Genomic DNA, 225,078 nt, shown 5'->3' on the forward strand with positions numbered 1-225,078 from the left:
GTGATCACCATTGCGTTCTTGCCCGAGGTCTCGGCGAAGATCCGCAGGCCGGGCTTCCAGGAGCGGAACAGCTGCGCCGTCTCGTGCGCGCCCGTCAAGACAACGGCGTCGACGCTGGGGTGGGCGACCAGGTGGCGGCCTGTGTCGTTGTCGGGCACCCGCACAAATCGCAGCACATCCGCCGGGACGCCGGCGGCCCAACAGCTCTCGGCCACCAGCTCTGCGCAGCGGTGGGTCTCGGGTGCCGGTTTGAGGATGACTGCGTTTCCGGCCGCCAACGACGCCAAGACCCCACCGGCCGGGATGGCGACGGGGAAGTTCCACGGCGGGGCGACCAGCGCCACCCCGAGGGGCTCGAAGGTGACGTCGTCCTGTACGAGATCGAGGGCGCGGTCGCCGTAGTAGCGGGCAAAATCGACCGCCTCGGAGACCTCGGGGTCGGCCTGAGCGACGGTCTTGCGGGCCTCGTGCACCATGCACGACACGAGATCGCCTCGTCTGCGTTCGAGCTCGTGCGCCACCGCGTGGAGCACCGAGCGTCGTTCCTCGACACTTCGTGCGGCCCACCCACGTTGGGCGCCTCGCACGGATTCGAGGGTCGCGTCTATCTCGCCGACGTCATCGACCAAGGGTGCCCGAGGCGCGACGTCGGACGCCGCCAGTGCCCCGCTCAACCATTGCCGGTTCACCGCCAAGGCCGGGTCCGTGTCGGGCGCGTTCAGAAAGCCGGCGTCGGCCGCGATGGCTGTGGGCGGCGCGGTCCGGTCCTGACACCGGTTGGGTGTCGCGCTGGCGGTCCAGCGATCGCGGACAGCCCGGCGAAACCGCTCGGCTTCGGACTGGGCGGCTGCGCACCCCGGCTCCATGGTGAAGAGGTGGTGGATGAAGTTCTCGTCCGACGCGTTCTCTTCGAGGCGGCGGAACAAGTAGCTGATCGCCACGTCGAGCTCAGCGGCGGCGACGGCCGGCGTGTAGAGCAACATCCCGAAGGTGTCGGCCTGCAGCAGGCGGGCATGGGTCGGGGCCATGCCCTCCAACATCTCGAACTCGACTCGGTCGGTCACTGTCCGCTGTTCGGCGAGCAACTTCGCGAAGGCGACATCGAACAGGTTGTGACTGGCGACACCGACCTTCATTGCACCCAGCCGCTTCGGGTGGAGGAGCCAGTCGAGGCAGCGCTTGTAGTTAGCGTCTGTCTCGGCCTTGGTCGTGTATGGCGCCTGCTCCCAGCCGTGCATCGCGGCGTCGACCTGCTCCATGGCCAGATTCGCGCCCTTGACAAGCCGGACCTTGATCTTCCCGCCCCGCTGTCCATCGACATGTCGACCATGCCTTTCGGTGGCCCAGGCGGAGAGCTCCCGCAGCGCGTCGAAGGAATCCGGCAGGTACGCCTGGAGCACGACACCCGCGTCGACGCTGTGGAACCGCGGCTCGCTCAGGACCTCCGTGAACGCTCGGAGCGTCAGCTCGAGGTCGTGGTACTCCTCCATGTCGAGGTTGATGAACGTCGGCGGCGACGTGGCCTGAGCTTGCTCGAACAGCGGAGCGAGCGCCTCCACCACGCGGGCCACACACCCGTCGAAGTCCCATTCGTTGAGCTGGGAAACGACCGACGAGACCTTTACCGAGACATAGTCGACGTCGGGCTCAGTCAGCAGCCGCATCGCCTCGGCGTGACGGCGGGCCGCCTCCCGGTCACCGAGCACGGCCTCACCAAGGAGGTTCACGTTGAGTCGGAATCCCTCTCGGCGACGCTGACCCAAGTGGGCCCGCATCGACCCGCTTTCGGCATCGACGATCAGATGTCCGATCAACGCCCGCATCCGGCGCCGAGCCAACGGCATCACCAGCGACGGCAGGATCGGGCCGAGCCGTGCGCCAGCCCGTAACAACAGCCGGTCAAGTCGGGACAAGAAGCCGGGAAGCTCCTCGTCATCCACCAGCTGCGCGAGTTGATTCGCCGCGACCCGATCGTCCTCGGGCCGGATCACTCGGTCGACGAACCCCATCCCGAAACGCACGCCTGCTTTGTCGGCCACCACACCGGCAAGACGTCGAGCGGTGCGGCCCTCAGCTGCGGTCTCCGCGGCAGCAGCCCGACGGAGCCATTCGTCCACGAGTGCCACAGCGCGATCCGCCAGCGCGGTCAGATCCTCGACCTCCGACGGCACGTACTCTTCGCCGCTGCCCTGCTGCTCCATGACCTCAACACTCTCGGTGTCATTCGTCAGGGGGTCACACTCCTCCTCAACCGCTCGCGCCGGGCCAAGGGCGGATGAGGAGGAGTGGCCTCCCCGGGCGGTGCCTACCTGCCCGGGGAGGCCGGGGGATCAGAGCAGACCCTGCTCGGTGGCCTCCGCGATGTACGCCGCCTGAGCCGCTGCGAGAGCGTCTTCGGGCGACACGCCGTCGAGGATTGTGAGGAGCGCTTCGCCGATCTTGGCGCGAGCGATGCCAGCCGCCGGGTGCGGCGAGTCGGCACCCCGGCCTTCGACGAGGCTCGTCGCTGCGGCCAGCGCGTTGCGCGGCGCGTTCGGGTTGGTGGCATCTGCACGGGTGACGAGACCGAACTCGGCCGCAGCGTTCATGCTCTCGAGATCGGTAGCCGCGAGGATCGCCAGGAAGATCAGCTCCGGATCGACCCGGGTGTTCATCGGGATGGCGTAGCCGTCGATGTATGCCGGAGCGCCCCGGACACCACCAGGGGTCGAGCCGAGGGCCGGGGCGTACGCGATGTCGCCGACCACAGTCGACGCCTCGGGATCGTCCATGGCACCGGCACGCGACGCCCACAGGTAGCCGAGCGGGATCTCGGCGGTCTGCAGGCCGGCCTGCACGTCATCGACGCTGTACGAACCGTTGAGCGGCGAACACTCCTCGAGGATGCGGACGAGGATGTTGACAGCCTCGAGCGCCTCGGGCGTCTCCCAGTTGGTCGTGCCGTCGGGGTTGGTCGACCGGAGTCCGAGCGACGAGATCACGCTGTCGAAGTGGATGTACCAGCTCGACGGCGAGCTGAGCCGCATGCCGTAGGCGGTGTCGTAGCCGGCGTCCTGCAGGACCGGGCACAGGTCGAACAGTTCGTCGAACGTGTCGGGGACCTCGACGCCGAGCTCGTCGAAGATGGCCTGGTTGTAGAACGTGTGCAGCGTGTTCGACACCATCGGGATGGTGTAGATGTTGCCGTCGACCGAACCCATCTCGAGGAAGGCGGGGTCGACCTGGTCGAGGTCGAACTGATCGCGGTACTTCTCGATGAGATCGTTCAGCGGGTACAGGTAGCCCTGGTTGGCCAGCTCGCCGATCACGTTGTTCGAGGCCTGGATGATTTCGAAGTTTGGATTGCCGGTAGCGAGATCGAGGTTCATCTGCTCGGTCGCCTGGGCCGAGTCGAGGAACTGGACGTTGAAGGTGTAGTTGCCTTCAGCGCACTCCTCGAGCTCGTCGGCGTACTGCACGACGATCGGGAACTCCCAACCGATCACGTCGATCTCGACGTTCTCCTCGGGGTTCGGAATGGGACACTCGTCGGAGATGAGCGCCGGCTCCGCATCCTCTGCGGGCTCGTCGGCATCACCGTCGGCGGCATCACCGTCGTTGTCGGCACCCGCCCCGTCGTCGGCACCCGCGCCGTCGTCGGCATCACCGTCGTCGTCGGCACCGGCGTCCGAGGCCGGCGCAGCGTCGCCGGACATACTCGTGTCCTCGTCGTCATCGGAACCACACGCCGCGGCGATCAGCCCCAGGACGAGCAGAAGCGCAACCAGCATTCGCCAGGTTGCATTCTTGTTCTTCATCGGATTGCCTCTCCATTTGGCAACGTTTCATCCGGCCCGTTGCAAAGCCATCGAGTCGAAACTCGATCGGTTGAACATACTACAACGTTCAAGTAAAACTCAAGTATGACTTCCCCCCTTCTGACAAACGATGAAATGCTCGTGTGGCGATCGCTGATGATCCTCACGCGGCAGGGTCTGCCCCAACTCGAGCCCACCTTTCAACGCCGCGGGCTGATCGCCCTCGACTACAGCATCCTCGTTGCGGTCGCCGAGGAGCCAGAGGGCCGGATGAGCGCGGGCGAGCTCGCCGAGATCCTCGGGGTGACGCCGAGCCGGCTGAGCCATCGCCTCCGCAAGCGGGAGGCGGCCGGCGAGGTCACCCGCACGACCGCAGCGGCCGACGCCCGGAGAGTCACTATCGCGATCACCGACAAGGGCCGCGATATCGTCGCCCTGGTCACCGATCAGCACCGCGAGGACATCCGCCGGCTGGTGCTCGATCCGCTTGACGGACCCGAACAGACCGCCGAACTCGCCCGAGCGCTGGCCCGCATCGCCACCCGCATCACCGACCACCCGTACCTCACCCAGTACGTGCCGGAGACAGCGTCGTCACCCGAGCGGGCCGGCTGACCTCATTGGAGCCACGCCCGGTGGACGATCGCGGCGCGAGCAACTCCTTTTGCAGCGACCGAACCGTCGGTCACGGAAGGTTCTTGAGCAAGTCGACGCCGCACTGGGCGGCGAAGTCGATCAGGTCGATCAGGACCCAGTTCTCGTGGAGCTTGGGCCCACGGCGGACGTAGAAGTCCATGATGTTCTGGCCGATCGGACCACCCGTAGGCTCGATCCCCCGGAACGGCTCACCGGTGAAGTCGCCCCGCATACTCGGCCACCCGGTGAAGGCCGCCGTGAGGCCGTCGGCGAATCGAGCCTCGTGGAACCCGCCCCGCCGGTTCGGGAACGAACGCACGGAAGGCCCCTGGGCGAAGCGCTCGAACTCGTCGAACCCGTACGCCGAGCCGACCCCGTGCGGCCCGTGCCAGACCATGTCGTCGTGCCAGTACGCGGCCATTCCCATCGACTCGAGATCGCTGCCGTCGAGGCGGTTGCAGCCACCCAACATGTCCTCGACGAGGCGCAGTGTGAACTCGGACTCGGCCAAGTCGCTCACGCTTCGCGTGAGACCGTTGCCGAGGATGGGACCCGGCGGCAGATCGTTGCGCGCCGGAGGCTCGGGCAGCAGATGTATGCCGGCCTGCGCAGCGAATCCCACGATGTCGAACAGGATCCGGATCTCGACGATCTTGCCGTCCTCGATGCGGGCGAAGTCGCCGTAGCGCAACGACGCCGTGCGGCCCGAGGGTCGGATTCCGAACAGCTGGTGGGAGAACACCCCGGTGATGTGACCGGTGTGGGCGACCCACACTTCGTCGTCGTTGCAGATGCCACCCAGGAAGAGGTACGGCTCCCACCGTCGGTGGAGCAGCGCTTCGTCCAACGGCGCATGCACGGTCTCCCGCACCGCGGCGGCGCCGTCGAGTCGCCCGATCGGCGCAGGACCGTGGAACTCGACGTCAGGGTGAAGCGCGGTGCGATCGACGCCTGTGAACACATCCCAGATGAGCTGCTTGGCGGCCTGAACGTCCGCAACCCTCGGTGACACGGCGGCTACCGAAGCCACTCGTGGGCGTGAGGAGGGTTGGCCGCGTGAGTGTCGAGATCGACGTTGGCGCCTTGCTCGACCCTGAAGATGCCATCGGCGACGGCCTGATTGCGCGGAAGGGAACCGACGTGGGCGGTGAGGATCCGCTCGGTGCTCTGCTCCATCGTCTCGGTCTAGCCGCGTATCGCGAGATGCGTCGCCTTGTCGAAGAAGTGGAACTTCGCGGCGTTGATGTTGATCTGGATCGCGTCGCCGACGCGCGCCTCGGTGAGCGGGCTCAAGCGCGCGGTGCACCGCGAACTCGACTCGTCGCCGAGCTCGTCGAGCGCATCGGGATCGCCGCTGTCGACGTGGGTCGCATCGATGCTGAAGTGCATGAGCGTCTCCGCACCGAGCGCCTCGCGGACGTCGACGGTGGCCGAGATGCGCTGATCGGCCGGGTGGTCCGGTTGAACCGCAGCATCCTCGAGATCTTCGGGCCGGATGCCGACGACGATCGGCTGGCCGAGATGCCCGTGGAGCGCCGGGCGGGCGGCCACCGCCGACTCGGGCACGGCGACGGACTGGCTGCCGAGCTGCACGGTGTAACCCCCACTGGTGCCGTCCTGGCGCAGGACCCCTTCGTAGAGGTTCATCGACGGCGAGCCGATGAAGGCGGCGACAAACACGTTGTCGGGGTCGGCGTAGAGCTCCTCGGGGGCGGCGACCTGCTGGAGGTGACCGTCCTTGATCACGGCAACGCGGTCGCCCATCGTCATCGCCTCGACCTGGTCGTGTGTGACGTAGAAGGTCGTGACGCCGAGCTCGCGCTGGATCCCGGCGATGTCGGCTCGCATCTGAACTCGGAGTTTGGCGTCGAGGTTCGACAGCGGCTCGTCCATCAAGAACAGAGCCGGCCGGCGCACGATCGCACGACCCATGGCGACGCGCTGCCGCTGGCCACCCGACAACTGTGCCGGCTTCTTGTCGAGCTGCTCGGTGAGCTCGAGGATCTGCGCCGCCTCCTCCACCTGTTGGTGGAGGTCGCTCTTGCCGACCTTGCGCAGCTTGAGCGGGAACGCGATGTTCTCCCGCACCGTCATCTGCGGGTACAGCGCGTAGTTCTGGAACACCATCGCGATGTCGCGATCCTTGGGCTCGACCTCATTGACCCGGCGGTCGCCGACCTTCAGCTCACCATCACTGATGTCTTCCAGCCCGGCGATCATCCGCAGGGCGGTCGACTTGCCGCAGCCCGAGGGACCGACCAGGACCAGGAACTCGCCGTCGACGAGTTCGAGACTCAGGTCGGTGACGGCCTGGAAGCCGTTGGGGTAGATCTTGGTGACCCTGTCGAGAGTGACAGCAGCCATCACTGGCCTCCTTGGTGCTGGAGATCTTGTTGTTGTAGATGCGACGGAACGGCCGGCGTGCACTCGCCATGGTCGTAGGCCTCCCAGCCGTTCCCGTCGAAGATGTCGACGCCGAGCTGGGCGAGTACGTGAGGGAAGTCGACCATGACCCAGTTGTCGACGATCTTTCCGTCGACGACCTTCCAGAAGTCCATGTAGCGGACCTCGATCCGCTTACCGGTGGGCGCAACCCCCATGAACTCGCCGCCATGGGTGACTTCCTGACGGCCGAAGGCGGCGGCCCACTCCCCCATGTAGAGGCGGGCTTCGTCGATGCAGACCTTGTCGTGGAAGGCTGCCTGGAACGGCTTCTGCCAGTTGTTCTGGAACTCGCGCACGCCGTTCTTTGTGCCACAGCCGGTGTTGCCCATCCACCGGAACGACTCGGAGAAGAACTCGTCGATGTCGGGGACGCGATGGTCGTTGAGCCCGTCGACCATGCCCTCGATGACCGAGCGCGTCTCCTCGGTCTTCGCCAGATCGGTGTCGCGGCTGAGCACCGCCTGTTCGGGACGGTTGGTGGCCATCAGAGTTCCTCTCGTCCGGTGAGCTGCCGCAGGCGGGCCAGCACGTCGAGGGCCTGCAGGTCGGTCACGGCTAACCCTTCACCGCGCCAGCGCCCAAGCCCTTCACGAGGTGCTTCTGGAACAGGATGATCACGATCACGATCGGCAGGGTGATCGACACCGATGCCGCCGCCGCTTCGGTGATCGTTCTCGAACTCTCGCCACCGGTGAGCGACACGATCGCCACCGGCAACGTCCACTCGGTCGGGGCAAGCACTCGGACGAACAGGTACTCGTTGTAGGCGAGCAGCAGGGTGAACAGGCCGGTGGCGATGATCGCCGGCCACATGACCGGGATGATGACCTTGCGGAACGCCTCGAGGCGGGTGGCGCCGTCCATCATCGCCGCTTCCTCGAGCTCCTTCGGCACGTCCATGAAGAACGAGCGGAACATCCAGATCGTGAACGGCTGGTTGACAGCAACCAGCGCGAGGACGATGCCGAGTCGCGCGTCGAGTATCTGCAGCTCGTCGATGAACGGGAAGTTGATCAGGGGGAAGTCCCAGTCGGAGATCCCCTTGTCGCGCAGCCATTCGTCGATGCGGTTCGCACCGAAGAAGTACGGCAGCACGAAGGCTGTGCGCGGCAGGGCACGGAAGGCGAGCGCCACGATGAGGATCACCGCGCCGGAGATCCCCGAGTACCGGGCGAGGCCGTAGCCGGCGAGCAGGCCGATCGAGAGCGAGATGAGCATGGTGAGCACCGTGACGACGATGCTGTTGATCAGGAAGTCGTAGGTGTCCTCGGTCGCCCAGGCCCGGGGGAAGCGCCAGAGCCCGAACCACAGGGTGAACATCGCGCCGCCGATGAACCAGTTCTTGGCCGGCCAGTCGCGCGAGTACGCCAGGTATGCGACGAGCGCCATGACGGCGAGGTACCAGAACGTGGGCCAGATCTGGATGTCTTCGGCGATCACGAGCAGATGGACCCCGACGAGCCCCATCCAGGCGAGCAGCCAGGGCCGGCCGTCGGCGTTGCGTCTGGACATGAGCCCGAAGAACGCCGCGATGGCGGCGATCAGCACGATGAAGCCGAGCACGAACCACAGGCTGTGCTCGAGTTTCTTCTCGTCGAGCCAGAAGTTCCGATAGGCGTTGCCGGTGGTCTCATAACCCCAGAGCACCGGGGTCTTGGCGGCCACGTCGCGGGTGAACTTGATCGAGGTCTGGATCGTCCACAGGAACGGCAGGACACTCCAGACGACCAGCAGGATCAGGACACTGTGGAGACCGAACCGCGGGAGCAGGTTGGACTTCTTCATGTCAGTTCCTCTCCGCGATCTGGTCCTTGTAGCTGCGATACAAGAACGGGATGAGCACGACGAAGATGCCGATCACGGTGAGGATCGACATCGCGTTGCCCTTGCCGAGGCGGCCGATGTCGAACGCCGTGGCAGTGCGGACGTTGTAGACGGCGAGCGTGTGCGCGTCGGTGAACCGGTTGCCGGTCCAGACGAACACCTGGTCGTACACCCGGTACATGTCCATGATCGAGATCAGCGCCACGAACAGCACCAGGGTGCGCAGGTGCGGCAGGGTCACATGCCACAGCTGGCGCCAGAAGCCGGCGCCGTCGATCTGCGCCGCCTCGACGCGGTCCTCGGGGAGCGTCTGGAGGCCGGCGAAGAAGGTGATGAAGGCAAACGGTGTGACCGCCCACACCAGCTGGATGATGATCAGCCAGCGCACGTTGCCGGACGTGACCAGGAAAGGATCGTCGGTGATGCTCTCCCAGATCCATGCGATCAACCCGCCCCGCTCGAAGAGGTCTTTGTAGACGAGTGAGCCGACGACGGGCGTGACGACCATGGGCATGAGCAGGGCGGCCATGTAGATCGAGCGGACGCGCTTCACCCGGTCGAGCAGGAGCGCGATCGTCAAGCCGAGCACCAACTGGAGCGGGACCACGATGATGACGAGCAGGATCGTCCAGCGAGCCGCGCTCCAGAACTCCGGGTCGGAGAGGATGTCTCGATAGTTGCCGAACCCGATGAACACCGGGTTCTGAAGATCGCGCAACGTCAGCCGCTGGAACCCGAGCCAGATCGTTGCGAGCAGCGGGACGACCATCAGTGTGAGCATCACGGCGACGCTCGGAACGGTGAACCCCCAGAATGTTCGTTTGTTCATCCACTCCCCCTTCCCAGGGGCCGTCCGCCATCGACCGGGATCACCGCCCCGGTTGTGAACGGGAGGTCGGCGACGACGGCGGACACGGCGGCCGCGACGTCGTCGCCGGTTGCCAGTCGGTTGAGCGGGGTGGCGTCTCGCTGCACGTCAATGAACTCCGCCGGCATGCGAGCGGCGTACTCGCCGAGAACCCAGCCCGGCGACACGGACACGACCCGGATCGTCGGCCCCAGGGCCCGCCCAAGAGAGCGGGTCATCGAATCGAGGGCAGCCTTGGAGGCGCAGTAGGCGACGTTGGAGCCCATCCCTGTGACGGCCGCAACCGAGCTGATGTTGACGATCACCGGATCGACCGACTTCTCGAGGGCGGGCCTGAGCGCCCGGACGACGGCGAAGGGTCCGCGCCAGTTGGTGGCGAAGATTCGGTCGATGGTCTCGTCGGTGAGGCCGTCGAGGTCGTCGTGGGCCACTGGTTGGGTGACGCCTGCGCAGTTGACCAGCACGTCGAGGCGACCGTGGTCGGCATCGATCGAAGCGGCGAGCGCATCGATCGATGCCGGGTCGTCGACCGCGACACGAACGGCGCGATGGCTGGGCCCGTCGAGCTCGGCCGCGAGCGCAGCGGCACGCTCGGCCGACGAGAGGTAGCCGACGAGTACGGTCAGACCATCGGACGCGAGCCGGCGGCAGATGGCGGAGCCGATCCCACCGGACCCTCCGGTGACGAGCGCGAGGCGCGTGCTCACGTCAGGCCGGCTGCCCCGAGTAACGCTCGACGCGGATGTCGGCCTGAGCCTGGTGGCCGGCGAAGTTCTCGATGGCGCACAGACGGCTGCAGTACTCGCCGATCAGGACGGACGATGCCGGATCGGTGACCCGCTGGTAGGTCACGGTCTTGATGAACTTCCCGACCCAGAGGCCGCCGGTGTAGCGAGCAGCACCCTGGGTGGGGAGGGTGTGGTTGGTGCCGATGACCTTGTCGCCGTAGCTGACGTTGGTCATGGGCCCGAGGAACAGCGCGCCGTAGTTGACCATGTTCGCGAGGAAGAAGTCGTCGTTGTCGGTCATCACCTGCACGTGCTCGAAGGCGAGCTCGTTCGCGAGATCGAGCATCTCCTGGTGAGAGTTGCAGACGATGACCCGGCCGTAGTCGTCCCACGCGACCGACGCGATGTCGGCCGTGGGCAGCGTCTGGAGCTGGCGTTCGACCTCGGTCATCGTGTCGAGTCCGAGCTGTCGGCTGGTGGTGAGCATGACCGCCGGAGAGGTGGGCCCGTGTTCCGCCTGACCGAGGAGGTCGGTCGCACACATCTCGGCGTCGACGGTGTGGTCGGTGAGCAGGAGCGTTTCGGTGGGTCCGGCAGGGAGGTCGATGCCGACCCGGCCGTAGAGCTGACGCTTGGCCTCGGCCACGAACGCGTTGCCCGGCCCGACCAGAACGTCGACGGGGTCGACGAACTCGGTGCCCAGAGCGAGGGAGGCGACGGCCTGGATGCCGCCGAGAAGGTAGATCTCGTCGGCGCCGGCAAGGTGCATGGCGGTGACGGTCTCGGCGGGGACGGCGCCATTGATCGGCGGGGTGCAGGCAGCCACGCGAGGCACGCCTGCCACCTTGGCGGTAAGGACGCTCATGTGTGCCGAGGCCACCATCGGGTAGCGGCCGCCGGGTACGTACGCGCCCACATTCTGGACCGGGATGTGTTTGTGGCCGAGGGTGACCCCCGGGAGGGTCTCGATCTCGGTCTCGAGCATCGAGTCAAGCTGGGCCTGGGCGAAGTTCCGGATCTGGGTCTGGGCGAATCGGATGTCGTCGACCGTGCCGGGGTCGACGCTCGCCACGGTCTCCTCGATCTGTTCCGCTGAGAGCCTGAACCGCTCGGGCTTCCAGTCGTCGAACTGGGCCGACAGCTCGCGTACCGCGGCCTCACCGCGCTCGGCGATGTCGTTGATGATCGAGCGAACCTGCTCGGCGAGGGCCTGGTCGGTGCCGTGGGCCCCCTTCTTCTTCGCGTCCTTGAGGATCTCAGCCATAGTTCCTGGGGGTTTGGGTGGGGTCGTGACTCAAGGCGGGGATTGTCTCCCGCTCCCGCTGCCCTGGGGCGACACCGCAACACGGTGCCGCCCCAGATGCACGGAGGGAACGTGACGAGCTGCCGGCCTAGTTGAGCAGCCCCTGATCGCCTGCTTCGGCGAGGTATGCAGCCTCAGCGGCGGCCAGCGCCTCTTCGACCGGCGTGCCGTCGAGAATCGTGATCAGCGCCTCGCCCAGCTTCGCCCGGGCGATGCCTGCTGCGGGGTGTGTGAGGTCAGCACCACGGCCGTTGACGAGGCTTGCCTGCGCAGCGGCAGCGTCACGCGGTCCGTTGGGATGACTCACCCCGTTGCGGGTGACCAGGCCGAACTCGGCCGCAGCCTGCATGCTCTCCAAGTCAGTCGCTGCGAGCATCGCAAGGAAGATCGCCTCGACTTTGTCGGCAGGCGTTCCGACGGGAATGCCCCAGCCGTCGATGTAGGCAGGCGCAGCCAGGATGCCGCTGCCGATGCCCAGCGCCGGAGCGAACTCGATCTCTCCCACGACGGTGGATGCCTCGGGATCGTCCATGGCTGCTGCACGCGATGCCCATGTGTGGCCCAGGATCGCCTCTCGGGTCTGGAAAGCCGCTTGCACATCGTCGGTGCTGTAGGAGCTGGCGATACCCGGAGCGCACTCGTCCACCATCCGCTTGAGGGTCGTGGCCGCAGCAACTCCCTCAGGGCTGTTGAAGTTCGGCGCGCCCGTCTGCGGATCGACCGGCGAGACGCCCATCGAACCGAGGACCGAGTCGAACTCGATCTGCCAGGCCCAGCCTGCCGACAGCATGTAGAGGAAGCCGATGTCGTAGCCCGAATCGATGATCGCCCGGCACGTCTGGAATGCCTCATCGAACGTTGTCGGCACCGACAGGCCGAGCTCTTCCATCGCGGGCTTGTTGTAGAAGACGTGCATGGTGTTCGACACCATCGGCACGGCGTAGATCTGGTCGCCGATCGAGGCCATGCGCCAGAACGCCTCATCGATCTCATCGAGGTCGAACTGGTCGCTGTACTTGGCGACCAGATCGTTGAGCGGCATCAGGAAGCCCTGGTTGGCCAGCTCGCCGATGAACGCATTGGAGCCTTGGTACAGCTCGAAGGTGGGCGAACCGGTCGCTGCGTCCTGCGTCATGGCGGTGCGCGCCTCGACGCTGTCGAGGAACTGCAGATTGAAGCGGTAGTTGCCCGCCTCGCAGTCCTCGAGCTCATCGGCGTACTGGGTGATGATCGGGAACTCCCAGCCGATCGCGTCGATCTCGATGACCTCGGACGGATTCGGGATCGGGCACTCGTCGGAGATCAGCTCGGTCTCCATCATGTCGCCTTCGTCCATGGACTCGTCGTCCATCGAATCGTCGGCAGAGTCGTCGTCCATCGAGTCGTCGGCAGAGTCGTCGTCCATGGAGTCGTCGTCCATGTCGTCATCGGCGGCGGAGTCGGCGACCGTTGCCGCCGTCTGCGACTCTCCGCTGTCGGCATCGCCGTCGCCGTCATCGCCGCCACACGCTGCAGCCAGCAGCACGAACGCGAGAAGCACGGCGATGAGCCGCCATGCCTTCCCCTTGGTAGTAGTCATGAGGTTCCCTCCTGGGTTATGCATGCGAACAGGAACCAAAGGGGGCTCAGAACCCGGTTCCCAACAACTCGAGCGGCGCGACATAACCGGCCGCGTCGAGACCGAAGCCCGCATCGGCGGCGCGCGCCAGCGTTCCTGCAGGCCATCCGACCCTGCTGGGGCTGTCACCGCCGGTGACGATCACCGCACGTGCCGGCGCCGTGCCGACATTGCGCAGATCCCGCCAAGCAGATGCGGGGATAGATGCGAGTGAGCCCGCGACGGGCCGCGTGGAGACTTCCTGCGCCGGCTCGTTGAGCGCGACTTCCCAGCCATCGTCGATGAGGAGCACCACTTGGCTGTCGCTGTGGCGATGAAGGCCCGTCGATGCCCCCGGAGCCGCCCGAAGCCACTCGACTGCAAATCCGTGCGGGGTGCAGATCGGCGGTCGGCTGCGTCGATCTTGGGACAGCCCGTACCCGATGACAGGCGCGAGCTCCACTGAGTGCTGTGCGCCGAGCACGGCCGACAGGAACGCCTCTTGCGACCAGTTCAAACGATCAGGCGACACCAGGCGATCATCAAGCTCTGCCTGGCTGTAACTGTCGATGTTTGCGAGCTGGCTGTCGCTGAGCGGTTCCAGCAGTTCGGAAGGGACATCGCCGTTGCGGGCATCGACGAGCGAGTTGTCGCGCCCGAGATACATGCCGGTCTCAGCAGCCTCTCGCAGCACCTCCGGCTCCCAGATGATCCCGCCGGTGTCGTCGCCTCCGAGCACCACGAACAGGAACCCGTCATCGGGGCCGGTGTTCTCGAATCCGCGGAATACCCAGGTCGGCGCCGAGAAAATGGCATCAGGCGTGAGCTCGACGGATTGCTCACGCTTCCTGCCGACGTCGATCCGCCAGCTGCCCCTGGTGCAGATGAACACCTCAGGCGTGTAGTGCAAGTGGGCGTTGTTGTAGACGCCGTGCGGCATGGTGGCAGCGCCGACGTTGAAGCCGTGGGGCTCGGCGATGCTGATGTGCTGATCGGCGTTCTGGGACACGCCGGGGCCGACGAACGAATAGCTGGCCTTGCCTTTGGATCTCTCGATACGGACATCCACAAAGGCCTCGGTGTCAGCCACGAAGTCCTGCGGCTCAAGCACCCGTGCCGCCAACTCGGCGCCGTCAACGGTCGGCCCGGATGCGGTCATCGGTCGCTGCGCTTCGTCGTTCGGCCGATGCGCAGGTGGCCATCCACGACGACGTCGGTAGGCCGCGATGCCGATGTCGTGTCGACGAGCAGTTCGGCAGCATGCCGTGCGAGCAGATCCGTCGGCTGCACGAGCGTCGTCAGGTCGATGCCGGCCCACGCGGCCTGCGGCAGTCCATCGAATCCGGTGACGGCCATGTCGTCAGGGATCCGGATACCCCGCGATTCCAATCCATCTATGACGCCGAACGCCACCTCGTCGCTGCCGACCATGACGGCGTCCGGTGCGAGTCGGGCGATGCGTTCGGCGCAGCCGTACCCCGCGTCGTAACTGAACGCGCCCGCCTCGATGTATGGCAAGGCCACTCCGTGGTCGCCCATCTCCCTGGCCGCTCCCCGATAGCGGGCTTGATCGGTGGAGATCGACGACACGCCGCCGACGAAGACCGCTGTCCGGCAGCCCTGGTCAACGAGGTGGGACGCCAGCAAGCGGCAGCCGCTCTCATTGTCGACTGACACCGACGACACCAAGCCAGATGCAGCCGGCTGATTGAACGCCACGGTGGGGCTCGACTGGCGACGCATGGCGCTGAGCTGGTCTGGTCGGATGCTTGCTGAGGCCAGCAGCAGCCCGCTGACGCGGTATTGGCGAACGATGTCGAGCACATCGTCGACCTCACCTGGGTCGGTGAAGCTGAAGAGCAAGAGTTGACGCCCGCGTGCAGCGAGCTCCCGAGTCACCGCCGACAGAACGTTCTGCCAGTACTCGCCGTACGCCGGCACCACTGCACCCACCACGTTGCTCTGCTGCGACTTGAGGCTGCGGGCGAAGGCGTTGGGGACATAGCCGAGCCGTGCGGCAGCCTCGCTGACCCGCTCTCGAGTTCCTTCGGACACCAAGTGCGGGGCCGAGAAGGTGCGCGCCACCGTGGCCTGGGACACGCCCGCCTCGATGGCGACATCGGTGGAGGTCGCCGGCCGCGTCCCGCCGCCAGGAACCTCTGTCCCCCCCGCCATGCGCCGAATCCTATGAATACGTAGTCATTGCGTCAACAGCAACCGGTTGCAGCGCTCTGGCCTGCACCTTTCGGAATGAAGCCCTCAGCCGGTGTGCAGGAGAACCTGTTTCCACACCGCCGTGTCGTCGATCAACACCCATTCGCGCAAAACACCGTCGGGTCCGAATTCGCAGTGACTGATGCCCATGACGTGCACGTCAGCACCGCTGGGGGCACCGAAACGCCCCTCGCCGTCATGGGTGCCATCGAGCGACCAGCGAATGGCTGCACGCGGCGGACGGTCAGCGTCGCGGCGACCGATCCGATGGTGGATGGTGAAGCGTGCCGACGGGAACGACGACGTCAGGCCAAGCCAGAAGCTGTCGGCGCCGCTCCTTCCATGATCGGTGATGCCGCCGGGCAATTCGAGGTGAGCGGCGCGGTCGTACTCGGTACTGATGGCAGCCAGATCCCCTGTCATGATGCGGCCGAGCAGTTCGGCATACCGCACGCCATCGGGTTGATCATTGCCCGTCCCGCCGTAGCGACCAGTGACGTCGAGTGCCGGGCAGAAAGGTCGGGCCGCATGTTCGTGCCCGCCTTCCACCTCGATCTGGCTGGCCGCGTAGCTCTTTGGCTCGATGCCGAGGTTGCGCACGATGGCGCCTTGATCTCGGATCAGCCACTCGTCGTAGATCTGCCCATCCCGCGCTGCACAGTCCGCAATGATCCGGTACTTCAGTCGGGCGCCCGTGGCTGGGCCGTAGATCCCATCGCCAAGATGAGTGGCCGTGGACAGGATCCGATGCGACGACAGGAAACCGCCGTCGGGGTCGTCGCACCAGATGACATCCTCGCCGAGCAGTTGACGGTCGGGAAATTCCGCGAGCGTGGCGAGCGTGGCGCCAATGACTGTCTGATTGCCGACCACAACACCTGAGGGTGACCGGACAACGACGTCATCGCTGTAGAAGCGATTGAGGGTGTGCACGCCTCGGCGTTCCCAGATGGTCTCGGTGACGCCCAGGATGAAGTCGCGAGGATCACGAAACTCCTCGCCGAATCCCTCCATGCCCATGTTGTGACTCCTCGCCTGGCCGCAACGATTCCGATAGGGAAGGCTGATGCCCGATGCGGTACTGCATACGTAACCATCGTGAACGACGGTCGGCAACTTCGCACTCTGCGCTCAGGCAGCGACTGCACCAGCGACAACACTCACGAACTCGTGCAATAGCGTGATGCCGGGCCGGCGGCACGCCGCGCGGCCCGTCGCACCACCCTTGGAGCCGCTGGCATGACCTCTGCAACTGGGCTCGTGCTCACCGAACCGCGATCCTTTCAGCAGCGCAGCTTCGAGCTGCCTGACGTCGGCGCAGACGACGGACTGTTGCGGATCGAGGCGTGCGGGCTGTGCGGCACCGACCATGAGCAGTACACCGGGCACATCACCAACCGGCATGCGTTCATCCCCGGGCACGAGGTGATCGGCGTGGTGGAGGAACTGGGCGATGCTGCCGCTGAGCGCTGGGGTGTGAACGCGGGGCAACGGGTGGCGGTCGAAGTGTTCCTGTCGTGTCGGGAATGCGAGCAGTGCCGATTGGGGCTGTACCGGCGGTGCGAACGCAACGGGCTGGCCACGATGGTCGGCTTCACCGACGCCGACACGCCGCCGGGTCTCGGCGGCGGGTACGCCTCGCACTTATACCTCCGGCCCGACTCGATGCTGATGGCTGTGCCCGACGAGCTCGACCCGGTCACCGCCACGCTGTTCAACCCGCTGGGCGCCGGGATCCGCTGGGCGGTGGAGATCCCCGATACCCAGCCTGGCGATGTGGTGGCCATCTTGGGCCCAGGCGTGCGCGGTCTGTGCTCGGCAGCAGCAGCGAAGGAAGCAGGCGCCGGCTTCGTGATGGTGACCGGCTTGGGCGAACGTGATGCCGAACGTCTCGCGCTCGCCCCAGCGTTCGGTGCCGACCTAGCAGTGGATGTCGCCGAGACCGACCCCAACCGTGCGCTGCGTGACGCCGTCGGCGCCAAGGCCGACGTCGTCATCGACGTCACGGCCAAGGCACCCGCCGCTCTCGCACAGGCGGTCCAGCTTGCCCGGCCAGGCGGCACGATCGTGCTTGCGGGTACCCGCGGCTCGCCCGAGACGCCCGGCTTCGATCCCGATCACATCGTCTACAAGGAGCTGCGCATCTTCGGTGCGCTGGGCGTCGACGTGACTGCCTACCGCCAGGCGCTCGACCTGCTGGTGTCGGGCCGCTACCCGTTCGCGGACTTGCCGCGCCAGGTAGCGGGTTTCGACGACCTCGAGCCCCTCATCCAGACGCTCGCCGGCGAACGCCCTGGGGTTCCGCCCGTTCACGGCGTCTTCGCGCCATGAACCATCAAACACAGCACGGCGTCTTCGCGCCATGAACCAGCACACACAGCGTGGCGTCTTCGCACCAAGTCCAGCCGAGTACTAGGAGCCATTGCATGAGCCGGCCGACGTTCGAAGCCTTCAACGAGGAATGGGCCGACAAGGTGATCGGCCGGGTGTCGCGCAGCGGCATCGACGGTTACCTGGGCATCAAGGCCACGGAGTTCGAAGCCGGCCGCTTGGTGTGCGAGATGCCGATCACCGACGAGCTCATCACCGCGATGGGCACCATGCACGGCGGCTGCCTGTCGGCTATGTGCGACCACGTGTTGGGTGTGGTCATGTACCCCGTCATGCCGCCCGGCTACTGGGCAGCCACCACAGAGTTCAAGATCAACCTGCTGGCACCCGTCACCGGGGGCACCTGTGTCGCCACCGCGGAGATCATCTCCATGAGCAAGCGGCTGGCCGTCCTGCGTGTCGAAATCGAGAACGAAGGACGCATGGTTGCTGTCGCACAGGGCACCACCACCATCGTCGCCCCCAAGAGCAGCGGCTGAGGCCGCATACCGAAGGACTGCCCTCAATGCCTGAACAGAACCGACTCTCATACATCCAGCACATGGTCCTGATGATGGTGATCGCTGTCGTCGGCTGGGCCGTGTTCCTGGGGCTGTTCCTGCTGATCTTCACCGACAACTACGAACCATCGGTGTCCCGCACCGTGTGGTGGGTGTGGCTGATCGTCGGCACCATCGTGACGGTCATCACCATGTTCGTGTGCTTCCGGCTGCTGCAGACGCCTCGGCAGTGGCGCAGCTCAGCCGCAATCGCCCTGTTCGCGCCGGCGATGTGCCTCGATGCGTTGACCACCACCTATTACAACGACTGGTTCGACCAAGGCATCCACGACGACACCGCCTACTCGGCGCTCATTCTCGGCGCCGCCGGCATCGGCTTGCTGCTGGCCATGCTCATCACCAAGCCCACCGCCGACAAGTCCTGAACCTGCCGGCGGCAGTCAGGCGGCGCTTGGCTCCCGGCGAAGGAGGCGCTTGAGGCCGTTGACGGCTGGCGTCCAGAACCACTCGGGTTCGGTGAAGCGGCGATGGTTCTCGCCCGGCAGCTCCATCGGGTCGTAGTAGTTCTTGTCGGTGTTCTTACGCAGGTACGCCGATTTCTTCAGTACCTGCAGGGCGGCGTACACGGTTCCCTTGTGGGTCCAGCCTTGGCGGTGGTAGTTCCAGTTGTCCGGCGCGAGGTGCTGGGCTGCGTCGAAGTGCCGGAGCGCACGCTCGCTGTCACCCGCCGATTCGAAGTGCAGCGCCAGCTTGAATGTGGGTTCGGCCAGCAGAGTGTCGTCGTCGACGGGCTTGAGATGCGCTGCCAGCTCCTCAGCCGACCAGACGAACTCACTCTCCGGTCCTCTCTCGATCCAGTCCCGAGTCGCATGGGCGAATGCGTCGTTGCCGAGGCGGACCTTGCCAAGCCCGAACTTGATCGTTGTCTCGTCGGGGAACACGCCCTCGTTGCTGCGGACGATGCGCCCTTCCTCGTCGATCCACGCGCCCGACGGCACGTTGACCCAGCCGAACAACGAGCTGATCCTGTGCGTCGGGTCGACAATGCACCGGAACGTCGGCTTGGCCTTGTCAAACCACTTGCCCGCCGCAGCCTCGCCTTGGGAGTCCTCTGCCACGCTGATCAGCTCGAAGCGATCCGGTCCGATCGATTCGTACAGTTCCTGCCACACGGGCAGGTTCACCCGGCAGCCTCACCACGAGGCCCAAGTGAACAACACCACCTTGCGGCCCCGCAGGTCGGACAGTCGCACCGTGTCGCCGTTGCGGTCGGTCATCTCGAAGTCGGGAGCCAGGCCCGATTCCAGCCCCATGCGGCGGACCTCGGGCACTGATCCGAGGCTCCACACATCTCCATCGCGCACATGCTGCTGGCCGATCTTGTCGGCAAAGGCCGAGTAGCAGAACCACACCCAGTCGTCGGCATCAGCGATCCACGCTTCTCGCTCAGGCTCGAACAGCGGCACGCAGATCTCGCCGAGGCACACACCCTCAGGCTTCAGCTGCCAGCCGGTGGCTTGCTTGAGCTGATCGACCCGCACCCACAAGCTGTCGGTGTCATCGCTTCGCTGAGCGATGTCGCTGGTGCTCTCACTCGTCAGGACGATCACGGCTGGCCCTTGTTCTCATGCGCCAAGTTCAACCGACGGAACCCCCTAGGGGAGCTTGCCGCCCTCAGTCGTACCGAGCACTATCTGACCGTACTGCTCGTACGTGACAGCCGACACCATCAGGTGCGATTGCACGGTGTAAATGTCGCGCAGGATGCGCTGCATCTCGTTGCCGTCCATCACCGCGCTGCCGCCGGTGAAGCGGAACAGCTCGCTCACCAGATCGACGGCTTCGTCAGTGCACCACACGGCCGCTGCCTGCGCCTCCGTGACCAGCGCTGGATCGGGTGGGCCCGCAGCTGCCGAGTCGAACATGCGCTCGAGCGATTCAGCCATCGCCAGCGCGCACGCGTTCATGCGGATGGTGCCCTGTCCGATAGCTCGCTGGAAAACCTGCCTGTCGGCGAGGCTGACACCGCCGAGGTAGCCCCGCTTCTTCTCGATGGCCGTCTCGGTCATCGTCTGCAACGCCGAGCGTCCGAGTGCGTACGCGAAACTGCCGTGCTCGTTCACGACGTAGGCGGGCAGCCCGAGCCGCATGAGCGCGCCACCCCGTGGCGGCCCACCGCCGAGTGCATCGATGGCAAATCGATCGGGCACGAAGACATCGTCGAGCTCGCAGTCGCAGCTGCCGGTGCCTCGCATGCCGAGCGTGTGCCAGTTGTCGTGCAGGATGACTTCATTGGTGGGCACAAGCGCCCTGATCACTGGCGGTCCATCCGAAAAGACCGGCACCGCCACCCAGTCGGAGTGCTCGACGCCGCTGCCCCAAGCCCAACGGCCCGACACCCGGTAGCCGCCGTCGACGCGCCGTGCTTGGCCGCCGGCTCGCAGCGAGCCGGCCATGAACGGGAAGCCGTCCGCGAGCACTTCGTCAACTGAGTCGTCGGAGAGGCTTGCGAACACGCCGCCGGTCACGGCTGAGGTGATGAACATGCACCACGCGGCCGCTGGGTCGATCATCGTCACGGCCTCGATCACGTCCATCTGGGTGACCGGATGCGCTTCGGCACCGCCCACCTCGTGCGGCGACTTCATCTTGAACAGTCCCGAAGATCGCAGCGCCTCCACCGAGGTCGGCGACAGTCGTCGCAACTTCTCGGACTCGTCCCGACCGGCCGTCAGCGCATCGGCGGCCGAATCGACCGCCGCCAGCAAGTGGGCCCGGTTGGCTTCCCGGTCCCTCGGAAACTCGTTCTCGTGGGCGCTCACTGCCTGCTCAGATCGCGTCCACGACGTGCTGGAGCTCGCTGAGGTCCCGCGACAGCAATGACGCTCGGATCTCGTCAGGCCGGTCCGCGAACCTCGGGTCGCACTGTGGGCCATTGAGATTGTGAACCCCGGATTCCTCCACGGTCGGGCCCCATTGGTTTCCGCCATTGTCGCCGAGCTGCCCCGGATCGGTCATGTCGATCGTGTTCGGCCCATAGCTGGCATCCACCCGGTCGCCGTCGCACATGTGCTCGTGAACGTGGCCGTAGGGATCATGCCAGTAGTCGTAGATCTGCGAGCCGTAGACGTGACGTCCGACGCCCCACGCCAGTGCGTACGGCGCGCCCTCCGCCGCCCGCTCCCGGAAGTGCATGTGACCCCGGAAGACGTCGTCCATGCTGAACACCTCGAACGCTGCATGGCTGAACTGCGCCTCGGCGGTTCCGTCCATGAGCGGCAGCACCAGCATGCTGTGGTGGTCGGTTTCAGCCGCGCCCCGGTCCATCCGCATGAACTGGAACATCACATCGGAGCCCGTCGACTTGATGAGCTCCACGAGCGGCGGCGGGAAGTGCTCTTCGGCCCCCGGCGGGATGATCATCCGGGCTGCGTCGCTGACGAGCATGCCGAAGGTGTTTTCGAGGAGCCGCATGAAGGCCTGGTGCGCTCCTGGCGGCACGGCCGCCACCACGTGACCGAGCCGGTACACCTCCGGCGGACCGGGGTCCTTCTTGATCGGGTAGCGATTGCCGCTGACGTCCTGCTCGACGCCTACTCGGTCGTCGACGCCGGCGTGGTTGTAGGTGATGCGATCGCGGCGGGGTGCAAGCGGCTCGGCTTGCTGGCCGTGCACGGCTTCGAGCACGAATCCGGTGATCGGCTCGACGAAGTGCACGCGCTTGCCGCCGCCGAGCTCGCCTTCGACGCCGCCGATGTCGTGCACCGGCGAGCAGCCGGGAACAGCGTCGGCCAGTGCATCCAAGTCGCCTTCAGATTCCACTTCGAACGCCCAGCCCATGAACTTCGCTGGACCCCGGTGCACCACGTGGAGAAACGGCATCGGCTCGAGGCCCCGGGAGATCAGCACCTCGTCGTCTCGGTGCACGACAACGAGACCGAAGTCGTTCACGAACGCCTCCATGGCGTCGAGATCGGGCGCCGAAAACCGGATGTAGGCGATGTCGACGGCTTTCACGATCGGCGTCGCAGTCTCAGGCATGATCGCTGTATCGGTCATGTCGCCTCCGCACCCGGCAACCAGTTGCCGTGGAATCCGTACGGCACGCGTTGCGGCAGCGGCACCCGGGCCACTGGAGGGCGGCCGATGTCGCGGGCGTCGAGAATGACCAGCTCGCTGGCGTCGGTCGTCTCGTCGTAGACGTAGGACATCAGCCAGCCGTCGTCCTCGGCGCTGCCCTCGGGATCAGGGACGAACACAGCCTCGGCGCTGCCCCGGCCGGGGCCGTGGTCGTGGTACTCGGCCGTGCCGCTGTCGTAGTCGAACTTGAAGTTGGCCCCCGGGATGAGGCCGTCGCCGACGCCAACGGTGTACCCGAACCGGTGCTTGCGTGCGGTCCGTTCGGCGCGGACTTGGGGAAACTCGTGGAACCGGTCGTCGACGCGTTCCTCGCTGACCCTGCGACTCACCGGGTCGACGGTCCAGCGATCGAGCGTGGGCCGGGAATCTCCGGCCGGGCCCAGCTTGTCGCGGTCGAACATCTTGTCGTAGCGGCACAGGTCGATCACCACCCGGCCGTCGCTGTCCTCGTAGGCATTCAGCGGGTGGAAGACGTAGCAGAGCCCGACGTCGCACCAGATGATCTCCTCGGCTGTGCCATCGCGGGGCAGCAGGCCGACCCGGGCGCCGTAGCCGGGGTCCCACCGGAACGGGAACGACGCTTTGCCGCTGAGCGCGAGATCCAGGTCGAGCGTGACGGGCAGGTCGTAGATGACGGCGTAGTTCTCGGTGAGCGACATGTCGTGGATCATCGGCATGCCCGGCAGCGGCACATCGACCGTCTTGCGCACCCGGCCGTCGGCGCCCACCACGACGTACTCGACGTGATCGAACAGGTCCTGCCACGCATAGCAGACGGCGTGCAGCTCGCCGCTGCGGGGATCCAGCTTCGGATGCGCCGTGAATCCGGTTTTCAGCGTCCCGGAGAAGTCGTTGCGGCACACCGTCTCGAGCTCGTATCCCATCTCCACCGGCACCACGCCCGCTTCGACCAGCGCCCACGTCGTGCCGGCGAAGCCCCAGACACTCGTATTCGCAGAGAAATCGAGCGTGCCGACAGGCCCCGGCACGGCAGGTTCGCCCAACGCCTCCACCACGTCCTGGCCGCGCACCCAACGGTTGCGGTACCACTCGGCGCGGCCGTCGCGCAGCCGCACACCGTGCACCATGCCGGTGCCGACGAACCAGTGGCTCGTGGCCGGATCGGTGGGCGCGATCGGGTTCGGCCCGTTGCGCAGGTAGCGGCCTTCCAGCGCTGCGGGTATCTCGCCGATCACGTCGAGATCGAACGCCGTGACCTCTTCGGACACTGGAGCGAAGTTGCCCTCGCTGTAGGTGTTCTGAGGCCGGGCTTCGGTGGTTTCGCTCATTGCAAGCTCCCAGGTCGGTCGGCGGCGAGGTCGATGTAGCGACCGATCACGTTGCGCGTCACCGTCGCCACATCGTCATGCTCAAGGCCGTAGGCCCAATCGGTGCAACCTGTAGTGAACACCTCGCCGAGACCCCGCTTGAACCAACCCATCACCGCGGCACCATGTGCGAAGCGTTCCCGGTTCTCGGGCGTGTCACCGCCGCCGAGCCGCTCGGTCACCCAGTTGAGCTCACCGATGTAGCTGTCGGGCATGCCGGGCGGCGCTTCCGCGGTCTCCCACAGGTGGGCAGGCGCCGTGCCGAGCACCTCGAAGTTGGCCGGCGTGCCGCCGGTGGGCTTGGCGACCGGCAGCCCGTCCACCAGCACGAGCTCACAGCCGTCGCACTCGTAGCCCACCACCACTGGCTCACCGCCCAGCACGTCGCCGGCGATCAGCCGCAGGCCGTCGAATGCCCAGTGGTCCGGCCGCCAGATCGTGTACCCGCCCGAGCCCTTCGGGGCCCGCCGGCAGTGGGCATAGCCGCCTCTGGTGAACGAGACACCGGTCATCTCGTTCTCCGGTCGTCCCGTGAGCGGGTCGCTCCACATGGTGGACACGGTGTGCTGCTCATCGGTGCCCATCACCGGGTCGAGGTCGAAGTCGAGCTTGTAGCCAATCACCCGGTCGTCGCCGCCGAATCGCACCTGCCAGAACGACGTGTTGCCCGAGAAGAACGCAGCCGCGCCGCCGCGGTCCACCCAACCCTCGACGTGATCGCGCATGGCCTCGGTCCAGTACTCGTCGTGGCCGACGCTGATGTACAGCCGCCGCCCGTCGAGCAGATCGGGCCGGGAGTGCAGGTCCAAGCTGGTCGCGTAGTCGAGCGTCACGCCGTTGCGCTCGGCCCAGCTCACGAAGAGCCGTTCCCAATTCGCCCATCCCGCCGCAGCCGACCAGTAGGAGTAGTTGTCGAAGTACTCGTCGACCTCGGGGCGCGGCAGCTGGCCGAAGCGGGCGACCCGGTAGCGGTGGGGGTCGGGCTTGTCCAGAAATCCCCGTGGCAGCGGCCGGTGCTGCGACGACTCGTGCCCGCCGGTGTAGAAGCTGGGCCCGCCCCAGTCGTTGTAGGCAGCCCATGTCGAGGTGGACAGCACCAGCAGCGTCTCGGCGGGCTCGGAGGCTCGCACCACGAAGAACGCCTCGGCCACCTCGCCGTCGGTGCCGTGCAGGCGCACGAGATAGAAGCCGGGCAGCCACGCCGGGTCGATGCCGAGCGAGAGCGAGGGAGTCCAGCCGCAGCCCTCGGCGGCGCAGCCGTCGGGCACCGACTGCTCGCTGACCGCCAGGTCCCGGGTCTCGACAAGCTGTTCGGCGGCGCCTATCCGCAGCACCTCGACGCGGCAGGATCCACCATCGCCGCTGATCATCAGGTCGATGGTGTCCCCCGCCACGCCGCTGTGCGGCCAGCAGTAACCCGCGATCATGCGGCGACCGTAGTTGGCCCGTGGTAGCGGCGGCGCAGGTGGAGGTGCGCTCAGTTGGCGTCGATGAAGTCGATCAACACCTGGGCCAGCTCGGGCCCTTTGTCTTCCTGCAGGAAGTGCGCAGCGCCCTCAATCGTGACGTGCGCTTGGCCTTGCGCACCGGGCACGAGCTTGCGGAATGGCTTGTCTGCCCCGGCAGTCACCGGGTCCTGGTCGCTGAAGCAACACAGGAACGGCTTGTCGAACTGCTGCAGCACCCCCCAGGCCTCGCGGTTCGGCTGCGCCTCAGGATCGTCGGGCGAAGTGCAGACGTGTGATGGCCATGCGCGTGCCCCTGCCTTGTAGGAATCGTCGGGATAGGGCGCGTCGTACGCGGCGATGACCTCGGGAGCGAATTCGGTGAGGCAGCCGCCGTTCACGATGTCGCCGATCGGGAAGACGGGCGACTCCCGGGCGAACGTCTGCCAGTTCATGAAGGCATCGCTGGGCGAACGGTCTCCGGTGGGCAGACCGGTGTTGGCGACAGCCACCCGGGCGAACCGGTCGGGCTGCGCGGTCACGAGCCGCAGGCCGATCAGGCCGCCCCAGTCCTGGCCGAAGAAAGTGATGCTGCTCAGATCGAGCACGTCGAACACGAGGCTCGACATCCACGCAACGTGGCGGGCGTAGGTGTAGTCGGACTGCTCTGTGGGCTTGTCGCTGCGCCCGAAGCCGACCTGGTCGGGCACGATCACGCGGTGCCCGGCATCGGCGATGGGCCGGATCATGTGGCGGTACAGGTACGCCCACGACGGCTCGCCGTGCAGCAGCAGCACCGGGTCGGCGTCGGGCGGTCCCTCGTCGAGGTAGTGGACTCGCAGCGAGCCGCCCTCGCCGTCGGGAATCTCGACGTAGTGCGGCTCGAAGTCGTACCCGTCCAGATCGGCGAAGCGCTCGTCGGGCGTGCGAAGGGTCTTCATGGTGTTTGCTCCTGTGTTTCGATTTGGGCCAAGACGAGTTCTGGGTCGGCGTCGGGCGAAGCGAGCTGGCGCAGGCGGGCCGTGAAACCGATGTAGTCCCACATCAGGTGCTCGCCGTCGCGCCAGCGGCGAACCTCGATCAGGCCGGTGCCCACATTGAGACCGTGCGGCCGCAGCACGTGCACGCCGTCCTCGAAGCTGGCGACGACGTGGATCTCGGTCGACTTGTCGAATTCGGCGACGTCATGCACGCCGTTCTCCAGCGTCCCGTCGCAGCGCATGTCATGGACGATGCCCGCACCGGTCACCACCACCCGGTCGTCGGCCTGCTCGATGCGCTGCACATGCCCGATGGCAGGATGGCCAGGCTGCGTAGTGCCGTCCACGTACACCTCCACCGTCTGCCAGAAGCCGCGCATGTCCGGCGCGCCGTCGCACAGCGGCTGGGTGCAGCCCGCCAGGATCGGCGGCGGCCACTGCGTCCAGCCTCCCGCCGGGGTGTACGCGACAGGAATCGAATCGGCGGTGAGGGTCATCGGTGCTCCCCTATTGGCGTGCCATCTCGGTACGTGCAGCCGTCTCGGCATCGGCCTGAGACCCACCGCTCCGGTCGATCTCGACGGCGTGCAGGGCCCCGCTGAAAGCGAATGGGGCCTCGTAGCGCGGCGACACGGCTTGCCCGTGGTCGAAACCGACACTGGAGCCGATCGAGGAGATGATGCGCATCATGTAGGGGAGCTCCGCGCTCCCGCAGTGCTCGCCGTCGATCGCCAGTTCGATGACGCCCTCGGTGCGGCTCGTGCGGCGGAGCCGTGCCGTCAAGATGCATTCCCCCGCGGGCACCTCGATGGCGGACTCGACGACGGTGTGCTCGCCGAACGAGTTGTAGTCCACGACGAGACGGCCGCTCTGCACGAACACCGACATGCCCGAGTTGGCGTTGCCGGTCGCCCACAGCACGCCCGCATCGTCGGCGCCGCGGCTCACGTGCGCAGTGAGTTCCCACGATCGACCTGACGGTGACGCTGAAGCTGCCGAGGGGATCGGCGACAACGGCGGGCGGTAGCGGTATCGCCGACTCGTCGGGTGCGGCGAGTGATCATCAAGGCGGGCGACGAAGAGTTCGATCATCCGTTCGTCGAGCGGCAGCACGCCGTTGCGCTCAGCCTCGGCCCACCACAGCCCGATCAGCTCCTCCAGCTTGCCGGGTTCGGTTTCGGCGAGATCGTTGCACTCGGAATGGTCCGATGACAGCTCGTACAGCTCCCAGCGGTCGTCGTCGAAGGAATCGCCCCTGATGTGCCGCGCCACCGCCTTCCAGGTGACACCGTCCTGCTCGGCCACGAGCGCTCGGGATCCGGATTGCTCGAAGTACTGGAGCGTGTTCGTGGCCGGTGCGTCTGCGTCGGCGAGCACCGCAGCGAACGAGCTGCCGGTCACCGGAAGCTGTGCGTAACCACCGAAAACCTCGGGTGGCGTGATGCCCAGGAGCTCGTAGACGGTGGGCACCACATCAGACACGTTCACGAATTGGTCTCGACGGGTGCCCTGCTGGTCAGCGGCGATGCCGGCCGGCCAGTGCACCACCAGCGGCACATGCACCCCTCCCTCGTGGGTGTTCTGCTTGTACCACTTGAAGGGGCTGTTGCCGCACTGGGCCCAGCCCCACGGGTAGTTGGTGTGCGAGTTGGGCCCGCCGATGTCGTCGAGCCTGTCCATCACGTCATCGGGGTCGTCGACGATGCCGTTGAAGTACTTCATCTCGTGCATGACGCCGAACGGCCCGCCCTCTTGGGAGGCGCCGTTGTCGGCCAGCACGATCAGGATCGTGTTGTCGAGCTCGCCCATCTGGCGCAGCCCGTCGACAAGGCGGCCGATCTGGTCGTCGGTGTGGTCGAGGAACGCAGCGAAGGCTTCCTGCAGGCGGCAGGCGAAGCGGCGATGGCTGTCGGGCAGTTCGTCCCACGGCTTCACGCCGGGATTGCGGGGCGCCAGCTGCGTGCCTTCGGGGATGATCCCCAGCGCGAGCTGTCGCTCGTACCAGCGCTGGCGAACCGCATCCCAGCCGTCGTCGAACCGTCCCCGGTACTTGTCGAGGTAGGCCTGCGGTGCCTGATGCGGCGCGTGGGTTGCCCCGAAGGGCAGGTAGGCGAAGAACGGCCGGTCCGGTCGCACGCCCTTGCTGTCGTTGATCATGCGCAGGAGCTGATCGACGAGGTCTTCGCTGAGGTGGTAGCCGTCGTCGGGCCCCGCAGGCGGGTCGATGTGGTGGTTGTCCACCACCAGCTCAGGGTGGAACTGGTCTGTCTCGCCTTCGAGGAAGCCGTAGAAGCGGTCGAACCCTCGTGCCAGCGGCCACTGGTCGAACGGCCCGGCGGCCGAGATGTCCTCGGTCGGCGCCAGATGCCACTTGCCGCAGCAGAACGTGGCGTATCCCTGTGCGCCGAGCACCTCGGCCACGGTCGCGGCGTGGTTGGTGATGTGGCCGAGCTGGTGCGGGAAGCCGGTGCGGTGGTTCGACACCGAGCGCATGCCCACGGCGTGCTGGGACCGGCCGGTCAGCAGCGACGCCCGCGTCGGCGAGCACAGCGGGGTGACATGGAAGTTGGTGAACTGCAGCCCGGCGGCTGCGAGCGCGTCGACATGGGGGGTGTCGATGTCGGAGCCGAAGCAGCCGAATTGAGCGAATCCCGTGTCGTCGAGCAGCACGATGACGACGTTGGGCGCATCGGGTCCGGGGTGCGGCCGGGAGGTGAAGTGCGGTTCGGATTCGGCGAGCGTGCGGCCGATGCGGCCTTCGAACGGCGTCGGCTGTATCGGATGTGTCATCGAAGCTCCTGGGACGATGCCGGAAACCAGTTGGCGCGACTGCGCTGCCTCACAGCGTGACAGTGGTGAGGTCGTCGCCGATGACGACCTCGCCGTCGAAGTGTGCCGCTGCCAGATCGACCCACTCGGGGTACTGCTCGGGGGTGGGCGCGGGAACCATGTGCGTCAGCACCAGCCGCTTCACGCCGACCCTGGCCGCGGTCTGTGCCGCTTCGACGACATCGGAGTGGTAGTCGAGGATGTCCTGCGCCATCGGGTTGGGGCTCAGCCCGATGAGGTCCTTGCGGATGACGGTCTGCACGTAGGCATCGGCGCCGGCGGCGAGTTGGTCGACGCCGTCGCAGGGGATGGTGTCTCCGACGATCGCGGCGACCGCGCCGTCGTGGGAGAGGCGGTAGCCGAGCGTGGGCCGCACGGGCGCATGCTCAGTTGCCGCTGTGCTGACGCTCACATCGTTGACGTCGAACGTCTCGCCCGCTTCGAGTTCGATCACGTCGACCTGCGGTTCGTTGACGAGTACGTCGTGGTGGGCGATGCGGTAGCCGATGTCGGCTTCCAGTGCGCCGAGCTGCCGTTCGACGAACTGCGCTGTGCCGGGCGGTCCGTAGACCTGCAGCGTGGCGTTGCCCTGACCCAGGACCCAGTGGGTCGTGACCACGTCGTTCAGCGCGCACACGTGGTCGCTGTGCAGGTGGGTGATCAGCACGGCGCTCAGGAAGACCGGCAGCGAGCCGCCGCCGGCCATGCGCATGACGACGCCGCGGCCGGCATCGACGAGGATGTGCGTGTCGCCGGCTTTGACGAGCGTGGACGGCCCGGCCCGGTTGGCGTCAGGCAGCGGTGAACCGGTTCCAGTCAGCACGATGTCCATGACACTCCCCTGACGGCCCTGTATATCCAGGCAAGCCTCGGTGAATCGGCGGGACCCTAGCATTCTTTTGCCAGTATTTCTGACAATATCTCTGAGGCGTTGCGGACGGGGCCTAGCTGTATGGTCCGCTCACGTCCTACCTGCACGTGAAGGCAAGCCGCATGCGACAACCTCGCCGCCAGCGTCGCTTCGCCGCCGCACTGGTCGCCTTGGCACTCGTCGCAGCCGGCTGCACAGATGCAGCCGACGACGGCGCGCTCCCGGCCGCAACGCCCACGTCCGACACGGCCCCATCCGCCCCAACAGCGGCAACCACGACGACCGCGGCCACGACTCTCGCTGGCGACGCAGCCCCCGCTGCCACGGCCCCCGGCTCAGCCCCCCAAGATGACCTCGAGACCGATCCGCGCGACGCCTATTTCGCCCTCGACCGTGTGCTCGACATCAGCATCGAGATCGATGTCGAAGACTGGGACACGCTGCGCCACCAGACACGCACGCTGGCCGACGTGTTCGCGGAGATCGAGGAATACGGCCTCTCGCGGCCCTTTGCCAGCATCTACACCTGGTTCGGTGCCACGGTGACGGTCGACGGCCAGACGCACGCCGACGTGGGCGTGCGCAAGAAGGGCTTCGTCGGTTCGCAGAGTTCCACCAAGCCGTCCCTGAAGCTCCGCTTCGACAAGTACGTCGACGGCCAGTCCCTCCCGGGGGGCATGAACCGGATGACGCTGAACAACAGCGTCCAGGACCCCTCGATGGTCAACACCTGCCTGTCGTACCGGGTGTTCGCCGCGGCCGGCAATCCCGCACCGCGCTGCAACTTCGCCACCGTGTCGGTGAACGGCACCGATCTGGGGCTGTACGTGCATGTGGAGGAGTTCAAGGCTCCGTTCCTGTCGCACCATTTCGAGAACGCCGACGGCAACCTGTACGAGGGCACGGTCAGCGACTTCACGCTCGAGTTCCGCGGCACCTTCGAGAAGAAGACCAACGAGGATGCCGACGACTGGTCCGACATCGACGCCGTCGTCGCGGCCTTGAGCGACCCTTCCGATGCCGGATTGACGGCGCTCGGGTCGATCGTAGATCTCGACCGCTTCCTCTCGTTCTGGGCGACGGAAGTGCTGGTGGGGCACTGGGACGGCTACGCCGGCGACCGGAACAACTACTGGTTCTACCGGGTGCCCGACGGCCGGTTCGTGTTCCTGCCGTGGGGCACCGACGGCACGTTCCACCTCTCCGACGACCCCAATCCCTTCGACAACATCTCCGACCCGCCGCCTTCGGTGCTGGCGCTCACTGCGATTCCCAACCGCCTGTACAACCACCCTGACTGGCGGGTGAAATACGTTGCTCGGCTGAAGCAGATTCTGGACGACGCCTGGGACGAGACGGATCTGCTGTCTGCGGTCGATGCGATGGCTGCCATCGTGCAGCAACATGCCCTTCCCGCAGAGGCCAGGGCGGCCGAAGCCGACACCGAGCGGGTGCGGACGTTCATCGGCAAGCGCAGAGACGAGATCCTGACGGACCTCTCGCCAGAGCCACCCGAATGGCCCCAGCCCGAGGTTTCCGCGCCATCCGCCGCGGATTCAGGAACCCTCGAAATCACCTTCGAGACGACCTGGGGAAGCAGCTCGAGTCCCAACCCGCTCGGGCAGGGAACGGTCCACAGCCTGCTGCTGAACGGCGCCCCCGAATCGACCGAACGCACCGGGGTCTTTGCCGGTCACGCCAATCCCGAGGAGCGTGTCCTGCTTCCGAGCGTCGACGTGCCCGCTTCCATCATCGTCGCTGGGCTTGGTCCCGACGGCTCGGTCAACGGAATGTCGCTGGTCGTCGACCCCCGCGAAATCGCGGCGGGCAGAACGCTGGTCATCGGCGTGGACGCCATCGCCGGAGGAATCTGGTCGATCCCGCCGGGAGCGTCGTCGCCGGAGAGCTTCTCGCCCTTCACCGAGGGCGCGCTGGAACTGTCAAGCGGCGGGACGACTGCCGGCGCTGTGATCGCCGGCGCCTTCTCGGGGGCCTACGGATGGTCCCCACCAACATCCGGCGACGCCGACACAAGTGCACAGGGCGCCGACACCTCGGAGACCCCGCTTGATGTCGGACTGGTCATCAATGAGGTGGCCGCCAAGGGCGACCCGCTCGACTGGTTCGAGCTGCACAACGCGTCGCGAGTGCCCATAGCGCTCGATGGCTTCGAGATGGCTGACGATCTCACCGATGTCGGCAAGCGAGTGCCCTTCCCGGCCGGCACCGTCATCCAGCCGGGCGCATACATGCAGTTCAGCCTCGACAAGGACGGTTGGCCCGGCTTCGCGCTCGGGAGCGACGAGGAACTGGGCATCTGGCTGCTGGACGGCACGCTCGTTGCCAGCGTCGACTGGGAAGATGGCCAGTCCGGCGCGGACCAGAGCTATGCCCGTGTGCCCGATGTCACTGGCGGGTTCGCGACGGTCGACACCCCCACTCCAGGGGCCGCCAACCAGCCGTGACATGCAGGCACCCCGCGACACCGGTGCCCATGACAGCGGTAGGAAGAGCTTCGTGCCCGGTCCGGGGCTGAAACCATCTACGCCGGTGTGTGCTCAAATGGCAGATCTTGGTACAGGTACTGGGTGACCGTGATGCGGAGCACAACGCCCCAATCGCCTCGTTCCGGGAACGGCTTGCCGGTGTACTTGTGGCTCAGCGCGTCCAGAGCAGCCATGTCGGCATCGGGCTCGACCACGCAGGTGCCACGCATCTGCAGCTCCTCATACGGGTTGTCGATGTCGACGATCGAGATGGCAACTCACGGATCACGCAACACGTTCTGCGTCTTGAGCGATTCCCCGCCCGTGGCGATGATCACCGTGGAGGGGTCAACGAGGTCGATCCAAACCGGATCGAGCTTGGGCGAGCCATTGGCCCGGATGGTTGCAAGATGTGCGAAGTTCGGCCTGCGTACGAGGTTCTGCGCTTCGGCGCTCATGACCTTGGGTGACGGTGTGGGCATGGATCGGCTCGCTTCCTGGATCAGCAGGTCACGCTCACCGTAAGCGCGTGAGCGGTCCCGACGCACCTGCACCGTCGGGCAGTGCCTGCAACGGCCCAGCCAGTTACTCGATGACAAGCGCTGACTCGACGCGTACGTCGCCAAGCCGGTGGCGCCCGTCAAGGAATGCGAGCTCGACCATGAACGAGAATCCGACAAGCTCGCCGCCGCCGAGCGTGACGAGCTGCGCCGACGCGGCCGCGGTCCCGCCAGTGACAAGCACATCGTCAACGACCAGCACGCGTGCTCCGGCCGCAATGGCGTCGGTGTGCATTTCCAAGCGCTCGGCACCGTACTCAAGCTCGTAGTCTGCGCCCAGGGTCGGCCGTGGCAGCTTCCCCGGCTTGCGCAGCGGCACAAACCCGGCATCCAGCCGGTCCGCTGCCATTCCGCCGATAACGAAGCCCCGGGCCTCCGGTGCAGCCACAAGCTCAACACCCTGGTCCTCAAACGGCTCCACCAGCTCAGTCACGCACGCCGCCAAGCCGTCCGGATCCCCCAGCGAAGGCGTGATGTCCTTGAACACAACCCCCGCCCGAGGAAACCCCGGAACATCCCGAATCAACGACCGCCACATAGCTGTCTGCTCCTCAGGGTGTCCGGTAACTTGCCGTCAACGGCGGTTGGGGATGTCGACTAGGTGGCCTCTTGGGATGAGGCGCTCTGGGTCGTACATCGGGAGCGTGCAGAGTTCGCCGCGCAGCTTCCGGCCCTCGAAAGACTCAACGTCGAGCAGGGTGCCTGGTCCGTTGGTGGGGTCCTCCATGCGAGCGATGGCAACGCCGCACTGCTGGTAGGGCGACCATGCGGTGGAAGTCACTTGGCCGAGGGCGACGCCATCGCGGCTGAGGGTGCGGCCGAGCTGGGCTATGCCGCCTTCGGTGCGCATCCCCCAGGTGCGGCAGCGCTGATCGGCCCGCTCCAGCGCCTCCTTGCCAATGAAGTCCTCCTTGTCGAGGTCGACGAAACGGCCGAGACCCGCCTCGAACGGTGTCACCGTGCGGTCGAAATCAGCCCCGGCATTGAGCAATCCGGCTTCGATCCGGCGGGCTCGGAACACTTGGGCCGAGGTGATGATCATGCCGAACCGCTGGCCCACCTCGAGAATGCGGTTTCCTACCGCCTCGCTGTCAATCTCGGGGCCGAGGTAGAACTCCCAGCCGAGCTCGTTGGTGAATCCCGAGCGGGTGATCACCAGCGGCTGGCCGGCAATCGACACTTCGGCAATGTCGAAATAGCGAAACGGTTCGGGCGGGCCACCGTCCACCACCGCGGCGAGCACATCCAGCGAGCGAGGCCCCTGCACCTGGCTGACCCACACGTCAGGGTCACGCACCTCCACATCGAGGTCAGCAGCGTGGGCCCGATACCAGCTGTATAGGTCGCCGTTGGCTTGGGCCATCCAGAACCGGTCGGCGGCCAGTCGCAGCAACACGCCGTCATTGATCATGCCGCCGTCGTCGTAGCAGGCGAATTGGTAGCTGCTCCTACCTACGCGCACCTTCGATACATCCCTCGGGAAGACCCGATTCGCCAGCCGCTCGGCATCAGGGCCGACCAGCTCGATGGGCAGCTCGCCGGTGTGCCGCAAGATCACTTCCCGGCGCACCTTCCAGTACATCTCGGTTGCCGACACGTCGGCGAAACGCACCGGTGTGAGTCGCCCGTTGTAGATCTGGTACTCGGGATCGTGCGCCAATTCCTGGTACATCAGCGGGTGCGGCACCATGGACATGCCGAGCTCGCTCGGGGGCACGCCCTCGGTCGACAGTGCCTTCGCCACGTACCTCAACGGCGACCTCGTCACCGACACAGCATGCGCGACGGCGCGCCTTCAGACAACAAAACGCGCTCCACCGTCCTGGGGCGTCGGGGCCCATGGCCCGTCCGCAAAGGTGATTCAGTTTCGGACGAGGCGGAATACGGGAATCTCGCGGCCGTGCTCGGTGGCGCTCTTCTCGTAGTCGGCGAACTGCGGCATCAGTGCCGCCTGGGCGTCAAACAGCCGCTTGCGCTCGCCACCCTCGGTGAGGTGCGCCGTGGCCTCCCACGTGTCAGTGCCTACTTCGACAGTGACCGTCGGGTTCGCGACCAGGTTGTAGTACCAGTTCGGGTTGGTCGGGGCGCCGCCCTTGGAGGCGATGATCACGATGTCATCGCCGTCGGTGGAGTACACGAGCGGTGAGCACAGCTCGCGGCCGGTCTTGGCCCCGGTCATGGTCACGAGGATCATCGGCGCACCCTTGAGCCAGCCGCTGCAGTTGCCCTCGTTCTCCCGGAACTCCTTGATCACGGGTTCGTTCATCTTCAGAAAGTCCATTAGGGGCTCCTGCCTGTCGGGTGAGCTGCGCCGCAGCGCCGGGCGCGAACGCTACCGCCGCGACTGCCGATCAATCCGGGTTGTGTCGAGTGAAGCGGTCTCAACCAGCGTCGCCGTTCGAGGCGATCACGTCCTGCATCTCGCGGGCATGGCGCAGCCACAACCCGCCTCCGTTATACGGGCGGGGGTCGTAGGAACTGTGGCCGAGCAGACGTTGTACTCGCTCGCTCTGGCCAGCGAGCTCTCCCAGGCTGAAGTCCATCGGGCTGGCCTCTTCGGGCGTCAACCAGCCGGCGACGAAGCTGACGTGGAAGGCCCGGCGCCACTGGTCGGTTGTCTGGTTGGCGCCACCCCCGTGCAGCACGTAGCCCGAGTAGACCAGCGCATCGCCAGGCCCCAGCTCTGCCGGCACCGATTCACGCTCTTCGTAGCGAGCCAGCTCACTCTGGCGGTGGCTGCCCGGCACGACCCGGGTCGCACCCAACTCCTCGGTGACCTCTTCCAAGCCGATCATGGCGCTGACGGTCACCTCGGGCGAATCGGGCCAGGTGGCCTTGACAAATGCCCACCAGTTGTTTGCGTCGCGGTGCAGCATCTGCGCCGTTTCGCCCGGACCGATGTACATCACCTGCGCCGTGTTCAGCCAGTACGAACCGCAGATCGGCAGCAGCACGGCATCGGCGATTTGCGCGTACAGCTCGTTGTCGAGGACGTCGAAGAATGCCGGAGTCAGCCGGGCCAGGCTCGAGAAGCGGATCGTGTTGGCGCCAACGAAGCGCTTCCCGTCATCGCCGAGGCCCTGAGTAGCACCGCCCGGCTCGATGCCATGCGCGAAATCGTCTGCGGCGGCACGTATCTGGGCGATGGTGTCGGCGCCGAACATCCCCTCGACGATGACCCCGCCGTCCTCCCGCATTGCCTCAAGAATCGGCTCCAGCCCCGCCGAGGCCGGAGTCCTCTGCAACGAACGAACAGCGGTCTTGCTCATGGCAGCACGTCTCGGCCTCCGGGCCCGCCCGTCGGGCCGTCTGCCCAGAAACTACCCCGCGACCCGCAAATCAGCGAGACTGCGGCGCTCCCTCGGGCCGGACTTTGCCGCAGGGCTAGCGTCCAGTGTTGAGGCATCGGCGGAGATGCACAGTCCTGGGGGCATCGATGGAACTCGTCACCGTGGATCGGGAGCGGGCGGCACAGTTCACCGCCGAAGTTGTTGAGCTAGCTCACGCGACCGGTCCCTCGACCTACGACTACCAATTCGGCTCCCGGGCCGTCTTCGACCGCCTGGTCGGCGACTCATGGCTCGCTGAAGGCACCCTCTTTGGCTACGACGAGACCACCGTCGCTCTCGACGGCGACGACCTGCTGGGCATCGAGATCGGCTTCGCAGGCCCGGAATTCGAGCACCGCAAGAAGACACTGCGCCCGCTGTGGTCGCCAATCATCGAGGACGGCGTCGTCACCCATGACGAGCTTGCCGAGCTGGGACGGCGCACCTACCTCGCCGGTTATCTCAACGTGGTCATACCCGCAAGCGCCTACTACGTCCACGCGCTCTCGGTGCGGCCCGAACTGCACGGCCAGGGCATCGGCGCAGCGCTCATGAAGGACGCCATCGTTCGCGCTGCCGACGAGGGCTACCGGGTCGTCCATCTCGACGTGCTGTCGGACAATCCCGCCGTCAAGTTCTACGAGGCATTCGGGTTCGAAGTGCTGGCCCAAACCGTCGCGCCCATCCCCCACAGCCACGGCGTGCCGATGGAACAGCGCATGTCGCTCGATCTGCGCTGAACTGCACGCCGAATCCGATGCCGGTGCCCTGCGCTGGCCCCGACACAGCCGGAGACCACCCGTGACCGACTTCGTTCGTACCGACGACGCCCACTTCGAGGCATTGACCGACTGGGACTACGAGCCCTGCTACCACCAGTGGAAGGACCTGCGTGTCCACTACGTTGACGAAGGGCCCGCCGACGGGCCGGTCATGCTGCTGCTGCACGGCATGCCGACCTGGGCATACCTGTACCGCACGATGATCCCCGGACTCGTCGACGCCGGCTACCGCTGCATCGCCCCCGACCATCTCGGCTTCGGCCGCAGCGACAAACCCACCGATCCGAACTGGTACTCGATCGCCCGCCACACCGAGGTGCTGAGCTCGCTGATCAGCGGCCTGGACCTGACAGACATCTCGGTGGTCTGCCAGGACTGGGGCGGCCCGATCGGCTTCGCCCAAGCAGCGATGATGCCCGACCGCTTCAGCCGCCTCGTCATCATGAACACGTGGCTCCACCATCCGGAGTTCGACTACGACGAGAGCTTCCTGCAGTGGATCGACGCCTGGAAGCCGGGTGGCCGCTATGCGCACCCGCAGCCGAGCATCGGCCTCGTACCGCTGCTGGCTGGACGCATGGTGCGCTCACGCGATGTGGTGCCTGCGATCAAAGCGAGAGTCGAACCCGAACTCGAGGGCGAAGCAGCTCTGCGGTACGCGGGGTTCTCGGCGCCGTTCCGGGGCCTGCCCGAAGAGGGCTTCAACGGCGCCCGGTGGTTCCCGCTGTCCATCCCAGTCGGGAACTACGACAGCGGCAACGGTGCCGGGCAGGCCCTGCATTACCGGGTGCTGCTGGGCTGGGACAAGGCCGCCCACTTCATCTGGGGCGCCCAAGACGAGGGCTTCGACGAGGATTGGGGCCGCACCTGGGCCGGCCAGATGAATGCGCCGATCGACGTACTGGCAGACGCCGGTCACTTCCTGCAATTCACCCACGGTCCCGAGATCGTCGAGCACATCCTGCGACGCGCCAAGAATTAGACAGCGCCGATCAGACCGGGCGATCGCCGATGAGCGTCACCCGCTCCATGCGCCGGTGCATGCCGCCGTGGTCGGGCACGGCGTAGTGCTGGGTGCACCGGTTGTCCCATTGCGCGATCGAGCCGGGCCGCCACCGGAACCGGCACTGATACTCGGGCGTCGCCGCCTCGTCGTAGAGGCGCTGGCGCAGCGAGCGGCTCTCATCGAGGCTCATCCCGTCGATCGTGAGCGTGAAGATCCGGTTGACGTACAGGCTCTTGCGTCCGGTGACCGGGTGCGTGCGCACGACAGGGTGCTTCTGGTCCGGGAATTGCTCTGCAGCCTCAGCCCGCTTGCGGTCGCTCATGCCACGCCCGAACGCCTTGACGTAGGAGTGGATCGCGAAGCTGTCGTCGATCTGTTCCTTGAGATCGTCGGCAAGGCGCTCGTAGGCCAGCTCCATGTTCGCGAAGCAGGTATCTCCGCCATACGGCGGGACGATGCGGCCCAGCAGCACTGAGCCGAGCGGCGGGCACTCACGAAAGGTCACGTCCGAGTGCCAGGTTTCTGCGGCGTAGAAGCTCTCCGCCGTGGACTCGAGCACCAAGATCTCGGGGTGTCCTTCGACATGCGGCGCGAACGGGTGGATCTCCAACTCGCCGAGCGCCCGCCCGTAGGCCACGTGCTCGGCCTGGGTCAACTGCTGGTCCTTGAAGAACAGCACCTTGTGGGCCAACCAGGCCTCCTGCAACTCTGCAATGAGCTCGTCGTCGAGCTCTCGGAGGTCGACGTTGGCGATCTCCGCACCGATCGAACCCGTGAGCGGCTCCACCCGGATGCGGTTGTAGTCCCCTGGTTTCACCGCATCGACACGCACGTCATTTCCTCCCGGCGGCGCTCCCGGCCCACGGGCAACCGCTCCTGATGGTTCAGCTAACCACAATCGGCCACCGCTACTCCTTGTAGGCGACAGCCTCGATCTCGATGAGCGCCCCCGGGATGATGATGCCGGCGATGACCGTCGTGCTCGCCGGCGGTTCGCCCGGGAAGTACTTCTTGCGGGCGGCGCTGTAGGAGCCGTACTGGTCGACATCGGTGATGAACGCCTGCAGCTTGACGACATCGGACATCTCGAAGCCCTCCTCGGCGAGCGCGAGTTGGATGTATTCGAAGATCTCCTCTGTCTGCCCGCCCATGTCCTTGGTGAGATCGTTGGCGATGCAGCCCGAGACATAGACCGACGGACCAGCCCTCACCGCCGGCGCGAACGCCCCGGAGCGGATCAGCTCGGGGACCGGATGCGCCTCGATGAGCGCTTCTGAACGAATGACCTTGCCTGCCATGGACGGAGACTAACCCTGAGTCCAAGCGCCAGCAGCGAGACGGCGACGGAGCGCTTGAGGCGTCAACGCAGGTCCTACGCTGAGCCCATCAGCCCGCTCGCCGCACTCCGGCTGGCTGCCAACTGATCGGCCCGTTCGACCGGCCGGTCACGACCCGAGGGAACCATCGATGACCGACACGGCACCCGTCGACGACTGGGGCACCGACTACGACATCTTCGACTCCGGATACGTACGCGACCCGGCCCCCGTGTGGGACGAGCTGCGGGAACGCTGCCCGGTCGCACACACGGAGCGCTGGGGCGGCTCGTTCCTGCCGACCCGCTACCAGGACGTGCAGGCGCTCGCCAAGATGGTGCCCGAGCTGTCCAGCGCGGACCCGCTGGTGACCACACCCCCTCCGGAGATCATCGAAGAATTGATGCTGGACCCGGTGTTCGAGAGGTACGGCGCCAACGCCGCCCCCATCTCTGAGGACCCGCCCGTTCACGGCTGGACCCGACGCCTGCTGCTGCCGCACTTCACGCAGAAGGCCGTGCAGGCTCACCGCCAGTACACGCTCGACCTCGCGAACCGCCTCATCGACGACTTCATCGACGCAGGCACCGCCGACGCCGCCGGGCAGTACGCCCAGCAGATCCCGCCCCGGGTTATCGCGCACCTGATGGACGTCGACGAGAGCCGAGTGGACGATTTCACCTACTGGGTGCAGTGCATCTTGGAACTGGGCCTGGCAGACGTACAACTCCGCCTCAAGTACCGCAGAGTGATCCGCGATTACTTCCAGGAAGTCGTGGAGGAGAAGCTGGCCAACCCCGATGACGGCTTCGTCTCCGCGTTGCTGGCCGGTACCGACGACAACGGCGAGCCGGTCGATCCCATGAGGGTGGTGGGCATGCTCAACCTGCAGCTCATCGCTGGCATCGACACCACGTGGAGCTCGATCGGCTCGGCCCTGTGGCATTTCGGCACTCACGCTGCCGACCGCGAGCGGATGGCGGCCGAGCCCGAACTGTGGCCGACGGCCATCGAGGAGCTGCTGCGCTTCTACTCGCCGGTGACGATGGGTCGCCGGGCAGCCCAGGACGTGTCCTATGGCGAGGTCACGATTCCGCAGGGAAGCAAGGTGCTGATGAACTTCCCCGCAGCGAACCGCGACCCGGAGATCTTCGATCGTCCCGATGAGGTGATCTTGGACCGGCCTCACAACCGGCACATCGCGTTCGGTGCGGGTATTCACCGCTGCGCCGGCTCGAACCTGGCCAGACTCGAGATGGACATTGCACTGCGCACCTGGTTCGAGCGCATCCCGGACTTCGAGGTGAGCGACCCCGACGCCGTCACGTGGGCAGGCGGACAAGTCCGCGGCCCTCGCTGCCTGCCGGTCCGCTTTCCATCCGCCAGCTGAAACGATCAACCAGGCCGTTCTCAGACGTCGGGGAGGTTGGCGCCGCCGTCGCTGTGGATGAAGCGGCCGGTCATGCCCCGTGAGGCTTCCGAGGCCAGGAACACGTAGCTCTCGGCGTGGTCCGCGGGGCCGAGTGCGACGCCGAGACGGCTGCGCTGCCGGATGGACTCGACCCGGTCGGGTTCCTGACCCAGGGATCGGTCGTGCAGGCCGAGTGAGCGCAGGCCGCGAAGGTCGGTGCCGTGGGTGCCGCCCGGTGCAACGCCGTTGACTCGGATTTCGGGTGCCAGCTCATGGGCCAGCGACTCCACGCAGCCCCGTACCGCGAACTTGCTGGCCACATAGAGGATCCCGCCGCGGCCCGGCATGAAGCTGCTGGTGGAGCCGGTCAGGATGACCGAGCCGCGGCTTGCCCGCAGCGGTTCGATCGCGGCCCGGACGGCCAGCAGCATGGAACGCACATTGACGTCCATGACCTCTGCGAAGGCGTCGTCGAGCGCATCTCGGGGAAGCTCGCCCAGCCCGAGGTAGAAGTCGAACAACCCGACGCAGCTCACCAGCGTGTCGATGCCGTCGAATGCGTCCAGCATCGCGGCGACGGCGTCGTCGTTATCGCCTGCGCTGGTGGCATCGCCGCAGATCACCGGTCCGGCCGATGCTTCGGCCAGCGATTCGCACTTGTGCGGGTCGATCTCAAGCGAGCCGATGCTCGCACCTTCGGCCAGAAAGGCGTCGTGCACTCCCCGGCCGATGCCCGACCCCGCCCCGATGATGAGCGCTCGGTTGCCAGCCAGCCTGCTCATCGCGGGGCCCTCACGAAGACGTCGCCCGACAGCTTCACAGGAAGATCGCCAGGTTCTGGGTGCGCAGGACCGACTCGTCGATCTCGATGTCGCGTTGGCGCAGGCGCAAGCCCTCCTCCGTCGGCATCAGCACGTCGGTCCGCCCTGCCGACAGCAGGCTTGGAGCTGTGCGGTCGCCACGCGACCGGTACAGCAGCACCGCCGACTCCACGATGAGCTCGTCATCGGAGCCCTCGAAGGTCCGCACGTTGGAGACGTGGTGGCGGATGCGGCTCTGGGGGTCCTCGGTCCACGCATAGTCGGTCTGGAACCGCTGCACCCGCTTGCGTAGCGAGTACCAGTCCTCGTCGAAGTGATGCATGGTCTGCACGTCGACCTCGTCGGCAGCCTTGACAGCGGTGACTCGCACCGGCATGCGGTAGCGAATCCGGCGGTCCATCAGCCCCAGCCATGCCTCGAAGTCGGACGTGTCGAGCAAGTGCGCCTCTTCGGTCAGGAACTGTGCGGCTGCCTGGTGCCGCTCGTCGGTGTAGGGCAGCGGTGCCTGAGACTGCCCGGAGCTCACGCCGGCTGCTCCCCCATGCCGAAGGCCATGGGCTGGCGGGCGGGCGCAGGCTGTGACACCAAGTCGGCCCACATCGAGAACCAGTGGCGCTGGTTGTGCTCGCCGAAGCCCTGGTAGGCCGTGCCCGGGCCGCCGAAGCCCTCGAACTGGTCGACGATCGGTTCGCCGTCGAGCGTCAGGCCCATGCGGTTGTTGAGCAGCAGGTTCCGCGCCATCGAGCCACGTGCCATGGTCGTGATCGACACCCAGTTCTCGACGTCGTCCTGCTCGAACATGCCCGACGACCCGAAGCACATCAGGTACGCCTTGTACGACGCCGCCTTGTAATCGTCCGGCGCGTCGGCAGCCACGCAGAACCACGAGTACACCTCGGTCTCACCCGGTCCCACGGGCTGCCACAACCGAACGGAGATGAACGGCGTGATCCGCCCCTCAGCGTCGGTCTGGGGCCAGTTGTGCACGAAGCTCAGGTTCGGGAACAGCGTGGAGGCGGAGGGCATGAAACCCGGCTCGTCGACGAGCGCCCGTTGCGGGGGGCTCAGCGTGGCAGCCATGCGGTCGATCATCTCGTCGGGGTAGCCGACGTAGGCCAGCCCCGATCGGAAGTCGCTGCCGGGCGGCAGCTTGTAGGTGGTGCCGCCGCCGGGGCCGGCATGCCACAGCACGCCTTCCTTGCGCTTGTAGGGCTTCGGCTCGCCGAACAGCTCGATGTCCACGACGCTCGCGTGGGTGTGGGGCGTGTGGTAGCTGTCGCCCATGAAGTTCTCGGCGCCGATCTTCCAGTTGGCCTCGACACGCCAGCGCTGCGGCCCGCGGAACTCCATGCCGGCCTCGCTCTGGCCGGTGTAGAAGTCGAGATAGAACGCGTAGTCGCCCAGCCAGGTCTCGAAGTCGGGAGCGTCGGGGTCGAGGCTGGCGAAGATCATGCCGTTGCGGATCGCGACCGAGGGCGCCCGCAGCAGTGCCTGGCCTTCCTTGATGAATCCGGCTTCGCCGCCGTAGGCATCTGCATGGAAGGGCAACCCGGCGAGCTGGCCGTCGTTCTTGTAGGTCCAGGCGTGGTACGGGCAGCGGAACGTGCGGGCGCTGCCGCGCTCGGCGCGGCACACCTGCATGCCCCGGTGGACGCACATGTTGAACATCACGTGGACCTGACCGTCGCTGTCGCGGGTCACCAGGAACGAGTCGTCGCCGATGTTGCGCACCACGTAGTCGTCGGGCTGAGCGATCTCGGACTCGTGGGCCAGGAAGTTCCACGACCTGCCGAACAGCCGGGTGCGCTCCAGCTCGTGCACCTCGGCGTCGTTGTACAGAAAGGCGGGGATGAGGCCTTGACGCACGGCGCCGGTGATGTCGGCGATGCCGTTGGGCTCGGCCGGTGCCATGTCGTCTCCTCCCCTGCCTATGAGCTAGTTCAGCCCATGCCCGTCGTGCTCGAGTGCAGCCACATGGTGCCCCCACAGGGTCTCACGGTTGAAAGCGCTGCCGAGGTCCGGCAACTCGGCCAGATCGGCGTCGGGAATGGCTTCGGGGGTCGCTCCCGCGGCGCGCACCCGCAGGTGGATGCGTGCCAGCGTGTCGAGCTGCAGCGACCGCAGCACGGCATCGGCGACGTCTTCGCCAGTGGTCACGACGCCATGGCCCCGCAGCACGAGCGCTGGGGCATCGCCCAGCGAGGCCACCATCTCGGCGGCAAGCACGTCATTGCGGATGAGGACCGAACGGGGGTGGACGGGTATGCCTGCGGCGGCAAGGCGAGCGGCTGGGATGTCGTAGGCACCGAAGATCGGCTCGAGCTCGATGCCGGCGAGGCTGGCCAACACGACGTCGGGCGAGTGCGCGTGGACCACGCAGGTCACATCGGGCCGGGCCGCGAGCACCGAGGTGTGGATCGGCAGTTCGCCCGGCACGGCGTAGTCCCCCGCCGGATCGTCCGTGATCTCGCCGGAGGCCAAGTCGACCTCGCGCACATCGTCAGGCGTCGTGAACCGCAGCCCAGCCTCGTGCGGACCGCGGCATCGCACCAACGCCCGGCCCCCGCCGATCCGCACGCTGATGTGCCCCAGGATGTTCTCGACCAGCCCGCGATGCGCCATCACCCGGCACCCGATGGCAACCTCCCGCCGCAGCCTGTCCAGGGCATCGCCCATACGCCGAAGCTATTGCCTAGGAACCACCCACAAGGCTCCGACCCGTACGGACAGCAAGAACATCTGATAGTCCTGCACTCCGGTTTCGCGACGTAATGGGGTGAGATGAGCACGGGCGAGAACGAAGGCGACGGAGCGACGGGGCCGCTGGCGGGAGTCCGGGTGCTGGACCTGTCGTCGGTGCTCATGGGGCCGGCAGCGACGCGCACGCTCGGCGATTTCGGCGCTGACGTCATCTTGGTGGAATCTGCCGGTGGTGACCGGAACCGGAGCATGGGCTCAGGCCCGGTCGATGGCTTCTCGGGCGTCTCGCTCAACCTGCTGCGCAACAAGCGCAGCATCGCGTTGGATCTCAAGCACGAGCGGGGCCGCCAAGCATTTCTCGACATCGTCGCCACGTGCGACGTGATGATCACCAACCTGCGCCCAGGACCGCTGCGTCGCCTCGGGTTGCACTACGAGGCCGTGCAGCAGGTTCGGCCCGACATTGTGTTCTGCCGGGCGCACGGCTACCCGTCTGCCAGCGAGCAAGCCGATGCACCTGCGTACGACGACATCATCCAGTCCGCCAGCGGCATCGGCGACCTGTTCCGCCGCATGGGCGCCGAGCCGATGCTGCTGCCCAGCCTCGTCGCCGACAAGTTCTGCGGGCTGACGATCGCCAATTCGGTGACCGCGGCGCTGTACCACCGGGCACAGACCGGCCAAGGGCAGTGCATCGAGATCCCGATGATCGATGTGATGCGCGCCTTCGTGCTCGCCGAGCACGGTGCGGGCGCCATCTCCGAGCCACCGGTGGCGAGCGCTGGGTATGCCCGCATCCTCACGCCCGAGCGCAAGCCCCAGCGCACTGCCGATGGGTGGATCAACATCCTCCCCTACGACCACGAGCACTACGTCGCGCTGTTCGAAGCCGGGGGACGGCACGATCTCGCCGCCGACGAGAGGTTCGCGACGCCCATCGAGCGCGTCACCCACAGCGACAGCCTCTACCGCGATGTCGCGTCGGTGCTGGGCCAGCGCACGACGGCCGAGTGGCTGGAGCTGTGCGAAGAAAACGGCATCCCCGCAACCGAGGCGGCGACGCTCGACGAACTCGTGTCGGATCTTCCGATCGACGAGCATCCGGTTGCGGGCCCGTACCGGGTCATCCCGCCGCCCGAGCAGTTCTCCAAGACTCCGCCCAGCGTCCGGCGAGCCGCCCCGAAGATCGGCGAGCACGGCCGGGAGATCCTCAATGAGATCGGCTACCAGGCCGAAACAATCGAAGGCCTTATCGGCGACGGCATCCTCACGACGCCTTGATTCGCCTCCAGGTTCAAGTCCGCCCGCAGGGCGCATCACGCCGGCGCGACAGGGCCAGCCACCCGGTTGCTACCCATATGGGTTGCTCTGCCAACACCGGGGTGGCTGGCCTCTGCGCCTCAACGTAACAGTCCAGCGCTGCGGTGCGACCTACCATCCGCCCAAGGTCCGGGCGGAATTCGCACAGCAGCAAGGGGCGACGATGCGGTTTGACGGCAAGCGGGTGATCGTGACCGGCGGGGCTTCGGGCTTCGGACGGGCGATCAGCGAGGGATTCGCCGAGCGCGGGGCGCGGGTGATGGTCACCGACATCGACGCTGAAGGCGCCGCCACGGTGGCCAAGGGCCTCGAGGGCGCCGAATCGTTCCGCCTCGACGTGACCGAGGAAGCGCCTCACGTCGAGCTGGCGCAGCTCATGGTGGACACGTGGGGCGGCATCGACATCGTCGCCGCCAACGCGGGTTTCGCCCACCGGATGGGCTCCACATCGGACATCCCGACCGAAGAGTTCGACCTCATGTGGGCGGTCAACACCCGCAGCGTCTACTTCGCCGCCAAGCACTTCACGCCGTACATGCCGCCAGGCAGCACGATCGTGAGCACGGCCTCGATCGGCGGCAAGCGGCCCCGGCCCGGCCTGACGCCGTACAACACGTCGAAGGCGGCCACGATCATGCTGACACGGGGTCTGGCCGAGGAGTTCGCGCCCGACATCCGCATCAACTGCGTGGCCCCGGTGGCCTCCGAGACCCGCTTCTTCGAGCGAGCGACCGGCTTGGACACGATGACCGACGAAATGAGAGCAGGCGTCGTCGAGGGCATCCCCATGGGCCGGATGTCGGACCCCGTCGATGTCGCCAACGCCGTGATGTACTTGGCCTCCGACGAGGCCGGCTTCCTCACCGGCGTCTGTCTCGACGTCGACGGGGGCCGCAGCATCAGCTAGCGCCTGCCGCCCGCTCACCCACAGCCGGGCTTCGGTAGGGTCCCCTCGGTGAAGTTCGCAGCGTTTCTCGCACCGCATCATCTGCCTGGAGAGAGCCCGGCGCTGCAGCTGCAGCGGGATCTCGACTTGGTCACCCACCTCGACCGGCTTGGGTACGACGAGTTCTGGTGCGGTGAGCATCACTCGACCGGATGGGAGACGATCGGCTCGCCCGAGATGTTCCTGGCCGCTGCGGCGGTGCGCACCGACCGCATCAAGCTGGGCACCGGGGTGACCTCGATCCCCTATCACCATCCGTTCATGGTCGCTCAGCGCATCGTCCAGCTCGACCAGATGAGCTTCGGACGGGCGATCCTCGGCACCGGGCCCGGTGCGCTGCCGTCCGACGCCCACACCCTGGGGATCGACCCGATGTTGTTGCGCGACCGCCAGGACGAGGCAATCCCGGTCATCCAGCGCCTGCTGGCGGGCGGCGAGCGCTTCACCTACGAGTGCGACTGGTTCTCGCTGTACGACGCGAAGCTGCAGATCCTGCCGTACCAGCACAAGATCCCGATGGTGACGGCGTCGATGATCAGCCCGTCGGGCATGACGCTGGCCGGCAAGCACGGCATGGGCGTGCTGTCGATCGGCTCCATGTCCACCGAAGGCCTGGCATCGCTGCCGCTGCAGTGGAGCTTCGCCGAGGAAGCCGCCGCCAAGCATGACCGTGTCGTGGATCGCGCCGACTGGCGGGTGATGTTCAACTTCCACGTGGCGCCCACCCGCGACCAGGCCCGGCGTGATGTCGAGCACGGGCTTCTGCGCTGGCACAACGACTACAACGTCGCCACGCTGCAGCGACCGGGGCTGGAGCCGCTGGCATCGACGGCAGAGGCCATCGACTTCTACGCCGACCCCGACTCCGCAGCCGGCGTCATCGGCACGCCCGACGATCTCATCGAGAACATCCTGCGAATGCAGGAGATCACCGGCGGGTTCGGCGTGATGATGGGCTTCGTCAACGATTGGGCCGAGCCCGAGGCCATGTTCCGCAGCTGGGACCTGGTGGCGCGCCACGTCATGCCTGCGGTCAACGGCCAGCTTGCCTCGATGCAGGAGTCCAACGAGTTCGTGATCGAGAACCGGGAGTACTTCGATCGGGCCGGCAAAGCGATCCTGGCGAAGATCTTCGAGAACGAGCGTGCCGCCGAAGCGCTGAAGGGCGTCGGGACGCCCAAGTCAGGCTTCACACCCAACGTGGGCGCCGCAGCCGAAGCCGACTGACTGCCAGGCGCGGACGGCATCGCCAACTGAGAACTCGAAGAGGCTCGGGAGTTGCTGGCGATCCTGACGACCGCTAGGTCCGCAGAGCGCGCCAGATCTTCTCGGGAGTCAGCGGCAGATCCAGGTGCTCGACGCCGAACGGCGCCAGCGCATCGAGCACTGCACTGTGGATGGCGGGCGTGGCCACCACCGTCCCGGACTCGCCGAGGCCCTTGACGCCGAGGGGGTTGAGCGGCGAGGGCGTCACCGTCTCATGGGACTCGAAGTGCGGCAGCTCCGCGGCTGACGGCAGGGCGTAGTCGGCAAGCCCGACCGTCATGGGAATGCCATCGTCGTCGTAGTGCATCTCCTCGTAGAGCGCGGCACCGACTGCCAGCGCCAAGCCGCCGTGCACCTGACCGTGAGCCAGCTCCGGTTGCAGGATCACGCCGGCGTCGTCGACGCTCAGCAAGCGCCGCACCTGCACTTCGCCGGTAGCAGTGTCGACTTCCACGGCGGCTACGCACGCACCGAATGAGAACGAGCCGGCGCCGCCTTCGGGCCGGAAGTGGTGGTCGACGCTGAGCTCGCCGTGACCGGCCAGGTCGGCCCAGCCGAGCGAGCGGGCCGGGGTGCCCACCACGTGGAACAACCCGCGGTCGGTATCCAGCACGACATCGTCGGGATCGGCTTCGAGCAGCTCGGCTGCGCGCTCACGGGCCGCTGCCACCAGGTCGATGGCGGCTCCGTGGGCGGCTGAGCCACCGAGCTGTGCCGAGCGGGACCCGATGGTCCCCCCGCCGATGGGCGAGCGATCGGAGTCGTCGTGGGAAATGACGATCTGGTCGACGTCGAGGCCGAGCTGCGCGGCTACGAGCGGTGCGAAGGTGGTCTCGTGCCCTTGCCCGTGGGGCGACGTGCCCACGACGACGTCGACGGTGCCGTCGTCGAGCAGCAGTGCTGTCGCCCGCTCGCCTTCGCCGCCGCCAGTGATCTCGGTAGTACAGCTCACGCCAATACCGAGCACGGTGTCGTCGTGCCCGCTTGCGCGGCGGGCGGCCTGTTCGGCCCGCAAGCCCTCGTAGTCGGCCAGCTCCGCCGCTTTGGCCAGGGCTTCGGGATAGTTGCCGCTGTCGTAGGTGGCACCCACGGCAGTGCGGTACGGGAACCTGTCGGCTGGCACAAGATTGGCAAGGCGCACCTCGAGCGGGTCACGGCCGATTGCTGCGGCAAACCGATCGACCGCCCGCTCGATGGAGCACGCAGCTTCGGGCCGGCCAGCACCCCGGAACGCCACGGTCGGCGTGGTGCTGGTAACCACCGAGGTGCCGCGCAACGTGGCGTGCGCGATGTCATACACGCCGGTGCCGCTGTTGCGGAGGTTGTTGGTGACGTTGGTGCCCATCGCCGGGTAGGCCCCGCTGTCCTGGAGTGCGTCGACGGCATAGGCCACGATGGTGCCGTCGCGGTTGCCGCCGATGCGGATGCGATGGCGCGACGCCCGCCCGTGGCCCATCGCAAGGGAGGCCTCTGAGCGGGTCTGCGCCCAGCGGATCGGTCGGCCCAGCTTGCGGGCCGCCCACGCCACAGCGACATCCTCGGGGTAGCAGCCCCAGCCGCCTTTGGCGCCGAAGCCGCCGCCGACATCAGGCGAGATGGCTCGCACCGTGCCCGGTTCGAGGCCCAGCAACGTCTCGATGACGTGCTTCGCCCCGGCCGGTCGCTGCGAGCACACCCACGCCGTGCAGCGCCCGCCGGGACCCCAGGCCGAAGCGCCAGCCAGTGGCTCGATGGGGTGCGGGCCGAGCCGCGGATGGGCCAGATCGAATTCGACCGTCACGTCGCAGCCATCCCACACCTCATCAGGGACCGGGTCGAGCTCCCAAGCCAGAGCGACGTTCGTGCCGGCATGCTCGTGCAGCAGCGTCTCGCCAGCGAGGCTGGCATCAAGGTCCACGACCGGCTGCAGCGGCTCATAGTCGACGATCACAAGCTCGGCGGCGTCGGTCGCCGCCGCACGGGTCTCGGCGATCACCATAGCGATGGGCTCACCGACGAAGCGGACTGTGTCGTAGGCCATGAGCGGTCGCCACAGGTCGCGGTTCATCGACGGCAGCCGCGGCGGGAACGGCCAGCCGTCCACCTCCGGCCCGAGATACACGGCGATCACGCCATCGGCCTGTCGGGCGTCGGTCACATCTACCGAGGCGAGACGTGCATGGGCTTCAGCCGACCGCACGAACACGGCGTGCGCTGCACCGTCTAGCTCGGGGATGTCCAGCCCGTCGATGTAGGTGCTCTGTCCGCGCAGCAACGGCTCGTCTTCCCGCCGTCCCGCGAATGGTGTGTCGGCCACCGCCGCAACGTAGCTCCCCAACCCCCTAGTGACCGCAACGCTCCGGAGGGCAACCGCCGCTATCGGAGCGAGCCACCCGAATCGGGAACACCGCAGTTCGGCATGCAATGATCGACGGCGCACATCGGCACCGCACGTCGACGGATCGGAGCAAGTGATGGGGATCGAACTCGACACCAGGGGCGGCCCGACAGGCGGGCCGTACTACGAAGACTTCGAGGCTTCAACATGCCTGAGCCGCCAGGCCACGGGAGTCGGCGGATCCCGCGTGGAGATTTTCCCACCGGTCCTGAGGTCGGCACCCGATTGCCCGACATCGTGGCGACTGACCAGGCCGGCCGCTTGGTCGATGTGCACGCCGACCGGGCAGGGCAGCCTGCCGTGGTGGTCTTCTACCGCTCGGCTGTGTGGTGACCGCCGTGCCGCACCCAGCTGGTCGAGCTGGAACGAGGCATGGATGCCTACCGGGCAGCGGGCGTCCGGCTGTATGCGCTGAGCTATGACGAACCCGATGCGCTGGCTGACTACGCGGAGGCTCACAACACCACGTTCACGCTGTTGTCGGACCCCGACAGCGAGGTGATCACGTCGTTCGGGATCGTCAACACGCTGATCCCGCCTGATGACCACCCGTGGTACGGCCTGCCGTTCCCTGGGTCGTACGTGATCGACGCAGACGGCACCATCGTGGCGAAGTTCTTCGAGCACAACTTCGCAATTCGTTCCGGTCCTGAGCAGCTGCTCGCAGCCGCGCTGGGCCAGGAGTTCGAGGTGCCTGCACCGGGTGGCAGCCAACCGGCCGACCGGGTCTCCGTGGATGTGCGGATCGACGGCGATCGGCTGCCGATGGGCGTGACCCGCCAGATCGTTGCCACGTTCCGGGTTCCCCAAGGTCAGCACCTGTACGGCGAGCCTGTACCCGACGGCTTGGTGGCCGCAGCAATCGAGCTCGACGACAACGACGGGATCCTGTCCTATGAGCCAGTGACGCCGCCGACCGGGTCGCTCACGCTGTCCGGTTCGGGCGACACGCTTGCCGTGTACGAGGGCGATGTCGTCCTGCGGCTGCCTGTTGCACAGAACGCACGCAACATGCAGAAGGACGACGACGGACGCTTCGTCACCATCAGCGGTCAGGTCCGCTGGCAGGCCTGCGACGACGTCGAGTGCTTCCTTCCCGAGTCGATGCCGTTCAGCTTCCGGGTTGAGGCCGGCTTCCCGGTGCTCGGCGACATGGGCCCGGGCGTCGGCCGGATGCCGGCAATGAACGGCGCGCAGCACTTCCAACGTCTGATCGACCGCCGTGCCGGTACCGAGTCCAGGGACGAAGACCAGTGACCGAACCCACCGCCGCCGCCGACAACCCCTACCGCCGGGGCTGCGCTTGGGTTGATGGTGAGTACGTGCCGGTCGGCGAGGCCAAGATCTCGCTGCTCGACGCCGGTTTCAGCCGTTCGGACGTCACCTATGACGTGGTTGCCGTGTGGGACGAGAAGTTCTTCCGCCTCGACGCACACCTCGACCGGTTCGAGCGGAGCATGAAACACCTCCACATGAACCTCGGCCTCGACCGTGCCGCGATCTCAGAGATCCTTCACGAATGCGTCCGGCGGTCGGGGCTGCGCGAGTCGTACGTCGAGATGATCGCGACGAGGGGCCGCCCGGGCCGGGGAGCCCGCGACCCGTGGACGTTCCAGAACCAGTTCTACGCCTACGCCATCCCCTACATCTGGATCGTCGAACCCGACAAGCAGGAGGCCGGGTCGCACCTGATCATCGCCCGGGACACTGTGCGCATTCCTGAGGCCTCAGTCGATCCGACGGTCAAGAATTTCCACTGGGGAGACCTGACCCGTGGCGCCTTCGAAGCCCGTGAACGAGGTGGCAGCACGGTGGTGCTGCCCGACCTCGACGGCAACCTCACCGAGGGACCCGGGTTCAACATCTTCCTCGTGGTCGATGGCGAACTCCGCACGCCCGATGCCGGTGTGCTGGAGGGCATCACCCGACGGACCGTCCTCGATTTGGCCGCAGAGCAGGGACTGACCGCCCATGTGGCCCCGGTACCGGTCGCCGATGTCGGCCAGGCCGACGAGGCGTTCATGACCAGTACAGCGGGCGGGGTCATGCCAGTTACGTCAATTGATGGTCAGCCACTGGGCGACGGCACCCCCGGCCCGATCACGATGATGCTGCGGCAGGCCTACTGGGACGCACACGACGACCCTCGCTGGACAACGCCAATCGACTACTGAGTTGCCCGTGCGGCCCGTGATCGACGGAACCGGCGGTAGCTCTCTCAGTCGCTGGCGAGCGAGACCACCTCGAATAGCGACTCGTAGCCGGCGAGCCCTGGCCGGTCGGTGCGCTGAGGCACCCGGAACAGGATGATCTCAGCGGTCAGACCGCTGTAGCCGGCGATGCGGCTGGCGCACTGGGCGGGCGTCCCGGTGACGGTCATGGTGTCGACGACCTCGTCGGGCACCAGGCCGATTGCCTCACGCATCTGGCCTTCGGGCATCAGCCGGGTTGCGGCGTCGGCAAACTCGGAGAAGCCGAGCTGGCGCAACTGCGAGTCGTAGTACGGGTGCGGCACGGGGTGGAACAACCCGCAGATGGTCGCCTTGGCGGCATTGCGGGCCAGCTCTTCGTCGTCGTTGACGCTCAGGAATGACCCCATCAGGAAACCGACGCCGTGGGGGTCTCGGCCCGCCTCGCCGGCGGCCTGCTGCGCCGCTGGGCGGACGATGTCACGCATGAATTCGACCGACGACATCACGCCGACGCCGACCCCGTCGGCCACCTCGCCTGCCAGGCGGACCATCTTTGGCCCCGACGCCGACAGGTACACGGGGATCGACGGCCGCGTCGGCTCCCAGCTCGCCCGCCAGCGGATCCGGTGGTGCTCGCCCTCGTAGCGCACCGGCTCTCCCGCTCGGCCGGCCACCGCGCAGCGCACGATCTCGATGTAGTCGCGCAGCTTGCCGAGGGGCCGGAAGTCGTCCACGCCCATGTACCACTCGTTGAAGTGGCGGTTGCCAGTGCCCAGCCCGAGCGTGAAGCGTCCACCGCTCATCTCATCGAGGTCTCGGGCGGCGATCGCTGTGAGCCACGGTTCCCGGGCATACGCATTGGCGATGTACGTGCCGACGGTTACCCGCTCGGTCGCCGCGATCACGGCAGCGGCGGAGACGAACGCACTGCGCCCCGCCTCGACCGTGTACATCGAATCCATCCCCGCGGCCTCGCCCTCACGGGCCAGCTCCACAAAGTCGGCCATCGTGTCCTCAAAGCCAAGCAGCAGTCCGAGCGCGGGTTTCGACATGTCAGATGCCTTTCCTTTTGGGGAGATCTAGAAGATCTTGCCGACGAGGTCGGCGTCCTCGACGGCAGTCATGAGGTCGGTCCAACCGTCGTCGGTGGCACGCACCCATTTGGTGAGGTGCTCCATGCGCATCATCTCGGCAATGTCAGGGTCGTCGGAGTCCATTGCCACGAGCAGCTCGGTGAACCGTTCGCTGGTCTCATCGCTCAGGTGAGGACTGGACGTGAAGGCGCAATGGCAGTACGGGCGGGTGCGCCACACCTCGACGATGTCTTCGGGGGCCAGCTCGTGGCGGCGCAGCAGGTAGCCGAGCCATGGCTCGAAGATCACTCCAGCGTCGGCACGGCCGTCCAGGACGGCCCCGAAGATCGTCCGGTCATCCACCCACATCTGCAGGTTGGAGTACTCGGTGGGCTCGAGCTCGACGAGTTCGCAGTCCGACTTGATGTCGAAGTCGTCCTCGGCGAGCTGGGCTGCCGGCAGCAGGAACAGCTCGCTGGAGATGTCGACCCCCAATGCCAGCCGCCGCCCGCGCAGGTCGTCGAGATCGGCGATGGCGGCATCCGGCCGGGCAACGATGAGCGAGCGGACGTCCTCGTCGGTGTCTCGCATCGCCAACGTCCGGCAGGTTCCCGGGGCCTGCAGCAGCAGCTGGGCGTGCGCCATCGGGGCGTTCCATGCAATGTCGACGTGGCCGTCGAGCACGGCACCGCACAGCGCGTCGTAGGTGGAATACAGCGCGTACTCGGTTTCGAGGCCGGCCTCGTTGAAGTACTTGCGGATGGCGTTCCAGATGAAGACGGCTCGCTTCGGATCGGCCGCCGTGGCACCGATCATGAGCGGTCGCGGGCGTTGGGTCATGGGATCATCCCCCGCCGCCCAACGTAGTGCCGCGCCCAGCGGCGTGACTCAGTTCAGGTCGAACCGGTCGAGGTCCATGACCTTGGCCCAGGCCGTCACGAAATCGGCCACGAACTTGGCCTCGGCGTCGTCACTGCCGTAGACCTCGGCGATCGCCCGCAGCTGCGAGTTGGACCCGAACACGAGGTCGACTGCGCTGGCTGTCCACTTAATGTCGCCGGAGGCACGGTCACGGCCTTCGTAGGTGTGCTCGGTGTCGGACACCTGCCACTCGGTAGCCATGTCCAGCAGGTTCACGAAGAAGTCGTTGGTCAGCGCTCCGGCACGGTCGGTGAGCACGCCCAGCGACGAGCCGCCGGTGTTTGCACCCAGCACTCGCAGGCCGCCGACCAGCACCGACATCTCCGGCGCCGTCAGCGACAGCAGGCTCGACCGGTCCACCAGCATCACCTCGGGGCGGCGCTTGTCGTCGGCCCGCCAGTAGTTGCGGAAGCCGTCAGCGGTGGGCTCGAGCACGGCGAACGACTCGGCATCGGTCTGGTCGGCCGAGGCGTCGGTGCGTCCCGGCGAGAACGGAACCACGACATCGTGGCCAGCGGTGCGAGCGGCCTGTTCGACCCCGGCGCACCCGCCGAGGACGATCAGGTCGGCCATCGACACTCGCTTGCCACCATCCGGGGCGCTGTTGAATGCCGCCTGGACTCCTTCGAGCGCTGTGAGCACCGCTGCCAGCTCTGCCGGGTCGTTGGCCTCCCAGCCGTTCTGCGGAGCAAGCCGGATGCGTGCGCCGTTCGCGCCGCCTCGCAGGTCGCTGTCGCGGAACGTCGAAGCCGAGGCCCACGCCGCCTTCACCAGCTCTGACACCGACAAGCCCGACTCGAGGATCGCGGTCTTGAGCGCTGCGATGTCGGCGTCGTCGACCAGCTCGTGGTCGACGGCGGGGACTGGGTCCTGCCAGATCAGCTGCTCATCGGGGACTTCCGGTCCGAGGTAGCGCGAGACGGGTCCCATGTCGCGATGGGTGAGCTTGAACCACGCCCGGGCGAATGCGTCCGCGAACTCGTCGGGGTTCTCGAGGAACCGCCGCGAGATCGGCTCGTAGATCGGATCCATCCGCAGCGACAGGTCGGTGGTGAGCATCACCGGCGCATGGCGCTTCGACGGATCGTGTGCGTCGGGCACCGTGCCGGCCGCAGCCGGATCGGTCGGCACCCACTGGTGAGCACCGGCGGGGCTCTGGGACAGCTCCCACTCGTAGCCGAACAGCACCTCGAAGAACGAGTTGTCCCAGGCCACCGGCGTGGGCGTCCAGATGCCTTCGAGGCCGCTGGTGATCGCGTCGCCCGCCTTGCCGCTGCCGAACGTGCCCGTCCAGCCCAGGCCCTGCTCTTCTAGGGCAGCGCCCTCGGGCTCGGGGCCGACATGGGCATCGCCGTCGGCAGCGCCATGGGTCTTGCCGAAGGTATGGCCGCCGGCGATCAGCGCAACCGTTTCCTCGTCGTTCATGGCCATGCGGGCGAACGTCTCGCGAATGTCCCGGGCCGCGGCCAGCGGGTCAGGCGTGCCGTTCGGCCCTTCAGGGTTCACGTAGATCAGGCCCATTTGCACGGCGCCGAGGGGGTTCGCCAGATCCCGGTCGCCGCTGTAGCGCTCGTCGTCGAGCCAGACATTCTCGGGACCCCAGTAGATGTCCTCCTCGGGCTCCCACACGTCCTCCCGGCCGCCGCCGAAGCCGAAGGTCTCGAAGCCCATCGACTCCAGCGCCACGTTGCCGGCCAAGATCATCAGGTCGGCCCAAGAGATCTTGCGCCCGTACTTCTGCTTGACCGGCCACAGCAGCCGGCGAGCCTTGTCGAGGTTGGCGTTGTCTGGCCAGCTGTTGAGCGGTGCGAAGCGGTGCGTGCCCGAGCCGCCGCCCCCCCGGCCGTCGTGGATGCGGTAGGTGCCTGCGCTGTGCCATGCCATGCGGATGATGAGCGGCCCGTAGTGGCCGAAGTCGGCCGGCCACCAGTCCTGCGAGGTGGTCATGACCTCGGCGAGGTCGGCCTTGACGGCGGCGAGGTCGAGGCTCTCGAACTCGGCGGCGTAGTCGTACTGCTCGTCGGTGGGGTCGATCAGCGGCGAGTTCTTGCCCAGCGGCCGCAGGTTCAGCTGCTCGGGCCACCATTGCTGGTTGGCGAGCGAGCCCATGTTTGCCTGGTCGTGAAGCACTGGGCATCCGCCGGCGGCGGATGTCGCTGCGTCAGCGGTGCTGGTATCAGTCATTTCTGCTCCTTGATGGTTGTGGATTGGATCGGTGGATGGGAAGTGCGGCCGTCATGGCGAGCTCTCGGCGACGGCAGGCGCTGCCTGGCAGACCGGGCAGATGCCCCAATAGATGACTTCGGCCTCGTCGATCGTGAATCCGTGGTCTTCGGCGGCCTCGAGGCACGGCCGGTACCCCACGGCACAGTCCACGTCGACCATCCGGCCGCAGCCCCGGCACACCAGGTGGTGATGGTTGTCGTCGACCCGGTCCTCGTATCGGGCTGCCGACCGTGCCGGCTGGATGCGCCGGATCAGACCTTCTTCGGTCAACATGGCCAAAGCGTCGAATACTGCCTGTCTGGATACAGACCCGATACTGGCACGCACATCGTCGACCAGATCGTCAGCAGTTGCGTGCGGCCGGCCGCCGACTGCGTCGAACACCGCCAACCGCTGCGCGGTCACCTGGATCCCACGCTCCCGCAGCATCTGCACGGTGTCCTGAGGCATGCGGCGACTATATCAAATTCTGGACTATATCCAAAACCAGCACAGAACAAAAATCGCCCAGCCGCCAGCGAGCGCGCCTTGGGCCCACTGACCGCCACTACCCCCTCGACCGAGGGCGGAACCGGCGAAGCCGTATGCGCACTGCTGCCTGGTTGCGGCTGGGACAATTGCGGTGTGGCGGGTGTCATTGATGGGCTGCTGCGGCGAATTGCAGAGTTTCACCGCAGCCGTGCGGTTGTCCCCGAGTACCCGATGGTTGCTGCGGTGCTTGATGCGCTCGACGAGGTCCGCAGTCCGGCCTTGGTCGAAGCTCGCTACTTGCCGGTGCTGCGGCACCTCGACGCCGTCCAGCTCTGTGGCGACGGCGCTGTTGATGCCGTGCTCGAGGAGTTCCTCGCTCTCGCGCCGGCGCTGCCGTGGATCCAGACCGCTGGCTATCGGGACGTGCTGAGCCAGGACTTCCACGACAACTACGGCTACGTGCAGCTCATCGGCCCGACATCAATTGTCGAGCACCGTTCGGTGAGGGTCGGCATCGGCGTCTGGGGACCGAACCTGCACTACCCCAGCCACCACCATGAGGCCGAAGAGCTGTACCACGTGTTGGCCGGCGAGCCGACGTTCACCAGCGGCGACGGCGTGCCCCGAACGGCCGGGCCCGGTGGCGCCGTGCATCATGCACCGTGGCAACCGCACCAGCAGGACTTCGGCGCGACGCCGACGGTGCTGCTCTACTGCTGGACCGGCGAAGTGGTGACTGACGCCGCGCTCGTCGATGGCGATTGCTGACCGCACGCGTCCTTGTCAGCGTCCGGCGCGCCAACGTGTCGGCCGGTCATTCGGGCTGGGACGGCTCCGGCAAGCTGGAGGGGCATGAAGATCAGGGCGGTGGTGCTGGACGCCGTCGGCGGGCCGGTGCGGGTCGACACGCTGGATCTGGCTGAGCCGCGGGAAGGCGAGGTATTGATCCGGATGCGAGCCGCCGGCGTATGCCACAGCGATCAGCACGTCATCACCGGCCGCCACAGCGCGGACCTGCCGTGTGTGCTCGGGCACGAAGGCGCAGGCGAAGTGGCGGCGGTAGGGGCCGGCGTCGAGACGGTGCGCGCCGGCAACCGGGTGGCGCTCAACTGGCTCCCGAGCTGCAAGGCGTGCTTCTACTGCAGCCGTGGCCAGGAGCATCTCTGCCGTGAGGTCGTCGGCAGCCTCTGGCCGGGCTTCATGACCGACGGCAGCAGCCGGCTGTCACGCAACGGCGAGATGATCCGCCACTACTCGGGTGTCTCGACCTGGGCTGAGTACATGGTCGTTGCCCAAGAGTGCTGTGTGACGCTCCACGACGACGTGCCGTTCGAGGTTGCCGCGCTCATCGGCTGCGCGGTGGCAACCGGCGTCGGGGCCGCTCGGTACCGGGGCGACGTCGGACCGGGCGACCGTGTAGCAGTCGTGGGCGCAGGCGGTGTGGGGCTCAGCGTGATTATGGGCGCGGCGCTGGCAGGAGCCGAACGGATCATCGCCGTGGATCGGGAAGCGACCAAACGCGACTTGGCGGCCTCGCTCGGTGCCACGGATTTCGTCGAGGCGAACGAAGGGGCTGACGGGGACGCCATCGGCCATTCCATCGACCGGGTGCTCGAGTTGACTGGCGGCCGTGGCGCAGATGTCGTGTTCGAGGCCATCGGCAATACCCGGCTCCAGCAGGAGTGGATCCGTGGCGTGCGGCCGGGCGGCGCGCTCGTCCTCGTGGGAATACCGGGCAACGACGAAACGACACCGTTCAACAGTGCCGAGCTGTCCCGCCAGAGCAAGACCGTCAAGGGCAGCTACTACGCCGAGACCGACGCAGGACGCTCCATTGACGATCTGTGCGGCGCCTACCTCGAGGGCCGGCTTCCCGTCGATCGCCTGATCTCGGGGCGCTACTGCATCGACGACGTGCAGCACGCCATCGACGCAATGCTCAGCGGCAGCGACGGCCGAACCGTCATTACCTTCGACTGACCGGTGCGTCAGTCCGGAACGCGGCGCGGTACCGGCGGGGCGTGGTGCCGATCCGAACGGCGAGAGTCACTCGGCAGATGCAGGTCGCGGCAACCAATGCCTCCTAGATTGCCGACCGGCAATCGACAACACTGCTGCGCTGGAACCGACATGAGGACGTCTCCCCCGATGAGCAACGCAACGCTGACCCCTGTCACCAACCCGGTCACCGAGATACCTGCTGGCGCGCCGGCGCTGGCCGTCGAGCACTTCGAGCGCCTCCTGGCGCTCGAAACCGACTGCTGGGACGTGAATGAGGCCATGCAGAGCGGGTCGCCCGGCTTTGTGCTGCTGCAGACCAACAGCGACCAAGCCAGCTTCGATGCGGGACACGTACCGGGCGCGATCTTCATGCACCACACGACGATCACCGAGGAGGCCCTGGCGCAGTACCCGCCGGACACGCTGTTCGTCGTGTACTGCGCCGGACCGCACTGCAACGCGGCAGACAAGGCGGCTGTCCGGATCGCCCGACTGGGCCGGCCAGTCAAGAAGATGATCGGCGGCGCTATCGGCTGGCTCGACGAGGGGTTCGCGTTGGTGGGAACACCCGCATAGAACGCAGTGGGTCACACCTCGAAGCTGAGCCCGGTGACCTGTTCTGACGCCTCCCACGTCTGCCGCTGCAGCTCTGGATCGCGTGAGCGGTCGCTGGATCCCACCAGCACCGGATGGCCTCGCATTTCCCACAGACCGTCAGGCCCGTAGAACTCGCCGCCCGCAGCGGCAGGGTCGGTCGCGGCACGCAGCGTGGCCAAGGCCCCTGCGGCCGCACGGTGCTGCAGCGGACGGATCAGCGGCCGTATCAGCCCGATGAGCGGGAAGTCGCGAAGGATCTCCGTTTCGGCCCATCCAGGATGGGCCGCCAATGCGATGGTTTCCGCGCCGGCTGCGGCCAACCGGCGCTGCAGTTCGTGCGTGAACAGCAGGTTCGCCAGCTTCGAACGGCCGTAGGCGGCCGACTGGCTGCGACCCTGCTCCATTCCGAAGCGTTCGAAGTCAATCCGGGCGCGGTACCGGTGGGCGTTGCTGCTCACGGTGACGACTCGAGAGCCAGCGACTGGCAGCAGACGATCCAGCAGCAGGCCTGTCCACGCGAAGTGTCCAAGGTGGTTGGTGCCGAAGCGGATCTCGAACCCGTCGGAGGTCTGCCGCCGGGGTGTGTGAAAGACCCCGGCGTTGTTGACGAGCAGATCGATGCGCTCGTACCGATCGGCGATGGCCGCAGCCCCCCGGCGCACCGAATCGAGCGATGCTAGGTCCGCCTCCTGCAGCGCCAGCTCGGCTCCGGGATGCTCGGCGCGTATGGCTTCGGCCGCTGCGCTGCCCTTGGCGAGGTCGCGCACCGCCAATACCACCAGCGCACCGCGGCCGGCAAGCGCCCGCGCCGTTTCGAAGCCGTTCCCCGAGTTGGCCCCGGTCACCACGGCGACCCGGCCCAACTGATCGGGAATGTCCTCAGCTGTCCACGTGTCGCCAGTCACTCAGTTAGACAGTCTGGCGGCTGCCTGTGAAGCGTCGCAGGCGGAGACTGTTCGTCACGACGAACAGCGACGAGACGCCCATCGCGCCAGCAGCGATCATGGGGTTCAGAATGCCGAACGCCGCGAGCGGGATGGCGGCGGCGTTGTAGGCGAAGGCCCAGAACAGGTTCCCTTTGATCGTCGACAGGGTGCGGCGTGACAGCGCAATGGCGTCGGCAACGGCCCGCAGATCGCCGCTCACGACGGTGAGGTCGGACGCCTCGATGGCCACGTCCGTACCGGTGCCGACGGCAATGCCCAGGTCGGCCTGAGCCAGCGCCGGGGCATCGTTGATGCCGTCTCCCACCATCGCCACTCGCTTGCCGGCGGCTTGAAGCCGCTGCACGGCGGCGGCCTTGTCGTCGGGAAAGACCTCGGCGATCACCGACTCGATGCCGGCTTCGGCGGCGACCGTCCGTGCCGTGCGCTCGTTGTCGCCGGTGAGCAGCGTCACCGCCAGGCCCTGCTCTTGCAGTGCCGCTATCGCCTCCGCCGAGGTCGGCTTGATGCGATCGGCAACCACCAGCACGATCTCCGCGGTGCCATTGCGGCCAGCAAGCACAGCCGTGGCCCCGGTGGCCTCAGCGTCGGCAGCCAAGTTCGCCACGCCGGCCGGCACAGCGTCGAACAGGCTGCGACGGCCCACCCGGACCTCGACGCCGCCGACCGTTGCGATCACACCCGAACCGGGTGCAGTCTCGAATTCCTCGACCTCGACCAGCTCGTCGACCGAGCCGGCGATGGCTTCAGCGATCGGGTGAGACGACAACGCCTCGGCCGATGCCGCCAGCCGGTGCACCTCGTCGCGCTCGGCGGTCGAAAGTTGTCCCGCCTGGACACCGGCGAGCGTCATGGCACCCTCGGTGATCGTGCCGGTCTTGTCCACCAGCACCACGTCCACCGAGCGAGTGTCCTCGAGAACCTCACCCCCCTTGATGATCACGCCGAGCTGGGCGCCCCGGCCGGTCCCCACCATGATCCCGAGCGGCGTCGCCAGCCCGAGGGCGCACGGGCAGGCGATGATCAGCACTGCCACCGCTGCGCTGAATGCAGCGCTGGCCTCGTTGCCCAGCAGCAACCACGCCGCCAGCGTGAGGATCCCGATGACGATGGCAATGGGCACGAACACCGCCGACACCCGGTCGGCGAGCCGCTGCACCTCTGCCCGGCTGCCTTGGGCTTCGTCAACCAAGCGGATGATCTGCGCCAGCGCCGTGTCTGCACCCACCTTGGCCGCTTCGACGACGAGCGCTCCGTTGGCGTTGATCGTGGCGCCGATCACCTCGTCGCCGGGCCCGACCTCCACCGGCACCGGCTCGCCGGTCACCATCGACGCATCGACTGCCGAGCGCCCGTCGGTGATCACGCCGTCGGTGGCGATGCGCTCCCCGGGCCGGACCACGAACCGCATGCCGACCGCCAGATCTGCGATCGCGATCTCACGCCCGTCCACCAGGCGGGCGGTCCGCACGCCCAGATCTGCCAGCGCCCGGATGGCGTCGCCCGAGCGGCGCTTGGCCCGCAGCTCCAGCCACTTGCCCAGCAGGATCAGCGTGACGATCACGGCGCCGGTCTCGAAGTACACATGGCCCTCGCCGATGCCGGTGATCGACACCGTCAGCGACCACGCCAGCGCGGCGAGCGACCCCATCGACACGAGCGTGTCCATGGTGGTGGCGCCGTGGCGCAGGTTGACCGCTGCGGCTCGATGGAACGGCCAGCCCGCTCCCACAATCACCACGGCCGCCAGCACGGCGACCAGCCATTCCCAGCCGCCGAACTGCAGCGCCGGGATCATCGAGATCAGCACCGACGGCACCGTCAGCACCGCTCCGGTGACCAGCCGGGCCAGCAGGTCGGCCTGGCGGCGCCGCTCGGCCGCCTCGCTTTCGCCTTCTTCGATGACCGCGTAGCCCAGCGCTGCGATCTCCGCCGCAACGAAGGCTTCGTCGAGCGACCCGTCGTGGGTGATCGAAGCCCGACCAGTGGCGAAGTTCACCTGCGCGGCCGCTACGGCGTCCAGTTCATCGAGCCGATGCTGGATCCGGCTCGCGCACGCAGCACACGTCATCCCGTCGATGGCCAAGTCGGATCGAGCGGTCGCTGCGGTCACATGGCCACTCTAAACATTCCATCCAACTGGAAGGTCAAGTGGATTTGCGGGCTCCGTTGATCACTTGGCAGCGGTTGGGATCAGTGCATGACGCCGGATCGAGGCCCTGTGCCCGCTTCAGCAGTGCGGCCAGCTCATCGCGGGCCGATCGGAGCTGGGCGATCTGAACGTCAATAGCGTCGACGTGCGCTTCGATGAGTGCCGTGGTGTGTGCGCACGACCGCTCGCCGACGCTCTTGAGCTCAAGCACCGAGGAGATCTCCGCCAGCGTCAGCCCCGTCGCCTGCGCATCGCGAATGAACCGCAGGCGCTGGACGGCGTCGCCTGCGTACTCTCGGTACCCGCTCGCCGTCCGGTCGGGTTCGTCGAGCAATCCGATCGACTCGTAATACCGAATCGTCTTCGTGCTCACCCCGCAGCGATCGCCTAGCTCGCCGATTCTCATGAGTACGACGGTACCTGACCTCCCCGACTGAACCTTCCAGCCGGAAGGAATCCCGACGAGGGACCGGCCAGCAAGAACCTGTGCGGCCGAGCCCTCCCGGGCTCACTCGCGGACGAACTGGGCGACCGTCTCGATGTTCAACTGACCGGCCAGCCCGGCCGTGCGATGCACCGCTGCCTCGCGCCATTCCGGTGACGACGACATCGCCAGCAGCGCTCCCCGGTTCGGGTACTTGGCGATGGCGATCTCGTCCCACAATTCCTCGACCTGGCCGAGCGACAGGAACGTCACGTTCGCTGCGAACTGGATCTCGCCGCCGTAGTCGCGGATGATCCTCGACACCGCCCGGCCGTACAGCTGGTACGCCTCGAAGCCGGTCAGATCGGTCTCGCGGCCGTCCTCATACTCGGCCTTGTCCTTGAACTTCAGCAGGTTGACCATGTAGATCGGCCCGTCAGGCCCAGGCTGCATCATCTCGTCGATGCGCTCGGGGTCCGTGGGCATCACTTCGTTGACGACCTCCATCGGGTCACGCTCCTGTCGTGGGCAATGGCCCTTCAGTCAACTGCCTCATCCAGCACCAACCGAGTGCCCAGCCGTCTTGCCTCGGAGCGGCCCCGTCAGGCTTGGCCGACCAGAAGGGTGAGCTGACCCGTCTTCTGCTGCTTGCCTGTCTGCAGCATCCGGCCCGTCGGTACCGACGTGATCTCCACCGCACCGTCGTCGAAGCCAGCACTGACTGACTCGGCCACCAGATCCATGTCGCGCATCGGGCCCCAGAAGGGCTCGTGGTTGTAGTAGGTGTCCCAGTCGATCATCGCCTGGGTGACCGGGTCGACGCCGGCGTACCCGGCGAAGTCGGCGTGCACCATGAGCCCGCCCGGTGCGAGCAGGCGGCGGCACTCGGCGAACATCCGGCGCAACGCCGCAGGCGACATCTCGTGGATCACGATGTGCGAGACGATCAAGTCGAAGTGCCCGTCGGGGAAGTCGGTGCACTCGGCGTTCTGCTGGGAGAAGTGCACTGCCCGCGCGAGCGACTCGGCGCGCGCATGCGCGTACCGCAGCACGGGTGCGCCCAGGTCGATGGCATGGACCTCGGCGTCGGGGAACGCATCGACGTAGGGCAGCGTGGAGTTGCCCGACGTGCAGCCCATGTCGAGGATCCGCCGCGGTGAGAACTCGGGATGGGAGGCCGCCAGGAAGTTCTGGCAGACGGACTGCCCGTAATCGTCGTTGAGCGCGCCCATCTGGCCCATCGCGTACACATAGACGCCGCGGTCGAACAGCGCCCCGACCGACACGTCGTCGTCCATGTACTCGCCCCGGTAGCCGCCCGGCATGGCGTGGATGTCGACCTCGGCGTTGTACCAGGGGATCTCCAGATCTGGGTCGAGGCGCAGCGAACCGATCCCCGCATCGGCCGATCGGGCGCGTTGTGCAAGCTCGCCGGCCTGGCGTGCGATGGCATCGCCGACCGAGCTCCACAGCAGGTGCTGGCTGGATCGGCGCACCGAGCTCCACAGTCGGTAGTAGGTGTCGGAGCTCAGCGCTTCGCGGACCTCGTGCCGGTCCGCCGGCTCGTCGCCGTGCTCCTCGACCCATTGCTGGCGGACCCGGCGGTCGTAGATCTCGCGCACACCGGGGCTGACCCGGGTCGCGATGTGCGACTTGAGCGCCTGCACGAAGCCCTCCCGGGCGCTCTCGTCGTGCGTTTCGGTGGGCAGGAGCGGGTGTGTTTGCTGGCTCATCTGGCTGTCCCCCATCTAGAGCTCTGCGAATGCGCGATCGACGATCTGGAGATACCGGCCCTGTGTGTCGCCGGCCAGCGCCTCTTCGCGCATTTCCTCGAATACGCGATAGACGCGACCGGCGAAGGCCGCCGCCTCGGCAGCACGGGCTGCGGTCTCGTCGCCGTCAGGCCGGTACGCCTCGATCGCTGCGGCAGCATCGATGCCGGCCTCGGCAAGCACCGCCTCGAGCGTGGTCTGCCGCTCACGCAACGCCCACACCTCGGCCGCGAGCGCCGTCACGATCGCCAAGACCGCATCAGTCGCACCATCGTCATCGAAGAACGTCGGCCTGGCGCCGCGCGCCGTAGTCGGAAAGCTGCGCCCCTCAACCGGCTGGGCTTGCGGCGCCGTCTGCTCGCCCATCCCCCTAGCTTCTCAGACTTTCGCTCACTGGTGGTCGGTGAGCCGCTGAGTTACCCAGCAGGCGGTGCCTGGTCCCCGTCGACACGCCTGCCTTGGGCGAACACGTCGAGTATCCAGGTGGTCACCGGCGAGTAGACGTCGATGAACACGGCCGGTTCGTCACCGAGCACTTCGCCGCCGTGGGGAACACCGCCCGGCGCGTACCAGCCGTCACCGGGCCCGATCTCGCGCGTCTCGCCGCCCACCGTCAGGAGCATGCGGCCCGACAGCAGCAGGCTGAACTGCTCGTGGGGATGGCTGTGCATCTCATAGGTCGCACCCGGCTCGTACACCGCCCGGATCAGATGCATGTGCTCGCCGGTCAGGATCTGCGCCTCAACCCGATCGGCATCCCAGCGCGTCGTTTGGAGTTCGTCCCAGCGGAAGATGCGTCGGCCCGTGACCTCGGCCCCGTGTTCGTTGAAATGCGGTTCGCTCATGCTGCCCCGTTTTGGGCTGTGAAATGGCGGTCGGCGACCTCGTTTCCGAACATACACTGGTGTAGGTAGCAGGCTGACAGGCCTGACGGCAGCAGCGTGGGGTTGCTCGGGGGTGATGCGATGCCCTTGACGTCATCGTCGCCTGACGGCGGCCGCGCGATGTGGAACTTCGCGCCGGAGTTGCCGCTGCGCACGGCACCATTCCTGCACTGGCCTCCCCGGCCGGGCGCCATTGCGAAGCACCTCGGGCGCACATGGCTGCCGCTGCGGTCCCGCTTCTTCATGCTCGCAGCGGCGTTCGCCGTCTGGGCGTGGTTCATGCCGTCGCTCGAACGCACGGAGAGCCTCGAATTCGGCTGGATCTTCGGAATCTGGCTTCGCAACCTGATCCTGGTGACACTCGTCGCCGGTGGGCTGCACGTCTGGTTCTACGTCGTGCGTCGTCAGGGCGACGGCCTGCGCTACGACTCCCGCCCGTTCGGACGTAACAAGCGTGTGTTCCTGTTCGGCAATCAGGTGCGGGAGAACGTGTTCCTCACGCTCGTGCCGGCTGTGCTGATCTGGACCGGATTCGAGTCGTTGCTGCTGTGGGCGTACGCCAACGGGCACGCACGCCTGATCACCTTCGAGAGCAACCCTGTCTGGTTCGTGCTGTTCCTAGTGGTCATCCCGTGGTGGTCGATCCTGTATTTCTCAGCCCACCACCGGCTGCTGCACACCGGCCCGGCTTACCGTCACATCCACTCGTGGCACCACCGCAACACCAATGTCGGCCCGTGGTCTGGGCTCTCGATGCACCCCGTCGAGCACCTCGTGCTCTTCTCCGACGTGGTGCTGCTGTTCCTCGTGCCGTCACACCCGCTGCACCTGTGTTTCATGATGATGCACCACGGCCTCGGGGCACCTCTGTCGCACACCGGTTACGACGCACTGCTGCTGGGGCCGCGGACCCGTCGCCAAGCGCGGTTCGAGCTGGGCGATTTCCACCACCAGATCCACCACCGCTTCATCGAATGCAACTACGGGGGTTACGAGTCGCCGCTGGACGAGCTAATCGGGGCCTTCCACGACGGAACGCCAGAGGGGGCTGCGGTGCTGGGCCATCGCTCCCGCAAGCGAACCGAAACCCGCTGAACTCACAGGTGCACCCGGGTTCGTACATGGCGATACGGAGGACGGCTCGATGTTCCTGACGCTGTGGGCGACGCCTCGCTCGGTCTCCACGGCGTTCGAGTGGATGATGCGCCAGCGGGGCGATTTCGAATGCTTCCACGAGCCGTGGAACGAGCTCTACTACTACGGCGAAGACCGCCGATCTCAGCGAGACGCTCACGTCGAAGCGCGTCCTGGCCACACCTATGCCGAACTCTGGGACCGCCTCTCGGAACTCTCGCAGTCGCAGAACGTGTTCGTGAAGGACTTCGCCTACTCCGTCGAGCACGACCTCGACGACCGCAAGCTCGCCGCCATGACCCACACGTTTCTCATCCGCGACCCGGAGCGGGTCGTGCAGGGTCTTGGCCATCACTGGCCCGACTGCACGTGGGACGAGGTCGGGTTCGAATCGCTTCACCGCCTGTTCTGCCGGATCGCTGAGCGCGACGGCGCTCCCCCGCCAGTCATCGACGCCGCCGATCTGACCGGCAATCCGGAGGGAACGATCCAGGCCTTCTGCGCTGCTGTGGGCATCGAGTTCATGGCCGAAGCGCTGGTGTGGGAACCGGGCGAGCGCTCGGAGGTGAGTTGGTACGGCGAGGGCACAGGACCGTGGCACGACAGTCTCCGGCAGAGTTCCAGCATCACGACGCCACGTACCGAGTACCCGCCGCTGGAGAATTCGCCACGCCTAGCGGAAATGTACGAACGCAGCCTGCCGCTGTTCCGCGCCATGGCCGCCCACAAGCTCTCGCCGGCGACGTAGCCCAACGCTGCCCGTTGCCGCTGAGCCGTCGGAGTCAGTAGATGTACGCCATGCGAAGGTTCGTCATCGGTCTGCTGGCTGCGATTCGGGGCATCTCTGGGTGGGTGTGGAAGCTCCGGGGCAAGTCGCCCGACGACGTGGCCGAGCAACGGATCACCACCGGACAGTCCTGGGACGAGTTCTGCGATGCGCTCAAGGCAGCGGGAGCTGCGCTGCATTTCCCCGGCACGCCGCGGGATGCGTTCAACCAGGCCGAGGGCTACCGGTACCTGAGCCGCATCGCCCGAGCGGGGCTGATGGCATTCGTCGAACACGCCGATCCCAAGGCGCCGGCACTGCACCGCGTGGTCGGCGAGACCACCAAGATGGGTGCGGACAACCCCGACAACTTCTACCTCACGGCCGTGCTGGACGGGTCGTACGACTACAAGATCTCAGGCCGCCGCAACGACATCGCCTACCTGAGCTTCGGAACCCAAGCGGGGCACTATGGCCAAGGCGGCGGCCTGCCGCCGACCGGCTACATCGAGTCCGACGACATCGAGATGGATGCCGACGGGTGCTTCGAATTGATCCTCAGCAGCACCCGGCATGACACCAATTGGCTGCCGATGACACCCGAGACAGGCGCCCTTGTCGTGCGCCAAACCTTCGGCGACCGGAACGCGGAGACTCCTGCCGAACTCACCATCGAACGCATCAACTGCGCCCCCAGTGAGGCCCGTCCTTCATACCTGACGGCGGCATCTCTGGATCACGGGCTCCGCAATGCCGGCTCGCTGGTGATGGGGGCGCCGTTGCTGTTTGCGAAGTGGGCGCGCGACTTCCAGAAGCACACCAACGAGCTGCCCCGCTTCGACCCCGACGTGTCGCTTGCGGCCGGCGGCGACCCCAACATCGCGTACTACCACAGCCACTGGGCGCTCGAGCCCGACGAAGCACTGGTGATCGAAGCCATGCCGCCAGAGTGCGAACTCTGGAACTTCCAGCTCAACAACTACTGGATGGAATCGCTTGATTACCGGCACTTCACCATCCACACCAACAACCACCTCGCCAGCTACGAAGCCGACGGCTCGGTGCGCATCGTGGTGGCACATAGCGATCCCTGCCTGCCGAACTGGATTGACACTGCAGGCCACACGTCGGGAACGATGTGCTTCCGCTGGGTTCGAGCCGCCGAGCATCCACAGCCAAGCTGCCGCGTGGTCAAGCTCGCCAGCTTGCGAGGCCAGCCAGGTGACTGACATCGGCCGCATGTTGGGGGTGCGGTGACCTCCACCGACTACGCGCATCCCTTCCGCCCGGCCCCGGTCCGGCTCCTCAACCGGCTCGGCAGGGCCGGCGCATACGTCGGGCGGACGGGCCGGCTGGACGCTGAGGCACTGCGTGAGGCTGCACGGCGCAGGACCGGTCTCAGCGATTTCGGCGACGACGGTCACGCCGAAGCCCTCGAGGTGTTGGTCACCTCGATCAACGCCGAGGCCCGCCTGAGTGCGGCCGGCCGCCTGATCCAGAAATCACGGCTCACCGATGCGCTGGTACAACGCTTGCGGATTCAGGATTTGGTGACGCGGCACCCCGAGATCGAAGACATCGATCTGGGCACGATCATCCTGATCACCGGACTGCAGCGCACCGGCACCACCCTGTTGCAGCGGCTGCTGTGCTCGCACCCGCAGATCCGGGGCATCACCGGCGCCGAAGCCCTCGTTCCGGTGGCGACGGGCGAGACCGCAGAACGCTCCGAGCGGTCCCGCAGGTGGCGCGCGATGCTCGCCCAGCGAACCGTCTCGTACCTAGCGCCCGACTTTCAGGCGATCCACCCGGTGGGGCACGACCAGGCCGAAGAGGACGTCCTCCTGCTCGACCTGAACTTCATGAGCCAGACAGCCGAGGCCACCATGACGGTGCCGAGCTATTCCCGCTGGCTGGAAGATCAAGACCACACGCAGAACTACGAGTTTCTGCGCCGGGTCCTGCAGGTGCTGGCATGGCAGCGACCCACGAGCGCGTGGGTGCTCAAGACCCCTCACCACCTGGAGTTCCTCGACGCGTTCTGCAGGGTGTTCGGGAGCGCCACGGTGGTCCAGGCCCATCGTGACCCCCGTGTCACGTTGGCCTCGTTCTGCAGCATGGTCGCCCACGGCCACGGCATATTCAGCGATGCGGTCGATGCCGCCGAGATCGGGCGGCACTGGCACTACAAGACGCACCGGATGGTGGAGCGAGCCATGCAGGCTCGAGCCGCGTCACCAGCCAATCAATTCGTCGATGTCTCGTACTACGACCTGATCACCGACCCGATCAGCGAAGCTCGGCGCGTGTGCGAGGCGGCCGGCGTCGGCTTCGACGGGACGGCCGAACGCCAAGCCGAGCAGTACCTGGCAGCGAACCCGCAAAACCGTTTCGGCAAGCACGATTACCAGCTCGAAGACTTCGGACTGACCGAGCAGGGCATCGACGCAGCGTTCGCTGCATACCGCGAGACCTACGCGATCCCGTTCGAAAACGACCAGCGTCAGTCGCCGAGCGCCGATCCCCCGCCGTCACTGTCAGCCGGCGGCGAGCAGCCTCCAGAGGTGGGAGAGCCTGTACGCGGGGTCGGCGACCGTGGCTTCGTCAGTGCGGTGGCAACGGCCTTCCGTGACCTCCGCAATCCCACGGCGCCGGATATCGAAGCAGTCGCCGACGACGTGAGGATCGACGGCAAGACCTGCCTGGTGACCGGGGCCAACAGCGGCCTCGGCAGGGCAGCCGCCGTAGAGCTCGCTCGGCGCGGCGGCCACATGATCCTGGCCTGCCGCCCCGGCCATCACGGCATCTGCGAGGAGATCACGCGCGAATCCGGTTCGGAGACTGTGGAGCTGGTCGAAGTCGACCTTGCCGATCTCCGATCGGTGCACCGCTGCTGCGACGAGTTACGGGATCGCGGGGTCCGCGTCGACATCGCGCTGATGAATGCCGGCCTCATGACGCCCGCTGCGAGGCGGACAGCGCAGGGCTACGACGAGATGTTCGCAGTCCACTTCCTGGCGAACCGGGTGATGATCGACCGCTGGCTGTCCGACGGTGTCGTTGTTCCGACAGTTCCGGGGGGTGACCCGCCGCGGATCGTGTTCGTCTCTTCGGAAGCCCATCGATCCAGCGCTGCCATCGACTTCGATCGCCTCGGCGAGTTCGCCCCCTATGGCATGAAGGACAGCATGCGGCACTACGGCTTGAGCAAGCTTGTGCTGTGCACCTACGCCACGGAGTTGTCGCGCCGGCTGCATCGCTCCAGCGAAGGCGACGATGGCGTTGGCGACGGGGTCGATGATGCCGATGGCGACGACAGCGACGGGGTCGAGGTGGCGGTGCATGCGCTGTGCCCGGGAGGTGTGGCCACGAACATCACCCGCGGAGCGCCCGCGGCGCTCCGTTCATTCGTCGATCTCGTGCTTCGACGGCTGTTCCGGTCGCCCGAAGAAGCCGTCGAGCCCGTCACCTGGTTGTGCTGCGCGCCCGAGGCCGGCAGCTCAACCGGGCTCTACCTGCACCTGATGCACCGCAAGCAGGTGTCCGAGAGCGCCGCGGACGCCACAAACGGGGCCAAGCTGTGGGAAACCAGCCAGGCCATGGTGGAGCAATCGAGAGGTTCGCAATGAGCGCGACGCTGCCCGCCGAGCTGCGGCTGACCCACCTGCAACAGCTCGAAGCCGAGGCGATCGGGATCATGCGCGAAGTGGTCGCCCAGTGCGAGCGGCCGGTCATGCTGTACTCGATCGGCAAGGACTCCTCGGTGCTGCTGCATCTCGCCCGCAAGGCCTTCTTCCCCGGCAGGATCCCGTTCCCGCTGCTGCACGTGGACACCACGTGGAAGTTCCGAGAGATGATCTCGTTCCGCCAGCGCATGGCCGACGAGATCGGCTTCGACCTGATCGTGCACACCAACGCCGAGGGGGTCGCGCAGGGCATCAACCCGTTCGATCACGGGTCGAAGAACTACACCGACATCATGAAGACCCAGGCGCTGCGCCAAGCGCTCGACGCCGGCCGGTTCGATGCGGCATTCGGCGGTGCCCGGCGCGACGAGGAGAAGTCACGGGCCAAGGAGCGGGTGTTTAGCTTCCGCGATGCCCATCACCGCTGGGATCCCAAGAATCAGCGGCCCGAGCTGTGGAATCTCTACAACGGCCGGGTCAACCAGGGCGAGTCGATCCGGGTGTTCCCGATGAGCAACTGGACCGAGCTCGACGTGTGGCAGTACATCCACTTGGAGCAGATCCCGATCGTGCCGCTGTACTTCGCGGCCGAGCGGCCGGTGGTGGAACGTGACGGCGTGCTGATCATGGTGGACGACGACCGGTTCGTCTTCGACGAGGGCGAGGTGGCTGAGCAGCGGCTGGTGCGGTTCCGCACGCTGGGCTGCTATCCCCTGTCGGGTGCCATCGAGTCCTCGGCCGCCACGCTTCCGGAGATCATCGGCGAGATGCTGGTGGCCACCCGCTCCGAGCGGGAAGGCCGGGTGATCGACTTCGACCAGTCGGGTTCCATGGAGCAGAAGAAGCGCGAGGGGTACTTCTGATGGACCTGCTGCGCCTGCTGACGTGCGGCAGCGTCGACGACGGCAAGTCGACGCTGATCGGACGGCTGCTGCACGACTCGCAGTTGATCTACGAGGACGTGCTCGCCAGCCTCGAGGCCGACTCGGCTACCCACGGCTCGGCGGGCGAGGGGGTCGACCTGGCGCTGCTCATGGACGGCCTGCGTGCCGAGCGGGAGCAGGGCATCACCATCGACGTGGCCTACCGCTACTTCTCCACGGCCCGCCGCACCTTCATCATCGCCGACACCCCGGGGCACCCCCAGTACACCCGCAACATGGCGACCGGTGCCTCAACCTGCGATCTGGCGGTCATCCTGATCGACGCCCGCCACGGCGTGCTGCCCCAGACCAAGCGCCACAGCTACATCGCCAGCCTGCTGGGCATCGGCCAGGTGGTGGTGGCGGTCAACAAGATGGACCTCGTCGGCTGGTCGCAGGATCGGTTCACCGAGATCTGCGAGGACTACCGCTCGTTCGCCAAGCCGCTCGGCTTTGGCCAGCCGTACTTCCTGCCGATGTCCGCGCTCTTGGGCGACAACGTCGTCGACGCCAGCGGCAATCTGGGCTGGTTCGACGGTCCGCCGCTGCTGGAGCAGCTTGAGACGGTGGACATCGATGCCGGCGTCGAGCTGGAGCATTTCCGCATGCCGGTGCAGCTGGTCTCCCGCCCCGATGCCGACTTCCGCGGGTACGCCGGGACCGTAGCTTCGGGCGTGCTCCGGCCCGGTGACGAGGTGGTGGCGCTGCCTTCGGGGCTCGGCTCGACGGTGGAACGGATTGCCACCTTCGATGGCGACCTTGATGTGGCCGGGCCGGGACGGGCGGTCACGGTGACACTCGTTGACGACATCGATGTCAGCCGAGGCGATCTGCTGGTGACTCCAGGAAGTGAACCCCAGCGGGCACACGACCTCGACGCCATGGTGGTGTGGATGTCTGAGGCCGGCGCCGAGTCCGGCAGCTCCTACCTGCTGCAGACGACCAACACGGTCTCCAACTGCACCATCCGCAACGTCCGGCACCGGATCGACATCAATACCGGCGCACACGAGCAGGCCCCGGGCCTTGGGCTCAACGACATCGGGCACTGCGTCATCACCTCAGACCGGGAGCTCGCCTTCGACCCCTACAGCGCCAACCGGGCGACCGGCTCGTTCGTGCTCGTCGACCGGCTCACGAACGCCACAGTGGCCGCAGGAATGATCATGGGCGCGGCGTCTGCGTGGGACCGCACGCCCGATGCGGCACTCGTTCGCCAGCGCTCGGAGATCAGCGATGCAGAGCGGGCGATCCGATTCGGCCAGCAGCCGTGCACCATCCTGCTGACGGGCCTCACTGCGGCCGGCAAGTCCACGCTCGCCACGGCCCTCGAACGTGAGCTGTTCGATCGGGGCAAGGTGTCGATCCGTCTCGACGGCGAGAACGTTCGCATGGGCATCTCTCGTGACCTGGGCTTCAGCACCCAGGAACGCTCGGAGAACCTGCGCCGGGTGTCGGAGGTGGCACGGCTCGTGAACGGCCAGGGCCTCATCGCGATCGCCGCAATGGTGGCCCCCGACCGTGACGTGCGGCAACGAGCCCGTGACCTGGTGGGCGCGGATCGCTATGTGGAGGTCTTCGTGGACACGCCCATCGAGGTGTGCCGCGAGCGCGACCCTCACGGCCTCTACGCGATGGCCGACAGCGGGGAGATCCCCCGCTTCCCCGGCGTCTCCGCCGACTTCGACCGACCGACCGATGCCGACCTGCGCGTCGACACCTCGACCCAAGACGTCGACGAGTGCATCGACGCCATCGTGCGCATGCTGACCGAGCGCGGTTTTCTGAGAGGACAGAACACACCGTGAGTGCGGGCGCCGGGAGCGAGAGCGTCGGAGGCGATGGCGCTGGGCATGAGCCCGTCTCGCGCAACATCGTGCGCGCCGAAGGGCACGTCACCGGCGCCGACCGCGAGGCGCACTTCGGCCACCGTGCGATGACAGTGTGGTTCACAGGGCTCTCCGGCAGCGGCAAATCCACCCTTGCATTCGCCCTCGAAGCGGCCCTGCTGGAACGCGGCGTCGCTGCCTATGTCCTCGACGGCGACAATGTCCGCTTCGGCCTCAACCGTGACCTCGGCTTCTCGCCCGAAGACCGCGCCGAGAACATCCGCCGCATCGGTGAGGTGTGCCGCCTGTTCCAAGACGCAGGAGTCGTCGTGCTCACAGCCTTCATCTCGCCCTACGTGGCCGATCGTGACCAGGTACGTGCCATCCATCCCGAAGGCACCTTCATCGAGGTGTTCGTCGACACCCCGCTCGAAATCTGCGAGGCCCGCGACCCCAAGGGCCTCTACGTCCAGGCCCGAGCCGGCGAGATCCCCGACTTCAGCGGCATCTCCGCCCCCTACGAACCACCGCCCGCACCCGAGATCACTATCGACACCACCCAACCCCTAGAAGACTGCCTAGCCCAACTCCTCGCTGCCCTCCCCCTGTCGGAAGGGCTGCGACGCGGCTAGTCCCAGGTGCCGAACTGGAAGGCTTCGGTGGGAAAGGCTTGCCAGTGCTGCCAGACCTGAGGGTCGCCGTCGGTGATCTCGACACCGACGTGGGGGCGGCCCCAGAGTGCGAGGAGCACTTGGATCGGCGGGCCTTCGACCACGACCGATGCCGGCGACTCGGTCTCGGGCAGGGGCTCGATAGTCACGCTGCCGACCTCGACCAGACGGGCGGTGAGCCCGCCGGGATCACGTTCGAGGACGCGGCGCATCGCCTGCAGGAAGAACTGGCAGGTGTAATCGGCGGCGTCGAGTGCTTGCGACGGCGTCATGGAGTGCGCGTGGCCCAGTGCCGCCTCGACATCGAGGCGGTGCATGCCGAGCTCGGAGGCCGCGTGCCAGGCCCACAGCCGCGGATTGCCTTCGCCTCCGGTCATCGAGAAGTAGCAGCGCCGGTCGAGGTCGTCGGCGAGATGATCGATGGCTGAGTAGGCCCACGCTGCGAGTTCCGCCGTCGAGGTTCCGGCGGGCTTGCGGCCGGCGCGCTCGTAACCCCGCGCCCGGGACTCGGGGTCGTCGGGTGTCGAGGTGATCATCTCCTCCCACGCGATTCCGACCCGGCCGATATGTGACGCCGCGTTGTACACCGTCCAGCCCGGGCAATTCGGAACCGGCACCGCCTGTTCCTCGTCGCTGCGGCCGCAGATGTAGTCGATGGCGGACCGGGCTGCAGCAACCCGTTCGGAATGATCAAGCATCGTCCAGTCCCAGCGTTCGCATTCTTTCCCCGTCATCGGTACAGCGTGTATGTACCCGCCGCAGTCTGTCAGGCGTGCGGGCGACGACGCTGTGGTCCGACGGTCACACCACGGCGACTTCGCAAGCGCTCCCGGCTACGGTGACCGGCGTCGGCCAGTCGAGTCGTCGATGGGCGCCCTGGTCGGCATCGCAGGGTTGAGACGAACTGCTGGGGCGCGACATGGCCAACTCCCCGATGAGCTCAGCGGAACTGATCGACGCCGCGAACGAGCTCGCTCCGCTGTTGCGCGAGACCGCCCGCGAGGCGGAGCTGGCCCGGCGTCCGCTCGACCGGGTGATCGACGCTGTCCGAGACAGCGGGCTCTTCGCACTCATGGTTCCCCAGGCTTACGGCGGCCACGAAGCCGACCTCGACACCTACTTCGAGGTGACACTGACGCTGTCTCGCGCCGACGCCTCGATGGGCTGGCTGATCTCGTTCTACATCGAGCACAACTTCTGGATGTGCGGCTACCCGGAGAGCTTCCAGAAGGAGGTGTTCGCCGAGAGCCAGTTCATCTTGGCCCCCGCCACACTGAACGTCGGCGGCGGCAGGGCGACTCCCACCGAGGGCGGCTACCGGCTCGACGGCCAGTGGCAATGGGGAACCGGCATCATCCATGCAGACTGGGTGCTGGTCGGCGCGATGATCGACGAGGGCGACGGGCGGGTGCTGCCGAACTTCTTCGCGCTGCCGCCCGAAGACGTCGAGCCGGTCGACACCTGGTACGTGATGGGCCTGTGCGGCACCGGTTCGTGGGATATCCGCGTCGACGACGTTTTCGTGCCCGCCGATCGGGTCGTCTCGATGGTCGGGCTGATGAACGCAGCCGGCGAATCAACCCGGGTTCACTCAGGAGAGCTGTACCGCACGCCGCTCATTCCCGTGCTCGGCTTCGCCGCGGGGCTGCCCATGCTCGGTGCGGCCCAGATGGCGCTGGAGGAATACCGCTCGCAGACCAAGGCCAAGATCGCGGCGAACCGAACCGGCATCGGCGGCCCCGAACGCGACCAGGGCAAGCCGGCGATCGCCGCACGGGCCGCGCTGTCGATCGACGCAGCCGAGCTCATGTTCCGCGACGTGCTCGCCGATGTGATGGCCCAGCGCAACAGCGCATCCTTCGAGACCCGCAGCATCTGGCTGTCGCGCCTGACCCACGCCGTCTACATGTGCCGCGATGCCGTGAGGGACATCTGCTCGGTCACCGGCGCCGGCGGCAGCCGGCTGGACAACCCCATCCAGCGGGCGCTGCGCGACATTACGACCGGTTCCAACCACCTCATCTTCGACCGCGAGGTCCGCTACGCCGACTACGGGCGGCACCTGCTCGGCCAGCCCATCAGCAGATTCATGGTGTAAGCCGTCGCTCGGCCGGACTGCTCAGCTCGGTAGATCGTCGCGGGTGAGGAACTCGCGGATCGCGGCGTTCACCACCGGTGGATCCTCCAAGTGCAGGAAGTGGCCCAGCTCCAGGAACTGGAGGTGCCCGTTCGCAACCTCGTCGGTGACGGTCTCGTACTCGTGCCGTTGCTGGCCGGGGTCCTTGGCGCCCTGGAGGAACAGCACCGGCATCGTCATCCCGGCGAACAGGCCGTTCATGCGGTCCTCGAGTTCGCGCTCGAAGCCGGCAGACACGAAGCTGGCCGACATGCCCTCAGGCACGCCCGGCTGGGTGCTCTCCTCGATGATGCGGTCGATGTCTTCGCGGGCGATCGGTTTCGCGGTCATCGGCAGCCCGTGCGGCAATGGGTCGAGCCCGAATGCCCCCCGCTGGATGACCCCTTGAGAAAGCAACTGCGCGCCCATCGGGCTGCGGAACAAATCATGCGGCGGGACCGGCTCTGAATGCGGCCGGTTGCCTGACTGCTGCATGCGGACGTAGCGACGGATCCTCTGCGCCATGCCGGGCACCGAGCACAGGTGGTCGGCGATCACCGTCCCCCGATCGTGCCCGGTGAGGAAGAACCGATCGAGACCCAGCGCCTCGAACACCGCGGGCAGTTCGGCTGCCTGTGCTGCGTAGTCGTAGTCGCTGTCGAGACGGGTGTCGGATTGGCCGTGGCCCTTGAGATCGAGCGCAATGGTGAAGAAGTCGTCGGCGAGGCCGGCCACCTGGTGGTGCCACGCGAAGCACGTCTCGGGGAAACCGTGCAGGAACACGACGACATCGGGATTCTCCGGATCACCGGCGGTGATGGCATGCCAACCGAGATCGGCCGCCTCGAAGAAGCGATGCGTGATGACATCGCCGTTCCACAGCGTCTCGACATCTCCGTCATGGTTGCTCATGGACTTCCCATCTCCTGTGCAGCGAAGGTAGTCACATCGCTACTCGGCTGGACACGAGCGATCGTCAACCGCCATCAGGCATGCTGGCTGTCGACCAGAGGGAGCAGCTCAATGCACCTGAGCGCTTTCATCCAGGCGTCCCCGAATCATCAGATCAAGGGGATGTGGAAGCACCCTGCCGACGAGACGTCGTGGGGGTACCGGACGCTGAGCTGGTGGCAGGACCTCGTGCGCACCCTGGAGCGGGGCTGCTTCGACGGGATCTTCTTCGCCGACGTGCTGGGCACCTACGACGTGTACGGAGCGAGCCGCGAGGCTGCGTTGCGCGGAGCGGTCCAGATCCCCGGCATCGACCCCACGCTGCTGATCCCGGCGCTGGCGGCATGCACCGAGCACCTCGGCTTCGCCGTGACTTTCTCCACCAGTCACCACGCCCCGTACCACACGGCCCGGCTGTTCTCGACGCTCGACCACCTCACGGGAGGCCGTGTCGGCTGGAACATCGTGACCTCGTACCTGTCCGACGCCGAACGTCAGGGGCTCGGCAAGATCCTCCCCCACGACACCCGCTACGACCGGGCCGACGAGTACGTGGACGTCTGCCTCAAGCTGTGGCAGCAGAGCTGGGACGACGGGGCGATCGTGCGCGATGCCGCCACCGACACGTTCACCGACCCGGCCAAGGTGCACGAGATCGACCATGTCGGCGAATGGTTCACGGTGCAAGGCCCGCACATGGTCGAGCCCTCCCCGCAGCGCACGCCGGTGCTGTACCAGGCGGGGAACTCGGCACGCGGCGTCGAGTTCGCGGCCAACACGGGCGAGGTCGTGTTCATGTCGGTGCCAGGCAACGACAAGGGCGCTGCCGTCGTGGCGTCGCTGCGCGAGCAGGCCGCAGCAGCCGGCCGCGACCCCGAGCACATCAAGGCGTTGCAGGTGGCGCGGGTGGTGGTTGCCGAGACCGATGCCGAGGCCCGGGCGATGCGCGACGAGTGGTCGCGGCTGTTCTCTGTGGACGGCTACCTGGCCCTGTTCTGCGGCTGGACGGGCATCGACCTCGGCGGGCACCCGCCCGACACGCCGATCGATGACATCGAGGCGAACGCGATCCGCACCCAAGTCGAGCGCTGGAAGCTGGAAGACCCCGACAAGGTCTGGACCGTCCGTGATGTCGCCCGACGACTGTCCGACACTGCCGGCGGGCTGGGGTTCGTGGGCTCGCCCAGCACTGTCGCCGATCAGCTGGAGGCGTTCATGGAGACCACCGGAGTCGACGGGTTCAACGTGACGACGGCACCCGTCCCCTGGGGTTTCGAGCAGATCGCCGACTATCTCGTGCCCGAGCTCCAACGGCGCGGCCGGTTCCGCACCAGCTACGAGGGCACCACCTTCCGGGAGAACTTCTTCGGCCCCGGCCAACGTCACCTGCACCCCACCTACCCCCGGAGGCAAAGCCGATGACTGTGGTCGACCATGACATCGTCGAGATGCCCGGTGACCCGGCGGTCGGAGCCATGCCGCCCTATCGCCGCATTGTCGGGTGGGTGCGAGCCGAGGTCGACGGCCTGACGCCAGTTCAACTCGATTTCGACGACACCAGCCCAGACAAGGAATGGATGTGGTGGTCGATCCGCCGTCAGGTCTCCCACATCGCATGGGACTCGCTGGTGTTCACCCACCGTAGATGCGCCCGCCTGCTCTGGCCCGACGGCGACGAGCCCGAACCGGTCGTGTGGAAGCACCACCATCTCGGGCCCGACATGAAGTACGACCGGATGCTCGACGAGGACCTCTACTGGGAGGTCCCCGACCTCATCGAGAAGATGGAGATCGGCATCGGCTGGCTGGAGCGGGTGGTGAGCGAGAACTCCATCGAGCAACTCCGCGCCGACACCACCAGCATCCGCGGCACCCACTTCTGGTCCTATGTCATCACCACCCTCGCTCGGGGAGCGAGCGCCGACCCGGAGCGGCCCGGCTACATCCGTTATGACCTCGAAGGGTCGCTGTGGATGGTCTTCTACGAGCTGCTCACCCACATCCGCACCATCCAACGGCTCAAGACTCATCAGGGCATCGCCCTCAACGTTGAGTTGCCGCGAGTGGGTTACCTCCGCCTGCCGGAGTACTGGGGCGACACCGACGCCAACGGACCATCCATGAAACGACTTGAGGCCAGTACATGACACCTGCCACCGACCCGTCGAACGACTCGGCCCGCGTCCGGGCGCTCGTAGTCGAAGCCGTCAGCCGAGCAGCCGATCTCATCGCCACCCCTGCCGCAGCCGAGCGGTGGGACCAGCCGTCGGCTCTCGATGGCATGACGGTCGGGGCACTCTCGGCCCACCTCGTACGCGCCGCTGGCGCCACGATCGCCTACCTCGACCGCACCCCGCCCGACCGGCGCCCCGACGGCGACCTGCTCACCGCGGTCACCTACTTCCACGCCGCGGTCGACTCCCCCATCCACGACCAGATCAAAGATGTCTCTGCCACCGAATCGGCCATCGGTCACGAAGCCACCGCAGCCAAATGCCGCCAACTGGCCGCCGACCTCGAAGCACGGCTGGCCGACGAACCCGATGACCGTCTCGTGGCCGCGCTGGGAGGCCGGCTGCTCACCCTCGACGACTTCTGCCGCACCAGGCTGATCGAGGTACTCCTGCATCTCGACGACCTCGCCGTCAGTACAGGCCAGCCCCGCCCAGCCACCGACCCAGAGGGCGCAGCAATCATCATCGACATCTGCATCAACATCGCCCGAGACCGCAACGGCGACTGGGGCGTCCTCTACGCCCTGACCCGAGCCGAACGCTCCAGCGAAACCCCAGTCTTCCCCGTCTTCTAGCCGCCGACCGAAGGGAACACCCGTGTCCACCAGCGACGCACCGACCGAGGCGCAGTTGGCACAACTGCAATCCCTGCCCATGGACGCGCCCCTCGCGGCGCTGAACCTCTTCAAGCTCAACGAGCGTGCGCAGTATCAGCCAGGAGACCCAGAATTCGGGTCGCCACTCGCTGAAGTCAGCGGCGAAGAGGCCCTTGGCCGCTATCTGGCCGAGGCCGGAAAGAAGCTGAAAGACCTCGGCGGCAGAGTCGTGTTCAGCACCACCGTCGACCAAGTGATGATGGGTCCCGACACCCTCGACTTCGACATCGCCGCCGTCATGTACTTCCCGACACGCTCCGCATTCCTGGCGATGCTCGCAGACCCGGCGTTCCAGTCGAGCTCCCGTCACCGTCGTGCGGGCCTCGCCAAGCACCACATGCTGCACCTAGCCGGCGATCCATTCGTCGCCGCCGAAACCATCGAAGCCCTGAAACAGGCTCGGGAATCCGACGACCTGACCGAATACTCAAGCCTCGACGAACTCAAAGCCACGCTGTAGCCCTCATTGATCCTGCGAGCGACAAGCCGTTTCGAGAATGACCTCGAGCACACCTAGAGTTCTTGCTATGGACGTTTCGTTGCCGCCACAGGCGGTCGAGGTCGAAGCGCGGCAGCCGTTCAAGCTGTGGATCAAGTTTGACGATGGCGTGAGCGGCATCGTCGACCTCGCCGAGTGGTCAACCCGAGGGGTCTTCACAGCTTGGTCGGACGTGGCCTTCTTCAAGACTGCACACGTACGGCCCTATGGCGCGGTCGCTTGGGGCAAGGACGACGCTCTCGAACTCGATCCGACGGCCATGTATTTGGACCTCACCGGCAAGAGCTTCGAAGATCTGCACCCGAAACCGTGGCCCGAGTTGGCTAGCTGAGACCAACCCAACCTCGTCATGGCCGAGCTGAGCCGCTTCTACGGGATCGTCATCCGCATGTACGGCAACGACCACGCTCCGCCTCACTTTCATGCCGTCTATGCAGATCGGTCGGCTCTCGTCGAGATAGCGACGCTTCGGATGATTCGTGGGAGCCTGCCGCGCCGAGCGCGAAATCTCGTCGCTGAATGGGCCGCTATCCACCAAACCGAATTGGCTGAGTCGTGGCAGAAGCTCAACCGAGGCGAGACCCCGGCAAAGATCGATCCCTTGGATTGAACGCTGGCAGGTTCGCCCACGCGGGCGTGCTTGCTGGCCGGGGACTTGGCTGGGAGCGCCGCTCTAGCATTCGGTCGTGGATCAGATTTGCGACGATCTCGAAGCCGAGACTGAGGCTCTGACCGCCGTCGTCGGCCACCTGAACGAAGAACAATGGCGTGCACCTACTGTCGCCGAGGGCTGGGACAGCCACGAGACCGTCCTGCACCTCGGCGCTGCCGACTGGCTCGCACATCTCACGCTGACCGATCCGGCGTCGTTTGCCGTCGCTCAGGGCCGAATGTCGCGCGGTGAGGTATCGCTCAACTCGTTGGTCGGCGCAGAAGTGCGGTCTCTTTCGGGATCTGATCTGTGGCGGTGGTTTCTCGAGGTGCGTGCGGACATGATCGACGCACTGCGCAGGCGGGATCCCAAGGATCGCATCGCCTGGGTCGGCCCGGAGATCGGAGCGCGGTCGATGGCGACCGGTCGACTGGTGGAGACGTGGACGCATTCCCACGATCTGGCCGACACTTTCGGCGTCGAGTATCCCCAGACCGACCGGTTGCGCAACATTGCACACATTGGCGTCATCACCCGCGACTTCAGTTACGTCAATCGAGGATTGACACCGCCGGTCGATCCAGTTCGAGTTGAGCTCACCGGCCCAAGGGGAGACATCTGGGCCTGGGGACCCGAGGATGCTGCCCACCGGGTATCTGCCACCGCCTATGAATTCTGCCTGGTCCTGACACGGCGTCGACCGCTGTCAGACTCCGCCGTCCACACACAGGGCCGCCTCGCCACCGAATGGATGGAGATCGCTCAACCGTGGATCGAACCGCCGCGGATCAGCGACAAGGCCTAGCGGGCGAACCCCGCCCACTTCCCCGTCTTCTGAACCCTGCGCCGCAGCACACTCGCCGCTGTCACTCCTGAGCTGTGGGCGTTGCTGACGTAGGGTCAGCCCGAGCGCGGGCACTGGAGTCGGCACGGGTTTGCTGGGGAGGGCGCACGGTTGAGCACACCGAAGGTTGGCACGACGGTCCATGAATCGACGCCGGGGTGGGACCCGCCGAGACGTCCGCCCCCGGGGGCACCCAATGTCGTGGTGATCGTGCTTGACGACACCGGGTTCGCGCAGCTCGGGTGCTTCGGCTCGGACATCGACACACCGAACATCGACCGACTGGCCAACGGCGGGCTGCGCTACACGAACTTCCACACCACGGCCCTGTGCTCGCCCACCCGGGCATGCTTGCTGACCGGGCGCAACCACCACTCGGTGGGCATGCGGTTCGTCTCGAACGTCGACAGCGGATTCTCGAACAGCCGCGGCGCCATCTCGCCGAAGGCCGCAACGATGGCCGAGATGCTCCGCGAACACGGGTACGGCACCTTCGCGCTGGGCAAATGGCATCTCGCAACGCTCGAAGACTGCTCTCCCGCCGGGCCGATGGACCATTGGCCGCTGCAGCGCGGCTTCGACCGCTACTACGGCTTCCTGGGCCCGGCAACCGACCAGTTCTCCCCCGAGCTGAGCATCGACAATCACCCGATCGATCCGCCGTCGCAGGCCGGCTACCACGTGTCCGAGGACCTCGTCGATCAGGCGATCGCCATGATCACCGCCCACCAAGGCTCCGCTCCCGGCAGACGCTTCTTTGCCTACGTGGCCTTCGGCGCCACCCACTCGCCGCATCAGGCGCCCCGCAACTACATCGAGAAGTACCGCGGCCGCTATGACGACGGCTGGGACATCGTGCGGCGCCGCTGGTTCGAGCGGCAGCTCGCACTCGGCGTGGTGCCCGAGGGGACGATCCTCGCGCCGCGCAACCCCGGCGTCGAGCCGTGGGACGAGCTGCCCGACGCCAACAAGGCCATCTACCTGCGCATGCAGGAGGCGTTCGCCGGCTTGCTCGATCACACCGACGACCAGATCGGCCGGCTGATCGACTTCCTCGAGAAGATCGACGTTCTCGACGACACGATCGTGATGCTGGTGTCTGACAACGGCGCCAGCCAGGAAGGCGGCAAGCACGGCACGCTGAACGAGCTGGCGTATTTCAACGAGATCGAGACGGCGATCGAGGGGATGCTCGAGCGAGTCGACGAGATCGGCGGCCCGAACATCTACAACAACTACCCGTGGGGCTGGGCCCAGGTCGGCAACACCCCGCTGCGCTTCTACAAGCAGAACACCTACGAGGGCGGCATCCGCGACCCGCTCATCGTGCACTGGCCCAACGGCATCAGCGACGCCGGCGGCCTGCGAGACCAGTACCACCACACGATCGACCTGCTGCCGACGGTCCTCGAATGCGTCGGCGTGGAGGCGCCCGAGACCTACCGCGGTGTCGCGCAGATGCCGGTCGAGGGCACGAGTCTTCGATACACGTTCGATTCGCCGTCGGCGCCGACCCGCAGGACGACGCAGTACTACGAGATGATCGGCCACCGCGCCATCTGGCACGACGGATGGAAGGCGGTGACCATGCATGCCCCCGGCACCCCGTACGAGGACGACCAGTGGGCGCTGTACCACACCGATGTGGACTTCTCCGAGTGCGTCGATCTCGCTGGGACTCACCCCGACAAAGTGCGAGAGCTCGTCAATCGCTGGTGGTCCGAAGCGGGCAAGTACAACGTGATGCCCCTCGACGACCGGCGCGGCGGCGACGCCATCGTCCGGCGCCGATCCGGTCATGGCCCGCCGGGCAAGACACAGCGCTTCTACGCCGGCACGCCGCACCTCCAGCGTGGCAAGACGCCCGACATCCGCAACCGGTCCTTCAGGATCACCGCCCGGGTGACCCGTGCCGATGGCGACGGCGGCGTGCTCGTGGCCTACGGCGCCCGCACCACGGGGCTGACGTTCTTCGTGCAAGACGACCACCTGTGGTTCACCTACAACCGGCTCGGCCAGATGTTCGACGTGCGCAGCGACACTCCGCTGCCCGAAGGCGAGCTCGACCTGGTTGTCACGTTCACCAAGACCGCGCAAGCCCAGGGCACCGCGGAGCTGTCGTGCGTGCGCGACGGCACCGCGACCGAGATGGGGCGCGGCCCCGTCGAGATGGTGCCCTACCGCGAGACTCTCTACGGCATGGACATCGGCAAGGACGCCGGCCCCACGGTGACCGACGCCTACCAAGGCCCTTTCCCGTTCACGGGTAGGCTCGAATGGGTCGAGTACGAGCTTGAAGACGACCGCGACGACCTGATCAAGGCGGCCGAGGTTGAGCTCAAGAACCAGTTGGCGGACCAATGAGCCTGATGACCACCGCGAGATTCAGCGCCGACGAGCTGTATGAGATCGTCGAGACCTACGCGAGCTTCGGCAACCACCACACCGGCACCCCGGCCGATGCCCAGACCACCGCCTGGCTGACCGACGTCCTTCGAAGCCTCGGTGCCTCGGTGCACGAAGACTGGTTCGAGTTCGACCGTTTCGTCTGCACTGCCGAGTTGAGGACCGCCCACGGAGCCGTGCCCGCGCTGCCCGTCTTCTACTGCGCGGCAGGCGACTGGCGCACCACGAACCTCTCCGTAGTTGACGTCGATGTCAACATCGTCGGCAACCCGCGAGGGCTCGACCCCTACCTCCAAGCCGATCCTGACGCAGCGGCGCTCGTCATGGCCATCGGAGGTCTCGACGACCATCCCGTGCAGTGCAACCGAGTGCCGCAGATGCCGACAACCCCCGGGCGCCCTGCAGTCATCATTCCGGGCAACTGGGCCCACCGTGTGCGCGGCGGCGACGCCGAATTGACCTTCACAGCGACGGCCGAGCCGGATCGCAGCGCCAACGTCATCGCCACGCTGGGCGCAACCGACGCACCGGCCATCAACATCACGACACCGCTGACCGGCTGGACCCCCGCCGGCGGTGAACGCGGCACCGGTCTCGCGGTCGCATTGGCAATGGCCGCCGATCTCGCTGCCGATCACCACGTCACGCTCTCGGTGTGCAGCGGCCACGAGATCGATCACATCGGTCTCAAGCACTATCTCGCCAGCCGCGACGTGACTGGCTGGCCGGTTGTCCATCTCGGCGCATCGGTTGGGGCGATCGAACCCGATTCGACGGGCCCGGCTGGGCTCGGCGCCCAACGGATGGTGCTGACCACGGCCAACGGCCAGGTCCGCGACGAGATTGGCCGCCGAGTGCTCGCAGCAAATTGGCGCTTGAGCCAGGTGAATCCGTGGCCCGGCGAAGGCGGCACATGGTTCGAAGCCGGCGCATCGGTGCTGTCGTTCCTGGGCGGATCATCGCTGTTCCACACCACCGCCGACACCGCCGCCGCTGCGACCACGCCGCAGGCCATGGCGCTGGCCGCCGAGGTTGCGGTGGACGCGGCCCGGCTCTTCCTCGACAGTCACCGGTAGCCGTTACCGAGAGGCCGCGGCTCAGCGCACCAGTGCGTCAGCCGGGTCGGGGATCGCGGCGATGAGCCGCTGGGTGTACGGGTCCTGGGGTCGTTCGCACACGTCGTCGGGACTGCCGCGCTCCACGATGCGCCCGTCGTGCATGACGAGCACCTCGTCGCAGAGCTGGCGAACCAGGGCCAGGTCGTGGGCGATGAACAGCATCGCGTTGTCAGCATCGACCAGCGCTCGCAACAGCCGCGCGACCCGCGTTCCGGTCGTGACGTCGAGAGAGCTGAGTGCCTCATCCAAGACGAGCACCCGGGGCTCGCTCGCCAGCGCCCTCGCTATGGCGACGCGCTGGCGCTGGCCGCCTGAGAGCTCCCGGGTGGTGCGTGGCCGCAACTCGGCGTCGAGACCCACATGTTCGAGAAGCTCATCGATGCGAGCGCTGTGCTCGGTGGGTTCGCGGTGGCCGTGCACTCTCAACGGTTCCCCGATGAGCTGTTCTGTGCTGTGGCGCGGATTGAGCGCCTGCAGCGGGTCCTGAAAGACAGCCTGGATGCGGCGGCGATAGTCAAGACCGGGATAGGTCGGCAGATCGTGGACTGCGACACCGTCGACGGTGACCTCGCCTTCGAACGGGACCAGACGCAGCAGGGCACGCGCCACGGTCGTCTTTCCCGAGCCGGATTCGCCCACGATGGCGGTGATCTTGCCCGAAGTGAGCTCGAAGCTGACATCGTCGACGGCGGTGAACGGCGGTGGCCACAGCGCCGTCAGGCTCCGGCGCCGCTTGAAGCGCACCGTCAGGCCATCCGCCGTCGCGAGCACGGTCACCGCTCGCCTCCGGGCTCGAATGCAGACGGTTCTACAGAGATAGCGGGCAGATCCAGTTCCTCGGCATGGATGCAAGCGACCAGATGGCTTCGAACGTTCCTCAGCACTGGTTCGCGCTCGCGGCACTCCGGCGTTGCGTGCTCGCAGCGGGGCGCATACACGCACCCGGCCGTCGGCACCGCAAGCGAAGCCGACCGGTCGATCTTCGGTTCGATCCTGACGCCCCCCACGTTGCGTGGCACCGAGAGCAGCAGCTCCGACGCGTAGGGGTGCTGCGGCGCCGTCACCAAGCCGGCCATCGGCGCCCGCTCGACCACCCGGCCCTGGTACATCACGAGGGTGCGATCGGCCAATTCGGCGGCCACTCCGAGATCGTGCGTGACCAACAGCACTGCCAGGCCACGCTGCTCGCCGAGTTGCTTGAGCAGCGTGATGATCTCGGCCTGGATCGTGACGTCGAGAGCAGTTGTGGGTTCATCGGCAATCAGCAGCCGGGGCTCACTGGCCAGAGCTTGAGCGATCACCACACGTTGCGCCATGCCACCCGAGATCTGGTCGGGGCGCAGGCGAGCGACCTCGGCAGGCCGCGGCAGGCCGACAGCGGTCAGCAGCTCGATGGTCCGGTCCGAGATCTCGCGCCGCGACATGCCCCCGACCCGTTTCAGCGCGTCGGCCATCTGCCGGCCCACCGTTTGCAGCGGGTTCAAGCTGGCAGCCGGCTCCTGGAAGACGACGCCGAGTTGGCTTCGCCAGCGGCGCTGTTCGCTTCGACTCATGTCGAGCAGGGACATGTCGCCGCTTGACGTCGCGAGCGACAGTTCGGCGGCACGCACGTCGGCCGGAGGTGTCAGCAGAGCTGCGACGGCCATCACCGCGCTGGTCTTGCCGCTCCCCGACTCGCCGACCAGGGCCACCACCTCGCCCTCGTCGACATGGAAATCTGCCGACAGCACCGCTGTCGTCGTGGGATAGTTGACCGACAGCGAGCGGACCGTGAGAACCCGGCTCGCTCCGGCAGCCCAATCGGCGCCTGCGGCAGTGCGGTCCAAGTTCGTCATCGGCTGAGCGATTGGATCGACGATTGGCGCATCGACATCTTTCGAACGGGCAATGACCGGTTCGAGGTGGCCGGCCGGGTGGTCGAACGACTCGCCCCTGCGGCGCCGCAGCAGCGAATCACCGACGATGTTGATCGCCAGCACCGTGATGAAGATCGCCACCCCCGGAGGCACCGATTGAAAGGGGTTGTCGCGATGAACACGCTGCGCGTTCGTGAGCATCGAACCCCAGCTGGCATCGGGGATCTCGACGCCGAGGCCGATGAAGCTCAGCCCAGCCTCGGTGACGATGGCCTGAGCAAAAACGGTGGTGGCGATCACGACAAGCGGGCCGCCGATATTCGGCAGGATGTGACGGAGCAGCAGACTCGAGCGGCCGAGGCCCACGACCCTCGCGCCATCGACGTAGAGGCGCTCGCGTTCGCTCAGCGTCAACCCCCGCGCCAGTCTCGCCACGCTGGCCGAGAACGCCAGGCCGACGGCGATCATGGCTTGAGTCAGGCCGCCTCCGATGGCGGCAATGATGGCGATGGCAAAGACCAGAGCCGGGATCGCCGCCACCGCGTCGACCACGCGCATCACCAAGCGATCGAGCGCACCGCCGAGGAACCCCACCGTGATGCCGATCGGCACCCCGACCGCGATCGCAATCGCCGTCGCTTCCAATCCGGCAAGCGCAGCGATGCGCGTGCCCACCATGAGTCGACTGAGGGTGTCGCGCCCCAGGTTGTCGGTGCCAAGCCAATTCTCGCTGCTCGGGCCGACCATGATCTTCGAGAAGTCGCCGAGGTTGGGGTCGTGCGGCGAGAGCCACGGCCCGAGAATCGCCACCCCCGCCAGCAGCAGGATCAGCCCCCATGCGATCTTGACTATCGGGCTTTCACGTGCCGTTGGCGCCTCGGGTGCACTCATGACACACGGGTCCGGGGATCGATGACGGTATAGGTGATGTCCAAGAGCAGCTGAACCAGCGCCACCCCGACTGCGGCAACGAACACGAAGCCCAGCACAACGGGCAGGTCGCCGTTCTGAATGGCTTCAAGCACGAGCGAGCCCAAGCCGGGATAGGCAAAGACCGCTTCCACGATCACCGCTCCGCCGAGCAGCACGCCGAACAGCGTGGCGGCGCTCGTGACCACCGGGATTGACGCATTGCGGAGCGCGGTCCGGTACAGGATCGACCGCCGTGACAGGCCAACCGACAAGGCGGTGCGGATATAGGGCTCGTGGAGCACTCGGACGAACGCGGCTCTCGTCTGGCGGGCAATCGCTGCGGCAGCGGCGGTGCCGAGCGCGATCGACGGCAGCGTGATGCTGATCAACCAGTCCTTCACCGATTCGGTAGGGCCGGTGTAGGCCGTCGCCGGAAACACGTCATAGGGCAGCGCGACGAACGCCACCAGCAGGATCCCGACCCAGAAATTCGGAATCGCTTGCCCCGTGGACGCCGCCGCGGTGATGACTGAGTCAGTCGCTCGACCGGCACGAACGCCCGCGGCGATGCCGAGCACCATGCCGATGGTCGCCGCGACGAACAGCCCGCCCAGTGCCAGCGAGAACGTGACCGACAGGCGTTCCTTCAAGAGCTGGGAGACCTGGTTAGGCCCGTTCCACGACTCGCCCAAGTCGCCGGTGGCTGCGTTGCCCAGCCATCGGCCGTACTGAACGACGAAAGTGTCGTTGACGCCGATCTGCTCCCGGAATGACTCGTAGGCCTCCTCGGTCGCGTCGTCGCCCAGCCGCACGATGGCGGGATCGGTCTCGGTCAGCTGCAGCAGCGAGAACGTGATGAAGCTCGCGAGGATCACGAGCGGCACCAGCGACGCCACCCGGATCAGGACGGTGCGAGTCACGTCGTCAGTCCGCCAAATGGGACAGTCGAACTCCCCAGCCCGATGATGTGTCGGGCTGGGGAGCTCTGGGACTGGTCAGTGCAGATAAGGACCACGAAATGGGCGTGGCCCTGCGATCACCCGACGCTCATGCCGTACGGGCGCGGCATGATGTCGGCAGGGAGCATTTCGGCGCCAGCCACGCCAGGGCCAATGACCACGCCACCCGTCGCGTGCCCGTACACCATGACGAAGCCCTGATTCACGGCGTACGCGAAAGTCTTGGCCCACGCTTCATTCTGCGCTTCGACCGTGGTGGCCTCGAACGCCTTGGCGGCGAGATCGGCCAGCTCCCCACGGTCTGCCAGGAATGGGTCGAATCCATTTCCGGGTGCCAGACGCTGACGGTAGAAGCGCTCTGGCGGGTGGCCGGCGTTGAACGTCGGCGTCAGCGGTGTCACGCCGGCGCGCATCGTGCCGGCCAAGGTTCCCGGTTCCCCGACATTGACCGATACGTCCAGCCCGAGGGCAGTCCACATCTGCGCTATCGCCTCCACCGCAGGCGCGAGCGGCGGGATGGTCTCGATCGTGATGGCGAACCCGTCCGGGTAGCCGGCCTCGGCGAGCAGCGCCTTGGCACGGTCGAGATCGAAGGCCCACTGTTCGGTGGAGGGGTCATGCCACGCCTCGGTCGGCAGGAACCATCCGGGGTACGGGTTGCCCAGACCGTTCTGGATTGCTGCGTTGAACCCGTCCCGGTCGAGGGCCAGGTTCATTGCCTGCCGGACACGGACGTCGCCGATCGGTTCGAGCAGGACGCCGTCGATGTCCATGACCTGCACGTACCACAGGCCGGGCTCTGGGCCGTCGATGATCGTCAGCCCGGCGTCCTTGTAGGCTGACACCGACAGGTCGTCCTTGAAGATCAAGTCCAGCTCGCCGTTCAAGATGGCGTTTGTCGCTGCGTCGTTTTGCAGCAGACGGATCTCGATGCGCTCGACCTGGACCGATTCAGGGTCCCAGAATCCGTCGGTGCGGGCCGCGAAGTCCTGCTGAACGCCGGCCCGGGTGGATTCGGCGTCGAAGACCCAGCCGCCTGCGCCCACGGGAGTCACATCGACATTGGTGTCAAACGCACCCGGGCTCACCATCATCCCCGGCAGCCAGGTCAGCTCCTGAAGGAACGCCGTGGATGGCTCGACGAGATCGAAGCGGACGGTCATGTCGCTCACTGCGGTGACTGTCGCGATGTTGCTGTAGGTCGCTGCCTGCGGGCTGTCTTCTCGGGCCTTGGCTCGTTCAAAGTTGGCCACCACCGCAGCGGCGTCGAGAACTGCGCCGTCGCTGAACGTGATGCCCGATCTGATGTCGAGCTCGTAGGAAGACGAGGTGATGATGCGGAACGCCTCTGCCTGGCGTGGCGCCACTCCCCCGTCGGCACTGCGGACCAGCAAGGTGTCGTACACAGGCATCAGGTATGGCCCTTGCGCGATCCCGGCCATGACCGGGTCGTATGTCTGGACGTCGGTTGTCATCGCCATACGCAGCGTGCCGGACGGCCCGGCGGGTGCCTCATCGGCAGGTGCGTCGTCAGCCGACGCATCATCGGCGGGCGCGTCGTCCGCGGGCGCGTCCTCAGCCGGCGCGTCATCGGCCGGTGCATCGTCGGCGGCTACGTCGTCTGCAGACTCACTGGCTTCGGCGTCGCCACCAGTCGCCCCGTCTCCGCTATCGTCACCGCCGCAGCTCGCAGCTAGCAGCGCGAGCACCGCGAGCACCGCGAGCAATAGGCGCAGCGGGTTCTTGGATCGCTGGGTCATGAGGTCCTCCCGACTCTCTCCCCAAAGATCCGAACCTAGTGGGCCGCATCCCACTGGTGCTTGGGACAGCTGCGGTCGACGCTGACCGGGGACTTCGCCCCGAGCGCCGCTCTAGCATTCGATCGTGGATCGAGCCGCCACGGATCAGCGACATGGCCTAACGCCCTTTCGACTCAAGGAATCCGAGGCACGGCGACGCATGAACGTGAGCGAAGAAACCCCCACTGAGCTTCAGGCAGCTTCGCAGGCCGCGCTCGAGTGGATCAACGCGACGCAGGAGTCTCGCTACGAGATCACCGGAGTCATCGACGCCGAAGACACCGTGACACGAGCGCAAGCAGGGTCCTTCGAACTGGGTTTGGTGCTGTGCGACGGCGACGTCTGTGCCCGTGAGCAGGTGGTGATCGAACGATCAGCCGAAGGCTTCCGAGTGTCGGCCGCCGAAGTTGACGATCCGCTGATCCCGCCGCTGCTCGACCCGCCGATCGGAGTACGCACCGGGTGGCTCAACGCCCAACTCGACAAGCACAGGTTTGTCGTGTTGGTGTTCTACCGCGGGTTGTGGTGACCTCCATGCCGCCGCGAGTTGCGCGGCTTTGGAAGATCGGGAGTCGTCGAGGAGATCCGGGCTGCTGAAGGCGAGATCTTCGCCGTCACCAGTGAGCCCCAGAGTCTTGCGAGCGAAGCGCAGGACGCGTGGGAACTGGAATATCAAGCGGTAGGCGACCCGCACCAGGAGATCCTCGAAGACTGCCGTGAGAATGGCCGGTTCGATCTCTACATCGGCGACACCGGGGTACTAGAGCGGCACTGGTCGTCGCATCCGAACGGCATCTTTCAGGCCGGGATACTGGCCCTCACTGAGGACCGACGGGTGCTGTACCGGTGGCACTGTCGCCCGACTCATCAGAATCGTGGCGGTGCCTCCGGTCGAGTCACCGCGTCGCATGTGTGGTCTCGCGTCCGAGACGGACTAGCCAGCGACACCGACGCCGATTGGGATACCGATCCGCCACTCGACGCTCCAGAGGCCTTCTGGCCGTATTTCGTCGCTCAGCTGTTCGCCCATGGATGGTTCGCCAAGCCGAAGCGATTCCCGCTCGGCCGACCCGACGACCAGCCGTCCGCTCGCATATCCGCGATGAAGCCACGGCTCATCGGCTTCGCGGCGGCCTGGGCCATCTGCTTCGTGCTCCTGCCGGCTCGCCGAGTCCTGCTCGCTCTGGTCGGCTACGCCGTAGCCATCACACCGGCAGTCCGCAGGGTGAACCGCGAGTTCCAGCACGTTCCCGCCGGCAGAGCACCCGAGCCCGGCGGGCGAAGCCTCGGCACCGAGCCCATGACGCCTCACCCTCAACAGGCGAGCCGCTGAGACGAACGGCGAGTCGGGTTACTCGAAGCTGCGCCTGGCTGTTTCCCAAGCGTTGATCTTGTCCCAGTCGTATTCCACGCCCAGCCCCGGACCGGTGGGCACCGCGACGCATCCGTCGGGACCCACATCGTCGAGGCCCTCGCCGTAGCCGTCGGCGTAGATCGGCGGTTGCAGGCAGTTCTGCGATGTGTCGGGATTGACCAGGCCGAGCTCGTAGAACATCGTGTTGGGTATTGCCGACATGCAGTGCCGGTGCATCGGGCCGGCCGTGTGGAGCTGAATATCCATGCCGATGGCGTCGCAGAAGTGGGCCAGCTTCATCGTGCCGGTGATGCCGCCGTCCAATTCGGGATCGATGTGCATGATGTCGGTGCCACGAGCCAGCACGAAGTCGGCCTTCTGCTCGAATCCCCGGATGTGCTCGGCGATGAGCATCGGCGTGCGGACGAACTCTCGCAGGCGCTTGTGCGCGGCAGCGCTCGAAGAGGCATCGCGGTAGGGGTCTTCGTACCAGAAGAATCCCAAGTCGTCGCACGCCCGACCGACTTCCACGGCATCCATGAATGACACCAAGGACGATGCGGGGTCGGTCATCAGCTTCATCGAGGACCCGACGCGATCGCGAACCGCTGTCATGATGCCGATCTCGTTGTCCACGCTGCCGTCGAAGAAGCCGTGAATCTTGTACGCCGGCAAGCCGCGTTGCTGGCATTCCTCGGCGAAGTCTGCATACTTGTCGATGCTGTCGAGGCCGCCAGGCGTCTGTTGCCCCGGCGTCGTGCTCGCATATGCCGGCAACCGTTCCCGGTACCCGCCCAGCAACTGGCTGATGGAGACGCCGTACTTCTTGCCGGCGAGGTCCCACAGGGCGGTGTCAAGCGCTGCGATGCCGACCTTGTCGAAGTGCCGGAACTGGATTTTGAGGAGTTCGAAGATCCGTTCGCGCTGCTCTGGGTCCCTGCCGATCAGCAGCGGCGCCATATCGCAGACCTGCGCCAATGCGTGCTCGGTTGCGCCGTAGTGGGGTGCGTAGCTGCCCGTGAGCCCGTCGTCGGACTCGATCGACACCATGAACTTCGAGACGCTGGTCTCCGCTCCGGGCGAGTAGGTCCAGATCGTCGGACCGACGTCGCGGAGCTGGTACGTGTAGGCCTGAACGACGATGCGGCTGATCTTGCTCATGGTTCACCTCGGTGAGATTCCTGTTGCAGCAGGCGGCGGGCAGCCTCGACGACCACGCCGACTGCCCGCTCCTCGGTGGCGGCGATGCGGGCCTCGTCGACGACGGCCTCGGACTCGGTGCGCTGGGCGATCACCCCGGCGACGCACCCAGCCCGCCAGCCGTTGGCCGCACACATCGTGAACAGCGTCGCCGATTCCATCTCGTAGTTGAGCACGCCGATCCGGCGCCACTCGGCCAGGCTGCCCCGCAGCCACCCGACGACGTCGCCGGCCACGGTGTCGTAGCGCTCCTGGCCGGGATAGAAGGTGTCGCTCGAGGCCGTGATCCCCACCTGATGGGGGGCGTCGAGGGCGACCGCGGCATCGACCAGTGCCCGGGTGCACTCGAACGAGGAGGCAGCCGGGTACTCCAGCGGGGCGAAATGCCGGCTCGCCCCGTCGAGGCGGACCGCCGCTTGGGTGATGACCAGGTCACCGATCCGCAGATCAGGCTGGATCGACCCGGTGGTGCCGACCCGCAGGAACGTCCGCACGCCGAGCTGGGCCAGCTCCTCGACCGCGACCGAGGTCGACGGCCCACCGACGCCGGTCGAGCAGACCACCACCGGCCGGCCCTCGATCGACGCTCGATGGGTCGTGAACTCCCGAACGGAGGCCAGGTGCACCGGCTCGTCCATCGTTCCGGCGATCCGCGCCACCCGAGCGGGATCGCCAGGCACGATTGCAAGCGTGGCTCCGCCCAGATCGGCGGCGGTCACGCCCAGGTGCATCACCCGCTCGTCGCCCATCACCCGACCCTATGTCTCATCCGCACGCGACACCGGCGTCGGCGTGCCGGTCACCGATGCCCGTCGACACGCCTCGCTACCGGCGGTCTCTGCCGCTAGTCGACTGCGGCCGGGCGGATGGCTGAAGCCGGGCGGAACGCATCGATGTGTTCGGTATTGGTCGAGATATACGGCCCGCCGATGAGGTCGACGCAGTACGGGACTGCGGCGAACACCGCGTCGAGGCACTCTGAGATCGCCTTGGGCTGACCCGGCAGGTTGATCACCAGGGCACCGTCGCAGATGCCGGCAGTCTGACGCGACAGGATCGCAGTCGGCACCGCCTTCAGCGAAGCGGTGCGCATCGCTTCCCCGAAGCCGTGCAGCATCTTGGAACAGGCTGCCTCGGTGGCCTCAGGGGTGACGTCGCGCAGTGCCGGACCGGTGCCGCCGGTGGTGAGGATGAGACAGCATCCCGCTGCGGCCAGCTCCCGGATCGCTTGGGCCACCTGGTCCTGCTCGTCGGGAACGAGCGCAGCCTGCGCACACCATTCCGAAGCCATCACGCGCTCGAGATAGTCACGAATCGCCGGTCCTCCCCGGTCTTCGTAGTCGCCTCGGCTGGCCCTGTCCGAGACCGTCACGATGCCGATCAGCGCGTGCGTCGAAAGGTCCGGCGTTCCATCGGAGGTGCTAGTCACGCCGAAACGGTACCGCTCAGTTGGGAATGAGTGCCATTCCCATAAGCCCATCCCCATTGCGGCCGCTGAGCAGAACATAACCACATGCCGGCACTAAATGGGAATCGTTCCTATTCCTGTTATGATCCGCCGCCGTGTCTCTTCTCCAGGCACCAAGTCGCGCCCCGGCTGCGTCGCACGACGGCTGGGCATGGAGTCGCCGGCCCACCCTCATTGCCCTCACATCGCTCACCGTTGTGTCGGTGGTGGTCGCCATCGGGCTCGGTCCGGTCGGCGTGGCACCTCCGACGGTCCTGAAGATCATCGGGCACCACATGATGGGCCTGTTCGATGCCGAGAGCTGGGCCCGAACCGACGACGCAATCATCTGGCAAGTGCGCCTGCCACGGGTGCTGCTCGGCGCAATCGTGGGTGCGGCACTTGGGGTCGTGGGCGTGACGCTGCAAGCCCTCGTGCGCAACCCGCTGGCCGAGCCGTACATCCTCGGCGTGAGCTCGGGTGCGTCCGCCGGAGCTGCTGCGGCGATCCTGTTCGGAGTCGGCTCCTGGCTGGGCCGCGAATCGGTGTCGCTGATGGCGTTCTTCGGCGCCCTCGGCGCCCTTGCGCTCGTGTTGGCGCTGGCCCGTTCCTCCGGTCGCATCACGCCCTCGCGGATGCTGGTAGCCGGCGTGGCCGTCGCCTACCTGCTCAGTGCCGTCACCAGCCTGCTCATCCTCTTCGCCCATAGCGAGTACGGCGCCCGGGCGGTGATGTTCTGGCTGCTCGGCTCGCTCGCGAACGCCGACTGGTCCACGCTGCCCATCGGCTACCTCGGCATGGGGGCCGGCATGATCCTGGTGTTCTGGTGGCGCCGCCGACTCGACCTGCTGGCGCTCGGCGACGAGACCGCTATGGCAAGCGGCGTCGATCCCGGACGCACCCGGCTGCAGCTCGTGGTCGTCGTCGCGATGTGCGTCGGCTTCGCCGTGTCGCTGTCGGGCGGCATCGGATTCGTCGGTCTCGCGGCGCCTCACATCGCGCGTCGGATCATCGGCCCGATTCACCGCCATCTGATCCCGGCATCCGCAGCGTTCGGCGCCCTCATGCTGGTCTGGGCGGACGTTGCGGCTCGCATGGTGTTGCAGCCCCGCGAGCTGCCCATCGGCGTCGTCACCGGCGTGCTCGGAGCCCCCGTTCTCGTCGCTCTCGTCCGAAAGCTCAGTCACAACTCCTAAGCGCGCCAGCGCTCGTGCGAGCCCCTCTCCGTGAAAGGAAACCCCCCTATGAAGAAGGAGACCCCCATGCAACGGTTAGCAACTTGGCGTCGAGCGATCGCATTGCTCGTCGTGGTCGGATTTCTGGCAGCAGCCTGTGGAGGAAGCGACGACTCCTCCACCGCAGCCGCTCAAGACGACGGCTTCCCGCTGACCTTCACCAACTGCGACACCGAGTTCACCCTCGACGCCCCGCCTGAGCGGGTGATGCTGATGGAGGCCGCGGCGCCCTCGCTGCTGTTCGCCGCCGACGCCATGGACCGGGTGATCGCCCGCATCGAGAACTTCCCGGAGGAGTACTACACCGCCGAGGAGTTGGTCCTGCTCAACGACATCCCGGCATTGGTGGCCGAGCACACGTCAACCGGCGGTGTCGAGATATCGGTGGAGGCGATCATCGACCACGACCCCGACATCGTCATCGGCTATGACACCGCCACCCTCACCCACGACTCGCTCGGCGACGTCGGCATCCAGCTCTACGTGATGCCCCCGTTCTGTGACAACCCGCCGACGCCGTCGTTCGAGAGCATCCTGGACGAGGTCCGCTTCTACGGGGAACTCTTCGGCACCTCTGAGACCGCCAATGCGAGCGCCGACGCGCTGGAGGCCGCCGTGGCCTCCGCGGCCGATGCACCGGTTGCCGAGGGCCAGACCGCTGCTGCGCTGTATGTCAGCTCCGACGGCAGCGCCATCTACGCCTATTCCTCGCTCGGCATGGTGCATCCGCTGATGGAGGCCCTCGGCATGACCAACGTGTTCGCCGAGCTCAGCGAGCGGGTGCCCGAGGTTTCGATCGAAGAGGTCATCGGCCGCAATCCCGAGATCCTGGTGCTGCTCTACGACGACTTCGGCCTCACCCCCGACGAGATCAGCGCACTGGTCACCGACCTCCCCGGTGCCAGCAGCATCACCGCAGTCGAGCAAGGCGCGGTGTACCCGCTCCTGTTCAACTGGGCGGAGCCGCCCACGCCGCTCGTGGTGAAGGGACTGTCTGAGCTCAGCGATCAGATCACCGAATGACGAACCCGTGATCACGGCCACCGGCATCGAACTGCGGCTCGGCGCCGTCGACGTCCTGTCCGGAGCGCAGCTCAGCACGCGCTCCGGACAGGTCGTCGGCCTCATCGGTCCCAACGGCAGCGGCAAGTCATCACTGCTGCGCTGCCTGTACGGCATGCTCCGACCGAACAGAGGCGCCGTTCTCATCGACGACGCAGCGATCGGATCGATGTCGCAGCGCTCGATTGCCCGTGCGGTCGCCGTCGTCACTCAGGACGCCTCAGCAGACGGGATCGACATCACGGTCGGCGAGTTCGTGCTGCTGGGACGCCATGTGCATCGCGGCGACCATCAAGGCTTCACCGACGACGACCGCAAAGCCGTACTCGACGGGCTGGAGATGGTGGACATGTCGGGCTTCGCCGACTGCAGCATCCACCACCTGTCAGGCGGCGAACGCCAACGGGTGATGATCGCCCGCTGCATCGCGCAGCAGAGCCCGGTCATCCTGCTCGACGAGCCCACGAATCATCGGCTCTTCGCGTTTTTTTGGGATGACGGTGGGTTGAGGGTCCTTGGGTAGGGGTCGAGGCCCTGCTGGGATCGGTGTTCGTGAGACGCCGAACCCTGGAGGGCCTCGATGGCGAGAGATGTTATGTCGGTGCGGCTGTGGCTGCCGCAGGTGCGGGTGCTGGGAGTGCTTGCCGATCTGCCGGAGCGGCTGGTGGTGCGGGTCGCCTCGACGGTGGTGCGCCCGAAGTGCCCGCACTGTTCGGCGCCGAGCGGGCGGACCCATGACCGCCGCGACAACAAGGTGCGCGACCTGGAGGTGTCGGGCCGGCCGGTGACGCTGATCTGGGAGCGGCGGCGCATGGTCTGCGAGCCGTGCGGCCGTCGATTCTGTGAGGACCACCCGGCGTTCGAGGGCCGTCTCACGGCCCGGCTGGCACGCCGTGTGGTCCAGGACGCCCAGGCGATGACGGTCAACGCGGCGGCCCGCCGGCACCGGCTGGGCTGGGGCCTGGTGAACGCGCTGGTGGTCGCCTGGGCGGGGCTGGTCGGCGAGCATCGCCGTCGGCGCAGGTGCCGGCTGCTGCTGGTCGATGAGACCTCGATCCGCCGTCGGCACCGCTACGTGACGGTGCTGGTCAACGGCGACACCGGCGAGGTGCTCGCCATGGTGCCCCACCGCAGCCAGGCAGCCCTGACGGCGTTCCTGGCCGCCCAGGGCCACAAGTGGTGCCGCGGCGTCAAGGTCGTCGTGTCCGACGGCTCGAAGGCATACAAGGCAGCCATCGACGCCCGGCTGGGCCACGCCCGCCACGTGCTGGACCGGTTCCACGTCATCAGATGGTTCGCAGCCGGGCTGACCGCGGTGCGCCGAGACGTCCAGCGCCGCCCCGAAGGCGCCAAGCCCCGCTTCGACCCCGACGTGTTCCGGGCACGGTTCCTGCTCATGCGCAGACCCGACACCCTCGACGCCGCCGAGCGGGAACGCCTCGACGGCCTGTTCGCCGCCCACCCTCGGCTCAAAGCCGCCTGGGACGCGCTCGGCGAGCTGCACAACCTCTACCTCGCCAAAGACCGCAAAGGCGCCCTCGAAGCGCTCGACCGGTTCGCCGACATCTACGGCACCGGCCAGATCCCCGAGTTCAGCGGCATCGTCGACACGTTCCTGGCCTGGCACGAACAGATCCTCGGCTGGCACCGCGCCGGGCGGCCCAGCAACGGCCCCATCGAAGGCACCAACAACCTGCTCCAAGTCCTGCGCCGCAAAGCCCACGGCTTCACCAACCACGCCAACTTCGAAGCCCGCGGCATCCTCACCACATAGCCTGACCCCACCGAGCCCAGCAGCCCCATCCCAAAAAAACGCGAAGGCTCGAATCATCTCGACGTCCGCTACCAGCACGAGGTGCTCGCGCTGGTCCGGCACCTCCAGATCGACAGCATCGTCGTGCTGCACGACCTCAACCTGGCCAGCCGCTACTGCGATCATCTCGCCCTGCTCAACCACGGCAAGGTCGTGCACCAGGGCCGGCCCGACGACGTGCTGCGAAGCGAGCTGCTCGAACCCGTCTACGGCATCGAGGTGCGACGACTCGCCGACGGGCACCACTCCCACTTCGCGTTCGGCCCACTCTCGCCGTGATGGGCAGCGAGCGATGAACACCGCGCCGAACGGCTGGGCTTTCCCTGCCTCCATACGTGTCCAGGTCTGCCGCGGCTGTTGTTGCGGAACCGAGCGAAAGCACCCCGAGACCGATCACGACGGGCAGCTCGCCGCAATCGCGGCCGTCGCTCGAACTCGCGTGGTGGACTGCGTGGACGAGTGCGCGTACTCCAATGTCGTGATCGTCCGCCGCGGCGACGGGACATCGGTGTGGCTCGGCGGCATCAACGACGCAGCGCTCACTGATGCGGTGTGCGAATGGCTTGTCGACGGCGCCGCGCAGCCGCCGCCTCCGGTCCTTCAGTCGAAGGTCTTCATTCGAACGTCAAGTGCAGTCGGGGCAGATGCCGAAGACGTCGAGCCGGTGAGTGTTCGGCTGGAACCCGCTGGTGTCCAGCGCTTGGTCGAGTGATGTCTGGAGGCTGCGTTCGTCCGCGGCGGGCATGAAGAAGTCGTCCACCGTGCCGCACACGGTGCAGATCGTGTGGTGGTGGCGGCCGATGATGTCCTCGGAGAACTCGTAGCGAGTGGGGTCATCGATCCCGACGACACGCCGGACGATGCCCACGCTTTCGAGATCGGCCATATTGCGGTACAGCGAGCTCTGGGTGAGGCGAGGCCGGAGCTCGAGCATCTCGGGGATGGTCGCCGGTCGAGCGGCGCGAACGAGAAGCTCCACGAGTTCTCGCCGACCCTTGGTGTAGAGCTGCCCGGCGTCATTCAGGCGGGCCGACACCAATTCGTGAGTCTCGGCGAGTCGCTCGCCCATCAGCACATTCTACCGAGACCGGTTGCGCCGGCTTGAAGGCACTACGCCGTCTCTATGCAGCGATCCGGGCAACGAATGCGGCGATTTCATCGATTACCTCGTCTCGGTTCGTCTCATTCACCAGTTCGTGGCGGGCGCCCTCGTAGAGGCGGATGGTCTTGTCGTTGCTGGGCATCGACTGCACCGCCTCGAGCGAGGCGCGGTAGTCGACGAAAGGATCGTCAGTGCCGTGGCAGAACAGCACCCCCATGGTGAGGGTGCTGACCTGGGCCTGGAATCGGTCCAGGGCGATGACCTCGGCTTCAAGCAAGGGCCGCTTGTACTTGCCTCGGTAGATGAGCGGATCGGTGGCGTAGGCCTCGACAGCGGCCGTGTCACGGGACATGCCCGAGAAGTCGGTCGTGGCGGGAGGCAGCTCTGGCTGCGCCAAAACCTCCCGGGCCCAGTTCCAGTCGCCGATCACTGCGCCAAGCAGGACGATGCCGGCGACATCGTCGGGGTATTCCTGGGCGAATCTTGAAGCGAGCAGCCCGCCCATCGAGTGCCCGATCATCACCATCGGCAGCTCCGGATGCTCGGCCCGCGCGATATCTACGAGCGTCCGGATGTCGTCGACCACGTGCTCGAAGTTGGTGATGAGCGCCCGCTCGCCGTCGCTGCGACCGTGCCCCATGTGATCCTCGCCGTAGATCACTGCGCCGTCGGCCATCAGCCGCTCGGCCAGGTGGCCATACCGGGCCGCGTACTCGGCGTAGCCGTGCACCACCACCACTATGCGGCGGGCCGGGCCGTCGGGCGCCCATCGCTCGTAGTGAATCGACCCCTCTGACCCAGCGAACTTCGGCACGGGCGCGGTTCTAGCACTCCCGCACACCGGCGCCCTTCGTGCTCAGTCTCGTAGGAACCGTTCTCATTCTGGTTAGAGTTCCTGTCCGGCTTCCATCGTCGAAACACACCCCCATGAGCACGGCACCCGACGAAACCCCGCACACCCTGGAACGGGTGGGCGAGGCCAAACTCCCCACGAAGCACGGCCTGTTCACGATCTTTGCCTACACCGGAGAGGGCGCGGGCGAACACGTGGCACTGGTCTTCGGCGATCCGCACTCGCGTCGCAGAGTCCCGGTTCGTATGCACTCCTCGTGCGTCACCGGCGACGTGTTCGGCTCGTTGCGGTGCGACTGCGGGCAGCAGCTTGAGCTCGCGATCCAACACGTGACCGGCGCAGGGGCCGGCGCGATCCTCTATCTCGACCAGGAGGGCCGCGGGATCGGGCTCGCCAACAAGATCCGGGCCTACCAGTGCCAGGACACCGGCTTCGACACCGTGGACGCCAACACGACGCTGGGTTTCGAGGCCGATCAGCGTGACTATGCGCCCGCGGCCGGGATCCTTCGTGACCTCGGCATCACTGACGTCGAGCTGCTCACAAACAACCCCCACAAGGCAGAGAGCCTCCGCGAGAACGGGATCGCCGTGGAACGCGTGCCGCTCGCGGTGGTGCCGAACCTCCACAACCACCGATACCTCGAGACCAAGGCCCGCCGACTGGGCCATCAGCTTCCCGCCACGAACGGGCATCACCCGGCGTGGTCACAGCAGCAGGGGGATTTCCCAACAGATGAGCACTTACACGCTTGAACCCATGCCGACCACCCTCGTGGGAGAGGGCAGCGTCGCCGATCTCGCCGGGCACGTACGGGCCAACGGCAGCCGCGCCTTCGTGGTGAGCGACCCGGGCGTGCGCGCTGCGGGCATCGTCAACACGGTCATCGACGCGCTCACATCCCATGGCCTCGAATGGACGGTCTTCGACGACGTCGACCCCAATCCGACCGATGCCAACGTGGCCGCTGGGGTGGAATCGCTGCGAGGATTCGGCACCGAAGACGTCGTGATGGTGCTCGTCGGCGGCGGGTCGGTCATGGACTGCGGCAAGTACATCGCGATGGCAGCTCCGTCAGGCATCGAGGACTCGTCGCTTGCCTTCTCGCCCGAGCTCGACGACGCCGACCGGATCGACTTCGCCACCCTGGCGCCGCCGGCTCGGGCCAGTGCGCCGTGCGTGCCCACGGTTGCCGTGCCCACCACCTCTGGCACCGCATCGGAAACCAACGGCGGCGGGCTGATCACCCGGACAGAGGACCATCGCAAGCTGACGTTCAGCCACCCGGACGTTCGGCCGCGCGCTGTCGTGCTGGATCCGCTCCTGACCGTCGGGCTTCCGTCGGGTGCCACTGCGGTATGCGGCATGGATGTGCTGACGCACGCCATCGAGGCCTACACGTCCACCGCATCGAACCCCTACGCCGACGGCCTCGCGCTGCAGGCCATCCGGCTCACCGGGCAGTGGCTCCCCCAGGCCGTCGCCGTCGGCAGCGACGTGCAAGCCCGGGCGTCGATGCAGATCGCGTCCCACCTGGCCGGCCGTGCGTTCTCGTCGGGCCCGCTGCTGGGACTCGTCCATGCCACCGGTCATCCCGTCTCGGGCACCTTCGGCGCGGCCCACGGGCAGACGCTCGCCACCATGCTCCCCCACATCATGCGCTTCAACCTCGAGTCGGTCTCCGACCGCTACGCCGACGTGGGCCAAGCGCTCGGCGTTGCCCGCGACCCACTGGCGGCCATCGAGGCAGTCGAGACGCTGTCGGCAACCGTAGGTACCGACCGCAGCCTCAGCGACCTCGGCGCCACGGCGCAGGACATCGACGGGCTCACCACCGACGCGTTGCGCGACCTCATCATTCTGAATACGCCGCGCTACCCGAGCCGGGAAGAAGTCCATGCGCTGTACGAACAGGCGATGTAAGTGAGCCAGCACGACCGTCCTGGTTCTGGGGACCTCAGTAATCTCGCCGTCATGGACGCTGCCGATGCCAAGAACATCGTTCGTGCCGAGATCGACCGCCTGACGCCGGCGCTGCTGGATCTCTCGCACTCGATCCACGCCAACCCCGAGCTCAACTTCGAAGAGCACCACGCCCACGAAGCCCTGACCGGCGTGCTGGAAGGCAACGGGATCGACGTGACGCGGGGCGCCTACGACATGCCGACCGCGTTCGACGCCCGCGTCGGCGCCGCCGACGGGCCCACGGTCGCGGTGCTGTGCGAGTACGACGCACTCCCTGGGATCGGCCATGCGTGCGGTCACAACATCATCGGCTCGGCGGGGCTCGGCGCAGGCATCGCAGTGGCGAAGGTCGCCGAGGCTCTCGGCGGGCGGGTCGCCATTCTCGGGACGCCCGCCGAAGAGGGCGGCGGCGGCAAGGAGTTCATGGTCCGCCGCGGCGCCTTCGACGATGTCGATCTGGCGATGATGGTGCATCCCGCCGATCGCGACCTCCGCACATTTCACGCGATCGCCATCCAGCAGCTGCACGTGACCTACGACGGCCAGGCGGCCCACGCGGCTGCCTCACCGCACCGGGGCCGCAACGCTCTCGATGCAGCCGTGCTCGGCTACAACGCGGTTGCTGCGCTTCGCCAGCACATCCGGCCCGACGAGCGGATCCACGGCATCTTCACCGACGCGGGCGACAAGCCCAACATCGTGCCGTCGCGCGCTGCAGCGGAGTGGTACGTGCGCAGCCACAAGATGGCGAGCCTCGAAACGCTCAAGGAGCGAGTGCAGCGATGCCTGCAGGGAGGCGCAGACGCCTCTGGGTGCGAGATGCAGGCCGAATGGATCGATCCGCCGTTCTACGACATGATCGACAACCACCCGCTGCTCGACGTGTACGTGCGCAACGCCATGGACGTCGGGCGTCATCCGTTGCCCTCGGAGGAAGGGTCGATGGTGGTCGGATCGACCGACATGGGCAACGTCAGCTACGCCGTCCCGTCCATCCACCCGATGATCAAGGTCGCCCCCGAGGGCACCCCGATTCACACACCGGAATTCGAGGTGTACACGGGTCGCGAGGAAGGCGACCGGGCGGTCATCGACGGTGCGCTCACCCTGGCGCTCACCATGGTCGACTGCCTCGCCAGCGCGGACACTCGCGAAGAGATCCGTGCGGCATTTTCCCCGAGCGCATAGCTTCACCGAACGAACAGCACAGGAGCGTTGCGTTCCATGTCATTGACCCAGTACCGGATTGACCGCGACGGCGCAGACCGTCTCCTCTTTCTCATGCACGGCTACACCGCCGAGCAGCATCACCTCGCGTCCTATGTACCGCTCGTCGACCCAGACGAACGCTTCACTGCGATCGCGCCGAGAGGGCCGATCGACATGCCCGACGGCGACGGCGCGGGCTGGTGGTCGATCGACCTCGAGACGTTCGAACAAGACATCTCGCAGTTCGGGCCCTCGCTCGAGAGGCTCGATTCCTTCATCGCAGACGAGGCCGGCAAGGCTGGCGTGCCGCTCGAGCGGTGCATTGTGGGCGGGTTCAGCCAGGGCGGCTACCTGTCGCTGGCGCTCGCCGGCAGGGCTGGTGCGCCCCGCTACGCCGGCGTGTGGGCCATCTGCTGCGGTCTTCCGAGCGCGCCCGGGCTCAGCCTCGACCTGTCCAACGGCGACGGCCGACCGGCGCTCTTCCAGTGGGGAACCCGCGACCTCCTCATCGGCCAGGAACAGCCCAAAGAGGTGATCGCAGCTCTCGGCGATGGCGGATGGAACCTGCGACACCACGCCTACGACATGGCTCACAGCCAGACCATCGAAATGATGATCGACGCCCGCGAGTGGCTCGCCGGCGTCCTCTGAGCTGTCCTTCTAGAGAGCGAGTTTGACCAGGCCTCCGTCGGCCCGACCGACCAGCAGGCAGTCCTCGCTGACCCACCGGAGGCGACTGGTCGCCTCATCAGACTCGAGCGCAGTCACCGGCGACAGGTCCTGGCCGGCGCGGGTCGGGGCCGCCCACACAATGGTGCGGCCATCTCCTCCCCCCGTGGCGACAGACTTGCCGGAGGGATCCCAATCGAGGTCCTCAATGTGCTTGTCGTGACCGGAGGCAGCGGCCGGCGCGGTACCGGCGGGGCCCTTGCCGCCGAAATCCCAGACGGTGATCTCGCCGAGGCACGCAACCGCGAGCCATCGGCTGTCGTGGCGGAACCCGATTCGCTCGATCTTGGACGGATAGCCGGACATCGAGAGGTCCTTGCCGCTCCAGAGCCGCCACAGATGCACGGTCGCGTCTTGGGCGCCGGCGCAGGCCCATGCTCCGTCGGGGGACATCGCCAGCGACAGCAGCGACCCCTTCCAGTCGAAACGACGTCGACGGCCGGTCCGTGGCCCCACAACATCGTGCCAACCGATGCCGCCGTATGCGGTTGCACCGACACGGCTGCCGTCGGCCGACCAGGCGACCGCCGTCACCGTCGAAGGCTGGTCGTCGAAGTCGTGGAGGAGCGCACCGTCGAGGTCGGTGATGAGCAGGTGCCGGCCCGCACCGATCGCAAGCACGGGCGCGTTCGGCGACCAGGCCAGTGCCGTCACCCAGGCCGACGTGTCGACAACGCCCTTCCCAGCTCCGGTGCGGTCGTAGATGCGCACGCATCCGTCCTGGCCCCCGACTGCCACGCGGCTGCCATCGGATGACCAGGCAGCGCTCAGCACTCCCATCTCGTGCCGTTCCAGCGCAGTGGCCGAGCCGTCGTCGATGTCGATGAGGGCAGCGTCGCCGCCCAGGGACCCGACCACCGCCTGGCCTTGGTCCCGGCAGACCTCAAGAACCTGCACGTAGTCGTCGACGTCCACCCGCCACTGTGCGATGGGCGATGTCGCAGCGTCGGTCATACCAGGCAGGACCTGAAGCTGGCCTCCAGTGACTCTCGGTCGAGGTTGCGTCCGATGAACACGAGACGGTTGCGTCGTTCCTCGCCGTCTCCCCACGTCCCTTGGGGTTGGCCGTCAAGCAGCATGTGGACGCCCTGGAACACGTACCGCTCGTCCCAGCCGGCAATCGACAGGATGCCCTTGGAGCGGAAGATGTCGGTTCCCTTGGTGCGAAGGAGTTCGCCCAGCCATTCGTTCAGCTTGTCGATATCGAGGTCGCCATCGGCTTCGATCCCCACCGATGTCACGCTGAGGTCGTGCTGATGCTCGGCATCGGGATCGAGGAACTCGGGATCGTCGGCCAGCACACGATCGAGAGAGAACGCGCCGACCTCGAGGATGGCATCAAGATCTACCTTTCCGTACTGGGTCCGGATAATCGGCGGCAGCGGGTTGATCTGTCGGATGCGGGTCTCCACATGGTCCAGTTCGTCGTTGTCGGCGAGGTCGATCTTGTTGAGCACGACCCGGTCGGCGAACGCCAGCTGCTCGACGGCCTCATTCTCGACCCCGTCGGGCTTCTCTTCGTCCAAGTGCGGGACCAGGTGCTTGGCGTCGACCACCGTGACGATGGCATCGAGCCGCAGCTGGGCTGACATCTCATCGTCGACGAAGAACGTCTGAGCCACCGGTGCCGGGTCGGCCAGCCCCGTCGTCTCGATGAGGATCTGGTCGAACCGGTCCTTGCGCCGCATCAGATTTCCGAGGATGCGGATCAGATCGCCTCGAACGGTGCAGCAGATGCAGCCGTTGTTCATCTCGAAGATCTCTTCTTCGGCATCGAGGACGATGGCATCGTCGATGCCGACCTCGCCGAATTCGTTCTCGATCACCGCAATCCGCTTGCCGTGCTGCTCGGTGAGGATGTGATTCAACAACGTTGTCTTGCCCGCACCGAGAAAGCCCGTCAGCACCGTCACAGGAACTCGATCATCAACCATGAGTTAGATGGTAATGATTCCCATTCCCCTGCACACCGCGACGACGGTTAGTACTGCGCACACGCCGGGAGCAGGTGCTCAGTCCGCGGTGACTCGGGCAACGAACGCAGCGAGCCCTGGTCCACATGAGTTTGCGCTTTACCTCGCGATTGTGTAGTGAACCGCGAGATAGTCTGCGTTCATGGCTGTACCGCTTCTCGAAGCTCAGCTATCGCTTCGCATCAGCGCCCACGATCTGGGCCGCGTCACCCAGGCCGCCCACACCACGGGCGCGACGGTCGCGCAATTCGTCCGCGAGGCGGTGAGCGACAAGTGCAGGCAAGTCGAACAAGACAGGCCCGAGCCCGCCGCGGCCGAATTGCCCGCCGGGGGCCGCCCGCTGACGCGCAGCGAGCGCTTGATGCTCGCCGCAGTGACGCGCCACGCCGCCATCAGCAGCATCGCGGCCGCCTCGCGAGCGGCGGGCCTGTCCTGGTGGGCGGCGAAAGCAGCCTTGGAATCGCTGGCACGCCGCGGCGCAGTCAGGCAACGCACGTCGACGCAGGGCTGGCGCCACGGCATCCGCGAGCGCAGCACCTGGGAACCGGTGATGTCATTGCCCGGCTGGCGGCAGCTCCAAGCCCAGGCCCAGCATGTACGCCTGCCGGCGCCCGCGGCGCCGGGCGAGTTCAGCGGACCCGTCCCGCCCCAGTTCTGGCCGCTGATGTGGAACCATCCCGACCCGTCCTCGCTGAGTATCCCAGCCGACGCCGAATATGTCGCCCACCGCCTGCTCAACGGCCCATCGGCCCTCGCCGCGCTGTGGGCATCAGCGCGCTTACCCGTCGACGCCCTGCGGTCGTGCCTGGGGCTGCGCTCGACACGCCCGCACACCCGCGACCTCATCAACAACGCTCTCGTCCACCGCACCGCAGCCCCGTCGTGACCGTCGACCGATCGCGGCTGAGCGGCGAGTCGCTCGACGACTGGTCGGACATCCTCGACGCAGCGACACGCGCCTGCTGGCCCGTAGTCGCAGCGGCGACGCCGGACTCAGGTGAGCTCATGGGAGGCACCGCCCTAGCGATGTATCTCAGGCATCGCCGCAGTCGAGACCTCGACGTGTTCGTACATGAGCCGTTCAACCCGCAGACGGTGCTGGAGCGCTTGCAGACCGAGGCGGCAGTCGCCGTCGCGGGCATCGCCGAGGGAACACTGAACTGCAGCGTCGACGGGGTCAAGGTTCAGTTCCTGCATGCGCGCAACCAGAACCGACTCGACGAACCCACCATCGTCGAAGGGCTGGCAGTCGGATCAATGCGAGACATCACCGCGACGAAGTACAAGGTGATCGGCGACCGCGGGGAGATGCGCGACTACTACGACCTCATGCACATCGAGACCGACGCCGGAATCGGCCCGCAGGTCGGCCTGCGCCTCTACGCAGAGCGCTACGGCGTGACGCTCGGGCACCCCTCCGTCGCTCACATCGTGATCGCGCTCGGCTCATTCGCCGACGTCGCCGACGACCCGTGGCTCGCGGAAGCCGCGAAAGCCGACGCCAGCCCTACAGCCGCCGCGTACTGGCAGCAGCGCCAACCCGAGATAGCAGCGTGGCTCGCCGCCACGCTCGACTAACCCCAGCACCCCCGTGGGCACAGGCGACGCAGATGAGCCGACGGCGCAGACGTTGAGCGCAGGTGTTCAGGTTGGCGTTTGAGCCCAAGATCGGCTAGTCGATGCGGATGGTGAATTCGAGGCCTCCGGTGAAGGGCAGGGTCATCGTGCGGAGCTTGTTGGCCGGATCGTTGAGGAACTCGAAGTAGGGCTGGTAACCCTCAGCGGACGCGATGGTGTTGTCGGTGACGACGACCGCGCCGGGACGCAGGGCTGGGGCGACCAGCTCAAGCGCGTCGAGAGCGACGTGCCAGATGTCGACGAGCATGAAGTCGACAGGTCCCCCGCAGTCGACCAACGTCTCGCGCAGATCGCCTTCTCGCAGCTCGATCCATCGAGCGAGCCCCGCTTCGGAGAAGTTGGCCCGAGCAATGGCGGCCTTGTCCGACTCGTACTCGGTGGCGATCACCACGCCATCGTCGTGACCGTTGTCCCGCACGGCGGCAGCCAAGTAGAGCGTGGACACACCGTGGGACGTGCCGGCCTCGACAACACGGCGAGCGCCGAGCGCACGGCAGACCTGGTAGCAGAACGTCGCCTTGTCTCGATCCAGCGCGACGAGCTTGTCGCTAAAGAAACGGCGCATGTTGTCGTCGAAGCCGCGCTGGCTGCGGTCCCGGCCACTCAAACGCCGTTGCTCCGCAGTGAACGCCGACGTCTCGGCAACTTGCTCGTCGCTCTGGGCATGCAGCCGGTCGAGCAGCCCCTCCAGCACAGGATCATGCAGCGGTGACGTCATGCGGTTCCTCTCCCGATAGCCGCGTGCCGCGGACCGAGTTCCTCGGCTGCTGGCACATAGTCACAGACCCAGGACAGATGGGCAGGACTTGAACGCATCTAGTGTTCTCGGCAGCATCGCGCCGAGACGGTCGACGATCGTCGGCGGAGCGATGAGTCGTGGTCCCGCCAATCGCAACCAAGGGGAGCGCCATGTCGTCAACCATTCCGGCATGCTCGGCGAACGATGACCCCGACGCCATGTACACCAAGCTCGACGGCGCCGGCTGCCTCGTCGTCGAGGACATGGCGAGTCCCGGGCAGGTGACCGCAGTCCGTGCGGAGCTGGCCGACCGCATGGCGACCGCCAAGGTGGCAGACGACAAGCCGGACGCCTTCTACCCCGGCATCACCCGCCGAGTGGTGGCGCTCATGCACCGCTCGCCGACGATGCGCGACCTGATGATGCACCCGGTCACCGAGCAGCTCGCCGACCGCCACCTGCTGCCGAACTGCTCCAAGTGGACCCTCAACGTCACCGCCGCGCTGGAGGTCGGGCCGGGCGCCCGCGACCAGGTGCTGCACCGCGAGGAAGATCTCTACCCGTACTTCCCGCTCCCCCGCCCCAACCTGATCCTGGCCTCGATGTGGGCCATGTCGGATTTCACCGCTGACAACGGCGGTACGCAGCTCGTGCCCGGCAGCCACCGCTGGGACGCCGACCGCAAGGCCGCACCCGACGAGGTCGTCCGCGCCGAGATGCCCGCCGGCTCGGTGCTGTACTGGCTCGGCGGCACCCTGCATGGCGCCGGCGCCAACAGCACCTCTGGGGACTGGCGCTACGGAATCGTGCTCACCTACAACCTCGGCTGGCTCCGCCAAGAAGAGAACCAGCACGTGTCGATTCCTCTGGCCGATGTGCTCGCACTCCCCGACGCCGTCCGCGGCCGCCTCGGGTTCGACATGGACTACGAGAACGCCCTCGGCTTCTACGACCGCTCCGTACTCGCACCCCGAACAACGGAGCGAAAAGCCTCGACCTAGTCCAACTCCACCTCGTCGCTGCCCGCCGACGACGCCTCCTCGAGGGCATCCTGAAGATGCGGTTTCACTGCATCAACAAGCCGACGAGCGGATAGCGCCAACGCCTGCAGCCCTTCATCGTGCGGCTCAGCCCTATCGCCGATGCCAACTTGCGGTGCAACGACCTTGGTGCGCTTCGTCTGCTGTGCGTTACTGGCGAGACCGCGCCAGTCCAACTGGCTGCCATACGCCTTCTCGATCTCAGGCCGTCGGTGTTCGAGGGCTCTCAGAAGCGAGTCGTTGAACTTGGGATCGTCGTCGTCGAATTGGACTTCCGCATAGGCAAACGAAGACCTCACTGACAACTCGATCTTCGCCGGGATACCGGGGGTGATCCGTCGACTGATCCACGGGAAGTTCGGTGCGTTGGCAGGAAGCTTGATGTCAACGAGAACTTCACGTCCCGTAGGCAACCACGCTTCCCAGAACCGTCGCGCCTGCTCCCGCCTCGCCGCACTCGTCGCCGAGCGCTTCCCTGAAGATCTGGCACCCGCGACATCAGGTCTGAGCCAGGTACGGCCCAACAAGCCGCCCTCGAATGGCTGAAAGAGAACCGCATTCACAGGAACGTCGAAAGCGTCGTTCAGGAATTCGATCATGCGCTCGGTCGAATCGTCGAGGTGCGCCGCGACCACGATCATCTTCGGAATGTCACCGAGCGTGTCGAGTTGCTCGCCGAACTGCTCTTCGAAGTCGGTCGCAAGGTCCGCGTCCTCGCGACCCGAGGTTGCCCTGTACTTAGCGTAAGTGGCCTCCACTTTGTCGAATGTCAGAGTTGCCACCCATGCTGCGTAGTCGATGGTTTGGGCAAGAACCTCGCGTGGTGTGCGATTCCGTTTGTTCTCGATCACGACGAGTTGCGCGTCGCTATCCAGAGCGAGCAGGTCAAGAGGGCCGGACGGCGTCTGAACTTGACGCCCGATGATCAGCAGATCAATACCCAGCAGTTTCGGATCCGACTCGACTGCCGACTCAATCTGTTCTTCCGTCTCGAGTGGCTGCTCGCCGACCGGAGCAATCGAACCATCGTCGTTGAGTCGCCACAACGACATTCTCGTCGCCATCGCCTGCTACCCCCTCGTGCAATGTCGTGCCAGCTGACGCTAACCCGCGAGCTGGATCCACGTGCCGTCGAAGGCTCGTCCACTCCCCGCGGTTGCCGAACGGAGCGGCGAAGGGGACATCACCCATGCGGCGACTACCCCCACGTCGATGTCAGTGCCTGCTGACGGGGACGCCCTTGGCGAGATCGTCCACGGCTGACTCGGCTCAGCGGAGCGGCACGGTTGCGGGGTTGTAGTTGAGCAGCTCGGGGCGGAAGGTGCCCTGGGTGGGCGCGTCGTGACCGACCTGCGCATAGGCATCTCGACGGACCTCCGGCCGGTGCCCTGTTAGTTTCCGAAGAGCGGAGTGAATCCCGCACTGCGTTACCGGGGGAAAGGGGGACGCGATGTCGGATTCGTCCGAGTTGGATCCGGGGAGAACCAGGGCGGCGCTCGACGAGGCCAGCCATGCGCCGGGCGCGATCTATGCCAGCCCGGAGATCTTCCGTCGCGAGGTGGACGAGTACTTCAAGCGCGAGTGGCTGTACGTCGGGCGGGTCGAGGAGCTGGCCGAACCGGGTGACTTCATGGCGCTGCGCCTGGTCGGCGAGCCCGTGCTGCTCTCTCGCGACCGGGATGGCGAGCTGCACGCCAACTACAACATGTGCGTCCACCGGGGCGTCGAGGTTGCGTACGGATCGGGCAATCTCAAGGCCTTCAGCTGCCCCTACCACGGCTGGGTCTACGGTCTCGACGGCCAGTTGAAGGGAGCCGCCTACATGGCCGACTCCAAGGACTTCGACGTCGCCGACTGCGCCCTCACACCGCTGCGGCTCGATGTGTGGCGGGGCAACATGTTCATCAACTTCGACCCCGATGCCAAGCCGCTGGCCGACGCGATGGCCGTGCTCGACGAGGAGTTCTCGTTCCTCGGGTGGGAGAAGTGCCGCCTGGGCAACAAGATCGACATCGACCTGGCGTGCAACTGGAAGTTCGTGCACGAGAACCTGATGGACTTCTACCACGTCGGTGTGCTGCACGCGGGCAGCTTCGGCGCCAACTTCAGCTTCGAGCCTGACCACGTCAACATCAAGCCCGACGGCGGCCTGTCGATCTTCTACAACGCCGGCCCGCCCACCCCAGGGGCCGAGCCGCTGCTGGGCAAGATGCCGTGGTTGGAGGACCGCCCGCACAGCTTTGCCTGCACTGCGTTCAGGTCGCCCAACCTGACGTTCTTCGGCCGCATCGACTGCATCCGCCCGATGATCGCGTGGCCGATCGACGAGGGCCACACCCGGGTGGTCGTCTACCACCTGTTCCCCGAGGAGTTCTTCGACCGGCCCGACTTCGACGAGACGCTGAAGATCTACCACGATTACCAGATCCTGGTGCTCGAAGAGGATCGGCTGATGATCGAGTCGATGCAGCAGGCGATGAGCTCGCCCGCCTACCGGCCTGGGCGCATGAGCACCCTGGAGAAGGGCATTCACAACTACCTCAACGGCTACCTGGACCGCATTGTCGACGGGGCAACCCCATGACCGCGACGGTTGCGGGCGCAGCCGACGTGCTGATGCGCGACTACATGGCGTTGGAGCCCGGCGAGACCGTCGTGATCACCGCCGACACCGACAGCGACCCCGAAGTGTGGCAGGCGATACACCGGGCATCTCTGCTTGCCGGCGCCAATTCATCGGTGATGTTGATCCCGCCGCTGCCGTATCAGGGCCGCCTCGCCGATCCGTACCTCACGCCGGCAGTCTCGGCTGCAGCGCTGGCCGCAGATGTGTGGATCGATCTCACGTTCCCCTACCTCGCCGGCTCGGAACTGCACGATCAGGCGATGGAGGGCAACCACATCCGCTACCTGCTGGGTGCCGACCTCAACGCCGGGGGCCTGCTGAGGCTGTTCGGGCGGGTCGATCTCGACCGCTACTTCGCCGTGCACCATGCCTTCGACGCGCTGGTGAACGACGCTGAGGGCAAGCCCGTGCGCATCACCGACGGCGGCGGCACCGACGTGAGCTTCACGCTCGGGGAGCGTGGGTTCTCCAAGCCGAGACGAGCCGACAAGCCGGGCACAGTATTGGTGCCGGGGCAATGCACGCTGTTTCCCGAGGTCGAATCGGTGAAGGGGCGCATCGAGATCGGCGCCATCTTTCACGAGTACTACACCTCGCTCGCCGCACCCATGACGCTGGAGATCGACGGCCGCATCCGCGCCGTCTCGGGCGGCGGCAACGAGCGCACGGTCGCCGACCGGGCGCTGCGACGGGCGGGCTCCGACGGCAACTACGGCTACGTCATCCACTTCACCCACGGCATCCATCCCACGGCCCGGGTGACCGGCAGCTCGTTTATCGAGGACACCCGTACCCAGGGCAACAACGCCATCGGCATGGGAATGCCGTGGTGGGATCCCGGCGGCGGTGAGAACCACCCCGATGCGGTGCTGTTCATGCACACCATCGACATCGACGGGCAGCGTGTCGTCGAGGACGGCGCCATCGTGGGCCCTGAGTCATTGGTGGCCCTGGCGGCCGACCTGCAACCGGTCGTCTGAGTCGCCATGAAACCCGCACCGTTCTCGTTTGTCGCCCCCGAGTCGCTCGACGAGGTGGTGCAAGCGCTGGCCGAGCACGGCGACGACGCCCAGATCCTCGCTGGCGGCCAGAGCCTGGTTCCGCTCATGAACCTCCGGCTGGCTCGACCCGAGGTGGTCGTGTCGATCAACCGCTGTCACGAGCTCGACTACATCCGGCTTGTCGACGACCGCCTTGTCATCGGTGCGCTCGTGCGCCAGATCGATGCCGAGACCAGCCCGCTTGTCCAGGCCGAGTGCCCGCTGCTGGCCAAGGCTCTCCCCCACGTCGGGCTGCCCGCCACGCGCAACCGCGGCACCGTCTGCGGCAGCCTGGCGCACTGCGACCCGCTGGCGGAGCTGCCGGCCGTTGCGCTCGCGTTGGAGGCCGATCTGGTGCTCACGAGTGCCGCCGGCGAACGTCGGGTGCCGGCCCACGACTTCTTCGTCGCTGAGATGACCACCTGCATCGAGCCGGGCGAGGTCGTCTCGGCGGTCACGTTCGCCCGACAGGACCCAAGCGAGCGAAGCGCCGTAGGGGAAGTCTCGAACGGGGGCCACGTGTTCCCGGTGGGCGGGGTGGCACTGCGGTGGGCCAGCTCGGACGACATCTGCACGATGGCACGCATTGCGGCGTTCGGCGTCGGGTCGGTGGCTCAGCGACTGGGCGACGCCGAGAGTGCGCTGGTCGGCTCCGATCTCGGCCCGGCGGCGATCGCAGCCGCCGTCGCGGCAGCCCGCAGTGAGGTCGACCCGACCGGCGACATCCACGCCGATGCCGGCTACCGGCGACACCTCGTCGGCGTTCTCCTCGAACGCGGCCTGCTGGAAGGGGAGCGTCCATGACAGACGAAGTCGAGGTGACGGTCACCGTCAACGGGCGCACCCGACAGTCCCGGGTCGAGCCTCGACGGCTGCTCGTCGACTACCTGCGGCACGATCTCGGCCTGACGGGCGCCCACATCGGCTGCGAGCAAGGGGTGTGCGGCGCATGCACGGTGCTGCTCGACGGCCGCACCGCCCGCAGCTGCCTGCATTTCGCTGTGACGGTCGACGGATCCGACATCCGCACCGTGGAAGATCTTGCAGACCTCGACGAGCTCCACCCGATCCAGGAGATGTTCCATCAGATGCATGCGCTGCAGTGCGGCTTCTGCACGCCGGGCTTCCTCCTGACCGCAGTTGAGCTGCTGGAGCGCACTGCCGACCCCGACGAGGCCGCCATCCGGGAGGCACTGATGAACAACGTCTGTCGCTGCACCGGCTACGCCAACATCGTCGACGCGGTGGCCGAGGCCGCAGTGGAGCTGCGACGGAGGAACCCAGCATGAGCGGCGACCAGAACGGCGCTGTCGGGCAGAGCGTGCTGCGCCGGGAAGACGAGTACCTGCTGCGAGGCCAAGGCCGCTTCGTCGACGACCTGCCCACGCCGCTCAACACCCTGCACCTCGCCTTCGTGCTCAGCCCCTACGCCCACGCTCGGATCACCTCGATCGACACGAGCGAAGCAATGGCGCTCGACGGCGTGGTCGATGTGCTCACCGGTGCGGATCTCGCAGCCATGGTCAAGCCGATCGCTGCCCAGATCGAGCTGCCCGGCTACAGCTTCAACACCCGCGACGTGATCGCAGTCGACGAGGTGCGGTTCGCGGGCGAGGCGGTGGCTGTGGTGGTGGCCGAGAGCCAGTATCTCGCCGAAGACGGCATCGAGCTGGTGGAAGTCGACTACGAGCCGCTTGCCGCGGTCACCGACATTCACGAAGCCACCGATCCCGCCGCCCGCAGGTCAACCCGACCGTGCCGGGCAACGTCTATTTCGAGGGCCGGTTCGCCACCGACAATGTGGCCGCCGGATTCGACGCGGCGGCCCACGTGATCGCAGAGGACTTCAACTCCAACCGTGTGACCGCTGTGCCGATCGAGCCCCGCGGGTGCCTTGCCGTGCCCGAGCAGCCGGCCAACCTGGTCTTCTACTCCTCGACCCAGATCCACCATCTGCTGCGGACAGCCCTGGCCGAGTTCCTCGACGTTGCGGAGTCGACGCTGAGGGTCGTGGTGCCCGACGTCGGCGGCGGTTTCGGCATCAAGGCGGCCCTGTACCCCGAGGAGTTCGTCTGCGCCGCGCTCGCGCTGCGCCTGCGCCGGCCCGTGAAGTGGATCCAGGACCGCTACGGCGCCCTGCTCACCGACGTGCACGCCCGCGACAACCACTACCGGGTGGAGGCCGCGATCGACGACGACGGCATCGTGCTGGCGCTCAGGGCCGAGATCCGCACCAATGGCGGTGCCTACTCAGCACTGCCCTTCGGCTGCACCCTCGAAACCACCGGCGGCGCCCGCATGATCGTCGGGCCGTACCGGATCACCGAATACGAGTACACGGCCACAGCCGTGGCGACCCACACGGCGCCCGTGCTGGCCTACCGGGGCGTGGCCCAGCCGGTCTGCTTCATGGCGATCGAGGGCATCATGGATCGGATCGCCCGCCGGCTCGGGCTCGATCCAGCCGAGGTTCGACTGCGCAACATGGTGCCCACCGCAGAGCTGCCGTGGACCAACATCGTCGGAGTCCGCTACGACACCGGCAGCTTCGTCGAGTCGCTCGAGATGGCGATGGAGATGGCCAACTACGACGAGTTCCGTACCAGCCAGGCCCAGGGCCGACTCGTCGACGGCAAGTACCGGGGCATCGGCATCTGCAGCTTCACCGAGGTGAGCGGCACGGGCGCCCCGGGCTGGCGTGCCCGCGGGCTGACACGGCTGCCCGGGTTCGACAGCGGGACAGTGAAGGTGGAGCCCACCGGCAAAGTGACAGCCTTCGTGAGCCACGCCCACTCAGGGCAAGGCCACTTCACGACCTTCGCGCAGGTTGTCGCCGACGCGCTCGGTGCCCGGCTGGAAGACGTGACGGTCGTGGAGGGCGACACTGCCGCTGGGCCCTACGGCACGAACACCTTCGCCAGCCGCAGCGCGGTCACGGGCGGCGGAGCGCTGATACGTGCGTCGGAGAAAGCCAGGCTCAAGCTGGCGCGGATCGCCGCGTTCATGCTCGAATCCACGCCCGAAGACATCGTGGTCGCCGACGGCCGGATGCATGTCGCCGGCGTGCCGAGCCGGGGCCTCTCGTTCCAAGAGGTCGCCGAGACGGCGTATGCGATGAACACCAGCGACCTGCCCGAAGGCGAGAGCTTCGGCATCGAGGAGACCGACTTCTACGATCCGCCCCTGGTCACCATGGCCAACGCCACCCACATCGCGCAGGTGGCTGTCGATGCTGCAGACGGCACTGTCGAAATCGAGGGCTACGTCGTCGTGCACGACTGCGGCCGCGTCATCAACCCGATGATCGTCGACGGTCAGGTGATGGGCGGTGTGGCCCAAGGCATCGGCGAAGCGCTCATGGAGGAGTTCGTCTACGACCCCGACGGCGGGGTCCGCACGGCGACGCTGATGGACTATCTCCTGCCCAGTTCGGTGGACGTGCCCAACTACCAGATCGCTCACATCGAGTCGCCGTCGATCGACACCGTCGGCGGGTTCAAGGGCGTGGGTGAAGGCGGCCTGATCGGCGCAGTGGCAGCGCTCGTCAACGCCGTCGCCGACGCACTGTCCGATCTCGACGTCAACGTCAACACCAAGCCGCTCCGGCCCGCGCTGCTGTCACGCCTCATCCGGGAAGCCGGCGGCTGATCCCCCGTCGCCGCGCCGCCAATTGCGGCGGCTAGAAGGTGTCGTAGTACTCGCGCTGTTCCCAGTCGGTGACTGCCGCCCCGAATCGTGCCCATTCGGATCGCTTGAGGGCAACGAGGTAGTCGACGATCTCGTCGCCGAGCGTGCTGCGGTAGAAGGCGCTGCGGTCGAAGGCGTCGATGGCATCGCCGAGTGTGCGGGGCAGCAGGGGCCCGGCCTCGGCCTCATACGGCGTCTCGCTGGGGGGCGGCGCTTCGAGCTTCGATTCGATGCCGTCGAGCCCCGAGAGGATCTGCGATGCGAGGTAGAGGTACGGGTTCGCGGCGGGGTCGCCGGCGCGGTTCTCGATCCTGGTCGCAGGCCCCGGGGGCTCATCGATGACGCGCAGCATGGCGCCACGGTGTTGGCGGCTCCACACAATCCGATCGGGAGCGATGCTGTAAGGCCGGTAGCGCTTGTAGCCGGTGACGGTCGGCGTGGTGAGCAGGCACGACTCGGGGGCGTGGTCGAGGAGCCCACCGAGATAGTGCATTGCCATCTCCGAGAGCGTTTCACCGGAGATCGTCGGGGCGAACAGGTTGCGGCCGTCGTCGACGCTGACGATCGACTGATGGATGTGCCAGCCGGTTGTGAAGGTGTCGTCGCCTGATGGCCTGGACATGAACGTCGCATGCAGGCCGTGCCGTCTTGCTATCTGCTTCACCGCGGCGCGGATCAGGACTGCTTGATCTGCCGGCTCGATGCCGTCGGCGGGAGCGAAGGTGAGCTCGACCTGACTCGGTCCGTGCTCGGCCTCGATGGTCCTCGGCGGCAGGCCGAGCGCCGTGAGGTGGCGTTGGATTGGCTCGAGCAGCGGTTCGATCCGGTCGGAGTAGTCCTCAGCCAGCAGATCCCATCCCGGGTGGACGCGTTGATGGTCACCGGAGGATTCGTCGACGCGGTAGAGGTGAAACTCGATCTCGAGACCCGCCCGAAGCCGTAGCCCTTGGTCCGTCAGCTTCTGGTGCGCCCTGGCACAGATTCGGCGCGTCGACAGCTCGATCGGAGCGCCCTCGACGCTGTACAGGTCACTGAGCAGCCACCCGGTCCCGTCCAGCCACGGCAGTACGCGAAACGTGGTGGGGTCGGGGATCATGCGCACATCGCGCGCCCCCATGACCGAGGCGAGCGTCGGGCCGCCGTCGGGTTCCCAGAGGCTGAATGCGTAGTGCTGGCCGGTGTCCTTGGTGAGCAGCGAACCCGGGAACGAGACACCGCTCCGCAGCGCATGCGGGATCTGTGCCGCATCGAGCACCTTGCCGTGCAGCAACCCGTGCTGGTCGGCGAACGAGATCCGGACGCTGCGCAACCCCAGGCCGCGCACCTGGTCCTCGACCTGCGCCGCGGCGTCGGACCAGTCCGCGTCCCAGCGGTCCTCCAGCTTGGGTGTGTCGCTCAATGGTCAGTCCGCCAGCGCGGGAGCCCACCCTGAGGCTTCGCGTCGTTGGGTCTCAAGATTGCGCCACGCAGCATCGAAGTCGTCGCCGGTGGTGACACCGTCGATGGCGCCGGGGCCACGGAGCCCGCCGGGATCAGCCGTACCGATGAGCGTGTCCGCGTCGGGCTGGCGGAGAGCGGCCAGGAACATGCGGCGATGGGTGCGGATGCCGGCATCGGTCGGGCTGAGGTGTTCGGCGGTGCGGTCGAAGATGGGACCGGGCGACTCGACCGCCCACTGATCGTGAACATTGATGTCGGCGCCCATGCCGGTGTAGGTCCGCTCGCGCTGCTCGACCGGATCGAACCCCCAGTTGTTCGATTCGTCGGCGATTGGCTGGTACCCCGGCAGGGTGACCTGGCTGATGCGCTGCGCCCGCATGACTTCGGCATCGACAGGGTTGCCGTAGCTGACGAACATCGAGTACCAGTAGCAGCGGCGGTCATCGATGGGGACATGCCACTGGAAGATGCTCATCTCCCGGCTCATCGCGATAGTGATGGCGTTGGGGAAGATGCAGTTCGAGACTCGGACATGGGTGAACTCATCCCGGTACCGGCGCAGCGTCCGGGACCGGAAGCCGAACGGGGTGGGTTCGATCGTGATGTCGGGCGCAGCGGCTTCCCGCATCAGCTCCGCGACGGTCACGTCGGTGTCCGCGATGGTGTCGCGGAACTGCAGCCCATAGGTGCCGTCGGCGGCACCAAGGAAGCGATGCAAGAACGCCGCATGCGCCGGGTCTATGCCGACTTCGTGAGCCTGCAGCCAGTTGCACCCCCACATGCCCTTGAACGCGAACACCTGCGGGCCCGGCGCCACGAAGCAGTCCAACCCAGGAAGCTCGGGCGGATCGCCGTCGCCCAGGAAGGCCCACACGATGCCGTTGCGCTCGGCCACCGGGTAGTGGACTTGGCACACCCTCGTGTGGAACGTCGATGCCGGCGGCTCTGCGGGGGTCTCGAGACACGCACCGGTCACGTCGAAGAGCCACCCATGGAACGGGCAGCGCAGACCGCCGTCTTCCACCCGGCCATACGACAGATCGACTCCACGGTGGGGACAGCGGCGCCCGATCATGCCCAGCCGATCCTGATCGTCACGAAACAGCACGAGGTCCTCCCCCAGCAAGCGAACCGGGACCACCGGCCGATCGCTGTCGAGTTCCTCAGTGAGGGCCGCCGGCTGCCAGTACCGGCGAAGCACGTCGCCTCCCGGAGTTCCCGGGCCGCTTTCGGTCAAGAGTCGGTTCTCATCGGCACTGACCATGCGAGCCTCCCCCAGCCGTGCGTGACGACGACTCACCGTCGTCTATCAGGCGATGCTAAGAGGCTGAGCCGAAGGGCGAAGCCGTGGCCCGAGCGGTGCAGTCGGCTAGATGATTGGTTCCAAGGGGTGGGGGGTCCGCTGTTGGTGGGGTGAGGGTGTCCAAGCTCGGGGTGTGTACCTGCACCTCGATCCTGGAGGACCTGGGCATGAACCCGGACTTGGACACCCTCGCGACGGCACTGTATGTGAGGATTGACGATCTGTTGGCCGACAATCCCGGCTGGGCGCCGCGGCGGCCCCGTGTGGGGTTCGCACCGAAGCTGTCGGACGCGGAGCTGGTCACTTTGGCGGTGATCTCGGCGTTATTGGGGTACGACTCCGAGCGCGGGTTCGTGCGCTTCGCTCATCAGCACCTGCGGCCGTGGTTCCCGTACCTGCCCAACAGAGAGGGCTTCAACAAGCGGCTGCGCCGCGCCGGCGAGATGATCGGCCACGTCACAGCAGCGCTGGCCCGCGACTGCCCGGACTGGCACGACGACGTGTGGCTGGCCGACTCCACGCCGGTGCCGTGCGGCACGAGCCGACCCACCGCGGTGCGCTCCGAGCTCGCCGGATGGGCCCAATACGGCTGGTGCGCGTCGCATTCGCGCTGGTTCTGGGGGCTGCGACTGCACCTGATCACCACCCCGGCGGGGCTGCCGATCAGCTTCGCCCTGGCAGGCGCCAAGGCCGACGAACACGACACCTGCGCCGCCATGATCGACCACGCAGACCTGGCCCGCCCCGGCCAGACGCTCATCGCCGACAAGGGCTACCGCAGCAAAGACTTCGAGAACCGGCTCAACGACGCCGGGATCACCCTCATCCGGCCCGCCGCCCGCAACGAGCCCGCCCGCCCCCACCAGCGGTTCCTGCGCCCGTTCCGCCAGATCATCGAATCGGTCTGCGACACCCTCAAAGGCCAGCTCAGCCTCGAACGCCACAACGGCCGCACCCGCGCCGGCGTCGCCGTGCGCGTCCTGGCACGCATCCTCGCTCTCACCGCCGCCATCTGGCACAACAGAACCCACCACCCCCACCTGCCAGCACGCACCCTCACCCACTACGACCACTGACCCCTTGGAACCAATCATCTAGAGGCCGAGGGCGACGGCGGCTCGCTCGGTCTGGGCGTCGGTGTCGCCGTGGCTCAGACAGAACGCCCGGGCGCGCCTGGTGTAGAGCTGCAGGTCGTACTCGGTGGTGTAACCGATCGCACCGTGGACGGTGTGGGCGGCATGGACCATGTCGACCATCACGTCGTTGGCGAAGACCTTGGTGCCGGCGACCTCGAGGGTTGCGTCGCGCCCTTGGTCGAGCATCCAAGCGGTCTCTGCGACCAGGAGCCGGCAGGCATCGGTGTTGATGCGCATGTCGGCCAGCCGGTGGGCGACCGCCTGGTAGCTGCCGATCACCCGCCCGAACTGCTGACGGTTCGCTGCGTACTCCGACCCGAGCCGGATCATCGCTTCGCAGCAGCCGACCGCTTCAGCGGTGGCGAGGACAGCAGCGGCGTCCAATCCGGCGTCGATGGCTCGCTGCGCGGCGGGGCCGCGGGCCAGCACGCCGCCTGCGGGTACGGAAACGTTGTCGAATTCGACGTGGAACAGCGGGTCGCCGCCCGTGGCGCCATGGCGCGCCCACGTCACACCTGCGGCGTCGCGGTCGACAGCGACGACCACAGCTTCGCCGTCTGGTGCCCTCAGCGACACGAGCAGCACCTGCGCCACCGACGCGTAGGGGACCATCGCCTTCGCGCCCGCGATCGTGGCACCGGCGTCTGTCTCGGTGAGGACGCTGGAAGGGGCGGATCGTTCGTCGCGCCCGACCGCGTCGGCCAGTGCGGGCGCGATCACTGCGTCGCTGGTCGCAAGTCTGTTCAACAGGTCGCGGGTCGCCGCCATCGGCTCGACGGCCCGCAGGAAGGCCGCCGCGAAGCCGGCCGTGGCGACCAGCGGCGTCGATGCGGCAGCCCGTCCGAGCTCCTCGGCGAGCACGCACAGGTCGGCAAGCCCGGCACCGCCCCCGCCGATGTCGTCGGGTAGCGCAAGGGCGGTCCAGCCAAGCTCGGCCATCTGAGCCCAGATCTCGGCGTGGACGCCGTCGGCACTCGCCTCGACCTCTCGCACCGTGTCGGCATCGAGCGAGTCGGCCAGAAAGCGCCGGGCGCCGTCTCGGATCATCTCTTGGGTGTCGCTGAGCATGAGGTCCATGACAGTCGCTCCTACCGGGGCAGGCCAAGGCCGCGCTGGGCGATGATGTTCCGCTGGATCTCGTTGGTGCCCATGGCGATCGGCTGCGGGATGCTGTGGACCCAGTGATCGTTCATCAGCCCGTCGAGCGGGGCGAGACCGTCACCGGTTGTGAGCTGTCCGCGGGCGCCCACGATGTCGAGACCGATATTGCCGATCAGGATGTTGAGCTCCGACGAGAAGACCTTGCTCACAGCGGGATCGACGTCGTTGGCGTCGCCCGCCGCCATCGCCGACACGATGCGGTAGCACAACAGGCGTGCTGCCCGGTATCGGGCCTGCAGCCGTACCAAACCCGACCGCACCGACGGGCGCATGGCCAGCGGCTGGCCGTTCTCGTCCTTCGTCGTGGTCGCGTACTCGATCAGAGCGTCGAGCAGCACCTTCACCCGGGCATGCAGCGCAGCCCCGACCCGCTCATGGGCCAGCGTCGACATCGCGACCCGCCAGCCGTCGCCGCGCGGACCCACCAAGCAGTCATAGGGCACCTCGACGTCGTCGAAGAACACCTCGTTGAACTCCTTGGGACCACCCATCGAGTCGATCGGCCGAACCGTGATCCCCGGCGTGTCCATTTCGACCAACAGCATCGACAGACCCTGGTGCTTGCGCTCGCCCGGGTCGGTCCGGCACAGCAACAAGCACCAGTCCGCAGCAGTCGCGTAGCTGGTCCAGATCTTCTGGCCGTTCACCAGGAAGCACCCGTCAGCGTCGGTCGCCTTCGTCGACAGCGCAGCCAGATCGGAGCCGGCCTCGGGCTCGGAGAACCCCTGGCACCACAGAACCTCGCCCACAGCCATCGGCTTGAGGAACCACTCCTGCTGGTCGGCGGTGCCGAACTCCATGAGCATCGGGCCGATGTAGTTGAGGCTCATGTACTGCGGCCCACGGGGCTCGCCTGCCGCCCACATCTCCTCGCGCACGACCATCTGGCTCCACACATCGGCGTCGACGCCGCCGTGCTCGACCGGCCACGACATCGTCAGCCAATCCCGCTCCGCCAGCTTCATGCAGAACTCTCGGGTGAACGGATAGATGCGGTCGTCGTCGTGAAACAGGCCCTTCCACCACTCAGGCAGCTCTGCGTCCATAAATTCCCGCAGCTCTTCCCGAAACTGCTCCGCCTCAGCCGGGAATTCGAACTCCATCCGCTACCTCCTCAGCGAAGAACGCCGGCAGCGGAGATCGATGCCGTACGACGACGTACGGTATTGCGGCACCGAACTCACTGCGAGTTGTGCAGGGGCCGACAGCACACCAGCGGTCACCCTGAGCTGATCCGACTCAGATCACGGCGGACCAAGCGCCTCTGGTCTTCGTGGGCGTCCAGGCGATTGGTAGTTTCGGCGACGAACCAGGCCGACCTGTCACGACGGGCTAGGAGAGGGACGCGATGCCGAAGCACCTGACCGACGCCCAGATCCGCCACTACCGCGACCGCGGCTACGTCTCGCCGGTCGATCTTCTGACCGAGAGCGAGGCCGCCGAGGCGCGTGCGAAGCTCGAGGCCTACGAGGCTGAGAGCGGCGGCCCACTCGGCGGCGCTCAGCGTGCCGGCGGTCATCTGCTGTGGACGTGGCTCGATGAACTCATGCGCCACGAGACCCTGCTCGACGCGGTCGAGGACCTGATCGGCCCGGACATCCTGTGCTGGAACTCGATCTTCTGGATCAAGGAGGCGGCCTCGCCCAGCTACGTCGGCTGGCACCAGGACCTCGAGTACTGGGGACTCGACAATGACGAGCTCGTCAGCGCGTGGATCGCACTCTCACCCGCTTCCGAGGCGGCCGGTGCGATGTCGGTTCTCCCCGGAAGCCACCGAGAACTTCTCGACCACGACGAGACCTACCACGCGGACAACATGCTGACGCGGGGCCAGGAGCTCAAGATCGACGTCTCCGAGCGAGAGGTCGCCTCGATGGCACTCGAGCCAGGCCAGATGTCGATGCACAACGTTCGGCTCGCACACGGATCGGGGCCGAACACGACCGATGACCGTCGCATCGGCGTGTCGTTGCAGTACATGCCGACCCGGACCAGGCAGCGCCTCGTCGACTGGGACTTCGCCACCCTCGTGCGCGGCACCGACAACTACGGCAACTTCGAGCTGACCCCGCGACCGCAGCGAGACTTCGACCCGGTCGCCGTCGAGTTCCACCAGCGAGCCGGCGTAGCACTGCGCGAACTGCTCTACCAGGGTGCCGAGCGTCCGCCCGAACGGGCCCCGACGCTGTAGCTGCGCCCTGATGGTTCGTGTCGGAGGGGGGACTTGAACCCCCACACCCTTTCGGGCACTAGATCCTTAATCTAGCGCGTCTGCCAATTCCGCCACTCCGACTGAACGCCCCAAAACCGGCCGTTGGGCAGCCATTTCGGGGCGCATCAGCATAGCGCTGCAGGGTCAGATATTCGGCGGGGATCAGGCCTTGCTGATCGCCGTTGCGAGGGCGTCGAGGCGCACCGGATCCAGCTCGCCTCGCCACGACCACACCACGATGTCGACCCCTGCGTCGAAGAAGTCCTGCGCGCCCGCGACTGCCTTGTCGACATCACCACCGGCTTCGAAACCGAGGTGGATCGACCGGTCGATCTCGGCCTCGTCACGCCCGACGCGCTCGCAGTGGGCCCGCAAGACGTCGTCGAGCTCCCGCCACGCAGCGACATCGGGAGGGAACGTCATGTCCCACTGGTCGGCGTACTTGGCCGCCGTTCGCAGCGTCCGCACCCGACCCTGCCCGCCGATCACGATCGGGATGCGCTCCTGGATCGGCTTGGGCTCGCACCAGGCCTCGGTGAGCTCGAAGAACCGGCCCCTGTGGGTGGTCGTCGTCTCGGTCAGCAGCTTGACGATCACCTCCATGCCCTCCTCGAGCCGGTCCGACCGGTCGCGCAGCGGCCCGAGCTCGATGCCGTACCCATCGCTCTCCATGAAGTTCCAGCCGGCGCCCATCCCCAGCTCGAAGCGGCCGTTCGAGATGTGGTCGAGCGTGGCCGCCATGTTCGCCGTGACCGCTGGATGACGGTGGTGCATGCCGTTCACCATCGCTCCGAGGCGGATCCGGGTAGTGGCCTGCGCCAAGCCCGCGAGCATCGTCCAGCCCTCCAGGTTGGGACCGTTGTAGGGAGGCGCCAGGGGATAGAAGTGGTCCCAGTTCCACGCCGACTCGAACACCTCGATCTCATCGGCGGCCTGCCAGATGGCCAAGTACTCGGGCCATGTGGCGTGGTGCGGCGGTGTCTTGATTGCGTGACGTCCCATGAGGGCTCCTTGTCGCAGGCGGCTCGAACCATACGTGCCGAGGCCCCCGGGCACGAGGACGGCGAACCGAACTGTGGTGAACTCGCGACCTCGGCCGGCTTGGGAAGGGGCTCCCTGCAGTGGCAGACAGCGTGGATCTGATCATTCGCAACGCCCGCCTGATCGACGGCACGGGCGCGCCGTCGGCCCATGGCGACATCGCCGTCAACGATGACCGGATCGCCGAGCTTGGCGATCTGCGCGAGACCACTGGGGCGACCGAGATAGACGCCGGTGGCAAGGCAGTAGCTCCTGGGTTCATCGACGTGCACACACACGACGACCGTGCGCTGCTGGTCGACCCGTTGATGGCGCCCAAGGTCAGCCAGGGCGTGACCACCGTCGTCACCGGTAACTGCGGAGTCAGCCTGGCCCCTCTGCGGACTGCCCGACGCCCGCCCGCACCGCTCGATCTCGTGTGCCCCGACGCCGAGGGCTTCTTTGCAGAATTCGGCGACTACCTCGCTGCGCTCGATGCTGAGCCTGCGGCAGTCAACGCGCTCGGCCAGGTCGGCCACGCCTCGCTGCGAGTGGAGGCCATGGACACGCTGGATCGCCCTGCGACCGCCGGTGAGATCTCGGCCATGCGACGGCGCTTGGAACGAGCGCTGGAAGACGGCGCCATCGGCCTGTCGACGGGGTTGTTCTATGCCCCGGCCAACGCAGCTCCGACCGACGAAATCATCGAGCTGGCGCGAGCCGTCCAGGAAGCGGGCGGCATCCACACAACCCATATGCGCGACGAGGGGGACGGGGTCAGCGAATCACTGGAAGAGACGTTCACCATCGGCCGTACCGCAGACGTTCCCGTGGTGATCTCCCACCACAAATGTGCTGGGCAGGCCAATTTCGGCCGCTCGGCAGAGACTTTGGCGCAGATCGATGCTGCTCGACAGCGCCAGGCAGTCAGCCTCGACACCTACCCCTACATCGCCAGCTCGACGACGTTGGCGTCAGGACGACGACTCGGTGCCAGCAGAGTGCTGGTGACCTGGTCGGCGCCGCATCCCGAAGCAGCAGGGCGGGACCTGAACGAGGTCGCCGCCGACATGGGTCTCGACCCGGAAGACGCGGTCGATGCCCTGATGCCAGCCGGCGGGATCTTCTTCATGATGGACGAGTCCGACGTGCGCCGCATCCTGGCGTACCACGGCACCATGATCGGCTCGGATGGCCTGCCGCACGACGAATTCCCGCACCCGCGGCTGTGGGGCACCTTCCCGCGGGTGCTCGGCCACTATGCACGCGAGGAGGGCCTCTTCTCGCTGGAAGAAGCCGTGCACAAGATGACCGGCCTGCCGGCCCGGCACTTCGGTCTCACGGGCAGGGGGGTGCTCACGCCCGGAGCGATGGCCGATTTGGTGGTCTTCGACCCCGAAACGGTGATCGACACCGCCACCTTCGAGCAGCCGAAGCAGCCGGCCCGCGGCATCGAACTCGTCGTGGTCAACGGCCGGACGGTCTGGCGTGACGGCGCCAGCACCGGCGCGCGACCAGGCCGGGCGATCAGGCGAGGAGCGGTCCCGCCGCCGACACGCGAGCAGTAGGCCCGCGCCGCTAGGCGAGCAAGAGGCCGAGTATCAGCGTGGTGAAGCCGAAGGAGACGGCCACCACCACCGTGATGCGGCTGAGGTTCTTCTCGGCAACCGTCGAGCCCGCTGCGGTGGATCCCACGGTGCCGCCGAACATGTCGGACACGCCGCCGCCACGGCCGCTGTGCAGCAGCACCAAGCCGATCAGCCCGAAGGCCGACAGCAGGTGAATCGCACCGACAATCCACGTCATCACGGCTGTCGAGGCTACCGGCACCCATCGCCGGGCCCGAGCGGGCATTGGGCGATTACGGGCGGATCGGATGGGTGATGGGGATGCTGCCCTTGGCGCCGGGCACCCACCCCTCGATGATGGCGCTGAAGCCGCCCGCTCCCCCGCCGGCGCGCACCACCATGGGCGACCACGGCGGCAACTTGCGCAAGCCCCCGCTGGCAGTGCCCTCCGACGAACCGAACACGTGCCCGCCGTCGGTTGGGACGCCGCTGTCACCATCGCCGTCGGCGTCAGCAGTGCCCCTCAGGTGCTGCACGAACGACGCAGGCAGCCCCTCCTCGATGCCCCCGGCACCACACGAGGCGAAGTCGAGATCCATCTGCAGCAGCGGATCCAGCTCGTCGTAGAAGCGCTCCTTGGTCCAGCCCGAATCGGCGAACGTCGACATGTGCTCGGGCGTCATCACCACCATCGCCTCGGCCGGCAGCTTCCGGTTGCCCACGCACAGGAGCTGCTGGGCGAGCGTGCGGATCAGCGAGCCGGGCGTGCGCGACACCTGGTCGATGCAACCGACCGGACCATGCCCGGCGAACAGCGTCACCGTGTCCTGCCCGGGCTCGAACCCGCGGGTCACCGACAGCGGCGGCCAGCCGTCGGGCAGCCCCTCCTCGTCTTCGGCGAAGCACCAGCCGACTTTCGATGGCGACCCGAGCGCCGAGCGGTCGATGCCGCCGATGCCGGGCTTGCCGCCGCCGACGTTGCGAATCACGAGCTGCAGGGCCCGCCCGATAGTGGAGTTGGCGCGATTGCCCTGGCCGAGGGCGTTCTTGTCGGTGTTCATGCCGATGCGATGCCGGATCGGGCCGTTCACGATCACGATCGGCCCTGAGAACCACAGCGTGCACAGCAGGCCGTGCATGTTGAACGTGTCGGTACAGGCAGCTTCGACCGCTGCCAGCACCACCGGCAGGTACTCGGGCTTGCAGCCCGCCATGACGGCGTTGACCGCCACCTTCTCCACCGTGCATTCGGCCAGCGTCGGCGGCACCACCGCAACGATCTCGTCGGGCGCCCGGCTCGTTCCCGCCAACATGGCAGCCACCCGTGCCTCGGTCGGAGGCACCACCGGCAGCCCGTCAGACCAGCCGCGGTCGTACGCCGCCTCGACGGGGTCCTCCGCCGAAGCCAGCTCCACCTTGCGGCTCGCGAACGACGTGGCGCCGAAACGCAGCGCCAGCTTGTCGGCCAGCAATGGGTCGACCGACATCGAGCCGCAGCCCGGTCGCATTTCCGGCAGCTCGGCGCCCAGATCGTCGGCGCCGCTCAGCGCCTCCCAGCTCGTGCGATCCCAGCCCACGGTGCGCGCCATCTCACGGCCGTCCATCACCGCCATGAGCGTCGGCACGGTGTCGATCTCGTGGTGCCACGACATTGCCAAGTCGTGGTCGTGCACCACCTCGGAAGACTGCCCGCCGAGCCCAGCCATGAACTCGGGATCGTCCTGGGTGAACACCGTCAGGCGAGTGCCGCTGCGCACGGCGTGGTCGACGAGTTCGGCGAGCACCGGCTCCACGTCGCGACAGGTGGGGCAATCGCGTTTCACAAACGCCACGAGGCCATCGCGCAGACTCGGCATCTCGGCGGCGGTGGACGATTCTTCAGCAGACACGCTGAGACTCTAGGTCTGAGCCGCTACCCGCGGCCTCCCGGCCGGCGCCGGCGCACGAGCGATCCGCTACAGGGGGTGCGCCGTGAACTGCTCGCTCGCCGTGGCGTAGGCCTGCAGGGCCACAGCCGGCCGGCGGCGCGGGTCGAGCAGGTTGGCGCCCATGGCATCGAGGTCGGCCGATGCCGGCATGACGATTTCCACACGCTCACACTCCGTCAAGCTCAGTCGTTCGCATTCGGTGGCCATCCGGCTGGCAACTCGCAATGCGCTCCAGCCGAGTGTTGTCGCGCCAAAGTCCATCGCCGCGGCAATCGGCATGGCCCACGGACGCGCTGCAGACGGCAGCTCGGCAATGCCCATTGGCGAGCTCACCACGACCAGGTCGTACGACTCGTCGCGCAGCACATCGAGGTTGTCGGACGAGTGCACGCCGGCATCGATGTACGCGGTGCCGTCGATCTCGACCGGCTCGAAGACCGCCGGCACAGCACAAGACGCCGCGACAGCCTCCGCAGGGGTCGCCGGGCCGTCGGCATCGAAGACCACCCGCTGGCCAGTGTCGAGACCGACCACCGGCACACGCAGTCTTGGCCCGGTCGGCCACTCCCCCTCGAACAACCCGCGCACCATGTCTGCCACGTGCGACGTCGGCACCCTGCCACGGGGCAGCAGCGACGCCAGCGCTGTACCCGGCGCCACCTGGCCCGGCATCGCCGCAGCGAGCATCCAGATGTGGGGTGCCATCGGTGCCCCGAAGCTGGCGGTGGCATCGCGTTTCGGGCCGCGCCGGGCCCGTGCCGCGCCGAGCAGCCGCTCGCCGTCGGAGCTGAGGGGCTGACGTGTCTCGCGGCGGAACAGATCGCTGGGACTCAGCCCGGCAGCCACCAGGGCACCCGAGATCGACCCGGCCGACGTGCCGACGATCAGGTCGACCTCCCGGGCGTCGATCGCCCAGGTGTCCTCGAGCGCTTTGAGCACGCCGGCATGGAACGCCCCGCCGACGATGCCGCCAGAGCCCATCACCAGCGCCACGCGCTGACCCGCCCGGCGGCGCTCCGATGTGGCTGTCTCGCTCACGGGCTGCAGCGTCCCCGACTCAGGCTCGGCTCTCGGCCACGAGCGACGTCGACTAGCTCTCGACGTCGATGTGTTCGAGCATCCAGCCGATCATCGAGGGGATCGAACGCTTGCGGGCGCCGTTGCCCACGATCAGCCCGACGTGGCCGGCGGGCAGCCGCATCTCGGTGGCATCGTCGGAGCCGACCAGCTCATCGAGGCCGTAGGTGGACTCGGGCGGCACGATGTGGTCGCGCTCGGCGATCACGTTCAGGAACGGCACCGTGATGTCGGCAAGGTCGAGCTTGCGACCGCCGAGCATCAGGTCGCCGGTGATGAAGCCGTTGCCCTCGTTGAACATCTCGACTGTCTGGATCATCGTGGCGCCGGGAAATGGGATGTGATTGCGGGTCCACGACGTCATGGCCTGGTACGAGCTCAGGAACTTGTCGTCGTCGAGGTGCTCCCAGAAGTCCATGACCGTGCTGAGATCCGACGTGGGCGTGAGCAGCGTGAACGAGGCCCGCACGGCTTCGGCGGGCACGTTGCCCGTGTGGTCCATCAGGTGTTCGGGGTCGATGCCGCCCTCGCCGACACCGGTCATGGCCGCGGGCATCTTGGTGAAGTCGACCGGGGTGGCCATCACGACAAGGTTGCGGACCGGATCGTTTGGGTGGCCGGCCGCGTACAGCAGCGACAGCAGGCCGCCGTAGCAGTAGCCGAACACGGTGACGCCGTTCTGGCCGCCCATCTGGTTGACCTTGGCCACCGCCTGCGGCAGCAGCTCGTCGCAGTAGGTCTCGAGGGTGTTGTTGGCCTCTTCCTCGTCGGGCACGCCCCAGTCGAGCAGGAAGACGTCGAAGCCGTCGGCCACGAGCCGCTCGATGAAGCTGTTGCCCGGCTGCAGGTCCAAGATGAATGAGCGGCTGACCAGGCTCATCACCAGCAGGAGCGGTGGCCGCACGGTCGGGCTCTCGCTGCGGTAGCGGTACAGCACGGCCTTGCCGTTGCTCCACACCGCGTCGCGGGGCGTCTGGCCGACCGGGGCACGATCGATGCCCATGACGTGGCGGGTCAGGTTCCACCAGCGCCGCATGCCGGTCTCCCACATGTCGGCAAACGGGGCGAAACCGGCAAACGGATTGAACTCGGCCGTGTCAGCCTCGGGCGCAGCGCCGTTGGCGCCGTTCTTCGGAATGGGCTTGGCCAGTGTGGTTGGGGGCATGGCTATTCCTTCAGGATGTTCAGATGTGATCGGAGTGTTCGGGGGACTCAGGCCTTCGAGGCCGTCTTGGCAGGGGCCTTCTTGGCTGCCGGCTTGCTCGGGACCGACGCTGCCTTGCCGTTCGTGGCCGGTGCCACATCGCCGGGCGCAGCGGCGGCCACCTCGAACACGAGGTTCTTGAGACCCTTCAGCTCACGGTCGACTGCGGCGACCTGCTGGCGAAGCTTGCGAACATCGGTGGCCGCGGGCAGGTTCCAGAAGTGCAGCCAACGCCGGCTGGCCCGCTCGAACTCAGCAGTGAGTGCGCTGGTGACCTTGGCGCTCGCGGCCATGAAGTCGCGGAAGCCGTCCGAGGCGGTGAGCTGCTGGAGACCAGGCGCTACGGCCTTCTCCCACTCGTCATAGATCTCACGCCATTGCTTGGCCATGTTTGGTTCCTCCGGAATGCAGGGGGGGGTGTCCGGTTTGATGTCACGAATCCCGGCGGCGTACCAGACACCTGCCGGAGCGAATTGGCGAACTGATGGGACACATGCCGTCGTCCAACTTGGCCGTCCGCCAATTGCATGACGCTATGCAATCATATCTACGTTACAGCGAGGTCACAAGCAGATTTCGCTTGATGAAATTGTGTGACACGCTGCAATGATCTGCTGGCGGGGAGGCAGCAGATCGGCTAGATTATGAAGACCGCCCATGAGCTTGATCGAAACGGAGCAGCAGGGCCAGACAGGCCCAGCGCAGTCGGGGGACAGCAGCGCTCGCCGCACGCTCGGGCTGCCTCGCGTTCGTGACGCGCAGCAGACCTGGGCGCCCGAGTCTGCCGACTGGGGCGATGAATGGGACCTCGATCACAAGGTCGCTGCCCTGTGGCGCGCCGCACGGCTGGGGCCGACCGTCGAACGGCTGCGGCGGCACGTGCTCGGGGGTGGATCCCAGTCGATCGAGCCCGGCCAGTTCCGGGCGCTCGACGCGGTGGCTGGTCACGGTCCCGTCTCCATCCGGACGCTCGCCGACATCATGGATGTCGAGCCCAGCACGGTGACACGCGCCGTCGTCCGGCTCGAGACCGATGGGCTCGTCTTCAAGCGACGAGCCGACCGCGACCACCGGGAGGTGCTGGTGGAGCTGACCGATCTCGGCGCGGCCCGCCACCAATACTTCGTCGACCGCGCCTACCGCATCTACGAGGAGATCTTCACCGTCTTCGACACCGGCGAGCGCGAAGTTCTTGCAGACTTGCTGGAGCGCATGCTGGTGTCGACCGATGCCGCACTCGCCCGGCTCGATGCCCGGGCGCTGTAGAGCGAGATCAAGCGACCAGCGAAAGAATCCCGACCGCCGATGACCGCCCTCCCCTCCGACGCTCCGACGGACAGCCGCCGACCGGCCTCGAAGCGGCCTGCGTCGCCGCTGCGCGCCGGCTGCCGGGCGGCGGGCTCGGTGGCCGAGTGGATCCGCGGGCACAACGAAGACGATCTGCCCGCGGTGCGCCAGACACCGGCCGCAGCGTGGAAGTGGATGATCGACGAGTGGTCGATCCAGCTGGAGCTGGCGTCGGCTCGCATGCGCATCCCCGACGGGCCGTTCCGCCAGCGGCTCCGCTCCGAGCTGGCCGAGGCCCGCAGCCTGTATGCCGAATGCGGCTGGCTCGACGATCCCGCTGCCTACCACCGCACTCCCCCGCCGCTCGACGGCGACGTGCACGTCAGCGCGACCTCTGCAGGCGACGCCGACTTCTGGCACGTCCGCTTCGCCAGCGAATTCGAGCCGTGGCCAGGCGAGCCGGGACGCGACCGCTGGATGAGCTACCGGCCGGTGCGCACCACCCACGCATGGATGCTGCAGCACCCCGACCGACCCCGTCCCTGGGTGGTTGCCGTCAACGGCTACCGCACCGGCGAGCCCGAGATGGACATGTGGATGCTGTACGCGCACCGCCTGCACCGGCGCTGGGGGCTCAACGTGATCGCCGTGGTGCTCCCGCTGCACGGCCCCCGGGCAATCGGCGTCAGCGGCTCGCGGGTCATCCACGCAGGCGCCATGAACACGGTGTTCACCGTGGCGCAGGGCGCCTGGGACATCCGCCGGGTGATCGGATGGGTGCGCGACCAGCACGAGGCGCCGGCCGTTGCCGTGTCGGGCATCTCGCTCGGCGGCTACATGGCCGCCATGACCGCGGCGCTGGAAGACGACCTGGTTGCGGTGATCGCCGGTGTGCCCGAGAGCGACCTGGCGCGCGGCACCCGCCGGCAGGTCGAACCGCTGCTCCCGCCCTTCTACGAGCAGTGGGGGCTGTCGTGGGAGCCCTACGAGCAGACCCTCTCGGTGGTATCGCCGCTGTCGCTTCCCTGCAAGGTGCCCCACGAGCGGCGCTACATCTTCGCTGGGCTCCTCGACCGCTGGGTCCGGCCGGGCAACGTCAAAACGCTCTGGGAGCACTGGGAGCGCCCCGACATGCTCTGGTACCAGGGCTCGCACCTGTCGTACCCGTTCGAGCGCGAGGTCGCTCGTTACGTCGACCGGGCCGCCGTCGAGACGTTCGGCCAGCAGCCGCCGGTGCCGCCAAGAGGCTGAGCCCGCTACACCCGGTCGGGGTGCCCCAGCACAGCGAGGCGGTGCCGCACGACCTTTCCCGTGGTGGTCATGGGCAGGGCATCCACGAAGTGAACGTCGCGCGGCACCATGAAGCTCGGAAGGTTCTCGCCGACCCAAGCGCGGAGCTGGTCGGCATCGACGCGCCGCCGCGGGCGCGGCACCACGAACGCAGCCACACGCTGACCGAACTCGGGATCGTCCACCCCGACGACGGCTGCGATCTCGACGCTCGGATGACGCCCCAGTACCTCCTCGACACCAGAGGGGAAGACGTTCTCACCGCCGGTCACGATCATGTCGTTGGCGCGCCCCGAGATGTGCAGCCGGCCGTCGGCGTCGAGACGGCCGATGTCACCGGTGGCCATGAGCGTGCCTGCTCGGTCGCCGTCGCTCCCGTCGGTGTAGCCGAGGAATTGCGCCGTGCTGGCGAGGTGAACCCAGCCGGCACTGCCGTTGAGCGACGGCATGCCGTCATCATCGAGAATCGTCAGCGTCACGCCGTCGGGAGGTCGGCCCACCGTGCCGGGAGCTGCGCGCAGGTCGACAGGATCGGCGATGGTCCCGATGGCAGTCTCGGTGGAGCCGTACACGTTGTACAAGCGGTCTCCGAAGCGGTCCATCCATTCCCGGGCCAGGTCGCCCGACAGGACGTTGCCGCTGCTGAGCACCATGCGCGGTCGGCGCACCGCGTTGGGCTCGATCGGCAGGTCGAGAATGCGGCGCAGCATCAGCGGCACAACCACAAGGGCGTCATAGCGCCGCTCGCACAGCAGCTGACCCACCTCGGCCGCGTGGAATTGCCGCCTCATCTCGAGAGTGCTGGCGGTAGCGAGACCGACGACGAGCTGGCTCAGGCCCCAGGCGTGAAAGAGCGGCGAGGCGATGAAGTAGCGGTCGCCCAGGCGGTACGGGACGCGTCGCAGCATGCCGACACCGCCCGTGCGCGTCGTCTTGAGCGCGCGCACTGCGCTCTTCGGCGCTCCGGTGGTGCCCGATGTCAGCAGGACGAGCTTGGGCCGGCGCGACGGCGGCGAGCACGGCGAGCCGTCCGCTGCAATATGGGACAGCGAGTCCGGGCCGCTTCCGTCGGCCACGAGCACCGCGGCATCCGTGCCCGACTGGGCCACGACCTCGGCGAATTCCTCGTCGGCGACGATCACGGCGATGCCGTCGCGTGCGCACACCTCTGCGAGATTCGACGCAGGCAGCGCTGTCGAGAGCAGCACAGAGTCGCAGCCGGCGCGCTCGGACGCCACGAGCGCCGTCACGAACCACCGGTGGTTGCGGCACAGGATGCCGACGGCGCCGAGGCTGCCGTCGGGCTGGGTCGATTCGGCGCGCAATCGGGCTGCGACGCTCGATGCACTGCGGTCGAGCGTGCGGTAATCGACCGAACCGGCATCGTCGGTGATCGCGCTGCGACCGCCGAACCGCAGCGCCGCGGCCGTCACGGCAGCAGCGGTGCCGAGGCCCCACTGCACCGAAGCCCACCAGCGCGCCGAGCCGAGAGCTGCATCGGCAGCCCCCATGCGCAAGGCGACCTTCCACATGCTGTCGCCGGCGATCATGGATCCGGGCACAGAGCCTCAGTCTCCGCCGGTGTCGAAGCTGCGGTACACGCCCAGCAGCGCTGCCTTCTGCTCATCGGTGAGGTTCGGGTCGGCCTGCACCGCCTCCACCACCGAGGGCACGTCGTCGCGGTCCATCAGACCGGCATACGACAGCAGCGTGGCCGCGCGCACGTTCAACGCTTCGGCCAGCGCCTTGAGCACGCGCACAGACGGCTCGTGCAGGCCGCGCTCGATCTGGCTGAGGTACGGGTTCGACAGCCGAGCCATCTTGGCCAGCTGCCGCTGGCTCAGCTCCATCAGCTCACGCTGGGCCCGTATGAAGTCTCCGAGCTGGTCGAAGCCGGGAAACGGGCTCGCCGACCGCTGACCGTCCGCTTCGGCGGCGTCAGGGTCGGATGCGGCCATCAGGCCTGGGCGTCCTCGCTGGCCCGCTCCCAGGCTGCGGCGATGCGTGCGGCGCAGTCCTTGTTGGCCTCGTGCACCTGGCTCCAGAAGCTGAAGTAGGTGTCGATCATCTCGGTGGGCTTGGGCAGGTACTCCGCGAACGGGCTCGACGTAGCCGGCACGGCAGACAGCCAAGCCTCGGCGACGCGCTCGTTCATCGAGACGAACTGCTCTTGGGCAGTCTTCATCTGCTCGAGGGTGCGATCCTGCATGTCGCGGACGGAATCAAGAACTGCCATGGGGCTTGCTCCAGTTCGTAAGGGGGATGCGCCGACGGGGGGTCACCGGCGCTGTTAGAAATAGTACCCACTGCGGAAACAACTTGCAACCTCAAGTGTTCGCCTCATTCTGGCAGCCCGCCCTGCACGCGATAACCGCTGGATCGTGCTCGTGGCCTGCGCCTACGCTTAGGGTCGTGATGAGTGCTGGATCGCTTCCGATTTCCGAGGATCTGGCCGAGCGACTGCGCGCCGAGGGTCGATCCAGTGGCCAAGAGCCTGCTGCACTGGCGGCGTCGTTGCTCGACGAGGGCCTCAAGGTGCGTCGGCATCCCGGCATCGTCTACATGGACGGCACTGCTGGCAGGCGCGCGTGTCTGTCGGGCGGCCCCGATGTCTGGCAGATCATTCGTGCGCTTCGAACGGTTCCGGCGAGTGAGTTCGATCCTGTGACGACCGTATGCATCGAGTCCGACCTGCATGCGCAGCAGGTCAAGCTTGCAGTGCAGTTCTACGAGTCGTACCCGGACGAGATCGATGAGATGATCGCCAAGGACGCCGCCGCCGTCGGACTCATCGAAAAGATGATCGCCGAACGCGAGAGCACTGCTGCGCTAACGCAGTCAGAGAGACCGAGACCCACCCGAGCCAGGTCGCGAGGCAGCCGCTCCGCCCCAAGCCTCTGATCCGACGACCATGCGGTGGCTTCTTGACGAGATGCTTCCGCACGCGGCAGCAGAGATATTGAGTCGCCTCGGTCACGATGCAACCAGCGTGTCCGCCATGGGGTTCCGTCAGGCTCCGGACTCGGTCGTGTACCAACTGGCGCTCGCGGAGAATCGCATACTTGTGACAGAGGACCGCGGCGGCTTCGTGCCGATCGCGAAAGCGGACCTCGAAGCCGGGCGACCTGCGGTACCGATCGTCATCGTCCATCGCGATGAATTCGGGCGACATGGCGCGCTGCCCCATCACTTGGCCGACGCACTCAACCGCTGGTCGCAACAGGTCTCCACACCATGGCCCGGCCCGCACTACCTGTCGGCATGAGAGGCACCTGGGCGCGCGATATCTGGCCACGGTGTCGGCCGAGGCATGAGCGGCGCCTCCCCGAGCGAAGGCCCGAGTGACCTGACAAGATTCGGGCATGCCGTCGCTCAGCTACCTCGCCGTGCTGCTGTTGGCATTCCTTGGAGTTGACCACAGCGATACCCACGACGACCTCGGTGACCCGTGCCCCACCAGTCAGGTGAGCGATTACGGAGACGGATATGCCGGTGATTGGTACGCATGGGAGCGTTGCTTGCTCGGCGATCGCCGCGGCGACGTACCCGAGTGGCGGCTGGCCCGCACCGACATACACACTCTGGCGGCCGAAATATGGGCCGAGTACGAGCCGTGGGTTAGGCAGGCGCTCACTCGCAGCGGCAGCGGCTGGGAAACCAACGAGCAGCGACCTTGGTGGCGTCAGGTAACCCGCGTTGACCTTGAGCCGCTTCGGGTCCATATCGGTGCTCAAGCGATAGCCGATCACTGTCCAGGCAATCGCGGGTGCGCTGCGCCCTACACGGCCAGTGGCTGCACGATTCCGTGCCAAGCGCCATTTCCCTCCGAGGACACCGGCCACGCCGTATGGCATTGGGCCGACGGCGGCAGTGTCAGCTACGACTTGCGTGCGTCCTACATTGCGGTGGAGGAGAACGGCGTCACGATCGCGGATCGAAACCTATTCCTGTTGCTACACGAAATCGCTCATGCCATCGCGAGCCGCCAGTGGTATGGGCCGTCCCTCTACGACGACACCGGTCCCTCGGCGGCGGTACAACGAGGCACCAGCGGCCATGGGCATGGCTTCCGATGTCTCCTACTGGACTCGTACCACCGTCACGGCCGAGGCGCCGTTCCCGACGATGTGTACCGACCGCTCAATGATGTCTGCATGGCCCTTGTGCCCGACTATCCCCGCCCGATCACCGCGCCGCTACCGCCCAACAGATGAGAGCGATGCTTGGGGCCAGCTCCGCAGACTGCGCCAATACACGCGCAGGCAGCATCACCGAAGCGGCACTTCGGATTGGCCGGAACCATTGCGACCCCAGCACACCATGGCGCCGTCGGTACGTAATCCGCATGAGTGCCAGAAACCGGCCGACACACTGGTGAATGCCCCTGACGGAGCGTCAGCTTCGCCGTCAGCGTTGTAGCCCCAGCACTGAACTCGCTCGTCGGTCCGCAGGGCGCATGTGTGCGCGCCGCCTGCCGACACAGCTTTGAATTGACCTGAGGGAGCTACAGCACGTCCGTCGTTGCCGGAACCGTTGTAGCCCCAGCAATGCAGAGCCTCGCTCTGCCGCAGTGCACAAGTGTGGTTCCCGCTCCCGGAGATCGCGGTGAACCGGCCGGGAGGCTCGTCGGTCTCGCCGTGTATGCCGCCACCCCAGCAGGTCACGGTGCCGTCCACTGACAATGCGCAAGAGTGGCCGGTGCCAGCGACGACGGCTGTGTATTCACCGCTAGGTGTCTCGGCGGTCAGGGAAGCATCGCCCCAGCATTCGAGAGTCCCATCGGTCCGTACGGCACAAGAATGACGCCAACCGCCAGCAGACACGGAGGCAAAGGTGCCCTTCGGGGCACTCGCCTTACCGGCCGTGTTGCTGCCCCAACACTGAACCTCACGACTTGTACTCACAGCACACGAATGGTCCAAGCCCGTCGAGACGGCTATGAAGTGGCCCGCAGGTGGGTCGGTCTTGCCAACGCTGCTATCTCCCCAACATTGGAGAGTCCGGTCAGTCCGCAAAGCGCAAGTGTGATTCCACCCTGCGGAAACTGCGCTGAACGTAGCGAACTGCCCAGGCTCTGTGCTTTCGGGCAGGCTCGCGGCGCGTTCTCCGACCGCCGCAGCCGTCAGCCAACGGTCGGTGCCGCTCAAACGTTCCACGGTTCGACCGGCAAGCTTGGAGTTGGGAACCGCCGCGGTGCCGCCGACCACATACACGGTGCCGATCGAGGCTGTGAGTCGCGCCCGTTGCGTTGCGGGCATCGACTCGCCGCGATGGCCTGCCAAGATCACGCAGTTGGTGCCAAGCGCAGCGGCCAATGTGACTGCGCTGTACAGATCAGGCTGCGCGCGAGAGTCCGATGCCGCTACCACTGCGACCTCACCGGCACAATCCGAGTCGGTCCACGGCTCCGATCCCAATGTGAATGCGTCAGTGCGCGGCTGCGCTCCGGAAGCCGGTACACCAATCACGAGTGCCATGAGCGTGACGGCTACCAGTGCCGCGGACCACCCACGTCGGACTCGATGATCGGCGTTTCTCGACTGGGTGGACGAAGGGGCCAATGGGGACGGGAACAATCGCATATCGATGAACACGGTAACCCTGCTCATGTGCCTGGCCACCGGGTCGCTCCTGAGCGATGCCGATCACGCGGTCCCTAACCCGCCCACAGAGAACGACCTCACTCCCGGCTGCCGAGGCACCACGTTCGCTTGGAGTCGCGGAGCCGTCAGCACGAGAGGGCATCGCCCCGAGTTGGCAGATACCACTGCGGCCAGCGCGCAGCCTCTGCCTCGCGAGCGCCACAGCGTCCCTGGCCCAGACGACTGCCGTTGCCTAGGCCTGACCCATCGGCAGTTCAGGGTCGAAGCGCGGATTGGACTATCCGGGCGAACTGAACAGCGTCGAGGGAGGCACCGCCGACGAGGGCACCATCGATGTCGGGTTGTGCCAAGAGCTCCGGAGCATTGGCGGGCTTGACTGAGCCGCCGTACTGGATGCGGACCTGCTCACCGGTTCCCCGGCGCATGCCGTCGACAACGCCACGGACGGCTGCGCACATCTCCTGCGCGTCGTCAGGAGATGCGTTGCGTCCGGTGCCGATGGCCCAGATGGGCTCGTAGGCCACCACCAGGGTCTCGAAGTGGGCCTTGGTGAGCTTGGCGAGACTGCCTCGCAGCTGCGTGCTGACGACATCGACCGCCTGTCCGGATTCGCGTTCGGCGAGCGTTTCGCCGACGCAGACGATCGGTGTCATGCCTGCCTTGGCCACGGCTGCCGCTTTGGCGGCTATGAACTCATCGGTCTCGCCGAACAGCGCCCGACGCTCACTGTGGCCGACGATGACGTAGCTCACGTCGAGCTTGGCCAGCATTGCCGGCGACACCTCGCCGGTGAAGGCACCCTGGTTCTGGTCGTGGCAGTTCTGCGCGCCCAGCTTGAACTCCAAGCGGTCCGCGTCGATGACCGTCTGGCAGCTCCGCAGATCGACAAAGGGCGGGTGCAGGCTCACCTCCACCTGGTCGTAGCGGTGGCGGGCCAGCTCGTAGCTGAGCTTCTGGCAGAGCTGGATGGCCTCAAGGTGATTGAGGTGCATCTTCCAGTTCCCTGAAATTAGGGGCGTTCGGCTCATCGTCGCTCTCCCCGATTGGCTCACCGCTGCGGCGAGTCTCGCAGGGCAGCGAGCCCGGGCAGATCGCCGTGCTCGATGAGCTCGAGGCCCGCCCCTCCCCCGGTCGAGATGTGATCCATGTAGGGCGCCAGCCCGAACTGGGCCACGGCCGCAGCGCTGTCTCCGCCGCCGACCACGGTGAACGCGCGGGAGTCCGCCATCGACTGGGCCACTGCGCGGGTTCCCGCGGCGAATCGCTCGTCTTCGAACAGGCCCATCGGGCCGTTCCAGAACACCGTTCGGGCTCCTGCGATCACATCGTCGAACTCTGCCGCTGAGCCGGGGCCGATGTCGAGGCCCCGGCATCCGTCGGGCAGGCTGCGGCCCATCTGACGCACCGTCCCGCCGGCATCGAGGGCGGTGATGTCGTTGGGCAGAACGATGCTGGCGCCGCTCCCCAGCAGGCGTTCGCAGGTCTCGATGAAGTCGGGCTCGCACAGCGAGTCGCCGATCGGGTGACCCAGTGCGGCCAGGAAGGTGAAGCACATGCCCCCGCCGATGACCAGCGTGTCGACCACATCTATCAGCGCCTCAACCACGCCGAGCTTGTCGCTCACCTTGGCGCCGCCTAGCACCGCCACAAACGGCCGCTTGGCGTCGGTGCGCAGGCCGCCGAGCACATCGGCTTCCCGCTGCAGCAGTCGGCCCGCGGCGCTCGGCAGGCGCTGCGGCGGTCCCACGATGGAGGCGTGCGCCCGATGGCTCGCACCGAAGGCGTCGTTCACGTAGCCGTCGAACGCAGCCGGATCTGTACCCGCTGGCGAACCGCCGAATGGGACAGGGAGGCTGCCGGAGACGAGCGCCTCCACGAAGGCCGGATCGTTGGACATCTCTCCCGGGCTGAAGCGGAGGTTCTCGGCCAGCGCGACGCCGGGGGCCAGCGCCGCAAGACGTTCCGCCGCAGGGGCCAGCGAGTAACGCTCATCTGGGACGCCCGACGGCCGGCCCAGGTGCGAGCAGGCCGTGACGGAAGCTCCGCGCTCAGTCAGCCAGCGCAAGGTCGGCAATGCCGCCCGGATGCGCAAGTCGTCGGCGATCTCTTGCCGACCGTCCCCGCCGTCACGCAGCGGAACGTTGAAGTCGCACCGAACCAGGATGCGCCGGCCGTCGAGACCACCGAGCCGCTGCTCGAGGTCCTCCAGCGCCGGCAGGCTGCCGGCGTCGCTCATCGGTTGCAGGTGATGCCGACGAGGTCGACAAGCCGGTTCGAGTAGCCCCACTCGTTGTCGTACCAGGCGAGCACCTTGACCATGCTGCCCATCGCCATGGTCAGACCGGCGTCGAACACGCAGCTCGCCGGGTTGCCTACGATGTCACTGCTCACGAGCGGGTCTTCGGAATAGTCCAGAACGCCGGCCAGCGGGCCGCTGGCCGCAGCAGCAGCGAAGGCCTCGTTCACCTCGTCGACGCTGGGGCTGGCGTCCAGCGTCGCCGTGAAGTCGGTGATCGAGCCGTCGGGGATCGGCACCCGCAGCGAGGTGCCGTCGAGCTTGCCGTCCATCGCCTGCAGCACGAGCCCTGTCGCCCGGGCGGCGCCGGTCGAGGTGGGGATGATGTTCACGGCTGCCGCGCGGGCCCGGCGCAGGTCGCCGTGCGGCCCGTCCACCAGCGACTGGTCGCCGGTGTAGGCGTGGATGGTGGTCATGAGGCCCTGCTGCACACCGAAGGCCTGGTCGAGCACCTGCACCATCGGCACGAAGCAGTTCGTCGTGCAGCTCGCGTTCGAGACCACCTTGTGCGCTTCGGGGTCGAAGTCGCCGTCGTTCACCCCCACCACAAATGTGGCGTCGGCGCCGGACGCAGGTGCCGACACAATCACGAGCGGTGCTCCCGCGTCGAGGTGCATGGCCGCCTTGTCACGGGACGTGAAGATGCCGGTCGATTCCACAACGACGTCGACGCCGTAGTCACTCCAAGGCAGGTCAGCCGGGCTGCGCTCTGACAGCACCGGCAGCACTGTGCCGTCGATCGAGATGCCGCCCTCGGCAGCAGCGATGTCGTGCGGCAGGTTGCCGAGCACCGAGTCGTACTTGAGCAGGTGGGCCATGGTGGCGGTGTCGCCGAGATCGTTCACCGCCACGATCTCGATGTCGCAGTCGGGGCGGTCGGCCGCCCGATAGAAGTTGCGACCGATCCGGCCAAAACCGTTGACGCCCACGCGCACGCTCATCTGCTGTTGTCCTCTTCGCTCTGCGGGCCTGGCGGGCTGCCTGCACCCCGGCCCGTTCCGTCGCTAGCTGTCTAGCGGGCAAATGGTGGCTAGCGGGCGATGTCGCGGTGGCGGCAGTGCAGATCGTGGCCCGCCTCGGCGAGCAACCGCGTCACCTCCTCGGCAATCGCCACGCTGCGGTGACGCCCGCCGGTGCAACCCAACGCAATCGTCAGGTACGACTTGCCCTCGGTGCGGTAGGAGGGCAGCAACGATTCGAGCAACGGCATCAGGTGCTCAACGAACGTGCCGGTCGCCGGCTGGCCGAGTACCCAGTTGCTCACTCCCGGGTGCAAACCGGTGAACGGCCGCAGCTCAGGCACCCAGTGCGGATTCGGCAGGAAGCGGCAGTCGAACACCAGGTCGGCATCGGGGGGAACGCCGTGCTTGTAGCCGAACGACATGACCGCGGTGCGCATCTGCGGCTCGTCGCCGGTTGACCCGAACTCATCGTGCACCCGGTCCCGCAGCTCGTGAACGTTCAAGTCGCCGGTGTCAATGACGACATCGGCCGTTTCTCGCACATCGGCCAGCAGCTCCCGCTCCAGTTCGATGGCGTCGATAACCGACTCCGCCACTGGTTCCGCCATTGCCTGCTCTGGGGTATCGGCGATGGCCGGCTGATCGCCGGTGTGCAACGGGTGCCGCCGGCGGGTGTCGTCGTAACGCCGCACCAGCACGTCGGTGGGAGCATCCAGGTAGACGACGCGCACCGCGGCATTGAGCTCGCGCAGCTGCGAGATCGCCGTCACCAGATCCTCCCGGTACTCCCGGGTGCCAGCCACCAAGGCCACTCGGCGCAGGCGGGCACCAGGCCGAGCCACCATGTCAGCGACATCGCCGATCAGATGCGGTGGCAGGTTGTCGATGACAAACCAGCCGAGATCCTCGAGCGCGTTCGCGGCAGTCGAGCGGCCGGCGCCAGACAGACCCGCGACGATCACGAACTCAGGCCCTCCAGCCATGCGACCGAGCGTACGACGGGCGCTGCCTGCTAGCTCGGGTGAGTTGCGGAGTACACGTTCTCTGCCACGGCGTCGGGCAGCCAGCTCAGCGCCCGCAAGTCGTCGAGCGCCGCCGACTTGACCGCACCGACGCTGCCGAGCTCGCGCACAAGCCGCGCTCGCCGCTTGTCTCCCAGCCCGGCGATGCCGTCGAGCACTCCCCGCTTCATGGCCTTGCTGCGCAGCCTGCGGTGATACGACACGGCGAAACGGTGGCTCTCGTCGCGCACTCGCTGCAGCAGGTATAGCGCTTCGGACTGGCGAGGGATCCGCACCGCCTCGGAGCGGCCCGGCACGAACACCTCCTCGAACTGTTTGGCGAGGGCGCACACCGGTATCTGCTCGCGGAGCCCCATCTCGTCAAGTACCGCGGCCGCCACGCCGAGCTGCCCCTTGCCGCCGTCCACCACCAAGAGCTGGGGCGGGTAGGCGAAGCGGCCCTGCTCGGATGCCGGCAGGTCACGCTCGGCCAGGTAGTTCCGCAGCCGCCGGCGCAGCACCTCGTCCATGGCCGCGTAGTCGTCGTTGCCATCGACATTTCGAAGCCGGAAGTGCCGGTACTCGCTGCGGCGAGGCAGGCCGTCTTCGAGCACCACCATCGAGCCGACGTAGTTGGTTCCCTGCAGGTGGCTCATGTCGTAGCACTCGATGCGCAGCGGCGGCCGTGGCAGCTCCAAGTGCTCGGCCAGCTCGTTCAGCGCCCGAGCCCGGCTGTTGTGGTCGCTGCCGCGACGCATCCGGTGCCGTGCGAGCGATTCGCGTGCGTTGTGCCGTGCCGTGTCCATCAGCGCGCGCTTGTCGCCCCGCTGCGGGATGCGCAGCGTCACCCGGGAACCACGCTGCTCGCTCAGCCATTGCTCGTACAACGCTGTGTCCGACGGCAGTTCCGGAACGAGCACGAGCTTGGGCCATCCCAGCGGGTTCTCCTCGTGATACAGCCCCGAGAGCACACGGGAGACCAGCTGCGGGCCGTCGAGTGCCTCCACCTTGTCCACGACGAACCCTCGCTGGCCCATCACCCGCCCCTTGCGCACAAAGAACAGCTGGACCGCCGCTTCCAACTCGTCGTCGCTGATGCCGATTACATCGAAGTCCTCGTTGCGGGTCCCGGCGAGCTGCTGTTTCTCGATGGCACGCCGGACACTGGCGAGCCGATCCCGCAGCCGGGCTGCAAGCTCGAACTCGAGCTCGGTCGACGCATCGGCCATGCGTTGTTCGAGATCGTTGACGATCGCATCGGTGTCGCCTTCGAGAAAGCGCACCAGCTCCCTGACGAGCCGGTCGTACTCGTCACGCCCGATCTCGCCGACGCACGGCCCTGCGCACTGCTCGATGTGGTAGAGCAGGCATGGCCGACCGAGCCGCTGGTGGGTGGCCAGCTTGTTGTCGCTGCATGTGCGGATCGGGAACGTCCGCAGCAGCAGGTCGAGCGTCTCGCGGATGGCGTAGGCGTGCCCGTACGGCCCGAAGTACCGATTACCACGCTTGCGTCGCCCGCGCATGACCATGGCGCGAGGCCACTCGTCAAGCAGGGTCACCGCCAGAAACGGGTACGACTTGTCGTCACGCAGCCTGACGTTGAAGCGCGGCTGGTGCCGCTGGATGAGGCTGTACTCAAGCATGAGCGCCTCGACCTCGGTCGATACTTCGATCCAATCGACGGACGCGGCCGAGGCGACCATCTGTGCGGTGCGGAGCGGCAGGCCGGCGGGATCGCCGAAGTAGCTGTTCAGGCGGGATCGAAGGCTCTTCGCCTTGCCCACGTAGATGATCCGCCCGTCCGCGTCCAGGAATTGGTAGCTGCCCGGCGTATCCGGTACTGATCCCCCCTCAGGGCGCAGACCCACACTCGCAGGTTAAGAGGTAGGGCCGAATAGGTGGATACCGCGAAGGTGTGTAGTAGGTTTCGCCGACGTAAGGCCTGAATTTTGGGGTGTCGGATCGGGCATGCCTCAGGTCTGGCATGATGCGGTACTTCCGCATCTCGTAGCTGCGCAGGAGGCTGCACAATATGGAACTCGCACAGGAGCGGGACGCAGGCACGAACGTGATCAGTCCAGCGGGCCGGGTGGACGGATCGAACTCCGCCGAATTTCACGAGTCGCTGATGGCTGCTCTTTCGGGCGATGACAACCGCGTCATCCTCGACATGGGCGGCATCGACTACATCAGCAGCGCCGGCCTACGCGTTCTGTTGCTGCTCGCCCAGCATCTGGGCGGCAGTTCGACGCCCTTCGCCGTTTGCTCGCTCGCAGCCTCGGTCGACGAAGTGTTCCGCATCAGCGGCTTCAATCAGATCATCACGGTGTTCGGAACGCTCGACGAGGCGAAGGCACAGCTGGCGTAGTTACGCCCATGTCCCAGCCCTGGCGCATCCTCGTCGTTGACGACGAGCCCGATCTCGAGCCGCTCGTCCTGCAGCGCATGCGGAGACACATCCGCAGCGGCAAGTACGAATTCGAGTTCGCGGGCAATGGCCTGGAAGCGCTCGAGAAGCTGCGCGCCGACGACAGCATCGACCTAGTGCTGTCCGACATCAACATGCCCCAGATGGACGGGCTGACCTTGCTGTCCCAGCTCGGCTCGCTCGATCAGGACCTGCGGGCGGTGATCATCTCCGCCTACGGCGACATGGGCAACATACGCACGGCCATGAACCGGGGCGCGTTCGACTTCGTCACCAAGCCGGTCGACTTCGACGATCTGCAGATCACTATCGAGCGCACGGTCGAGCATCTCCGGCAGTGGCGGGAGGCCACGGCATCGCGCGACAAGCTGGTCACGCTCCAGAACGAGCTCGACATCGCCACCAACGTGCAGCAGTCGATCCTGCCGTCCGACTTCCCGGCGACGTCGAAGTTCGAGATCAGCGCCAACATGGTGGCGGCCAGAAACGTCGGGGGCGACTTCTACGACTATGTGAATGCCCCGGACGACCGGATGTTCGCGACCGTCGCCGATGTCTCCGACAAGGGCATCCCTGCCGCATTGTTCATGATGTCGAGTCGGACTGCCCTCAAGGGCGCTGCCATCGGCACCGGCTCGCCGCGCGAGGCCCTCATCGAGGCAAACCGCGTGCTGCAGGCCGACAACCCCACGCTGATGTTCGTCACCGTCATCATGGCGGTGTACGACCCCCACAGCGGTGAGGTGACGTACTCCAGCGCGGGGCACGATCCGCCGGTGGTCGTGCGGGCCGACGGACACGCCGAGCAATTGCCCGCCATGGGAGGCATCGCCTTGGGTATAGCGCCCGAGGACATCTTCGTGAAGAACCTGACGGAGCACACGATCACACTCGAACCCGGCGAGACGCTCCTGCTCTACACCGACGGCGTCAGCGAGGCGATGAACGTGTACCACGAGGAATTCGGCATCGCGCAAATCCTCACGCTCTTCGAGGGCAACCCGCCGAACAACGCCGACGAAGCGATGAAGACCGTGTTCGATGCCGTTACCGAATTCGCCGGGGAGGCCCCCGCCTCCGACGACATCACCTGCTTGACACTGCACCGGAATTTGTCATGAACAGGCCCACGTTCAGCAGCATCGGTGTCGCGATTGATCCGCTGGCCGGCACTGGACTGCTCTGCGGAACCCCCACTTCGGAGCACCACTCATGCGACGTTCGCTGAACATCACACCAGTGCCCGGCGCTGCTGCAGCCGAAGCGCTCCCGCGCATCGTGGCATTCGTCGAGGAGATGGCCGAGCTCGACGACTGGGCACCCGACTTGGTGCTGAGGTCCAATCTCATCCTCGAGGAACTCATCTTGAACACGCTGACGCACGGGCGTACCAGCGGGCTCAGCGACATCGAGATCACGCTGGAGAGCGGCGAGAATTCGGTCACCATCACCCTCGTCGACGACGGCGCGGCATTCGATCCCCTGAATGACGAGCCGTCTCCCGATACCAATCTGCCGCTCCAGGAGCGATCGATCGGCGGATTGGGGCTGCACCTCGTGCGCACGATGGCCGAAGACCTTGCGTACAGGCACGCCGACGGCAAGAACCACCTGACGCTGGTCGCCCGGGCTGGTGCCTGACGGCACGGCGAGAATGCGCGCCGTCGCCTCGGCGGCGGCCCTTGCCATTGCCGCCGCTGCCCTGCTCGGCGCTTGCAGCGACTCAGGCGGCGGATCAGAGGGCTCGGGTCCCTCGAACACGATCGCAGCTCCGGTCCGCCCGACCGTTCCCGACAATCTCAGCGACGAGACTGGTGTGTACGCCGATCGGGTCGTATTCGGGCAATCCGCCGCCCTCGGCGGTGCCGCAGCCGAACTCGGTTTGGGCATGCAGCTCGGGATCCAGGCGGCCTTCGAAGAAGCCAACCGCGCCGGCGGCGTGAACGGGCGACAGCTCGTTCTCGAATCGCTCGACGACAAGTACGAGCCCGAGGCAGCCATCGCCAATACTCGTGCTCTCATCGAAGAGCGCGAGGTGTTCGCCCTCATCGGTGCCGTCGGCACGCCCACATCCCGATCCGCGACACCGGTTGCCGCCGCCGCCGACGTGCCGTATGTCGCGCCGTTCACCGGGGCCGGATTCCTGCGCAACGACGACTGGACCAACATCGTCAACCTGCGCGCCTCCTACGCCCAAGAGACCGAGGAGATGGTGGAGCGGCTCACTACCGACCTCGGCATCGACCGCATCGGTGTGCTCTTCCAAGACGACTCGTTCGGGCGAGCGGGCTACTTCGGCGCACTGGCCGCCCTGGAGCGACGCAACATGGAACCGGTCGCGATCGGCTTCTACCCCCGGAACACCACGGCTATCAAGTCGGCACTGCTGGACTTGAGAGCGGGCAACCCTGAGGCCGTCATCATGGTCGGTGCGTACGAGCCCGTGGGCACGCTCATTTCCTGGGCGCGCAATACGGGCTTCGATCCTGTGTTCATCACGCTGTCTTTCGTCGGAGCGAACGCGCTCGCCGACCAGCTCGGTGCCGAAGGCGAGGGGGTGCTCGTCACCCAGGTCGTGCCGTTCCCCTTCGACGACTCCACGCCGGTCGTCGCCGCCTACCAGGCCGCCCTGCGCGAGATAGACCCCGACGCGGTTCCCGGCTTTGTGTCGCTGGAGGGCTACATCGCCGGACGGCTGGCGATTGCGGGTCTGGAACAGTGCGGCAGCGCGGTGTCGCGTGACTGTTTCCTGAACTCCATCTTGGGGGCTGACGAACTGGACATCGACGGCTTCACCATGAACTTCGGTGACGGTGAGAGCATTACCGAGGACAATCAGGGATCCGACGCCGTCTTCGTCACCCAGATCGGAGCCGACGGTGCCTACCGATCCATCGAGACGCTGACAAGCACAGAGCGATGACCGACACTGCCGCCACTGAAGAAGCGCCGCCGAGCGATTCCAACGGAGTGCGCGAGCACCGCAAGCCGGCGGTACTTCAACGGATCTCGACCCAGATGTACGCGGGCATTGCCGCCCCATTGTTCCTGACGCTGGCTGCCAGCCTCGTCGCCTGGATCTCATTCACTCGTGTCGGCGAGGCGGAGAAGGAGGTCAACGAAGGCGCCATTCCGGAGCTGAGTGCTGCGTTCGGCGTGGCCGAGTCGAGCAACCGCCTGGTGGCCGGCGGTCCGGCACTCGTGTCCTCCACGCCCGACGACTTCGAGAGCGTCGTAACAGGCATCGCAGCGGCACGATCCGAGTTCGAGACACAGTTGGAGTTGTTGTGGAACCGCGGCACCGGCTCCATGTGGCTCGGCGAGATGCGCGGTTACGCCGCTCAGCTCAACTCGAACATCTCCGCCATCGAGGCTGAAATGCCCGAGTACTTCGAACTCGGGACGGAGGCCGACGAGCTCAGAGCCGAAGTGGATGCCGCTGTGCGCGAACTCGAGCGCCAGATCGTGCCGGCGCTCGACGATCAGCTCTTCTACCTAGTCGCCGGGCAGCGAGATCTCCATGCCCCGCCCGTAGCGGATGCCGTCCACCGCTCCGACGAAGAAGTGCGCTTGTACCGCCACTGGTCCGCCCTCGGCGGCGACGTCGCGCGGTCGGCCGAGCTGCTGGCCAGCGCATTCAGCGCATCGCAGTCGGCGCTGATCGAGCCGCTGCGGGAGAGCTTCGAATCTGCGAGAGACCGCATCGAGATCAGCGTGGCCACGCTCGACGTGGCAGCCGGCCCCGAATTCCGACCTGCAGTCGACCGACTCATAGCGCTCGGGCTCAACGACGGCAGCGTGTTCGATGTCACCCAGCGACGCCTGCAGATCGAGGAATCCCAGCGCCGACAGCTCGCCGAGAACCAAGCCCTGGGTGTGGCGCTGGTGGGCGAGATCGAGTCGCTCGTGGGTGCCGTGGAGACCGATGTCGACGTCGCCACGGCAGCCTCGGCGCAGGCCGTGAACACCGGTCGCCTGCTGCTGATCGTCATCAGCGTCGCCGGCGTTCTGGGTGCGCTGCTCATCAGTTGGCTGTTTGTCGGCAAGCGGATCCTGCGGCGCGTCGGCCAGCTGTCGAACCGTATGCGAGCCCTCGCAGGCGGCGACCTCGAAACCCCGGTCGAAACCGGGGGAAGGGATGAGGTGGCCGAGATGGCGGATGCGCTTGAGCAGTTCCGCCAGGCCGCACTCGAAGTGCAACGACTCAACCTGGTCGAGGAGCTGGCCGGTCAGCTCAGCGAGCGCAACGAGCAGCTGTCCCAGACGCTCGCCGACCTGGACCGTGCACAGGACCAGATCGTGGCGAACGAGAAGCTGGCGGCGCTCGGCGAGGTGACCGCCGGCGTCGCCCACGAGATCCGGAACCCGCTGAACTTCGTCAAGAACTTCGCCGAGTCGTCCGACGAACTGCTCGAAGAACTGCTCGAAGCGATCGCCGATCCCGAACCGGCCGACGATCAGGCCGACTACATCGCCGAGATCACCGGCGACCTCAAGGAGAACCTGACTCGCATCCGCGGGCACGGTGACCGGGCCAACCGCATCGTGGAGAGCATGCTCATGATGGGCCGGGGCGGCGGCGAGTCGCGCCCCGTGGAGATCAACGCCCTGCTCGACGAGCACGCCATGCTCTCCTACCACAGCGCCCGGGCGCAGGACGCCGATTTCAACGTGACCATCGAGCGCGACTTCGACCCCGATGTGGGCGAGCTGGAGGTCATCCCGCAGGACATGGGTCGCGTGTTCCTCAACCTGGTCACCAATGCCGGCTATGCCGCTAACGAGCGCTGGCGGGACCTCGGCGGCGAGCCAGGCAAGATGGTCACCGTGGGCGACGGCGACGACACGCCCTATTTCCCGACGATTTGGCTGAGCACTCAGCGAACCGACGAGTCCGCGGTGATCAAGGTTCGCGACAACGGCACAGGCATCCCGCCGGACGTCGCCCAGCGAATCTTCGAGCCGTTCTTCACCACCAAGCCCACCAATGAGGGCACGGGGCTGGGCTTGGCGATGTCAAACGACATTGTCCGAGGCCACGGCGGGCAGATCTCGGTGGAGAGCGAACCGGGCGAGTACACCGAGTTCACCGTGGAGCTGCCGCTCGAGCGCGCTGCCTCCGTCGAGCCGGTCGAGCCAGTCCAGACTGAGGACGCCGCGACCCCGGCGAGCTGATCAGTCTCCGTCGGGGAAGGGATCCTCCCAATCGGGTGGCAGCGGGATCTCGAAGGCATTCAGCGTCAGCGAGATCAAGCAGTAGTAGCCCACCGTGGTCACCAGCTCGATCACGCCCTCGGTGCCGAACTCCTCGACCGCTGCGGCGTAGGTCTCGTCGCTCATGCTGTGCGACTCGAGCAGCTCCGTTGCGACCCGGTGAGCGATGGCCTCCTGCCCCGTGAACTCGGCAGGCCTGCCGTCCCGGAGCGCATCGAGGTGGCGCTGCTCGATGCCCGCCATCTGAGCCAGGCGTTCGTGGGCGGCGAACTCGAACTTCGACCGGTAGTGCGCTCCGACCGTGCAGATGGCCGCTTCCTTGACTGGCTCGGGCAGGCCGCCCGCGAACCGGACGGCGGCACCCAGCGCCTGGGTGGGTCCCCCGATGGCAGGCGCCCGTACCCACACCCCATAGGGGCCCACGATGCTCTTGACGTTCAGATCGGAGGTCGCCGCGCTGCGCGGACCGCTGCGCAAGGCCTCATAGACCTCGCGCCCGCCGCCGGTCAACTCTTCGGGTGTGATCTCGGGCAGTCTCATCTGCGTCCTCTTTCGCTCGTGGGATTGGGGGGATTGGTACGGGGAAGCTCAGCCGACGAGCGGCGCCAGGTAGCGGCCGGTATGGGACTCGGGCGTCGCCGCGACCTGTTCTGGTGTGCCAGCGGCCACCACGGTGCCGCCGCCGATGCCGCCCTCGGGACCCATGTCCACGATCCAGTCGGCGGTCTTGATCACGTCGAGATTGTGCTCGATGACCACCACGGTGTTGCCGCCCGACACGAGCCGGTCGAGCACGCCCAGCAGGCGCCGGATGTCCTCGAAGTGCAAGCCGGTGGTGGGCTCGTCGAGGATGTAGATGGTGTGGCCGGTGGACCGTTTCGACAGCTCGCTGGCGAGCTTCACCCGCTGCGCCTCGCCGCCGGACAGCGTGGTGGCGGGCTGCCCCAGCCGGATATAGCCCAGGCCCACGTCGACGAGCGTCTGCATGTGGCGGCGGATGGGCGGCTGGGCCGAGAAGAACTCCAGGGCGTCCTCGCAAGGCATGTTGAGCACGTCCGCGATCGTCATGCCCTTGAACCGGATCTCGAGCGTCTCGCGGTTGTACCGGGCGCCCTTGCACACTTCGCAGGGCACGTACACATCGGGCAGGAAGTGCATTTCGATCTTGATGGTCCCGTCGCCCGAACAGGCCTCGCAGCGCCCGCCCTTGACGTTGAAGCTGAACCGCCCCGGCAGGTAGCCCCGCACCTTCGCCTCGTTGGTGGCCGCGTAGAGCTTGCGGATGTGGTCGAAGACGCCGGTGTAGGTAGCCGGATTCGACCGGGGCGTGCGGCCGATCGGCGATTGATCGATGTCGATGACCTTGTCGAGCGCTTCGGCGCCCTCGATTGCCGTGTGCAGGCCGGGCACCTGCTTGGACGAGTAGATCCGCTGCATCAGCGCCTTGTAGAGGATCTCGTTGACCAGCGTGCTCTTGCCCGAGCCCGACACGCCGGTCACGCAGATGAAACAGCCCAAGGGGAATTCGACGTCGATCTTTCGCAGGTTGTGCTCCCGTGCGCCCCGAACGGTGAGGCGGTCGTCGCCTCGGGGCCGGCGCAGCGACGGCATCGGGATCTCCCGCACGCCGGCGAGGTACTCCCCCGTCACCGATCCCGGTGCGCCCGCCAAACCGTCCACCGGCCCGCTGTAGACGATCTCGCCGCCGTGCTCACCGGCGCCTGGCCCGATGTCGACCACCCAGTCCGCAACCGAGATGGTCTCCAGATCGTGCTCCACCACCAGCACGGTGTTGCCGAGATCGCGCAGATGCAGCAGCGTGTCGATCAAGCGGCGGTTGTCGCGCTGGTGCAGCCCGATTGACGGCTCGTCGAGCACGTACAGCACGCCTTCCAGTCCGCTGCCGATCTGGCTCGCCAACCGGATGCGCTGCGCCTCGCCGCCGGCCAGCGTGGCCGCCGAGCGGTTCAGCGTCAGGTAGTCGAGGCCGACGTCGAGCAGGAAGTTCAGCCGAGCATCGATCTCCTTGATGATCGGTGCGGCGATGATGCGCTGCCGCTCCGTGAGGTCCAGGCCGTCGACGATCTTCGCTGCCTCGCCGATGGACGCCGAGCAGAGCTCGAAGATGTTCCGGCCGGCGACGCGTACGGCCAGCGACACCTCGTTGAGCCGCGCGCCGTGGCAGGTACCGCACGGCACCTCGCGCATGTAGCCCTCGATGCGGTTGCGCGACCAGTCGCTCTCGGTGTCGGCATGGCGACGCCGCAGGAACGGGATGACGCCCTCGTAGCGAGTGGTGTAGCTGCGCGAGCGGCCATAGCGATTGCGATAGCGCACGGTGATCTGCTCGCCGGCCGGCGCTCCCTCGAGCAGCAGCGTGCGCTGGCCCGCTTCCAGCTCGGCCCACGGCACATCGAGCGGGATGCCTTGCTGCTCGCCGACCGCTTCGAGCAGCCGGGTGAACCACTTGCCGGTTGCTCCCGCCCACGGGGCGAGCGCACCAGCCGCCACCGACAGCTCCGTGTTCGGCACCACCAGCTCGGGATCCACCTCGTACCGGGTGCCCAGGCCATCGCAGGTCTGGCAGGCGCCGTACGGGGAGTTGAACGAGAAGTTGCGTGGCGCCAGCTCCTCGAACGAACGGCCGCTGCTTGGCGAGAACAGGTGCTGGCTGAATGTCAGCATCTCCGATTCGTCGGCCTCGCCGTTGCCGGACGGAACCTGGCGAATCCACACGTGGCCATCCGCCAGCCCCAGCGCTGCCTCGACCGATTCGGCGAGGCGCTGGGAGATATCGCCACGCATGACCAGCCGGTCGACGATGACCTCGATGTCATGGTTGACGTAGCGATCCAGTCGCTCGATCTCATCGGTGCTGCCGAGCTCCAGCACCGAGCCGTCGACACGCACGCGGGCGTAACCCTGCCGGGCGAAGTCGCCGAGCTGCGTGTGATAGTCGCCCTTGCGTCCGCGCACCACCGGGGCAAGCACTTCGAAACGGGAGCCTTCGGCGAGCTCCATGATCCGATCCACGATCTGCTGCGCTGTCTGTCGCTCGACGATCTCGCCCGTCTGCGGGTCGTGCTGGATGCCGATGCGGGCGTAGAGCAGCCGCAGATAGTCGTACACCTCGGTGATCGTTCCGACGGTGGAACGAGGGTTGCGGCTGGCGCTCTTCTGGTCGATGGAGATGGCCGGCGACAGGCCTTCGAGGAAATCCACGTCGGGCTTGTCCATCTGGCCCAGGAACTGGCGTGCATAGGCCGACAGCGACTCGACGTAGCGCCGCTGTCCCTCGGCGTAGATGGTGTCGAAGGCCAGCGACGACTTGCCGCTGCCCGACAGCCCGGTGAACACGATCATGCGATCGCGGGGCAACTCCACATTGACATTGCGCAGGTTGTGCTCGCGCGCCCCGCGGACGATCAGCCGCTCACCCATTCGGGTGGAGCCTACCGGCGACCCCGCCGGTCATCCCGGACACAAACACAAGTTCGTACGCCAATCCGCCCACGCTCTGAGGGCGCAACCGGCAGAAGTAGGGTCGCGGTCATGCCACATGAAGTACAAGGTGTCGTAGCCGCAGCGGTCGGCGAGCCGGTCACGGTCGAGACGATCGTGGTCCCCGACCCCGGTCCCGGTGAGGTAATCGTCGACGTCCAAGCATGCGGCGTGTGCCACACCGACCTGCACTACCGCGAGGGCGCCATCAACGATGAGTTCCCGTTCCTGCTCGGGCACGAAGCCGCAGGCGTCGTGTCAGAAGTCGGCGACGGCGTCACCAATGTCGCCGTCGGCGATTTCGTGATACTGAATTGGCGCGCCGTCTGCGGCCTCTGCCGGTCGTGCCAGCGTGGCCGCCCGTGGTACTGCTTCGCCACGCACAACGCGTCGCAGAAGATGACCCTTGACGGCGTCGAGCTGTCGCCCGCGCTGGGTATCGGTGCGTTCGCCGAGAAAACCCTGGTGGCCGCAGGACAGGCCACCAAGGTGGACCCTGCGGCCCCGCCCCAGGTTGCTGGTCTCATCGGCTGCGGGGTCATGGCCGGCTTGGGTGCCGCGATGAACACCGGCGGCGTCGGCCGCGGCGACAGCGTGGCCGTATTCGGATGCGGCGGCGTGGGCGATGCCGCAATCTGCGGCTCCCGGTTGGCCGGAGCGCACACGATCATCGGCATCGACCTGGACGACCGCAAGCTCGACTGGGCCCGCGAGTTCGGCGCCACCCACACCGTCAACTCGGCAGGCCTCAGCAACGATGAGGTCGTCGAGGCGATCCGCGAGCTGACCGACGGCAACGGCGTGGATGTGGCCATCGAGGCCGTGGGCTTGCCCCAGACCTACGAGCAGGCCTTCTATGCCCGCGACCTGGCGGGCACCGTGGTGCTGGTGGGTGTGCCGAACCCGACCATGAAGATCGAGCTGCCGATGATCGAGGTGTTCGGGCGCGGCGGCTCGCTCAAGAGCTCGTGGTACGGCGACTGCCTGCCAAGCCGTGACTTTCCCATGCTCATCGACCTCCACCTGCAGGACCGCCTGCCGCTGGACAAGTTCGTCAGCGAGACGATCGGGATTGCAGGCGTCGAGGAGGCGTTCGAGAAGATGGAGCACGGCGAGGTGCTGCGCTCCGTCGTCATGCTCTAGGCGCTGGCGTCGCGCAGGTCTCGGCGGAGCTCCCTGAGCTCGTCTCGCAGGCGGGCTGCGTACTCGAATCGCAGGTCGGCGGCGGCTTCGGCCATCTCCTCCTCCAGCGAGGCGATGAGGCGTGTCAGGTCATCGGCCGGCAGGTCGCCGTAGGCAGCCTTCATCCGTTCGGCGTTCACGCGGCCCGACACCAGCTTCTCGGGCACCGGTGCCGTCTCGGCCGGGCCTCGCAGCACCTCGAGGATGTCGGTGACGGCCTTGCGGATCGTCTGCGGGTCGATGCCATGCTCGGCGTTGTACGCCTGCTGCAAGCCCCGCCGCCGGTTGGTCTCGGACACGGCGCGGTGCATCGACGGCGTGAACTCGTCGGCGTACATCACCACCTGGCCGTCGACGTTGCGTGCCGCTCGCCCGATGGTCTGGATGAGCGACGTCTCGCTGCGCAGGAACCCCTCCTTGTCGGCATCCAGGATCGCCACGAGGCTCACTTCGGGCAGGTCCAGGCCTTCTCGCAGCAGGTTGATGCCCACCAGCACGTCGAAATGGCCGAGCCGCAGATCGCGGAGGATCTCGATCCGCTCAATGGTGTCGATCTCGCTGTGCAGGTAGCGCACCCGCACGCCGAGCTCGAGCAGGTAGTCGGTGAGGTCCTCGGCCATCTTCTTGGTGAGCGTCGTCACGAGCACCCGCTGGCCCTGCTCGGTGACCCGCTCGATCTCGCCCATCAGGTCGTCGATCTGGCCCTTCGTCGGGCGCACCACGATCTCGGGATCCACCAGACCGGTCGGCCGGACGATCTGCTCCACCACCTGGCCACTCGTCCGCAGCTCGTACTCCCCCGGGGTGGCCGACAGGAACACCACTTGATTCAGCCGGTCCATCACCTCGTCGAAGCGCAGGGGCCGGTTGTCGCGCGCGGAAGGCAGCCGGAAGCCGTGCTCTACCAGGGTGTCCTTGCGCCGCCGGTCGCCGGCGAACTGACCGTGCAGCTGAGGAACGGCGACATGGCTCTCGTCGATGACCAGCAGGTAGTCGTCGGGGAAGAAGTCCAGCAGGGTGTACGGCGGCTCGTCATACACCCGGCCGTCGAGATGCATCGAGTAGTTCTCGACGCCGTTGCAATAGCCCAACTCGGCCAGCATCTCGAGGTCGTACTCGGTGCGCATCCGCAACCGCTGCGCCTCGAGCAGCTTGTTCTCCTTCTCGAAGAGCTGCAGCCGCTCGGCAAGCTCGGCCTCGATCTTGGCGATCGCCGTCCGCATCTTGTCTTCGCCGGTGACGTAGTGCGACGCCGGGAAGACAGTGACCTCTTCGAGCTCGCCGAGACGCTCGCCGGTCACCGGGTCGATGCGGCTGATGCGATCTATCTCGTCGCCGAACAGCTCCACCCGCACCAGGAACTCCTCGTAGGCAGGGTGGATTTCGAGCGTGTCGCCGCGAACCCGGAAGCGGCCCCGGACCAGGTTCGTGTCGTTGCGCTCGTATTGCATGTCGACGAGCCGGCGCAGCACAGCACGCTGGTCGACCATCTCGCCCACGCGCAGGTACAGCATCTGGCGCAGGTATTCCTCCGGTGCGCCCAACCCGTAGATGGCCGAGACCGATGCCACCACGATCACGTCCCGGCGGGTCAACAGGGCCGCCGTGGCCGAGTGCCGCAGCCGATCGATCTCGTCGTTGATGCTGGAGTCTTTCTCGATGTAGGTGTCCGAGGCCGGCATGTATGCCTCGGGCTGGTAGTAGTCGTAGTAGGAGACGAAGTACTCCACACGATTGTCGGGGAAGAACTCACGGAACTCGTTCGCAAGCTGTGCCGCCAACGACTTGTTGGGAGCGAGCACCAGTGTCGGACGCTGCGCCCGCTCGATCGTCCACGCGATCGTGGCGCTCTTGCCCGAGCCGGTGATGCCCAGCAGCGTCTGGAACCGGTCGCCGCGGATGACGCCGTCCGCGAGCTGGACCACGGCGCGCGGCTGATCGCCGGCCGGCTCGAAGCCTGCGCTGACCCGGAACGGATGGGCGGCAGTCGGCGCCGGAAGCCAAGGACGAGCTTGCCGCGACCTGTCCTCGCCGGGCTCGCCATGAGGCGGGGCCGTCGACACCGATGCCATGAGGCGAGGTTAAGAGTCTGAGATGCTCCCTGCGAGCAGCCGGTGTGGTTATCCTGCCGCGCTGACCGCCGACCTGCCGATACCCGACTCCCTCACGACCTGAGACCGCCCATGAGCCGCGACGAACCAGACGCATCTGAGTCCGACGACGACGCGCTCGACGACGCCATGGATGACCCTGACCTGCTCGGAGACGACCTCGAGCCGGTCCCCGACGACCTTGAGGCCGAGGAGCTGGGCGTGGCGGACCTTGACGACGACATCGACGATGTCGACGACTTGGATGCTGACGGTCTGGGCGATGGCGAGACAGCGTCGTCAGACGATGACAGCGGGCCGAGCCGCGAAGTGCCCGCCGGGGTACGTCCCACTGACGACGAAGACGACGACGATGACGACGAGGAGCTCGAGGCGGATCTCGGCGAGATCCTCAAGGAGCGGCTGGCGTCTGAAGACGAGGACGAGGACGACGAGGACGACGAGATCGGCATCGTCACAGGTTCCCGTTCAGCGTCCAAGCAGGAAGACGAGATCCTCTGCGAGGGCTGCTTCCTGCTGGTCAAGCCATCCCAATTCGACATGCGCGGACCCGAGCCGAGCTGTCCCCACTGCGGAACCCCGATCGCCTACTGACTGCGCCTACTGACTGCTCAGCCTCTCGGCCGGCAGGTGCGGGAGTGCGCTGGCCCAGTTGAAGGCTGCTTCGATTGCGGCTTCGAGTTCGTCGAGGCCGCCGGAATTGTCAATGACCCAGTCGGCAATGGCCAGTCGCTCGTCGCGCGACAGCTGAGCGGCGATGCGCGCACGTGCGTCATCGGCGGAAAATCCCCGCGAGGTCACGAGCCGCTCCACCGCTATGTCGGTCGGCGTGTCCACCACCAGGATCCCGCTGGTCGGGTAGCGCGGCTGCCGACCCTTGGCCAACCCTTCGCCGAGCAGCGGGATGTCGAGCACCACCAGACGATCCGTGCCATCGAGCTCGCCCAGCCGGCGGCGGATCTCCCGACCGACCGGAGGATGGGTGATTGCGTTCAGATCGGCGAGTGCGTCGGGATCGTTGAACACGATGGCCGCAACCGAGCCGCGGTCGAGCGTGCCGTCGGAAGCCACGATGTGACCCCCGAAGCGCTCCACCATCTCCGCCAAGACCGGACTGCCGGGTGCCTGCTGCTCGCGAACGATGGCATCGGCATCGATCAGCGCAGCACCGCGGCGGGCAAAGCCCGAGGCGACCGTGCTCTTGCCACTGCCGATGCCACCGGTGAGCCCGACGGTGATCATCGCGCTGCAGTCAACTGGTGAGGGCTCGACGGCAGCAGGTTCAAGCTCAGCGGGAGCTGATGGGCTAGCTGTCGCCTTCTGGGACGGCCGCAGCGGGCTCGCCGTCGGCGCCTTGGTTCTCGTAGTGCGCGAGGGCCTGGCGGTAGGCCTCCTCGCCGTGCTCCTCGTAGTACTCGCGCCATGCACGTTCGGCTTCTGACTCCTCGCCTTCGGCAGGCGTCTCGTAGCTGAACTCGCCGATGAAGTTGCCTTCCTCGTCGTAGGCGTGATCGCCGAACGCCTCGCGGTATTCCTCCGCGACCACCCCGCCTTCGGCTGCCTGCTTGATCGACAGGCTGATGCGCCGGCGCTGCAGGTCGAGATCGATGATCTTCACCCACAGCTCCTCGCCGGGTGTTACGACCTGCTCGGGCAGCTCGACGTGGTGGGCAGACATCTCCGAGATGTGCACCAAGCCCTCGATGCCGTCGCCGACCTGCACGAATGCACCGAACGGCACGAGTTTGGTGACCCGGCCGTAAACCAGCTCCTCGACCCGGTGGGAGTTCGCGAACGCTTCCCACGGATCCTGCTGCGTTGCCTTGAGCGAGAGCGAGATGCGCTCGCGCTCGCGGTCGATTTCGAGCACCTCCACCGTGACCTCGTCACCGATGCTGACCACCGAGCCGGGGTGATCGACGTGCTTCCAAGACAGCTCCGAGACGTGAATGAGACCGTCCATGCCGCCGAGGTCGACGAATGCGCCGAAGCTGACCACCGACGAGACCCGGCCGGTTCGCCGCTCGCCGCGCTGCAGATCCCGCAGAAAGCCTTCCCGCTCCTCCTTGAGGCTCTCTTCGAGCCAGGCTCGCCGGCTGAGCACCACGTTGTTGCGGTTCTTGTCGAGCTCGATGATCTTGGCTTCGAGTTCTTGGCCCACGTAGGGAGCCAGATCGCGGACGCGGCGGAGCTCCACCAGCGACGCCGGCAGGAAACCCCGCAGGCCGATGTCAACGATCAGCCCGCCTTTCACCACCTCGATGACGGGGCCCTTGACGACGCCATTGGACTCGCGGATCTCCTCGATGCGGCCCCAGGCGCGCTCGTACTGCGCCCGCTTCTTGGAAAGCACCAAGCGGCCGTCGGGATCTTCCTTCTGCAGGACCAGGGCCTCGATCTGATCGCCGACCTCCACGACCTCCGATGGGTCGATGTCGTGACGGATCGAGAGCTCGCGGGATGGGATGACGCCCTCGGACTTGAAGCCGATGTCCAGCAGCACTTCGTCGCGGTCGACCCGCACAATGGTGCCGGCCACGATGTCGCCGTCATCGAACTCGACGATGGTCTGCGCGATGGCGTCCTCGAACGACGTGTCGCCGAGGTCGTCCATGGTGACCGTCCGCGGCACGTAGTCGCCCGCATCGGTGAAGGTGCCGAAGTCGCCCGTAGAAGCACCGTTGCCGCTCTCGTCGCTTGCGCTCTCGCCGTCCGGCGCCTCGGGCGGTGTCGCCGCGGAGCCATCGGGTGGCGGGGACTCGGCGAGTGCTGGATCTTCGAGGTCTGGAGCGGGGGCAATTGCGTCGGTCACGGGGGAATGCTCGGGTCGGGAACACGGGCGCAGGCGGCTGAGCTTGCCGCGCATAGCGCACGGAAAGGCTACCGGCGTCGCCGTCCGTCGGACCCGGGGCGCTCAGGCGTGGCCTGTTCGGCGGGTCAGCCCTTGGCGTCTGCCCACGTGGCGCCTGCAGCGACATGGACTTCCAGCGGCACCGCCAAGTCAGCGGCATTGCGCATCACGTCGACCGTCAGATCGGTCACCTCAGCGGCCTCATCAGGCGGAACTTCCAGGATCACCTCATCGTGCACCTGCAGCACCAGCCGGCTGGTTGCGGACCGGGCCTGCAGCGCCTCGTCCAGCCGGATGAGCGCCACTTTGAAGATGTCTGCCGCGAGCCCCTGGATGGGGGCATTCATGGCCTGCCGCTCGGCGGCTTGGCGCACCCGGAAGTTGCGCGACGTCAACTCGGGGAGCGGGCGACGCCGGCCGAATGCCGTCTCGGTGTAGCCCCGCTCGCGGCTCTGCTCCACCACCCCGTCCATGAACGAGCGCACCTTGGGAAACGCTTCGAAGTAGGCGTCCAGGATCTCCGCCGCCTCGGCGGTGGGCACCCCGAGACGCTGGCCGAGGCCATATGCCTCCATCCCGTAGGCCAAGCCGTAGCTCACCATCTTCGCCACCGACCGCTGCTGCGGATCGACCTCGGCAGGGCTGATGCCGAACAGGGATGCGGCGGTTGCGCTGTGGATGTCGTGGCCCGCCTCGAAGGCACCCACGAGGCCCGGATCGCCGGACAGGTGGGCGATCACCCGCAGCTCGATCTGGTTGTAGTCGGCAATCAGCAGCTCGAAGCCGCCAGCCGGGACGAATGCGCGCCGGAACAGCCGGCCCTGCTCGGTCCGCACCGGGATGTTGTGCAGGTTCGGGTCCTCCGAGCTGAGCCTGCCGGTGCGCGCCACCGTCTGGTTGAACGTGGCGTGGATGCGGCCGTCGGGCTCGACGCATTCGAGCAGGCTGACGCCATAGGTGGAACGCAGCTTCTCCACTTCCCGGAACGCCAGCAGCCGGTCCACGATGGGATGCTCACCCCGCAGCGACTCCAGCGCCGCAGCGCTCGTGGAGTAGCCGGTCTTGGTCTTGCGCTGGGGTGTCAGCCCCAAATCCTCGAAGAGCACTTCGGCAAGCTGCTTGGGTGAGTTGACATTGAGATCGTCGCGGCCGGCCAGCCGCCGCACCTCGGATTCCAGCGCGGACACCTCGCCCGTGAGGTGGTCGCGCAACGATTCGAGCTCGCTGCGGTCGACACCGATGCCTGCCGTTTCCATGCGAGCCAGCACGCTGATGAGCGGACGCTCCACATCCCTGTACAGGTCGGACATGCCCAGGCTCTCGAGCTGCTGATCGAGCATCGGCGCCAGCATCGCCACCGCGAGGGCATCACGAGCGGCCACGATGCCCTCGGTGGGTCCATCGGCGTCGAGGTCGTCGAAGCCCAGCTGGCCCTCGGTGCTGCCTCCGGCGAGCTCCGTACCGCAATGCCGGGCGAGGAGCGCGCTCAGCTCGTCGCGGCCTTCCGACGGATGGATGAGATAGGCGGCGATCGAAGTGTCGACGGCCAGCCCGCCGAGCGCAGCGCCGGCGGCACCGTCGCCGGGCAGGCGGGCGAGTGCACGCATGAGCTCCTTCGCCTGGTGGACATGGACGCCCGGACCGTCAGCCCCCAGCAGACGGGCGCATGCTGCAGCGATCTCGGGCACATCGAGATCATCAGGACTGAGCGCGAGCACCATGCCCTGCGAGGGATCGTCAGCGACCGCCAGCACACCCAGGGTGCCGTCGGCCGCGATGGTGAACCCGAGCGCGACCGGTTCGTCCCGGCGCGACAGTTCACTCAGCAGCCCAGCAGCATCGGCGCCGCGGGCGCCCCCCTCAGCGTCGACCGGCAGCAGCTGCACGTCAGCGAGCTGGGCCGTCTCGGGGGCACTCGCGCTCGGCACCAGCAGGCCGTCCAGCGAGGTGCCCGCCAAGGCGTCGCGCAGACGAGCGTGCAGGGTGCCGAACTCCAGGAACTCGAACGTGCGCGTCACGAGGTCGGCGTCGAACCCGCTCCACTGCAGATCGGCGGGCGTGACGTCGGTGGGCGCGTCGGTCCGCAGGGTCATCAAGTCGACGTTGCGCCGTACGACCTCGCCGTTGGCCGCAAGGTTCTCGGCCAGCTTCGGGGTCTGCTCGGCGGCGGCTGCCAGCAGCGCCTCGACACTGCCGTATTTGTTGAGGAGCTTGGCGGCCGTCTTCTCCCCCACGCCAGGCACTCCCGGCAGGTTGTCGGACGGGTCGCCGCGGAGCGCTGCGTATTGCACGTACAGGTCCGGCGTGACGCCGGTGCGCTCGGCGATGCCCGCTTCGTCGTAGAGCGCGTAGTCGGTGACCCCCCGGCGGTTGTAGAGCACTTGGATCTTGGGGTCGTGCACGAGTTGGTATACGTCGCGGTCACCGCTGACAATCAAGACATCGTCGCCGCGCTGTTCCGCCTCCGACGCCAGCGTCGCCAGCAAGTCGTCGGCCTCGAAGCCGGCGCAGTCGATCGCCGGGATGCTCAGCGATTCGAGCACCTGGCGCACGAGGCCGAGCTGATCGATGAGCGTCGGCGGCGTCTCGTCGCGGTGAGCCTTGTATTCGGGTGCTGCGGTGTGGCGGAAGGTCGGCTCCCGACGATCGAAGCACACCGCGATCGCGTCGGGACGGTGGTCGCGCACCAGGTTGATGAGCATGGACGTGAATCCGAAGACGGCGCCGGTGGGCTGTCCTGAGCGGGTGGCCATGTCCTCGGGCACGGCGAAGAAGGCCCGGTACGTGAGCGAGTTCCCGTCGAGCAAGAGGAGCTTCGACATGGGAACTCTCCCAACGGGGCCGGGTGACGGTTGCGGAAGCCTGCCAACCGCAGGTGTTGAAGGGCGGGCTCAGGGGGTCAGCAGTCCATCGACGATCTGCTGGGCGATGTCCCGCATTCTCGCGCGGTTGGCCATCGCCGTACTCCGGATGAACTCGAAGGCATCCCGCTCGGAAAGCTGAAAATCGTCCATGAGCAGGCCCTTCGCGCGCTCCACCGCCTTACGCGTCTCCAGCTTCTCCTCGAGGCTCTCCACCGTGTCCTCGAGTTCTCGCATCTCGGTGAAACGCCCCCATGCCACCTCGATGGCCGAGACCAGTTCTTCCCGTTGGAACGGTTTCACCAGGTACGAGAGCACGCCGGCGTCGCGGGCTTCGGCGATGAGATGACGCTTGCTGAACGCTGTGAGGATCAGCACTGCGGATGTGCGGTCGCCGGCGACCTCTCGTGCCGCATCGAGGCCGTCGCGGCCGGGCATCTGGATGTCGAAGATGCACACCTCGGGTTGGTGCTGGCGTGCGAGCTCCACGGCTTCGTCGCCGCGGCCAGTTTCCGCCACCACGACGTAGCCCTCGTCCTCGAGCATCTCGCGCAGATCGAGGCGGATGATGGCCTCGTCCTCTGCGATCACGACTCGCTTCGACACGCACGCTCCCCTCGCGGGACAGGGTCGGTCAGCCTACCGGTCGGGTTGTCGCGCCTCTCAGAGATTCATGCAGGCGTCGAGTGCCCGGGGCGGGAGTTGAACCCGCACGCCCGTGAGGGCAGAGGATTTTGAGTCCCCCGTGTCTGCCGTTTCACCACCCGGGCCTTGGGGCGGCTCAGCGTACCCCCGGGCCCGAGCGTCCAGTGAGCGGAGCGAACGAGAGCGGAGCGAAGGGCCAGAAAGGTCGCTCTCGGCCCGGGAAGCCACCTACCCTTTCCCCCAATCCGATTGTGCGTTCACTGCGCCGCGGCTCGGGCACCGACCCGGTCTTCCGCCCAGGCGCTGCGTAGGAGGCCGAGTGCTCGCATTCACATTCCCGGGCCAGGGCTCGCAGCAGCAAGGCATGGGCGAGCCGTGGACGGCGCACGAGTCGTGGGAGCTGGTCACCGAGGCGTCCGACGCCTGCGGGCGCGATGTCGCTGCGCTGCTGCTGGAAGCCGACGCCGACGAGCTGCGCCATACGCGCAATTCGCAGCTGTCGACGTTCGTGCTGTCGATGGTGGTGCTCGATGCGGTCGAGCGCACTGGCGCGACGTTCTCGTGTGCCGCCGGGCACTCGCTAGGCGAATACAGCGCTTTGACCGCAACCGGGGCCCTGGCGTACGACGACGCGGTGCGGCTGGTTGCCGAGCGAGGCGAGGCCATGCAGGTTGCTGCCGACGAGCAGGAAGGGACCATGGCGGCCGTGCTGGGTCTCGACGACAACCTCGTGGCAGAGGCGTGCGACGCCACGCCTGGCGACGTCTGGGTCGCCAACTACAACGCGCCGGGCCAAGTCGTCATTGCGGGCGCACCGGACGCCGTCGCCGTCGCCGGCGACGAAGCGAAGGCGGCGGGCGCGAAACGGCTCATGGGCTTGCCCGTGGGCGGCGCATTCCACACGCCGTTCATGCAGCCTGCCAGGGATCGGCTGCGCAAGGCGCTGGCCGAGGTCGAGATCCGGGCCCCGAGCGTTCCGGTGGTTGCCAATGTCGATGCCCAGCCACGTGCTGACGCTGACGAGTGGCGCACGCTGCTGGCACAGCAGCTCACCAGCCCGGTGCTGTGGCGCGCGAGCCTCCATGCGCTGGCCGACGCCGGCGTCACCACCTTCGTGGAACTCGGCCCGGGCAAGGTGCTGACCGGCATGACCAAGCGGACGCATCGAGGTGCGACATCGATGTCGGTCGGAACGCCCGCCGAGATCGACACGCTGATGGAAACGCTCGCCACCGATGCGCCCTCAGCGCCGACCGTGCTGGGCGGCGAGAACCTGTACGTCACCGAACGCCTCATCGTGAGCCCGTGCGCCGGCATCTTCACGCTCAGCGCCGATGTCGGCGACGGCCAGCAAGTCAAGGTGGGCGATGTCATCGGCCATGTGGCCGGGGAAGAAGTGCGCTCTGCGTTCGCGGGTACTGTCATGGGGATCATGGCCGTAGAAGGCGAACGGGTCACCGCACGGCAGCCCGTTGCGTGGCTGCGGACGCCAGCCGGCAGCTAAGCGGCCGGCACCTGAAGGGGAGGCCACAGATGACGCTCAGCGTGGGAAACGCATCCAGCGCGCGCATTGTCGGCATCGGGACCGCGCTCGGCGAGCGCGTCCTCACCAACGAAGATCTTGCCGAGATGGTCGACACCTCCGATGAGTGGATCATCGAGCGCACCGGCATCAAGCAGCGGAACATCGGCGGCACCACCGCCGGCCTGGCCGCACGTGCCGGAACCGCTGCCATGGAGGTCGCCGGCGTCGATCCGTCGAGTATCGACATGCTCATTCTGGCCACCACCACGCCGGATCGTTGCGTTCCGGCCTCGTCGTCGCGGGTGCAAGAGGCACTCGGCCTCGACTGCGGCGCCATGGACGTCAACGCCGCCTGCTCCGGATTCGTCTACTCGCTGGTGGCCGGCCACGGCATGATCGCGATGGGTCACGAGCGGGTGCTGGTCATCGGTGCCGAAGTGCTCTCCCGGATCACCGACTGGACCGATCGGGCCACCTGCATCCTGTTCGCCGACGGCTCGGGCGCCGCCGTACTCGAGCGCAGCGAGCAGGGCTCAGACCTGCTCGGCTGGCACGTCTCAAGCGACGGTTCCATGGAGGAGCAGCTGTACTGCGAGCACGACGGCTACATCCAGATGGCCGGCCAAGCGGTGTTCAAGAAAGCCGTGCTGGTGATGGAGGAGTCGGCGCGCCAATCGATGAAGCAGGCGGGACTGACGGCCGACGACATCGACGTGGTGGTGCCCCATCAGGCCAACGTCCGCATCGTCGAGACTGCCTGCAAGCGGCTGCGCATCCCCTACGAGAAGGCCGCGATGGTGATCGAGCGCACCGGCAACACTTCGTCGGCCTCGATTCCCCTCGCGCTCGACGACGCCGTGCGCAGCGGCCGGATCAACGAGGGCGACAACGTGCTGCTCGTCGGCTTCGGCGCCGGCATGACATCGGCGTCGGCACTGCTGCGCTGGTCGGGTGCCCCCGCCCGCGCTAGCTGATCGCCGCCGAGCGCCACGTACACGGCTCACGATGAATCAGCCCACGAGCCTGCCTCGAGTGCGCCCCGCAACAGCACGCACCGTCCTCGTCACCGGCGGCAGCCGCGGCATCGGTCTGGCCACGGCCCAGTTGTTTGCCGATGCAGGCCACCGCGTGGCGGTAACCAGCCGCACCGAGGCCCCAGACGACGACCGCCTGCTGTGGGTGGCGTGCGACCAAGCCGACAGCGATGCGGTCGATGCCGCCTACGAGTCGATCGAGGCTGAGATCGGTCCGGTGGAGATCCTGGTCGCGAATGCCGGGATCACCCGTGACCAGCTCGTGCTGCGCATGGCCGACGACGACTTCGCGGCTGTCGTCGACACCAATCTGACCGGCGCCTACCGGATGGCCAAACGGGCGGCGCGACCGATGCTGCGCGCACGCTGGGGGCGGCTGATCTTCGTTTCCTCGGTGGTCGGGCTGCTGGGCTCGGCCGGACAGGTCAACTACGCGGCGTCCAAGGCCGGCCTCGTAGGCATGGCCCGATCACTGGCCCGAGAACTCGGTTCGCGCGGCATCACCGCGAATGTCGTCGCGCCCGGGCCGGTAGCCACCGAGATGTTCGGCGCATTGAACGACGAGCAGCAGGCCGCCATCACCGACGCTGTGCCCCTGGGACGGGTGGCAGAACCGTCCGAGATAGCCGCTGCGGTAGCGTTTCTCGCGTCCGACGAGGGCGCGTACATCACAGGCGCCGTGATCCCTGTCGACGGCGGGCTGGGAATGGGCCATTGAGCGACACTCCAGCCACAGCTTGGGCCTGCGCTTCCCGCTCTTGTTCGCTTCGCTCACGGGCCGCTCGGGCCACGGCTTCGCCATTCGGCTCAGCCTCTACACTGCGCATTCGCACGGCCGTCGGGGGCTCGTGCGGAGACCGCCCACACATGAGGGGATCAGCATGAGTGACACGTTGGATCGATTCCGTGACTGCGCCGTCGAGGTGCTGGCCGTGGATCCCGAGCAAGTCACACCTGAGGCCAGCTTCGCCGACGACCTCGACGCCGACAGCCTGGACTTGGTCGAGCTGGTGATGGCCTTGGAAGAGGAGTTCGACATCAGCGTGGACGAGGAAGAACTGGAAGACGTCACCACCGTCGCCCACGCGATCCAGCTGGTCGAATCGAAACTGTGAGCGCCGGCCGTCGGGTAGCTGTCGTCGGCCTCGGCGTCGTCTCCTGCGCCGGGACCGGCGTTGACGATTTCTGGCAGGGGCTGAACTCCGCGCCGCCAGAAGGTGAGCGCCGCGTCAACGACTTCGATCCGTCGCCGTACTACGACAATCCCAAGGAGGCTCGACGGGCAGATCGCTCGACCCAGCTCGGCATGGCATCGGCGGCACAGGCCATCGCCGACGCCGGGGAACTGGCGACCGACCCGGATCGCTGCGGCGTGATCTACGGCACCGGTGTCGGCGGCCTGCAGACGTTCGAAGACCAGGTACTCGTGCTGGATCGCAAGGGCGCGCGCCGGGTATCGCCATTCATGGTCCCGATGATGATGCCGAACGCCCCTGGTGCCGCCATCTCCATGAGGTACGGCCTCGCTGGGCCCTGCGAGGTGCTCACGACTGCATGTGCGGCAGGGACGCACTCGATCGGGTACGCGGCGCGGCTCATCCGCCTCGGCGTCGCCGATGTGATCGTGGCCGGCGGCTGCGAGTCGGTGATGACGCCGGTGGGCACTGCCGGATTCGTCAACATGACCGCCCTGTCGAACAGCGGCATCTCGATGCCGTTCGACAAGAACCGCGACGGCTTCATGATGACCGAGGGCGCCGCCACCTTGGTGCTCGAGGAATGGGACTCGGCTGTCGCGCGGGGTGCCACGATCTGGGGCGAGGTGCTCGGCACCGCCTCGAATGCCGATGCCCACCACATCACCGCACCGGCGCCCGGCGGCGCAGGCGCGCTGCGCTGCATGCAGCTCGCCATCGATGACGCTGGCCTCACGCCCGACGACATCGTCCACGTGAACGCGCACGGCACATCGACCCCGCTGAACGACGCAGCTGAAGCAGAAGCGCTCAACAAGCTGTTCGGGCCCAACGGTCCGCTCGTGACCTCGACCAAGGGTGTGACGGGCCATGCGCTTGGCGCAGCAGGCGCCCTGGAGGCCATCGCCGTGCTGCTGGCGATGCACCACCGCAAGATCCCGGCGACGGCCGGCTGGACGACACCCGATCCTGAACTCGCGGAGTTCCGCTTGGTGACCGGTCAGGCGGCCGATTGGGAGCCAGGCCCCTCGATCAGCAACTCATTCGGCTTCGGCGGCCATAACGGCTGCGTAGTGCTCGGCCCCGCCTGAGCGGGCACGCGATTAGAGGCTGTCGTACGTGGCAGTCTCGATGGCTTCGTACAGGGCGTACGAGCGCGGGTCTGCGAACGGCACCTGCTGGCTGATGTAACAGCCGGCCACCTGATTCTGCAGGTCGATCCAGAAGTACGAGTTGGCCAGCCCCGCCCACATCAGGCCCCCAGCAGGGCGGCCCGTCGGCGCTGGCTCCTCGTTGATCTGGAACGTCAGGCCCCACGACTTCTCGACACCGGGGAAGAACTCGGCGTCGAACGAGTACGGCGGGATGGCCGTCGGGAGCATGGTGACACGCAGGTCGCCCATCGCGTTGCTGACCATCTGCGCATGCGTGCTCGGCGCCACCACCTGGTTCCCGTCGAGGCTGCCGCCGTTCAGCATCATGGCCAGGAAGCGGCAGTAGTCGTCGACGGTGGAATACAGACCGCCGCCGCCCATCTCGAACTCGGGCTCCTGCGGGATCTCGAACGGCATCTCCACCAGCGAGCCGTCCTCCATCCGCGCTTGCATCGCCGAGATGCGGGAGCGCATGTCGTCGCTGATCTTGAATGCAGTGTCGGTCATGCCCAGCGGCTCGAAGATGTTGTCGGCCATGTACTCGCCGAGCGACATCCCCGAGGCGGCCTCCACCATCTGACCCGCGTAGTCGATGCCGGTGCCGTAGAACCAGCGGTCGCCCGGGTCGAATAGCAGCGGGATGGTCAGCGTCTGCTTCTGGCACTCGATCACGCCCGGCGTGCCGGTGGCCTCTTCGTACTGGCCGAGCTCGGGGCTCCAGATGTCGTACCCCATGCCGGCGGTATGGGTCAGCAGGTGACGCAGCGTGATGTCGCCGTTGCGGGCACGGGTGACCGGGTTGCCGTCGTCGTCGAAGCCGGTCAGCACGTCGAGTTCGCCCAGCAGCGGCAGTACCTCTGCGCCCGGGCTGTCGAGCGAGAGCTTGCCCTGCTCCACGAGCTGCATCGCCGCCGTGCCGGTGATGGCCTTGGTCATCGAGGCGATCCAGCACACGGTGTCATTCGACATCGGAACGTCGCTGTCGGCACCGCGGGTGCCAGCCGCTGCCGAGCAGATCTCGCCGTCGGCACTGATGACCTTGGCCACGGCGCCCACCACGGCGCCGTCGGCAACGCCCCCGTCGAGAATCCCTTGAACTGTGTCTCCGAGCGACATGTGCGACCTCCCGATCAGCCGGATGCAGCGCCGGAACGGGCTTGTTGCAGCGCTGCGAGCGCGACGCTAGTTGGCTACCGAACGGTGCAGAACGCCTGCCATACGCTTCCACGCCATGGCGTTGCGCCGAGCTGGTTCACTCATTGCGACACTTGCCTTTCTGGCGGTGGCGTGCAGCACCAGCCCCGTGCGAGTCGTGCCTCCCCCTCCCAAATCAACCGAGGCTCCGGCGATCGCTCAGCCGGCAACCACCGAAGCCGGGTCCGGTGGTGCATTGGGCGAAGTCACACTGTCGACCGCCTCCGCCACGTCAGCCGCATCAACGGCTGCTGCAGCAACCTCGACGACTGCCGTCATGCCCACAACGACACAACCGGATCAGGCGTGGACGCTGCTGGCGGGTGGCGACGTGCTGATGGATCGCAGCGAAGCAGCCGGCGTCGACCCGTTCGCCGGCATTGAGCCGCCTCTGGGAACAGCAGACATTGCGGTCGTGAACGTGGAGATGGTTATCAGCGAGCGTGGTGAGCCCGCCGACAAGAAGTACGTGTTCCGGGCGCCGCCGTCAGCCGCCGAGCGGATCGCGACGGCCGGGGTGGATGTCGCCAACCTCGCGAACAACCACGCCATGGACTACGGCCCCGACGCACTGGTCGACACGGTTGACGTCCTCGAGGCCAACGGCGTGATAGCGCTCGGCGCGGGCGCGACCAGCAGCGATGCGTACGGGCATCGGGTGATCGAGGTGCGCCCCGGTGTGCGCGTTGCGTTCGTGGGCGCCTCGATGGTGGTGCCGCTCGGGTTTCCGGCTACCCAGACCCGTCCGGGCATTGCGTCGGCGTACCAGCGCGACCGCGTGCTCGCCAACGTACGGGTGGCTGCGAGCGAGGCCGACGTGGTGATCGCCGTGCTCCATTGGGGCATCGAGCGCATGACCTGCCCAGAGGGTCGCCAGCGCGACTTCGCCTTCGAGCTGCTGCACAACGGTGCCGACGCCGTCATCGGCCACCACCCCCACGTGCTGCAGCCAGTCGTGTTCGACGACGGCAAGCTCGTGGCCTACTCGCTCGGCAACTTCGTGTGGCACTACCGGTCGGGCATCACCGGGGACACCGGCGTGCTGCAGATCGACTTCGACGGTGCCGAGATCGTGGGCTGGTCGTTCCACCCGCACCTGCTCGACATCAACGGAGCGCCCGTGCCTGCCGTTGAAGGCGCTCGGGTCGATCGGATCAACGACATCGTGTCGGGCGACTGCGCCCGACACCAGCCGCCCCCGACCACTGCGGCGCCGGAACCTGAGGCAGACCCGAAGGACGAAAGTGAGTCAGAGACAGACGCCGACGGCGATTCAGGATCTGACTCCGAGGCCGAGTCCGAAGCTGACAGCGAGGAAAACGTCGAGACGGAGGCCGAAACTGGGGCCGAGGATGAAGCGAGCGAGGGCTGAGCCGCCTAGGCGAGCACTTCGGCGGCGGCGAGATCGGCGACCCGGTCGGCGTCGTAGCCCAAGTACTCGGTGAGCACCTCGAAGTTGTCCTCGCCGAGGCACGGCCCGCCTCGCCAGACCACCGGCGGCGTTCGGGACATGCGCGTCCGGCAGTGCTGCGTCCACATGGTGCCGCGATGACTCTGGGGCACGTTGATGTGGTGTTCGCGGGCGTTCAGCTGCGCGTCGTCACAGCAGCCCTGTGCATTGTTGACCGGGTAGGCGTCGATGCCGCTGGACTGCAACGACTCCGCGGCCTCCACATTGGTGCGCTCCGATGTCCACGCCGAGATGGCCTCATCGATCTCGGCTGCATGTTCCCGCCGGACGGCCTGATCCCAACCGGCTGCGCCGTCGCCGGCAAGGCCGATCGTCCCAGCAAGCGCAGTCCACCGGTCGTCGGTGCAGGCGATCGCCACCCACTGATCCTCGCCAGTGCTCGGATAGACGCCGTGAGGGCTCATGTGCGGATCCTCGTTGCCGCACCGCTGCTGGTCCCGGCCGTTGATCGAAGCGTCGAGAATGGCCGGCGCCAGGTAGTGCAGCGCCGCCTCGGTCTGGGAGATATCGATGTAGCAGCCGGTGCCGGTGCGGTCGCGTCGTTCGAGTGCCGCCATCAGCGACGCCACGATCACCCGCGGCGCCAGGAAGTCGGTGTAGGGGCCGTACGGGCCCGCGGGACCGCGGTCGGGCCAGCCGGTGATCTCGTAGAAGCCGGCGATCGCCGCCGCCATGAACCCGTAACCGGCCAGGCTCGAGTACGGCCCGCTCTGGCCGAGCAGCGAGCTGGACAGCATGATGATCCGCGGGTTGATGGCCGAGAAGTCGTCGTAGCCGAAGCCCATGCGCGCCGCCGCTCCCGGCGCCCACGATTCGGTGGTGATGTCGGCCCAGCGGATCAGGTCCTCCACCACCTGGCGCGACTCGGGCTTGCTCAGATCGAGGCTGAGGCTGCGCTTGCCCGCGTTGTACACGCCGTAGCCGACGCTGTTGTCAGGATGGGCTTCCTCGTCGACGAACGGGTTGACCGTGCGCATCGTGTCGGGCCGGCTCTCGGTCTCGACTTTGACGACCGTGGCGCCGTAGTCGGCCAGGATCCGCACTGCCGACGGCGTGGCGATCACCCACGAGAACTCCACCACCTTCAGGCCGGCCAGCGGCAGCTCGCTGCCGTCGGAGGCAGGGCCGTCAGCGGCAACCGCCGTCGTCGCATGGGGTTGCCGGTTGGTGTCGACGGTGTCGTTGCCGGCACCGAGCCGGGGAACGACGGGCGCGCGCTCAGGAGCGTCGTCGCTGAAGTGCACGAGCGGGCCGCAATAGCGAGCTGTGCGACCGTCATCGAATTCGATGTCGCGCCAGAACTCGCGATCGGCGAAGTGTGGGTTGGACAGCAGATCGCTGACCAGCGCCGATGGTGTGATCAAGATGTTCCGGTCGAACGCGGCCGCCCACAACTCCTCGGTGGTCTTGGTGGCCAGGAAGCGGGTGTGGGTAGCGAACGACTTGCCGATGATCTCGGGCGAGCGCTGGCCGCTCAGGACCTCGGTGGCGACAGTTTCCCAGTCGACCGCCTGGAGCTCTTCGTCGGCGAAGCCCTCCTCGGCCTCCCACTCCACGAGCCGCTGCGTGAACGGCGCGAATGCGGCACCCATGAGCGCGACGCAGATGGTGTTGCCATCGGCGCAGGGGAACATCATCGGGATGTCGATGCCGCCGAGGCTGAGCCCACCTGCGAGGCGTTCCACGGCGTTGGCGTTGACCCTCGGCGACAGGTTCTGCGGCTGACCGTGCGTCATCGACTCCATGGCAGAAATGTCGATGTGCTGGCCTCGGCCGCTGCGCTGCGCCTCACGCAGCGCGACGAGCGTCGCTGCAGCGGCGTCGCCGGCAGCCTGCAGGAAGCTCTGTGGCACACCTGAGACCCGCACGGGAGCGCGGTCCTTGTCGCCGCTGGCATGCAGGAAGCCGCTGCCGGCCACTGCTGTCAGGTCGGAGCCTGCCCAGGTGCTGCGGGGCCCGGTCGAGCCGAACGGCGTCACCGATGCGTGGACGATGGCGGGATTGACGGACGCGAGCTCGTCGTAGGCGAGGCCCAGCGACGCCATGTGGCCTACCGACGCGTCCTCGATGAGCGCATCCGCGCCTCTCACCAACTCCAGCAGCCGCTGACGGCCGTCGGCGGTGGTCAGGTCCGCCGTGACGCTCTGCTTGCCCTGGTTGTAGGCCCAGTGGGCCAGTGAGCGCTCCGGATCCGGCTCGTCGTCGACAAACGGGCCCGCATGGCGGCTCTGGACCCCACCGGGAGGCTCGACGGCGATCACCTCCGCGCCCAGGCTGGCGAGCAAGTAGCCCGCGAACTGGCTGATGCCCTCGCAGAGATCCAAAACCCGGTAGTGCTGCAACATCTTGAGTGTCACCCCTTATCTGCGCCGGCTCGACGCACGGCGTGGGGCTGATTCTTCCCTGTACGCGCCGGTCATGTGAACCAACGGGCTGGGAGCTGCTTCCGCAGTGCCGAACGGCAGAAGATCGGCGAGACTGCCCGAGCTGTTGGGCCGAGCCAGGGAGTACCAGATGGTGTCGATAGCGACTGACCGGATCGTGGAACGCGACGAGCTGCAGGAGTTCGTGCGGGAAAGGCATCACGGTGTGCTGCTGACGCTCCGGCGGGACGGTCGACCGCAGGCATCCCTGATCACCATGGGTCTCGACGAGGCCGGCGATGCGGTGCTCGTCAGCAGCTACCCCGACCGGGCCAAGTCGCTCAACCTCCGGCGCAACCCCCAAGCGTGGGTCGTCGTGATGTCCGATGCGTGGAACGGCGAGTGGGTGCAGCTCGAGTGCCGCGGCGAGGTCGAGGACCTGCCCGAGGCCATGGACGGCCTCGTGGAGTACTTCCGGGTGATCAGCGGCGAGCACTCCGACTGGGACGAGTACCGCGAAGCCATGAACCGCCAAGACAAGGTGCTGCTGCGCCTGCACATCGAGAGCTGGGGGCCGATTTCCAAGGGAGGCTTCCCCGCCCGCCTCGCCGGCGACTAGCGGCCTTGCCAGTCGGGAGCGCGGCGTTCGAGGAAGGCGCTCGCGCCCTCGGCATGGTCGGCGGTGGTCTTGAGCACGCTCTGGCCGAGACGCTCGAGGCGCCGACCGGTCTCGTGATCCACGTCGGTGCAAGTGTTGAGGACGGTCTTGGCCATGCCCAGCGCAAGCGGCGCGAAGGCCGACATCTCGGCCGCGAGCTCCATGGCCACGTCCACTGCGCCGCCCTCGGGGGCCACTTCGGTGGCGAGGCCCATTGCCTTGGCGTCGTCGGCTCCCACGTTGCGCGACAGCATCACCAACTCCTTGGCACGGCCCAGCCCCACGTAGTGCGCCAGCCGCGAGCAGCCGCCTGAACCGGGGATGAGCCCCACCTTGGCCTCGGGCATCACGAAGCGGGCGTTCTCAGCAATCACCCGGAAGTCGCACGACAGCGCCAGCTCGAAGCCGCCGCCCGCTGCCACCCCGTTCACCGCGGCAATGACGGGCACTTCCAGCGCCTCGATCAGATCGAACACCGAGTGGATGCCGCGGGCCACTGCACGGAATCCCCGGGTCCCCATCTCGGTCAGATCGCCCATCTCGGAGACGTCTTCGCCTGCAGAGAACGCCCGACCCGCACCGGTGATGATGAGCGCCCTGATGCCGGTGGCCATTGCCGTGTCCTCGACGGCGTCGCGCATCTCGGCCCGCATGGCGGCGTTCCAAGCGTTGAACTTCTGCGGCCGGTTCAGCGTCAGGACGCGGACACCGTCGCGGTCTTCGCTCAGCAGGTGCTCATAGCTCATGGGTTCTCCCTCGTCGTCAGGATTGCTCGGGCGGTGTTGCCCGTGCTGTTCACTCGTCGGGGTCGCCGCGCATCACCACGATGCCTGTGGCGACCACGTCGCCCCGTTGGTTGCGCAGCTCCACGCCCCGATCCAGCTCGCCGTAACTGACTGGCGACACCGTCACCTCGTCGCCGGGAAAGATCGGCCCCCGCAGGCGGACGTCGAGGTTCAGGATCGCGTCGGCGCCGAACCGTGCGATGAGCGCATCCAGTGCGAGAGCGGTCGTGTGCGAAGCCTGCACCACCACATCGGGCAGCCCCGCTGTGGCCGCGAACTCTGGGTCGGTGTGCACCGGGTTGGGGTCGCTCACGCCGTCGACGAAGCTGCGCATGGCTTCCCTCGTGATGGCAGGCGCGGTCGCCGGCGACAGGTCCAGCTCGCTCATGCGCTGCTCACTCATGATGCTGACTCCCCCGCCGCGCTGCCGTCATCTGCGGCGGCATCCTGCGACAGCTCGCCAGCCGGCTTGCGCTCCACGAACACCGTCCGCTGCCGCTGGATCAGCTCGCCGTCGGTGTCCCGGTATTCCGACAGCACCGTGGCCAGATGCAGCGTCCCCTTGTCGATAATGTCCTCCACCGACACCACCACCGACACCCGTTCGCCCGGGCGGAACGAACGGTGCCATTCGAACGACTGGCCGCCGGCGAGACCCCGTTCGAGGCTGAGATCGATGGGCCCGACCACCGAGTCGCCGCCGCCCACCGTCGGCCCGAAGAACGGCAGCCGCAGCGCCACCTCAGAGGCGTGAGGCGTGCCGAGCGCATCGACGAGCAGCGCCACCGATTCAGGTTCCACCACCACCTCGGTCTCCACCAGCACTTGGCCCAGTGTCTCCAAGTTCACCCGTGCTCGCCCCTGTTCATGCTCAGTTCGAGCTCAGCAGCTGCCAGACCGCCACGAGCAGGTCCTCGTCGTCGCCGGCCGTGGGCGGATCAGATGCCGGCCGCATGTCCCAGCCGTAGGGCTTGTTGATCACATGAATACGCGGCTCCGGCGTCGACTTGTCGCCCCGGTCGAACGCACCCACCACGAGCGTGTGCTCGCCCTCGGCCACCCAGAAACACTCCCAGTGCGCCGACGACGACGTCTCGATGAATGCCACCTCAGGCGCCGGCCGCGTCACCTTGACTGCTAGCCCGCCCGCAGCTGCGGGGTCCATAGCCGGCTACAAGAACCGGCGGTTGAGCCGGTTCGGCGGCACCTCGATCCCCAGATCGATGAGCAAGGGCCTCGTGTCGGCGATGTACTGCCTGCGGAGATCAGCGTTGTTCTTCTTGCGCAGGCCCCACCGCACGTACGCGTCGCCGAAGTCGGAGTCTGACCGACCGAACATGTCCAGCGCCGCGGGCCACCAGAAGTGGATCTTCTCGTTGGCCTCGGCGAGGCCCTCGGGCGTCTTGCAGATGAGCCGCAGGTTGCGCAGGCCGAGCGTGCAGTGGAACAGCTCTTCCTTGTGCACCCGCGTGGCGATGTCGAGCAGGGGCTGGTAGGGCACACCGTCCCAGGTCTCGCCGATGTACACGCCCACCCGGTCGATGAGCACATGGAAGTACGACAGGTCGCAGAACGTCTCCATCGGGTGCCGGAATGCGTACTGCTCGATGGGACGGTCGACGTGGCCGACACCGAGGCCGGCCAGGATCTGGGCATTGATGATCCCGTGCTCCACTTCCTGCTGCATCAGCTTGACCAGCAGGCCCTTGGTGGCTTCGTCGGGCGCGAACCGCAGGCAGCGGTCCCACAGCTTGGTGAGCAGGTCGGTGTAGTGGGGGTTGGCGCTGTTCTCGACGTGGTAGCTGAGCATCCGCACGAGCAGCTCGTGGAACTCAGCGGGAATGTCGGCGTCGCCCTCTTTCCAGATGCGCTGCGGCTCGCCATCTCGGGAGAGCTCAGGGCGTTCCAGCGTAGACGTGCTCATCTCATCCTCACATCGCCACAGTCCCGGCGGCACTTCGCCGGCTGCATCCGAGAGTACTCAGCGTCACCGCGCGGCGTCGCTCTCGGCGCCGAGGTAGGCCGCGCGCACGGCCGGGTCGGCCTGCACCTCGTCGGGCGTGCCGGCGCTGATCACCTGGCCCTGATCGAGCACATAGATGCGATCGCTGATGCCGGTGATGAAGTTGAGATCGTGGTCGATCACCAGCACGCCCGCATCGACCGCGGCAGCCATATGCCGGATGCGTCCGATCATCTCCGCCGACTCGGCATCGCTCATGCCGCTGGTGGGTTCGTCCAGCAGCAGGTAGGCCGGCGCCATGGCGGCTGCTCGGGCCAACTCCAGCCGTCGTGCACTGCCGTAGTCGAGCTCGCGGGCGCGGCGGTCGCGCACATCCCAGAGCCCGGCTTCAGCGATGAGCGCGTCGACCGGGGGGTGGTTCCCCGGACGGTGCTGGGCGGCGACTCGAGCAGCAAGCTCCACGTTCTGGTGCACAGTCAACGCGCCGAAGAGTCGCAGGTTCTGGAATGTGCGCACCAGACCGGCGCGCGCGATGTCGTGGCTAGGCGCACTGGTCAACTCTCGCTCACCCACCTTGAACCAGCCCGCTGACGGCGCGACGATGCCGGTGACCACGTTGACCAGCGTCGTCTTGCCGGCGCCATTGGGGCCGATCAGGCCCACGACCTCGTCGGGCGCAACGGTGAGCCCTGCACCATCCAGAGCGCGGAAGCCGCCGAAATCAACAGCGAGATCGTGCACCTCCAGGGCCGCGCCCTCGCGGTCGACCTCGACGTGCAGCCCCACCGGCGCGATTTCGGCGAGAGGCTCAGGCCGCTCTTCGGGCTTGCGGCGCCGCCACCGGCGCCAGAGCCATGTGTCCAGCTCCCAGTCCCCGAGCAGTCCGTTCGTCCGGAGAATCATGAACCCCAGCATCGCTGCGCCCAAGAAGATCTGGGTCAGCCCCTCACGCAGCAACCAGTCGACCACCGGGGCGTCGAGGCTCGCGCCGAAAAACTCGAAGCCGTCGCTTGCGAACCGTCGAGTCAGCTCTCGGCCTGCCGTGATGATCACGACGCCGCTGAGCGCACCGGTAACGCTGTTCCGGCCGCCCACGATCAGCATGACCAGAGTCAGCAGCGTGTAATCGAAGAAGAAGAACTTAGGTGTGATGTTCCCGATGTCGTACACACGCAGCGACGCCGCAACCGCAACCACCAGCACCGACAGCAGCAAGGCGGCCATCTGGCCGGCAACCGGGTTCACGCCCATTGCCCTCGCGGCCAAGTTGTCCTCTCGGGCCGCTTGGGCGAGACGGCCGATCCGGCTTTGAGCGAACAATCGCGCCACCACGATCACGGCCACCAGCACGACATAGATGACGGTGCGCCCTTCCAATGTGTTGCCGATGCGGAACGAGAGCCCTGCCCGGTCGCCGCCGGTCAGATCGGTCCAGTTCAGTGCGAGCTCGTGCGTGACGAACAGCAGCGCCAGCGTGATGACGGCTGCGGAAACGGAGCCCGATTTCGCGCCCGACCGCGCGAGACCCCAGCCGACGACGACAGCCGCAGCCAGCGTCACCAGCGCTGCCACTGCAGTGGCTTGAACCGGTGTCAGGTGCACCTCATTCAGGCCCCATGGAGCGTTGCGGATAACGGTGCTCTTGCGAGCCGGCTCAATCGCCAAGACGGCAAAGGCGTACCCGGCGACCGCGGCGAAGCCGATATGGCCAAACGAGAAGACTCCCGTGTTGCCGATGTAGATCTGCAGACCAACGACCATGATGGCGTCGATCAACATGGCGGTGACCAGCTTGTCCGCCGTCGCTCCTCCCGCCGCGCTGTACACGGCCCCGCCGACGATGAGCACTGCTGCCAGCAACGCCGCCCCGGTCATCGGGAACGCGACATCTCGGCGCATGTCTGCGAACGATCCGGGGGGCTTCACGGCGCGCCCTACACCCGTTCGGCCCGGCTCACCGTGATGAGCCCGCCCGGCCGGAAGATGAACAGCAGCGCAATGAGCACGAATACGACACCGTCGGTGAGGCCGGCAATGCCGTCGGGCAGCCGTGATCGCAACAGGACCTCTGCGAGGCCCAGCAACAGACCGCCCAGCACAGCGCCGCGCAGGCTGCCAAGCCCGCCGATAAGCGCGGCCAGCACGCCTTTGAGCATGGGTGTGATCCCTGCCGACGGAGTCGTCTGACCAGCCCGCATCAGCCAGAAAATGGCTGCGATGCCCGCGAGAACCCCCGACAAGGCAAATGCTCCGCGGATCACGCGATCCGACTTCACGCCCATCAGGCGCGCTGCGTCGAAGTCCTCGGCTGCGGCGCGCAGCGACAGCCCGAACATCGTGCGCTGCAGCACTGCTGCAGTGGCCGCCAACGTCAACGCCGTGACGGCAATCACAACTACGTCGAACACCTCGATCGTGACGGGACCGACATCGAACGTGTTGGTGATCCAGCGCGGCCGATCGAAGTTCCGTACCGAGGCCGACACGTACATGAAGAACACGGCTTGCACCACGAAATGAACGCCGAACGACGTGAGCAGCATCGTGAAGTCCGCTGCGCCGCGCACCCAGCGAAAGGCGACTTGCTCGATTGCCAGTGCGGTGCCGACGCTCACGAGGACGACGAGGGGCGCTATCCAGTACCAATTCAGCCCTGCGGAGAAGACCCAATAGGCGACATAGCCGCTCACGGTGATCAGCTCCCCGTGAGCGAAATTGAGCAGGTGCATCACACCGAAGATCACTGCGATGCCGAGCGCCAGCAGCGCGTAAATGCTCCCCCGACCCAGCCCGTCGATCACATTCTGTGCCAGCTCGGTCATGGACCGGCGTCCTCGGTGTCGCCGACGACGCTGCCCACGAACGTCTCGAACAGATCGGATCGGCGCGCCAATTCAGCCCCGCTCCCCGACGCCACCATTTCACCGCTGCGCAGCACGTACGCACGGTCGGAGACCTCAAGCATGCGGGCGGCATTCTGCTCGACAACCAGCAGTGTCCTGCCCTGGGCTCGCAGCTGGTCGATCAGCTCGAACACGACGTCCACCAGCACGGGCGCGAGACCAAGCGATGGTTCATCCATCATCAGCAAGCGTGGACGCGACATCAGTGCGCGTGCGATCGCGAGCTGCTGCGCTTCGCCACCGGACAGGTAACCCGCCGGCGTCGTCCACTTCTGGCGCAGCACTTCGAACAGGTCCGCTATCTCGTCGAGCATGACGGACCGTTCCCGCCCCGGCAGCGTGGCGGCGCCCACCCGCAGGTTCTCCACAACCGTCAGATCTGTGAAGAGACGGCGGTGCTCGGGTACGAGCGCTACGCCGAGTCGCAGAAGCCGATCCGGCGCATAACCCGTTATGTCGGTGCCGTCGAGCCGCACGTGCCCCGACGCTGGGTGGAGCAAACCAGCGACGGTATTCAGCAGCGTCGTCTTGCCGGCGCCATTCGGGCCGATCAACCCGACGACCTCACCCCCCGACACCGAGAGGCTGACGCCACGCACGGCAGAAATCGAGCCATAGCGGACCGTCAACCCGTCGATGTCAAGCATCGCCTATGCGGAGCAAGCAGGGCGCCGCACGCGGGCGGAGTCAGCAGGCACGGGACCTCTGTGACGGAAGCCGGGCACGGCGATCCGCTGCCCGATGGCTACTCCCAGTTCGCCACGAGCGTGTCGACTCCGCCGACCACCCTGTGGATGGACACGGGCTTGTCGGGAATGCCGTTCGTTCCGGCATAGCCCATCTCTCCGGTGAACCCTTCAAAGCTCTCGATTGCCGCAACGGCCGCTCCGATCTCGACAGGGTCGTCAGACCCGGAGTCGAGCATGCCTTGGATGCCCAAGAGCATCGAGTCGGCATACAGGCCGGCGAACGTGCCCGATTCGAGCTGTTCGCCATGACGGTCGGCATAGCTCTGCAGCAACAGGTCGATGCGGCCACCTGGCTCGGCGAAGGCGTGGGTTGTGTGCACCATGCCCTCCGACTCTTCGGGTGCAGCGAACAGCAGGCCTGTGGCTTCGAACGCATCTGTGCCGAGGTAGGTGATCTCGGCAAGGCCCTGCGCCTCGAGCTGGCTGCGCAGCGCAGTGACTTGGAATGCGAGCATCGCCGAGTACAGGACCTCGTCGCCCTGCGCAATGCCCGCGAGTTCGTTCACCTGCGCCGAGAAGTCGACGTCTTCGATCGGTACGTAGTTCTGGTCGGAGATGACTTCGCCGCCGCCGGCCTCGAATACCTCGGTGAAGATCTCCGGGTTGTAGCCGAAGTACGGGCCGGGCGAACTGAAGGTGATCGCCCTGGTGTGGCCTTGCTCGAGCGCCCACTCTGCCGCCGCCGAAGCCTGCCGAGTGTCGTCGAAGGTCACCAGGAATGAGTTGGCAGCGACATCGGGAAGGCTCGGCTCGGTCGACGCTGCGAAGAACACGGGGACATTGCCCTCGGTGACCTGCAGCACCGGCTGGCCGAAGTCGGCGAATGGCGGGCCGATCAGGAAATGTGCCCCGAATTCGAGCAGGTCTTGAGTTGCTCGGGCCGTGACTTCAGGGTCTCCCTGGATGTCCTGAACGGAGACATCGACCGGCCGTTCACCGACGCCGCCGATGCAGTTGATCAAGTCCGCGAGGTGAGTGACTGCCTGGCTGCCGGGGATATCGGCGAAACCCGAGACCTCGCCGAAGTCCATGGCCATGCCGACACGGATCGGATCGCCAGAAGGCGCATCGACGCAGTTGTCGAGATCGGCTGCCAACGCCGCGTCGATGTCGACGTGTGTCGCCATCTCCGCCATGGCTTCGGTCGGCGCTGGCGCCTCGGTGGCGGCCGGGGCCTCCGTGGCCGCTGGCTCGGCCTCGGTTGTGTCGTCGTCACCGCATGCTGCGCCGAGCAGTGCGACGACGGCCAGCAAGGCCAGGATGCGTCGTTTCATGGTGGAACCCTCCCATGGTTCGAGTCGATGCTAGCCCTGCTCGCTTGAGGGCTCGTATAGCTTCTGCTGCGTCTGGGGAAGGAACGAACCATGGCCAATGAACGCGTCCGGATGCTGTGGCCTGATCATCTCGGTCTCGCTCGGGGCAAGTACCTGCCCGCGGCTCTGGCGCACGGGGGCACCGGCCACGCTGCTGCCGTGTACAGCTTGGCCTACGACCGCTCGTTCATCGCTGCTCCCGGGTCGGGCGTGCTCGACGGCTTTCCCGACATGCACGCCACCTTCGAGGCGGGCGACCTGCGCCCCGGCTGGGACGACGACCGCACCCAGGTGGCCGTGTGCGACCTGTCCCAAGGGGGCGAGCCGTTCCGTTACTCGGCCAGGTACGCGCTGCGCAAGGCGATCGCCGACTGGGAGGCCCTCGGCTACCGCCCGATGGTGGGCATCGAGTTCGAGGCCTATGTGCTCGAGCACACCGACGAGCACGGCTGGCAGCGCTGGGACACGCCCGAGTCGTATGTGTACGGCACGGGGCGTTTCGTGGACCCCATTGGCCTGATGGACGAGATCACCGACCTCGCTGCAGCGAGCGAGATCATGCTCGAATCGGCGAACGCCGAGTTCGACTCGGGCCAGTTCGAGTTGACGCTCCGCTATGCCGATGCCCTGCGCGCTGCCGACGATGCCTTCCTCTTCAAGGTGCTGGCCCGTGAGTGCGCCATGAACTACGGGCGGAGGCTCACGTTCCTCGGCAAGCCCTATGCGGAACTGGAAGGCAACGGCGTCCATGTGAACGTCTCGCTGGTCGATGCCGACGGCAACAATGCCCTTGCCGACACCGGTGCCAGCGACGGACTGTCGGAGCTGGCCAAGAGCTGCCTGGCCGGTCTGTGCGCCCATCACCAGGGGCTCACGCCCTTGTGCGCCCCCACCGTCAACGCCTATCGGCGCTTGCGGCCGTTCACGTTCAGCGGACGGCGGGCCAACTGGGGCTACGACCACCGTGTGGTCGGCACTCGCGTGCCGCCCGAGCGTGGTGCGCGCACACGCATCGAGTCACGCCTGGCCGACGGCACCTGCAACGTCCACACAGCCATCGCTGCGGTGCTGCAGGCGGCGCGCCTGGGCGTGGTTGAGGATCTGCCCTGCCCCGATCCGGAGACCAACGACGGCATGGAAGCGTGGAATACCGAGGTCACCTCAGCGCTCAACTTGACCGACGCCTTGGACCATCTGCGTGCCGACACCGCACTGGCCGAAGCCGTGAGCAGCGACCTCGTCGACAACTTCCTCGCAATCAAGGATGCCGAGTGGGAACGCTATGTCGCCGCCGTCGGCGAACCCTCCGACGACATCAGCGAGTGGGAGATCAACGAATACCTCCGCTACCACTGAGCAAGCTGACACCCAGCAGGTGTCTGGGGCTCGGGTGTCGTATGGACACCTGAATCGCCGTCTGGGCTTCCCCCCAACGAAACCACAGCGCTCCATGTGCCCGCGTGCCTCGTCTGTGGCAGAAGCAGCGACTCGTGCTCGTCGCACATGGTGTCAGGGTAGCTCTCGGCGCTCATCCGCTCGGCGGGCAAGTTGAACCACGCGTGATAGTTGGCCCACTGCTCGGGCGTCGCCTGCGAGGGGCCGCCCGGCAGCGAGTACGGGTTCGTCGGGGCGGATTCGAAATCGCACACGCTGTCGTCGTCCTCGTCGCCCGTCAGGCAGTCGTCCGTGTCCCCGTTGGCGGCCTCGTTCCATGTGCAATACCGCGCCGCGCCTGCCAGCAGGCGCACCGGCACAACACAACCGGCCAAGCAGCCACCAACCCCACAACCACGCGCAGAACCCCTCAGAGCCGACCCTGAGGGATCCTGCGAACAGTGAGGAGCCTGCCCCTGTAGCGGGCGCTACAGCGCACCTAAGCGCACACAGCGCCCGCTACAGGTGCTCGCTGACGCGTCAACCCGACGAAACCGCCTCAGCCTTGCGGCCGCGTGTTCTGGCCCGCTTGACGCGCTCATACGCAAAACCGATGCCACCAGTAGAAGCGGTCAGGACAAGCACGAGGCCAAACACCTGCCCGGCCGATAAAGACAGCCGGTAAGCCGCCAAGATCGGCAGCAGGGCAAGGGCCAACCCGATCCACTTCGGCCACGCCTGCCGCCAATACGACGGCAGTGTCTCGTTCTCAGCGCTGATGGTGTCAGGGCAGCTCGGGGTAATCATTGTCGTTTCTTGCCGCAGTAGTAGCTGGCACCGCTGTCGCAGAAGTACTTGTAGATGATCCGATCGTACTCATCGCCGGTGAGCTCCCCGGCCTCGGCTGCTAGCTCGATGACCACCCGCCCGCCGGCGTCGAGCTCGACGGTCGGCCAGCGCTGGGCTGTGGCGGCTGTGAGCGCGGCGGCGGCGCTGGACGCGTGCACCACAGCGACTTGCGCCAGTGACGCGAGCAGCAGCGCACGACACGCGCGCCGCAGTCGAGCAGCCGGTCCACGCAGCCGCCCGCGGCTAGACCGGCCGCCGCCTCCCAGCAACAGCCTCCGCCTCGGCCGCCTCACACAGGCCGCCGGATGCCTCGCGGCGCTGTCGCCGCGAGGCACGCGAATACAACGTGATTGTCAACCACAGCGGGCCAATCCATACAGCCCATGCCGCGAAGCGAGCGCCTGGGCCAATCAAAAGACTCGACGCTGCTGCGGAGCCGACGAGACACGCGCAGCACCAGGCCGTCCACTTCCAATTCCAAAGCGGTTGGGCGGAATTCAGCGACGTTTCCACAGGCTCAGGTTAGCGCTCGGCGCTCATCGTCGTTTTCCGCCTCACTTGTTGCAGTAGTCGCTGTCACCGCTGTCGCAGAAGAACTTGTAGACGATCCGTTCGTACTCCTCGTCGGTGATTTCCTCGTCCCAGTACTTCTGATTCGCCATACCCAATTCGTCGCTCGTGGTCTCGCCGTCGCCGTTGTAGTCGCCGTCGGGGGCGTTCGGGTTCGGCGTCGGCTGCTGGCTGGAGCCGCCCGATCCGGAGCCGCCGCCGTCATCGGGCGGGAGGTCCGGGATCGTTAGGTCAATGCCGAGCGCAGCGCCGCAAGCCGCCGCCAGCGCCCCGCCTTTCAGCGCTTTGCCCTTCGTGGCGGGGATAATGGCGTAGCAGGCTGCTGCGGTGGCGGCGTCCCGCAACGGCTCAGGCACCGCAGTCCAGGCTTTCTGATACTCCGCCCATGCCTTATCGCGTTCCTCGTCATTGAGCTTGGCCACTCCCTCCGTGGCCTCTGTCCAGTCATCGAAAATCTGCTGCATCTCACGGGTTATGTTGACGCCTGCGACTCGTGCTTTGCCCAGCAATTCCTGCGTCGTAATCCCGCATCCCGACGGGGCAGGGCTGATGTTGTAGGTGCCGTCGGGATTCGCTGTGTTGAGCGCGTTCTGCATGCTGCTCGCCCACGTCGCGCAAGGGTCAGTGGTCGTGGTCGTGGAGCTACCGCCTCCTGAGCCGCTGCCCGAACCCGAGCCCGAACCCGAGCCCGAGCCGCCGGTGCCGGAGCCGCTGCCCGATCCGGTGCCGGAGCCGCTGCCGTCATCTTCACCCTCCGTCGTCGCCTGAGCTGCCCCCGCCATCGTCGCCGGAGCCACCCGAGCCGGAGCCTGAGCCGCTGCCGTCGCCGCCGGAGTCGTCGTCGCCGCCGGAGTCATCGCCGCCGCCGCTGTCGTCGTCTTTGTCGGCGTTGGGGTCGTGGTTCTCGTTGGTGGACGGGGCCGGGTAGCAGTTCGGGTAGGTGCCGAGCATCCCCTCGCCGCATGTCAGATTTCGCTGTACGGGCGTGTGGTAGTGGTTGTAGCTCGTCTCGTTCCAGCACTGATTGCCCGCGAACGGGTCATAGGCGCAGCGGCGCACGGTGACGCCGTGAGCGCCGGCGGGCGCTGCCGCGATGACAGTGAGCGTGGACGCGGCGACAAGCAGCGCCGCCAGCGCCGCGAGGGTTCGTTTGGTCATGGGCGGGTTCCTTCCGGGTCGGTTGGCGTGTGGGTGATCCGCGCACACGCCGGCCCCGAAAGGGGGACCCATGCAACTGATGCCGCCCGAAGGACCGGCCTGCGCGCGAATCGTTCACTTCAGGCACAGTCCCGACATGAATGAACTCACATATGAACCCGGCGAATTCAAGGCGATCTCATATGCACGGGTGTCCACGGACTCTCAGGCCGCGTCGGGCCTCGGCATCGACGCCCAGCACCGCGCCGTGGACCGAGCCGCAGCAGCTCAGGGCTGGCAGATCGTGGACCGGATCACCGACGACGCCGTGTCAGGCAAGACTCCCACCGAGCACAGGCCGCTGCTGCAAGCGGCCCTCGCGCAGCTCAAAGACGGCCGCGCTCAGGTGCTCGCCGTAGCGCGCTCGGACCGCCTCGCGCGCTCCACGATCGAGCTGCTGCGCCTCTACGAACGCTCCCAGGCCGAGGGCTGGACCCTCGCCGTGCTCGACTTCCCCGCGGGCCTCAGCGGCCCCGAGGGCCGCATGTGCATAGGGTTCCGCGCCCTCGTCGCCGAATTCGAGTCCGACATGGCACGCATCCGCACCAACGAAGCGCTCGAGATCGCCCGACTACGCGGCACCCGATTCGGACGGCCCAGCCGCCACAGCGAACCCACCAAGCAGCTCGCATCCCGCCTGCGCTCAGCGGGGCACAGCCTCGCCCAGATCGCAGCCGCGCTCACCGACGCCGGCATCGCCACCCCCACCGGCGGCACCGCCTGGAGCCGCTCATCGGCAAGATCCCTGCTGCGCACCATCGACCACGACACCGCCGCCCGAGCCAACGCCCAAGCACACCAACAGGCCCTCACGCGCCCAGACAACGACGGCGACCCGCCCAGCCAGCACGGCGCGTAGACACCATCGCGACACGGCTTGACACGACACTTCAGCCTGTGCATAATACGAACGTTTAGGGCACACCCCCAAACAGCCTCTGACCAGCGGCTTTTAGACAATCGCAAAGCGTCTTGGGAGTGTTGTGGGCGGATTCAGCGCCCGCTACGGCACTGCTGCGCCAGATTCGCCGAAGCGGGACTCATCAGGTGAACTCGATGTAGCGGTCTCGCTCCCAGTCGGTCACTTCGTCGCCGATTGGGTCGCAGCCGGCTTCGGTGAACTTGTCGAGCTCGGCCTTGGCCATCAGCACGAAGTTGGTCGAGAACTCCTCCCCCAGTGCTGCGGCCAGCGGACTGCCCTCGAAGGCCGCAATGCCGTCGGCTGCGTTGGCGGGCAGCGGCGTGGCATCGCCGGGGTCGTCGTACTGGTCGCCCACGCTCATCGGGCCCGGGTCGGCGCGGCGCTCGAGACCGTCGGCGCCCGCTGCCAGCAGGCCGGCGATCATCAGATACGGGTTGGCCTCGGCGCCCGGCGCCCGGTACTCCACCCGGTTCGCATTGCCCGCACCGACCGTGCAGCGGCACATCACCGAGCGATTGTCGAGCCCCCAGTGCACATGGGTGGGGGCGAACGTGTAGGGGCGCACCCGCTTGTAGCCGTTGGGCACGGGGCTGCCGAGCAGCGACAGCGCCGCAGCGTTGTCGAGCTGGCCGGCGAGCCAGTGCGACATCACGTCGTTGGGGCGGTTCTCGGAGCTGGCGAACGCGTTGGAGCTCGCTGCCTCGTGCGGCTGTTCGCCGCCGCCGGGTGCGCGGTGGCTCACGTCTACGAGGCTCGTGTGCACATGCATGCCGCTGCCCGACGGCTCGGTCCACGGCTTGGGCATGAACGTGGCCTTCAGCCCAGTCTCCTCGGCGATCTCCTTCACGATGCTCTTGTAGAGCGCCGTGTTGTCGGCCGTGGTCATGGCATCGGAGTACTGCACGTTGATCTCGATCTGGCCGGGCCCGTACTCAGGGTTCGACGATTCGACCGGGATGCCGGCATCGATCATCGCCAGACGCATGGCCAGCAGCACCGATTCGAGGTCTGACCGGTCGGTGAGCGACGAGTACTGGATGTGGCTCTGGGTGTGCGACCAGTCGGTCTCGCACAGGTAGAACTCCATCTCGGTGGCCACGAGCGGGCTGTAGCCGAGCGCCCGGCAGCGCGCGATCTGGCGGGCCAGCACCGTGCGGGGTGCGATGGGGTGAAGGCGGTGCGGCGGCTCGAGACTGTCGGCGAACACCAGTGCATAGCCGGGACGGTGACCGAAGATCCGCAGCGTGCCCAGATCGGGCACCAGGTGCGTGTCGAGAAAGCCCTTGCCCATGTTGATGTAGGGGCTGTCGACCAGGTCGTTGTGCAGGTCGAAGATGTAGATGGCGTCGGCCAGGTGACAGCCGCCCTCAGCGACCGAGCGCAGGAAGTGGTCGACGGGAAAGCGCTTGCCGCGCAGGTGCCCGTAGGTGTCGACGATGGCCACCTCGACGGTGTGCACATCGGCCATTCGCAGAGTGCTCTGGATGTCGGCAAGTTCGGTCATGAGTTCGATCCTCTGTCGTGTTCGCACGCGATGGACGCGTCTGGTCGGCTCGCGGGCGGGCACAGCTTTACCATTCGGCTGTGCCCCCCGTAACCGCATTGGCCGCATCGGACATGGAGCCGACATCGTGACCGGTGCATCGACGCCAAGCGAGCGGTCCTCTGACATCGACATCGTGGACGCCGGCCGCTACGGGAACGGCATTCCCTGGGACGACTTCCGCACCCTTCGCTCACGGCCGGGGCTGCACTGGAACCGCTATGAGAACCACGGCTTCTGGGCCGTGACGCGACACGCCGACGTGTGCGAGGTGTCGCGCCATCCCGAGCGCTTCTCGTCGGCCATCGGGCACGTCAACCTGTGGGACCTCGAAGCCGATGCGCTGGAAGCCCGCCGTTCGATCCTCGAACACGACCCGCCGGCGCACACCCGGCTGCGACGAGTGGTCAGCAAAGCGTTCACGCCCCGCCAGATGCGCCGGTACACCGAGCGCACCCGTGCCATCGCCGACGAGTTGCTCGACGTGGTGGTCGAGCGGGGCGGCGGCGACTGGGTGGAGCTGGTGGCAGCGCCGCTGCCGATCCGGGTGATCATCGCGATCCTGGGCGTGCCTCCCGAAGATGCCGATTACATGGTGGAGCTGTCGAATCACCTGGTCGAAGGCACCACCGAGACGCAGTCGCTTCCGCCCGACGCCTACGGCAACACGACACCATTGCGCCTGCTCCCCTTCGGCAGCCCGGCAGCTTGGGGGCTGTACGAGTACGGGGCCAAGCTCGGCGACGAGCGGCTGGCCCATCCCACCGACGACGTCGTGAGCCACCTGGTGCACGCCGAGGTCGGCGGCGACCGCCTGACGGCCACCGAGTTCCGGAACTTCTTCCAGGTGCTGGTGTTCGGCGGCAACGAGACGACGCGCACCGCGATCACCCACGGGACGATGGCGTTCGCCGAGCACCCCGAGCAGTGGGAACGGCTCGCGGCAGACCGAGAACTGCTGCCGAGCGCCGTCGAGGAGGTCATCCGCTGGGCTTCGCCGATCCTGCACATGCGCCGAACCGCAGCGGTCGACACCGAGCTGGCAGGCACCCAGATCTCAGCGGGCGACAAGGTGGTGATGTGGTACCCGTCGGCCAACCGGGACGAGGCGGTGTTCGAGCGGCCCGACGAGTTCGACATCGGCCGGGCCGACAACGCCCAGATCGCATTCGGCGGCGGCGGGCCGCACTTCTGCCTCGGCGCCTACCTGGCCCGCATGGAACTGACCGTGCTGCTCGAAGCCATGCTGGACCGCGGCATCCGACCGGCGAGCGTCGCCGACCTCGTGCGCATCCCGTCGAACTTCGTTCACGGCGTCGCCTCGGTGGAGGTGGCAGTCGACGTTGCTGTGGCCGAGTCGTCGGCTGCTGTGCGAGCCTGAGACAGTGAGCACCTGGGCCGAGCCCTACCTCGACGACTTCGGGCCCGACGACGCCAACATCTCCGACCACGACGTGTGGACGCACGGTGTGCCTCATGCCACGTTCGCTCGCATGCGGCGCGAGGACCCCGTGGCCTGGGTCGACGAGGTGGACGGGCGCGGCTACTGGGCCGTCACCAAATACGACGATGCGTTCCGCATCAGCCGTGACACCCAGACCTTCACCTCCGCACAGGGCATCCGGCTCGAGGACATGGCGTCCGACGAGCTCGAAGCGCGCAAGACGATGATGGAGATGGACCCGCCCGAGCACACCCGCTACCGGCGCCTGGTGAGCCGCGGGTTCACGCCTCGGGTCGTGAACACCTATGAGGCCGCCATCCGTGGGTTGGCGTGCGAGGTGCTCGACCGCGCCCTGACCGAGGAGCGCTTCGACTTCGTCACCGAAGTTGCCACCGAGCTGCCCATGCGGATGCTGGGCCGCATGCTGGGCACCAGCGACGCCGACGGCCACCAGCTCGTGGAGTGGGGCGACGCGCTGCTCGGCAACACCGACCCCGACTTCACCGACTACCCCGTCGGCTTGGTGGACACCGACGAATTCCGCTTCATGCCGTTCCGCAGCCCGGCCACCGTGGAGATCTTCGAGTACGCGGCGGCCCAGGCGGCGCAGCGGCGCGAATGCTCGACCAGCGATGTGATCAGCCAGCTCCTGGCGCCTACCACCGACGGCACACCGCTGACCGATCTGGAGTTCAAGAACTTCTTCACGCTGCTCATTGCGGCGGGCAACGACACCACCCGCTACACGATGACCCACGGGCTGTGGGTGCTGATGGCCCACCCGCACCTGTTCGACACTTGGCGCGCAGCGGTGCTGGCGGGCGACGACGACCTGACTGCGAGCGCCGTGGAGGAGGTGCTGCGGGCCAGCTCGGTGACGACGCATTTCCGCCGCACTGCCACCTGCGACACCGAGATCCGGGGCACCAAGGTGCGGGCCGGCGACAAGGTGGTGCTGTATTACGTCAGCGCCGATCACGACGATGACCGCTTCGCTCACCCGTTCCGGTTCGACCTGGCGCGCCCGAACAACGAGCACATGGCGTTCGGCCGCAACGGACCGCACCTGTGCCTGGGGGCGTGGCTGGCCCGCATGGAGATCAAGGTGGTGTTCGAAGAGCTCTTGCGTCGGGTGGTCCGCATCGCCCAGGACGGCCCGGTGGAGCGGCTGCGGTCCAACTTCATCTCCGGCATCAAGCACCTGCCCGTACACGTGGTCGAGCTGGCTGCATGAGGGCGCTCGTCGTCACACACGAGGAGACGTCGCGGCCAGGTTTCGTCGGTGATCGCCTGGTGGAGCGCGGCGTGGAGCTGCACGTCCACGTGATGGTGCCCGACACCTCGCAGCCCGCCGATTTCCAGCCGCTTCCCGAAGATGACTTCGACGTGCTCGTAGTGACGGGTTCGTACTTCTCGGTGTATGAGGATGCGATCAAACCGTGGATCGGCGCCGAGCTGGACTTGATCCGCAGTTCCCATGACCGCGGCACGCCGGTGCTGGGCATCTGCTTCGGCGGTCAGGCGCTGGCCGCGGCACTGGGCGGATCGGTGGACCGCTCCCCCGACACCGAGATCGGCTGGTACCGGATCTCACCTGCCGACGGCGTGGACTTGCCCATATCGGCTGGGCCGTGGATGGAATGGCATCACGACCGTTTCCACCTGCCCGACGGGGCCGAGCTGCTCGCCAGCACCGAGATCTGCCCGCAGTTGTTCCGGATGGGCCGCAGCGTGGGCACGCAGTTCCACCCTGAGATCAGCGTGGAACTCGCCAGCGAATGGCTGCGCGAAGCCAGCGACGACTACCTGGCATCGGTAGGAATCGTCCGCGAGGTGATCCTTTCCGAAATCGCGCGCAACGAGGCGGCTAACCGACGCAATTGCTTCGATTTGGTGGATTGGTTCCTCGACGACGTGGCGAAGTCGTAAGCCCGCCGTCGCCGCCGGGCCCGTCAGCACTGGCGGGCGGCGTCAGATTGCGAGGCGCTCGCCGAGGTATTCGGCCACCCGTGACACGCCCTGGTCGGCCTCGGGGAACAGACCGGCCATCGAGTGCCAGACGTGGATCATCTCGGGCCAGACCTCGAGCGTCACATCGACGCCGGAGGCGCGGGCCTTGTGTGCCAGCCGCTCGCTGTCGCTCAGCAGCACCTCGTCGTCGCCGCAGTGGATGAGCAGCGGCGGCAGGCCCGACAGGTCACCTTCGAGCGGTGACGCGTACGGATCGGTGGCGTCGCCGTCAGGGCCGAGGAAGACCCCGGCGATCCGAGTGAGATCGTCGGCGGTCACCATCGGGTCGCGGTCCGAGCGGGTGACGGCGCTCTCACCGGTGCCGGACATGTCGACCCACGGCGAGATGGGCACGGCTGCGGCCGGCAGCGGCAGCCCGAGGTCGCGCAGCTTCATGAGCGTTGACATGGTCAGCCCGCCGCCCGCGAAGTCGCCGGCGATGGCGATCTTGTCGGCGGAGTGGCCTCTGTCGAGCAGCCAGCGATACACCGCAACCGAATCCTCCACCGGCGCTGGGTGGGGATACTCGGGCGCCAGGCGGTAGTCGACCGAAAGCACCGGGCAGCCCAGCTTGAGGGCCAAGTTGCCGGTGAGGTTCCGGTGCGAGCCGATGGACCCAGCGACATAGCCGCCGCCGTGCACGTACTGCACGATGGCGTCGCCGGTGGTCTCGTCGGGCGTCTGCATCTCGCACGGAACGCCGTTGGCGTCCACCATCTCGCCGGTCACGCCAGCCGGCAGCGGCCGCGCGGTGAGCTCGATGCCCTTGCGCATCGCATCGATGTCGGCAGGCATGGCCTGCGATGCGATGATCTCGCGGATCCTGTAGAACGCTTCGCTCGCCATCGAGCCCTCCCCTGATTCGGCCCGCATCGGGACGATCTGACCAGCCGCCACAACGTAGCCACGTTGGCGAGACGAGGCCCGACGTAGTCAGGGGCGGCGTCGTAGTGTCGATGCGCCGCACCGGTGTGGAGAGCCGGCACTGCCGGAGTCCGACGAGGAAGGGAATCGCATGCTGCTCAAGGACAAAGTCGCCATCGTCACGGGAGGCGCATCGGGCATCGGCGAAGCCAGCGCGCACCGCTTCGCCGCCGAAGGTGCGTCGGTGCTGGTGGTAGACATCCGCCGTGAACGAGCCGAGGGCGTTGCCGAATCGATCATGGAAGCCGGCGGCGAAGCGCACGGTTTCGGCGCCGACGTCGCCGAGCCCGACGACGTCGAGGCGATGGTGGCCGCGGCCGTGGACCGCTGGGGCGGCCTCGACGTGCTCTACAGCAACGCTGGCACCATCCGCCCCGGCACCGCGGTGGAGCTCGAGCCTCGTGATTGGGACCTCGTCATGAACGTCAATGTGCGGTCGGTGTACTTGGGCGCCAAGTACGCGGTGCCGGCGATGGAGGCTCGCGGCGGCGGCTCAATCATCAACACGGCCTCGATCAGCGGCTTGCACGGCGACGGCGGCTCGGTGGTGTACGCCGCATCCAAAGCGGCCGTCATCAACCTGACGCGAGCACTGTCCACCGACCACGCCCCCGACGGCGTACGCGTCAACGCCATCTGCCCCGGCACCATCCAGACGCCGCCTGTGCAACGCATGATGCAGGAGCCGGCCGCGCTCGAACGCAACCTGGCAGCGCACGCCTTGCGCCGTCTCGGCCATCCCGATGAGATCGCCAGCGTGGCCGCCTGGCTGGCCAGCGACGAGTCGTCGTTCGTCACCGGCGAAGCCATCGTGGTCGACGGCGGCCTGCGAGCCCAGTCCCCCCTCGGCCGCCTAGCCGACCCCCGCCCCTCCCACCTCCGCTAGTCGATCACCGCTGCTCCGGCGCCTCGCGCCTCAGACCACCGACATACCCCAAGGAACGCGGCAGAGGCGCGTTCTGTTCCAGAAAAGGCGGTACCTCGGACGCAGGCCAAGTAGGCATCAGCGACACCGGAGAGTTCCTTTGGTCTGTAGAACCCGAAGCACAGTTCACCTCCACGGTGACCGCTGTGATCCTCACCGCCGACACCTAGCGGGCGTTGTCGCATAGACAAGATCCCCCCATGCCGGGCCCGTCCCCGCGGGCAATGTCCGTACTTGCGCGCCGAACGGTGCCAGATTGCTTGTCTCGGTAGGTTCGGAAACCGTCCAACACCGGAGGGGGCGAACAAAGTGTCAGGCGAAGACGAACTCGGTCCGACCTACCTGCTGACCTGGAACCCCGACGACTGGGAAATGGACGCAGAGGACTACGACGCTCGTGTGCTCGTAGCGCACACGACGCTCGGATTCATCAACTGCTGGTCGCTCGGAACCAACTACCGTCAACTCCAAGCTGATGATGCGGTCCTGTTGTATCGGCACGGTGAATCCGCTGGAATCATCGCCGCTGGCTTCGCTGTCAGCGATCCGTATCCGGGGGACGCAGACGGCAACGAGATCGACGAATCGTCAGCTACCCGCTATTGGGTCCAAGTTCTTTGGAATCTCTGGAAGCCTCTCGACAAGAGTTTGCCGATCGACGAACTGATCAAACTCGCTCCGTCGACGTTCGGGTCGCCGATCCGCGCTTCGGGGCGGCGTGTGCATGATGCCGAGGCTGACACCCTGTGGAGCGCCTTCTGCGCCTGAGTCACCCGTACAGCGGTGACGAGGTGGCGCGAGCGGTTCGCTGAACCCAGTCCGGACGGCCTCGCTCGCCGCCACAGCCGACATGTCATTATCCTTCATAACCCACTTCTCGGGCCACCCAATTCAGGCCTGACGCATGGCTGCCTGAACAGAGTCCGAACCAGGAGAATCCAAGGTGGAATCGACGGAGATCGAGTTCGCACCGAGCGATTCCGGACCCGGCTACGAACCGATCGGAGAACTGCCGGACGGTGTCACCTGGAGTGTTGAGACTCTGACACTCTCGATGAGTACGGCGGAGCACGGCACACTAATCGTCGGGTCGGAGTTCTTGATTCATGTCCTGCGCGCGGGTTCTGGGTTCGGCGGCGCCGCCCGCTACGGCAGCGGAGACGGAGATGCGGTTCGCATAGGCGACGGGAACGGAGACGCTGTCCGTCATGGCACCGGCAAAGGCAATGCCATTCGCGAAGACGGCGGCGGAAATGCAATCCGCAGCGGCGAAGGAGAGGGAGATGCCAGACGGGCCGGCTACGGAGACGGAGACGCCGCACGCGATGGCAATGGTTCGGGGGATGCCCTTCGCCTCGGAGATGGCGATGGAGACGCCACTCGATCTGGGGATGGTCCGGGTCGTGCGATTCGCGAGGGCGACGGACTCGGGGATGCCGTGCGTGATGGCCCGGGCGATGGCGCAGCGGCCCGCGAAGGCAACGGAACCGGTGACGCAGTCCGTCTCGGCAACGGCAATGGCTACGCAGCGCGAGACGGTAACGGGGATGGAGATGCCCGACGTGACGGTGACGGAGAAGGGTCAGCCATGCGCGACGGCAACGGTGACGGACACGCATGGCGCCTCGGGGGCGGCGAAGGAAACGCTGTACGCGACGGCGGCGGGAATGGAAGCGCATACCGCAGTGATGACGGAGTCGGATACGCATGGCGAGACGGCGCCGGAAATGGACATGCGTATCGCTATGGCAACGGGCCCGGCTACGCAGCTCGAGATGGCAGCGGAGAGGGGCACGCAACGCGCACCGGTGACGGCCGTGGGGATGCTTGGCGCGACGGCGAGGGAAATGGACATGCGATTCGTGACGGCGCAGGGCAAGGCGATGCCTGGCGCGATGGCAGCGGAGACGGGCACGCATTTCGCTACTCCGGCCAAGACGGTGACGCATGGAGGAGTGGCAGTGGTGACGGCCACGCCGTTCGCATCGGCGGAGTTAGCGGCGATGCGGTCAGAGACGGTGAGGGAGTAGGCCACTCATGGCGCGGCGACGATCAGGACGGCATGTCACCGCTCTCTATTGGCGGATTCGGAAGGCTGCTGCGAAAGGGCCACAAGGCGTCTCGGGTGACTCCTCACGACGAGGAGTGACCAGCGGATACTGAGGGAGCCTGAAGCTCAGCCAATGCCGCACGTGCCTCAGTGACCGCTTCGTACTTCTCGCGAGTGGCATCAGGACGAACTCTGGGCTTCGTGGAAGCCATGAGATCCTTGAGGATGCTGAGCGAAGCCCCGAGTTCGTAGGCTCCCCGCCGGGTTGTGCGGTCCTACGGCGTTGACCGCCCTGCGATACGTGCGCCAGTTCGAAACATGAACCACGCCGGGGCTGTCCGCTAGGAGCGCCCGGAGCCAGCGCCCTCCGCAGTGGCATAACAGCGGCCGTTTAGGCTGATGGTTGGATTGGCCGGAGGAGATGTGGCGGCGAAGAAGCATGGCGAGAGCGAAATCGCAGCAGGTTTAGCGATCGGCGCGGGCATCTACTCGTTTCCCCAGGTGGCGCAGATTGTGGAGCGAGACCGCGACGTTTCGCGTGCCCAGATCCGTCGTTGGATGACCGTCGTCAGGCCACCCACGCACGTCAAGGACGCCACAGCGACGATTGGATTTCTCGATCTGATCGGCTTGGAGATGGTTTGCCGTTTCCGCGACCGTGGCGCCTCACTGCAAAAGGTCCGTCGGGTGCTCGATGGCATGCGCGAGTGGTTTCCCGACATCCAACACCCGCTGGCTCACGAGTCCTTCTACACCGACGGACACAACGTCTGGATTGAGTTCCAAGGGCATGCGGAGGAGATCGTCGGGAACCGCAAGGGACAACGGGCCATCACCTCAGCCATCAAGACGTTCGCCGAGGAGATCCAGTTCATTGACGGTCGCGCGGCGTCGTGGGATGTCGCCCAATGGATCGAGATCAACCCTCGCATCTGCTTCGGAGCCCCGGTGGTGGCGGGCACCAGGATCCCGGTCAAGTCCATCGTCGCCAGCCTCAAGGAAGATCCCCCCGAGGAAGTCGCACGGGGCTTCAACCTCAGCGTGACCCGAGTAAAGGCCTGTGCGGAGTTCGCACGACTCACTGCGTGACATCCGCTTCTGCCTCGACGCAAACATCTCCCCGAGGGCAGCTGCGGGCATCGACAACGTCATTCACGTTTCCGAAGTGGATGCGCTCAGCCGCACACACGGCGGCCATTCCGATGCGCACGACTACGACATTGCCGCCTGGTGTGCAGAGAACGACTACGTGCTGGTGACGTGTGACAGCGACTTCCGAACCCGGCAGCAGAGAGCGCAAGCGATCCAGGAGGCCGGGGTCGAAGTTGTCGTGTTCACCTACGAACTCGCCGGCCTCAGTAATCACGTCTCGACGATCGCAAAGCGGGTGCCGCTGTGGGGGCAGAAGCTCCGCTGGTCCGCCTATGCACCGCGCGTTTGGCTTCAGCATCGTCGTGGAGCGCTACGTGAGGATCGACCGGATCCGTCTTCGGCATCAGAATGACGGCGACCGTGATGCCGATTCGATACAAGCCCGCGACGGAGCTGCGAGGTGATCGATGAGCTACACCGAAACTGATGTTTCAACCGCCAGCGCTGCGATGAACAAGTACCGCGAAGAGCTCGATGGTGAGGTCGCGGCAGCGCTTGCAGTGGTGGGTCTCAGCGCCGAACGAGCACACAAGGAAGCAGAGATCCGCGACGACATGATCCGGGTTGCTCACCGGTCGGGCGCGTCACTGCGCCAGCTCGCCAAAGTGTCCGGTCTCGGCCGCAAGACCGTGACTGCCATCGTTGAAGCTGGTCGCACGCAGCACTGAAGTGCCGAGCAGCGAGAGACAGGCCATCGGGAACCTAGGGAGACCGCTCTGGCGGCCAGGTCAGATGCTCTGTCGTAAGCGCACGCATTCGTCGACCCTCGCTCGAATGCCGGACCACGCCACGGATGAGGTGAGACGGTCGAGAGTGCGAGTGCCGAGCGATTTCTGCGGGCCAAGTTCCTGGTCCAGCACATCTGTAGGGACAACCCAAAACGTCCAATGATCGGCATCGGCAACATTCTCATTGGTAGCCAGTTCAGGCTCGTGCACACAGAAGACGTACACATCGGCGAAGCGCATCGGTTGACCGTGCGGGATCCACTCATCGCTCGCGGCTGTCCAAGAACTCAACTTCTGCTCGACCCCGAATCGAATCTTCGAAGGCTGTGCCTGACTCCAGCTTTGGCTGCGACCCGACGCCTTGACCTCGATCTTCGTCTCGCGATACATCAAGTCGTAGGCATCCCACTCCCGCCGAGGTGTCGACTCGTCGATCACACCGAGCGCTTCGCCCACGAGCCATTCCGCAAACAGGCCTCGGTTCCGGTTGTCGACTAGATCTCCGAGCACCCAACGGCGAAACCTGTCGATGTCCAGTCCTTTATCCGACACGAAGGCCGACGGTAGCGAAACTGCGCCCAGTCACTGCACTAAGCGCGGCGGGCTATCGGCAGGGCTGGTTGCCAGGTTCTCTCGGGTCCGATGCGGGACCTCGCCGGCGGACCAAAGCGCTCTGCGAGCGCTTGGCTGGCTGCTGGGTTGTTGAGCCCCAGCACGCCTGACACGGCCTTTGCTCTCAGCGCCGTCTCGATCATTCGCTGAGCTGCACCGCCGTCGGGCAAGTGCGAGGTCAGCACGAAGTACGGAGTGTCGTCACCGATGGAGCGCAGCAAGAACCCGGTCAGCAACGCCTTCTTGACCGTGTCCGTGCGGCGCATTCCTGGTCGCTGCCCTTTGAAGGAGCCTTTGTATTCGAAGTACACGAGCTCGCCATTGGGTGCCTCGGCCACGTCATCGACCTCGCAGCCGATGTCGGTGAACTTCTGCCTGCCGTGAAGCTCGAACCCAAGCGCGCCCAAGTAGGCCTTGGCCTGCTGTTCGAATGCAGTGCCCTGCCGAACTGCGTCAGCCTGGAAGTCGTCGCCGACTTCGCGGAGCATCCCCAAAGCCTCGCGCGACCTGCGCAAATGCGCCAATTTCACTCAGTGTTGAGGTTGAGAACGGACGGAAGGCCCTGTGCCTCGAGGGCCTCTCTGTGGGTTCAGTCGAGGTCGTTGGCGTCGGCTATGAGGAACATCATCGAGGCTTCGCAGGCTGTTTGGCCTTCGACGCTGGCGGTTCCTGAGGCTTTGCCGGCTCGGGCGGACAGGCGATCGATGGTGGCTTCCAAGCGCAGGGTGTCGCCCGGGGTGACCTGGCGGCGGAAGCGGGCCTTGTCGATGCCGCCGAAGAGCGCCAGCTTGCCATCGAGCGAGGAGGCCGCGGCGGCCGCGAGCCCCGCTGTCTGGGCGATGGCTTCGACCATCAACACGCCGGGCAGCGTCGGGCGGCCTGGGAAGTGACCGGCGAAGAACGTTTCGTCACCGGTGAGGTGCCACTTGGCGACGCAGCGCTCGCCGGGCTGGAGCTCGACGATCTCGTCCACCAGCAGGAACGGTGCCCGGTGCGGCAGCAGCTCGTCCGGTCGGGGAAAACCTGCGTCGCTTCCAATGTCAGTCACTGGGAGGAAGCTACTGCTCGTCGCCGAAGGTGCTCCGCTGGTAGGCCACTACCGCCGCGATCTCGGCGTCGGTGAGGATGCCGCCGAACGGGGGCATCGAGCCGCGGCCGGTCCATACCACCGCCAAGTGGTCGCGAACGGTCAGGCGCTCATCGACGCCGCCGAGTGCGGCGCCGACACCGCCGCTGCCGTCGCTGCCGTGGCACACCGAGCAGCTGTCGCCAAACACCTCGCTCCCGAGCGTGACATCGGCGTTCGCGAATGCCAGCTCGAGCCGTTCCAATTCGGCTTCTGTCGCATCGCTGCCGCCGCAGCCCGCCAGTGCGAGCGCGACAGCGAGCGCCAGCGCGACCAAAGCCCGCGTCGCCCACTCTCGGGAAAACCGTCGGGAGCGAGCATCGCATGGTGCGGTACGGCCGGTCATCGGGTCTCCCGCTGCGTGCCGACGCCGGTATAGCGGCTCGGGGGCTCCATCCAGCGACGGGACATCCAATCGGCATCGCGGTAGTGGGCGTGGAAATGATCGGGGATCTGGCGCATCACCTGGTCCACCCTCCCACCTCCGGGCCCGAATCTGAGTTCACCCGCTTCGACCAGCCGGGCCAGCATCGCTGCCAACTCATCGGGAGGGGGTTCAGTGCCGTGCCGCTTCCAGACCACCATGGGCGTGGCGCACACCTCGCAGTCCGCCACCCAGCACAGCTCGTCCTCGTAGTACCAGTGTGTGAAGCGGGCGGCCTCGCACAGCTCGCACTCCGGATCGAACTCTGCCGCAGCACCGCGATCCAGCCCGGACGCAGCGGCCGGCTGCAGACAGTGCGCCAAGCCGACCGGATGGTCGACATCGGAGCTCGGTTCGTGTTGCGCCACCGGTCAGCCGTGATCCAGCGCCGTCCGGTAGGAGGCCACGAGCTCGCCCACGGCCTCGGGGCCGTCGGACATCAAAGTGCGGACGACGGCGGAGCCGATGATGACGCCGTCGGACACCTCGCACGCCTCAATGGCTTGGGACGGCGAGCCGATGCCCACGCCCGTGAGCACGGGCCGATCGGTGACGGCCAGGCAGCGTGCAGCAATCTGGGTGGCTGTGCGGGCGAGGGCCGTCCGCTCGCCGGTCACGCCGAGCAGGCCGACCGCGTAGACGAAGCCGCGTGACGCCCCGCACAGATCAGCGAGCCGGTGCTCGGGCGTGGTGGGCGCAGCCAGCAAGATCGCTTCGAGGCCCGTCTCGGCAGCGGCTTCCAGCCACGGCCCCGCCTCGACGTAAGGCAGGTCGGGCAGGATCGCCGCGCAGACACCCGCATCGAGCAGCGCCGAAGCGAAGCGTTCATGACCCTGGTGGTGGCAGAGGTTGTAGTAGGTCATCACCGCGTGCGGAACACCGGTGTCGAGCTCCCGCGCTTCCTCCAGCACCGATGCCGGGGTTGCGCCGTCGGCCAAGGCCGCAGTGGATGCCTGCTGGATGACTGGTCCGTCCATCACCGGGTCGGAAAAGGGAACGCCGATCTCGATGGCGTCGGCGCCAGCCGCCGCCGCTGCCTCCACGGCGCGTTGCCAGCCCTGGTAGCCACCCGTGACGTAGGGCACCAGCAGCTTCGCACCGCTGTCGCGCCGAGCCCGCAGGTGCGTCTCGAGTGCGCCGAAGGTCCCAGCCCGGTCAGCCGGCGATGCCTCGCTCACGAACGTGCCCTCACTCGCTCAGCCCATGCATCCCGAGCACGTCCATCATCTGGTCGACGTCCTTGTCGCCCCGACCCGAGAGATTCATCAACACGGTCTGACCCTGCATCTCCGGCGCCGCCCGGACGATCCATGCCAGTGCATGAGCGCACTCCAGCGCCGGGATGATGCCTTCGGCCCGGCTCATGAGCGTGAACGCCTCGACCACCTCGTCATCGGTCACGCTCGGGTACTCGGCACGGCCGATGGCGGCCAGGTAGGCGTGCTCGGGCCCGACACCGGGATAGTCGAGCCCGGCCGAGATCGACTCGGCCTCCATCACTTGGCCCACCTCGTCCTGCATGAGATAGCTGGTCATGCCGTGCACCACACCGGGCACGCCGCGCCCGACCGCGGCACCGCCGGCGGGCTCGACGCCCACGAGCCGGGCGTCGCCGTCGGCAAAGCCCGAGAAGATCCCGGCAGCATTGCTGCCCCCGCCGACGCACGCCACCACCACGTCCGGGTCGCCGCCGGTGAGGTCCTTGCACTGCGCCGCGGCTTCGTCGCCGAGGATGTGGTGGAAGGTGCGGACCATCCACGGGTACGGATGGGGGCCCATCACCGAGCCGAGGCAGTAGTGCGTGTTCTCGACGGTGGCCACCCAGTCGCGCAACGCCTCGTTCACGGCGTCCTTGAGCGTGCGGCTGCCGGACTGCACCGACTCCACTTCGGATCCCAGCAGGCGCATGCGGAACACGTTCAGGGCCTGACGGTCGACATCGACGGCGCCCATGTACACCTTGCACTCCATCCCCAGCAGCGCCGCCGCGGTCGCAGTAGCGACACCGTGCTGGCCGGCACCCGTCTCGGCCACCAGCCGTGTCTTGCCCATGCGCTGGGCCAGCAGCGCCTGCCCGATGACGTTGTTGATCTTGTGCGAGCCCGTGTGGTTGAGGTCTTCGCGCTTGACCAGCAGGCGCACGCCGAGCTGGCTCGACAGGTTGCGGCACTCGGTCAGCGGCGAAGGGCGCCCGCCGTAGTCGCGCAGGGTGGTCTCGAACTCGGCCACGAACGCCGGGTCGGCCCAGGCCTCCCGGAAGGCCGCCTCGAGCTCCTCGCACGCTGCGACCAGCGTCTCGGGCACAAACCGGCCGCCGAATTCGCCGAAGCGGCCATCGGTTGTGGGCTCGCCCATAACCGACCTTGAACTCGGCGTGGGCTCGCCCATGACCGACCTCGAACCCGGGGTGGGTCCATCAGTTGCTGCAGCCATGCCGTCCCTCGCTCAGTCGTCGCGCCAGTCGTACGGCGCGCCCTCTTCGGGAGGCTCCGACTCGTCGGCATCCTCGTAGCGAGCACCCGCCTCCTTGGCCGCCGCGACGAACTCGCGCATGGCGAGCACGTCCTTGCGGCCCGGCTCGGATTCGACACCCGACGCCACATCCACGCCCCACGGCCGCACGACCTCGATGGCCTGCGCCACATTCGAGGCACGCAACCCGCCCGCGAGCAGCAGTCTCATGCCGCGATCTCGGCCTTCGAGCTGCCGCCAGTCGAAGACGCGCCCGCTGCCGGGCTCGGAGCCGTCCAGCATGAGCACAGAGGCGCCGTAGTCGCGCACACGTTCCACATTGGGATCTCCCGCGACGAATGCCTTGATCAGGCCGGGCACCCGCTCGGCGATCCAGCGGCTGTCGGCCGTGGTCTCGTTGCCGTGCAACTGGGCCAGGCGCAAACCGGCGCCGTCCATGATCTGCACGACCCGCTCGGGCAGCTCGTTGCGGAACACACCGACCGTGACGACGCCGCCCGGCAGCCGGCGAACGATGTCTCTGGCCAGCCTCGGGGAGATCTGCCGTGGCGATCCGGGCACGAAGTTGAAGCCGACGGCGTCGGCACCCATGCCGACGGCGACCAGCGCATCCTCTTCGTTCGTGACGCCACAGATCTTTACGAACATGTCACTACCGGCATGTCAGGCGATCCCTCGCGGCGGCGGGCCCACGTGTCCCGCTCTTGTTCGCTGGGCCAGAGTCAGAACTCGAGACCCTTGGCCACAGCCGGGTCCAGGAAAATGAGCTCGGGACGGGCCGCCATGAACTCCCGCGTGGCCTGGCCGAAGACCTTCATCTGCTCCGAGCCACCGTGGGCCGCGAGCGCATCCTGGTCGCTGTACAGCTCGTAGAACCACACCACATCGGCGTCGTTCTGGTCCTTGTGGGCGGCGTACACCTCGGTGCCCGGCTCGCCGGCGACATTGCTCATGCCGATGTCGGCGATCACTGCGAGCAAATCGTCACGCATGCCTTCTTTGGCGGTCAGCTTGGCCAGGAGTGCCGTCTTTGCCATGTTGTTGCTCCCTGCGATCCGTTCGACTCGACAACAGCCTGCGAGCGTACCCGTGAGGGCCCGAGAGCAGGCTCACTCGCCTCAGAAGACTCCCGCTAGCTCGACTTGATCGCCCGAGGCCGTCAAGGCCACATCGCCGGCGTCGCTGCGGGAGCGTGCGAATCCCACGGTCAAGTCGTTCAGCGTCGCTGTGCTCAGCACCGTGGCCACCGTTGCGCCACCGCCGTCCCGCAACTCGTCGCCTGCGCTGAGCGGCACAGGCGAGCGGAGCCGGCATACCGTCCGGCGTCCGCCTGTGCGCGAGTCGATTCGCTCCACCAGCTCCTGGCCCCGGTAGCAGCCCTTGGTGAACGACGCAGCTCGCTCGACGAGACCCGTCTCGTTGGGGATGTCACCCGGTTGGATCTCCGTGCCCATGGCGGGCAAGCCGTAGACCATGCGCAGCGCCTCGAACTCGTCGGCTGAGAGTTGCTCGGCGCCGTCGGCTAACGCAACGGCCTCGCTGCCGGAGTCGACGAGCAGGTCGTGACCGCTGGCCAACGGCCAGTGCGCGGGGCGCACCACGTGCTCTGGGGCTCCGCTCGGGCCAGTGCTCGAAACGCCGACCGCCGATTCGCCTTCCGCACGGGGCCCGCGCACCGCGTGCATCTGCCATTCGTGCAGGGAGAAGTCGGCCCGGGTCCGCAGCTTGAAGCGCTCGAGCGATGCCGACATTGCCTCGCCGAAGCCAGGCTCGATGTCGGCGACGTAGGTCTCAGGACCGGTGCGGCTGATGGCGAAGAGCGCTTCTATTCGCCCTCGTGGCTCCAACAGGAACGACAGGGCGCTCTGGCCGACCTCCATGGCCTCCACTTCGGCCGAGATCTGGCCGTGCAAGTACACGGCGGCCTCGGGTCCGGTCACCACGAGCACCTCGCGCGGGACCGTTGCCGCCACCGACCGATCGAGCGCAGACGCGATCGTCATCCGGCTCTCCATCCGGGCACCAAACGGTCCACGGCGTTGCGAATCAGCGCGAGCCCGACGCCGTCATCGAGCGACATGATCGACTCCGGGTGGAACTGCACGGCAGCAACGGGCAGCTCGCGGTGCTCCACCGCCATGACGATGTCGTCGTCGAGGCTGACCGCTGTCACCTCGAGCGCATCGGGCACCTCGGAGCGATGGGCGAACAGCGAGTGGTAGCGACCGGCCCGGAACTCCTTCGGCAGCCCATCGAGCAGCTGCCCGCCGACGACACGGATGGCAGACGGCTTGCCATGCATGGGCGTGGCGAGCTGGCCCAGCTCGCCGCCGAAGTACTCCACGATGCCCTGCAGCCCCAGGCACACCCCGAACAGCGGCAGCCCGGCATCGAGCGTGGCCCGCACCACCGGTCCGATGCTGAAGTCGTCGGGCCGGCCGGGGCCTGGCGAGAGCACGATGAGGTCGAAGTCGTCGGCGCTGATCTCCTCGGTGGGAAAGCCAGCCCGGCGGGTCACCACCGTGGCGCCGGTCTGGCGCAGGTAGTTCGCCAGCGTGTGCACGAACGAGTCGAGGTGATCAACCAGCAGCACCCGCCGATCGCTGGGCGCCGAAGCGGCAACCCCCGCGGTCGCCGCTGACCGTGGCCGCCGGAGCGCGTCCAGGAACGCCGACGCCTTGAGCTCGGTTTCCGATTCCTCCTCGTCGGGCTCGGAGTCCCACAGCAGCGTGGCACCCACGCGCACCTCCGCATGCCCGTCGGCGACGCGGATCGTGCGCAGCGTGAGCCCGGTGTTCAGGCTGCCGTCGAAACCCACCTTGCCGACCGCACCCCCGTACCAGGCCCGGGCGGTGCGTTCGTGCTGCTCGAGGAACATCATCGCCGCCGTCTTGGGCGCGCCGGTCACCGTGACCGCCCACGTGTGCGACAGGAACGCATCGAGCGCGTCGAAGCCGGGGCGCAGACGGCCTTCTACGTGATCAACGGTGTGGATGAGGCGCGAGTACATCTCGATCTGGCGGCGGCCGATCACCTTGACCGAGCCGGGGACGCAGATGCGGCTCTTGTCATTGCGATCGACGTCGGTGCACATCGTCAACTCCGACTCGTCCTTCGCCGAGTTGAGCAGCGCCAGGATCTGCGAGGCGTCGTCGATGGGGTCTTGGCCGCGGGCGATGGTTCCCGAGATCGGGCAGGTCTCGACCCGCTCGCCCTCGACCCGCACGTACATCTCGGGCGAGGCACCGACGAGCCATTCCCCGCTGTCCCCAGCTGCACCCAAATTGATCAGGAACCCGTACGGCGCAGGGTTCTGTTCCTTGAGCCGGCGGAACAGCTCTGCTGGAGACTCGACGCAGGGCTCGGAGAACATCTGGCTGGTGACCACCTCGAAGAGGTCGCCCCGGGCGAAGTATTCGTGAGCCGCACGCACACCGGCCGCATAGCCGCCGGGCTCATGGTCGCAGCTCGCCTCCAGCTCGAAATCGGGCTCATAGGGCACGCGTGCACCGCCGCCCGCCAGCCCGGCGGTGCTGCGACCGTTCACCGCAAAGTCGTACTGGAAGCGCTGCGCGATGCCGCCCTCGTGGTCCACGATGAGCAGGTCGTCGGGCAGGTAGAGCACCAGGTCGCGCTGCTCGGCCGGGCGCGGCAGCGTCAGCGCGATGGGCTCGAACTGGAACGCCAGGTCGTAGCCGAACGCCCCGTACAGGCCCAGGTGCGGATCGTCGCAGGAGAACAGGTTCACCAGGGCGCGCACAACCGTGAACGTGGACGGCTGGCGGCTGCGCTCTTCTTCCTCGAAACGCCGATCAGCCCGTTCCACCCGGCAGACCACGGCGCCCGAGCCGTCACCGGGCTCATGGCGAAGGTCGACGATGCCTGCAGCGCTTCCCAGCGCTGCCAGCGTCTCGTGAACCGGCTCCAGCAGCACTGTGCCCCGCTCGTTCAAGGCGCTCACCCAGATGTCCTGCGCCCGGCTGGTGATGGCCAGCGGCGGGTCGGCGAAGCCCATGTCCCAGCGGGTGTAGCGGCCGGGGTACTCGTAGCTCGACGACAGCAGCACGCCCCGCGCCTCGTCCAGCCGGTCGACGAGGTCTTCGATCTCGGCGTTGCCGTCGACCCTCGACGCAGTCAGCGAGACGGTGATGCCGCCGCCGGTTTGGAACTGCGTCTCGCCCGTCTTCGTCTGTTCAGGGCTCATGGGTCCAAGCTGGCTCAGGGTCGCACGATCACAGATACAGGCCGGTGCTGCCGGGCTCGATGCGGGGTGCAGCAATGGCGTGCACATCCCGCTCGCGCAGGATCAGGAAATCGTCGCCGTGCACCTCGACCTCGTGGCGATCCTCGGGGCTGAACAGCACCCGGTCCCCTTCCTGGGCGGTCCGGACGTTCGGCCCTGCACCGATGACCTCGCCCCACACGAGGCGCTTGTTCTGCTGGGCCGTTGCCGGGATCAGGATCCCGCCGCTGGTGCGCCGTTCCGAGCCGTCGTTGGGGAGCCGCACGAGCAGCCGGTCGTGCAGCATCTTGATGGGCCGGCGCTCGCCGTCGGAGTCGGGCGGGGCGGACGGCTTCGGCTTGCTGGCAGCGGGCTTCGGGCGACTGCCGGCTTTCGAGCTCTTCGAAGGACGAGCGGGTTTCGTCGCCGAAGCGGCGCCATGCTCGTTGTTGGTCTCGGGAGCGCTCACCGCCCGCACGGTACCGTTCACCGGCGTGAATGACGCAGAGAATTCGCAGCGGCCGCCCGCTCCCGGGCCGCCATTTGAGGTGGAGGCGTTCGAGGTCACCGCAGCGACCTCGGATGGCATCGAGCTCGAGGCCGAAGCTGCCTGGCCCGGCTCGACGGGGCCTGAGGGAGCAGGCGCCGATGGCGGCGGTTCCGGCAGCACGGCCGCAGCGGTGGCTGTGCTGTCTCACCCGCACCCGCTCTACGGCGGCGACATGTGGAACCCGCTCGTCGATCATCTCTTCAGGGCGCTGCCCGCGAGCGGCATCGCAACGCTTCGCTACAACTTCCGGGGCACCGGACGTTCTGGCGGCAGCCACGACGACGGGAAGGCCGAGCAGCTCGATGCCGTGGCCGCCTTCGAAGCGGCCGTGCGCCTCGCAGCCGACCGCTCGAGCACCGCTGAACCGCCGCCGGTCGTCTCGGCGGGCTGGTCGTTCGGCGGCGATGTCTCGCTCGCCGCCAGCCACGGCAGTTTGTCGGCATGGATCGGGATCGCTGCGCCCTTGCGGATCGTCGACCCGGCATCGATGGGCGCCGCAGCAGATCCTCGGCCCAAGCTGCTGCTGGTGCCCGAGCACGACCAGTTCCGCTCCCCCGCTGAAGCGTCCGAGATCACCGAGGGCTGGGCCAACACCCAGCTCGACGTCATCTCGGGCGGCGATCACTTCCTGATGGGCCACGCACGAGCAGTGGCAGAACGAATCGTCTCGTTCGTCGGCGATCTATAGCGACGCGAACGGAGGACTTGAGCCGCTGGGCACCGATGCCATAGCGGAGGAGGCGGCAGGAGACTCTGCGACGTTGCGACCTGCTGGATCGCGGGAGCAGAGGGTCATGCCGCCTCCGCAGCGGGCACACCTCACCGCGCATCTCACACGATGCGCGAGGAACGGTCGCCCCAGTACTCGTCCCGCAGGATGCGCTTGTAGAGCTTGCCGGTGGGATGGCGGGGCAGCTCGTCGCGGAAGTCAACCGATCGGGGCACCTTGTAGTTCGCGAGGTGCTCGCGGCAGTACCCCAGCAACTCGGTGGCCAATGCGTCACCGGGTTCCACGCCGGCTAGCGGCTGTACGACGGCCTTCACTTCCTCGCCGAAGTCGTCATTGGGCACGCCGAACACCGCCGCATCGGCCACCTTGGGGTGCAGCACCAGGCAGTCCTCGATCTCTTGGGGATAGATGTTCACCCCGCCCGAGATGATCATGAACGCCTTGCGATCGGTCAGGTACAGGTAGCCGTCGTCGTCGACACGCCCGACATCGCCCAGCGTCGACCAGAGCTCGTGATCGTCGTGCCGGGACTCGGCGGTTTTCGCAGGGTCGTTGTGGTACTCGAATGCCGGGATCTCACGCTCGAAGTAGATGGTGCCTGCCTCGCCGACCGGCAGCTCCTTGCCCTCGTCGTCGCAGATGTGGATCACCCCGATGAGCGGCTTGCCCACCGTGCCGGGCCGTTCGAGCCATTCGTCCGAATTCACGTAGCAGAAGCCGTTCAGCTCGGTACCGGCGTAATACTCGTGCAGGATCGGGCCCCACCACGAGATCATCTGGTGCTTCACCTCGACGGGGCATGGTGCCGCCGCATGCACGGCGACCTGGTGGCTGGAGAGGTCGTGCTGCGTGCGGGCCTCCTCGGGCAGCTTCAGCATCCGGCTGAACATGGTGGGCACCCACTGGCTGTGGGTGATGCGGTAGCGCTCGACGTACGACAGCGCTTCAGCGGCGGCGAAGCGGTCCATGACCACCGCTGTGCCGCCGACCGACTGCGTGCCGGTCGTGAACGACAGGGGCGCAGAGTGGTAGAGCGGCGCAGGCGAGAGATAGCGAGTGCCTTCGCCGAATCCGAAGACGCCGCCCAGCAGTCCGGCGCCGAGCAGATCGGGGTCGGTGATCGACGTTCCGTCCAGCGGACGCATGATGCCCTTGGGGCGGCCCGTCGTGCCGGAGCTGTACAGCATCGCCGATCCCCGCGGCTGTTCAGCCAGCGGTTCGGCGGGATAGGCCGCGATGGCATCTTCGAACGGGTCGAATCCGTCGGCAGCATCGTCGAACATCAGCCGGACGTCGCATTCGCCGATGAGCGGCAGCATCTCGGTCGCCACATCGATGACCGCGGGCGACGCCACGAGCACTCGGGCCCCGCAGTCGTTGACGATGTACGCCGCCTCGTCGGCCGTCAGGTAGCGGTTGACCGTGGTGAAGTAGAGGCCGCTGCGCATCGCGGCCCAGTAGGCATCGAAGTAGCCGATGTTGTTGTCGGCGAAGATCGCCACGTGATCGCCGGGCCGGAGGCCTGCCGCCCACATGAGCTGCGCGAATTGGCAGCTGCGGGCCTCGAGCTCGCCGAACGTCCGGGTGTGGCCGTCGCGGGCCATGATCACCGCTGGACGGTCAGGGTCGGTGGCCGAGTACGTGCCGGGATAGCTCATGGCGGGGAAGCTAGCGGGCGCCTTCGAGCAGGACTGAAACCGTCTAGCGGCGCCCGAACCCGGCAATCAATCAGGCAGTGGGCGGGCGGACGGCCACGCCTGCGTCCAGCAGTGCTCGCTTGGCGTCGGCGATCGTGTGCTCGCCGAAGTGGAAGATCGAGGCCGCGAGCACGGCATCGGCGTTGGCGATGAGGGCGCCATCCACCAAGTGCTGCAACGTGCCCGCCCCCCCGCTGGCCACCACAGGAATCTCCACTGCGTCGACGACTGCCCGTGTGAGCTCGAGGTCGAAGCCAGCCTTGGTGCCGTCGGCATCCATGGAGTTCAGCAGGATCTCGCCGGCACCCAGTTCGGCCACCTGGCGCACCCAGCCGAGCGCGTCGATGCCGGTGTCTTCCCGGCCGCCCTTGACATAGACGTTCCAGGTGGTGCTTCCGTCGGCACCGGCGCCGTTCGATTTCGCGTCCACCGACACCACGACGCACTGGGTGCCGAACTCGTCGGCGATCTCGCGCACCAGCTCTGGGCGGGCAACCGCAGCCGAGCCCACCGACACCTTGTCCGCTCCGGCCCGCAGCAGCGCCCGGGCGTCGTCGACCGAGCGGATTCCCCCGCCGATCGTGAACGGGATGAAGACCTCTTCGGCGGTGTGACGGGCGAGCTCGATGATCGTGTCGCGGTTGTGCGCTGAGGCCGTGATGTCGAGGAAGACGATCTCGTCCGCGCCCTGGCGGTCGTATGCAGCCGCCAGCTCGACGGGGTCGCCGGCGTCGCGCAGCCCGACGAAGTTGACGCCCTTGACGACCCGCCCGTCGTCCACGTCGAGGCACGGGATGACCCGCACGGTCTTCATGTCGGCTCAGCCTCTCGTGCGGGTGCCCCGGTCACTGGCCTGGCCCCGGGCCGGGCTCGTCTACCTCTGCACTGCCGCGGGCCACCACCACCGCGGCGACGGGCGAGATCACGCCGTCATGGAGTGCCTTGCCCACGATGGCCCCCGCGAGCGTGTGCCCGTGCGGCGAACGCAGGTCGCGCAGGTCGGCGATGTCGGCGAGACAGCCCACGCCGCCGCTGGCGATCACCGACATCGCCGGGGGCCGTTGGGGCGCATCCAGCACGCCGCGCAGCCCGGCCAGGTCGCTGCCGCCGCCCATGCCGTCGTGGGCGATCTGCGTCACGATCACCGCTTCGGCACCGCTGCCCGCCAGCCGGGTGAGGGCATCGCCGAGGCTGACGCCGCTCTGGTGTTCCCATCCGCGTGTGGCCACCTCGGTGCCCCGCACATCGAGACCCACCGCGATGCGGTGACCGGCGGAAGCCAATTCCCCGACGAGGTCGGGGTTCTCGATCGCTGCGGTGCCTACCACGCATCGGGCGACCCCGGCGTCGTACAGCGCTTCGGCGCGCTCGCGGCTGCGCACGCCGCCGCCGACCTGCACCCGGACACCGACATCTCCTACGGCTGCCACAACAGATTGGATCACGGCCCGGTTCTGCGGCTGCGGCTCGCCGGTGCGGGCAGCGTCGAGATCGACCATGTGGATCCAGCGGGTGCCCGCCTCTGCGAACTCGTGCGCCACTTCCACGGGGTTGGCGTCGTACCGCACCTCGCGGTCGTAGTCGCCCTGCACGAGGCGGACGCAGCGCCCGCCGCGCAGGTCGATCGCCGGATAGAGATCGAAGCTCACCGGCGGCATCGGTCGGCCCTCACTGCGGCGAGGAAGTTCTGTGCCAGCCGCTTGCCGGCATCGCCAGACTTTTCCGGGTGGAACTGGGTGGCCCACAGCCGGCCGCGCTCGGTGACAGCGGTGATCGGCGTGGGGTAGTCGCATGTCGCGGCAACCAGTTCGGGATCGGTGTCGGGCGCGTAGCTGTGGACGAAGTACATCCAGGCGCCGTCGGTCAGTCCGGCAAGCAATGGGCAGCTTGGGCGCTGCACATCGAGCCGGTTCCACTGCATCTGCGGGCGCACGATGCCGTCGGGCAGCAATCGCACTGTGCCAGGCATCACGCCCATGCCCGGAACGCCCGGCGCTTCCTCCGACGCTTCGAACAGCATCTGCATGCCGACGCATATGCCGAGGAACGGCCGCCCGCTCTCGATGGCGTCGAGCGCAGGCTGTTCCAGGCCCGTCGCCCGCAATTGGTCCATACAGGTGCCGAAGTGCCCCACCCCTGGCAGCACGACTCCGGCGGCGTCGGCAATCAATCCGGCGTCCGCGGTCAGTCGGGCGTCAGCACCTACCCGTTCGAGTGCCTTCTGGGCTGAGCGCAGGTTGCCGATGCCGTAGTCGAGGACCGCAACGAGAGGACGATCGCCATTCACCTGACGTCCTTCACAGGACGCCCTTGGTGGAGGGCAGCACATCGTCGGCGACGCGGATGGCGTCGTAGAAGGCGCGTGCCGCGCCCTTGAAGCTGGCCTCGACGATGTGGTGGGTGTTGCGGCCTCGCAGCATCACCAGGTGCAGGGTGATGCCAGCCGACATCACCAGCCCCCGCCAGAACTCCTCGCAGAGCTGGGGGTCGAACGGCGGGTCGCCCAGGATCTTCTCGCCGGGCGGCTCAATGTCGTAATGCAGGAACGGCCGGCCCGACAGATCGAGCACCACTTCGACGGCCGCCTCATCGAGCGGCACCACATAGGACGCAAAGCGGCGAACGCCGGCCTTGTCGCCCCAGGCCTGCCGCATCGCCTCGCCCAGCGCGATGCCGGTGTCCTCCACGGTGTGGTGGGCGTCGATCTCGAGATCGCCGTCGGTGCGCAGCTGCAGGTCGAAGCGGGCGTGCTTGGCGAGCTGGGCCAGCATGTGGTCGAAGAACGGCAGACCCGTGGCGACATCGTTCTGGCCGCTGCCGTCGAGGTCCAACGTCAGATCGATCCGGGTTTCTTTGGTGTTGCGCTGCACAGTGGCAGTACGAGCAGTCATGGCAACCTCATTATCGCGAGACAACTTCCGACAGGGCGTCGAGAAAGCGGTCGTTCTCGGGCGGGGTGCCCACGGTCACCCGCAGGCAGTCGGCGAGGCGGGGCCACCCCGAGCAGTTCCGCACGAGCACCGATCGGTCCACGAGCGCCTGCCAGATGCCGTCGCCGCTGTGGCCGCTAGTAGACGTGCGGAACAGGATGAAGTTGGACTGCGAGGGCCACACGTCGAGGCCCATCCCGTTCAACGCGGCTTCGATCCGCTCTCGCTCGGACACGATCGCTGCGACCCGATGCTCCATGTCATCGGTGAAGCGCAGCGCCACGCGTCCGGCGATCTGCTTGAAGGTGTCGACGTGGTACGGCAGCACCACCTTCTCGAACTCTGCGGCCATGCCCGACGGAATGACGGCGTAGCCCAGCCGCGCCCCGGCCATCGCCCACGTCTTGGAGTAGGTACGCGTGACGACCAGGTTGTCGGGTCCGCCGGCCCTGTCGCACAGGTCGACGGCGCTCCAGTCGGCGAATTGCCCGTAGGCCTCGTCGACCACGACGAGACCCGGTGCGATCTCCAGCGCCCGCTGGAGCACCTCGATGCGCTCGGGCGTGCCGGTGGGATTGTTGGGCGAGCACAGGAACACGATCGACGGCCGGTGCCGCTCGATCACTCGCTCCAGCTCGTACACGCTGACGCTGCCGTCGGCCTGGCGCTCGCCTTCCACGACAGCGCATTGGGTGCTGCGCGCGATCTGGCCGTACATCGCGTAGGTGGGCTCGAAGGTGGCAACGCTGCGGCCTGCACCTCCGTAGGTCAGGCACAGCGTCTGCAGCACCTCGTTGGAGCCGTTGGCCACGAAGATCCGGTCGGGGTCGGTGCCGGCCAGCTTGGCAAGGTCGGCCCGCAGGGCAGCGGCTGTGCGGTCGGGGTAGCGGTGCCATTCGACGTTGCGCAACTCGGTAGCAAGGGCGTCGGCAAATTCCGGCGGTGGCCCCACCGGCGCCTCGTTGGTGTTGAGCCGCACCTCCACGTCGATCTGCGGCGAGTGGTAGCCGTCGAGCAGGCGCAGGTCGTCGCGAACTGCAGGTTTCATGGCCGCACTCCGGAGGTTGACCACTCCTTGCGGCGCGACACCGAGGCGGCGTGCGCCCACAGGCCCTCGGCCTCGGCCAGCTCGGCCACGGCGGGCGCAAGCTGGTCGAAGCCGGCTTCGGACACGTCCACAACGTGCATCCGCTTGGTGAAATCGTCGGTGGTGAGCGCCCCGGCGAAGCGAGCTGTGCCGGCGGTGGGCAGTACGTGCGACGGCCCCGCCACGTAGTCGCCGACTGAAGCGGGTGCCCAGGGTCCGATGAACACAGCGCCGGCATGGCGGATGCTGCTGACGAGCTCTTCGGCGCCCTCGCACATGAGCTGGAGGTGCTCGGGGGCGACAATGTTGGCAACGTCGACAGCCTGCGCCGGCCCGTCCACGAGACACACGAAGCCGTCAGCCTCCAGCGTGGCCAGCGTCTCCTCCCGGCGGGGCGACAGGTCGACGATCTGGCCGATGGCATCGCAGACGGCGTCGGCGCAGCCTTCATCCCACGTGACCAGCCAGGCACGCCCGCCAGGGCCATGCTCAGCCTGCAGCACCACATCGGTTGCGGCCGCTGCCGGCGGGCAGGTCGCGTCGGCAATCACCACGATCTCCGACGGCCCCGCGAACGCAGAGGCCACGCCCACATCACCGGCAACAAGCTGCTTGGCGGTAGCCACCCAGGCATTTCCGGGACCGGCCACGACATCGGCGGGCCGTATCGTTTCGGTGCCGTAGGCGAGCGCCGCCACCGCCTGCACGCCGCCCACGCGGTGCACTTCAGTGACGCCGCACAGGTGCGCCGCCGCCAGCACCGGAGCCGCGAGGTTGCCATCCGGTCCAGGCGGCGAGCACAGCGCGATGTCGTCCACCCCAGCGGCACGTGCAACCAGCACCGTCATGAGCACCGTGGAGGGGTAAGCAGCCAGGCCGCCCGGCACGTAGATGCCGGCTCGATCCACCGGCTGGCTCACCGACCGCACAGTGACGCCATCCCGCTCATACGTGTGATTCGCTGCGGCCTCGGCTCGGTGAAACTCCAAGACCCGTCGGTGGGCGGTCTCCATTGCCGTACGCAAGCCGGGCGGCAGGCCCTCCCACGCTGCGGACAGCTCCGAGACCGGCACCAGCGGTTCAGCAATGTCGACGCCATCGAAGCGGGCAGTTAGTTCGCGAACAGCTGCGTCCCCGCCGTCCCTGACCTGGGCAATCAGCCGCCGGACGGCATCTTGCGACACCGCGTCGCCCACCTGCGGGCGCGGCAACAGACCGGCAAGTTCATCACTCGATTCATTGCATTGGCCCCGCAGGTCCAGCCGCTCCAGCACGGCGCCGAGGGTACCCCCGGCCCTTCACGCCACTGCTGTGATTCTGGGCGGCTTGGGCGATGGCTAGCGTGCCGCGTGTGATCAGCGCTGCTGAGCTGTCATCGATCGAGACCGCTGTCGGTGAGCTGGGCAACCGCGTGGCACTGGCTGCCGATGAGCTGATGGGCACTCCGAACGAGGATGTCGGCGTGGAGCTTTACGAGGTGGAGCGCTCGTTGCGGATGGCTCGCCGTCGCTTGGCCCAGGCCACCGAAGCACTTCGCTGAGCACCCCGTCTGTGGCCGCTGCCTGCAGCGCCTGCGACGCAGCTACGAACGTGACGCAATGGCCTCCGCTGTCGCGACGATCTTGCGGGCTCGGGTGAGGTGCGGAACGTCCACCATCTGGCCCTTGTGGGCAAACGCCATGAGGCCGGCGGCCTCGGCCTGGGCGAATGCTGCGAGCAGCTCGCGGGCATCGGCCATCTCGGCATCGCTCGGTGTGAACGCGGCGTTGACGATGTCGATCTGGGCGGGATGGATGGTGATCTTGCCGGTGAAGCCCATGGCGGCCGAGGTGGCACACTCGGCGGCCAGCCCCTCGTCGTCACGGAAGTCCACGAACACCGTGTCGAGGGGCTGCTTGCCCCACGCCGTGGCACCCACCAGGCACATCACCCGGGCGTACTCGAACACCGGCAGGTAGGCGCCTGTGGCGTCCCGGTTGGCCTTCGAGCCCATGGCGGCAGAGAGATCCTCGGCACCCCAGCTCAGCGCATCCACCCGGTCATGGCGGGCCAGTTCGCCGATGTTCAGCAGCCCTTGCGGCGTCTCGGTCCCCAGCACCAGCAGCACCACGCCGCCGGGCGGATGGCCGTGCTCCAGCTCCCAGCGGGCGATCATGCTGTCGAGTTCGACTACCTCGGCGGCATTGTTGACCTTCGGCACCAGGTAGGCGTCGGGCGGCGACACCATCGTCTCGGCGACATCGGCAGCGCACCACGGGGTGTCGAGCGGGTTGATGCGCACCACCCGCTCCTTGGCGCCGAAGTCGACATCGGCCAGCCAGCCCGCAACTGTGGTGCGGGCGCTGTCCTTGTTGTCAGGGGTGACCGCGTCTTCGAGATCCAGCACGAGGCTGTCGGCATCAGTCGCGATCGACTTCTCCAGCATGCGCTCGTTCGCGCCAGGCACGAAGTGCGATGACCTGCGCACAGTGCCGCTGCCGGGATTCGCTGACTCAGTCATTCGGTAGCACCTCTCGGGTCTCGCATTCGCACTACAGCCGGCGTGGGTGCCGGTTCAGGCCGCGAAAGCGCTCGGGCAGAAGTCGTTGAGCACGCAGTCGTCGCATGCCGGCTTGCGGGACGAGCAGACGCGCCTGCCGTGCAGGATCAGGCGCAGGCTGAAGTCGCCCCGCTCGTACTGGGGGATCATCGGGTTCAAGGCCAGCTCCACCTTGACCGGATCCTCCTCGGCGGTGATGCCGAGGCGCCGCACCAAGCGGCCGACATGGGTGTCCACCGGCAGTCCCGGCAGATCGAACGCCACCGAGCGAATGACGTTGGCGGTCTTGCGGCCGACACCTGGCAGCTTCACCAAGTCCTTCAGGCTGGTCGGCACCTCGCCGCCGTAGTCGGCCAGCAGCCGGCGGGCCATTCCCTGCAGGTTGCGCGCCTTGCTGCGGAAGAAGCCGGTGGGATGCACCAGTTCTTCGAGGTCTTCGAGATCGGCGGACGCCAGCGCTTCGGCGTCGGGATACTTCGCGAACACCCCGGGAACGGTGGCATTGACACGAGCATCGGTGCACTGTGCCGACAGGATCGTTGCCACCAGCAGCTCGAATGGGTTGCGATGCTCCAGCTCGCAGACGGCCTCGTACTCGTCCTTGAGTCGCTCGTGGGTTCGCTGGGCGCGCCCCTTCGGCGATCGCGGCTTGGCCATGGCGAGTGTCTAGCGCTCCGCCCGAGCGCGTGCGCCGCGAGTCGGCCGGTTGCCCTTGCGGACCGTGACGAGCTTGTCGGCGCGCAGTTGGCCGCATGCGGCGTCGATCGACGTGCCGCGGTTCTGGCGCACGGTGGCGTTCACGCCATGGGACGACAGCTCGGCGGCGAAATGCTCGATGCGCCCGGCCGGCGAGGGCTGGTGGCCGTATCCCGGCGTGGGATTCAGCGGGATGAGGTTGACATGGGCCGCCAGAGGCCGTGCATACGCAGCAAGCTCGGCCGCATCGCGGTCGGAGTCGTTGACCCCGCCGATCATCGCCCACTCGAAGCTGATGCGCCGTCGCTTGGCGCGCCGGTAGTCGGCCAGCGAGCGCGCCAGGTCGCGCAGCGGGTACGTGCGATTGATGGGCGCAATGCGGTTGCGCAGTCGGTCGTTGGCGGCATGCAGCGACACCGCCAGGTTGACCGGCAGCGTCTCCGCTGCAAGACGCTCGATGCCGGGAATGACGCCGACGGTCGACACCGTGATGTGCCGGGCGCCGATGCCCATGTCGCCATGGAATCGCTCCACCGCTGCCCACACTGCGTCGTAGTTGGCGAGCGGCTCGCCCATGCCCATGAACACGATGTTGATGGCTCTGCCGGGGGCGGCTCCGCTGTTGATGGCTCTGCCGGGGGCGGCTCCGCTGTTGATGGCTCTGCCGGGGGCGGCCCGATCGTCTGGGTCCGCCTCCTGCAGCGTTCCCAGCACTTGCTCAACGATCTCGCCCACGCTCAGGTTGCGGTCGAAACCCACTTGGCCTGTCGCGCAGAAGCTGCACGCCATGGCGCAGCCGGCCTGGCTGCTGATGCACAGCGTCGTCCGGTTCCGGTAGCGCATCAGCACCGACTCCACCAGACGGCCGTCGCGCAGCGACCACAGGTGCTTGGTAGTGGTGCCCCGGTCTGCGGACTGCGTGCGGACGAGCGTCAGCGCTGGCGGCAGCAGTTCGCCGATGGCCTGGCGCAGGCTCTTGGGAACATTGGTGAGCTCAGACAACGGGCGACGCTGGCGGTACAGGCCGTCCCACACTTGGTCGAGCCGGTATGTGGGCTCGCCGTCGAGCAGTTCGCCGAGCTCTGCCCGGCCGAGATCACCGAGCGAGGGATCGGCGCCGGGGGATGTCACGGCCGCTGAACGCCCTACGAGTTCAGCGGGCCGGTACCGGTGAACAGCCGACGCACTACGGCCACCTCCAGGCCGAGGTCGAGGTAGAGCGTGACGGCCGGCGTGTTGTCGGCGTCGACGTAGAGCATTGCCCGTGTCAGGCCTGCGTCGGCGAGGTGCTCGTAGCCGGCCAGCGTCAGCGCCCGGCCAAGGCCGCGGCCGTGATATTGCGGGTCCACCGCAATGACGTACACCTCGCCGACCGGCGGGTCCTCATCGGCGTGCACCTTGGTCCAGCAGTAGGCGGCGATGTGGCCGTCGATGTCGTACATCCGGAAGCCGTCGGCGTCGAACCACGGCTCGGCCTGACGCTCGGCTACCTGTTCCAGCGTCCAGCCGCCCTGCTCGCGGTGCCACGAGAATGCCCGGTTGTTGACCTCCACCCACGCCTGTTCGTCTTGACCGACCAGGAACGAACGGGTCTCGATGCCGCTGGGCTGATCCATCGGCAGCGATCGCTCCATGCGGTAGAGGTCGCGCTCGAACGTCAGGCCGAGCTCGGCGAGCCCTCGCCCGAACTCCGTCTCGGTCGGCGCAAGGTCGCCTCCGTCTGCTTCGCCGTGGTCCGGATGATCGATCCAGACCGATACGGGCCCCGAGACCTCGCGGAGCTGCAGGCGCAATGCGGCAGCCAGTGCGCCGGGCGGCCAGTGTGCGGCGTTGGCCTCCACGACAGCGCCATGTTGGTCGGCACCGATCGAAATGACCGGATCGGCACTCGCTGCGGCACTCACCGGGCGCAGGCTAATGCTGCTCAGCGCGCTGACCGGGTTGCTTCAGGTCATGGGTGCGCCAACCGCGGGCCGGCTGCCATCTGACAGCAGCGGATGCCACACTTGCGAGGTGCGCCAGATGAAGTGGCTCAACCGCAGCCAGCCACAAACGCTGCTCAGCGCCGTGATGCTGTGCTATTTCTCGGCCGGGCTGCTGTTCCTGTTCGGCACACGCGTCGATTCGCAACTGGCGTACGACATCTTCAAGGGCATCGTGTCGCTGTTCGCCAGCGACCGCACAGCAGCCGATCTGGGCGACAGCATTGTTCCGCCGGCCGTCACCGTTCTGCTCGCCGGCGGGTACATCGCAGGCGGTGCGGGCACTGCCAACGAGCGTCGTTGGGGTCACTGGCTGTGCTCGTCGGCCGCGATCTACGCGGCCGTAGCGACGCTGTGGTGGGGTGCCCGCGTGAGCTTCGGGCTGGGCATGATCATGCGTCTCATGTTCGACGCACTGCTGCTGGTGCTGCTGTTTCACCCGATGAGCCGCAGCCACCGCCGCGTCTGGTTCACGTGACTCGGCTGCCCAGCCCCGAGGACAAAGCCCAAGCCGTCGAGGAGATGTTCGACGAGATCGCGCCTCGCTACGACCTGCTGAACCGGCTGCTGACGTTCCGCCTTGATACTCGCTGGCGTCGACGGACGGTCGCCGCGCTCGGCTTGCAACCGGGAGAAACCGTGATCGACGTGGCATGCGGAACCGGCGACCTGTGCAACGAGCTCGAATCGGCCGGCCTGCAACCCGTGGGTGTCGACTTCTCCGCAGGCATGCTCGCGGCAGCTACCACGGCTGCTCCTCTGCTGCGCTCCGACGCGCTCAGGCTCGGCGTGCGCGAGGCGTCGCTCGACGGCGCGACGTGCGGTTTCGCGCTGCGGAATTTCACGAGCCTCGAACCGTTCTTCGCAGAGCTGGCCCGAGTGCTCCGGCCCGGTGCCCGGATCGCACTGCTCGAGGTTGCCGAGCCGGCCAACCCGCTGCTGCGGGCCGGTCACCGGGTGTACTTCGGCAAGGTGGTGCCGGCGATCGGCAGCCTGCTCTCCAGCAGATCGGCCTACCGGTACCTGCCCGAGTCGGTGGCATACCTGCCGGAGGCGCCAGTGCTGTTGGCCCAGCTCGCCGATGCCGGATTCGGTTCCCTCGACAGGACGCTGCTGAGCGGCGGCATCGCCCAGCTCATCACAGCCACGCGAGAGGGTTCTGCCCCTTAGCTGACCGCAGGAATCGTCTTGGCCAGATCGGTGACGACTTCGGCCGTGGGCAGCTCGGCCAGCGAGGCCGGCGGGCAGAGGATCTTGCAGTCGCGGGAGCCGCCGCCCACGATGACCTCGGTGCAGTCCATTACCCGGCTGTCGATCCAGACCGGGATGTCCGCGGGAAGCCCGAACGGCGTCACGCCGCCGATCATCATCCCGGTGCGTGCGATGGTCTCGTCGGCATCGGCGAACGACGCCTTGCGCGTGCCCAGCCGCCGCCGCACCACACCGTTCACGTCGAGCCGTGTTGACGCAAGCACCAGGCAGCACGCCATCGGCCGCTCGGCCGACTTGCCCACGACACAGATGGCGTTCGCCGAAGCATCCATCGAATAGCCGTAGCGCTCGCAGAATTGCGCCGTGTCGGCAAAGTCGGGATCGCACTCCACCACCTCGAACGCCACGCCCAGCGCAGCGAGATGATCCAGCACCGCTCCCGAACTTGCTTCTGTGCTCATCGGGACATCATTGCGGATCGCACGGGCACGGCCACGGGTTGCAGCAGCGGCCTCGCCCATGTCACGGCCCCAAGGCCAAGCCGACAGTCAGCAGCGCGCCCACCACGATCTGCAGGCGACCGGTTGCTGCGAGCACCCCCACCAGCGCAGCACCGGTGGCTCCGCGGACCACCGCGCGAACGGGCGCGACAGCGAACGCGACGGCGGCGAGCCCCAGCATCGTCCACGGCCGCAGCAGCGACAGGTACATCGGCGAGAACACCATCAGCACCGCGACGACTGCGTACATCGCGCGGGTGGGTCCATCACCCAGCCGGACCGCCAGCGTGCGCTTGCCGGCCTGCGCGTCGGTCGGCAGGTCGCGCAGGTTGTTCGAGATGAGCAGCGCCACCGAGCCCAGCCCCACCGGGACCGACGCAGCAATGCCCAGCATGGTGAGGCGGGCGTCCTGCACGAACGCCGATCCGGCCGTTGCCACCAGGCCGAAGAAGACGAACACGAACAGCTCGCCGAAACCCCGGTAGCCGTATGGACGGCGCCCGCCGGTGTAGTACCACGCTGCGAGCATCGACGCCCCGCCGGCCACGATGAGCCACCACGACACGGCTGCTGCCACCGCGATGCCGAACACGGCGGCTACGCCGAAGGCTGCGAACGCCGCGTTCCGCACTGCGGCCGGAGATGCCGCTCCCGAGGCCACCAAGCGCTGCGGCCCCACCCGGGCCACGTCGGTGCCCCGCACCCCGTCGCTGTAGTCGTTGGCGTAGTTGACAGCAATCTGGATGCACAGCGACACGATCAGCGCGAAGGCAGCTCGCCACCACACGATGCCGCCGTCAGCCGCGGCATCGGACGCCGCGGTGCCCACGAAGGGCGGCACCAGCGACGCGGGCCAGGTGCGAGGCCGTGCCCCGGCCAGCCACGTGCGCAGGCCCGTCATTGCTGCGGCGAGCCCAGCGGGCCGGTGATCCTTGTGATTGCGAACGATTGGGTGCCGGTGGCCAGCAGTCCCCCGTCGGACGCATAGATACGAACGATGCCGTTGCCGATGGCGTTGTGCACGGCGTCCGATTCGATGTCGAGGAGCACCCATTCGCTCTCGGCCTCGCCGGAGATCCGCACCGTGTTGTCGAGGCTGGATCCCCTGAACCCGGCATCGAGACTGACACGCATGCCGCTCGGCAGCAGGTCGGCCAGCGCCGTCAAGCCCGGTCCTGTCGATGCAAGCGTGCCGTCGAGGCGTGCCCAGTACCGCACGTGGCGCTCGCCCGGCTGCTGTCCGGCGAGCCGGATGTCTGCGTGGTCGGTGAACGAGCGGCCTTCGATCGACGTTGGGCCGCGGGGCTCGCATGATTCCGGCTGCGGCACGTCCGGGGCGGTTGTCCATGTCTGATCGATGCCCAGCTGCCGGCCGCCGAGCGACACGAGCGCACGCAGAATCACCCGTCCATCGGCGGCATCGGTGATCTCGGCGGACGCCTGGGTCATCCGGTTGCCGCTGGCGCCGATGTCGAGTGCGACGGCCGCGCATCCGCCCACCGGCATCCGCGCCAGGTACTGGGCCGATGCAGCAGCCATCGGCCGGCCGGTGACGCTCTCGAGCGCTGCCACGGCAGCCGCGAGCGCACACCCGCCATGCAATGTGCCGGTGGCGCCGGCCACGTCGTAGGTGACCGGCAGCAGCCAGCGCAGCTCTTCGGCCGTCGGCTGGAGGCCGAAGAACTCGATCACCTCGCCGACGTGCGGGTCCTGCGGCGCAGCGTCGCTCGTGGCAGCCTCGGCGCTCACGCAGCCGAAAGCTAGTGCTGCCTACAGCCGGAAGCCCTCCACCGGGCCAGCCACTCGCGCCACGGCGAACGACTGGTTCCCGCTGGCAAGCAGTTCGCCGCCGGGTGTGAACATGCGCACGACGCCATGGCCGACAGCGTTGTGGAAGCCGTCGGTCTCGATGTCAAGCAGCACCCATTCGCAGTCGGCATCGCCTGCGATGCGCACGGTGTTGTCGAGGCTCGCGCCCCGCCACTTGCGGCCGAGGCTGAGGTGCATCCCCGTTGCGAGCGTGTCCGCCAACGCAATCAGACCTTGGCGGGTGGACGCCAGCGTGCCAGCGAGCCGCGCCCAGCAGAGGATCCTGCGATCGCCGGCGCTGTAGGGCGCAAACCGGATGTCGGCCTCTGTGCTGAACGATGGAACGGCGTTGTCCGGCACAGAACGGCGCGCCAGCTCCTCCGGCGCCGCAACATCCGGCGGCTGCACCCAGTCCTGGTCGATGCCGAGCCGCCGACCGCCCAGCGACAGCAGCGCTCGCATCAGCACGCTGCCGTCGCCTGCATCGGCGACCTGCGCGAGCACCTGGGTCATCTGCTTGCCGGCCGAACCGATGTCGAACGTGATCTCTGCGCTGCCGCCGAGCGGGACACGGGACATGAACTGCGCCGAAGCCGAGGCAACCGGCCGTTCGCTCC

The 225,078-nt window shown here is 67.0% G+C and carries 223 protein-coding genes, 2 tRNA genes and 2 pseudogenes (2 of these 227 cut by a window edge); 92 read left to right on the forward strand and 135 right to left on the reverse strand.

Going from position 1 to position 225,078, the window contains the following annotated elements; translation table 11 throughout:
• A protein-coding gene (locus ACOQPE_RS14215; protein ID WP_420609545.1) for a bifunctional proline dehydrogenase/L-glutamate gamma-semialdehyde dehydrogenase crosses the window boundary here: on the reverse strand, positions 1-2,201 show its 5' portion. 1,135 nt of this gene lie to the left of the window's left edge; 2,201 of the gene's 3,336 nt are visible here — the first part of the coding sequence; the start codon lies at positions 2,199-2,201; the stop codon falls past the left edge of the window.
• Between the two features lie 129 nt (positions 2,202-2,330).
• Complete coding sequence (locus ACOQPE_RS14220; RefSeq protein ID WP_420609546.1) at positions 2,331-3,797, reverse strand: ABC transporter substrate-binding protein; 1,467 nt, start codon at positions 3,795-3,797, stop codon at positions 2,331-2,333.
• Positions 3,798-3,938: 141 nt separating this feature from the next.
• On the opposite strand from ACOQPE_RS14220, the gene ACOQPE_RS14225 reads away from it, so the two are divergent.
• A complete protein-coding gene (locus ACOQPE_RS14225; protein ID WP_420609547.1) occupies positions 3,939-4,412 on the forward strand; it encodes a MarR family winged helix-turn-helix transcriptional regulator in 474 nt (157 codons plus the stop codon).
• A gap of 70 nt (positions 4,413-4,482) precedes the next feature.
• On the opposite strand, the gene ACOQPE_RS14230 is transcribed toward ACOQPE_RS14225, so the two are convergent.
• The 12 genes from ACOQPE_RS14230 to ACOQPE_RS14285 form a co-directional block, all read right to left on the reverse strand.
• Positions 4,483-5,445: an ester cyclase gene (locus ACOQPE_RS14230; protein ID WP_420609548.1), complete on the reverse strand. Its 963-nt coding sequence runs from the start codon at positions 5,443-5,445 to the stop codon at positions 4,483-4,485.
• Between the two features lie 5 nt (positions 5,446-5,450).
• Positions 5,451-5,609 carry a hypothetical protein gene (locus ACOQPE_RS14235; RefSeq protein WP_420609549.1) on the reverse strand — a complete coding sequence of 53 codons (159 nt, stop codon included), beginning with the start codon at positions 5,607-5,609 and terminating at the stop codon, positions 5,451-5,453.
• Positions 5,610-5,618: 9 nt separating this feature from the next.
• Positions 5,619-6,797 carry an ABC transporter ATP-binding protein gene (locus ACOQPE_RS14240; RefSeq protein WP_419908532.1) on the reverse strand — a complete coding sequence of 393 codons (1,179 nt, stop codon included), beginning with the start codon at positions 6,795-6,797 and terminating at the stop codon, positions 5,619-5,621.
• The gene (locus ACOQPE_RS14245; protein ID WP_420609550.1) at positions 6,797-7,363 is read right to left on the reverse strand and encodes an ester cyclase; all 567 of its coding nucleotides are present in this window, start codon (positions 7,361-7,363) and stop codon (positions 6,797-6,799) included. The genes ACOQPE_RS14240 and ACOQPE_RS14245 overlap by 1 nt, the downstream gene beginning before the upstream one ends.
• A gap of 70 nt (positions 7,364-7,433) precedes the next feature.
• Complete coding sequence (locus ACOQPE_RS14250) at positions 7,434-8,663, reverse strand: carbohydrate ABC transporter permease (RefSeq protein ID WP_420609551.1); 1,230 nt, start codon at positions 8,661-8,663, stop codon at positions 7,434-7,436.
• 1 nt (position 8,664) lies between these two features.
• Positions 8,665-9,531 carry a carbohydrate ABC transporter permease gene (locus tag ACOQPE_RS14255; protein ID WP_420609552.1) on the reverse strand — a complete coding sequence of 289 codons (867 nt, stop codon included), beginning with the start codon at positions 9,529-9,531 and terminating at the stop codon, positions 8,665-8,667.
• Positions 9,528-10,277, reverse strand: a complete 750-nt coding sequence (locus ACOQPE_RS14260) for an SDR family NAD(P)-dependent oxidoreductase (RefSeq protein ID WP_420609553.1) — start codon at positions 10,275-10,277, stop codon at positions 9,528-9,530. The genes ACOQPE_RS14255 and ACOQPE_RS14260 overlap by 4 nt, the downstream gene beginning before the upstream one ends.
• A 1-nt stretch (position 10,278) precedes the next feature.
• A complete protein-coding gene (gene hisD / locus ACOQPE_RS14265) occupies positions 10,279-11,562 on the reverse strand; it encodes a histidinol dehydrogenase (protein WP_420609554.1) in 1,284 nt (427 codons plus the stop codon).
• Positions 11,563-11,689: 127 nt separating this feature from the next.
• Entirely contained in the window at positions 11,690-13,180 is a 1,491-nt protein-coding gene (locus ACOQPE_RS14270; RefSeq protein ID WP_420609555.1) for an ABC transporter substrate-binding protein, read from the reverse strand.
• A 46-nt stretch (positions 13,181-13,226) separates the two neighbouring features.
• Entirely contained in the window at positions 13,227-14,357 is a 1,131-nt protein-coding gene (locus tag ACOQPE_RS14275) for a hypothetical protein (RefSeq protein WP_420609556.1), read from the reverse strand.
• Positions 14,354-15,373: a LacI family DNA-binding transcriptional regulator gene (locus ACOQPE_RS14280; protein ID WP_420609557.1), complete on the reverse strand. Its 1,020-nt coding sequence runs from the start codon at positions 15,371-15,373 to the stop codon at positions 14,354-14,356. Before ACOQPE_RS14280 ends, ACOQPE_RS14275 begins: the two co-directional genes overlap by 4 nt.
• Positions 15,374-15,457: 84 nt before the next feature.
• On the reverse strand, positions 15,458-16,426 hold the full coding sequence (locus tag ACOQPE_RS14285) for an ester cyclase (RefSeq protein ID WP_420611401.1): 969 nt from the start codon (positions 16,424-16,426) through the stop codon (positions 15,458-15,460).
• Between the two features lie 225 nt (positions 16,427-16,651).
• Between ACOQPE_RS14285 and ACOQPE_RS14290 the strand changes: the two genes are divergently transcribed.
• The 3 genes from ACOQPE_RS14290 (at position 16,652) to ACOQPE_RS14300 (ending at position 18,728) form a co-directional block, all read left to right on the forward strand.
• Positions 16,652-17,743: a zinc-dependent alcohol dehydrogenase gene (locus ACOQPE_RS14290; RefSeq protein ID WP_420609558.1), complete on the forward strand. Its 1,092-nt coding sequence runs from the start codon at positions 16,652-16,654 to the stop codon at positions 17,741-17,743.
• Between the two features lie 95 nt (positions 17,744-17,838).
• The gene (locus ACOQPE_RS14295) at positions 17,839-18,282 is read left to right on the forward strand and encodes a PaaI family thioesterase (RefSeq protein ID WP_420609559.1); all 444 of its coding nucleotides are present in this window, start codon (positions 17,839-17,841) and stop codon (positions 18,280-18,282) included.
• 26 nt (positions 18,283-18,308) lie between these two features.
• The gene (locus ACOQPE_RS14300; protein WP_420609560.1) at positions 18,309-18,728 is read left to right on the forward strand and encodes a DUF5367 family protein; all 420 of its coding nucleotides are present in this window, start codon (positions 18,309-18,311) and stop codon (positions 18,726-18,728) included.
• Between the two features lie 15 nt (positions 18,729-18,743).
• Here ACOQPE_RS14300 and ACOQPE_RS14305 read toward each other — a convergent pair whose 3' ends face one another.
• The 9 genes from ACOQPE_RS14305 to ACOQPE_RS14345 are packed head-to-tail and all read right to left on the reverse strand — an operon-like array spanning position 18,744 to position 29,857.
• Positions 18,744-19,913 carry a redoxin domain-containing protein gene (locus ACOQPE_RS14305; protein WP_420609561.1) on the reverse strand — a complete coding sequence of 390 codons (1,170 nt, stop codon included), beginning with the start codon at positions 19,911-19,913 and terminating at the stop codon, positions 18,744-18,746.
• 45 nt (positions 19,914-19,958) lie between these two features.
• Positions 19,959-21,125: a hypothetical protein gene (locus ACOQPE_RS14310; protein ID WP_420609562.1), complete on the reverse strand. Its 1,167-nt coding sequence runs from the start codon at positions 21,123-21,125 to the stop codon at positions 19,959-19,961.
• A gap of 7 nt (positions 21,126-21,132) precedes the next feature.
• Complete coding sequence (locus ACOQPE_RS14315; RefSeq protein WP_420609563.1) at positions 21,133-22,362, reverse strand: hypothetical protein; 1,230 nt, start codon at positions 22,360-22,362, stop codon at positions 21,133-21,135.
• A complete protein-coding gene (locus ACOQPE_RS14320) occupies positions 22,359-23,732 on the reverse strand; it encodes a carotenoid oxygenase family protein (RefSeq protein ID WP_420609564.1) in 1,374 nt (457 codons plus the stop codon). The genes ACOQPE_RS14315 and ACOQPE_RS14320 overlap by 4 nt, the downstream gene beginning before the upstream one ends.
• Positions 23,729-25,198 (reverse strand): N,N-dimethylformamidase beta subunit family domain-containing protein, encoded by a 1,470-nt coding sequence (locus tag ACOQPE_RS14325; RefSeq protein WP_420609565.1) that lies wholly within the window; start codon positions 25,196-25,198, stop codon positions 23,729-23,731. Before ACOQPE_RS14325 ends, ACOQPE_RS14320 begins: the two co-directional genes overlap by 4 nt.
• Before the next feature lie 50 nt (positions 25,199-25,248).
• Positions 25,249-26,157 carry a haloalkane dehalogenase gene (locus ACOQPE_RS14330; RefSeq protein WP_420609566.1) on the reverse strand — a complete coding sequence of 303 codons (909 nt, stop codon included), beginning with the start codon at positions 26,155-26,157 and terminating at the stop codon, positions 25,249-25,251.
• On the reverse strand, positions 26,154-26,693 hold the full coding sequence (locus ACOQPE_RS14335; protein WP_420609567.1) for a hypothetical protein: 540 nt from the start codon (positions 26,691-26,693) through the stop codon (positions 26,154-26,156). The genes ACOQPE_RS14330 and ACOQPE_RS14335 overlap by 4 nt, the downstream gene beginning before the upstream one ends.
• Positions 26,694-26,703: 10 nt before the next feature.
• Positions 26,704-28,986 (reverse strand): arylsulfatase, encoded by a 2,283-nt coding sequence (locus tag ACOQPE_RS14340; RefSeq protein WP_420609568.1) that lies wholly within the window; start codon positions 28,984-28,986, stop codon positions 26,704-26,706.
• Between the two features lie 49 nt (positions 28,987-29,035).
• Positions 29,036-29,857, reverse strand: a complete 822-nt coding sequence (locus ACOQPE_RS14345) for an MBL fold metallo-hydrolase (RefSeq protein ID WP_420609569.1) — start codon at positions 29,855-29,857, stop codon at positions 29,036-29,038.
• A gap of 161 nt (positions 29,858-30,018) precedes the next feature.
• On the opposite strand from ACOQPE_RS14345, the gene ACOQPE_RS14350 reads away from it, so the two are divergent.
• On the forward strand, positions 30,019-32,361 hold the full coding sequence (locus tag ACOQPE_RS14350) for a CotH kinase family protein (RefSeq protein WP_420609570.1): 2,343 nt from the start codon (positions 30,019-30,021) through the stop codon (positions 32,359-32,361).
• A 77-nt stretch (positions 32,362-32,438) separates the two neighbouring features.
• On the opposite strand, the gene ACOQPE_RS14355 is transcribed toward ACOQPE_RS14350, so the two are convergent.
• From ACOQPE_RS14355 to ACOQPE_RS14380, 6 genes are all read right to left on the reverse strand, one after another.
• Positions 32,439-32,612 carry a hypothetical protein gene (locus ACOQPE_RS14355; protein ID WP_420609571.1) on the reverse strand — a complete coding sequence of 58 codons (174 nt, stop codon included), beginning with the start codon at positions 32,610-32,612 and terminating at the stop codon, positions 32,439-32,441.
• Positions 32,613-32,660: 48 nt separating this feature from the next.
• Positions 32,661-32,864 (reverse strand): pyridoxamine 5'-phosphate oxidase family protein, encoded by a 204-nt coding sequence (locus ACOQPE_RS14360; RefSeq protein ID WP_420609572.1) that lies wholly within the window; start codon positions 32,862-32,864, stop codon positions 32,661-32,663.
• A gap of 103 nt (positions 32,865-32,967) precedes the next feature.
• Positions 32,968-33,480 carry an adenine phosphoribosyltransferase gene (locus ACOQPE_RS14365; protein ID WP_420609573.1) on the reverse strand — a complete coding sequence of 171 codons (513 nt, stop codon included), beginning with the start codon at positions 33,478-33,480 and terminating at the stop codon, positions 32,968-32,970.
• A 36-nt stretch (positions 33,481-33,516) separates the two neighbouring features.
• Positions 33,517-34,710 carry an aminomethyltransferase family protein gene (locus ACOQPE_RS14370; protein ID WP_420609574.1) on the reverse strand — a complete coding sequence of 398 codons (1,194 nt, stop codon included), beginning with the start codon at positions 34,708-34,710 and terminating at the stop codon, positions 33,517-33,519.
• Positions 34,711-34,803: 93 nt separating this feature from the next.
• Positions 34,804-35,223: a nitroreductase family deazaflavin-dependent oxidoreductase gene (locus ACOQPE_RS14375; RefSeq protein ID WP_420609575.1), complete on the reverse strand. Its 420-nt coding sequence runs from the start codon at positions 35,221-35,223 to the stop codon at positions 34,804-34,806.
• A 100-nt stretch (positions 35,224-35,323) separates the two neighbouring features.
• Positions 35,324-36,211, reverse strand: a complete 888-nt coding sequence (locus ACOQPE_RS14380) for a phytanoyl-CoA dioxygenase family protein (RefSeq protein ID WP_420609576.1) — start codon at positions 36,209-36,211, stop codon at positions 35,324-35,326.
• 167 nt (positions 36,212-36,378) lie between these two features.
• On the opposite strand from ACOQPE_RS14380, the gene ACOQPE_RS14385 reads away from it, so the two are divergent.
• Both ACOQPE_RS14385 and ACOQPE_RS14390 read left to right on the forward strand, forming a co-directional pair.
• Positions 36,379-37,011: a GNAT family N-acetyltransferase gene (locus tag ACOQPE_RS14385; RefSeq protein WP_420609577.1), complete on the forward strand. Its 633-nt coding sequence runs from the start codon at positions 36,379-36,381 to the stop codon at positions 37,009-37,011.
• A gap of 61 nt (positions 37,012-37,072) precedes the next feature.
• Complete coding sequence (locus tag ACOQPE_RS14390; RefSeq protein WP_420609578.1) at positions 37,073-38,035, forward strand: alpha/beta fold hydrolase; 963 nt, start codon at positions 37,073-37,075, stop codon at positions 38,033-38,035.
• Between the two features lie 10 nt (positions 38,036-38,045).
• Here ACOQPE_RS14390 and ACOQPE_RS14395 read toward each other — a convergent pair whose 3' ends face one another.
• Entirely contained in the window at positions 38,046-38,891 is an 846-nt protein-coding gene (locus tag ACOQPE_RS14395) for a TauD/TfdA dioxygenase family protein (RefSeq protein ID WP_420609579.1), read from the reverse strand.
• Positions 38,892-38,967: 76 nt separating this feature from the next.
• Positions 38,968-39,357 carry a RidA family protein gene (locus ACOQPE_RS14400; protein ID WP_419853694.1) on the reverse strand — a complete coding sequence of 130 codons (390 nt, stop codon included), beginning with the start codon at positions 39,355-39,357 and terminating at the stop codon, positions 38,968-38,970.
• A gap of 169 nt (positions 39,358-39,526) precedes the next feature.
• Here ACOQPE_RS14400 and ACOQPE_RS14405 point away from each other — a divergent pair, with 169 nt between their 5' ends.
• Positions 39,527-40,765 (forward strand): cytochrome P450, encoded by a 1,239-nt coding sequence (locus ACOQPE_RS14405; protein WP_420609580.1) that lies wholly within the window; start codon positions 39,527-39,529, stop codon positions 40,763-40,765.
• Between the two features lie 20 nt (positions 40,766-40,785).
• Here ACOQPE_RS14405 and ACOQPE_RS14410 read toward each other — a convergent pair whose 3' ends face one another.
• The 4 genes from ACOQPE_RS14410 to ACOQPE_RS14425 are packed head-to-tail and all read right to left on the reverse strand — an operon-like array spanning position 40,786 to position 44,283.
• Positions 40,786-41,568, reverse strand: a complete 783-nt coding sequence (locus ACOQPE_RS14410) for an SDR family oxidoreductase (protein WP_420609581.1) — start codon at positions 41,566-41,568, stop codon at positions 40,786-40,788.
• 34 nt (positions 41,569-41,602) lie between these two features.
• A complete protein-coding gene (locus ACOQPE_RS14415; protein WP_420609582.1) occupies positions 41,603-42,133 on the reverse strand; it encodes a 3-phenylpropionate/cinnamic acid dioxygenase subunit beta in 531 nt (176 codons plus the stop codon).
• Positions 42,130-43,518 (reverse strand): aromatic ring-hydroxylating oxygenase subunit alpha, encoded by a 1,389-nt coding sequence (locus ACOQPE_RS14420; RefSeq protein ID WP_420609583.1) that lies wholly within the window; start codon positions 43,516-43,518, stop codon positions 42,130-42,132. Before ACOQPE_RS14420 ends, ACOQPE_RS14415 begins: the two co-directional genes overlap by 4 nt.
• 24 nt (positions 43,519-43,542) lie before the next feature.
• Entirely contained in the window at positions 43,543-44,283 is a 741-nt protein-coding gene (locus ACOQPE_RS14425; RefSeq protein ID WP_420609584.1) for a class II aldolase/adducin family protein, read from the reverse strand.
• A gap of 105 nt (positions 44,284-44,388) precedes the next feature.
• Here ACOQPE_RS14425 and ACOQPE_RS14430 point away from each other — a divergent pair, with 105 nt between their 5' ends.
• From ACOQPE_RS14430 to ACOQPE_RS14440, 3 genes are all read left to right on the forward strand, one after another.
• Entirely contained in the window at positions 44,389-45,588 is a 1,200-nt protein-coding gene (locus ACOQPE_RS14430) for a CaiB/BaiF CoA transferase family protein (RefSeq protein ID WP_420609585.1), read from the forward strand.
• A gap of 202 nt (positions 45,589-45,790) precedes the next feature.
• Complete coding sequence (locus ACOQPE_RS14435) at positions 45,791-46,534, forward strand: SDR family oxidoreductase (RefSeq protein WP_420609586.1); 744 nt, start codon at positions 45,791-45,793, stop codon at positions 46,532-46,534.
• Between the two features lie 48 nt (positions 46,535-46,582).
• Entirely contained in the window at positions 46,583-47,800 is a 1,218-nt protein-coding gene (locus ACOQPE_RS14440) for an LLM class flavin-dependent oxidoreductase (RefSeq protein ID WP_420609587.1), read from the forward strand.
• A 73-nt stretch (positions 47,801-47,873) separates the two neighbouring features.
• On the opposite strand, the gene ACOQPE_RS14445 is transcribed toward ACOQPE_RS14440, so the two are convergent.
• Positions 47,874-50,135, reverse strand: a complete 2,262-nt coding sequence (locus ACOQPE_RS14445; protein WP_420609588.1) for a xanthine dehydrogenase family protein molybdopterin-binding subunit — start codon at positions 50,133-50,135, stop codon at positions 47,874-47,876.
• A gap of 228 nt (positions 50,136-50,363) precedes the next feature.
• On the opposite strand from ACOQPE_RS14445, the gene ACOQPE_RS14450 reads away from it, so the two are divergent.
• The 4 genes and pseudogenes from ACOQPE_RS14450 (at position 50,364) to ACOQPE_RS14465 (ending at position 52,390) form a co-directional block, all read left to right on the forward strand.
• A complete protein-coding gene (locus ACOQPE_RS14450) occupies positions 50,364-50,549 on the forward strand; it encodes a hypothetical protein (RefSeq protein WP_420609589.1) in 186 nt (61 codons plus the stop codon).
• A 12-nt stretch (positions 50,550-50,561) separates the two neighbouring features.
• A pseudogene (locus ACOQPE_RS14455) lies at positions 50,562-50,816 on the forward strand (redoxin domain-containing protein); the annotation flags it as partial.
• Positions 50,799-51,473, forward strand: coding sequence for a protein-disulfide reductase DsbD domain-containing protein (locus ACOQPE_RS14460; RefSeq protein ID WP_420611402.1), 675 nt, complete (start codon positions 50,799-50,801; stop codon positions 51,471-51,473). The pseudogene ACOQPE_RS14455 and the gene ACOQPE_RS14460, both read left to right, overlap by 18 nt.
• Positions 51,470-52,390: an aminotransferase class IV gene (locus ACOQPE_RS14465; protein WP_420609590.1), complete on the forward strand. Its 921-nt coding sequence runs from the start codon at positions 51,470-51,472 to the stop codon at positions 52,388-52,390. Before ACOQPE_RS14460 ends, ACOQPE_RS14465 begins: the two co-directional genes overlap by 4 nt.
• 44 nt (positions 52,391-52,434) lie before the next feature.
• Here the strand turns inward: ACOQPE_RS14465 and ACOQPE_RS14470 are convergent, their stop codons facing one another.
• From ACOQPE_RS14470 to ACOQPE_RS14485, 4 genes are read right to left on the reverse strand one after another with little or no spacing between them, the layout of a single operon-like run.
• Positions 52,435-53,460 carry an LLM class flavin-dependent oxidoreductase gene (locus ACOQPE_RS14470; RefSeq protein WP_420609591.1) on the reverse strand — a complete coding sequence of 342 codons (1,026 nt, stop codon included), beginning with the start codon at positions 53,458-53,460 and terminating at the stop codon, positions 52,435-52,437.
• A gap of 27 nt (positions 53,461-53,487) precedes the next feature.
• Positions 53,488-54,321: a phosphate/phosphite/phosphonate ABC transporter substrate-binding protein gene (locus tag ACOQPE_RS14475; RefSeq protein WP_420609592.1), complete on the reverse strand. Its 834-nt coding sequence runs from the start codon at positions 54,319-54,321 to the stop codon at positions 53,488-53,490.
• A gap of 48 nt (positions 54,322-54,369) precedes the next feature.
• On the reverse strand, positions 54,370-56,586 hold the full coding sequence (katG, locus tag ACOQPE_RS14480; protein WP_420609593.1) for a catalase/peroxidase HPI: 2,217 nt from the start codon (positions 56,584-56,586) through the stop codon (positions 54,370-54,372).
• Between the two features lie 51 nt (positions 56,587-56,637).
• Positions 56,638-57,078, reverse strand: a complete 441-nt coding sequence (locus tag ACOQPE_RS14485) for a Fur family transcriptional regulator (RefSeq protein WP_420609594.1) — start codon at positions 57,076-57,078, stop codon at positions 56,638-56,640.
• 174 nt (positions 57,079-57,252) lie between these two features.
• On the opposite strand from ACOQPE_RS14485, the gene ACOQPE_RS14490 reads away from it, so the two are divergent.
• From ACOQPE_RS14490 to ACOQPE_RS14500, 3 genes are all read left to right on the forward strand, one after another.
• A complete protein-coding gene (locus ACOQPE_RS14490; protein ID WP_420609595.1) occupies positions 57,253-57,867 on the forward strand; it encodes a dimethylsulfonioproprionate lyase family protein in 615 nt (204 codons plus the stop codon).
• 84 nt (positions 57,868-57,951) lie between these two features.
• A complete protein-coding gene (locus ACOQPE_RS14495; protein WP_420609596.1) occupies positions 57,952-59,079 on the forward strand; it encodes a zinc-binding dehydrogenase in 1,128 nt (375 codons plus the stop codon).
• A gap of 168 nt (positions 59,080-59,247) precedes the next feature.
• Positions 59,248-59,676 carry a rhodanese-like domain-containing protein gene (locus tag ACOQPE_RS14500; RefSeq protein WP_420609597.1) on the forward strand — a complete coding sequence of 143 codons (429 nt, stop codon included), beginning with the start codon at positions 59,248-59,250 and terminating at the stop codon, positions 59,674-59,676.
• Between the two features lie 11 nt (positions 59,677-59,687).
• Here the strand turns inward: ACOQPE_RS14500 and ACOQPE_RS14505 are convergent, their stop codons facing one another.
• From ACOQPE_RS14505 to ACOQPE_RS14535, 7 genes are all read right to left on the reverse strand, one after another.
• Positions 59,688-60,602 carry an oxidoreductase gene (locus ACOQPE_RS14505; protein WP_420609598.1) on the reverse strand — a complete coding sequence of 305 codons (915 nt, stop codon included), beginning with the start codon at positions 60,600-60,602 and terminating at the stop codon, positions 59,688-59,690.
• Positions 60,603-60,606: 4 nt separating this feature from the next.
• Positions 60,607-62,754 (reverse strand): heavy metal translocating P-type ATPase, encoded by a 2,148-nt coding sequence (locus ACOQPE_RS14510; RefSeq protein ID WP_420609599.1) that lies wholly within the window; start codon positions 62,752-62,754, stop codon positions 60,607-60,609.
• A 34-nt stretch (positions 62,755-62,788) separates the two neighbouring features.
• The gene (locus tag ACOQPE_RS14515; protein WP_419915848.1) at positions 62,789-63,199 is read right to left on the reverse strand and encodes a heavy metal-responsive transcriptional regulator; all 411 of its coding nucleotides are present in this window, start codon (positions 63,197-63,199) and stop codon (positions 62,789-62,791) included.
• Between the two features lie 102 nt (positions 63,200-63,301).
• Complete coding sequence (locus ACOQPE_RS14520; protein WP_420609600.1) at positions 63,302-63,724, reverse strand: DUF1330 domain-containing protein; 423 nt, start codon at positions 63,722-63,724, stop codon at positions 63,302-63,304.
• A gap of 95 nt (positions 63,725-63,819) precedes the next feature.
• Positions 63,820-64,950, reverse strand: coding sequence for a methyltransferase domain-containing protein (locus tag ACOQPE_RS14525; RefSeq protein WP_420609601.1), 1,131 nt, complete (start codon positions 64,948-64,950; stop codon positions 63,820-63,822).
• Positions 64,951-64,965: 15 nt separating this feature from the next.
• Entirely contained in the window at positions 64,966-65,355 is a 390-nt protein-coding gene (locus ACOQPE_RS14530) for a hypothetical protein (RefSeq protein ID WP_419915851.1), read from the reverse strand.
• A gap of 50 nt (positions 65,356-65,405) precedes the next feature.
• Positions 65,406-65,834, reverse strand: coding sequence for a cupin domain-containing protein (locus ACOQPE_RS14535; protein WP_420609602.1), 429 nt, complete (start codon positions 65,832-65,834; stop codon positions 65,406-65,408).
• Positions 65,835-65,954: 120 nt separating this feature from the next.
• On the opposite strand from ACOQPE_RS14535, the gene ACOQPE_RS14540 reads away from it, so the two are divergent.
• Genes ACOQPE_RS14540 through cysC form a run of 7 tightly spaced genes read left to right on the forward strand, consistent with a single transcriptional unit; the run spans position 65,955 to position 74,843 of the window.
• Complete coding sequence (locus ACOQPE_RS14540) at positions 65,955-66,968, forward strand: sterol desaturase family protein (protein ID WP_420609603.1); 1,014 nt, start codon at positions 65,955-65,957, stop codon at positions 66,966-66,968.
• A gap of 49 nt (positions 66,969-67,017) precedes the next feature.
• A complete protein-coding gene (locus ACOQPE_RS14545) occupies positions 67,018-67,755 on the forward strand; it encodes a sulfotransferase family protein (protein WP_420609604.1) in 738 nt (245 codons plus the stop codon).
• Between the two features lie 50 nt (positions 67,756-67,805).
• On the forward strand, positions 67,806-69,002 hold the full coding sequence (locus ACOQPE_RS14550; RefSeq protein WP_420609605.1) for a hypothetical protein: 1,197 nt from the start codon (positions 67,806-67,808) through the stop codon (positions 69,000-69,002).
• 24 nt (positions 69,003-69,026) lie between these two features.
• A complete protein-coding gene (locus tag ACOQPE_RS14555; RefSeq protein WP_420609606.1) occupies positions 69,027-71,402 on the forward strand; it encodes an SDR family NAD(P)-dependent oxidoreductase in 2,376 nt (791 codons plus the stop codon).
• Positions 71,399-72,322 (forward strand): sulfate adenylyltransferase subunit CysD, encoded by a 924-nt coding sequence (gene cysD, locus ACOQPE_RS14560; protein ID WP_420609607.1) that lies wholly within the window; start codon positions 71,399-71,401, stop codon positions 72,320-72,322. Before ACOQPE_RS14555 ends, cysD begins: the two co-directional genes overlap by 4 nt.
• Positions 72,322-74,190, forward strand: coding sequence for a sulfate adenylyltransferase subunit CysN (gene cysN / locus ACOQPE_RS14565; protein ID WP_420609608.1), 1,869 nt, complete (start codon positions 72,322-72,324; stop codon positions 74,188-74,190). Before cysD ends, cysN begins: the two co-directional genes overlap by 1 nt.
• Positions 74,187-74,843: an adenylyl-sulfate kinase gene (gene cysC / locus ACOQPE_RS14570; RefSeq protein ID WP_420609609.1), complete on the forward strand. Its 657-nt coding sequence runs from the start codon at positions 74,187-74,189 to the stop codon at positions 74,841-74,843. The genes cysN and cysC overlap by 4 nt, the downstream gene beginning before the upstream one ends.
• Here the strand turns inward: cysC and ACOQPE_RS14575 are convergent.
• A complete protein-coding gene (locus tag ACOQPE_RS14575; protein ID WP_420609610.1) occupies positions 74,840-75,616 on the reverse strand; it encodes a maleylpyruvate isomerase family mycothiol-dependent enzyme in 777 nt (258 codons plus the stop codon). The genes cysC and ACOQPE_RS14575 overlap by 4 nt on opposite strands.
• Before the next feature lie 200 nt (positions 75,617-75,816).
• Here ACOQPE_RS14575 and ACOQPE_RS14580 point away from each other — a divergent pair, with 200 nt between their 5' ends.
• On the forward strand, positions 75,817-76,980 hold the full coding sequence (locus ACOQPE_RS14580) for an acyl-CoA dehydrogenase family protein (protein ID WP_420609611.1): 1,164 nt from the start codon (positions 75,817-75,819) through the stop codon (positions 76,978-76,980).
• A 21-nt stretch (positions 76,981-77,001) separates the two neighbouring features.
• On the opposite strand, the gene ACOQPE_RS14585 is transcribed toward ACOQPE_RS14580, so the two are convergent.
• Complete coding sequence (locus ACOQPE_RS14585; protein WP_420609612.1) at positions 77,002-77,910, reverse strand: alpha/beta fold hydrolase; 909 nt, start codon at positions 77,908-77,910, stop codon at positions 77,002-77,004.
• A gap of 111 nt (positions 77,911-78,021) precedes the next feature.
• On the opposite strand from ACOQPE_RS14585, the gene ACOQPE_RS14590 reads away from it, so the two are divergent.
• From ACOQPE_RS14590 to ACOQPE_RS14630, 9 genes are all read left to right on the forward strand, one after another.
• On the forward strand, positions 78,022-79,371 hold the full coding sequence (locus ACOQPE_RS14590; protein ID WP_420609613.1) for an LLM class flavin-dependent oxidoreductase: 1,350 nt from the start codon (positions 78,022-78,024) through the stop codon (positions 79,369-79,371).
• Entirely contained in the window at positions 79,368-80,096 is a 729-nt protein-coding gene (locus ACOQPE_RS14595; protein WP_420609614.1) for a hypothetical protein, read from the forward strand. The genes ACOQPE_RS14590 and ACOQPE_RS14595 overlap by 4 nt, the downstream gene beginning before the upstream one ends.
• Positions 80,093-80,758 carry a maleylpyruvate isomerase N-terminal domain-containing protein gene (locus ACOQPE_RS14600; protein ID WP_420609615.1) on the forward strand — a complete coding sequence of 222 codons (666 nt, stop codon included), beginning with the start codon at positions 80,093-80,095 and terminating at the stop codon, positions 80,756-80,758. Before ACOQPE_RS14595 ends, ACOQPE_RS14600 begins: the two co-directional genes overlap by 4 nt.
• Positions 80,759-80,780: 22 nt before the next feature.
• A complete protein-coding gene (locus tag ACOQPE_RS14605; protein ID WP_420609616.1) occupies positions 80,781-81,299 on the forward strand; it encodes a DUF1330 domain-containing protein in 519 nt (172 codons plus the stop codon).
• A 67-nt stretch (positions 81,300-81,366) separates the two neighbouring features.
• A complete protein-coding gene (locus ACOQPE_RS14610; RefSeq protein ID WP_420609617.1) occupies positions 81,367-81,669 on the forward strand; it encodes a DUF2442 domain-containing protein in 303 nt (100 codons plus the stop codon).
• An 18-nt stretch (positions 81,670-81,687) separates the two neighbouring features.
• Positions 81,688-81,948 (forward strand): DUF4160 domain-containing protein, encoded by a 261-nt coding sequence (locus ACOQPE_RS14615; protein WP_420609618.1) that lies wholly within the window; start codon positions 81,688-81,690, stop codon positions 81,946-81,948.
• A 76-nt stretch (positions 81,949-82,024) separates the two neighbouring features.
• Positions 82,025-82,795 carry a TIGR03084 family metal-binding protein gene (locus ACOQPE_RS14620; RefSeq protein ID WP_420609619.1) on the forward strand — a complete coding sequence of 257 codons (771 nt, stop codon included), beginning with the start codon at positions 82,025-82,027 and terminating at the stop codon, positions 82,793-82,795.
• 150 nt (positions 82,796-82,945) lie between these two features.
• Positions 82,946-85,198, forward strand: coding sequence for an arylsulfatase (locus ACOQPE_RS14625; RefSeq protein ID WP_420609620.1), 2,253 nt, complete (start codon positions 82,946-82,948; stop codon positions 85,196-85,198).
• 5 nt (positions 85,199-85,203) lie between these two features.
• Positions 85,204-86,316, forward strand: a complete 1,113-nt coding sequence (locus ACOQPE_RS14630) for a hypothetical protein (protein WP_420609621.1) — start codon at positions 85,204-85,206, stop codon at positions 86,314-86,316.
• A 21-nt stretch (positions 86,317-86,337) separates the two neighbouring features.
• On the opposite strand, the gene ACOQPE_RS14635 is transcribed toward ACOQPE_RS14630, so the two are convergent.
• The 4 genes from ACOQPE_RS14635 to ACOQPE_RS14650 all read right to left on the reverse strand — a co-directional run bounded on the left by ACOQPE_RS14635 (position 86,338) and on the right by ACOQPE_RS14650 (position 91,845).
• The gene (locus ACOQPE_RS14635; RefSeq protein WP_420609622.1) at positions 86,338-87,135 is read right to left on the reverse strand and encodes an ABC transporter ATP-binding protein; all 798 of its coding nucleotides are present in this window, start codon (positions 87,133-87,135) and stop codon (positions 86,338-86,340) included.
• Entirely contained in the window at positions 87,132-89,105 is a 1,974-nt protein-coding gene (locus ACOQPE_RS14640; RefSeq protein WP_420609623.1) for a dipeptide/oligopeptide/nickel ABC transporter permease/ATP-binding protein, read from the reverse strand. Before ACOQPE_RS14640 ends, ACOQPE_RS14635 begins: the two co-directional genes overlap by 4 nt.
• Positions 89,102-90,046, reverse strand: a complete 945-nt coding sequence (locus tag ACOQPE_RS14645) for an ABC transporter permease (protein ID WP_420609624.1) — start codon at positions 90,044-90,046, stop codon at positions 89,102-89,104. Before ACOQPE_RS14645 ends, ACOQPE_RS14640 begins: the two co-directional genes overlap by 4 nt.
• A gap of 116 nt (positions 90,047-90,162) precedes the next feature.
• A complete protein-coding gene (locus ACOQPE_RS14650; RefSeq protein WP_420609625.1) occupies positions 90,163-91,845 on the reverse strand; it encodes an ABC transporter substrate-binding protein in 1,683 nt (560 codons plus the stop codon).
• Between the two features lie 124 nt (positions 91,846-91,969).
• Between ACOQPE_RS14650 and ACOQPE_RS14655 the strand changes: the two genes are divergently transcribed.
• Both ACOQPE_RS14655 and ACOQPE_RS14660 read left to right on the forward strand, forming a co-directional pair.
• On the forward strand, positions 91,970-92,413 hold the full coding sequence (locus tag ACOQPE_RS14655) for a hypothetical protein (RefSeq protein WP_420609626.1): 444 nt from the start codon (positions 91,970-91,972) through the stop codon (positions 92,411-92,413).
• An 18-nt stretch (positions 92,414-92,431) separates the two neighbouring features.
• On the forward strand, positions 92,432-93,217 hold the full coding sequence (locus ACOQPE_RS14660) for a hypothetical protein (RefSeq protein ID WP_420609627.1): 786 nt from the start codon (positions 92,432-92,434) through the stop codon (positions 93,215-93,217).
• 18 nt (positions 93,218-93,235) lie between these two features.
• Here ACOQPE_RS14660 and ACOQPE_RS14665 read toward each other — a convergent pair whose 3' ends face one another.
• From ACOQPE_RS14665 to mog, 3 genes are all read right to left on the reverse strand, one after another.
• Positions 93,236-94,399, reverse strand: a complete 1,164-nt coding sequence (locus tag ACOQPE_RS14665; protein ID WP_420609628.1) for an enolase C-terminal domain-like protein — start codon at positions 94,397-94,399, stop codon at positions 93,236-93,238.
• On the reverse strand, positions 94,396-95,187 hold the full coding sequence (udp, locus tag ACOQPE_RS14670; protein WP_420609629.1) for a uridine phosphorylase: 792 nt from the start codon (positions 95,185-95,187) through the stop codon (positions 94,396-94,398). Before udp ends, ACOQPE_RS14665 begins: the two co-directional genes overlap by 4 nt.
• Before the next feature lie 95 nt (positions 95,188-95,282).
• Positions 95,283-95,867 carry a molybdopterin adenylyltransferase gene (gene mog / locus ACOQPE_RS14675; RefSeq protein ID WP_420609630.1) on the reverse strand — a complete coding sequence of 195 codons (585 nt, stop codon included), beginning with the start codon at positions 95,865-95,867 and terminating at the stop codon, positions 95,283-95,285.
• 134 nt (positions 95,868-96,001) lie between these two features.
• Between mog and ACOQPE_RS14680 the strand changes: the two genes are divergently transcribed.
• The 5 genes from ACOQPE_RS14680 to ACOQPE_RS14700 all read left to right on the forward strand — a co-directional run bounded on the left by ACOQPE_RS14680 (position 96,002) and on the right by ACOQPE_RS14700 (position 100,274).
• A complete protein-coding gene (locus ACOQPE_RS14680; RefSeq protein ID WP_420609631.1) occupies positions 96,002-97,081 on the forward strand; it encodes a FecCD family ABC transporter permease in 1,080 nt (359 codons plus the stop codon).
• A gap of 66 nt (positions 97,082-97,147) precedes the next feature.
• Positions 97,148-98,143, forward strand: coding sequence for an ABC transporter substrate-binding protein (locus ACOQPE_RS14685; protein WP_420609632.1), 996 nt, complete (start codon positions 97,148-97,150; stop codon positions 98,141-98,143).
• Positions 98,144-98,150: 7 nt separating this feature from the next.
• Positions 98,151-98,705 (forward strand): ABC transporter ATP-binding protein, encoded by a 555-nt coding sequence (locus ACOQPE_RS14690; protein ID WP_420609633.1) that lies wholly within the window; start codon positions 98,151-98,153, stop codon positions 98,703-98,705.
• Between the two features lie 57 nt (positions 98,706-98,762).
• The gene (locus ACOQPE_RS14695) at positions 98,763-99,956 is read left to right on the forward strand and encodes an ISL3 family transposase (RefSeq protein WP_420609076.1); all 1,194 of its coding nucleotides are present in this window, start codon (positions 98,763-98,765) and stop codon (positions 99,954-99,956) included.
• 81 nt (positions 99,957-100,037) lie between these two features.
• Positions 100,038-100,274 carry a hypothetical protein gene (locus ACOQPE_RS14700; protein WP_420609634.1) on the forward strand — a complete coding sequence of 79 codons (237 nt, stop codon included), beginning with the start codon at positions 100,038-100,040 and terminating at the stop codon, positions 100,272-100,274.
• Between the two features lie 346 nt (positions 100,275-100,620).
• Here ACOQPE_RS14700 and ACOQPE_RS14705 read toward each other — a convergent pair whose 3' ends face one another.
• Positions 100,621-101,064, reverse strand: coding sequence for a Fur family transcriptional regulator (locus tag ACOQPE_RS14705; RefSeq protein ID WP_420609635.1), 444 nt, complete (start codon positions 101,062-101,064; stop codon positions 100,621-100,623).
• 52 nt (positions 101,065-101,116) lie between these two features.
• A complete protein-coding gene (locus tag ACOQPE_RS14710; protein WP_420609636.1) occupies positions 101,117-101,911 on the reverse strand; it encodes a lysophospholipase in 795 nt (264 codons plus the stop codon).
• Positions 101,912-102,024: 113 nt separating this feature from the next.
• On the opposite strand from ACOQPE_RS14710, the gene ribA reads away from it, so the two are divergent.
• Genes ribA through ACOQPE_RS14730 form a run of 4 tightly spaced genes read left to right on the forward strand, consistent with a single transcriptional unit; the run spans position 102,025 to position 105,775 of the window.
• Positions 102,025-102,705: a GTP cyclohydrolase II gene (gene ribA, locus ACOQPE_RS14715; protein WP_420609637.1), complete on the forward strand. Its 681-nt coding sequence runs from the start codon at positions 102,025-102,027 to the stop codon at positions 102,703-102,705.
• The gene (locus ACOQPE_RS14720; protein WP_420609638.1) at positions 102,686-103,873 is read left to right on the forward strand and encodes an iron-containing alcohol dehydrogenase family protein; all 1,188 of its coding nucleotides are present in this window, start codon (positions 102,686-102,688) and stop codon (positions 103,871-103,873) included. Before ribA ends, ACOQPE_RS14720 begins: the two co-directional genes overlap by 20 nt.
• Positions 103,874-103,924: 51 nt before the next feature.
• A complete protein-coding gene (locus tag ACOQPE_RS14725; RefSeq protein ID WP_420609639.1) occupies positions 103,925-105,103 on the forward strand; it encodes a M20 family metallopeptidase in 1,179 nt (392 codons plus the stop codon).
• Between the two features lie 36 nt (positions 105,104-105,139).
• Positions 105,140-105,775 (forward strand): alpha/beta hydrolase, encoded by a 636-nt coding sequence (locus ACOQPE_RS14730; protein ID WP_420609640.1) that lies wholly within the window; start codon positions 105,140-105,142, stop codon positions 105,773-105,775.
• A 9-nt stretch (positions 105,776-105,784) separates the two neighbouring features.
• On the opposite strand, the gene ACOQPE_RS14735 is transcribed toward ACOQPE_RS14730, so the two are convergent.
• Together ACOQPE_RS14735 and ACOQPE_RS14740 are read right to left on the reverse strand one after the other, a co-directional pair.
• Positions 105,785-106,807, reverse strand: coding sequence for a WD40 repeat domain-containing protein (locus ACOQPE_RS14735; protein WP_420609641.1), 1,023 nt, complete (start codon positions 106,805-106,807; stop codon positions 105,785-105,787).
• Positions 106,804-107,787 (reverse strand): CobW family GTP-binding protein, encoded by a 984-nt coding sequence (locus ACOQPE_RS14740; RefSeq protein ID WP_420609642.1) that lies wholly within the window; start codon positions 107,785-107,787, stop codon positions 106,804-106,806. Before ACOQPE_RS14740 ends, ACOQPE_RS14735 begins: the two co-directional genes overlap by 4 nt.
• Positions 107,788-107,968: 181 nt before the next feature.
• Here ACOQPE_RS14740 and ACOQPE_RS14745 point away from each other — a divergent pair, with 181 nt between their 5' ends.
• Together ACOQPE_RS14745 and ACOQPE_RS14750 are read left to right on the forward strand one after the other, a co-directional pair.
• Entirely contained in the window at positions 107,969-108,712 is a 744-nt protein-coding gene (locus ACOQPE_RS14745; RefSeq protein ID WP_420609643.1) for a hypothetical protein, read from the forward strand.
• Positions 108,709-109,404 carry a nucleotidyl transferase AbiEii/AbiGii toxin family protein gene (locus tag ACOQPE_RS14750; RefSeq protein ID WP_420609644.1) on the forward strand — a complete coding sequence of 232 codons (696 nt, stop codon included), beginning with the start codon at positions 108,709-108,711 and terminating at the stop codon, positions 109,402-109,404. Before ACOQPE_RS14745 ends, ACOQPE_RS14750 begins: the two co-directional genes overlap by 4 nt.
• A 94-nt stretch (positions 109,405-109,498) precedes the next feature.
• Here ACOQPE_RS14750 and ACOQPE_RS14755 read toward each other — a convergent pair whose 3' ends face one another.
• Positions 109,499-110,182: an O-methyltransferase gene (locus tag ACOQPE_RS14755; protein ID WP_420609645.1), complete on the reverse strand. Its 684-nt coding sequence runs from the start codon at positions 110,180-110,182 to the stop codon at positions 109,499-109,501.
• A gap of 191 nt (positions 110,183-110,373) precedes the next feature.
• Between ACOQPE_RS14755 and ACOQPE_RS14760 the strand changes: the two genes are divergently transcribed.
• Positions 110,374-111,204: a phytanoyl-CoA dioxygenase family protein gene (locus ACOQPE_RS14760; protein ID WP_420609646.1), complete on the forward strand. Its 831-nt coding sequence runs from the start codon at positions 110,374-110,376 to the stop codon at positions 111,202-111,204.
• Here the strand turns inward: ACOQPE_RS14760 and ACOQPE_RS14765 are convergent.
• Complete coding sequence (locus ACOQPE_RS14765; protein WP_420609647.1) at positions 111,201-112,307, reverse strand: DUF4268 domain-containing protein; 1,107 nt, start codon at positions 112,305-112,307, stop codon at positions 111,201-111,203. The two genes, ACOQPE_RS14760 and ACOQPE_RS14765, sit on opposite strands and share 4 nt — an antisense overlap.
• 386 nt (positions 112,308-112,693) lie before the next feature.
• Between ACOQPE_RS14765 and ACOQPE_RS14770 the strand changes: the two genes are divergently transcribed.
• Genes ACOQPE_RS14770 through ACOQPE_RS14795 form a run of 6 tightly spaced genes read left to right on the forward strand, consistent with a single transcriptional unit; the run spans position 112,694 to position 118,557 of the window.
• Entirely contained in the window at positions 112,694-113,827 is a 1,134-nt protein-coding gene (locus ACOQPE_RS14770; RefSeq protein WP_420609648.1) for an aromatic ring-hydroxylating oxygenase subunit alpha, read from the forward strand.
• The gene (locus ACOQPE_RS14775; protein WP_420609649.1) at positions 113,824-114,849 is read left to right on the forward strand and encodes a hypothetical protein; all 1,026 of its coding nucleotides are present in this window, start codon (positions 113,824-113,826) and stop codon (positions 114,847-114,849) included. The genes ACOQPE_RS14770 and ACOQPE_RS14775 overlap by 4 nt, the downstream gene beginning before the upstream one ends.
• Before the next feature lie 6 nt (positions 114,850-114,855).
• Positions 114,856-115,713 (forward strand): FAD binding domain-containing protein, encoded by an 858-nt coding sequence (locus tag ACOQPE_RS14780; RefSeq protein ID WP_420609650.1) that lies wholly within the window; start codon positions 114,856-114,858, stop codon positions 115,711-115,713.
• A complete protein-coding gene (locus ACOQPE_RS14785) occupies positions 115,710-116,198 on the forward strand; it encodes a (2Fe-2S)-binding protein (protein WP_420609651.1) in 489 nt (162 codons plus the stop codon). Before ACOQPE_RS14780 ends, ACOQPE_RS14785 begins: the two co-directional genes overlap by 4 nt.
• Entirely contained in the window at positions 116,195-116,743 is a 549-nt protein-coding gene (locus tag ACOQPE_RS14790; protein ID WP_420609652.1) for a hypothetical protein, read from the forward strand. The genes ACOQPE_RS14785 and ACOQPE_RS14790 overlap by 4 nt, the downstream gene beginning before the upstream one ends.
• Positions 116,665-118,557: a xanthine dehydrogenase family protein molybdopterin-binding subunit gene (locus ACOQPE_RS14795; RefSeq protein WP_420609653.1), complete on the forward strand. Its 1,893-nt coding sequence runs from the start codon at positions 116,665-116,667 to the stop codon at positions 118,555-118,557. Before ACOQPE_RS14790 ends, ACOQPE_RS14795 begins: the two co-directional genes overlap by 79 nt.
• 31 nt (positions 118,558-118,588) lie before the next feature.
• Here ACOQPE_RS14795 and ACOQPE_RS14800 read toward each other — a convergent pair whose 3' ends face one another.
• Positions 118,589-119,995, reverse strand: a complete 1,407-nt coding sequence (locus ACOQPE_RS14800) for a glutamine synthetase family protein (RefSeq protein ID WP_420609654.1) — start codon at positions 119,993-119,995, stop codon at positions 118,589-118,591.
• Between the two features lie 3 nt (positions 119,996-119,998).
• Positions 119,999-121,300 carry a Rieske 2Fe-2S domain-containing protein gene (locus tag ACOQPE_RS14805; protein ID WP_420609655.1) on the reverse strand — a complete coding sequence of 434 codons (1,302 nt, stop codon included), beginning with the start codon at positions 121,298-121,300 and terminating at the stop codon, positions 119,999-120,001.
• A 206-nt stretch (positions 121,301-121,506) separates the two neighbouring features.
• On the opposite strand from ACOQPE_RS14805, the gene ACOQPE_RS14810 reads away from it, so the two are divergent.
• Positions 121,507-122,415, forward strand: coding sequence for an IS982 family transposase (locus ACOQPE_RS14810; RefSeq protein ID WP_420611212.1), 909 nt, complete (start codon positions 121,507-121,509; stop codon positions 122,413-122,415).
• Between the two features lie 18 nt (positions 122,416-122,433).
• Here ACOQPE_RS14810 and ACOQPE_RS14815 read toward each other — a convergent pair whose 3' ends face one another.
• Together ACOQPE_RS14815 and ACOQPE_RS14820 are read right to left on the reverse strand one after the other, a co-directional pair.
• A complete protein-coding gene (locus tag ACOQPE_RS14815; RefSeq protein WP_420609656.1) occupies positions 122,434-123,552 on the reverse strand; it encodes an acyl-CoA dehydrogenase family protein in 1,119 nt (372 codons plus the stop codon).
• A gap of 11 nt (positions 123,553-123,563) precedes the next feature.
• On the reverse strand, positions 123,564-124,739 hold the full coding sequence (locus tag ACOQPE_RS14820; RefSeq protein ID WP_420609657.1) for an acyl-CoA dehydrogenase family protein: 1,176 nt from the start codon (positions 124,737-124,739) through the stop codon (positions 123,564-123,566).
• A 245-nt stretch (positions 124,740-124,984) separates the two neighbouring features.
• On the opposite strand from ACOQPE_RS14820, the gene ACOQPE_RS14825 reads away from it, so the two are divergent.
• The gene (locus tag ACOQPE_RS14825; RefSeq protein WP_420609658.1) at positions 124,985-125,827 is read left to right on the forward strand and encodes a phytanoyl-CoA dioxygenase family protein; all 843 of its coding nucleotides are present in this window, start codon (positions 124,985-124,987) and stop codon (positions 125,825-125,827) included.
• 18 nt (positions 125,828-125,845) lie between these two features.
• Here ACOQPE_RS14825 and ACOQPE_RS14830 read toward each other — a convergent pair.
• Positions 125,846-125,929 (reverse strand) — tRNA-Leu (locus tag ACOQPE_RS14830).
• Between the two features lie 81 nt (positions 125,930-126,010).
• On the reverse strand, positions 126,011-126,850 hold the full coding sequence (locus tag ACOQPE_RS14835; RefSeq protein WP_420609659.1) for a TIGR03560 family F420-dependent LLM class oxidoreductase: 840 nt from the start codon (positions 126,848-126,850) through the stop codon (positions 126,011-126,013).
• Between the two features lie 119 nt (positions 126,851-126,969).
• On the opposite strand from ACOQPE_RS14835, the gene ACOQPE_RS14840 reads away from it, so the two are divergent.
• A complete protein-coding gene (locus tag ACOQPE_RS14840) occupies positions 126,970-128,436 on the forward strand; it encodes an N-acyl-D-amino-acid deacylase family protein (RefSeq protein WP_420609660.1) in 1,467 nt (488 codons plus the stop codon).
• Positions 128,437-128,446: 10 nt separating this feature from the next.
• Here ACOQPE_RS14840 and secG read toward each other — a convergent pair whose 3' ends face one another.
• The 5 genes from secG to ACOQPE_RS14865 all read right to left on the reverse strand — a co-directional run bounded on the left by secG (position 128,447) and on the right by ACOQPE_RS14865 (position 133,034).
• Positions 128,447-128,674: a preprotein translocase subunit SecG gene (secG, locus tag ACOQPE_RS14845; protein WP_419856399.1), complete on the reverse strand. Its 228-nt coding sequence runs from the start codon at positions 128,672-128,674 to the stop codon at positions 128,447-128,449.
• A gap of 55 nt (positions 128,675-128,729) precedes the next feature.
• Positions 128,730-130,325 (reverse strand): thioredoxin, encoded by a 1,596-nt coding sequence (locus ACOQPE_RS14850; RefSeq protein ID WP_420609661.1) that lies wholly within the window; start codon positions 130,323-130,325, stop codon positions 128,730-128,732.
• Between the two features lie 66 nt (positions 130,326-130,391).
• The gene (locus ACOQPE_RS14855) at positions 130,392-131,402 is read right to left on the reverse strand and encodes a patatin-like phospholipase family protein (RefSeq protein WP_420609662.1); all 1,011 of its coding nucleotides are present in this window, start codon (positions 131,400-131,402) and stop codon (positions 130,392-130,394) included.
• Positions 131,403-131,454: 52 nt separating this feature from the next.
• Complete coding sequence (locus tag ACOQPE_RS14860; RefSeq protein WP_420609663.1) at positions 131,455-132,606, reverse strand: alpha/beta fold hydrolase; 1,152 nt, start codon at positions 132,604-132,606, stop codon at positions 131,455-131,457.
• Between the two features lie 47 nt (positions 132,607-132,653).
• A complete protein-coding gene (locus tag ACOQPE_RS14865) occupies positions 132,654-133,034 on the reverse strand; it encodes a poly(R)-hydroxyalkanoic acid synthase subunit PhaE (protein WP_420609664.1) in 381 nt (126 codons plus the stop codon).
• A gap of 268 nt (positions 133,035-133,302) precedes the next feature.
• Here ACOQPE_RS14865 and ACOQPE_RS14870 point away from each other — a divergent pair, with 268 nt between their 5' ends.
• Together ACOQPE_RS14870 and ACOQPE_RS14875 are read left to right on the forward strand one after the other, a co-directional pair.
• On the forward strand, positions 133,303-133,911 hold the full coding sequence (locus tag ACOQPE_RS14870; protein ID WP_420609665.1) for a MarR family winged helix-turn-helix transcriptional regulator: 609 nt from the start codon (positions 133,303-133,305) through the stop codon (positions 133,909-133,911).
• A 39-nt stretch (positions 133,912-133,950) separates the two neighbouring features.
• Positions 133,951-135,183, forward strand: a complete 1,233-nt coding sequence (locus tag ACOQPE_RS14875) for an alpha/beta hydrolase family protein (protein ID WP_420609666.1) — start codon at positions 133,951-133,953, stop codon at positions 135,181-135,183.
• Positions 135,184-135,188: 5 nt separating this feature from the next.
• Here the strand turns inward: ACOQPE_RS14875 and ACOQPE_RS14880 are convergent, their stop codons facing one another.
• From ACOQPE_RS14880 to ACOQPE_RS14890, 3 genes are read right to left on the reverse strand one after another with little or no spacing between them, the layout of a single operon-like run.
• Positions 135,189-136,784 (reverse strand): AMP-binding protein, encoded by a 1,596-nt coding sequence (locus ACOQPE_RS14880; protein ID WP_420609667.1) that lies wholly within the window; start codon positions 136,782-136,784, stop codon positions 135,189-135,191.
• 6 nt (positions 136,785-136,790) lie between these two features.
• Complete coding sequence (locus tag ACOQPE_RS14885) at positions 136,791-137,180, reverse strand: helix-turn-helix domain-containing protein (protein ID WP_420609668.1); 390 nt, start codon at positions 137,178-137,180, stop codon at positions 136,791-136,793.
• On the reverse strand, positions 137,180-137,458 hold the full coding sequence (locus ACOQPE_RS14890; protein WP_420609669.1) for a hypothetical protein: 279 nt from the start codon (positions 137,456-137,458) through the stop codon (positions 137,180-137,182). The genes ACOQPE_RS14885 and ACOQPE_RS14890 overlap by 1 nt, the downstream gene beginning before the upstream one ends.
• A gap of 179 nt (positions 137,459-137,637) precedes the next feature.
• Between ACOQPE_RS14890 and ACOQPE_RS14895 the strand changes: the two genes are divergently transcribed.
• From ACOQPE_RS14895 to ACOQPE_RS14905, 3 genes are all read left to right on the forward strand, one after another.
• Complete coding sequence (locus tag ACOQPE_RS14895; protein WP_420609670.1) at positions 137,638-138,123, forward strand: hypothetical protein; 486 nt, start codon at positions 137,638-137,640, stop codon at positions 138,121-138,123.
• Positions 138,124-138,133: 10 nt separating this feature from the next.
• Complete coding sequence (locus ACOQPE_RS14900; protein WP_420609671.1) at positions 138,134-138,487, forward strand: DUF5615 family PIN-like protein; 354 nt, start codon at positions 138,134-138,136, stop codon at positions 138,485-138,487.
• 97 nt (positions 138,488-138,584) lie between these two features.
• Positions 138,585-139,436 (forward strand): hypothetical protein, encoded by an 852-nt coding sequence (locus ACOQPE_RS14905; RefSeq protein ID WP_420609672.1) that lies wholly within the window; start codon positions 138,585-138,587, stop codon positions 139,434-139,436.
• Positions 139,437-139,490: 54 nt separating this feature from the next.
• Here the strand turns inward: ACOQPE_RS14905 and ACOQPE_RS14910 are convergent, their stop codons facing one another.
• The 6 genes from ACOQPE_RS14910 to uvrC form a co-directional block, all read right to left on the reverse strand.
• A complete protein-coding gene (locus tag ACOQPE_RS14910) occupies positions 139,491-140,831 on the reverse strand; it encodes a hypothetical protein (RefSeq protein WP_420611403.1) in 1,341 nt (446 codons plus the stop codon).
• A gap of 248 nt (positions 140,832-141,079) precedes the next feature.
• Positions 141,080-141,853, reverse strand: a complete 774-nt coding sequence (gene tpiA, locus ACOQPE_RS14915; protein ID WP_420609673.1) for a triose-phosphate isomerase — start codon at positions 141,851-141,853, stop codon at positions 141,080-141,082.
• A 20-nt stretch (positions 141,854-141,873) separates the two neighbouring features.
• Entirely contained in the window at positions 141,874-143,043 is a 1,170-nt protein-coding gene (locus tag ACOQPE_RS14920) for a phosphoglycerate kinase (protein WP_420611404.1), read from the reverse strand.
• Between the two features lie 14 nt (positions 143,044-143,057).
• Positions 143,058-144,062: a type I glyceraldehyde-3-phosphate dehydrogenase gene (gene gap, locus ACOQPE_RS14925; protein ID WP_420609674.1), complete on the reverse strand. Its 1,005-nt coding sequence runs from the start codon at positions 144,060-144,062 to the stop codon at positions 143,058-143,060.
• Between the two features lie 89 nt (positions 144,063-144,151).
• A complete protein-coding gene (gene rapZ / locus ACOQPE_RS14930) occupies positions 144,152-145,066 on the reverse strand; it encodes an RNase adapter RapZ (RefSeq protein WP_420609675.1) in 915 nt (304 codons plus the stop codon).
• A gap of 29 nt (positions 145,067-145,095) precedes the next feature.
• The gene (uvrC, locus tag ACOQPE_RS14935) at positions 145,096-146,952 is read right to left on the reverse strand and encodes an excinuclease ABC subunit UvrC (RefSeq protein WP_420609676.1); all 1,857 of its coding nucleotides are present in this window, start codon (positions 146,950-146,952) and stop codon (positions 145,096-145,098) included.
• A gap of 164 nt (positions 146,953-147,116) precedes the next feature.
• Between uvrC and ACOQPE_RS14940 the strand changes: the two genes are divergently transcribed.
• The 5 genes from ACOQPE_RS14940 (at position 147,117) to ACOQPE_RS14960 (ending at position 152,687) form a co-directional block, all read left to right on the forward strand.
• A complete protein-coding gene (locus tag ACOQPE_RS14940; protein WP_419853797.1) occupies positions 147,117-147,452 on the forward strand; it encodes an STAS domain-containing protein in 336 nt (111 codons plus the stop codon).
• A gap of 8 nt (positions 147,453-147,460) precedes the next feature.
• Entirely contained in the window at positions 147,461-148,633 is a 1,173-nt protein-coding gene (locus tag ACOQPE_RS14945) for a PP2C family protein-serine/threonine phosphatase (protein WP_420609677.1), read from the forward strand.
• 91 nt (positions 148,634-148,724) lie between these two features.
• A complete protein-coding gene (locus tag ACOQPE_RS14950) occupies positions 148,725-149,153 on the forward strand; it encodes an ATP-binding protein (protein ID WP_420609678.1) in 429 nt (142 codons plus the stop codon).
• Positions 149,146-150,435, forward strand: a complete 1,290-nt coding sequence (locus ACOQPE_RS14955; RefSeq protein WP_420609679.1) for an ABC transporter substrate-binding protein — start codon at positions 149,146-149,148, stop codon at positions 150,433-150,435. The genes ACOQPE_RS14950 and ACOQPE_RS14955 overlap by 8 nt, the downstream gene beginning before the upstream one ends.
• Positions 150,432-152,687: a sensor histidine kinase gene (locus ACOQPE_RS14960; RefSeq protein ID WP_420609680.1), complete on the forward strand. Its 2,256-nt coding sequence runs from the start codon at positions 150,432-150,434 to the stop codon at positions 152,685-152,687. Before ACOQPE_RS14955 ends, ACOQPE_RS14960 begins: the two co-directional genes overlap by 4 nt.
• Here the strand turns inward: ACOQPE_RS14960 and ACOQPE_RS14965 are convergent, their stop codons facing one another.
• Positions 152,688-153,266 (reverse strand): carboxymuconolactone decarboxylase family protein, encoded by a 579-nt coding sequence (locus ACOQPE_RS14965; RefSeq protein ID WP_420609681.1) that lies wholly within the window; start codon positions 153,264-153,266, stop codon positions 152,688-152,690.
• Between the two features lie 48 nt (positions 153,267-153,314).
• Positions 153,315-156,167, reverse strand: coding sequence for an excinuclease ABC subunit UvrA (gene uvrA, locus ACOQPE_RS14970; protein WP_420609682.1), 2,853 nt, complete (start codon positions 156,165-156,167; stop codon positions 153,315-153,317).
• A gap of 111 nt (positions 156,168-156,278) precedes the next feature.
• Between uvrA and ACOQPE_RS14975 the strand changes: the two genes are divergently transcribed.
• Positions 156,279-157,370, forward strand: a complete 1,092-nt coding sequence (locus ACOQPE_RS14975; protein WP_420609683.1) for an S-(hydroxymethyl)mycothiol dehydrogenase — start codon at positions 156,279-156,281, stop codon at positions 157,368-157,370.
• On the opposite strand, the gene uvrB is transcribed toward ACOQPE_RS14975, so the two are convergent.
• Positions 157,367-159,481, reverse strand: a complete 2,115-nt coding sequence (uvrB, locus tag ACOQPE_RS14980) for an excinuclease ABC subunit UvrB (RefSeq protein WP_420609684.1) — start codon at positions 159,479-159,481, stop codon at positions 157,367-157,369. The two genes, ACOQPE_RS14975 and uvrB, sit on opposite strands and share 4 nt — an antisense overlap.
• Positions 159,482-159,592: 111 nt before the next feature.
• Between uvrB and ACOQPE_RS14985 the strand changes: the two genes are divergently transcribed.
• Positions 159,593-160,114: a hypothetical protein gene (locus ACOQPE_RS14985; protein ID WP_420609685.1), complete on the forward strand. Its 522-nt coding sequence runs from the start codon at positions 159,593-159,595 to the stop codon at positions 160,112-160,114.
• A gap of 6 nt (positions 160,115-160,120) precedes the next feature.
• On the opposite strand, the gene coaE is transcribed toward ACOQPE_RS14985, so the two are convergent.
• From coaE to ACOQPE_RS15010, 5 genes and pseudogenes are all read right to left on the reverse strand, one after another.
• On the reverse strand, positions 160,121-160,762 hold the full coding sequence (gene coaE, locus ACOQPE_RS14990; RefSeq protein ID WP_420611405.1) for a dephospho-CoA kinase: 642 nt from the start codon (positions 160,760-160,762) through the stop codon (positions 160,121-160,123).
• A 33-nt stretch (positions 160,763-160,795) separates the two neighbouring features.
• Positions 160,796-162,134 (reverse strand): annotated as a pseudogene (gene rpsA / locus ACOQPE_RS14995) (30S ribosomal protein S1); the annotation flags it as partial.
• A 323-nt stretch (positions 162,135-162,457) separates the two neighbouring features.
• Positions 162,458-165,193 (reverse strand): DNA polymerase I, encoded by a 2,736-nt coding sequence (gene polA / locus ACOQPE_RS15000; protein ID WP_420609686.1) that lies wholly within the window; start codon positions 165,191-165,193, stop codon positions 162,458-162,460.
• 69 nt (positions 165,194-165,262) lie between these two features.
• Positions 165,263-165,838 (reverse strand): ANTAR domain-containing response regulator, encoded by a 576-nt coding sequence (locus ACOQPE_RS15005; protein WP_323673653.1) that lies wholly within the window; start codon positions 165,836-165,838, stop codon positions 165,263-165,265.
• A gap of 81 nt (positions 165,839-165,919) precedes the next feature.
• Positions 165,920-166,002: transfer RNA gene (locus ACOQPE_RS15010), tRNA-Leu, on the reverse strand.
• Between the two features lie 194 nt (positions 166,003-166,196).
• On the opposite strand from ACOQPE_RS15010, the gene fabD reads away from it, so the two are divergent.
• From fabD to ACOQPE_RS15035, 5 genes are all read left to right on the forward strand, one after another.
• Positions 166,197-167,381, forward strand: coding sequence for an ACP S-malonyltransferase (gene fabD, locus ACOQPE_RS15015; RefSeq protein WP_420609687.1), 1,185 nt, complete (start codon positions 166,197-166,199; stop codon positions 167,379-167,381).
• Positions 167,354-168,376, forward strand: a complete 1,023-nt coding sequence (locus tag ACOQPE_RS15020) for a beta-ketoacyl-ACP synthase III (protein ID WP_420609688.1) — start codon at positions 167,354-167,356, stop codon at positions 168,374-168,376. The genes fabD and ACOQPE_RS15020 overlap by 28 nt, the downstream gene beginning before the upstream one ends.
• 31 nt (positions 168,377-168,407) lie before the next feature.
• Positions 168,408-169,154, forward strand: coding sequence for a 3-oxoacyl-ACP reductase FabG (fabG, locus tag ACOQPE_RS15025; protein WP_420609689.1), 747 nt, complete (start codon positions 168,408-168,410; stop codon positions 169,152-169,154).
• Between the two features lie 163 nt (positions 169,155-169,317).
• The gene (acpP, locus tag ACOQPE_RS15030) at positions 169,318-169,551 is read left to right on the forward strand and encodes an acyl carrier protein (RefSeq protein WP_419853812.1); all 234 of its coding nucleotides are present in this window, start codon (positions 169,318-169,320) and stop codon (positions 169,549-169,551) included.
• Entirely contained in the window at positions 169,548-170,723 is a 1,176-nt protein-coding gene (locus ACOQPE_RS15035) for a beta-ketoacyl-[acyl-carrier-protein] synthase family protein (protein ID WP_420609690.1), read from the forward strand. The genes acpP and ACOQPE_RS15035 overlap by 4 nt, the downstream gene beginning before the upstream one ends.
• Before the next feature lie 12 nt (positions 170,724-170,735).
• Here the strand turns inward: ACOQPE_RS15035 and ACOQPE_RS15040 are convergent, their stop codons facing one another.
• Positions 170,736-171,902, reverse strand: coding sequence for a serine hydrolase domain-containing protein (locus ACOQPE_RS15040; RefSeq protein ID WP_420609691.1), 1,167 nt, complete (start codon positions 171,900-171,902; stop codon positions 170,736-170,738).
• Positions 171,903-172,257: 355 nt separating this feature from the next.
• On the opposite strand from ACOQPE_RS15040, the gene ACOQPE_RS15045 reads away from it, so the two are divergent.
• Positions 172,258-173,352 (forward strand): CapA family protein, encoded by a 1,095-nt coding sequence (locus tag ACOQPE_RS15045; protein WP_420609692.1) that lies wholly within the window; start codon positions 172,258-172,260, stop codon positions 173,350-173,352.
• 5 nt (positions 173,353-173,357) lie between these two features.
• Here ACOQPE_RS15045 and ACOQPE_RS15050 read toward each other — a convergent pair whose 3' ends face one another.
• Positions 173,358-175,808 carry a CaiB/BaiF CoA transferase family protein gene (locus ACOQPE_RS15050; RefSeq protein WP_420609693.1) on the reverse strand — a complete coding sequence of 817 codons (2,451 nt, stop codon included), beginning with the start codon at positions 175,806-175,808 and terminating at the stop codon, positions 173,358-173,360.
• Positions 175,809-175,965: 157 nt separating this feature from the next.
• Between ACOQPE_RS15050 and ACOQPE_RS15055 the strand changes: the two genes are divergently transcribed.
• The gene (locus ACOQPE_RS15055) at positions 175,966-176,433 is read left to right on the forward strand and encodes a PPOX class F420-dependent oxidoreductase (protein ID WP_420609694.1); all 468 of its coding nucleotides are present in this window, start codon (positions 175,966-175,968) and stop codon (positions 176,431-176,433) included.
• Here ACOQPE_RS15055 and ACOQPE_RS15060 read toward each other — a convergent pair.
• The 9 genes from ACOQPE_RS15060 to ACOQPE_RS15100 all read right to left on the reverse strand — a co-directional run bounded on the left by ACOQPE_RS15060 (position 176,430) and on the right by ACOQPE_RS15100 (position 184,146).
• Entirely contained in the window at positions 176,430-177,218 is a 789-nt protein-coding gene (locus ACOQPE_RS15060; RefSeq protein ID WP_420609695.1) for an enoyl-CoA hydratase/isomerase family protein, read from the reverse strand. The two genes, ACOQPE_RS15055 and ACOQPE_RS15060, sit on opposite strands and share 4 nt — an antisense overlap.
• 49 nt (positions 177,219-177,267) lie before the next feature.
• The gene (locus ACOQPE_RS15065) at positions 177,268-177,660 is read right to left on the reverse strand and encodes a MaoC family dehydratase (RefSeq protein WP_420609696.1); all 393 of its coding nucleotides are present in this window, start codon (positions 177,658-177,660) and stop codon (positions 177,268-177,270) included.
• The gene (locus tag ACOQPE_RS15070) at positions 177,657-178,106 is read right to left on the reverse strand and encodes an FAS1-like dehydratase domain-containing protein (RefSeq protein ID WP_420609697.1); all 450 of its coding nucleotides are present in this window, start codon (positions 178,104-178,106) and stop codon (positions 177,657-177,659) included. Before ACOQPE_RS15070 ends, ACOQPE_RS15065 begins: the two co-directional genes overlap by 4 nt.
• Positions 178,107-178,128: 22 nt before the next feature.
• Positions 178,129-178,422, reverse strand: a complete 294-nt coding sequence (locus ACOQPE_RS15075; RefSeq protein ID WP_420609698.1) for a hypothetical protein — start codon at positions 178,420-178,422, stop codon at positions 178,129-178,131.
• Between the two features lie 6 nt (positions 178,423-178,428).
• Positions 178,429-179,181, reverse strand: coding sequence for a Phenylacetic acid catabolic protein (locus ACOQPE_RS15080; RefSeq protein ID WP_420609699.1), 753 nt, complete (start codon positions 179,179-179,181; stop codon positions 178,429-178,431).
• Between the two features lie 63 nt (positions 179,182-179,244).
• Complete coding sequence (locus ACOQPE_RS15085; protein WP_420609700.1) at positions 179,245-181,146, reverse strand: branched-chain amino acid ABC transporter ATP-binding protein/permease; 1,902 nt, start codon at positions 181,144-181,146, stop codon at positions 179,245-179,247.
• Between the two features lie 8 nt (positions 181,147-181,154).
• On the reverse strand, positions 181,155-182,042 hold the full coding sequence (locus ACOQPE_RS15090) for a branched-chain amino acid ABC transporter permease (protein WP_420609701.1): 888 nt from the start codon (positions 182,040-182,042) through the stop codon (positions 181,155-181,157).
• On the reverse strand, positions 182,039-182,770 hold the full coding sequence (locus tag ACOQPE_RS15095; RefSeq protein WP_420609702.1) for an ABC transporter ATP-binding protein: 732 nt from the start codon (positions 182,768-182,770) through the stop codon (positions 182,039-182,041). Before ACOQPE_RS15095 ends, ACOQPE_RS15090 begins: the two co-directional genes overlap by 4 nt.
• A 98-nt stretch (positions 182,771-182,868) precedes the next feature.
• Positions 182,869-184,146 (reverse strand): ABC transporter substrate-binding protein, encoded by a 1,278-nt coding sequence (locus ACOQPE_RS15100; protein WP_420609703.1) that lies wholly within the window; start codon positions 184,144-184,146, stop codon positions 182,869-182,871.
• A 90-nt stretch (positions 184,147-184,236) separates the two neighbouring features.
• Between ACOQPE_RS15100 and ACOQPE_RS15105 the strand changes: the two genes are divergently transcribed.
• A complete protein-coding gene (locus ACOQPE_RS15105; protein ID WP_420609704.1) occupies positions 184,237-185,541 on the forward strand; it encodes a glutamine synthetase in 1,305 nt (434 codons plus the stop codon).
• On the opposite strand, the gene ACOQPE_RS15110 is transcribed toward ACOQPE_RS15105, so the two are convergent.
• The 5 genes from ACOQPE_RS15110 to ACOQPE_RS15130 all read right to left on the reverse strand — a co-directional run bounded on the left by ACOQPE_RS15110 (position 185,532) and on the right by ACOQPE_RS15130 (position 188,136).
• Positions 185,532-185,933: a hypothetical protein gene (locus tag ACOQPE_RS15110; protein ID WP_420609705.1), complete on the reverse strand. Its 402-nt coding sequence runs from the start codon at positions 185,931-185,933 to the stop codon at positions 185,532-185,534. The two genes, ACOQPE_RS15105 and ACOQPE_RS15110, sit on opposite strands and share 10 nt — an antisense overlap.
• A 166-nt stretch (positions 185,934-186,099) precedes the next feature.
• Positions 186,100-186,366, reverse strand: a complete 267-nt coding sequence (locus ACOQPE_RS15115; RefSeq protein WP_420609706.1) for a hypothetical protein — start codon at positions 186,364-186,366, stop codon at positions 186,100-186,102.
• Positions 186,363-186,566 carry a hypothetical protein gene (locus ACOQPE_RS15120; RefSeq protein ID WP_420609707.1) on the reverse strand — a complete coding sequence of 68 codons (204 nt, stop codon included), beginning with the start codon at positions 186,564-186,566 and terminating at the stop codon, positions 186,363-186,365. Before ACOQPE_RS15120 ends, ACOQPE_RS15115 begins: the two co-directional genes overlap by 4 nt.
• Positions 186,567-186,962: 396 nt before the next feature.
• Positions 186,963-187,775, reverse strand: a complete 813-nt coding sequence (locus ACOQPE_RS15125; RefSeq protein ID WP_420609708.1) for a hypothetical protein — start codon at positions 187,773-187,775, stop codon at positions 186,963-186,965.
• Positions 187,726-188,136 carry a hypothetical protein gene (locus ACOQPE_RS15130; RefSeq protein WP_420608529.1) on the reverse strand — a complete coding sequence of 137 codons (411 nt, stop codon included), beginning with the start codon at positions 188,134-188,136 and terminating at the stop codon, positions 187,726-187,728. The genes ACOQPE_RS15125 and ACOQPE_RS15130 overlap by 50 nt, the downstream gene beginning before the upstream one ends.
• A gap of 136 nt (positions 188,137-188,272) precedes the next feature.
• Here ACOQPE_RS15130 and ACOQPE_RS15135 point away from each other — a divergent pair, with 136 nt between their 5' ends.
• Complete coding sequence (locus ACOQPE_RS15135; RefSeq protein ID WP_420609709.1) at positions 188,273-189,034, forward strand: recombinase family protein; 762 nt, start codon at positions 188,273-188,275, stop codon at positions 189,032-189,034.
• Positions 189,035-189,218: 184 nt separating this feature from the next.
• Here the strand turns inward: ACOQPE_RS15135 and ACOQPE_RS15140 are convergent, their stop codons facing one another.
• Positions 189,219-190,601 (reverse strand): glutamine synthetase family protein, encoded by a 1,383-nt coding sequence (locus tag ACOQPE_RS15140; protein ID WP_420609710.1) that lies wholly within the window; start codon positions 190,599-190,601, stop codon positions 189,219-189,221.
• Between the two features lie 127 nt (positions 190,602-190,728).
• Between ACOQPE_RS15140 and ACOQPE_RS15145 the strand changes: the two genes are divergently transcribed.
• Genes ACOQPE_RS15145 through ACOQPE_RS15155 form a run of 3 tightly spaced genes read left to right on the forward strand, consistent with a single transcriptional unit; the run spans position 190,729 to position 194,013 of the window.
• The gene (locus ACOQPE_RS15145; RefSeq protein ID WP_420609711.1) at positions 190,729-192,021 is read left to right on the forward strand and encodes a cytochrome P450; all 1,293 of its coding nucleotides are present in this window, start codon (positions 190,729-190,731) and stop codon (positions 192,019-192,021) included.
• 4 nt (positions 192,022-192,025) lie between these two features.
• Positions 192,026-193,318, forward strand: a complete 1,293-nt coding sequence (locus tag ACOQPE_RS15150) for a cytochrome P450 (protein ID WP_420609712.1) — start codon at positions 192,026-192,028, stop codon at positions 193,316-193,318.
• The gene (locus tag ACOQPE_RS15155; protein ID WP_420609713.1) at positions 193,315-194,013 is read left to right on the forward strand and encodes a type 1 glutamine amidotransferase; all 699 of its coding nucleotides are present in this window, start codon (positions 193,315-193,317) and stop codon (positions 194,011-194,013) included. The genes ACOQPE_RS15150 and ACOQPE_RS15155 overlap by 4 nt, the downstream gene beginning before the upstream one ends.
• 42 nt (positions 194,014-194,055) lie before the next feature.
• Here the strand turns inward: ACOQPE_RS15155 and ACOQPE_RS15160 are convergent, their stop codons facing one another.
• Positions 194,056-194,940: an alpha/beta hydrolase gene (locus ACOQPE_RS15160; protein WP_420609714.1), complete on the reverse strand. Its 885-nt coding sequence runs from the start codon at positions 194,938-194,940 to the stop codon at positions 194,056-194,058.
• Positions 194,941-195,109: 169 nt separating this feature from the next.
• Here ACOQPE_RS15160 and ACOQPE_RS15165 point away from each other — a divergent pair, with 169 nt between their 5' ends.
• The 6 genes from ACOQPE_RS15165 to ACOQPE_RS15190 all read left to right on the forward strand — a co-directional run bounded on the left by ACOQPE_RS15165 (position 195,110) and on the right by ACOQPE_RS15190 (position 199,813).
• Entirely contained in the window at positions 195,110-195,904 is a 795-nt protein-coding gene (locus tag ACOQPE_RS15165) for an SDR family NAD(P)-dependent oxidoreductase (RefSeq protein ID WP_420609715.1), read from the forward strand.
• Positions 195,905-196,252: 348 nt separating this feature from the next.
• Complete coding sequence (locus ACOQPE_RS15170) at positions 196,253-196,711, forward strand: EVE domain-containing protein (protein ID WP_420609716.1); 459 nt, start codon at positions 196,253-196,255, stop codon at positions 196,709-196,711.
• Positions 196,712-197,226: 515 nt separating this feature from the next.
• Positions 197,227-197,973, forward strand: coding sequence for a hypothetical protein (locus ACOQPE_RS15175; RefSeq protein WP_420609717.1), 747 nt, complete (start codon positions 197,227-197,229; stop codon positions 197,971-197,973).
• 443 nt (positions 197,974-198,416) lie between these two features.
• On the forward strand, positions 198,417-199,082 hold the full coding sequence (locus ACOQPE_RS15180) for a DUF433 domain-containing protein (protein ID WP_420609718.1): 666 nt from the start codon (positions 198,417-198,419) through the stop codon (positions 199,080-199,082).
• Positions 199,054-199,497, forward strand: a complete 444-nt coding sequence (locus tag ACOQPE_RS15185; RefSeq protein WP_420609719.1) for a DUF5615 family PIN-like protein — start codon at positions 199,054-199,056, stop codon at positions 199,495-199,497. The genes ACOQPE_RS15180 and ACOQPE_RS15185 overlap by 29 nt, the downstream gene beginning before the upstream one ends.
• A 55-nt stretch (positions 199,498-199,552) precedes the next feature.
• The gene (locus ACOQPE_RS15190) at positions 199,553-199,813 is read left to right on the forward strand and encodes a hypothetical protein (RefSeq protein ID WP_420609720.1); all 261 of its coding nucleotides are present in this window, start codon (positions 199,553-199,555) and stop codon (positions 199,811-199,813) included.
• A gap of 60 nt (positions 199,814-199,873) precedes the next feature.
• Here the strand turns inward: ACOQPE_RS15190 and ACOQPE_RS15195 are convergent, their stop codons facing one another.
• The 12 genes from ACOQPE_RS15195 to ACOQPE_RS15250 form a co-directional block, all read right to left on the reverse strand.
• A complete protein-coding gene (locus tag ACOQPE_RS15195) occupies positions 199,874-200,329 on the reverse strand; it encodes a hypothetical protein (protein WP_420609721.1) in 456 nt (151 codons plus the stop codon).
• A 134-nt stretch (positions 200,330-200,463) separates the two neighbouring features.
• Positions 200,464-200,973, reverse strand: a complete 510-nt coding sequence (locus tag ACOQPE_RS15200) for a hypothetical protein (protein WP_420609722.1) — start codon at positions 200,971-200,973, stop codon at positions 200,464-200,466.
• A gap of 101 nt (positions 200,974-201,074) precedes the next feature.
• Positions 201,075-201,533 (reverse strand): 3-hydroxyacyl-ACP dehydratase FabZ, encoded by a 459-nt coding sequence (gene fabZ, locus ACOQPE_RS15205; RefSeq protein WP_420609723.1) that lies wholly within the window; start codon positions 201,531-201,533, stop codon positions 201,075-201,077.
• 10 nt (positions 201,534-201,543) lie between these two features.
• A complete protein-coding gene (locus ACOQPE_RS15210) occupies positions 201,544-201,957 on the reverse strand; it encodes a c-type cytochrome (protein WP_420609724.1) in 414 nt (137 codons plus the stop codon).
• Positions 201,954-202,403 (reverse strand): hypothetical protein, encoded by a 450-nt coding sequence (locus ACOQPE_RS15215; RefSeq protein WP_420609725.1) that lies wholly within the window; start codon positions 202,401-202,403, stop codon positions 201,954-201,956. The genes ACOQPE_RS15210 and ACOQPE_RS15215 overlap by 4 nt, the downstream gene beginning before the upstream one ends.
• A gap of 3 nt (positions 202,404-202,406) precedes the next feature.
• Complete coding sequence (gene trpA, locus ACOQPE_RS15220; RefSeq protein WP_420609726.1) at positions 202,407-203,213, reverse strand: tryptophan synthase subunit alpha; 807 nt, start codon at positions 203,211-203,213, stop codon at positions 202,407-202,409.
• A 10-nt stretch (positions 203,214-203,223) separates the two neighbouring features.
• Complete coding sequence (gene trpB / locus ACOQPE_RS15225; RefSeq protein WP_420611406.1) at positions 203,224-204,390, reverse strand: tryptophan synthase subunit beta; 1,167 nt, start codon at positions 204,388-204,390, stop codon at positions 203,224-203,226.
• 90 nt (positions 204,391-204,480) lie between these two features.
• Positions 204,481-205,155, reverse strand: coding sequence for a phosphoribosylanthranilate isomerase (locus tag ACOQPE_RS15230; protein WP_420609727.1), 675 nt, complete (start codon positions 205,153-205,155; stop codon positions 204,481-204,483).
• Positions 205,156-205,229: 74 nt separating this feature from the next.
• On the reverse strand, positions 205,230-205,544 hold the full coding sequence (locus ACOQPE_RS15235) for a putative quinol monooxygenase (protein ID WP_420609728.1): 315 nt from the start codon (positions 205,542-205,544) through the stop codon (positions 205,230-205,232).
• Between the two features lie 81 nt (positions 205,545-205,625).
• Positions 205,626-206,510 carry a YgfZ/GcvT domain-containing protein gene (locus tag ACOQPE_RS15240; protein WP_420609729.1) on the reverse strand — a complete coding sequence of 295 codons (885 nt, stop codon included), beginning with the start codon at positions 206,508-206,510 and terminating at the stop codon, positions 205,626-205,628.
• Positions 206,507-208,711 (reverse strand): anthranilate synthase component I, encoded by a 2,205-nt coding sequence (locus ACOQPE_RS15245; RefSeq protein ID WP_420609730.1) that lies wholly within the window; start codon positions 208,709-208,711, stop codon positions 206,507-206,509. The genes ACOQPE_RS15240 and ACOQPE_RS15245 overlap by 4 nt, the downstream gene beginning before the upstream one ends.
• A gap of 28 nt (positions 208,712-208,739) precedes the next feature.
• Positions 208,740-209,198, reverse strand: a complete 459-nt coding sequence (locus ACOQPE_RS15250; RefSeq protein ID WP_420609731.1) for a GroES family chaperonin — start codon at positions 209,196-209,198, stop codon at positions 208,740-208,742.
• A gap of 25 nt (positions 209,199-209,223) precedes the next feature.
• Between ACOQPE_RS15250 and ACOQPE_RS15255 the strand changes: the two genes are divergently transcribed.
• On the forward strand, positions 209,224-209,967 hold the full coding sequence (locus ACOQPE_RS15255; protein ID WP_420609732.1) for an alpha/beta hydrolase: 744 nt from the start codon (positions 209,224-209,226) through the stop codon (positions 209,965-209,967).
• Between the two features lie 143 nt (positions 209,968-210,110).
• Here the strand turns inward: ACOQPE_RS15255 and ACOQPE_RS15260 are convergent, their stop codons facing one another.
• The 7 genes from ACOQPE_RS15260 to hisD (ACOQPE_RS15290) all read right to left on the reverse strand — a co-directional run bounded on the left by ACOQPE_RS15260 (position 210,111) and on the right by hisD (ACOQPE_RS15290) (position 216,997).
• On the reverse strand, positions 210,111-211,667 hold the full coding sequence (locus tag ACOQPE_RS15260) for an acyl-CoA synthetase (RefSeq protein WP_420609733.1): 1,557 nt from the start codon (positions 211,665-211,667) through the stop codon (positions 210,111-210,113).
• A gap of 70 nt (positions 211,668-211,737) precedes the next feature.
• Complete coding sequence (gene hisF, locus ACOQPE_RS15265) at positions 211,738-212,520, reverse strand: imidazole glycerol phosphate synthase subunit HisF (protein ID WP_420609734.1); 783 nt, start codon at positions 212,518-212,520, stop codon at positions 211,738-211,740.
• A 31-nt stretch (positions 212,521-212,551) separates the two neighbouring features.
• Complete coding sequence (locus ACOQPE_RS15270; RefSeq protein ID WP_420609735.1) at positions 212,552-213,364, reverse strand: HisA/HisF-related TIM barrel protein; 813 nt, start codon at positions 213,362-213,364, stop codon at positions 212,552-212,554.
• Positions 213,352-214,035, reverse strand: a complete 684-nt coding sequence (hisH, locus tag ACOQPE_RS15275) for an imidazole glycerol phosphate synthase subunit HisH (protein ID WP_420609736.1) — start codon at positions 214,033-214,035, stop codon at positions 213,352-213,354. The genes ACOQPE_RS15270 and hisH overlap by 13 nt, the downstream gene beginning before the upstream one ends.
• A complete protein-coding gene (gene hisB / locus ACOQPE_RS15280) occupies positions 214,004-214,597 on the reverse strand; it encodes an imidazoleglycerol-phosphate dehydratase HisB (protein ID WP_420609737.1) in 594 nt (197 codons plus the stop codon). The genes hisH and hisB overlap by 32 nt, the downstream gene beginning before the upstream one ends.
• A 10-nt stretch (positions 214,598-214,607) precedes the next feature.
• Positions 214,608-215,684, reverse strand: a complete 1,077-nt coding sequence (gene hisC / locus ACOQPE_RS15285; protein ID WP_420609738.1) for a histidinol-phosphate transaminase — start codon at positions 215,682-215,684, stop codon at positions 214,608-214,610.
• Positions 215,681-216,997, reverse strand: coding sequence for a histidinol dehydrogenase (hisD, locus tag ACOQPE_RS15290; RefSeq protein WP_420609739.1), 1,317 nt, complete (start codon positions 216,995-216,997; stop codon positions 215,681-215,683). The genes hisC and hisD (ACOQPE_RS15290) overlap by 4 nt, the downstream gene beginning before the upstream one ends.
• 77 nt (positions 216,998-217,074) lie before the next feature.
• Here hisD (ACOQPE_RS15290) and ACOQPE_RS15295 point away from each other — a divergent pair, with 77 nt between their 5' ends.
• Positions 217,075-217,263, forward strand: a complete 189-nt coding sequence (locus ACOQPE_RS15295) for a hypothetical protein (RefSeq protein ID WP_420609740.1) — start codon at positions 217,075-217,077, stop codon at positions 217,261-217,263.
• A gap of 42 nt (positions 217,264-217,305) precedes the next feature.
• On the opposite strand, the gene ACOQPE_RS15300 is transcribed toward ACOQPE_RS15295, so the two are convergent.
• Genes ACOQPE_RS15300 through mshD form a run of 4 tightly spaced genes read right to left on the reverse strand, consistent with a single transcriptional unit; the run spans position 217,306 to position 220,862 of the window.
• Positions 217,306-218,223: an HpcH/HpaI aldolase/citrate lyase family protein gene (locus ACOQPE_RS15300; protein WP_420609741.1), complete on the reverse strand. Its 918-nt coding sequence runs from the start codon at positions 218,221-218,223 to the stop codon at positions 217,306-217,308.
• Between the two features lie 54 nt (positions 218,224-218,277).
• Complete coding sequence (gene nth, locus ACOQPE_RS15305; RefSeq protein ID WP_420609742.1) at positions 218,278-218,919, reverse strand: endonuclease III; 642 nt, start codon at positions 218,917-218,919, stop codon at positions 218,278-218,280.
• A 9-nt stretch (positions 218,920-218,928) separates the two neighbouring features.
• Positions 218,929-220,089 (reverse strand): 23S rRNA (adenine(2503)-C(2))-methyltransferase RlmN, encoded by a 1,161-nt coding sequence (gene rlmN, locus ACOQPE_RS15310; protein WP_420609743.1) that lies wholly within the window; start codon positions 220,087-220,089, stop codon positions 218,929-218,931.
• A 14-nt stretch (positions 220,090-220,103) separates the two neighbouring features.
• Complete coding sequence (gene mshD / locus ACOQPE_RS15315; protein ID WP_420609744.1) at positions 220,104-220,862, reverse strand: mycothiol synthase; 759 nt, start codon at positions 220,860-220,862, stop codon at positions 220,104-220,106.
• On the opposite strand from mshD, the gene ACOQPE_RS15320 reads away from it, so the two are divergent.
• Entirely contained in the window at positions 220,831-221,418 is a 588-nt protein-coding gene (locus ACOQPE_RS15320) for a hypothetical protein (protein ID WP_420609745.1), read from the forward strand. The two genes, mshD and ACOQPE_RS15320, sit on opposite strands and share 32 nt — an antisense overlap.
• The gene (locus tag ACOQPE_RS15325; protein WP_420609746.1) at positions 221,415-222,110 is read left to right on the forward strand and encodes a ubiquinone/menaquinone biosynthesis methyltransferase; all 696 of its coding nucleotides are present in this window, start codon (positions 221,415-221,417) and stop codon (positions 222,108-222,110) included. The genes ACOQPE_RS15320 and ACOQPE_RS15325 overlap by 4 nt, the downstream gene beginning before the upstream one ends.
• Here ACOQPE_RS15325 and ACOQPE_RS15330 read toward each other — a convergent pair.
• From ACOQPE_RS15330 to ACOQPE_RS15345, 4 genes are all read right to left on the reverse strand, one after another.
• The gene (locus ACOQPE_RS15330) at positions 222,107-222,613 is read right to left on the reverse strand and encodes a YbaK/EbsC family protein (protein ID WP_420609747.1); all 507 of its coding nucleotides are present in this window, start codon (positions 222,611-222,613) and stop codon (positions 222,107-222,109) included. The two genes, ACOQPE_RS15325 and ACOQPE_RS15330, sit on opposite strands and share 4 nt — an antisense overlap.
• A gap of 61 nt (positions 222,614-222,674) precedes the next feature.
• Positions 222,675-223,553 carry a 1,4-dihydroxy-2-naphthoate polyprenyltransferase gene (locus tag ACOQPE_RS15335; protein ID WP_420609748.1) on the reverse strand — a complete coding sequence of 293 codons (879 nt, stop codon included), beginning with the start codon at positions 223,551-223,553 and terminating at the stop codon, positions 222,675-222,677.
• The gene (locus tag ACOQPE_RS15340; RefSeq protein WP_420609749.1) at positions 223,550-224,401 is read right to left on the reverse strand and encodes an acyl-CoA thioesterase; all 852 of its coding nucleotides are present in this window, start codon (positions 224,399-224,401) and stop codon (positions 223,550-223,552) included. Before ACOQPE_RS15340 ends, ACOQPE_RS15335 begins: the two co-directional genes overlap by 4 nt.
• Positions 224,402-224,422: 21 nt before the next feature.
• Positions 224,423-225,078, reverse strand: the 3' portion of a protein-coding gene (locus ACOQPE_RS15345; protein WP_420609750.1) for an acyl-CoA thioesterase. The gene runs 196 nt beyond the window's last position; 656 of the gene's 852 nt are visible here — the last part of the coding sequence; the start codon falls outside the window, past its right edge; it ends in the stop codon at positions 224,423-224,425.

This window comes from Candidatus Poriferisodalis sp. (assembly GCF_965219595.1).
Lineage (GTDB): Bacteria > Actinomycetota > Acidimicrobiia > Acidimicrobiales > Poriferisodalaceae > Poriferisodalis.

Bases quoted from the DNA above. Each gene is read 5' to 3' on its own strand.
- ACOQPE_RS14220 (WP_420609546.1), bottom strand. From the start codon at position 3,797: ATGAAGAACAAGAATGCAACCTGGCGAATGCTGGTTGCGCTTCTGCTC.
- ACOQPE_RS14235 (WP_420609549.1), bottom strand. From the start codon at position 5,609: ATGGAGCAGAGCACCGAGCGGATCCTCACCGCCCACGTCGGTTCCCTT.
- ACOQPE_RS14240 (WP_419908532.1), bottom strand. From the start codon at position 6,797: ATGGCTGCTGTCACTCTCGACAGGGTCACCAAGATCTACCCCAACGGC.
- ACOQPE_RS14245 (WP_420609550.1), bottom strand. From the start codon at position 7,363: ATGGCCACCAACCGTCCCGAACAGGCGGTGCTCAGCCGCGACACCGAT.
- ACOQPE_RS14250 (WP_420609551.1), bottom strand. From the start codon at position 8,663: ATGAAGAAGTCCAACCTGCTCCCGCGGTTCGGTCTCCACAGTGTCCTG.
- ACOQPE_RS14255 (WP_420609552.1), bottom strand. From the start codon at position 9,531: ATGAACAAACGAACATTCTGGGGGTTCACCGTTCCGAGCGTCGCCGTG.
- hisD (WP_420609554.1), bottom strand. From the start codon at position 11,562: ATGGCTGAGATCCTCAAGGACGCGAAGAAGAAGGGGGCCCACGGCACC.
- ACOQPE_RS14270 (WP_420609555.1), bottom strand. From the start codon at position 13,180: ATGACTACTACCAAGGGGAAGGCATGGCGGCTCATCGCCGTGCTTCTC.
- ACOQPE_RS14275 (WP_420609556.1), bottom strand. From the start codon at position 14,357: ATGACCGCATCCGGGCCGACCGTTGACGGCGCCGAGTTGGCGGCACGG.
- ACOQPE_RS14280 (WP_420609557.1), bottom strand. From the start codon at position 15,373: ATGGCGGGGGGGACAGAGGTTCCTGGCGGCGGGACGCGGCCGGCGACC.
- ACOQPE_RS14285 (WP_420611401.1), bottom strand. From the start codon at position 16,426: ATGGAGGGATTCGGCGAGGAGTTTCGTGATCCTCGCGACTTCATCCTG.
- ACOQPE_RS14290 (WP_420609558.1), top strand. From the start codon at position 16,652: ATGACCTCTGCAACTGGGCTCGTGCTCACCGAACCGCGATCCTTTCAG.
- ACOQPE_RS14295 (WP_420609559.1), top strand. From the start codon at position 17,839: ATGAGCCGGCCGACGTTCGAAGCCTTCAACGAGGAATGGGCCGACAAG.
- ACOQPE_RS14300 (WP_420609560.1), top strand. From the start codon at position 18,309: ATGCCTGAACAGAACCGACTCTCATACATCCAGCACATGGTCCTGATG.
- ACOQPE_RS14315 (WP_420609563.1), bottom strand. From the start codon at position 22,362: ATGACCGATACAGCGATCATGCCTGAGACTGCGACGCCGATCGTGAAA.
- ACOQPE_RS14320 (WP_420609564.1), bottom strand. From the start codon at position 23,732: ATGAGCGAAACCACCGAAGCCCGGCCTCAGAACACCTACAGCGAGGGC.
- ACOQPE_RS14325 (WP_420609565.1), bottom strand. From the start codon at position 25,198: ATGATCGCGGGTTACTGCTGGCCGCACAGCGGCGTGGCGGGGGACACC.
- ACOQPE_RS14330 (WP_420609566.1), bottom strand. From the start codon at position 26,157: ATGAAGACCCTTCGCACGCCCGACGAGCGCTTCGCCGATCTGGACGGG.
- ACOQPE_RS14335 (WP_420609567.1), bottom strand. From the start codon at position 26,693: ATGACCCTCACCGCCGATTCGATTCCTGTCGCGTACACCCCGGCGGGA.
- ACOQPE_RS14340 (WP_420609568.1), bottom strand. From the start codon at position 28,986: ATGACACATCCGATACAGCCGACGCCGTTCGAAGGCCGCATCGGCCGC.
- ACOQPE_RS14345 (WP_420609569.1), bottom strand. From the start codon at position 29,857: ATGGACATCGTGCTGACTGGAACCGGTTCACCGCTGCCTGACGCCAAC.
- ACOQPE_RS14350 (WP_420609570.1), top strand. From the start codon at position 30,019: ATGCGACAACCTCGCCGCCAGCGTCGCTTCGCCGCCGCACTGGTCGCC.
- ACOQPE_RS14355 (WP_420609571.1), bottom strand. From the start codon at position 32,612: ATGCGTGGCACCTGCGTGGTCGAGCCCGATGCCGACATGGCTGCTCTG.
- ACOQPE_RS14360 (WP_420609572.1), bottom strand. From the start codon at position 32,864: ATGCCCACACCGTCACCCAAGGTCATGAGCGCCGAAGCGCAGAACCTC.
- ACOQPE_RS14365 (WP_420609573.1), bottom strand. From the start codon at position 33,480: ATGTGGCGGTCGTTGATTCGGGATGTTCCGGGGTTTCCTCGGGCGGGG.
- ACOQPE_RS14375 (WP_420609575.1), bottom strand. From the start codon at position 35,223: ATGGACTTTCTGAAGATGAACGAACCCGTGATCAAGGAGTTCCGGGAG.
- ACOQPE_RS14380 (WP_420609576.1), bottom strand. From the start codon at position 36,211: ATGAGCAAGACCGCTGTTCGTTCGTTGCAGAGGACTCCGGCCTCGGCG.
- ACOQPE_RS14385 (WP_420609577.1), top strand. From the start codon at position 36,379: ATGGAACTCGTCACCGTGGATCGGGAGCGGGCGGCACAGTTCACCGCC.
- ACOQPE_RS14400 (WP_419853694.1), bottom strand. From the start codon at position 39,357: ATGGCAGGCAAGGTCATTCGTTCAGAAGCGCTCATCGAGGCGCATCCG.
- ACOQPE_RS14405 (WP_420609580.1), top strand. From the start codon at position 39,527: ATGACCGACACGGCACCCGTCGACGACTGGGGCACCGACTACGACATC.
- ACOQPE_RS14410 (WP_420609581.1), bottom strand. From the start codon at position 41,568: ATGAGCAGGCTGGCTGGCAACCGAGCGCTCATCATCGGGGCGGGGTCG.
- ACOQPE_RS14420 (WP_420609583.1), bottom strand. From the start codon at position 43,518: ATGGCACCGGCCGAGCCCAACGGCATCGCCGACATCACCGGCGCCGTG.
- ACOQPE_RS14425 (WP_420609584.1), bottom strand. From the start codon at position 44,283: ATGGGCGATGCCCTGGACAGGCTGCGGCGGGAGGTTGCCATCGGGTGC.
- ACOQPE_RS14430 (WP_420609585.1), top strand. From the start codon at position 44,389: ATGAGCACGGGCGAGAACGAAGGCGACGGAGCGACGGGGCCGCTGGCG.
- ACOQPE_RS14435 (WP_420609586.1), top strand. From the start codon at position 45,791: ATGCGGTTTGACGGCAAGCGGGTGATCGTGACCGGCGGGGCTTCGGGC.
- ACOQPE_RS14450 (WP_420609589.1), top strand. From the start codon at position 50,364: ATGCCTGAGCCGCCAGGCCACGGGAGTCGGCGGATCCCGCGTGGAGAT.
- ACOQPE_RS14470 (WP_420609591.1), bottom strand. From the start codon at position 53,460: ATGTCGAAACCCGCGCTCGGACTGCTGCTTGGCTTTGAGGACACGATG.
- ACOQPE_RS14475 (WP_420609592.1), bottom strand. From the start codon at position 54,321: ATGACCCAACGCCCGCGACCGCTCATGATCGGTGCCACGGCGGCCGAT.
- katG (WP_420609593.1), bottom strand. From the start codon at position 56,586: ATGACTGATACCAGCACCGCTGACGCAGCGACATCCGCCGCCGGCGGA.
- ACOQPE_RS14485 (WP_420609594.1), bottom strand. From the start codon at position 57,078: ATGCCTCAGGACACCGTGCAGATGCTGCGGGAGCGTGGGATCCAGGTG.
- ACOQPE_RS14495 (WP_420609596.1), top strand. From the start codon at position 57,952: ATGAAGATCAGGGCGGTGGTGCTGGACGCCGTCGGCGGGCCGGTGCGG.
- ACOQPE_RS14500 (WP_420609597.1), top strand. From the start codon at position 59,248: ATGAGCAACGCAACGCTGACCCCTGTCACCAACCCGGTCACCGAGATA.
- ACOQPE_RS14515 (WP_419915848.1), bottom strand. From the start codon at position 63,199: ATGAGAATCGGCGAGCTAGGCGATCGCTGCGGGGTGAGCACGAAGACG.
- ACOQPE_RS14520 (WP_420609600.1), bottom strand. From the start codon at position 63,724: ATGGAGGTCGTCAACGAAGTGATGCCCACGGACCCCGAGCGCATCGAC.
- ACOQPE_RS14525 (WP_420609601.1), bottom strand. From the start codon at position 64,950: ATGAGCCAGCAAACACACCCGCTCCTGCCCACCGAAACGCACGACGAG.
- ACOQPE_RS14530 (WP_419915851.1), bottom strand. From the start codon at position 65,355: ATGGGCGAGCAGACGGCGCCGCAAGCCCAGCCGGTTGAGGGGCGCAGC.
- ACOQPE_RS14535 (WP_420609602.1), bottom strand. From the start codon at position 65,834: ATGAGCGAACCGCATTTCAACGAACACGGGGCCGAGGTCACGGGCCGA.
- ACOQPE_RS14540 (WP_420609603.1), top strand. From the start codon at position 65,955: ATGCCCTTGACGTCATCGTCGCCTGACGGCGGCCGCGCGATGTGGAAC.
- ACOQPE_RS14545 (WP_420609604.1), top strand. From the start codon at position 67,018: ATGTTCCTGACGCTGTGGGCGACGCCTCGCTCGGTCTCCACGGCGTTC.
- ACOQPE_RS14550 (WP_420609605.1), top strand. From the start codon at position 67,806: ATGCGAAGGTTCGTCATCGGTCTGCTGGCTGCGATTCGGGGCATCTCT.
- cysD (WP_420609607.1), top strand. From the start codon at position 71,399: ATGAGCGCGACGCTGCCCGCCGAGCTGCGGCTGACCCACCTGCAACAG.
- cysN (WP_420609608.1), top strand. From the start codon at position 72,322: ATGGACCTGCTGCGCCTGCTGACGTGCGGCAGCGTCGACGACGGCAAG.
- ACOQPE_RS14575 (WP_420609610.1), bottom strand. From the start codon at position 75,616: ATGACGGGGAAAGAATGCGAACGCTGGGACTGGACGATGCTTGATCAT.
- ACOQPE_RS14580 (WP_420609611.1), top strand. From the start codon at position 75,817: ATGAGCTCAGCGGAACTGATCGACGCCGCGAACGAGCTCGCTCCGCTG.
- ACOQPE_RS14585 (WP_420609612.1), bottom strand. From the start codon at position 77,910: ATGAGCAACCATGACGGAGATGTCGAGACGCTGTGGAACGGCGATGTC.
- ACOQPE_RS14590 (WP_420609613.1), top strand. From the start codon at position 78,022: ATGCACCTGAGCGCTTTCATCCAGGCGTCCCCGAATCATCAGATCAAG.
- ACOQPE_RS14595 (WP_420609614.1), top strand. From the start codon at position 79,368: ATGACTGTGGTCGACCATGACATCGTCGAGATGCCCGGTGACCCGGCG.
- ACOQPE_RS14600 (WP_420609615.1), top strand. From the start codon at position 80,093: ATGACACCTGCCACCGACCCGTCGAACGACTCGGCCCGCGTCCGGGCG.
- ACOQPE_RS14610 (WP_420609617.1), top strand. From the start codon at position 81,367: ATGGACGTTTCGTTGCCGCCACAGGCGGTCGAGGTCGAAGCGCGGCAG.
- ACOQPE_RS14615 (WP_420609618.1), top strand. From the start codon at position 81,688: ATGGCCGAGCTGAGCCGCTTCTACGGGATCGTCATCCGCATGTACGGC.
- ACOQPE_RS14630 (WP_420609621.1), top strand. From the start codon at position 85,204: ATGACCACCGCGAGATTCAGCGCCGACGAGCTGTATGAGATCGTCGAG.
- ACOQPE_RS14640 (WP_420609623.1), bottom strand. From the start codon at position 89,105: ATGAGTGCACCCGAGGCGCCAACGGCACGTGAAAGCCCGATAGTCAAG.
- ACOQPE_RS14650 (WP_420609625.1), bottom strand. From the start codon at position 91,845: ATGACCCAGCGATCCAAGAACCCGCTGCGCCTATTGCTCGCGGTGCTC.
- ACOQPE_RS14665 (WP_420609628.1), bottom strand. From the start codon at position 94,399: ATGAGCAAGATCAGCCGCATCGTCGTTCAGGCCTACACGTACCAGCTC.
- udp (WP_420609629.1), bottom strand. From the start codon at position 95,187: ATGGGCGACGAGCGGGTGATGCACCTGGGCGTGACCGCCGCCGATCTG.
- ACOQPE_RS14685 (WP_420609632.1), top strand. From the start codon at position 97,148: ATGCAACGGTTAGCAACTTGGCGTCGAGCGATCGCATTGCTCGTCGTG.
- ACOQPE_RS14695 (WP_420609076.1), top strand. From the start codon at position 98,763: ATGGCGAGAGATGTTATGTCGGTGCGGCTGTGGCTGCCGCAGGTGCGG.
- ACOQPE_RS14705 (WP_420609635.1), bottom strand. From the start codon at position 101,064: ATGGGCGAGCGACTCGCCGAGACTCACGAATTGGTGTCGGCCCGCCTG.
- ribA (WP_420609637.1), top strand. From the start codon at position 102,025: ATGAGCACGGCACCCGACGAAACCCCGCACACCCTGGAACGGGTGGGC.
- ACOQPE_RS14720 (WP_420609638.1), top strand. From the start codon at position 102,686: ATGAGCACTTACACGCTTGAACCCATGCCGACCACCCTCGTGGGAGAG.
- ACOQPE_RS14725 (WP_420609639.1), top strand. From the start codon at position 103,925: ATGGACGCTGCCGATGCCAAGAACATCGTTCGTGCCGAGATCGACCGC.
- ACOQPE_RS14730 (WP_420609640.1), top strand. From the start codon at position 105,140: ATGTCATTGACCCAGTACCGGATTGACCGCGACGGCGCAGACCGTCTC.
- ACOQPE_RS14735 (WP_420609641.1), bottom strand. From the start codon at position 106,807: ATGACCGACGCTGCGACATCGCCCATCGCACAGTGGCGGGTGGACGTC.
- ACOQPE_RS14740 (WP_420609642.1), bottom strand. From the start codon at position 107,787: ATGGTTGATGATCGAGTTCCTGTGACGGTGCTGACGGGCTTTCTCGGT.
- ACOQPE_RS14745 (WP_420609643.1), top strand. From the start codon at position 107,969: ATGGCTGTACCGCTTCTCGAAGCTCAGCTATCGCTTCGCATCAGCGCC.
- ACOQPE_RS14755 (WP_420609645.1), bottom strand. From the start codon at position 110,182: ATGACGTCACCGCTGCATGATCCTGTGCTGGAGGGGCTGCTCGACCGG.
- ACOQPE_RS14760 (WP_420609646.1), top strand. From the start codon at position 110,374: ATGTCGTCAACCATTCCGGCATGCTCGGCGAACGATGACCCCGACGCC.
- ACOQPE_RS14765 (WP_420609647.1), bottom strand. From the start codon at position 112,307: ATGGCGACGAGAATGTCGTTGTGGCGACTCAACGACGATGGTTCGATT.
- ACOQPE_RS14770 (WP_420609648.1), top strand. From the start codon at position 112,694: ATGTCGGATTCGTCCGAGTTGGATCCGGGGAGAACCAGGGCGGCGCTC.
- ACOQPE_RS14775 (WP_420609649.1), top strand. From the start codon at position 113,824: ATGACCGCGACGGTTGCGGGCGCAGCCGACGTGCTGATGCGCGACTAC.
- ACOQPE_RS14780 (WP_420609650.1), top strand. From the start codon at position 114,856: ATGAAACCCGCACCGTTCTCGTTTGTCGCCCCCGAGTCGCTCGACGAG.
- ACOQPE_RS14785 (WP_420609651.1), top strand. From the start codon at position 115,710: ATGACAGACGAAGTCGAGGTGACGGTCACCGTCAACGGGCGCACCCGA.
- ACOQPE_RS14790 (WP_420609652.1), top strand. From the start codon at position 116,195: ATGAGCGGCGACCAGAACGGCGCTGTCGGGCAGAGCGTGCTGCGCCGG.
- ACOQPE_RS14805 (WP_420609655.1), bottom strand. From the start codon at position 121,300: ATGGTCAGTGCCGATGAGAACCGACTCTTGACCGAAAGCGGCCCGGGA.
- ACOQPE_RS14810 (WP_420611212.1), top strand. From the start codon at position 121,507: ATGAACCCGGACTTGGACACCCTCGCGACGGCACTGTATGTGAGGATT.
- ACOQPE_RS14815 (WP_420609656.1), bottom strand. From the start codon at position 123,552: ATGGACCTCATGCTCAGCGACACCCAAGAGATGATCCGAGACGGCGCC.
- ACOQPE_RS14820 (WP_420609657.1), bottom strand. From the start codon at position 124,739: ATGGAGTTCGAATTCCCGGCTGAGGCGGAGCAGTTTCGGGAAGAGCTG.
- ACOQPE_RS14825 (WP_420609658.1), top strand. From the start codon at position 124,985: ATGCCGAAGCACCTGACCGACGCCCAGATCCGCCACTACCGCGACCGC.
- ACOQPE_RS14835 (WP_420609659.1), bottom strand. From the start codon at position 126,850: ATGGGACGTCACGCAATCAAGACACCGCCGCACCACGCCACATGGCCC.
- secG (WP_419856399.1), bottom strand. From the start codon at position 128,674: ATGACGTGGATTGTCGGTGCGATTCACCTGCTGTCGGCCTTCGGGCTG.
- ACOQPE_RS14860 (WP_420609663.1), bottom strand. From the start codon at position 132,606: ATGCCCCCAACCACACTGGCCAAGCCCATTCCGAAGAACGGCGCCAAC.
- ACOQPE_RS14865 (WP_420609664.1), bottom strand. From the start codon at position 133,034: ATGGCCAAGCAATGGCGTGAGATCTATGACGAGTGGGAGAAGGCCGTA.
- ACOQPE_RS14870 (WP_420609665.1), top strand. From the start codon at position 133,303: ATGAGCTTGATCGAAACGGAGCAGCAGGGCCAGACAGGCCCAGCGCAG.
- ACOQPE_RS14875 (WP_420609666.1), top strand. From the start codon at position 133,951: ATGACCGCCCTCCCCTCCGACGCTCCGACGGACAGCCGCCGACCGGCC.
- ACOQPE_RS14885 (WP_420609668.1), bottom strand. From the start codon at position 137,180: ATGGCCGCATCCGACCCTGACGCCGCCGAAGCGGACGGTCAGCGGTCG.
- ACOQPE_RS14890 (WP_420609669.1), bottom strand. From the start codon at position 137,458: ATGGCAGTTCTTGATTCCGTCCGCGACATGCAGGATCGCACCCTCGAG.
- ACOQPE_RS14895 (WP_420609670.1), top strand. From the start codon at position 137,638: ATGAGTGCTGGATCGCTTCCGATTTCCGAGGATCTGGCCGAGCGACTG.
- ACOQPE_RS14900 (WP_420609671.1), top strand. From the start codon at position 138,134: ATGCGGTGGCTTCTTGACGAGATGCTTCCGCACGCGGCAGCAGAGATA.
- ACOQPE_RS14905 (WP_420609672.1), top strand. From the start codon at position 138,585: ATGCCGTCGCTCAGCTACCTCGCCGTGCTGCTGTTGGCATTCCTTGGA.
- ACOQPE_RS14910 (WP_420611403.1), bottom strand. From the start codon at position 140,831: ATGAGCAGGGTTACCGTGTTCATCGATATGCGATTGTTCCCGTCCCCA.
- tpiA (WP_420609673.1), bottom strand. From the start codon at position 141,853: ATGAGCCGAACGCCCCTAATTTCAGGGAACTGGAAGATGCACCTCAAT.
- gap (WP_420609674.1), bottom strand. From the start codon at position 144,062: ATGAGCGTGCGCGTGGGCGTCAACGGTTTTGGCCGGATCGGTCGCAAC.
- rapZ (WP_420609675.1), bottom strand. From the start codon at position 145,066: ATGGCTGGAGGGCCTGAGTTCGTGATCGTCGCGGGTCTGTCTGGCGCC.
- ACOQPE_RS14940 (WP_419853797.1), top strand. From the start codon at position 147,117: ATGGAACTCGCACAGGAGCGGGACGCAGGCACGAACGTGATCAGTCCA.
- ACOQPE_RS14945 (WP_420609677.1), top strand. From the start codon at position 147,461: ATGTCCCAGCCCTGGCGCATCCTCGTCGTTGACGACGAGCCCGATCTC.
- ACOQPE_RS14950 (WP_420609678.1), top strand. From the start codon at position 148,725: ATGCGACGTTCGCTGAACATCACACCAGTGCCCGGCGCTGCTGCAGCC.
- ACOQPE_RS14960 (WP_420609680.1), top strand. From the start codon at position 150,432: ATGACCGACACTGCCGCCACTGAAGAAGCGCCGCCGAGCGATTCCAAC.
- ACOQPE_RS14965 (WP_420609681.1), bottom strand. From the start codon at position 153,266: ATGAGACTGCCCGAGATCACACCCGAAGAGTTGACCGGCGGCGGGCGC.
- uvrA (WP_420609682.1), bottom strand. From the start codon at position 156,167: ATGGGTGAGCGGCTGATCGTCCGCGGGGCGCGCGAGCACAACCTGCGC.
- ACOQPE_RS14975 (WP_420609683.1), top strand. From the start codon at position 156,279: ATGCCACATGAAGTACAAGGTGTCGTAGCCGCAGCGGTCGGCGAGCCG.
- uvrB (WP_420609684.1), bottom strand. From the start codon at position 159,481: ATGGCATCGGTGTCGACGGCCCCGCCTCATGGCGAGCCCGGCGAGGAC.
- ACOQPE_RS14985 (WP_420609685.1), top strand. From the start codon at position 159,593: ATGAGCCGCGACGAACCAGACGCATCTGAGTCCGACGACGACGCGCTC.
- coaE (WP_420611405.1), bottom strand. From the start codon at position 160,762: ATGATCACCGTCGGGCTCACCGGTGGCATCGGCAGTGGCAAGAGCACG.
- polA (WP_420609686.1), bottom strand. From the start codon at position 165,193: ATGTCGAAGCTCCTCTTGCTCGACGGGAACTCGCTCACGTACCGGGCC.
- fabG (WP_420609689.1), top strand. From the start codon at position 168,408: ATGAATCAGCCCACGAGCCTGCCTCGAGTGCGCCCCGCAACAGCACGC.
- acpP (WP_419853812.1), top strand. From the start codon at position 169,318: ATGAGTGACACGTTGGATCGATTCCGTGACTGCGCCGTCGAGGTGCTG.
- ACOQPE_RS15040 (WP_420609691.1), bottom strand. From the start codon at position 171,902: ATGTCGCTCGGAGACACAGTTCAAGGGATTCTCGACGGGGGCGTTGCC.
- ACOQPE_RS15045 (WP_420609692.1), top strand. From the start codon at position 172,258: ATGCCCACAACGACACAACCGGATCAGGCGTGGACGCTGCTGGCGGGT.
- ACOQPE_RS15055 (WP_420609694.1), top strand. From the start codon at position 175,966: ATGGTGTCGATAGCGACTGACCGGATCGTGGAACGCGACGAGCTGCAG.
- ACOQPE_RS15060 (WP_420609695.1), bottom strand. From the start codon at position 177,218: ATGAGCTATGAGCACCTGCTGAGCGAAGACCGCGACGGTGTCCGCGTC.
- ACOQPE_RS15065 (WP_420609696.1), bottom strand. From the start codon at position 177,660: ATGAGTGAGCAGCGCATGAGCGAGCTGGACCTGTCGCCGGCGACCGCG.
- ACOQPE_RS15075 (WP_420609698.1), bottom strand. From the start codon at position 178,422: ATGGACCCCGCAGCTGCGGGCGGGCTAGCAGTCAAGGTGACGCGGCCG.
- ACOQPE_RS15080 (WP_420609699.1), bottom strand. From the start codon at position 179,181: ATGAGCACGTCTACGCTGGAACGCCCTGAGCTCTCCCGAGATGGCGAG.
- ACOQPE_RS15090 (WP_420609701.1), bottom strand. From the start codon at position 182,042: ATGACCGAGCTGGCACAGAATGTGATCGACGGGCTGGGTCGGGGGAGC.
- ACOQPE_RS15095 (WP_420609702.1), bottom strand. From the start codon at position 182,770: ATGCTTGACATCGACGGGTTGACGGTCCGCTATGGCTCGATTTCTGCC.
- ACOQPE_RS15100 (WP_420609703.1), bottom strand. From the start codon at position 184,146: ATGAAACGACGCATCCTGGCCTTGCTGGCCGTCGTCGCACTGCTCGGC.
- ACOQPE_RS15105 (WP_420609704.1), top strand. From the start codon at position 184,237: ATGGCCAATGAACGCGTCCGGATGCTGTGGCCTGATCATCTCGGTCTC.
- ACOQPE_RS15115 (WP_420609706.1), bottom strand. From the start codon at position 186,366: ATGATTACCCCGAGCTGCCCTGACACCATCAGCGCTGAGAACGAGACA.
- ACOQPE_RS15130 (WP_420608529.1), bottom strand. From the start codon at position 188,136: ATGACCAAACGAACCCTCGCGGCGCTGGCGGCGCTGCTTGTCGCCGCG.
- ACOQPE_RS15135 (WP_420609709.1), top strand. From the start codon at position 188,273: ATGAATGAACTCACATATGAACCCGGCGAATTCAAGGCGATCTCATAT.
- ACOQPE_RS15140 (WP_420609710.1), bottom strand. From the start codon at position 190,601: ATGACCGAACTTGCCGACATCCAGAGCACTCTGCGAATGGCCGATGTG.
- ACOQPE_RS15155 (WP_420609713.1), top strand. From the start codon at position 193,315: ATGAGGGCGCTCGTCGTCACACACGAGGAGACGTCGCGGCCAGGTTTC.
- ACOQPE_RS15160 (WP_420609714.1), bottom strand. From the start codon at position 194,940: ATGGCGAGCGAAGCGTTCTACAGGATCCGCGAGATCATCGCATCGCAG.
- ACOQPE_RS15165 (WP_420609715.1), top strand. From the start codon at position 195,110: ATGCTGCTCAAGGACAAAGTCGCCATCGTCACGGGAGGCGCATCGGGC.
- ACOQPE_RS15175 (WP_420609717.1), top strand. From the start codon at position 197,227: ATGCCAGACGGGCCGGCTACGGAGACGGAGACGCCGCACGCGATGGCA.
- ACOQPE_RS15190 (WP_420609720.1), top strand. From the start codon at position 199,553: ATGAGCTACACCGAAACTGATGTTTCAACCGCCAGCGCTGCGATGAAC.
- ACOQPE_RS15200 (WP_420609722.1), bottom strand. From the start codon at position 200,973: ATGCTCCGCGAAGTCGGCGACGACTTCCAGGCTGACGCAGTTCGGCAG.
- ACOQPE_RS15210 (WP_420609724.1), bottom strand. From the start codon at position 201,957: ATGACCGGCCGTACCGCACCATGCGATGCTCGCTCCCGACGGTTTTCC.
- trpB (WP_420611406.1), bottom strand. From the start codon at position 204,390: ATGGGCGAGCCCACAACCGATGGCCGCTTCGGCGAATTCGGCGGCCGG.
- ACOQPE_RS15230 (WP_420609727.1), bottom strand. From the start codon at position 205,155: ATGTTCGTAAAGATCTGTGGCGTCACGAACGAAGAGGATGCGCTGGTC.
- ACOQPE_RS15235 (WP_420609728.1), bottom strand. From the start codon at position 205,544: ATGGCAAAGACGGCACTCCTGGCCAAGCTGACCGCCAAAGAAGGCATG.
- ACOQPE_RS15240 (WP_420609729.1), bottom strand. From the start codon at position 206,510: ATGACGATCGCGTCTGCGCTCGATCGGTCGGTGGCGGCAACGGTCCCG.
- ACOQPE_RS15245 (WP_420609730.1), bottom strand. From the start codon at position 208,711: ATGAGCCCTGAACAGACGAAGACGGGCGAGACGCAGTTCCAAACCGGC.
- ACOQPE_RS15260 (WP_420609733.1), bottom strand. From the start codon at position 211,667: ATGAGCTATCCCGGCACGTACTCGGCCACCGACCCTGACCGTCCAGCG.
- hisF (WP_420609734.1), bottom strand. From the start codon at position 212,520: ATGAAGACCGTGCGGGTCATCCCGTGCCTCGACGTGGACGACGGGCGG.
- ACOQPE_RS15270 (WP_420609735.1), bottom strand. From the start codon at position 213,364: ATGCCGCCGGTGAGCTTCGATCTCTATCCGGCGATCGACCTGCGCGGC.
- hisH (WP_420609736.1), bottom strand. From the start codon at position 214,035: ATGTGCTGCCCTCCACCAAGGGCGTCCTGTGAAGGACGTCAGGTGAAT.
- hisB (WP_420609737.1), bottom strand. From the start codon at position 214,597: ATGACTGCTCGTACTGCCACTGTGCAGCGCAACACCAAAGAAACCCGG.
- hisC (WP_420609738.1), bottom strand. From the start codon at position 215,684: ATGAAACCTGCAGTTCGCGACGACCTGCGCCTGCTCGACGGCTACCAC.
- ACOQPE_RS15300 (WP_420609741.1), bottom strand. From the start codon at position 218,223: ATGACTGAGTCAGCGAATCCCGGCAGCGGCACTGTGCGCAGGTCATCG.
- nth (WP_420609742.1), bottom strand. From the start codon at position 218,919: ATGGCCAAGCCGCGATCGCCGAAGGGGCGCGCCCAGCGAACCCACGAG.
- ACOQPE_RS15320 (WP_420609745.1), top strand. From the start codon at position 220,831: ATGACCGGATCGGCACTCGCTGCGGCACTCACCGGGCGCAGGCTAATG.
- ACOQPE_RS15330 (WP_420609747.1), bottom strand. From the start codon at position 222,613: ATGAGCACAGAAGCAAGTTCGGGAGCGGTGCTGGATCATCTCGCTGCG.
- ACOQPE_RS15335 (WP_420609748.1), bottom strand. From the start codon at position 223,553: ATGACGGGCCTGCGCACGTGGCTGGCCGGGGCACGGCCTCGCACCTGG.